This is a genomic window from Paraburkholderia sp. RAU6.4a, from assembly GCF_050435625.1.
In the GTDB taxonomy this organism is placed as follows: Bacteria; Pseudomonadota; Gammaproteobacteria; order Burkholderiales; family Burkholderiaceae; genus Paraburkholderia; species Paraburkholderia tuberum.
In genome coordinates, this window is the sequence record NZ_JBNDKQ010000003.1 from 1095354 (window position 1) to 1326039 (window position 230686).

208 protein-coding genes and 10 pseudogenes (2 of these 218 only partly in view) are annotated in these 230686 nt (G+C 63.1%); 110 read left to right on the forward strand and 108 right to left on the reverse strand.

What is annotated here, in order from left to right; genetic code table 11:
* The 6 genes in view from OKW40_RS29615 to OKW40_RS29640 are tightly spaced (at most 44 nt apart) and all read right to left on the reverse strand, a layout consistent with a single transcriptional unit that may run on beyond the window.
* Positions 1-169, reverse strand: the 5' portion of a protein-coding gene (locus OKW40_RS29615) for a chromate transporter (RefSeq protein WP_429493057.1). 368 nt of this gene lie to the left of the window's left edge; 169 of the gene's 537 nt are visible here — the first part of the coding sequence; its start codon is at positions 167-169; the stop codon falls past the left edge of the window.
* Between the two features lie 44 nt (positions 170-213).
* On the reverse strand, positions 214-840 hold the full coding sequence (locus OKW40_RS29620; RefSeq protein ID WP_429352891.1) for a chromate transporter: 627 nt from the start codon (positions 838-840) through the stop codon (positions 214-216).
* Between the two features lie 9 nt (positions 841-849).
* The gene (locus tag OKW40_RS29625) at positions 850-2484 is read right to left on the reverse strand and encodes an efflux transporter outer membrane subunit (RefSeq protein WP_429493058.1); all 1635 of its coding nucleotides are present in this window, start codon (positions 2482-2484) and stop codon (positions 850-852) included.
* On the reverse strand, positions 2481-5795 hold the full coding sequence (locus OKW40_RS29630) for an efflux RND transporter permease subunit (protein ID WP_429493059.1): 3315 nt from the start codon (positions 5793-5795) through the stop codon (positions 2481-2483). Before OKW40_RS29630 ends, OKW40_RS29625 begins: the two co-directional genes overlap by 4 nt.
* Positions 5792-8947: an efflux RND transporter permease subunit gene (locus tag OKW40_RS29635; protein ID WP_429493060.1), complete on the reverse strand. Its 3156-nt coding sequence runs from the start codon at positions 8945-8947 to the stop codon at positions 5792-5794. The genes OKW40_RS29630 and OKW40_RS29635 overlap by 4 nt, the downstream gene beginning before the upstream one ends.
* Positions 8948-8962: 15 nt before the next feature.
* Positions 8963-10210, reverse strand: coding sequence for an efflux RND transporter periplasmic adaptor subunit (locus OKW40_RS29640; RefSeq protein WP_429493061.1), 1248 nt, complete (start codon positions 10208-10210; stop codon positions 8963-8965).
* Positions 10211-10651: 441 nt separating this feature from the next.
* Between OKW40_RS29640 and OKW40_RS29645 the strand changes: the two genes are divergently transcribed.
* Entirely contained in the window at positions 10652-11542 is an 891-nt protein-coding gene (locus OKW40_RS29645; RefSeq protein WP_429493062.1) for a 2OG-Fe(II) oxygenase, read from the forward strand.
* Between the two features lie 188 nt (positions 11543-11730).
* On the opposite strand, the gene OKW40_RS29650 is transcribed toward OKW40_RS29645, so the two are convergent.
* The 9 genes from OKW40_RS29650 to OKW40_RS29690 all read right to left on the reverse strand — a co-directional run bounded on the left by OKW40_RS29650 (position 11731) and on the right by OKW40_RS29690 (position 19955).
* Complete coding sequence (locus OKW40_RS29650; RefSeq protein WP_429493063.1) at positions 11731-12738, reverse strand: response regulator; 1008 nt, start codon at positions 12736-12738, stop codon at positions 11731-11733.
* Positions 12738-13862: a hybrid sensor histidine kinase/response regulator gene (locus OKW40_RS29655; protein ID WP_090807730.1), complete on the reverse strand. Its 1125-nt coding sequence runs from the start codon at positions 13860-13862 to the stop codon at positions 12738-12740. The genes OKW40_RS29650 and OKW40_RS29655 overlap by 1 nt, the downstream gene beginning before the upstream one ends.
* Before the next feature lie 8 nt (positions 13863-13870).
* Positions 13871-15226, reverse strand: coding sequence for a sensor histidine kinase (locus OKW40_RS29660; RefSeq protein WP_090807732.1), 1356 nt, complete (start codon positions 15224-15226; stop codon positions 13871-13873).
* Between the two features lie 22 nt (positions 15227-15248).
* Complete coding sequence (locus OKW40_RS29665; RefSeq protein WP_429493064.1) at positions 15249-16640, reverse strand: class I SAM-dependent methyltransferase; 1392 nt, start codon at positions 16638-16640, stop codon at positions 15249-15251.
* A 101-nt stretch (positions 16641-16741) separates the two neighbouring features.
* Positions 16742-16984 carry a hypothetical protein gene (locus tag OKW40_RS29670; protein WP_429493065.1) on the reverse strand — a complete coding sequence of 81 codons (243 nt, stop codon included), beginning with the start codon at positions 16982-16984 and terminating at the stop codon, positions 16742-16744.
* A gap of 208 nt (positions 16985-17192) precedes the next feature.
* Complete coding sequence (locus OKW40_RS29675) at positions 17193-17600, reverse strand: DUF2000 domain-containing protein (protein WP_090807737.1); 408 nt, start codon at positions 17598-17600, stop codon at positions 17193-17195.
* Positions 17601-17644: 44 nt separating this feature from the next.
* On the reverse strand, positions 17645-18490 hold the full coding sequence (locus OKW40_RS29680; RefSeq protein ID WP_429493066.1) for a helix-turn-helix domain-containing protein: 846 nt from the start codon (positions 18488-18490) through the stop codon (positions 17645-17647).
* Positions 18491-18596: 106 nt separating this feature from the next.
* The gene (locus OKW40_RS29685; protein ID WP_429493961.1) at positions 18597-19073 is read right to left on the reverse strand and encodes a hypothetical protein; all 477 of its coding nucleotides are present in this window, start codon (positions 19071-19073) and stop codon (positions 18597-18599) included.
* Positions 19074-19322: 249 nt separating this feature from the next.
* Positions 19323-19955 (reverse strand): isochorismatase family cysteine hydrolase, encoded by a 633-nt coding sequence (locus OKW40_RS29690; RefSeq protein ID WP_429493067.1) that lies wholly within the window; start codon positions 19953-19955, stop codon positions 19323-19325.
* A gap of 233 nt (positions 19956-20188) precedes the next feature.
* On the opposite strand from OKW40_RS29690, the gene OKW40_RS29695 reads away from it, so the two are divergent.
* Positions 20189-21184, forward strand: a complete 996-nt coding sequence (locus OKW40_RS29695) for an aldo/keto reductase (protein ID WP_429354175.1) — start codon at positions 20189-20191, stop codon at positions 21182-21184.
* A gap of 93 nt (positions 21185-21277) precedes the next feature.
* Positions 21278-21670 (forward strand): hypothetical protein, encoded by a 393-nt coding sequence (locus OKW40_RS29700; RefSeq protein WP_429493068.1) that lies wholly within the window; start codon positions 21278-21280, stop codon positions 21668-21670.
* A gap of 10 nt (positions 21671-21680) precedes the next feature.
* Here the strand turns inward: OKW40_RS29700 and OKW40_RS29705 are convergent, their stop codons facing one another.
* The gene (locus OKW40_RS29705) at positions 21681-23321 is read right to left on the reverse strand and encodes an MFS transporter (RefSeq protein WP_429493069.1); all 1641 of its coding nucleotides are present in this window, start codon (positions 23319-23321) and stop codon (positions 21681-21683) included.
* Between the two features lie 202 nt (positions 23322-23523).
* On the opposite strand from OKW40_RS29705, the pseudogene OKW40_RS29710 reads away from it, so the two are divergent.
* A pseudogene (locus OKW40_RS29710) lies at positions 23524-24766 on the forward strand (cystathionine gamma-synthase family protein).
* Between the two features lie 104 nt (positions 24767-24870).
* Here the strand turns inward: OKW40_RS29710 and OKW40_RS29715 are convergent.
* A complete protein-coding gene (locus tag OKW40_RS29715; protein WP_090807757.1) occupies positions 24871-25239 on the reverse strand; it encodes an NUDIX hydrolase in 369 nt (122 codons plus the stop codon).
* 242 nt (positions 25240-25481) lie between these two features.
* On the opposite strand from OKW40_RS29715, the gene OKW40_RS29720 reads away from it, so the two are divergent.
* Both OKW40_RS29720 and OKW40_RS29725 read left to right on the forward strand, forming a co-directional pair.
* Positions 25482-26393, forward strand: a complete 912-nt coding sequence (locus OKW40_RS29720) for a CHAD domain-containing protein (RefSeq protein WP_429493070.1) — start codon at positions 25482-25484, stop codon at positions 26391-26393.
* Positions 26394-26840: 447 nt separating this feature from the next.
* Positions 26841-30782, forward strand: coding sequence for an autotransporter outer membrane beta-barrel domain-containing protein (locus OKW40_RS29725; protein ID WP_429493962.1), 3942 nt, complete (start codon positions 26841-26843; stop codon positions 30780-30782).
* 284 nt (positions 30783-31066) lie between these two features.
* Here the strand turns inward: OKW40_RS29725 and OKW40_RS29730 are convergent, their stop codons facing one another.
* The gene (locus OKW40_RS29730; protein ID WP_018425166.1) at positions 31067-31318 is read right to left on the reverse strand and encodes a DUF1488 domain-containing protein; all 252 of its coding nucleotides are present in this window, start codon (positions 31316-31318) and stop codon (positions 31067-31069) included.
* A gap of 69 nt (positions 31319-31387) precedes the next feature.
* Entirely contained in the window at positions 31388-31705 is a 318-nt protein-coding gene (locus tag OKW40_RS29735) for a hypothetical protein (protein WP_090807765.1), read from the reverse strand.
* Between OKW40_RS29735 and OKW40_RS29740 the strand changes: the two genes are divergently transcribed.
* Positions 31697-31942: a hypothetical protein gene (locus OKW40_RS29740; RefSeq protein ID WP_429334639.1), complete on the forward strand. Its 246-nt coding sequence runs from the start codon at positions 31697-31699 to the stop codon at positions 31940-31942. The genes OKW40_RS29735 and OKW40_RS29740 overlap by 9 nt on opposite strands.
* Before the next feature lie 137 nt (positions 31943-32079).
* Here OKW40_RS29740 and OKW40_RS29745 read toward each other — a convergent pair whose 3' ends face one another.
* Positions 32080-32685: a TetR/AcrR family transcriptional regulator gene (locus tag OKW40_RS29745; RefSeq protein WP_184061501.1), complete on the reverse strand. Its 606-nt coding sequence runs from the start codon at positions 32683-32685 to the stop codon at positions 32080-32082.
* Between the two features lie 130 nt (positions 32686-32815).
* Here OKW40_RS29745 and OKW40_RS29750 point away from each other — a divergent pair, with 130 nt between their 5' ends.
* The gene (locus OKW40_RS29750; protein WP_429493071.1) at positions 32816-33739 is read left to right on the forward strand and encodes an NAD-dependent epimerase/dehydratase family protein; all 924 of its coding nucleotides are present in this window, start codon (positions 32816-32818) and stop codon (positions 33737-33739) included.
* Positions 33740-33741: 2 nt separating this feature from the next.
* A complete protein-coding gene (locus OKW40_RS29755) occupies positions 33742-34086 on the forward strand; it encodes a DoxX family protein (RefSeq protein ID WP_429493072.1) in 345 nt (114 codons plus the stop codon).
* A 257-nt stretch (positions 34087-34343) separates the two neighbouring features.
* On the opposite strand, the pseudogene OKW40_RS29760 reads toward OKW40_RS29755, so the two are convergent.
* Both OKW40_RS29760 and OKW40_RS29765 read right to left on the reverse strand, forming a co-directional pair.
* A pseudogene (locus tag OKW40_RS29760) lies at positions 34344-34475 on the reverse strand (alkene reductase); the annotation flags it as partial.
* Between the two features lie 34 nt (positions 34476-34509).
* Positions 34510-35215: pseudogene (locus tag OKW40_RS29765) on the reverse strand (SDR family oxidoreductase).
* 335 nt (positions 35216-35550) lie between these two features.
* Between OKW40_RS29765 and OKW40_RS29770 the strand changes: the two are divergent.
* Positions 35551-36162 carry a TetR/AcrR family transcriptional regulator gene (locus OKW40_RS29770; protein WP_429493963.1) on the forward strand — a complete coding sequence of 204 codons (612 nt, stop codon included), beginning with the start codon at positions 35551-35553 and terminating at the stop codon, positions 36160-36162.
* 249 nt (positions 36163-36411) lie between these two features.
* Here OKW40_RS29770 and OKW40_RS29775 read toward each other — a convergent pair whose 3' ends face one another.
* The 4 genes from OKW40_RS29775 to OKW40_RS29790 form a co-directional block, all read right to left on the reverse strand.
* The gene (locus OKW40_RS29775) at positions 36412-37128 is read right to left on the reverse strand and encodes an O-methyltransferase (RefSeq protein WP_429493073.1); all 717 of its coding nucleotides are present in this window, start codon (positions 37126-37128) and stop codon (positions 36412-36414) included.
* A 74-nt stretch (positions 37129-37202) separates the two neighbouring features.
* Positions 37203-37499 carry a 4Fe-4S dicluster domain-containing protein gene (locus OKW40_RS29780; RefSeq protein WP_429493074.1) on the reverse strand — a complete coding sequence of 99 codons (297 nt, stop codon included), beginning with the start codon at positions 37497-37499 and terminating at the stop codon, positions 37203-37205.
* 2 nt (positions 37500-37501) lie between these two features.
* Positions 37502-37810, reverse strand: coding sequence for a hypothetical protein (locus tag OKW40_RS29785; RefSeq protein ID WP_429493075.1), 309 nt, complete (start codon positions 37808-37810; stop codon positions 37502-37504).
* A gap of 12 nt (positions 37811-37822) precedes the next feature.
* Positions 37823-38404 (reverse strand): RNA polymerase sigma factor, encoded by a 582-nt coding sequence (locus OKW40_RS29790; RefSeq protein ID WP_429493076.1) that lies wholly within the window; start codon positions 38402-38404, stop codon positions 37823-37825.
* A gap of 305 nt (positions 38405-38709) precedes the next feature.
* Between OKW40_RS29790 and OKW40_RS29795 the strand changes: the two genes are divergently transcribed.
* Positions 38710-39447: a transporter substrate-binding domain-containing protein gene (locus OKW40_RS29795; protein WP_429493077.1), complete on the forward strand. Its 738-nt coding sequence runs from the start codon at positions 38710-38712 to the stop codon at positions 39445-39447.
* Positions 39448-39633: 186 nt separating this feature from the next.
* On the opposite strand, the gene OKW40_RS29800 is transcribed toward OKW40_RS29795, so the two are convergent.
* Positions 39634-40914, reverse strand: a complete 1281-nt coding sequence (locus OKW40_RS29800) for a TIGR03118 family protein (protein WP_429493078.1) — start codon at positions 40912-40914, stop codon at positions 39634-39636.
* A gap of 261 nt (positions 40915-41175) precedes the next feature.
* On the opposite strand from OKW40_RS29800, the gene OKW40_RS29805 reads away from it, so the two are divergent.
* Positions 41176-41511: a hypothetical protein gene (locus OKW40_RS29805; protein WP_187616104.1), complete on the forward strand. Its 336-nt coding sequence runs from the start codon at positions 41176-41178 to the stop codon at positions 41509-41511.
* Between the two features lie 259 nt (positions 41512-41770).
* Here the strand turns inward: OKW40_RS29805 and OKW40_RS29810 are convergent, their stop codons facing one another.
* The gene (locus tag OKW40_RS29810; protein ID WP_187616105.1) at positions 41771-42988 is read right to left on the reverse strand and encodes an FAD-dependent monooxygenase; all 1218 of its coding nucleotides are present in this window, start codon (positions 42986-42988) and stop codon (positions 41771-41773) included.
* A gap of 173 nt (positions 42989-43161) precedes the next feature.
* Between OKW40_RS29810 and OKW40_RS29815 the strand changes: the two genes are divergently transcribed.
* Entirely contained in the window at positions 43162-44106 is a 945-nt protein-coding gene (locus OKW40_RS29815; protein WP_429404028.1) for a LysR family transcriptional regulator, read from the forward strand.
* A gap of 36 nt (positions 44107-44142) precedes the next feature.
* Here OKW40_RS29815 and OKW40_RS29820 read toward each other — a convergent pair.
* Positions 44143-44727, reverse strand: a pseudogene (locus OKW40_RS29820) (dihydrofolate reductase family protein).
* Between the two features lie 538 nt (positions 44728-45265).
* Here OKW40_RS29820 and OKW40_RS29825 point away from each other — a divergent pair.
* The gene (locus OKW40_RS29825; RefSeq protein ID WP_429493964.1) at positions 45266-45445 is read left to right on the forward strand and encodes a hypothetical protein; all 180 of its coding nucleotides are present in this window, start codon (positions 45266-45268) and stop codon (positions 45443-45445) included.
* A 187-nt stretch (positions 45446-45632) separates the two neighbouring features.
* Here the strand turns inward: OKW40_RS29825 and OKW40_RS29830 are convergent, their stop codons facing one another.
* Both OKW40_RS29830 and OKW40_RS29835 read right to left on the reverse strand, forming a co-directional pair.
* On the reverse strand, positions 45633-46700 hold the full coding sequence (locus OKW40_RS29830; RefSeq protein ID WP_090807797.1) for a rhodanese-like domain-containing protein: 1068 nt from the start codon (positions 46698-46700) through the stop codon (positions 45633-45635).
* A 57-nt stretch (positions 46701-46757) separates the two neighbouring features.
* Positions 46758-47414 carry a peroxiredoxin gene (locus tag OKW40_RS29835; protein WP_429493079.1) on the reverse strand — a complete coding sequence of 219 codons (657 nt, stop codon included), beginning with the start codon at positions 47412-47414 and terminating at the stop codon, positions 46758-46760.
* 836 nt (positions 47415-48250) lie between these two features.
* Here OKW40_RS29835 and OKW40_RS29840 point away from each other — a divergent pair.
* Together OKW40_RS29840 and OKW40_RS29845 are read left to right on the forward strand one after the other, a co-directional pair.
* Positions 48251-48532, forward strand: coding sequence for a DUF4148 domain-containing protein (locus tag OKW40_RS29840; protein ID WP_187611630.1), 282 nt, complete (start codon positions 48251-48253; stop codon positions 48530-48532).
* Positions 48533-49048: 516 nt separating this feature from the next.
* Positions 49049-51031, forward strand: coding sequence for a phosphatase PAP2 family protein (locus OKW40_RS29845; RefSeq protein ID WP_429493080.1), 1983 nt, complete (start codon positions 49049-49051; stop codon positions 51029-51031).
* A gap of 90 nt (positions 51032-51121) precedes the next feature.
* Here OKW40_RS29845 and OKW40_RS29850 read toward each other — a convergent pair whose 3' ends face one another.
* From OKW40_RS29850 to OKW40_RS29860, 3 genes are all read right to left on the reverse strand, one after another.
* Positions 51122-51997 (reverse strand): alpha/beta fold hydrolase, encoded by an 876-nt coding sequence (locus OKW40_RS29850; RefSeq protein WP_429493081.1) that lies wholly within the window; start codon positions 51995-51997, stop codon positions 51122-51124.
* 767 nt (positions 51998-52764) lie between these two features.
* The gene (locus OKW40_RS29855; RefSeq protein WP_429493965.1) at positions 52765-53730 is read right to left on the reverse strand and encodes a sterol desaturase family protein; all 966 of its coding nucleotides are present in this window, start codon (positions 53728-53730) and stop codon (positions 52765-52767) included.
* 8 nt (positions 53731-53738) lie between these two features.
* Entirely contained in the window at positions 53739-54755 is a 1017-nt protein-coding gene (locus tag OKW40_RS29860; RefSeq protein ID WP_260321023.1) for a YncE family protein, read from the reverse strand.
* Between the two features lie 317 nt (positions 54756-55072).
* Here OKW40_RS29860 and OKW40_RS29865 point away from each other — a divergent pair, with 317 nt between their 5' ends.
* Complete coding sequence (locus OKW40_RS29865) at positions 55073-56383, forward strand: Nramp family divalent metal transporter (protein ID WP_429493082.1); 1311 nt, start codon at positions 55073-55075, stop codon at positions 56381-56383.
* A 376-nt stretch (positions 56384-56759) separates the two neighbouring features.
* Here OKW40_RS29865 and OKW40_RS29870 read toward each other — a convergent pair.
* Positions 56760-57398 (reverse strand): annotated as a pseudogene (locus OKW40_RS29870) (alkene reductase); the annotation flags it as partial.
* 45 nt (positions 57399-57443) lie between these two features.
* Here OKW40_RS29870 and OKW40_RS29875 point away from each other — a divergent pair.
* From OKW40_RS29875 to OKW40_RS29900, 6 genes are all read left to right on the forward strand, one after another.
* A complete protein-coding gene (locus OKW40_RS29875) occupies positions 57444-57845 on the forward strand; it encodes a hypothetical protein (protein WP_429493083.1) in 402 nt (133 codons plus the stop codon).
* Between the two features lie 203 nt (positions 57846-58048).
* Positions 58049-58408, forward strand: coding sequence for a hypothetical protein (locus OKW40_RS29880; RefSeq protein WP_260321022.1), 360 nt, complete (start codon positions 58049-58051; stop codon positions 58406-58408).
* The gene (locus OKW40_RS29885; protein WP_184057988.1) at positions 58408-58911 is read left to right on the forward strand and encodes a DUF4123 domain-containing protein; all 504 of its coding nucleotides are present in this window, start codon (positions 58408-58410) and stop codon (positions 58909-58911) included. The genes OKW40_RS29880 and OKW40_RS29885 overlap by 1 nt, the downstream gene beginning before the upstream one ends.
* On the forward strand, positions 58898-59176 hold the full coding sequence (locus OKW40_RS29890) for a hypothetical protein (RefSeq protein WP_429493084.1): 279 nt from the start codon (positions 58898-58900) through the stop codon (positions 59174-59176). Before OKW40_RS29885 ends, OKW40_RS29890 begins: the two co-directional genes overlap by 14 nt.
* Before the next feature lie 66 nt (positions 59177-59242).
* Positions 59243-59863, forward strand: a complete 621-nt coding sequence (locus tag OKW40_RS29895) for a restriction endonuclease fold toxin 5 domain-containing protein (protein WP_184057984.1) — start codon at positions 59243-59245, stop codon at positions 59861-59863.
* Positions 59864-59872: 9 nt separating this feature from the next.
* Positions 59873-60607: an immunity 52 family protein gene (locus OKW40_RS29900; RefSeq protein WP_184057983.1), complete on the forward strand. Its 735-nt coding sequence runs from the start codon at positions 59873-59875 to the stop codon at positions 60605-60607.
* Between the two features lie 74 nt (positions 60608-60681).
* On the opposite strand, the gene OKW40_RS29905 is transcribed toward OKW40_RS29900, so the two are convergent.
* Together OKW40_RS29905 and OKW40_RS29910 are read right to left on the reverse strand one after the other, a co-directional pair.
* Positions 60682-61167 carry a hypothetical protein gene (locus OKW40_RS29905; protein ID WP_429493085.1) on the reverse strand — a complete coding sequence of 162 codons (486 nt, stop codon included), beginning with the start codon at positions 61165-61167 and terminating at the stop codon, positions 60682-60684.
* Positions 61168-61558: 391 nt separating this feature from the next.
* Positions 61559-62890: a PLP-dependent aminotransferase family protein gene (locus OKW40_RS29910; protein WP_429493086.1), complete on the reverse strand. Its 1332-nt coding sequence runs from the start codon at positions 62888-62890 to the stop codon at positions 61559-61561.
* A 90-nt stretch (positions 62891-62980) separates the two neighbouring features.
* On the opposite strand from OKW40_RS29910, the gene OKW40_RS29915 reads away from it, so the two are divergent.
* The gene (locus OKW40_RS29915) at positions 62981-63577 is read left to right on the forward strand and encodes a DJ-1/PfpI family protein (protein WP_429493087.1); all 597 of its coding nucleotides are present in this window, start codon (positions 62981-62983) and stop codon (positions 63575-63577) included.
* A 57-nt stretch (positions 63578-63634) separates the two neighbouring features.
* Positions 63635-63979: a hypothetical protein gene (locus OKW40_RS29920; RefSeq protein ID WP_429493088.1), complete on the forward strand. Its 345-nt coding sequence runs from the start codon at positions 63635-63637 to the stop codon at positions 63977-63979.
* A 272-nt stretch (positions 63980-64251) separates the two neighbouring features.
* Here OKW40_RS29920 and OKW40_RS29925 read toward each other — a convergent pair whose 3' ends face one another.
* Positions 64252-66276 carry an FUSC family protein gene (locus OKW40_RS29925; protein ID WP_429493089.1) on the reverse strand — a complete coding sequence of 675 codons (2025 nt, stop codon included), beginning with the start codon at positions 66274-66276 and terminating at the stop codon, positions 64252-64254.
* A 371-nt stretch (positions 66277-66647) separates the two neighbouring features.
* The gene (locus OKW40_RS29930) at positions 66648-67553 is read right to left on the reverse strand and encodes a LysR substrate-binding domain-containing protein (protein WP_429404003.1); all 906 of its coding nucleotides are present in this window, start codon (positions 67551-67553) and stop codon (positions 66648-66650) included.
* 142 nt (positions 67554-67695) lie between these two features.
* Between OKW40_RS29930 and OKW40_RS29935 the strand changes: the two genes are divergently transcribed.
* Both OKW40_RS29935 and OKW40_RS29940 read left to right on the forward strand, forming a co-directional pair.
* A complete protein-coding gene (locus tag OKW40_RS29935; RefSeq protein ID WP_090807829.1) occupies positions 67696-68538 on the forward strand; it encodes a class II aldolase/adducin family protein in 843 nt (280 codons plus the stop codon).
* Between the two features lie 93 nt (positions 68539-68631).
* A complete protein-coding gene (locus tag OKW40_RS29940) occupies positions 68632-69945 on the forward strand; it encodes an MFS transporter (RefSeq protein WP_429493090.1) in 1314 nt (437 codons plus the stop codon).
* A 48-nt stretch (positions 69946-69993) separates the two neighbouring features.
* Here OKW40_RS29940 and OKW40_RS29945 read toward each other — a convergent pair whose 3' ends face one another.
* On the reverse strand, positions 69994-70680 hold the full coding sequence (locus OKW40_RS29945) for a GntR family transcriptional regulator (protein ID WP_429493091.1): 687 nt from the start codon (positions 70678-70680) through the stop codon (positions 69994-69996).
* A gap of 227 nt (positions 70681-70907) precedes the next feature.
* Between OKW40_RS29945 and OKW40_RS29950 the strand changes: the two genes are divergently transcribed.
* Positions 70908-72449, forward strand: coding sequence for a Rieske 2Fe-2S domain-containing protein (locus OKW40_RS29950; RefSeq protein ID WP_090807834.1), 1542 nt, complete (start codon positions 70908-70910; stop codon positions 72447-72449).
* 81 nt (positions 72450-72530) lie between these two features.
* Positions 72531-73526, forward strand: coding sequence for a PDR/VanB family oxidoreductase (locus OKW40_RS29955; protein ID WP_429493092.1), 996 nt, complete (start codon positions 72531-72533; stop codon positions 73524-73526).
* Positions 73527-73676: 150 nt separating this feature from the next.
* Here the strand turns inward: OKW40_RS29955 and OKW40_RS29960 are convergent, their stop codons facing one another.
* Positions 73677-74303: a class I SAM-dependent methyltransferase gene (locus tag OKW40_RS29960; RefSeq protein ID WP_429493093.1), complete on the reverse strand. Its 627-nt coding sequence runs from the start codon at positions 74301-74303 to the stop codon at positions 73677-73679.
* Between the two features lie 149 nt (positions 74304-74452).
* Complete coding sequence (locus tag OKW40_RS29965; RefSeq protein WP_429493094.1) at positions 74453-75040, reverse strand: DUF4865 family protein; 588 nt, start codon at positions 75038-75040, stop codon at positions 74453-74455.
* A gap of 290 nt (positions 75041-75330) precedes the next feature.
* Here OKW40_RS29965 and OKW40_RS29970 point away from each other — a divergent pair, with 290 nt between their 5' ends.
* Entirely contained in the window at positions 75331-76077 is a 747-nt protein-coding gene (locus OKW40_RS29970; RefSeq protein WP_429293064.1) for an SDR family NAD(P)-dependent oxidoreductase, read from the forward strand.
* Positions 76078-76536: 459 nt separating this feature from the next.
* Here OKW40_RS29970 and OKW40_RS29975 read toward each other — a convergent pair whose 3' ends face one another.
* Positions 76537-76677 carry a hypothetical protein gene (locus OKW40_RS29975; protein WP_187611616.1) on the reverse strand — a complete coding sequence of 47 codons (141 nt, stop codon included), beginning with the start codon at positions 76675-76677 and terminating at the stop codon, positions 76537-76539.
* Positions 76678-76786: 109 nt separating this feature from the next.
* Positions 76787-77806: a zinc-ribbon domain-containing protein gene (locus tag OKW40_RS29980; RefSeq protein ID WP_429493095.1), complete on the reverse strand. Its 1020-nt coding sequence runs from the start codon at positions 77804-77806 to the stop codon at positions 76787-76789.
* A gap of 143 nt (positions 77807-77949) precedes the next feature.
* Here OKW40_RS29980 and OKW40_RS29985 point away from each other — a divergent pair, with 143 nt between their 5' ends.
* On the forward strand, positions 77950-79104 hold the full coding sequence (locus OKW40_RS29985) for an IS110 family transposase (RefSeq protein ID WP_429488527.1): 1155 nt from the start codon (positions 77950-77952) through the stop codon (positions 79102-79104).
* A gap of 334 nt (positions 79105-79438) precedes the next feature.
* On the opposite strand, the gene tssJ is transcribed toward OKW40_RS29985, so the two are convergent.
* The 12 genes from tssJ to tssB form a co-directional block, all read right to left on the reverse strand.
* Positions 79439-79969, reverse strand: a complete 531-nt coding sequence (gene tssJ / locus OKW40_RS29990; protein WP_429493096.1) for a type VI secretion system lipoprotein TssJ — start codon at positions 79967-79969, stop codon at positions 79439-79441.
* A 13-nt stretch (positions 79970-79982) separates the two neighbouring features.
* Positions 79983-81080 (reverse strand): type VI secretion system baseplate subunit TssG, encoded by a 1098-nt coding sequence (gene tssG / locus OKW40_RS29995; protein ID WP_184057961.1) that lies wholly within the window; start codon positions 81078-81080, stop codon positions 79983-79985.
* Positions 81077-82891: a type VI secretion system baseplate subunit TssF gene (gene tssF, locus OKW40_RS30000; RefSeq protein WP_429493097.1), complete on the reverse strand. Its 1815-nt coding sequence runs from the start codon at positions 82889-82891 to the stop codon at positions 81077-81079. Before tssF ends, tssG begins: the two co-directional genes overlap by 4 nt.
* Positions 82892-82914: 23 nt before the next feature.
* Positions 82915-84495, reverse strand: a complete 1581-nt coding sequence (tssA, locus tag OKW40_RS30005; protein WP_429493098.1) for a type VI secretion system protein TssA — start codon at positions 84493-84495, stop codon at positions 82915-82917.
* The gene (locus OKW40_RS30010) at positions 84496-88059 is read right to left on the reverse strand and encodes an ImcF-related family protein (protein WP_429493099.1); all 3564 of its coding nucleotides are present in this window, start codon (positions 88057-88059) and stop codon (positions 84496-84498) included.
* The gene (locus OKW40_RS30015) at positions 88041-89237 is read right to left on the reverse strand and encodes a hypothetical protein (protein ID WP_429493100.1); all 1197 of its coding nucleotides are present in this window, start codon (positions 89235-89237) and stop codon (positions 88041-88043) included. The genes OKW40_RS30010 and OKW40_RS30015 overlap by 19 nt, the downstream gene beginning before the upstream one ends.
* Positions 89237-89494, reverse strand: coding sequence for a PAAR domain-containing protein (locus OKW40_RS30020; RefSeq protein ID WP_184057951.1), 258 nt, complete (start codon positions 89492-89494; stop codon positions 89237-89239). Before OKW40_RS30020 ends, OKW40_RS30015 begins: the two co-directional genes overlap by 1 nt.
* 8 nt (positions 89495-89502) lie before the next feature.
* Entirely contained in the window at positions 89503-90525 is a 1023-nt protein-coding gene (locus OKW40_RS30025; protein ID WP_429493101.1) for a hypothetical protein, read from the reverse strand.
* Between the two features lie 24 nt (positions 90526-90549).
* A complete protein-coding gene (locus OKW40_RS30030) occupies positions 90550-93027 on the reverse strand; it encodes a glycoside hydrolase family 19 protein (protein WP_429493102.1) in 2478 nt (825 codons plus the stop codon).
* A gap of 12 nt (positions 93028-93039) precedes the next feature.
* Positions 93040-95379 (reverse strand): type VI secretion system Vgr family protein, encoded by a 2340-nt coding sequence (locus OKW40_RS30035; RefSeq protein WP_429493103.1) that lies wholly within the window; start codon positions 95377-95379, stop codon positions 93040-93042.
* 95 nt (positions 95380-95474) lie between these two features.
* Positions 95475-97025, reverse strand: a complete 1551-nt coding sequence (tssC, locus tag OKW40_RS30040) for a type VI secretion system contractile sheath large subunit (RefSeq protein WP_429493104.1) — start codon at positions 97023-97025, stop codon at positions 95475-95477.
* A gap of 85 nt (positions 97026-97110) precedes the next feature.
* Complete coding sequence (gene tssB, locus OKW40_RS30045) at positions 97111-97623, reverse strand: type VI secretion system contractile sheath small subunit (RefSeq protein WP_090807869.1); 513 nt, start codon at positions 97621-97623, stop codon at positions 97111-97113.
* A gap of 598 nt (positions 97624-98221) precedes the next feature.
* On the opposite strand from tssB, the gene tssK reads away from it, so the two are divergent.
* From tssK to OKW40_RS30120, 15 genes and pseudogenes are all read left to right on the forward strand, one after another.
* On the forward strand, positions 98222-99574 hold the full coding sequence (tssK, locus tag OKW40_RS30050; RefSeq protein ID WP_429493105.1) for a type VI secretion system baseplate subunit TssK: 1353 nt from the start codon (positions 98222-98224) through the stop codon (positions 99572-99574).
* Positions 99571-100347 (forward strand): DotU family type IV/VI secretion system protein, encoded by a 777-nt coding sequence (locus tag OKW40_RS30055; protein WP_429493106.1) that lies wholly within the window; start codon positions 99571-99573, stop codon positions 100345-100347. The genes tssK and OKW40_RS30055 overlap by 4 nt, the downstream gene beginning before the upstream one ends.
* A 143-nt stretch (positions 100348-100490) precedes the next feature.
* The gene (locus OKW40_RS30060; protein WP_429493966.1) at positions 100491-102194 is read left to right on the forward strand and encodes an OmpA family protein; all 1704 of its coding nucleotides are present in this window, start codon (positions 100491-100493) and stop codon (positions 102192-102194) included.
* Between the two features lie 98 nt (positions 102195-102292).
* The gene (locus tag OKW40_RS30065) at positions 102293-102778 is read left to right on the forward strand and encodes an Hcp family type VI secretion system effector (protein WP_090807873.1); all 486 of its coding nucleotides are present in this window, start codon (positions 102293-102295) and stop codon (positions 102776-102778) included.
* Between the two features lie 142 nt (positions 102779-102920).
* On the forward strand, positions 102921-105677 hold the full coding sequence (gene tssH, locus OKW40_RS30070; RefSeq protein ID WP_429493107.1) for a type VI secretion system ATPase TssH: 2757 nt from the start codon (positions 102921-102923) through the stop codon (positions 105675-105677).
* An 11-nt stretch (positions 105678-105688) separates the two neighbouring features.
* The gene (tssE, locus tag OKW40_RS30075; protein WP_429493108.1) at positions 105689-106111 is read left to right on the forward strand and encodes a type VI secretion system baseplate subunit TssE; all 423 of its coding nucleotides are present in this window, start codon (positions 105689-105691) and stop codon (positions 106109-106111) included.
* 370 nt (positions 106112-106481) lie between these two features.
* Positions 106482-108866 (forward strand): bifunctional salicylyl-CoA 5-hydroxylase/oxidoreductase, encoded by a 2385-nt coding sequence (locus tag OKW40_RS30080; RefSeq protein WP_429493109.1) that lies wholly within the window; start codon positions 106482-106484, stop codon positions 108864-108866.
* A complete protein-coding gene (locus OKW40_RS30085; RefSeq protein WP_090807882.1) occupies positions 108863-109636 on the forward strand; it encodes an SDR family NAD(P)-dependent oxidoreductase in 774 nt (257 codons plus the stop codon). Before OKW40_RS30080 ends, OKW40_RS30085 begins: the two co-directional genes overlap by 4 nt.
* Positions 109633-110193 (forward strand): MarR family winged helix-turn-helix transcriptional regulator, encoded by a 561-nt coding sequence (locus tag OKW40_RS30090; RefSeq protein ID WP_184030378.1) that lies wholly within the window; start codon positions 109633-109635, stop codon positions 110191-110193. The genes OKW40_RS30085 and OKW40_RS30090 overlap by 4 nt, the downstream gene beginning before the upstream one ends.
* A gap of 19 nt (positions 110194-110212) precedes the next feature.
* Entirely contained in the window at positions 110213-111064 is an 852-nt protein-coding gene (locus tag OKW40_RS30095) for an enoyl-CoA hydratase family protein (RefSeq protein ID WP_429493110.1), read from the forward strand.
* Between the two features lies 1 nt (position 111065).
* A complete protein-coding gene (locus OKW40_RS30100; protein WP_429493111.1) occupies positions 111066-112277 on the forward strand; it encodes an acyl-CoA dehydrogenase family protein in 1212 nt (403 codons plus the stop codon).
* Entirely contained in the window at positions 112274-112717 is a 444-nt protein-coding gene (locus OKW40_RS30105) for an acyl-CoA thioesterase (protein WP_429493112.1), read from the forward strand. Before OKW40_RS30100 ends, OKW40_RS30105 begins: the two co-directional genes overlap by 4 nt.
* Positions 112714-113109: a RidA family protein gene (locus OKW40_RS30110; RefSeq protein ID WP_429493113.1), complete on the forward strand. Its 396-nt coding sequence runs from the start codon at positions 112714-112716 to the stop codon at positions 113107-113109. The genes OKW40_RS30105 and OKW40_RS30110 overlap by 4 nt, the downstream gene beginning before the upstream one ends.
* Positions 113110-113193: 84 nt before the next feature.
* Entirely contained in the window at positions 113194-114834 is a 1641-nt protein-coding gene (locus OKW40_RS30115; RefSeq protein WP_429493114.1) for an AMP-binding protein, read from the forward strand.
* A 33-nt stretch (positions 114835-114867) separates the two neighbouring features.
* A pseudogene (locus OKW40_RS30120) lies at positions 114868-116092 on the forward strand (dienelactone hydrolase family protein).
* A gap of 88 nt (positions 116093-116180) precedes the next feature.
* Here OKW40_RS30120 and OKW40_RS30125 read toward each other — a convergent pair.
* Complete coding sequence (locus tag OKW40_RS30125) at positions 116181-116558, reverse strand: hypothetical protein (RefSeq protein WP_184057926.1); 378 nt, start codon at positions 116556-116558, stop codon at positions 116181-116183.
* The gene (locus OKW40_RS30130) at positions 116555-116926 is read right to left on the reverse strand and encodes a DUF6402 family protein (protein ID WP_429493115.1); all 372 of its coding nucleotides are present in this window, start codon (positions 116924-116926) and stop codon (positions 116555-116557) included. Before OKW40_RS30130 ends, OKW40_RS30125 begins: the two co-directional genes overlap by 4 nt.
* 121 nt (positions 116927-117047) lie before the next feature.
* On the opposite strand from OKW40_RS30130, the gene OKW40_RS30135 reads away from it, so the two are divergent.
* Both OKW40_RS30135 and OKW40_RS30140 read left to right on the forward strand, forming a co-directional pair.
* Positions 117048-118541, forward strand: a complete 1494-nt coding sequence (locus OKW40_RS30135; protein WP_429493116.1) for a DHA2 family efflux MFS transporter permease subunit — start codon at positions 117048-117050, stop codon at positions 118539-118541.
* A gap of 45 nt (positions 118542-118586) precedes the next feature.
* Positions 118587-119420: an AraC family transcriptional regulator gene (locus OKW40_RS30140; RefSeq protein ID WP_187629996.1), complete on the forward strand. Its 834-nt coding sequence runs from the start codon at positions 118587-118589 to the stop codon at positions 119418-119420.
* A gap of 61 nt (positions 119421-119481) precedes the next feature.
* Here OKW40_RS30140 and OKW40_RS30145 read toward each other — a convergent pair whose 3' ends face one another.
* Positions 119482-120846 carry an MFS transporter gene (locus tag OKW40_RS30145; RefSeq protein ID WP_429333238.1) on the reverse strand — a complete coding sequence of 455 codons (1365 nt, stop codon included), beginning with the start codon at positions 120844-120846 and terminating at the stop codon, positions 119482-119484.
* 81 nt (positions 120847-120927) lie between these two features.
* Here OKW40_RS30145 and OKW40_RS30150 point away from each other — a divergent pair, with 81 nt between their 5' ends.
* Positions 120928-121152: a hypothetical protein gene (locus tag OKW40_RS30150; RefSeq protein WP_429493117.1), complete on the forward strand. Its 225-nt coding sequence runs from the start codon at positions 120928-120930 to the stop codon at positions 121150-121152.
* Here the strand turns inward: OKW40_RS30150 and OKW40_RS30155 are convergent.
* A complete protein-coding gene (locus OKW40_RS30155; protein ID WP_429493118.1) occupies positions 121134-122006 on the reverse strand; it encodes an AraC family transcriptional regulator in 873 nt (290 codons plus the stop codon). The genes OKW40_RS30150 and OKW40_RS30155 overlap by 19 nt on opposite strands.
* 152 nt (positions 122007-122158) lie before the next feature.
* Between OKW40_RS30155 and OKW40_RS30160 the strand changes: the two genes are divergently transcribed.
* The 3 genes from OKW40_RS30160 to OKW40_RS30170 all read left to right on the forward strand — a co-directional run bounded on the left by OKW40_RS30160 (position 122159) and on the right by OKW40_RS30170 (position 123844).
* The gene (locus tag OKW40_RS30160; RefSeq protein ID WP_429493119.1) at positions 122159-122542 is read left to right on the forward strand and encodes a hypothetical protein; all 384 of its coding nucleotides are present in this window, start codon (positions 122159-122161) and stop codon (positions 122540-122542) included.
* 321 nt (positions 122543-122863) lie between these two features.
* Positions 122864-123208, forward strand: a complete 345-nt coding sequence (locus OKW40_RS30165; protein ID WP_429493120.1) for a PQQ-binding-like beta-propeller repeat protein — start codon at positions 122864-122866, stop codon at positions 123206-123208.
* 138 nt (positions 123209-123346) lie between these two features.
* Entirely contained in the window at positions 123347-123844 is a 498-nt protein-coding gene (locus tag OKW40_RS30170) for an N-acetyltransferase family protein (RefSeq protein ID WP_429493121.1), read from the forward strand.
* 6 nt (positions 123845-123850) lie between these two features.
* On the opposite strand, the gene OKW40_RS30175 is transcribed toward OKW40_RS30170, so the two are convergent.
* The 3 genes from OKW40_RS30175 to OKW40_RS30185 form a co-directional block, all read right to left on the reverse strand.
* Positions 123851-124243: a flavin reductase family protein gene (locus OKW40_RS30175; protein WP_090807910.1), complete on the reverse strand. Its 393-nt coding sequence runs from the start codon at positions 124241-124243 to the stop codon at positions 123851-123853.
* A 184-nt stretch (positions 124244-124427) separates the two neighbouring features.
* Positions 124428-124760, reverse strand: a complete 333-nt coding sequence (locus OKW40_RS30180; RefSeq protein WP_184030473.1) for a hypothetical protein — start codon at positions 124758-124760, stop codon at positions 124428-124430.
* Between the two features lie 195 nt (positions 124761-124955).
* Positions 124956-126548, reverse strand: a complete 1593-nt coding sequence (locus OKW40_RS30185) for a PLP-dependent aminotransferase family protein (protein WP_429493122.1) — start codon at positions 126546-126548, stop codon at positions 124956-124958.
* A 126-nt stretch (positions 126549-126674) separates the two neighbouring features.
* Between OKW40_RS30185 and OKW40_RS30190 the strand changes: the two genes are divergently transcribed.
* The 7 genes from OKW40_RS30190 to OKW40_RS30220 all read left to right on the forward strand — a co-directional run bounded on the left by OKW40_RS30190 (position 126675) and on the right by OKW40_RS30220 (position 136072).
* A complete protein-coding gene (locus OKW40_RS30190) occupies positions 126675-127409 on the forward strand; it encodes a GNAT family N-acetyltransferase (RefSeq protein WP_184030479.1) in 735 nt (244 codons plus the stop codon).
* A gap of 313 nt (positions 127410-127722) precedes the next feature.
* Positions 127723-129294 carry an efflux transporter outer membrane subunit gene (locus tag OKW40_RS30195; RefSeq protein ID WP_429493123.1) on the forward strand — a complete coding sequence of 524 codons (1572 nt, stop codon included), beginning with the start codon at positions 127723-127725 and terminating at the stop codon, positions 129292-129294.
* A gap of 53 nt (positions 129295-129347) precedes the next feature.
* Positions 129348-130499: an efflux RND transporter periplasmic adaptor subunit gene (locus tag OKW40_RS30200; RefSeq protein WP_429403944.1), complete on the forward strand. Its 1152-nt coding sequence runs from the start codon at positions 129348-129350 to the stop codon at positions 130497-130499.
* 16 nt (positions 130500-130515) lie between these two features.
* Entirely contained in the window at positions 130516-133584 is a 3069-nt protein-coding gene (locus OKW40_RS30205) for an efflux RND transporter permease subunit (protein WP_429493124.1), read from the forward strand.
* Positions 133585-133721: 137 nt separating this feature from the next.
* Positions 133722-134690 (forward strand): quinone oxidoreductase family protein, encoded by a 969-nt coding sequence (locus tag OKW40_RS30210; protein WP_429493125.1) that lies wholly within the window; start codon positions 133722-133724, stop codon positions 134688-134690.
* Between the two features lie 124 nt (positions 134691-134814).
* The gene (locus OKW40_RS30215; protein WP_184052885.1) at positions 134815-135402 is read left to right on the forward strand and encodes a DUF4337 domain-containing protein; all 588 of its coding nucleotides are present in this window, start codon (positions 134815-134817) and stop codon (positions 135400-135402) included.
* A 52-nt stretch (positions 135403-135454) separates the two neighbouring features.
* Positions 135455-136072 carry a LysE family translocator gene (locus tag OKW40_RS30220; RefSeq protein ID WP_429493126.1) on the forward strand — a complete coding sequence of 206 codons (618 nt, stop codon included), beginning with the start codon at positions 135455-135457 and terminating at the stop codon, positions 136070-136072.
* A gap of 53 nt (positions 136073-136125) precedes the next feature.
* Here OKW40_RS30220 and OKW40_RS30225 read toward each other — a convergent pair whose 3' ends face one another.
* The 5 genes from OKW40_RS30225 to OKW40_RS30245 form a co-directional block, all read right to left on the reverse strand.
* A complete protein-coding gene (locus OKW40_RS30225) occupies positions 136126-137400 on the reverse strand; it encodes an RNA polymerase sigma factor (RefSeq protein ID WP_429403941.1) in 1275 nt (424 codons plus the stop codon).
* Positions 137401-137477: 77 nt separating this feature from the next.
* The gene (locus OKW40_RS30230) at positions 137478-137891 is read right to left on the reverse strand and encodes a YciI family protein (protein WP_429403940.1); all 414 of its coding nucleotides are present in this window, start codon (positions 137889-137891) and stop codon (positions 137478-137480) included.
* Between the two features lie 179 nt (positions 137892-138070).
* Complete coding sequence (locus tag OKW40_RS30235; RefSeq protein WP_429493127.1) at positions 138071-138424, reverse strand: YciI family protein; 354 nt, start codon at positions 138422-138424, stop codon at positions 138071-138073.
* Between the two features lie 400 nt (positions 138425-138824).
* A complete protein-coding gene (locus OKW40_RS30240; protein WP_429493128.1) occupies positions 138825-139298 on the reverse strand; it encodes a hypothetical protein in 474 nt (157 codons plus the stop codon).
* An 852-nt stretch (positions 139299-140150) separates the two neighbouring features.
* Entirely contained in the window at positions 140151-140423 is a 273-nt protein-coding gene (locus OKW40_RS30245) for a DUF1488 domain-containing protein (RefSeq protein WP_090807933.1), read from the reverse strand.
* Between the two features lie 391 nt (positions 140424-140814).
* Between OKW40_RS30245 and OKW40_RS30250 the strand changes: the two genes are divergently transcribed.
* Together OKW40_RS30250 and OKW40_RS30255 are read left to right on the forward strand one after the other, a co-directional pair.
* Positions 140815-141318 carry a GNAT family N-acetyltransferase gene (locus OKW40_RS30250; RefSeq protein ID WP_090810308.1) on the forward strand — a complete coding sequence of 168 codons (504 nt, stop codon included), beginning with the start codon at positions 140815-140817 and terminating at the stop codon, positions 141316-141318.
* 30 nt (positions 141319-141348) lie between these two features.
* Entirely contained in the window at positions 141349-141699 is a 351-nt protein-coding gene (locus OKW40_RS30255) for a DOPA 4,5-dioxygenase family protein (RefSeq protein ID WP_429493967.1), read from the forward strand.
* Between the two features lie 28 nt (positions 141700-141727).
* On the opposite strand, the gene OKW40_RS30260 is transcribed toward OKW40_RS30255, so the two are convergent.
* From OKW40_RS30260 to OKW40_RS30280, 5 genes are all read right to left on the reverse strand, one after another.
* Positions 141728-142042 (reverse strand): high-potential iron-sulfur protein, encoded by a 315-nt coding sequence (locus OKW40_RS30260; RefSeq protein WP_429493129.1) that lies wholly within the window; start codon positions 142040-142042, stop codon positions 141728-141730.
* Positions 142043-142078: 36 nt separating this feature from the next.
* Positions 142079-142768 (reverse strand): nitroreductase, encoded by a 690-nt coding sequence (locus tag OKW40_RS30265; protein ID WP_184030536.1) that lies wholly within the window; start codon positions 142766-142768, stop codon positions 142079-142081.
* Positions 142769-142878: 110 nt separating this feature from the next.
* Positions 142879-143601 (reverse strand): PepSY-associated TM helix domain-containing protein, encoded by a 723-nt coding sequence (locus tag OKW40_RS30270; RefSeq protein ID WP_429493130.1) that lies wholly within the window; start codon positions 143599-143601, stop codon positions 142879-142881.
* Positions 143598-144281, reverse strand: coding sequence for a Fe2+-dependent dioxygenase (locus tag OKW40_RS30275; RefSeq protein ID WP_184030542.1), 684 nt, complete (start codon positions 144279-144281; stop codon positions 143598-143600). Before OKW40_RS30275 ends, OKW40_RS30270 begins: the two co-directional genes overlap by 4 nt.
* An 80-nt stretch (positions 144282-144361) precedes the next feature.
* Entirely contained in the window at positions 144362-146542 is a 2181-nt protein-coding gene (locus tag OKW40_RS30280; RefSeq protein WP_429493131.1) for a TonB-dependent receptor, read from the reverse strand.
* Positions 146543-146819: 277 nt separating this feature from the next.
* Between OKW40_RS30280 and OKW40_RS30285 the strand changes: the two are divergent.
* Positions 146820-147815, forward strand: a pseudogene (locus tag OKW40_RS30285) (aldo/keto reductase).
* Between the two features lie 47 nt (positions 147816-147862).
* Here the strand turns inward: OKW40_RS30285 and OKW40_RS30290 are convergent.
* Positions 147863-148429, reverse strand: a complete 567-nt coding sequence (locus OKW40_RS30290; RefSeq protein ID WP_429493132.1) for a YbhB/YbcL family Raf kinase inhibitor-like protein — start codon at positions 148427-148429, stop codon at positions 147863-147865.
* Between the two features lie 201 nt (positions 148430-148630).
* Between OKW40_RS30290 and OKW40_RS30295 the strand changes: the two genes are divergently transcribed.
* The 3 genes from OKW40_RS30295 to OKW40_RS30305 all read left to right on the forward strand — a co-directional run bounded on the left by OKW40_RS30295 (position 148631) and on the right by OKW40_RS30305 (position 150104).
* Positions 148631-149017: a hypothetical protein gene (locus OKW40_RS30295; RefSeq protein ID WP_184057874.1), complete on the forward strand. Its 387-nt coding sequence runs from the start codon at positions 148631-148633 to the stop codon at positions 149015-149017.
* A gap of 4 nt (positions 149018-149021) precedes the next feature.
* The gene (locus tag OKW40_RS30300; protein ID WP_143037232.1) at positions 149022-149501 is read left to right on the forward strand and encodes a hypothetical protein; all 480 of its coding nucleotides are present in this window, start codon (positions 149022-149024) and stop codon (positions 149499-149501) included.
* Positions 149502-149693: 192 nt separating this feature from the next.
* Positions 149694-150104 (forward strand): type VI secretion system amidase immunity protein Tai4, encoded by a 411-nt coding sequence (locus OKW40_RS30305; RefSeq protein ID WP_429493968.1) that lies wholly within the window; start codon positions 149694-149696, stop codon positions 150102-150104.
* 137 nt (positions 150105-150241) lie between these two features.
* Here the strand turns inward: OKW40_RS30305 and OKW40_RS30310 are convergent, their stop codons facing one another.
* From OKW40_RS30310 to OKW40_RS30325, 4 genes are all read right to left on the reverse strand, one after another.
* Positions 150242-151066, reverse strand: a complete 825-nt coding sequence (locus tag OKW40_RS30310) for an ROK family protein (protein WP_429493133.1) — start codon at positions 151064-151066, stop codon at positions 150242-150244.
* 63 nt (positions 151067-151129) lie between these two features.
* A complete protein-coding gene (gene zwf / locus OKW40_RS30315) occupies positions 151130-152749 on the reverse strand; it encodes a glucose-6-phosphate dehydrogenase (protein ID WP_429493969.1) in 1620 nt (539 codons plus the stop codon).
* A gap of 110 nt (positions 152750-152859) precedes the next feature.
* Positions 152860-155676 carry an MGH1-like glycoside hydrolase domain-containing protein gene (locus OKW40_RS30320; protein ID WP_429493134.1) on the reverse strand — a complete coding sequence of 939 codons (2817 nt, stop codon included), beginning with the start codon at positions 155674-155676 and terminating at the stop codon, positions 152860-152862.
* 51 nt (positions 155677-155727) lie between these two features.
* Positions 155728-157698, reverse strand: coding sequence for an amylo-alpha-1,6-glucosidase (locus OKW40_RS30325; RefSeq protein ID WP_429352814.1), 1971 nt, complete (start codon positions 157696-157698; stop codon positions 155728-155730).
* A gap of 200 nt (positions 157699-157898) precedes the next feature.
* Between OKW40_RS30325 and OKW40_RS30330 the strand changes: the two genes are divergently transcribed.
* Positions 157899-158234: a hypothetical protein gene (locus tag OKW40_RS30330; RefSeq protein ID WP_429493135.1), complete on the forward strand. Its 336-nt coding sequence runs from the start codon at positions 157899-157901 to the stop codon at positions 158232-158234.
* Positions 158235-158333: 99 nt separating this feature from the next.
* Positions 158334-160490 (forward strand): phosphocholine-specific phospholipase C, encoded by a 2157-nt coding sequence (locus OKW40_RS30335; protein ID WP_429493136.1) that lies wholly within the window; start codon positions 158334-158336, stop codon positions 160488-160490.
* Positions 160491-160600: 110 nt separating this feature from the next.
* Here OKW40_RS30335 and OKW40_RS30340 read toward each other — a convergent pair whose 3' ends face one another.
* The 3 genes from OKW40_RS30340 to OKW40_RS30350 form a co-directional block, all read right to left on the reverse strand.
* Positions 160601-161518 (reverse strand): dihydrodipicolinate synthase family protein, encoded by a 918-nt coding sequence (locus OKW40_RS30340; RefSeq protein WP_429403932.1) that lies wholly within the window; start codon positions 161516-161518, stop codon positions 160601-160603.
* Positions 161519-161776: 258 nt separating this feature from the next.
* Positions 161777-162892 carry a succinylglutamate desuccinylase/aspartoacylase family protein gene (locus OKW40_RS30345; protein ID WP_429493137.1) on the reverse strand — a complete coding sequence of 372 codons (1116 nt, stop codon included), beginning with the start codon at positions 162890-162892 and terminating at the stop codon, positions 161777-161779.
* Positions 162893-162929: 37 nt separating this feature from the next.
* Positions 162930-163697 carry a transporter substrate-binding domain-containing protein gene (locus OKW40_RS30350; RefSeq protein WP_429493138.1) on the reverse strand — a complete coding sequence of 256 codons (768 nt, stop codon included), beginning with the start codon at positions 163695-163697 and terminating at the stop codon, positions 162930-162932.
* 114 nt (positions 163698-163811) lie between these two features.
* On the opposite strand from OKW40_RS30350, the gene OKW40_RS30355 reads away from it, so the two are divergent.
* Positions 163812-164732 (forward strand): LysR substrate-binding domain-containing protein, encoded by a 921-nt coding sequence (locus OKW40_RS30355; RefSeq protein ID WP_429493139.1) that lies wholly within the window; start codon positions 163812-163814, stop codon positions 164730-164732.
* Between the two features lie 29 nt (positions 164733-164761).
* Here the strand turns inward: OKW40_RS30355 and lysA are convergent, their stop codons facing one another.
* Positions 164762-166018, reverse strand: coding sequence for a diaminopimelate decarboxylase (gene lysA, locus OKW40_RS30360; protein WP_429493140.1), 1257 nt, complete (start codon positions 166016-166018; stop codon positions 164762-164764).
* A gap of 120 nt (positions 166019-166138) precedes the next feature.
* Here lysA and OKW40_RS30365 point away from each other — a divergent pair, with 120 nt between their 5' ends.
* Positions 166139-167077, forward strand: a complete 939-nt coding sequence (locus tag OKW40_RS30365) for a LysR family transcriptional regulator (RefSeq protein ID WP_429493141.1) — start codon at positions 166139-166141, stop codon at positions 167075-167077.
* A gap of 213 nt (positions 167078-167290) precedes the next feature.
* On the forward strand, positions 167291-168145 hold the full coding sequence (locus OKW40_RS30370; RefSeq protein ID WP_429493142.1) for an oxidoreductase: 855 nt from the start codon (positions 167291-167293) through the stop codon (positions 168143-168145).
* A gap of 33 nt (positions 168146-168178) precedes the next feature.
* Here OKW40_RS30370 and OKW40_RS30375 read toward each other — a convergent pair whose 3' ends face one another.
* From OKW40_RS30375 to OKW40_RS30400, 6 genes are all read right to left on the reverse strand, one after another.
* The gene (locus tag OKW40_RS30375; RefSeq protein WP_429493143.1) at positions 168179-168613 is read right to left on the reverse strand and encodes a rubredoxin; all 435 of its coding nucleotides are present in this window, start codon (positions 168611-168613) and stop codon (positions 168179-168181) included.
* Between the two features lie 70 nt (positions 168614-168683).
* Entirely contained in the window at positions 168684-168809 is a 126-nt protein-coding gene (locus OKW40_RS30380) for a hypothetical protein (protein ID WP_260335064.1), read from the reverse strand.
* 225 nt (positions 168810-169034) lie between these two features.
* Positions 169035-170225 (reverse strand): aromatic ring-hydroxylating oxygenase subunit alpha, encoded by a 1191-nt coding sequence (locus OKW40_RS30385; RefSeq protein ID WP_184057830.1) that lies wholly within the window; start codon positions 170223-170225, stop codon positions 169035-169037.
* 213 nt (positions 170226-170438) lie between these two features.
* A complete protein-coding gene (locus OKW40_RS30390; protein ID WP_429493144.1) occupies positions 170439-171890 on the reverse strand; it encodes a glycosyltransferase family 2 protein in 1452 nt (483 codons plus the stop codon).
* 93 nt (positions 171891-171983) lie between these two features.
* Positions 171984-172583, reverse strand: coding sequence for a cytochrome b (locus tag OKW40_RS30395; RefSeq protein ID WP_429493145.1), 600 nt, complete (start codon positions 172581-172583; stop codon positions 171984-171986).
* A 357-nt stretch (positions 172584-172940) separates the two neighbouring features.
* Positions 172941-173855 (reverse strand): LysR substrate-binding domain-containing protein, encoded by a 915-nt coding sequence (locus OKW40_RS30400; protein WP_184057824.1) that lies wholly within the window; start codon positions 173853-173855, stop codon positions 172941-172943.
* A gap of 100 nt (positions 173856-173955) precedes the next feature.
* Here OKW40_RS30400 and metC point away from each other — a divergent pair, with 100 nt between their 5' ends.
* Genes metC through OKW40_RS30425 form a run of 5 tightly spaced genes read left to right on the forward strand, consistent with a single transcriptional unit; the run spans position 173956 to position 177421 of the window.
* Positions 173956-175119: a cystathionine beta-lyase gene (gene metC, locus OKW40_RS30405; protein WP_429352804.1), complete on the forward strand. Its 1164-nt coding sequence runs from the start codon at positions 173956-173958 to the stop codon at positions 175117-175119.
* Positions 175120-175157: 38 nt separating this feature from the next.
* Positions 175158-175997 carry an ABC transporter substrate-binding protein gene (locus OKW40_RS30410; RefSeq protein ID WP_429352803.1) on the forward strand — a complete coding sequence of 280 codons (840 nt, stop codon included), beginning with the start codon at positions 175158-175160 and terminating at the stop codon, positions 175995-175997.
* A 2-nt stretch (positions 175998-175999) separates the two neighbouring features.
* A complete protein-coding gene (locus tag OKW40_RS30415; RefSeq protein WP_429493146.1) occupies positions 176000-176251 on the forward strand; it encodes a hypothetical protein in 252 nt (83 codons plus the stop codon).
* A complete protein-coding gene (locus tag OKW40_RS30420) occupies positions 176199-176654 on the forward strand; it encodes an amino acid ABC transporter permease (protein ID WP_429493147.1) in 456 nt (151 codons plus the stop codon). The genes OKW40_RS30415 and OKW40_RS30420 overlap by 53 nt, the downstream gene beginning before the upstream one ends.
* Positions 176651-177421, forward strand: a complete 771-nt coding sequence (locus tag OKW40_RS30425; protein ID WP_090808004.1) for an amino acid ABC transporter ATP-binding protein — start codon at positions 176651-176653, stop codon at positions 177419-177421. The genes OKW40_RS30420 and OKW40_RS30425 overlap by 4 nt, the downstream gene beginning before the upstream one ends.
* A gap of 131 nt (positions 177422-177552) precedes the next feature.
* On the opposite strand, the gene OKW40_RS30430 is transcribed toward OKW40_RS30425, so the two are convergent.
* Positions 177553-178437 (reverse strand): LysR family transcriptional regulator, encoded by an 885-nt coding sequence (locus OKW40_RS30430; protein WP_184057816.1) that lies wholly within the window; start codon positions 178435-178437, stop codon positions 177553-177555.
* An 89-nt stretch (positions 178438-178526) separates the two neighbouring features.
* Here OKW40_RS30430 and OKW40_RS30435 point away from each other — a divergent pair, with 89 nt between their 5' ends.
* The 3 genes from OKW40_RS30435 to OKW40_RS30445 all read left to right on the forward strand — a co-directional run bounded on the left by OKW40_RS30435 (position 178527) and on the right by OKW40_RS30445 (position 181771).
* A complete protein-coding gene (locus OKW40_RS30435; protein ID WP_429493148.1) occupies positions 178527-178856 on the forward strand; it encodes a hypothetical protein in 330 nt (109 codons plus the stop codon).
* A 187-nt stretch (positions 178857-179043) separates the two neighbouring features.
* Positions 179044-180306 (forward strand): multidrug effflux MFS transporter, encoded by a 1263-nt coding sequence (locus tag OKW40_RS30440; protein ID WP_184030682.1) that lies wholly within the window; start codon positions 179044-179046, stop codon positions 180304-180306.
* A gap of 55 nt (positions 180307-180361) precedes the next feature.
* The gene (locus tag OKW40_RS30445; protein ID WP_429493149.1) at positions 180362-181771 is read left to right on the forward strand and encodes a DHA2 family efflux MFS transporter permease subunit; all 1410 of its coding nucleotides are present in this window, start codon (positions 180362-180364) and stop codon (positions 181769-181771) included.
* Positions 181772-181794: 23 nt separating this feature from the next.
* On the opposite strand, the gene OKW40_RS30450 is transcribed toward OKW40_RS30445, so the two are convergent.
* Positions 181795-182514, reverse strand: a complete 720-nt coding sequence (locus OKW40_RS30450; RefSeq protein ID WP_184057810.1) for an SDR family oxidoreductase — start codon at positions 182512-182514, stop codon at positions 181795-181797.
* Positions 182515-182596: 82 nt separating this feature from the next.
* Between OKW40_RS30450 and OKW40_RS30455 the strand changes: the two genes are divergently transcribed.
* Both OKW40_RS30455 and OKW40_RS30460 read left to right on the forward strand, forming a co-directional pair.
* Positions 182597-183547: a LysR family transcriptional regulator gene (locus OKW40_RS30455; protein WP_429493150.1), complete on the forward strand. Its 951-nt coding sequence runs from the start codon at positions 182597-182599 to the stop codon at positions 183545-183547.
* An 83-nt stretch (positions 183548-183630) separates the two neighbouring features.
* Positions 183631-184035, forward strand: a complete 405-nt coding sequence (locus OKW40_RS30460) for a DUF3224 domain-containing protein (protein WP_429493151.1) — start codon at positions 183631-183633, stop codon at positions 184033-184035.
* An 80-nt stretch (positions 184036-184115) separates the two neighbouring features.
* Here the strand turns inward: OKW40_RS30460 and OKW40_RS30465 are convergent, their stop codons facing one another.
* Complete coding sequence (locus tag OKW40_RS30465) at positions 184116-186383, reverse strand: beta-glucosidase (RefSeq protein ID WP_429493152.1); 2268 nt, start codon at positions 186381-186383, stop codon at positions 184116-184118.
* 224 nt (positions 186384-186607) lie between these two features.
* On the opposite strand from OKW40_RS30465, the gene OKW40_RS30470 reads away from it, so the two are divergent.
* The 3 genes from OKW40_RS30470 (at position 186608) to OKW40_RS30480 (ending at position 189254) form a co-directional block, all read left to right on the forward strand.
* Positions 186608-187627: a helix-turn-helix domain-containing protein gene (locus tag OKW40_RS30470; RefSeq protein WP_429493153.1), complete on the forward strand. Its 1020-nt coding sequence runs from the start codon at positions 186608-186610 to the stop codon at positions 187625-187627.
* 7 nt (positions 187628-187634) lie between these two features.
* Entirely contained in the window at positions 187635-188249 is a 615-nt protein-coding gene (locus OKW40_RS30475; RefSeq protein ID WP_429493154.1) for a hypothetical protein, read from the forward strand.
* A gap of 405 nt (positions 188250-188654) precedes the next feature.
* Positions 188655-189254: a hypothetical protein gene (locus OKW40_RS30480; protein ID WP_429493155.1), complete on the forward strand. Its 600-nt coding sequence runs from the start codon at positions 188655-188657 to the stop codon at positions 189252-189254.
* A gap of 81 nt (positions 189255-189335) precedes the next feature.
* Here the strand turns inward: OKW40_RS30480 and OKW40_RS30485 are convergent, their stop codons facing one another.
* The gene (locus OKW40_RS30485) at positions 189336-190646 is read right to left on the reverse strand and encodes an MFS transporter (RefSeq protein WP_429493156.1); all 1311 of its coding nucleotides are present in this window, start codon (positions 190644-190646) and stop codon (positions 189336-189338) included.
* 177 nt (positions 190647-190823) lie between these two features.
* The gene (locus OKW40_RS30490; protein WP_429493157.1) at positions 190824-191918 is read right to left on the reverse strand and encodes a tartrate dehydrogenase; all 1095 of its coding nucleotides are present in this window, start codon (positions 191916-191918) and stop codon (positions 190824-190826) included.
* Positions 191919-192042: 124 nt separating this feature from the next.
* Between OKW40_RS30490 and OKW40_RS30495 the strand changes: the two genes are divergently transcribed.
* The 7 genes from OKW40_RS30495 to OKW40_RS30525 all read left to right on the forward strand — a co-directional run bounded on the left by OKW40_RS30495 (position 192043) and on the right by OKW40_RS30525 (position 196914).
* On the forward strand, positions 192043-192951 hold the full coding sequence (locus OKW40_RS30495) for a LysR substrate-binding domain-containing protein (RefSeq protein ID WP_429493158.1): 909 nt from the start codon (positions 192043-192045) through the stop codon (positions 192949-192951).
* Between the two features lie 224 nt (positions 192952-193175).
* Positions 193176-193658: a DUF2778 domain-containing protein gene (locus OKW40_RS30500; RefSeq protein WP_184073489.1), complete on the forward strand. Its 483-nt coding sequence runs from the start codon at positions 193176-193178 to the stop codon at positions 193656-193658.
* Positions 193655-193933: a hypothetical protein gene (locus OKW40_RS30505; RefSeq protein ID WP_184057796.1), complete on the forward strand. Its 279-nt coding sequence runs from the start codon at positions 193655-193657 to the stop codon at positions 193931-193933. Before OKW40_RS30500 ends, OKW40_RS30505 begins: the two co-directional genes overlap by 4 nt.
* On the forward strand, positions 193923-194393 hold the full coding sequence (locus OKW40_RS30510) for an Hcp family type VI secretion system effector (RefSeq protein WP_184057793.1): 471 nt from the start codon (positions 193923-193925) through the stop codon (positions 194391-194393). The genes OKW40_RS30505 and OKW40_RS30510 overlap by 11 nt, the downstream gene beginning before the upstream one ends.
* Before the next feature lie 179 nt (positions 194394-194572).
* Complete coding sequence (locus tag OKW40_RS30515) at positions 194573-195871, forward strand: TAXI family TRAP transporter solute-binding subunit (protein WP_429493159.1); 1299 nt, start codon at positions 194573-194575, stop codon at positions 195869-195871.
* Between the two features lie 235 nt (positions 195872-196106).
* Positions 196107-196310: a DUF3562 domain-containing protein gene (locus OKW40_RS30520; RefSeq protein WP_184030727.1), complete on the forward strand. Its 204-nt coding sequence runs from the start codon at positions 196107-196109 to the stop codon at positions 196308-196310.
* 142 nt (positions 196311-196452) lie between these two features.
* Entirely contained in the window at positions 196453-196914 is a 462-nt protein-coding gene (locus tag OKW40_RS30525) for an N-acetyltransferase family protein (RefSeq protein WP_429493160.1), read from the forward strand.
* 95 nt (positions 196915-197009) lie between these two features.
* Here OKW40_RS30525 and OKW40_RS30530 read toward each other — a convergent pair.
* Together OKW40_RS30530 and OKW40_RS30535 are read right to left on the reverse strand one after the other, a co-directional pair.
* A pseudogene (locus OKW40_RS30530) lies at positions 197010-197165 on the reverse strand (MFS transporter); the annotation flags it as partial.
* Between the two features lie 119 nt (positions 197166-197284).
* Positions 197285-197797 carry an IclR family transcriptional regulator domain-containing protein gene (locus OKW40_RS30535; RefSeq protein WP_429493161.1) on the reverse strand — a complete coding sequence of 171 codons (513 nt, stop codon included), beginning with the start codon at positions 197795-197797 and terminating at the stop codon, positions 197285-197287.
* Between OKW40_RS30535 and OKW40_RS30540 the strand changes: the two genes are divergently transcribed.
* The 12 genes from OKW40_RS30540 to OKW40_RS30595 all read left to right on the forward strand — a co-directional run bounded on the left by OKW40_RS30540 (position 197796) and on the right by OKW40_RS30595 (position 208150).
* Positions 197796-198092 carry a hypothetical protein gene (locus OKW40_RS30540; protein WP_184057758.1) on the forward strand — a complete coding sequence of 99 codons (297 nt, stop codon included), beginning with the start codon at positions 197796-197798 and terminating at the stop codon, positions 198090-198092. The genes OKW40_RS30535 and OKW40_RS30540 overlap by 2 nt on opposite strands.
* Positions 198093-198193: 101 nt before the next feature.
* A complete protein-coding gene (locus tag OKW40_RS30545; RefSeq protein ID WP_429493162.1) occupies positions 198194-199906 on the forward strand; it encodes an acid phosphatase in 1713 nt (570 codons plus the stop codon).
* Between the two features lie 217 nt (positions 199907-200123).
* The gene (locus tag OKW40_RS30550) at positions 200124-200483 is read left to right on the forward strand and encodes a DUF3564 domain-containing protein (protein ID WP_129956126.1); all 360 of its coding nucleotides are present in this window, start codon (positions 200124-200126) and stop codon (positions 200481-200483) included.
* A 321-nt stretch (positions 200484-200804) separates the two neighbouring features.
* The gene (locus OKW40_RS30555) at positions 200805-201554 is read left to right on the forward strand and encodes a DNA/RNA non-specific endonuclease (RefSeq protein WP_429493163.1); all 750 of its coding nucleotides are present in this window, start codon (positions 200805-200807) and stop codon (positions 201552-201554) included.
* Complete coding sequence (locus OKW40_RS30560) at positions 201547-201807, forward strand: hypothetical protein (protein WP_184057752.1); 261 nt, start codon at positions 201547-201549, stop codon at positions 201805-201807. The genes OKW40_RS30555 and OKW40_RS30560 overlap by 8 nt, the downstream gene beginning before the upstream one ends.
* Before the next feature lie 309 nt (positions 201808-202116).
* A complete protein-coding gene (locus OKW40_RS30565; RefSeq protein WP_429493164.1) occupies positions 202117-203232 on the forward strand; it encodes a SpoIIE family protein phosphatase in 1116 nt (371 codons plus the stop codon).
* Between the two features lie 12 nt (positions 203233-203244).
* Positions 203245-203808 carry a SiaB family protein kinase gene (locus OKW40_RS30570; protein WP_429352783.1) on the forward strand — a complete coding sequence of 188 codons (564 nt, stop codon included), beginning with the start codon at positions 203245-203247 and terminating at the stop codon, positions 203806-203808.
* A 19-nt stretch (positions 203809-203827) separates the two neighbouring features.
* Complete coding sequence (locus OKW40_RS30575) at positions 203828-204223, forward strand: DUF1987 domain-containing protein (protein ID WP_090808074.1); 396 nt, start codon at positions 203828-203830, stop codon at positions 204221-204223.
* 1 nt (position 204224) lies between these two features.
* On the forward strand, positions 204225-204950 hold the full coding sequence (locus tag OKW40_RS30580) for a GGDEF domain-containing protein (protein ID WP_429493165.1): 726 nt from the start codon (positions 204225-204227) through the stop codon (positions 204948-204950).
* Entirely contained in the window at positions 204877-207081 is a 2205-nt protein-coding gene (locus OKW40_RS30585; RefSeq protein ID WP_429493166.1) for a putative bifunctional diguanylate cyclase/phosphodiesterase, read from the forward strand. Before OKW40_RS30580 ends, OKW40_RS30585 begins: the two co-directional genes overlap by 74 nt.
* Positions 207082-207229: 148 nt before the next feature.
* Entirely contained in the window at positions 207230-207592 is a 363-nt protein-coding gene (locus OKW40_RS30590) for a hypothetical protein (RefSeq protein WP_429493167.1), read from the forward strand.
* A gap of 240 nt (positions 207593-207832) precedes the next feature.
* Positions 207833-208150, forward strand: coding sequence for a hypothetical protein (locus OKW40_RS30595; protein WP_184052781.1), 318 nt, complete (start codon positions 207833-207835; stop codon positions 208148-208150).
* On the opposite strand, the pseudogene OKW40_RS30600 reads toward OKW40_RS30595, so the two are convergent.
* A pseudogene (locus tag OKW40_RS30600) lies at positions 208147-208503 on the reverse strand (Crp/Fnr family transcriptional regulator); the annotation flags it as partial. The gene OKW40_RS30595 and the pseudogene OKW40_RS30600 overlap by 4 nt on opposite strands.
* A 127-nt stretch (positions 208504-208630) precedes the next feature.
* Here OKW40_RS30600 and OKW40_RS30605 point away from each other — a divergent pair.
* On the forward strand, positions 208631-209170 hold the full coding sequence (locus OKW40_RS30605; RefSeq protein ID WP_184057742.1) for a DUF962 domain-containing protein: 540 nt from the start codon (positions 208631-208633) through the stop codon (positions 209168-209170).
* A gap of 14 nt (positions 209171-209184) precedes the next feature.
* Here OKW40_RS30605 and rarD read toward each other — a convergent pair whose 3' ends face one another.
* Positions 209185-210081, reverse strand: coding sequence for an EamA family transporter RarD (gene rarD / locus OKW40_RS30610; protein ID WP_429493168.1), 897 nt, complete (start codon positions 210079-210081; stop codon positions 209185-209187).
* A gap of 559 nt (positions 210082-210640) precedes the next feature.
* Between rarD and egtD the strand changes: the two genes are divergently transcribed.
* Complete coding sequence (egtD, locus tag OKW40_RS30615) at positions 210641-211624, forward strand: L-histidine N(alpha)-methyltransferase (RefSeq protein ID WP_429352779.1); 984 nt, start codon at positions 210641-210643, stop codon at positions 211622-211624.
* Between the two features lie 103 nt (positions 211625-211727).
* Here egtD and OKW40_RS30620 read toward each other — a convergent pair whose 3' ends face one another.
* Positions 211728-212021 (reverse strand): acylphosphatase, encoded by a 294-nt coding sequence (locus OKW40_RS30620; RefSeq protein ID WP_090808088.1) that lies wholly within the window; start codon positions 212019-212021, stop codon positions 211728-211730.
* A 138-nt stretch (positions 212022-212159) separates the two neighbouring features.
* Here OKW40_RS30620 and hpnA point away from each other — a divergent pair, with 138 nt between their 5' ends.
* Both hpnA and OKW40_RS30630 read left to right on the forward strand, forming a co-directional pair.
* A complete protein-coding gene (gene hpnA / locus OKW40_RS30625; protein WP_429493169.1) occupies positions 212160-213170 on the forward strand; it encodes a hopanoid-associated sugar epimerase in 1011 nt (336 codons plus the stop codon).
* A 134-nt stretch (positions 213171-213304) separates the two neighbouring features.
* Positions 213305-213871 carry a hypothetical protein gene (locus tag OKW40_RS30630; RefSeq protein ID WP_429493170.1) on the forward strand — a complete coding sequence of 189 codons (567 nt, stop codon included), beginning with the start codon at positions 213305-213307 and terminating at the stop codon, positions 213869-213871.
* A gap of 90 nt (positions 213872-213961) precedes the next feature.
* On the opposite strand, the gene OKW40_RS30635 is transcribed toward OKW40_RS30630, so the two are convergent.
* The gene (locus OKW40_RS30635; protein WP_429493171.1) at positions 213962-215134 is read right to left on the reverse strand and encodes a glycosyltransferase; all 1173 of its coding nucleotides are present in this window, start codon (positions 215132-215134) and stop codon (positions 213962-213964) included.
* Positions 215134-216000: a squalene synthase HpnC gene (hpnC, locus tag OKW40_RS30640; RefSeq protein ID WP_090808096.1), complete on the reverse strand. Its 867-nt coding sequence runs from the start codon at positions 215998-216000 to the stop codon at positions 215134-215136. Before hpnC ends, OKW40_RS30635 begins: the two co-directional genes overlap by 1 nt.
* 376 nt (positions 216001-216376) lie before the next feature.
* Between hpnC and ispH the strand changes: the two genes are divergently transcribed.
* Both ispH and hpnH read left to right on the forward strand, forming a co-directional pair.
* Complete coding sequence (gene ispH / locus OKW40_RS30645) at positions 216377-217321, forward strand: 4-hydroxy-3-methylbut-2-enyl diphosphate reductase (protein WP_090808097.1); 945 nt, start codon at positions 216377-216379, stop codon at positions 217319-217321.
* A gap of 10 nt (positions 217322-217331) precedes the next feature.
* A complete protein-coding gene (gene hpnH / locus OKW40_RS30650) occupies positions 217332-218486 on the forward strand; it encodes an adenosyl-hopene transferase HpnH (protein WP_018423996.1) in 1155 nt (384 codons plus the stop codon).
* Between the two features lie 142 nt (positions 218487-218628).
* On the opposite strand, the gene OKW40_RS30655 is transcribed toward hpnH, so the two are convergent.
* Complete coding sequence (locus tag OKW40_RS30655; RefSeq protein WP_184057725.1) at positions 218629-219231, reverse strand: MlaC/ttg2D family ABC transporter substrate-binding protein; 603 nt, start codon at positions 219229-219231, stop codon at positions 218629-218631.
* 211 nt (positions 219232-219442) lie between these two features.
* Here OKW40_RS30655 and OKW40_RS30660 point away from each other — a divergent pair, with 211 nt between their 5' ends.
* Together OKW40_RS30660 and OKW40_RS30665 are read left to right on the forward strand one after the other, a co-directional pair.
* On the forward strand, positions 219443-222058 hold the full coding sequence (locus tag OKW40_RS30660) for an MMPL family transporter (protein WP_429493172.1): 2616 nt from the start codon (positions 219443-219445) through the stop codon (positions 222056-222058).
* A gap of 2 nt (positions 222059-222060) precedes the next feature.
* Positions 222061-223080 carry an MlaA family lipoprotein gene (locus OKW40_RS30665; protein ID WP_429493173.1) on the forward strand — a complete coding sequence of 340 codons (1020 nt, stop codon included), beginning with the start codon at positions 222061-222063 and terminating at the stop codon, positions 223078-223080.
* A 289-nt stretch (positions 223081-223369) separates the two neighbouring features.
* Here the strand turns inward: OKW40_RS30665 and OKW40_RS30670 are convergent, their stop codons facing one another.
* The 7 genes and pseudogenes from OKW40_RS30670 to OKW40_RS30700 form a co-directional block, all read right to left on the reverse strand.
* Positions 223370-223846 carry a DUF3828 domain-containing protein gene (locus OKW40_RS30670; RefSeq protein ID WP_429352772.1) on the reverse strand — a complete coding sequence of 159 codons (477 nt, stop codon included), beginning with the start codon at positions 223844-223846 and terminating at the stop codon, positions 223370-223372.
* Between the two features lie 2 nt (positions 223847-223848).
* Positions 223849-224211: a CHAP domain-containing protein gene (locus OKW40_RS30675; RefSeq protein WP_429493174.1), complete on the reverse strand. Its 363-nt coding sequence runs from the start codon at positions 224209-224211 to the stop codon at positions 223849-223851.
* A 784-nt stretch (positions 224212-224995) separates the two neighbouring features.
* Positions 224996-225754 (reverse strand): phosphorylase, encoded by a 759-nt coding sequence (locus OKW40_RS30680; protein ID WP_429493175.1) that lies wholly within the window; start codon positions 225752-225754, stop codon positions 224996-224998.
* Between the two features lie 3 nt (positions 225755-225757).
* Positions 225758-227836 carry a squalene--hopene cyclase gene (gene shc / locus OKW40_RS30685; RefSeq protein WP_429493176.1) on the reverse strand — a complete coding sequence of 693 codons (2079 nt, stop codon included), beginning with the start codon at positions 227834-227836 and terminating at the stop codon, positions 225758-225760.
* Positions 227833-229102 (reverse strand): annotated as a pseudogene (gene hpnE, locus OKW40_RS30690) (hydroxysqualene dehydroxylase HpnE). Before hpnE ends, shc begins: the two are co-directional and overlap by 4 nt.
* A gap of 4 nt (positions 229103-229106) precedes the next feature.
* Positions 229107-229955, reverse strand: a complete 849-nt coding sequence (gene hpnD, locus OKW40_RS30695) for a presqualene diphosphate synthase HpnD (protein WP_429493177.1) — start codon at positions 229953-229955, stop codon at positions 229107-229109.
* A gap of 237 nt (positions 229956-230192) precedes the next feature.
* Positions 230193-230686, reverse strand: partial view of a sensor domain-containing diguanylate cyclase gene (locus tag OKW40_RS30700; RefSeq protein ID WP_184057708.1) — the 3' portion only. Its footprint extends 457 nt past the window's final position; only the last 494 of its 951 coding nucleotides appear in the window; its start codon lies off the right edge, out of view; the stop codon is at positions 230193-230195.

The following is a 230686-nucleotide window of genomic DNA, read 5'->3' on the forward strand; positions in this document are numbered from 1 at the left end:
GCGCGAGCCGCGCGATCGCGAAGTCGCTGAGAAATTGCGCATGGGTCATCCAGTGATGCACGTCGACGACCTGGCGCTGCACTTCGGGGATGATCCCTTGCCCGCCACCGACGGTGACGATCGACAGCGGCGCGAACACCGAAAACAGGGCGATAAGAATTCTGAGCACGACAGAAGCTTTTGTGGAGTTTGACTAGCGGCGATAAAAGCCGATCAGGGCTGGCGCGCCTCGCGCACGTATTCATAGCCGACGCTCAACGCGCCGGCGATCAGCACGGTCCATACCAGCGACACGCGAAACACCGCGGCGGCCGCGAACGTCGCGAGCAGCACCAGATACGGAAACACGCGGCGCGGCAGCCGGCGTGCGGCGGTGATCGCCATCGACAGCGACAGCCCGATCGCGCCGGCCGCGGCGCCAGCGAGCGCGATATGCGTGAGCGGAAACGATGCGATCGCCGAGAAGAACGCGCCGAGCAGAATGATCACGACGGCCGCCGGAAAAATGATGCCGCAGAATCCCGCAACAGCGCCGCGCCAGCCGAGCAGCCGGTAGCCGATCCAGATCGCCAGATTCTTCACGTTGACACCGGGCAGCGCCTGCGACAACGCGAGGCCGTTGAGAAATTCGTCCTCGCTCATCCAGTGGCGGTCGTGCACGAACTCGCGCATGAACCAGCCGCTCAGTCCGCCGCCGAAACTCGTCAGACCGATGCGGGCGAAGATCAGAAAGAGGCCGAGCGAAGTCACTTCGCGCGGCGGTGGTGCGTGGTGTGGCGCGTCGTCTTCGGGTGTCGATACCGGGTCGCTGACGTCTTGCCCGTGGATGCCTTTGCCCAATGCTCGTCCTTAGTCGTTTTGATCGTGCCGCACTTGCCGCGCGCCCGGCACGATAGCCGCAGACGTCGCCGATGACGTAGCCGATGAAGCAGACGCAGCCGAAGGCGAGGAAGCCGAAGAAGGTGCCGAGGCAGCCGAAGAAGCCGCCGCCGGATGCCGCGGATCATGCAGCTCATCGGTCGACCACCCGCCGCCCAGATCGCCAAACAACGACGCCGCGTGCAGCAAGCGCGATTCCTGCACGTTCAGCGCGGTCTGCCGCGTCGTCAATTGCGTCGCTTGCGCAATCGCGACCGTCGTGTAATCGACGGTGCCCGCCTGGTATTCGTTGAACGCGATCTCCGCGCCACGGTCCGCGTCGCGCACCGCCGTTTCGAGCACGAGCGCCTGCTCGGCGAGAATGCGCAGGCCGGACAGGTCGTCCTCGACGTTCTGGAACGCGCCCAGCACCGTGCCGCGATAGTTGGCAACGGCCGCGTCGTAGGCCGCCTTCGCCGCGTCGACATCCGCGCTGCGCAGGCCGCCGTCGAACAGCGTCTCGGTCGCGCTGCCGCCGAGCGACCACACGTAGTTCGCGGCCTTCAGCAGACCGGACAGCGGCGACTGCGTGAATCCGGCCACGGCCGACAGCGAGACGTCCGGGTAATACGCGGCCACCTCGACGCCGATCGCCGCATTCTGCGCGGCCATCTTACGCTCGGCGGCGGCGATGTCGGGGCGGCGTTCGAGCAGCGTCGACGGCACGCCGACCGGCGCCGACGGCAGCGCCGGCATCGCGGTGCTATGCGTGATCGACAGCTCTTCCGGGTTCTTGCCGACCAGCACCGCGATCGCATGCGCGTTCTGCGCGCGCGCGACGCCGAGCGCGATCAGATCGGACTTCGCGGTATTCAACTGGCTGCGCGCGGTGATCACGTCGCTCGGCGCAATCGTGCCCGCGCGATCCTGCTCGGTGACGACGTCGAGATAGTGCTGATACGCGACGACCGTTTGCTGCAGCAGGTCGATGTTCGCGTCGCTGGTGCGCAGCTCGATGATCGCGGTCGCGAGCGCGACCTGCTCGGAGAGCGTCGCATTCGCGAGCGTCGCTTCGCTCGACTGCGCGCTCGCGGCGTTTTCCTCGACGGTGCGGCGCACCTGGCCCCACAGGTCCGGCGCCCAGCTCACGTTGCCTTCCAGCGAGCCCGAATTGACGATGCGCGTCGCCGTACCGTTGACGAAGCTTCCCGATGCACTGACCGAACCGCTGCTCGCGCGTTCGCGCGTCGCCGAACCGGTAGCGCCGATGGTCGGAAACAGGGCCGCGTGCGCGGCGCGCACTTCGGCGAGCGCTTGCTGGTAGTTCGCGTAGTCCACGCGCACGGTCTGGTTCGACACCGCGACGAGCGGTTCGAGTTCGTCGATCAACGGATCGTTGAACGCGCTCCACCATGTGCCCTTCGGGCCAGTCGCGTTCGGCACGGCCTGGGTCCAGCCCGGCAGTTCCGAGTACGTGGCGGGCACGCTGACCTGCGGCCGGTGATAGTCCGGGCCGACCATGCAGCCGGCGTTGAACAGCGCCAGCATCGCGACGGCGAGCGTCGCGATGCTCGGCAACCCGGCGCGAGATCCTGTCATTCGTTCAGTCGAAATCTTCATCGTCATGCCTTCGTATCCGCTTGTCCCGGCTTCGCGTCGCGGTTCCAGCGCAGCCCCGCGGACCATCTGACCAGCCGTGCACGCAGACGGTCGAGATACAGATAAATCACCGGCGTCGTATAGAGCGTAAACATCTGGCTCAGGATCAGCCCGCCCATCACCGTGATACCGAGCGGCTGGCGCAGCGAGCCGCCCTGGCCCATGCCGACCGCGAGCGGCACCGCGCCGAGCACGGCCGCGAATGTCGTCATCATGATCGGCCGCAGACGGATCAGCGCGGCCCCGTGGATTGCGTCGCGCGCGGGCATCTGTTGCTGGCGCTGCAACTGGATCGCGACGTCGACCATCATGATGCCGTTCTTCTTGACGATACCGATCAGCAGGATGATGCCGATCATCGCGATCACCGAAAACGGCGTGCCGAAGATCAGCAGCGCGAGCGTCGCGCCGATGCCCGCGGATGGCAGCGTCGACAGAATCGTCAGCGGGTGGATCGAGCTCTCGTACAGCACGCCGAGCACGATGTAGACGACGCCGAGCGCCGCGAGAATCAGCAGCGGCACCACGCCCATCGACTGCGAATAGGCCGCCGCCGCGCCTGCGAACGAGCCGTGGATGCTCGCGGGCATGCCGATCTCGCGGATCGTTTCGTTGATCGCCGCGCCCGCCTGGCTCAGCGACCCGCCGGCCGGCAGGTTGAACGAGATCGTCGCGGCGACGAGCCCGCTCTGGTGGTTCACCTGCGTCGACGTATGGCTGTTCCTATACGAGGTCAGCACCGACAGCGGCACCATCGTTTCGGCAGCCGTGCTGTCCGCGCTACCGGTCGAACTGCCGCCCTTGCTGTTGGCGATGCTGTTGTTGGTCGCGTTCGACTGCGCGTCCGAGTTGCGCGAGTTCGTGTTCGACGACGTGTCGGTCGTGGTCGCGGTAGTCGTTGCCGATACCGTGCCGTGCGGCATCTGTGTCGCGGCCGTGCCGGTCGGATTGCCGGCGGACGTGCTCAGATAGATCCGGTTCAGCGTCTCTGGATACTGCCAGTACTCAGGCGCGACCTCCATCACGACGAAGTACTGGTTCAGCGGGTTGTAGATCGTCGACACGGTGCGCTGGCCGAACGCGTCGTACAGCACGTTGTCGATCTGATTCGGCGCAAAGCCGTAGCGCGCGGCGGTCGCGCGATTGATCGTCAGGTAGCTCTGCAGGCCGTTCTGCTGCAAGTCGGAGTTCACGTCGAGCAACCGCCCGCGCTCCTTCGACAACGCGGCGACGAGCTTCGGCGTCCACACAAACAGCGCGGCGGAATCGTCGCTCGTCAGCGTGTACTGGTACTCGGCCGCCGATTGCCGCCCGCCGATGCGCAAATCCTGCTGCGCCTGCAGAAAGAGTCGCGCGCCCGACACTTCGTCGAGCTTCGGCCGCAGCCGGTTGACGACCTGGGTGGCCGTTGCGTGCCGCTGCGACAGCGGCTTCAACTCGATGAACACATTGGCGGTATTGAGCGCGCGCCCGCCGGTAAAGCCCGCGACGGACTGCACCGCCGGATCCCTTTGCACGATCGACTGCAACTGCGCGAGCTTCTTCTGCATCGCCGTGAACGAAATGCTCTGGTCGGCGATGATCTGCCCGATCACGATGCCGGTGTCCTGTTCGGGGAAGAAGGTGGCCGGCACCAGCTTCAGCATGAACACGTTGCCGACCAGCAGCGCGAACAGCAGCAGGATCACCAGCAGCGAATGATCGAGCACGGCCGTGAGCGTACGTGCGTAGACGTCCTTGAAGCGATCGAACTGCCGCTCGATCCAGCGCGCCCAACGCGCTTTCGAATGACCGGCGTTGTCGCGGCTCAGCACGTACGCGCACATCGCGGGCGTGACCGTCAACGAGATCACCAGCGAAATCAGGATCGCGATCGACAGCGTGATCGCGAACTCATGGAACATCAGTCCGACGATGCCCGGAAACAGGATGATCGGCAGAAACACCGCGATCAGCGACAGGCTCATCGAGATCACCGTGAAGCCGACTTCGCCCGCACCCTTCAGCGCGGCCTCTTTCGGACTCAACCCCTGCTCGATGTACCGCACGACGTTTTCGAGCACGACGACCGCGTCGTCGACGACGAAGCCGGTGCCGATGGTCAGCGCCATCAGCGACAGATTGTCGATGCTATAGCCGAGCAGATACATCGGCCCGAAGGTACCGACGATCGACAGCGGCAACGCGACCGCCGGCACCAGCGTCGCGCGCGGCGACTGCAGGAAGATGAACACGACGCCGACCACCAGCAGCACCGCGATGAACAGCGTGCGCTCGGTATCGCTGACCGACGAGGTGACCGACTGCGAGCGATCGATCGCGACATCGACGTGCACGTTGCTCGGCAACGTCGCTTCGATCGCGGGCAGCACGTTGCGTATCTGCTGCACGGTGCTGACCACGTTGCTGCCCGGCATCGGATAGACGATCACGAGAATCGCCGACTTGCCGTTGAAGAGCCCCGCGTTGCGGATGTTTTCGTTCGAGTCGCGCACCTGGGCGACGTCGCGCAACTGCACCGGCGCGCCGTCGCGATACGCGACCACCAGATCGCGATACGGCGCCGCGTGCGTGATCTGATCGTTCGAGGTGACCACGTAGCGCTGATCGCCGACGTCGATATGCCCCTTCGCGCTGTCGGCATTGGCCGCACTGATCGCCGCGCGCACGTCTTCCATGCCGATCCCGTAGCTATTGAGCTTGCCCGGCTGCAACTCGACGCGCACGCTCGGCAACGCGCCGCCGCCGAGCGTGATCTGGCCGACGCCCTGCACCTGCGATAGCTGCTGCTGGATCACTGAATCGGCGGAGTCGTAGAGCTGCGCTTTGGTCAGCGTGTCCGAGGTCAGCGACAGCACCATGATCGGCGCCTCGGCGGGGTTGTACTGGCGGTAGCTCGGATTGCTGCGCAGCGTGGTGGGCAGATCGGCGCGCGCGGCCTGGATCGCCGCCTCGACGTCGCGCGCGGCGCCGTTGATGTCGCGCTTCAGGCCGAACTCGACGATGATCAACGACGAGCCGACATAGCTGATCGAGGTCAGCTCCGCGACGTCGGCGATGGTTGCGAGCCGCCGCTCGAGCGGCTCGGCCACCGTCGACGCCATGATATTCGGGCTCGCGCCGGCCATGTTGGCCTGCACGACGATCACCGGAAACGCGATGTTCGGCAGCGGCGCGACCGGCATGCGGAAATACGCGAGCGTGCCGGAGATCAGGATCGCGATCGCGAGCAGCGTCGTCGCGACCGGCCGCCGGATGAAGATTGCCGGGATGTTCACCGCGTGCCCTCCGCGCCGCCTTCCGGCGGACGCCCGCCCGGCTCGTCGCCGCCGTTGCGCTTAGCGCGCTCGGCGCGCCAGCGGTTCACGCGCGTGGCCATACGGTCGAAGAACAGATAGATCACCGGCGTCGTGAACAGCGTCAGCACCTGGCTCAGCGTCAGGCCGCCGATGATCGCGAGACCGAGCGGCCGGCGCAGTTCCGAACCGGTGCCGGTGCCGAGCAGCATCGGCAGTGCGCCGAGCATCGCGGCGAACGTCGTCATCAGGATCGGCCGGAAACGCAGCAGCGACGCCTCGAAGATCGCATCGCGCGGCGCCTTGCCATGATTGCGTTCGGCATCGAGCGCGAAGTCGACCATCATGATCGCGTTCTTCTTGACGATGCCGATCAAGAGCACGATGCCGATGATGCCGATCACGTCGAGATCCATACCCGCGAGCATCAGCGAGAGCAGCGCGCCGATACCGGCCGACGGCAGTGTCGACAGGATCGTGACCGGATGGATGAAGCTCTCGTACAGCACGCCGAGCACGATATACACGGCAACGAGCGCCGCGATCAGCAGATAGACCTCGCTGGAGAGCGAATCCTCGAACGCCGCGGTCGCGCCTTGCAGCGACGACGTGATCGACGGCGGCAGCTCGATCGACTGCTCGGCCTGGTGAATCTCCTTGACCGCGGTGCTCAACGATGCGCCCTTCGCGAGATTGAACGACACCGTCACCGACGGAAACTGCGCGAGATGGCTGATCACGAGCGGCGCCTTCGCGATCTGGATCTTCGCGATGCCGGCAAGCGGCACCTGACCCGTGCTGCTGGTCTGGCTCGGCAGATACAGATTGCCGATCGACTGCACGGTCGGCATCGTTTCCGGCTTCGCGACCAGAATCACGCGGTACTGGGCCGACTGCTCGAAGATCGTCGACACGATGCGCTGGCCGAGCGCGTCGTACAACGCGTTGTCGATCGTCGCGGGCGTGATGCCGAAGCGCGCGGCCAGTTGCCGGTTCACTTCGACGTTCACGCTGAGGCCGTCGCTATTGAGATCGCTCTGCACGTCCGACAGCGACGGAATCTGCTTCAGGCGCGCGACGAGTTCCGGCACGTACTTCTGGAACGCCTGCTGGCTCGGTCCGCGCAACACGAAGCTGTACTGGTTCGGCGACACGGTCGTGTCGAGCGTCAGGTCCTGCGCGGGCTGCATGAACAGCTTCACGCCGGGCACGTGCGCGACTTCCTGCGCGAGCCGGCGCGCGATTTCCTGGGCGGTGTCCGAGCGCTGGTCGCGCTCGCGCAGATTGATCAGGAAGCGGCCGTTGTTCAGCGTCGCATTGGTGCCGTCGATGCCCACGTACGACGTCAGCGAGACCACGTCCGGGTCTTTCAGGACCGCCTCGGCGAGCGCGCTCTGGCGCTGCACCATCGCCGCGTACGACACCGAGTTGTCGGCGACGCTGATGCCCTGGATCACGCCGACGTCCTGCACCGGAAACAGTCCCTTCGGAATCACCGCATACAGGATGCCGGTCAGCACCACGGTGGCGATCGCGACCATCAGCGTCAGCGTCTGATGATCGAGCACCCAGCGCAGGCCGCGCTCGTAGGCGGCGAGCGTCTTGTCGAACAGGCCCTCGCTGATGCGCTCGAAGCGGCTCGGATGGCGTTCGGCCTGCGCGCGCAGCATCCGCGCGCACAGCATCGGCACCACCGTCAGCGACACGACCGCCGAAATCACGATCGTGACCGCGAGCGTCACCGCGAACTCGCTGAACAGCCGCCCGATCACGCCGCCCATGAACAACAGCGGAATCAGCACCGCGATCAGCGAAATAGTCAGCGACAGGATCGTGAAGCCGATCTGCCCCGCGCCTTCGAGGGCGGCTTCGAGCGGCGACATGCCCTCTTCCAGATAGCGCACGATGTTCTCGATCATCACGATCGAGTCGTCGACCACGAAGCCGGTCGCGATGATCAACGCCATCAGCGACAGGTTGTCGATCGAGTAGTTGAGCTGGTACATCACCGCGAGCGTGCCGATCAGCGAGACCGGCACCGAGATGCTCGGAATCAGCGTGGCGGGCACGTTGCGCAGGAACACGAAGATCACCGCGACGACCAGCACGATCGCGAGAATCAGTTCGAACGCGGCGTCCGCGACCGACGCGCGGATCACGCCGGTGCTGTCCGACACCACGGTCACTTTCATGCCGGCCGGCAGCGTCGATTCGAGCTGCGGCAGCTCCTTCATGATCTGGTTGACCGTCTGGATCACGTTGGCGCCCGGCTGGCGCTGCACGTTCAGCACGATCGCGGGCGAGCCGTTGTACCAGGCGCCGCGCTCGACGTCCTGGGCGGCCTGGCTCACGCGCGCGACGTCGCGCATGAATACGGGCGAGCCGTTCTGGTAGGCGATTACGGTGTCGAGGTAGTCCTTCGGATCGCTGATCTGATCATTGCCGTTGATCGTGTAGTCGAGATCGGGGCCGTCGAAATTGCCCTTCGGCTGGCTCACGTTGACATAGCTCAGCAGCGTGCGCAGATCGTCGATGTTCAGACCGTAGGCGGCGAGCTTGTGCGGGTCGGCTTCGACGCGGATCGCGGGCACGTTGCCGCCGCTCGTCGTCACGACGCCGACGCCCGCCACTTCCGAGATCTTCGTGCCGAGGCGGTTGTTCGCGACGTCCTCCAGTTGCGTCAGCGACATCGACTTCGAGGTGACCGCGAGCGTCAGAATGGGCTGGTCGGCGGGATTGACCTTTGCGTAGGTCGGCGGCGCCGGCAAGCCAGACGGCAGATAGCTGTTCGCCGCGTTGATCGCCTGCTGCACGTTCTGCTCGGCGATGTCGAGGTTCAGCGACAGATCGAACTGCAGCGTGATCACCGACGCCCCGTCCGAACTGTACGAGGTCATCTGCTGCAGGCCCGGAATCTCGCCGAGTTGCACCTCGAGCGGCGCGGTCACGGTGGTCGCCATCACCGTCGGGCTCGCGCCCGGATAAAAGGTCTGCACCTGAATCGTCGGATAGTCGACGTTCGGCAGCGACGACACCGGCAGCACGCGCATCGCGATCAGACCGACGAGCACGAGCGCGATCATCAGCAGCAGCGTCGCGACCGGGCGAAGAATGAACAGGCGGGAAATGTTCATCGGTGCGGGGGTCCGTTACGACGAGGCGGCTTCGGACGCGGCCGGCGCAGGCGATGCCGACGCGCTCGACGCCGGCGCGGCTTCGGACGCGGCGGCGGGCGCTTTCGGGCCGGCGGCGGACTTCGGATGCGCCGGCTGGATCTTCGCGCCGTCGTTCAGACGATCCATGCCGTCCGTCACGACCTGGTTGCCGGCCGCGAGTCCCGACACGATCACCGTGTTCTTGCCGTCGCTCGGTCCGAGCTTGACCTTGTGCACGGACACCGTGCTGTCCGGATTGACCAGATAGACGAAGTCGCCCGGCGCGCCGGACTGTACCGCGGCGGTCGGCACGAGCACCGCGTTCTGCATCGTGTCGACGAGCAGCTTCACGTTGACGAACTCGTTCGGGAACAGCGTTTCGTCGTCGTTCGCGAAGGTCGCGCGCAAGGTGACGGTGCCGGTCGCGGTCGCCATCTGGTTGCTGATCGCGTACAGCGTGCCGGTCGCGATCTCGCGCGAGTTATCGCTCGAATACGCGGTGACCGGCAGCTTCGCGCCGATGGCGAGACGCTGCACGATCGACGCAAGCGAATCCTGCGGCACCGTGAACTGCACCGTGGTCGGCTTCACGGTCGTGATGACGACGATGCCCGTCGACGACGACGCGGTCACATAGTTGCCCGGATCGACGAGCCGCAAGCCGACCTTGCCCGCGATCGGCGCGGTGATGCGGCAATAGGCGAGGTCGAGATCGAATTGGGCGATGTTGGCGAGGTCGACCTTCACCGCCGCTTCGTCCTGCTGCACGAGGAATTGCTGATCCGCGAAGGTTTGCTGCGCGATCGACTTGCGTTCGTTCAACTGCGTATAGCGCTCGAGATCGGCGCGCGCCTGCGCGAGCGACGCGCGGTCTTTCGCGAGCGTCGCTTCCGCCTGCTGCTTGCTGATCTGATACTGGCGCGGATCGATCTGCGCGAGGAACTGGCCTTTTTGCACCTCCTGGCCTTCGTGATAGCCGACTTCGGTCAGATAGCCGCTCAGCTGCGGCAGCACGGTCACGGTTGCGATCGGCGTGACGGTGCCGAGCTCGCTCAGTGTGACCGGCATCGAACCGAGCGTCGCCTGCGCGACGGTGACGACGATCGCCGCGTTCTCGCGCACCGGCTTCTTGCGCGTCAGCAGATGAACCACGACGAGCGCGACCAGCATGAGCACGACAACCGCGAAGATGATGAGCCCGCGTCGGGAGCGCTTTGGCGGCGGGGACACGGTTTCGCTCATGTTGATCTCCGGGAACGGATATTGGTGTCGATACTCGGTTGGAAGCTCGTCCGCTGACGGGACTGCGCAAAAGTGCCATGGTTCACGCTCGTTGTCATCAGTCGAACGCCTCCGGACGTGTTGTTATGAAGACGTAAGGAAGTGGGGCGAGGGCTTGAATACGGGCATGCGTGACTGTAACCGGCTTGCGCCGGCCTTGAGTTACAGGGGCGCAACATGTTGGCCGGTGGAAGAGTCCGGGGCATCGATCGGGCGGCACGTGGGGGCGGACACCCGCAGGGACCGAGTTGTGGGCGCGGCGGGACATCGCAATATGCGGTAACAGACGTCAGCCAACTGACAACCGGGCCGTGCGTCCAGAATCGTCACAATCGTCCGCTATCATCGCGAGCCAGCGTCGCGCGCGCCGCGACTGTCACGACACCCCACAACCTCGCCCCGATGTCCATCACCGTCAATTTCCCAGCCGAAGTCCGCGACTGGATCGCCGCCAACCTTTCGCGCGGCGTCGCGCCCCAAGCGATCGTCGACGAACTGGTGAGCCGCGACAACGCGGCCGAGCTCGCGTCGGCGATGGTCGATGCGGTCGCATCGGCGTTCCTGTACGGTATGGCGCTGCCCGGCGACAAGCTCGAAGTCGGCAGCGCGCCGCTCAGCTACCAGCCCGAGCCGCTGCGCGTGCCCGACGCTCCGCTGATCCAACTCGGCGAGCGCAAGGTGCGCGTGCTGTCGCGGCTGCAACGACCGGCCGCGGTGCACATCGCCAATTTCCTGAGTGCCGATGAATGCGAGCAGCTGATCGCGCTCGCACAGCCGCGGCTCGACCGGTCGGCCGTCGTCGATCCAGTGACCGGCCGCGATGTGATCGCCGGTCATCGCAGCAGTCACGGGATGTTCTTCCGTTTGGGCGAGACGCCGTTGATCGCGCGCATCGAGGCGCGCATCGCGGAACTCACGGCAACCCCGGTCGAGAACGGCGAAGGCCTGCAAATGCTGCACTATGAGGAAGGCGCGGAGTCGACGCCGCACGTCGACTATCTGATGACGAGCAACGAAGCGAATCGCGAGTCGATCGCGCGCAGCGGCCAGCGCATGGGCACGCTGCTGATGTATCTGAAAGATGTCGAAGGCGGCGGTGAGACGGTGTTTCCGCAGCTTGGCTGGTCGGTCGCGCCGCAGCGCGGGCATGCGCTCTACTTCGAATATGGGAACCGCTTTGGGCTGTGCGATCCGAGTTCGCTGCATGCGAGCACGCCGCTGCGCACGGGCGACAAGTGGGTGGCGACCAAGTGGATTCGGACGCGGCGCTTCGCGCCGCGCGTTCAGGCTTGAGAAGTCAGGCCTGAAAGGCAACGCTTATCGAGGTGAAAAGAGCGTGCTGTCTGTCCGCGCGCGTGGAAAAACATTCGAACGACTCGCGCGAGCCTTGATCAGCGTCGCGCTGCTAGCCGCGGCGGGCTGCAGCGCGAAGCCGGTAGCAGGAAGGACGCGTCAGACGCCGCGCCCCCGAAGCAAGGTAATCAGAACTGCTCGATCCACGTGGCGAGGCGATCGGCGGCGAACTCGCTACCGCGCTGCGCCGGCCGGAACGCGATGGCATTGCCTTCACTTGCCGGCTGCAGTGCAACGTCATTGCCGTCGAGCCACAGAAGGCTCGCCAGCCATACCGCGTGCCCGCTCGACACCGCGTCGTTGCCCGGCTCCGCGAGAAACTCCGCGAGTGTGGCCGGCTGGTCGCACACGAGACCATCGCCTTCGCGGCGCACATTGATGCCTGCCTCGGAAAATACCCCGACCAGCGTCGTCAGTGCGTCGCTCGCGGTCACGCTCGCGCTGCCGTGACGGTTACGCAGCGTGGCGAGGTGCGCGGCCACCGTATGACCGAACGCGCCGCTGCGGGCACTCTCGGCTGCGATCAGATCGGAGTAGTCCTGCAGCAGCCAGTCCGGCTCGGAGTTCGGCACGTCGGCGAGTACCGCTGCGGCGAGATACGTCTCGACCGGCTGAAAGCGCTCGGGCCCGATCAGCGTGGCCGACAGCGAACGCACCAGACCGATGCGAGTGGCGACCACCTGCTTTTGCAGCACGCCCAGCTTCTCGCGCACCAGCGTGTCGCGCTCCTTGCGCAGCTCGGCCAGCTCGAGCGCCTGCTTCAGCTCCATGCGCAGCGCCGTGATGTCCCAAGGCTTCTTGATGTAGCGATGGATATGACCGAGGTTGACGGCCGCGACGGTCTGATCGATTTCCGAATACGCGGTGGTCAGAATCCGCACGACATGCGGAAAGCGCTCGCTCGCATAGCGCAGCAGCTCGTTGCCGAACTCGCCCGGCATACGCTGGTCGGAGACCAGCACCCCCACCCTGTCGCCGTGCTCGTCGAGCAGCGCCTTGCCCTCTTCCACCGAGCCGCCAGTCAGGACCGGCGCCAGGCTTCCGATGGCACGCTGGAAGTACTTTACGGCGGTAGCTTCGTCATCGACGAAGATGATCGCCGGCGCCAACTCCTCTGTGGCTTTTGCTTCGTTCATCAACAACTCCTGTGCGTTTGACCTTTGATATGGGGGAAATCCAGCACTACGGTGGTGCCTCCCCACGACGTGGACTCGATCCTGAGTCCGCCGCCACAGGACTGCATGACACGGTTGCATAGAATCAGGCCCAAGCCGTTCCCCCCGGATTTCGCGTGCGTTGTAATTGGGTCCGTCAACAGGCGGTCTTTGATCTCGGGCGGAATTCCCGGCCCGTTGTCGCAGATGCCGATGCTCGGGTGGGGTTCCGTTGTCACGGTAAAGCGCACCGACGGCGACGGCACATCCGCGAGCGCGCGCAACGCGTTGGACAACAGCGACGACAGCACGAGCGCCACGCAATTCGGCTGCGTGAGCACGGCAAAGTCGCTGTCGACGTCGACCTGCACCCACGAGCGCTGCGCGGTCGTAAACGGATATGTATCGAGCAACGCCGAGATCAGCCCATGCGCGGTACTCTCGATGCGCGCCTCGTCGCCCTCCAGTTGCCGGCGCCGCCCGTTGTGCACCGAGCGCCAGAAGGACGACACCACCGCCATGCAGTACTGCGCGCTCTCGCGCATCGATTTCGCGGCGCCGAGAATTTCGCCTTCCGCATCGCGCTCCGCGTCGATGCGATCTTCGATGCTGTGCGCGTTCAGCGCGATCGCCGCGAGCGGCGTGTTCAGTTCGTGCGCGATGAACGCCAGGGTTTCGTCGATGGCGATCAGGCGCTGATTCTGCATCGTGCGTTCGTGGTAACGATCAAACGCCAGTTGCAGCGTATCGCGCACTGCCGCCGGCTTCAGCGGCTTTTCGAGGATGCGGAACACCTCGCCGGTGTTGACCGTCTGCAATAACATCTCGACGTCTGCATAAGCAGTGACCAGAATCCGCACGATGTGCGGATATTCCAGCGCCACCTGGCGCAGCAGGTCGCCACCGTCACGCCCCGGCATGCGGAAGTCCGTGACCAGCACCGCGATGCGGGCGTTGTCCTGCTCGAGGATAGCGATCGCCTCGTCGCTGCTCGTCGCGAGCAGGACCTCGTAATCGGCACCTACGGTGCGCGCGAAATATTTGCAGGCCAACTCTTCGTCATCGACGTAGAGAAGAGTGGGCTGTGTCTGTCGGATGTCATTCATGGTATTTCTCAGGGTGCGGGCGACAGATCGAAACTGAATGAAGCCCAACTTCCCTGCTCGCTCTCAGCAAACAGCAGGCCGCCATGACGCTCGATCACCGCATAGCTGATCGACAGCCCGAGGCCCAGGCCTTGTCCCACTTCGCGGGTGGTAAAAAATGGCTCGAACACGCGCGCGAGATGCTCCGGCGCGATGCCCGGCCCGTTGTCTTTTACCGTCACATGCAGGCGGTCTTCGGTCCATCTGACGTTGACGTGAATCGCCGGCGCGGGCGTGCCCGCCTTGCGCATCGCCAGCACCGCATTCGACAGCAGGTTGATCAGCACGCCGATGATGGCCGCCTCGTCGCCCTGCACCAGCGTATCCGCGGGCAGCTCGCGCGTGACGGTGACGCCGCGCAATTCATGCCCGACGAGCCGGATCGCCGAATCGAGCGCCTTTTCGAACAGGAACGGCGTGCCCAGCTCCGCCTCGGCGCCGGGCTTGCGATACGCGAACGTCTTCAGGTCCGACACGATGTGCTGGATCCGCTGCATGCCCTGCCGCGCATCGACCAGACATTCCTGCAGCGTCGGCTCCTTCTTCGAGATCGGCTCTTCCAGCGCAACCTCGATTGCCATCAGACAGAAGTTCACCGGGTTGTTCACTTCATGCAGCAGGCCGGCCGCGAGCGTACCGATCGCCGCCATTTTTTCCTGCTGCAGCAGTTGGCCCTTGATGTCGAGCAACTGCCGATTGATCACTTCGAGTTCGGCGTTCTTCGCGGAGACCTCCGCGTTTTTCTCGGACACCTCGGCCTTCAGGCGAAACAGCATGAAGCGCACGCGTTCGTTGAAAAACGTGTAGACCGCACTTGCGGCAGCGGCGAACAGAAGGAGCAGAACATTGACGGTCATCGTGCCGAGCGGCACGCCGTCATGCGGAGGCAACAGGCAGGCCAGCAGATACAGAAAGCAGGACAGCACGCCGAACACGAGGTTTTGCCACAGACCGAATGGCAACGCAATGCCGGACGCGAAGATGGCCAGATTCAGGCCCATGTAGTAGGGCGACAGAACACCATCGGTGCGCCAGATCATCCATGAAATCATCGCCTGCGGCAGCAGCAGCCAGGACAGCGTCAGCCATGGAGTAAGCCGCCGCCCCATGCTGGTGTCGAGCAAGGCGATGATACCGCCGATCATCAACGACACGAGCAGGCGCGCGAGCGCGAACGACGTCTGATACTGCGGATACTGCGCGTAATCCAGCCCCACGCCGAGCAGCACGAGCGCAATCGCTGTGCACGCGCCGCCCCGGCTGAACGTGACGCGAAAGTCGGCCAGCTCGGTTTGATAGCCGCTCTGCAGGGGACTGGTAGTCATGAACAGGGATGTCGACACGGTTTCAGAGGATCGTGGCTTCCGCGAACACATTCACCCCGGTCTCGTCGACGTAGAGCTTCTGGTCAGTGGAGTTGGCGGGAAGCAGCGAGCTCATGCCGCTTTCGTTCCGATAAATCAGATACCACTCGAGCAGATGCTCCATCCCGTACTTCTCCGGATTCGCCGAATGGACGTTGGTGACCAGCAACTTGCCGCCAGCTCGCGTGCGAGCGGCGAAGTAACTCAGGAGACGCGCGCAGACCTTGTCCGACAGATAGTCGAACAGACCCGCGCAGTACACCGCGTCGAATTCGCGCGCGGAGGGGTCCGTTGAAATTTTACGCTTGAGCAGATCGTGCACCGACTGATGCACCATTTGCACCGAGGCTTTATGGCCCGCGGCATTCGCCGAGCTTTCGATCGCGTCTTTCGTAAACGCCAGCGTTTCCTCGCTGAAGTCGACCAGCTCGAACGACAGCAGCTCCGGATGCGGATATTCGCGCACGAAGCGCTGGATCTCGAAAGCGGGCCCGCAACCGACGTTGAGGATGCGCAACGGCCTGCCGGCAGCGCGCGCCGCTTCGGCCTGACGCGTCAGAAAGTCGATCAGCAGCGTGATGCGGTTGCGGTGCGCAGTCGCGACCGCCGCGTGCAGGAACGCGGTATTGACGATCTGGAAGTATGTGGTCGGTCCCTGCTGCGGATCGCTGAGGATCTGGTTGACCATCTCGTAGTCGCCGGCGTAGCCGAGCGGCTTGGTGAACGTGCGGTAGACGAATGGCGCGCGCAACAGCAACGGATGCAGTGCCGCTTGCGCATACGTGCGATGCACGGGTGCGGTCTCGGCGTCGACGCGCTCGGCCTCGTCCTCCAGGCGGTCGAGGAAGAACTTGATCTTGAGCATGATCGGCGTGGCGAGCTCGTAGAACAGGTCCTCGCGCAGCCTGCCTTCTTCGGTCTTCGGCAAGCTCTCGGTCAGGTCGACCTGCTCGACCCAGCGCGACACTTCCGACAGGAATGCGCGCATCTCGTTCACGACGATTTGATAGTCGCGCCGGATATTGAAGCGCGCGTCCCAGTCGCTAATAAAGAGTTCTGCTTCCCGGCCGACCGACTTCGCTTCATTGGGCAGAACGCTAAGCTCGCGCCATTCGTCGATGAGTGCCAGCGAAACCACCGCGGTCAGACCGGTGTTCACCAGACTCACCACCACCGCCTTGCCGAGATAGGCATTCTTGGTGCCCATGCGCACGCTCAGCTCGCTTAACACCTCGCTGACCTGCACGATGGAATAGGGGTTATAGACCTCCATGACCAAGGACTTTCTCTGGAGGTTAATGATCGTCCCACGCACATGCTCGCGCTGCGAGTTGCGGAAGCTGATCACCGGGTCGATTTGCGTTTGAGAGTACACGGTATTAGTACCTGAGGAATCCGGGAACGCAGCAGGGTGTTGGAGAAGTCCAGTGAATGGCTGCCGCACGCACGACACCGGCGACAAGTCGTGGACGCGTTTCAAACCACAGTTGAGCTGGAAACACCAAAGCCCTTTGCCAGAATGGCTCCAGCGGCTTGCAGTGTAACATCAACACGTTCAATTCTGACTGAGTTCAAATTCAGGATGAAACGTATATGCAAGGATTTCTTGCGAGCATGTCCGTGCTGTAGAAAGCCATTTTTGCAAAGAACCATTTGAAACGAGTTGGCGAGCGCGCGGGTGCAATCGCCGACAATTCGTTTCTCGACAACGACTTGCAATCGCATTGCCACGATGGCGGCCCGATCCGCTATTGAGGGGGTGCGTTACTTGTGCCTTTCTGATCTATGCCCTTTGGATATGCCCCGTGCATTCGCCGAATAAGCCTTTTTTGTTTTAACGCAATTCGCGTCCGGCGCGGCAAACGTTTTTCTTTTGGAGTTCGGCGCGAGTACCGTCGACAATCGAGCGGCTCGCGCACTCGTTGACTCATTCGTGCAAGGCCAAACCTTTCACGGCCTTATCGACGGCTTTCTTCGGTCCGTGCAGTGCGAGACCGACGAGATCCAGATTTGCCGCGTCCTCGGCGCGAAAGACTGCGCGATTCGCCGCGTCATGCCCCGTCGAAAACATCGCGTGCACATACGGCACGATTCCGAGCTCGCGCGACAGCGCCTGCCGATGCGCGCCCTGCAGACCGAACCGGTCGGCGGCGAACACCATCATCGGCTGGCCGAGCATGCGGCCGTAGCGGTGCCCGGCGGCATCCTCGTAGGGCTCGCCCAGCGCATCGGGCGCCGCGGCCGCGACACCGGTCGCGAGAAACGCGACCACATTTAGCTTCTGCCAGACCGCGAGATCGCTGCGCACGATCAGCGCCACTTTGGTATCGAACATGACGACTCCTCGTTGAGCCGCTCACGATCGACGATGCCGCGCGATCAGTCTGGAACGTTTGTGCACATCTGTCGGTACGCCGCCGGCGTCACGCGGTACGCCCGACGAAACCAGCGGCCGAGATGGCTCTGATCCGCGAAACCGACTTCGGCGGCGACCTGCGCGGGCGTGCGGCCGGTCGCGAGCAGGCGCCGCGCGGCGCGCAGGCGCAAGCGCACCAGATACGCGTGCGGCGAGGCGCCGAATGCGCGCTGAAACAGACGTGTCAACCTGAACCGGTCGATGCCGGCAACTTCGGCGAGTTCGTCGAGCCCGAGATTGCCGTCCATGTGTTCGTGCAACAGATCGCGCACCCGCGTGATCGCAGGTGACGCGGCGGGGTCGCCGGTCAGCGGCGCATCGCGTAGCTGGGCACCGAGTTGCAGCAGCAGACGATCGAGCGTCTGGTCGCGCGCGAGCCGGCCCTCGTTGCCGTGGATCGCGGCGAAGGCCTGGCCGATCGCATCGATGAGCGCACGGTCGTCGACCAGCGTATGGCCGAACGCCGCCTCGACGCCGGCCAGTCCCGGCAGATCGAGCCGCCGCGCCGCGCGCTCGACCCAGGCTTGCGGCAGATACAGCATCGCGTAAGTGAAGCCGGCTGCCTCTGGCGCGTGACCGTCGTGCAGCGCGCCGGGCTCGATCAGGATCGCGCGGCCCGGCACGCTCGTGTGCAACGACCGATGACACTGGAAGCGTTGCACGCCCTGCTCGGTATAGCCGATCAACATGTCGTCATGATCGTGCGGATCGTAGGCGTGGCCGCCGAAATGCGCGCGCAGGCTCTCGATGCCGGTTTCGGCATCGCGGCGGGCGATTAGCCAGTTGGCGGGACTGAGTGGAGTGGGCATGGGTTGGAGCTGGCGGGCAGCGGGCGATGCGGCCAGCGGATAGTGTACGGCAGCGGGGGAATCGGGTCGGGCCAACGACCGATCCTGTCGACGAAGGCAACCGGCGTCACGGCTTCTTCGAACGCGGAGGCCGTGCGTTGACGAACGGGTTATAGCCGCGCGAACCCGCCGGCCGATCCTGTTCGGTCGCGCGGCGGCGCTTGCTGGATCGTCCGTCGCCCGACAATTGCGCAAGCAGTTCTTGCGATTCGGACTCCGACTCCGCGTCCGTTTCATCCACGGGCGGCGCGGTTTTTTTGCGTCGCGCGGTTTTTGGCTGTGCTGCTTTCTCGTCCGTATCCGGCGCGACGCCCGCGATGTGTTCGATCACAGTCATGAACGATGCCGATGCCGATCGGACAGGTTGTCCCGGCAGCATCGTCAGCGCGACGATTTCGTGCAGTGAACGACCGTCGACGGAGCGGCCCTCCACCGTGTCATGCCAGTCGACATCCGCTTGCGCGAAGGCGCCGATCACACGTTCGAGCACGGCCGGCGACAGGACGCCGCCGTCGTACAACCGGATGAGGACGCTTTCGAACATCTGGAGCGGGGCGATGCCCTTTGTTTTCGACGCCACGTTTTGTCATCCGGTTGGTTTCTCTTCCAGTATCAGCCAGCAAATCACATGCCGATGTGGCGAGTAACTCATCGTGATCGCCGAATACGGCATGCACCGACGGTTACTCGGTCACGCCGGGCGGCCCGAAAGCGCTGCTGCGATAGCGGGGTCTGTTCGTAGCGAAACCAACGGAACGCCGGGCAAAGACGTAATCGAGCTGGCGATATTGGTCTACGCGAGCAGCAGTAACGCGTCCGCCAGTGACAGCACCGTTGTGCGTGAATCGAATGCGGTAGAAAACAGATGCTCGTGGACCACCTGGTCCGGGTCGTAACAGCAATCCTTCACCGTATACAGGCGGAAGTCCGCGTCGCTGGCGTACGCGACCGAGGAGAGCACGACGCCGGTCGACGCGATGCCGACCATGATCAGCGAATCGATACCTTGCTCCGAAAGCTTCGCCTCCAGATCGGTGCCGAAGAACACGCTCGCACGATGCGCGATGACGAGCGGTTCGTTGGCCTGCTGGCCCAACTCTGGCGCGATCCGGTCTGCGAGGAAGAGGCCAAGACTTTTGATTCCCTGCCCGTTCCTGTTCAACGGGCTGACTTCCGGATAGCCCGGACTGAACCTGAGGTTGGCGAAATAGACGCTGACGCCTTTGGCCCGGGCCGCGTCGCATAAGCTGCGCGTATTGGCGAGCAAGGCGGGCGCGACCGACGGAAAGAGTCCGAGAATGTCGGTCTGGTAGTGCATGACGACAAGCGCGGTTCGCGATGGTGCGATGGCCGGAATACGTGCACTCGTGCGCGTGACGCCGAGCCCGTCGTTCGCGACGCCGTCAGAACCTGCATTGGTTGTCATTACGCCACCTTTATCCGGGTTCCACGTCCTGTTGTCGGAGCAGCCGCTTCGATGCCGTGGAAATCATACTTCATCGCATCGCGCGGGCGATTATCGATTCCGTCCGGACGCATACCCCACTTCAACGGCCCTGCCCGCTTGCTACACTATGTACAAAGGCCGCCGGCGCTCCCGCAAGGGTCATGAACCGCCTGCGACGCAACTTCGCAGCAAAACAGAGGATAAGCATCCAAATGACGCTTTCGACGAGAAAATTTGGTCGTACCGGCTGGAATGTGTCGGAAATCGGTTTTGGGGCATGGGCGATCGGCGGCTCGTGGGGCAGTGTTGCGGAAGATGACGCCAAGGCCGCGCTAAATGCCGCGCTCGACAACGGTGTCACGTTCATCGACACGGCCGATGTCTACGGCGATGGTCGCTCCGAACGGATCATCCGCGACGTGCTGCGGCAACGAGGCGGCGAACGTCCGATTGTCGCCACCAAGCTCGGGCGCCGACTCGACCCGCATGTGACCAGCGGCTATCTGAACAAGCGCGAGCTCGAAGCTTTCATCGACCGGAGTCGCTCGAATCTCGGCGTCGACACGCTCGACCTGGTCCAGCTGCATTGCCCGCCGACGGAGGTTTACTACCGTCCCGAGGTGTTCGACGCAATGGACGACTTCGTCGCCGCCGGCAAGATCCGCTACTACGGCGTGTCGGTCGAAAAGGTGGAAGAAGCGCTGAAGGCGATCGAATATCCGAACGTGGTTTCGGTGCAGATCATCTACAACATGTTCCGTCAGCGTCCATCCGATCTGTTCTTCAGGCAAGCGCAAAAGAAAGACGTTGCAGTCATCGCGCGAGTGCCTCTGGCCAGCGGCATGCTCACGGGCAAGATGTCCGCGGATTCGACTTTTGCATCAGACGACCATCGTGCATTCAATCGGCATGGCGAGGCGTTCGACGTCGGCGAAACGTTCTCCGGCGTGCCCTACGACGTCGCGTTGCAAGCGGTCGACGAACTGCGCGGCCTGGTACCCGTGAACGCCTCCATGGCGCAGCTGGCTCTGCGCTGGATCCTGATGGAGGATGCCGTCTCCGTCATCATCCCGGGCAGTAAAAACGCGGCCCAGGCGGCGTCGAACGTCTCGGCCGCGAGCCTCGCGCCGCTGTCCGACGTGGTAATGCAACGGGTCCGGGATGTCTATCAGCGCCATATCGCGCCGCACGTCCACCAGCGCTGGTAAAGGCAACGCGGTGGCGGCTTCGCGGTGGGCGCATTCGACATGCAGGGAGCACCCGGAATAAATTGTGTTTGTACCTCGACTCTGGAGAACCTCATGACAGACATCGCACTTGCACGCAAAGATGCTTGCCTCGCAGTGGTTCATGCGGTACTGACGGACTTGAGCGACGACAGCAATCTGATCGGCGCGGCTCTACGTGTTGCTGACTACCTCGTAGATGATCTCGAAGGCAAGATCACCGAGACCGACGCCATACTGCTTGCTGTCACCGCGCTAACCAAGGTCAATCGCGCGATTCTCGAGTGGAACGACGTGGACGGCAACTCGATGGACGCGATGAGAGTCGCGGATTTCGTCATCGATGAACAAATGAACGGGTACGACAGCGCGCCACATCAACCGACTTCGTCGGCGGCAAGAATCGAGGCGCGAGCGGCCGCGGTGATCCGGCCGACGGGGTCCCCGGTGCGGCCTGTTCACCACTGAGTTTCGTATCTCACTCCGGGCGCGCCACCGCCGGCCGTTTCAGCGGCTGGATGGTGGCCATCGCAAGCCCCGCTCCGGCGAACGCACACGCGGCGCAGACGAGCGCGACGGCCCGCAGCGCGTCGGTCATCGCATCGGCTTGCGCGCGCGCCACGGATGTCTCGCGCGGCGTATGCGAGTCGCTTGCCGCCCCTCCCGCTTGCTCGACCGGCGCCAGCAATTGCCCGCTCTGGCGCGTATCTTGCGGCACATGCAGTTCGTCGAGGCGCGCCGATAGCGCCGCGTGGTGCGACCACACGAACACGATGCCGAGCACCGCAATCGCCAGCAGGCCCGCCACGCGCGCAACGGCGTTATTGATGCCGGACGCCACGCCTGTGCGGTCGCTCGGCACCGCGCCCATCACGGTCGTGGTAAGCGGCGCGACGGTGATCGTCATGCCGAGCCCGAGCACGACGAGCGCAGGGAAGAATTCAGCCCAATAGCTGCCGCGCACGAACGGCAGCGCCAGCAACGTGAACCCGACGCCGGCGACGCCCGGGCCAATGGTCAGCAGCGTGCGCGAACCGAAGCGGCTAGTCAGACCGCCAGTGAAGCGCGATAGCAAACCGATGATGAAAGGCACCGGCAACAGCGCCGCCCCCGCTTCGGTCGCGGTGTAGCCATGCGCGCGGATCAACGTGAACGGCAGGAAAAAGAACGTGCCGCCAAGGCCGAAGTAAAGCAGCAGTGTGACGAGGTTGGCGCCGGCGAAGTCGCGCGAGCGAAACAGGTCGAGCGGCATCATCGGGTTGGGGCTGCGCGCCTCAATGGTCACGAATGCGGCGAGCATCAGCACGCCGGCGCCAATCGCACAGAATACGAGCGGATGCGCGAAGCCACGCGCCGATGCTTCGGTCAGGCCGAAGGTCAGCGCGGCGAGGCCCGTGGCTGCGCTCAGTGCGCCGGGCCAGTCGAGCTGTCCAGGTGCATCGGCCCCGTGGCTGTTGGGCACCGCCGATATGGCGAGCGCGATCGTCAGCGCCGCGAGCGGGACGTTCAGGAAGAAGATCGCGCGCCACGACCACGCGTCGACGAGCCAGCCGCCCGCCACCGGCCCCACGGCCGAGGTGATCGCGCCGACGCCCGCCCAGGTGCCGATTGCCCGTCCGCGCGCTGCGTCGTCGAACACCGCGCCGATGATCGCGAGACTGCTGGGTACCAGCAGTGACGCGCCGATGCCTTGAACCGCGCGCGCGGCGACCAGCGCAAACGTATTCGGTGCAAACCCGCAAGCGGCCGACGCCAGCGTGAAAAGCGCGACGCCCGCGATGAACACCGTACGCCGGCCGAGCTTGTCGCCCATCGATCCGCCGACCAGCACGAGGGAGCCGAGAAACAGCAGATACGCGTTGACGACCCACTGCATCGCCGCGACGCTCGCGCCGAGTTCGCTCTGAATGGCCGGCAGCGCGACGTTGACGACGGAGCCATCGATGAACGCCATGCTCGAACCACCGATCGTCGCGGCCAGCGCGAGGCGCTTGCGCTGGCACGGGCGGCCGGTCGTGACGGGCTGCGTGCGGATGACGAGCTCGTCGCACGGGCTCGCCTGCGCGGCGATGACGTGCGCCGTCCTCGGCTTGCTACCAGGATGATCAGGGTCGGCCACGTTCGCTCCCGTGCTGGTCGATGAAGACTTAGAGCCTGTTCGTGCCAGCGAGGCTAGTCAACCCCGCAGCGCGACATCGCGGAGCGGGTTTTGCCCATTCGGGGTGTCGCGCGCCGCCGGACGGGACGCCAAGGACTTCGCCGGCGAGCGGTTACAGGTGATAATCGGTTGGAAGCAATCGATCTAAAAAAGCGGAGAAGGAATGGACAAGCAAGGTTTCACCACTGGCATCGTTCACGGCGACAGAATTGCGGGCACCGAGCACGGTGCCTTGCGTCAGCCAGTTCATACGTCCGTGCAATATGGTTTCGAGCGCGTCGAGGACCTGATCGGCGTGTTCCAGGGCACGAAGAAAGGCGGCTTCAATTACGCACGGCAGGGCACGCCCACCACCGCCGCGCTCGAGCGCAAGATCACCAGCCTCGAAGAAGGCGTCGGCACGGTCTGCTTCAGCACAGGCATGGCCGGCATCACCGCGACGTTCCTGACGCTGCTGCGCGCGGGCGATCATCTCGTGTCGAGCCGTTACGTGTTCGGCAACACCAACAGTCTGTTCGGCACGTTGCGGGCACTCGGCGTCGAAGTCACGACCGTCGACGCGTGCAACGTCGACGACGTGAAGAACGCAATCCGGCCGAATACGCGCATGGTGTTCGTCGAAACCATCGCGAATCCGGGCACGCAGATTCCCGACCTGCAAGGTATCGGTGACGTGTGCCGTGAGCGCGGCATCGTGTACTTCGTCGATAACACGATTACCTCGCCCGCATTGTTCAAGCCAAAGGCGGTCGGCGCGAGCCTCGTCATCAACTCGCTGACGAAGACTATCGCGGGTCATGGCGCGGCCCTCCGGCGGCGCGGTGACGGATACCGGTCTGTTCGACTGGAGCGCGTATCCGAACATCGCCGACGACTATCGGCGTTCGGCGGCAAAGGATCAGGGGCTGCTGCAGATCCGCAAGAAAGGCCTGCGAGACATGGGCGCGGCATTGTCGTCCGAGCAGGCGCACTCGATCGCGATGGGCGCGGAAACGCTCGCCTTGCGCGTGAAGCAAAGCAGCGACAATGCGCTCGCGCTCGCGCAGTTTCTCGAAGGGCACGAAGCGATCGGCAACGTGTTCTATCCTGGCCTGAAGAGCCATCCGCAATACGAGATCGCACAGACGCTGTTCAAGGGCGCATCCTGGCTGTTGTCGTTCGAATTACTCAACGTGGATCGCATGGTCGAAGTCGTCAACGCGCTCAAGCTGCCGGTCAAGGCGACCGGTCTCGGCGACACGCGCACGCTGATCATTCCCGTCGCGCCGACGATCTTTTTCGAAGCCGGGCCGGAAACGCGCAAGGCGATGGGTATTTCAGACGGCATGCTGCGGCTGTCCGCGGGCATCGAGGATATCGACGACCTGATTGCGGATTTCGCACAGGCGCTCAAGTTCGCGGCGTAGTTTTTCGGGCCTTCGAAATTCTGAGCGAGGCTGGTGCGCCGGCCTCGCTTGTTTAGTTCCTAGCAATGCAATCCGGGCGCCGGGGTATCAGTTGAAGGTCTGGGCTACTTCCTGCGCCGCTGATACATGAGCTTCACGATATCGGTCGTCGGCCCGCTGGTCATGAGGCGACGGATCTCGTCCATGTGAACCCAGCGACACCTGGATATTTCGTTACTCGGGCGCGCTTTGGCCCGATTCGGGATTTCGCAGGAAAACACGTGATGGTGCTTCTGCTTGCCTCGGAAGTCGAAGAGATGCTTGGCCGACTTGCCGGATAGTTGAGTTTCTTCCTTGAGTTCCCGAAGTGCGGCGTCCGTGCGATGTTCTCCACGCTTGAGGATCCCGCCCGGTAAAGCCCACTTTGCTTGACTACGTGCGACCAGAAGGATTCGCTTACCTCTGCGACAGATCACGGTGGCGCGTTTCTTCAAACCGAACTCCCACTTATGCCCCAGATGCTCTCAAGACGCGCACCACACGGCGGCGTATCGGGCGTTGCCAGACATAGTTGAGCATCCTAATACAGAACAGCAGAAGCCGGTAATGTTTCGAAGCGAGGACAGCGGACGCGCGGCAGCTTAAAGTATGTCATCACCGCGTCACAATCTCGGCGCTCGAGAGTCGCTATGGTAAGGTCTCGGCAAATGAATTTTCTATCCGACTCGAGGCTGCAATGGATATGGATGGTGACTGGTCCTTGCCACGGCCAAACACTCTCTTCAAAGTCAACCGCCGGACGGCCGGTTCATCACTTTCAAAAACGAGTTCCATCGCCAGTACCTTCTCGTCGCTGGCGGCGCCAGTGGTGGCCGAAGCCGTGCAAAGGGCAAGAGAGCTATCCACGCAGAGCGATGCAGAAGGGTTTCATCAGCTTCGCGTCGCTTTCAGAAAGCTTCGGGCTTTGTACTGGGCGTACTCTCCATACCTCGGAGAGGAATCGACCGCGCAAGCCACCGAAGAATTCAAGCGTCTTGCGGCCGTGGCAGGCGGAACCCGTGACTGGGACATAGCAGGCGATCTGCTGAGAGCCGCCAAGGAGTCCGGCGCCTCGATCGAACTGCTGGTGGCCGCGGCGCGCGAGAAGCGCGCGCAGGCGGTGGTGCATAGCCAGACGATGATCAAAAGCGACGATGTCGAGGCGTTTCTGAACGATGTCATGCTTCGCGCGCAAACCACACTGCTGTCGCGTTGCGACAATCTACCCATTCAGGCGTTCGCCGAGAAGCGTGTCCGTCTAGCACAGCGTGCACTTCAAAAGCGAAGCAGACGCGCTGCACGCAGCGAGGACACCCACGAGCAGGATCTTCACGACGTTCGAAAGGCAGGCAAAAAACTGAGGTACCTGCTGGAGTTTTTTCAACCCGTTATCAAAGGCGGACACGGTCGCACCATCAAGGAATTGACATCCGTGCAGAACAAGCTGGGGCAGTTCAACGACATTGCCGCAAGCGAGGCGCTGATTCGCAGCGCGTCATTCAATGAGGTTCCGCCCGAGGTCGTGCGCGAATCGCTGCAATGGTTGGGAAAGCAGAAGTCCCAACGGATGCGGGAGGCATCGCGGCGGGTCCGAGGCATCTCTAACTGAGGCGGGCGCGATCTGACTGTGTGGATGCCGAAGTATCACCGGGTTGTCGCGCGGTTGGTAAACGGCTGCGCTCGGCCACGAGGAGCCGCTCACCGGAAGCATCGCCGGGACAGTCAAACGTCAGTGACAATCTGGAAAGCGGAGATCCAATCGGGACACGACGATATGCTCAGGCGCTTTTCTCGGGTGGCGAGCCGTTGGTAACTCGCATGAAAGGACCGCAATCGAAGCCTTCCAGGTTAATTCTTGACAAATCAATCTGCCTACCTACCCTTAGCAGAACTTGGCAACAACTCAATCGCGTGCGCACAACCAGTAAGGCAACGACTGTTCGGGGAGATGCTTTCCAAAGTCAACGTCGATGGGTCGGTCTCCCGAAGTCAAGCTCGCGTGTCTTGGCAAACTTCCACCGGCAGGTAACGGAGGGTCGTCGTGGCGGCAAGAACGATTCATCGCGCATCGTTAAGCACGTTGGCCGGCGGCGCGCGCGGTCGATTGACGATTCCGCTGACGACGCGGCACCAGCGACTCAACCCTTTCTGCATCCTCCATGCCATATGGCTCATGGGCCTGGCACCCGTGCCGGCATTGGCGCAGCAGACGGTGACTGAACGACCCAATCTCTCCGGGAGCGAAACGATCGACACCCCCGCCAACAACGTCCTGTTTGTTGGCACCGATAACACGAGCACCAGCTTCTCCGGCACGATCAACAATGCTGGCGTTGCGAGCGATCCAACGTCGCAACAAGGCCAGTTTGTCAAAACGGGCGGCGGAACACTGACGATCGACGGCGCAAGGATCCGGGGGGGCTCCGCATTCGTGATTGGCGGTGGACTGGCGGCGACGAGCAGCGACGCCGCCATCGACTATCTTTCGCTGGGCCTGGGCAATGCCCCAACTCTTCCCGGATCGACGTCGTCTGGCACGTTGAACGTGAGCGGCGGCACGCTCACATTCAACTCCGCGCTCCAGGTCGGCGACTTCGGCGGCACGGGCACGGTTACGCAGACTGCGGGCAACGTCGTCTTCGGTATGCCGGGCACGCCGGTGTCGCTGAACATCGGCAACCAGGGCGGTACGGGCACCTACAATCTGGCGGGCGGAACGGTCGCATTCGGCAACAGCACCACCGACTTCATGACGCTCGGCCGCAATACGCAAGGCAACCCGAGCAGCGGCACGCTCAACCTGAGCGGCGGCACCTTCAACGTGGCTAACGGGACGCTGTTCATCGGCTCGAACGTCGTGTCCTCGGGTAGCCAGGGCACCGGTACGATCAACCAGACCGGCGGTACCCTTGCAATCGGCAGCGCGTCGAGACTGTTCCTCGCGGCGGCCGGCAACGGCACGTATAACCTGTCGGGCGGCACGCTGCAGATTGGCGGAAGTTCGCTGTTCGGCGACTTCAACAATCTGGGTGGCACCTATGCATTCAATCTCGGTGGAGGAACGATACAGGTGGTGGGTTCGGCGCTGAGCGCAGGCGTCAACGCAACGCTGGTCGGAGGCACGACGTCGACCATCGACACCAACGGCATGGGCGCGACATGGTCCGGCGTGCTCTCCGGAAGCGGGGCACTGGCCAAGGCCGGCAACGGCGTGCTCACGCTGACCAATGCGAATACCTATACCGGCATGACGACCATCTCTGCCGGCACGCTGGCGCTGACGGGAAGCGGCAGCATCAATTTGACCAGCGGGATGTTAAACAACGGCACCTTCGATATTTCTGGCGTCACAACCACTCCGATTCCGGGGGTCGCGACGGGCGTCGTGCCGCTGCCGAACCTGTCGGGCAGCGGCACCGTGATCGACGGCACGAACATACTGGTGGTTGGCACCGATAACACGAGCACCAGTTTCTCCGGCACGATCATCAATGCCGGCACGGCGAGCGACGCGCTGCAAGGCATCTTCGTCAAGACTGGCGCAGGGACGTTCACGATCAACGGTGCGCGGATTCAGGGCGGCTCGGCTTTTGTGGTGGGCGGTGGACTAGCGATCTCCAGCGGCAGCACCGCGATCGACTATCTTTCGCTGGGCCTCGGCAATACCCTCGCGACGCAGGTCCCCGGATCGACGTCGTCTGGCACGTTGAACGTGAGCGGCGGCACGCTCACGTTCAACTCCGCGCTCCAGGTCGGCGACTTCGGCGGCACGGGCACGGTTACGCAGACTGCGGGCAACGTCGTCTTCGGTATGCCGGGCACGCCGGTGTCGCTGAACATCGGCAACCAGGGCGGTACGGGCACCTACAATCTGGCGGGCGGAACGGTCGCATTCGGCAACAGCACCACCGACTTCATGACGCTCGGCCGCAATACGCAAGGCAACCCGAGCAGCGGCACGCTCAACCTGAGCGGCGGCACCTTCAACGTGGCTAACGGGACGCTGTTCATCGGCTCGAACGTCGTGTCCTCGGGTAGCCAGGGCACCGGTACGATCAACCAGACCGGCGGTACCCTTGCAATCGGCAGCGCGTCGAGACTGTTCCTCGCGGCGGCCGGCAACGGCACGTATAACCTGTCGGGCGGCACGCTGCAGATTGGCGGAAGTTCGCTGTTCGGCGACTTCAACAATCTGGGTGGCACCTATGCATTCAATCTCGGTGGAGGAACGATACAGGTGGTGGGTTCGGCGCTGAGCGCAGGCGTCAACGCAACGCTGGTCGGAAGCACGACGTCGACCATCGACACCAACGGCATGGGCGCGACATGGTCCGGCGTGCTCTCCGGAAGCGGGGCACTGGCCAAGGCCGGCAACGGCGTGCTCACGTTATCCGGCCAGAACACCTTTACTGGTCCAACGAACGTTCGCAATGGCGTGCTCAATCTGACCGGCTCGTTGCAGTCGCCGGTCAATGTGGAGGCGAACGGAACCCTGGGCGGTACAGGAACGGACTTGAACACCGTCACCAATGCCGGAACGGTTGAGCCGGGCTTCGGGCTCCCGGCAGGGCAATTCGGTGCGATGACTGTCAAAAATTTCGTGGGTGCCGGCGGCACGCTCGCGCTGCGCACGTTCCTCGGTCTGGATGGCTCGCCGTCGGACAGACTCATCATCAACGGCGGCAGCGCCGACCCTTCAGCCGTACGTATCACGAACGCAGGCGGCTCCGGTGGATTGACGACGGGGAACGGCATTCTCGTCGTCGAGACAACCAACGGTGGCACCACGGCGTCGGACGCCTTTTCGCTCGTCGGCGAGGCGCGCGGCGGCGCCGAAGACTATCGTTTGTTTCGCGGTGGCGTCAACAGCAGCAATCCCGAGGACTGGTTTCTGCGCTCGTCGTTCGTCGTGTCGCCCCCACCGGGGGGAAGCGAAGAGGAACCGGAAACTGGACCTGGCACCGAACCCCCACCGGATCCGCTGCCGCCAGGCGTCTACCCGATCATCGGGCCGGAACTGGCCACCTATGGCGTAGTTCAACCGGTCGCCCGGCAGATGGGTGTCGAGATGCTCGGGACGCTCCATGAGCGCATCGGCGACACGCTCACGACGGAGAGCGGCGGCGCGGGCGGCTCGGGCTGGGCAAGCTCCGCCTGGGGACGCGTGTTCGGCGGCCAGATCGACAACCGCTACGAGTCTTACGCCGATCCGCGCGTGAGCGGCGGAGTCGGAGGCGTGCAGACCGGTCTCGACGTATGGCGTGGAAGCGTCTGGCCCGGTCATCGCGACGCTGCAGGCGTCTACTTTGCATACGGCTACGGCAGTGCAGATGTCGATGGCCTGGTCACCAACGCAGCGGCAACCGGATACACGCTGGAGCACACCGGCTCAATGCATCTGAATGCATATACAGGCGGAGGCTACTGGACGGACTACGGCCCCAGTGGCTGGTATGTCGATGCGGTTGTGCAGGGTACGCACTACGACGGCTCCGCGACCACTCAGTTTGCGAATCTGCCGGTCCGGGGTACGGGCTTCGCGACATCACTCGAGGGGGGCTATCCGATCCCCCTGCCGCTCGGCCCGGGTTTCGAGCTGGAGCCTCAGGCGCAGATCATCTGGCAGCACGTGTCGTTTTCCGACGCGAACGATGGTCTGGGTGAAGTCTCCCTCGGCTCCACTTCGGGCGCGAGTGGCCGCCTCGGCGTGCGCGGGAAGTGGACCATCGAAGGCAGCCAGGGAGCGGTGTGGCAGCCGTATGTGCGTGCCAACCTGTGGCGGGATTTCAATGCCGAGGCCACCACGACCTTCGCCAATGACCGGGTGCCGCTGAATGTGCAGGCCACGCGACTGGAGCTCGCCGGCGGTGTCACCGCCAGGCTCAAGGAGCGGCTGAACCTTTACGGACAGTTCGGCTACCAGTTCGCCGTGAGTGGAGACAGCAATGTCCGCCGTAGTGGCGTCGCGGGCGATCTCGGCGTGCGCTATCAATGGTAGGGCCTCTAAAGTGCAAGGTGTCCTGCATCCCGACCTTCCAGGTCGTGGATGCACAAATGTAGGCAGGCAAAGGAGACTGATAACTGCCTTGCCGGTCCTGATATCAAGAGTCGACTTCGGTCGAGAAGTCGTCAGCGATCGCCCCGGCGACTGGCCGAAGTGCATCAAAAACAGCCTCAGGATGCGGAAGCCGTCGACCGGCAGCAGCGGATCGAGCCTGTATGAAAACGCGTTGATCGCCTGAACTGGATCAACTCATTCAGCATGGGTGACCGGATGAAGCTTTAGTGCAGCGTGTAGAGAGTCTGCGGCCCCTCGGCATAGAGGGTCATGGCGACCTTCAGGATCTCATTGCGATTCCGGTCGAAGGAGGCCAGCACCTCGGCTTCGTCAGTACCGAGGGCGGAGTCGAAATGCTTCAGTACGCGGTCTTCAACAAAGAAGGTAATCTCGCGTGCTTTGTCGTATCCCCAGAACCACACGCCATGCCTGATCCCATCATAGCTGCGGCTGGGGTTGGAAAAACTGAGTGCCATGTGTCGTCCTTCGTTCTATGCCTCAGATGGACCGGGTTGCACGCTCACTACCTGCGCGGAGCGCTCCCGCTAGTGCGGATCGCCTTTCATGCTTTCGGCTTCCATCGCGGCATGCAATTCCTCATACGCCTCGATTGGTTCCATGTCCTGATCGACGAACGCGGCTGCGCGCTCAGCGGCGCTCGACGCGTCGCCCGGAATATCGCTCTCGCTGTCGTCTTCGGTACTTGGCGGCAGCAGCATGTCCTCAAGCATCCCGCGCAGCTCGGGAGTATTCCATGGCTTGCCCAGCTTGGCCTTCCTGTTCAGGTAATGACGAATTTCCGAGTCTTGCTCGGCCGTGAGCGGAAGCCCACGAAAAGTGGGGTCCGAGTGGTGATGGATCATGATGCACCTCCCGAAGCGGTTTGCGCCTTCAATGTGGAGATATCAATTTACTGCGGTGAACGTTACAAGTTGCATGTGATCGCTGTGCCGCGTGTCCGCGGCCAACCGATTTACGTCTTCTTCTTGGCGACACCTTCGTTCGCAACCCGCGAACGAACCGTGCTGAACGGCTTTGCCGGCACTGACGGCTTCGCGGGTTGCTTGGGCTTTTTCGCTTCGCGAGTGCTGCGTAATTGACTCTTGGCCATGGTGTTGCTCCTGATGCGTTGCGTGAGAAGGTGGTACCCCCAGCATACGCGCTTAGTTTGGTCGCGGCGTCAAAATGAACTGATGTGGAGGGTCGCTACGCGGAAAACCGACAGGGTTGGCCCATTTTAGCGAAGTGCCGCCGCCACGGCCTCGTCAATCTGCAGCGCAAAGCGCGCTTCAACATCGGGCACCGTGTAGCCAATTGACAGTTCCAGATACGCGTCGCCTAGCACCAACTGAACGAATGTCGCTGCCCGCAATACAGCAGTCGATTCGTCAAATCGCTTTCGCAGAATTTTTGCCGCGAAGGCACGTACGACCTTTGCGCCATTTTCGTAAAACACCTGGCCGAGTTCCGGAAGACGCTCGGCCTCAGCGACGATGGCCCGGTAAAGCCGCAGGTAATCCGGCACGATAAGGCTTCGTGCCAGCAACCACCCCAACTCGTGCAACTCGACTTCGGGTGATCCATCGGATTGCTCGTCCTGAGCCCCGGCAAGAAGTCCACCCACCTGAGCGCACATCGAACTCACCAGACCAACGAAGAGCGCCTCCTTCGACTTGAAGTGGCGGTAGACCGTCTGTTTGCCGACGCCAGCGGCCGCGGCGACATCGTCCATTGTTGCCAGGCCGAAACCTTGGCTTAAAAAAACGGTTCTCGCGCCTTCGAGGATGGCGGACCGCTTACGGCGTTGCAGCGGGCTCAGGTCGGGGAGAGAGGGTGTGTTCATCCCAGATAAATAACAGATCGCCGAGTAGTTGACAAGACTGGTCAGTCTCGTTTAGATTTGTCAAAACGAGACCGGTAAGTCTCGTTCGTGTGCTTTATCAACTTCGCAGGCAATCATCGAGGAGAACGCAATGGAACTGTTCATGACAGGTGGTACTGGCTACATCGGGCAAGCGGTCGCGCGCAAGGCAATCAGCCGCGGCCATCAGGTGACGGCGCTGGTGCGTCAGGACAGGTCGGCTGCTGCCAGCGCGCTGGCAGATCTCGGCGTGACACTGCATTCCGGCGACCTGCGTGAGCCACAGTCTTTCGCTGCGACTGCCGGTGCCGCCGAGGGCGTGGTGCACATGGCGTCGACCAATGATGCTTCCGCCGGTGCCGTTGATGAGGCTGCGGCTGTAGCGATGCTTTCGCATTTGCAGCCGGGCGCAGCGTTTGTCTATACGTCGGGCACCTGGGTCTACGGCAATACGGAGGGGAAGCCCGCGACTGAAGCTTCGGCGCTGAACCCGACACCACTCATCGCCTGGCGGCCCGCAGTGGAGCAACATGTGCGGGCGCTAGCGGCGAGCCGCTCGATTGCCGCGGTGATTCTCAGGCCGGCGATGGTGCACGGCTACGGCGGTGGCGTCTTCGGCATGCTTGCCGGGATGGTCCGTCAGACCGGCAGTGTGAGGGTCGTCGGCGATGGTCGCGACCACTGGCCTGCCGTTCACGTCGACGATCTCGCCACGGCTTACCTGAGCGCGGTGGAACAGGCGGCAAGCGGGGACGGTCGGGTCACGGGACAGATCTTCAACGTGGTCGCGGAAGATGCCGTTGCCGTTGCCGAAATGGGTGAAGCGATTCGGGCCTCGGTCGGCGCCGATCGCGTCGAACTCTGGTCGCTCGACGATGCTCGCAAATCGCTTGGACTGTTCGCCGACGCACTGGCGCTCGACCAGACAGTAAGCGGCCAGCATGCCCGCCGAGTTCTTGCGTGGGAGCCCCATGGCCCCGGCCTGATTGCGGACCTCTCTGCACAAAAACACTTTCAGCAAATCAACGGAGCATGACGATGGTGTGGAACAGTGCGTCTTTAGAATCGATCCTCGCGACGATCGTAGCGGTTCTGTTCGCGGTTGCTGGGATGGTCAATCTCGCAAGACCCGGCGCGGTGAAGCGCGACTTCGCACGCTGGGGTTATCCGGCATGGTTTCAGTGGCTCTGTGGCGCTCTCGAGTTGTTGACTGCGGCACTTCTTGCTGGACGACAAACCAGAGTCTTAGGCCTAACCCTGGCCGGTGCGATCATGATCGGTGCGCTCTTCACGTTGCTACGAAATCGGGAACCGTTCCGGCATCTCGCCCCGGCGCTGATCTTCTCGGCTCTCATTGTGGCTACTGTGGCGGTCCGCGGTTGAGGCTTCCTTGCCACCGGGCGAGTGAGCCCGAGACGCTAACAGGCCGTGCGGGCAATCCGTGCTGCAGGTACTTGAAATACGCGCACCGATAGCTGCATTGGAGCAACTCCAGTTTGATCGCGTGCGTCATGCGTCCGCTTTTTGTAGCGATGGCTGGGCGCTCCGGGTCGCCTGCCGCAGATCGCCGCTTTACGTGCCACGGGAAACGGTCCCTCATGCATGGGGCAGCGCGCGGCCACTACCGGCCAGTCGTGGCGCATATCGGCGGCGTGGAAGATGGGATCGGAGACTCGCCCGACGTGCCAGAGCTGGGAGACGATCGGACCGCCGGCTGCGTGAACCGCAGAGGTCACCTCCTTCCAGCCCGCGACCTGCTTTTCCGTCCAGATTGCCCGCGCGCGACGAGCGGGCGCTCCGGCGCCTTCAGTGCGGCGCCGGAGCGTCGAGATAGACGCCTGCCGACAACCCGGCCTTCACCTGCCGCGTGAACTCGTCGGTGGACACTTCCTCCGCCCCTGCCTCGATCGCGTCGTATGCCTGACGCACGACGTCGGCGGGCGTCGCCTTCGGCACTTCCAGCCCGCGCGTCAGATCCGTATCGATAAAACCGGCATGCAGCCCGACCACCTGCGTGTGCTGCTCGCGCAGCGAGTGACGCAGGCCGTTGGTCACCGCCCACGCGGCCGACTTCGACACGCCATAAGCCGCGAGGATCGGCCGGTTTATCCAGCTCGCAACAGACAGTACGTTCAGGATCGCGCCGCCGCCGTTGCCGGCAAGGTTGCTCGCGAACGCCTGCGACATCGACAGCATCCCGAACACGTTGGTGTCGAAGTGATCGCGTAACGCGTCGAGCGCGCCGTCGTCCGTCAGACTGCCGAGCCGCGCGATGCCCGCGTTGTTGATCAGAAGCGTGACGTCGCCCGCCGCGTCGGCGGCAGCGGCCACGGCCGCCGGATCGGTCACGTCAAGCTTCACGGGCACGACGCCCGGCAGCGTTACGCTGGCCGGATCGCGCGCGCCCGCATAGACCTTGCGCGCTCCTCTTTCGAGCGCCTGCTTCGCGAACTCAAGGCCAAGCCCGGCGGTTCGCACCCGTCACGAAAACAACAGCACCTTCGATCTTCATATCTCATCCTTTCGCATGACGAATCGCATGGGCGCCGGTTCGCAGCGCGCGTGAAATCCGGAGAAAACAAACCTGCCCTTGCGTACCGAACCGTTGCGCCGCCGAACGGCGCCAACGTCCGCCGCCCGCCGGCATCAAAGAACCGCGATGAACCTGGACTGCCATCCGTGCCACGCCGGCGTTGCTTCGCGTTGTGCGCGAAAGTCGGCTACACTCGTGACAATGTCGATCACCATCGTCTTATGGCGAATTGTGTCGACGTAATTCGAGTATGTCAATGGTGATCGACATTGTGTTTTTCAATCGACGCGATCGCTTGTATAAGGGAGAGATCGATGGGGGTGTCACGACAGCAGGCCGCCGAGAACCGCAGCGCGATCGTCGCGGCCGCCGAGCGGCTTTTCCGGGTACGCGGAATCGATGCCGTGGGGCTGACGGAGTTGATGAAGGAAGCCGGTTTTACCCAGGGCGGCTTCTACAACCACTTCAAGTCGAAGGATGCGCTGGTCACCGCGGTCATGGAAAAGGCGATGCAAGACTACGCGGATTCGCCAAACGGCGGCAGCCTGGGGAAGCAGGCGGCACGCTACCTGTCGGCCTCGCACCGCGACAACGTTAAAGCAGGGTGCCCGCTGTCCGGCTTTGCTGGCGACGCTGCGCGGATGACCGACGCGGCGCGTGCGTCCTACGCGCGCGGCCTCGCCGCTTATCTCGACCGGCTTGCAGCCATGATCGCCACGGAAGGCGCGACGACGGAACAAACCCGTCGCAATGCGATTGCAGCGTTCAGTCAGATGGTCGGGGCGCTCGTGCTGTCGCGTGCGATCGCAGGCGTCGATTCGGCCTTCGCCGACGAAATCCTCGACGTAGGGCGGCGCACGCTCGTCGACGCGCTCGACGACCCGGTCACGCCGGACAGCCGGCGCCGCAGCAGGTCGGATGGCTGATACGCCGCCTGCGGCCCCGGGGGCCCTGCGTGGGTATGCGTGGGTCGGCGGGGGCAGCACGATTTGCGCGCAGTCTGTCCACAGGCGCAGCGCAGGCCATTCCGCCACCGAGCTGTCCGGACTTAACGAGGAGTTGCTATGACATTTAGCGCATCCGCCCCGGAAGATCGACAAGACATCGCATCGCCGAACCTTCCAGCTTGAATGGCACATGAACCGGATTCTGGACGGCGTCCACTCTTCGTCAGCCTATGACACGACGACTGTAAATTCGACCCCTGATTCAAAGTCCAGCGTCGTGGTCGAAAAGCGCGGATCGTCGTCGAGGTAGTGCTTGTATGGCCGAACGGCGTCCTCGGCGGTGTACATGTTGTCGGCGAGAACGATAGATCCCGGGCGTAGCAGGCGCTCAATCTGCTTGAACAGATTCAGATAGGTGTTGGCCCAGACGTCGATAAACACCATGTCGAAAGTGCCGTCCAGTTCGGAAACGGTCTGGAAGACGTCGCCCTCCCGCAGGTCAACATAAGCGTCTACGCCCGCCGTTCTGACGTGGGCCCGAAGTTGTGCGCACTTAACAGCATCGAGTTCAGTCGCTACAACCGTCCCACTGCCTAACGTGCGAAGGGCCTCGGCGAAATACAGCGTGGACACGCCGCAGGAACTGCCGAGCTCGAGGATTCGAGCCGGCCTGTGCGAAAGCACCATGTTGCGTAAGAACCGTCCCGTTTCCGCTGACACGGCTAACGATAGAGCAGTGCCTTGCGAGGATTCGAAATCCTCGCTCGATAGCCCGAGCGTTTCGAAAAACCGTCCACGGAGTCGAGGTACGAGCGTTTCGTATTCCTCCGCGAGACTCAGAAACTCCTCGCTCGATCCCTGAAATTGCGCCTGTGCGCGGGCTATCACTTCTGTCTGGCTCTGTTCGTGAAGCTGTCGCAGAAGATCCGTGGTTGATGAAGCCATGTGCGCTCCTTGAGGAGATCGATAATACTGACCACTGCGCCAGGCGGCCTGCGCTTTTCTTAAAACGCGTAACGCTATGCCGTTCTGGCGAGCTTGATCGCGCGTTCAGGGCACGCCGTCACACAAAGACCGCACGACCTGCAGGCGTACGCGTTCGGTGTGTAGGCGACTTTCATTCCATGCACGCGTAGCTTGACGCGGTGCATCAAATCGAGGCTGAGATAATCGACGTCATCGATGCGCCGGATCTCAAACACATTCTCAGGGCAGACCTCCAGGCAATCGCCCTTGCCTTCGCAACGTTTCAGGTCGACGACTGGCGCAATCACGCCCGGCTTCTGTTTGCAGTCGCCCGTTGATTTCTCGCGCATGGTCAATCTCCCGCGCACCGGTCGCGGCCCGATCGCCATGCCGTCTGGAAATGCTCCCGTTCTTCGGGCGTCATCGCTTCCCATTTGCGCCAGTGACGCCGTTCGCGCCAGCCGCCGTGTCCGCGGAATCCGCCAAACAGGATGCGGCTCAAAACCAGCAAGCCCAACGCATGCGCGAAGTCGATCGCACGGGCGCCAACGAAAAGCGCCGGAATCACCCAATTCCATAGCGTCATGACCACCCATCCGAGCACCGCTATGGCAACCACCACGAGCAGCGCTTTGCCCACACATCTGATTCGAAACTTCATCCCTCGACTCCTCTATATATCCAGTTCGTCATAAATGGCCTGCAGTCGGGCGCGCAGATGCAAGACCGCGTAGCGTTTGCGCGCGAGCAGCGTATTGAGCGTGACACCGCTTTCCGCCACCATGTCTTTGAAGGACCGCCCCTCCAGCTCGTGCGCGATAAATACTTCACGTTGATTCGGCGGCAACTCATCGAGCGCATCCTGCAAGGCCTTGAGCAATACAGCGCGAGCGTAGAGGGCTTCGGGGCCTGCATCGTGCGCCGGCAGGGCGAGGTCGAGGCGATACTCACCGGTGGTCTCGTCCTCGGCCTCAGACAGATCGGTCAGCGGTTGCTCCTTCTTCTTGCGAAAACGATCGATGATGCGATTGCGCGCGGCACGGAAAAGCCACGCGCTCGCCTGTTCGATCGGAGCGGGAAGCCGGTAAGCCTGCACGAATTCGTGGAACACATCCTGCAGGATGTCTTCGGCGTCGTCCGGGTCGCGTATTCGACGCCGGATAAAATTGACGAGCCTCGTGCGCTCACGCACCACGGTCGCGGTGATGTCGCTGTCTCGGTCGGTCATCGGGTGCGAGGTGGGTGGCAGTTCCATGCGCCTGAAGACGTTTCAGGAGCGCGAATATTGTGGTGAGCGCGAAAAATCTTTCCTTGAGCAACTGCCGGTTCGCTTGAGGCAGTGCGTGACAGGGTTGTGACCATGGATTGACCGGAAGACGTGGGTGCGTTTCCGTAGCGACGCCGCGCAATCCAACCAACGTCCATAAGACCGACACCCGATCCAGGCATAACCGCGTTCGTTTCAGAGAGAGCCGCCGCAACGACAACCGCGCATGTAAGTAGAATCGTCAACATTCGGCCCGGCATTTGATGGCCGTTCCCAATTGGCGAGACACAGCGATGAAGGTAAAGGTTGCGTACATCGAAGAACCCCCGTTCGGTTGGACGGAAGCAGATAGTACCCCCACGGGCGCTGACATCGATCTGGCCGACGCGGTTCTTCGGGCGATCGGCGTAACCCGGATCGAGCATCATCTGACGTCGTTTAGTGAACTCCTGCCCGGCGTTGAAGCAGGCAGGTGGGATATGAACGTTCCGCTGTTCGTCACACGCGAACGCGCCAATATGGTCGCGTTCAGCGTCCCGGTATGGGGGATCGCAGACGGTTTTCTGGTTCGGGCTGGAAACCCGAAAGCGCTCGACAGCTACGTGTCGCTTGCCAAACGCGCTGATGCGCGCCTTGGCATCATAGCCGGACAGGTGCAGCACGACTCAGCGAAAGCGTCTGGCGTAAGCAAGGACCAAATAGTCGTCTTCGAGCATCAGGCCGACGCTGTCGAAGCGGTTCTCTCTGGCGCCGTCGATGCGTATGCGAGCACGGCCTTGGGGAATCGGATCATTGCGAACCGGATCGGAGGCTCAATGCTCGAGGCTATCGAGCACGAACCGGGAACGAACGGCAAGCAGCTGAAGCCTCCGCTCGGGGCATTCTCGTTCAATAGAAGTAACAGCGATCTGATCCAGGCGGTAAACAAAGCCCTTCGTTCATATCTGGGCTCACCAGATCATCGTGCTCGCATGGCGGAATTCGGCCTGACAAACAACGAGATCGATCCCGCTCTCGCGGGTCGAGTATAAGACGGGCGTCGGCCAGGTCTGGTGCTCAACCACGCGTGGATCTGATGATCATCACACGCACTGCTCAGGCGCACATCGCCCCGCATAAGCAATATCGTTGAGCAACGCGTCCCACTGGCGGATGTACTCGTCGTAGTACCGCCGCTCTCGCATCAAGAGCGGCGCTTCTCAATGGCGCGCTTAGCGCTACATTCCAATGCTCATCCCGCCGCCCGCGCTTGTGCCGGTGTTCGTACCCGTGTTCGTACCCGTGTTCGTGCCCGTGTTCGTGCCCGTGTTCGTGCCCGTGTTCGTGCCCGTGTTCGTGCCCGTGTTCGTGCCCGTGTTCGTGCCCGTGTTCGTACCTGAGCTCGACGTCGTATTCAGATCGATTCTTCCGTAGACGCCATCGGCTTCGTCATTCGGCCCCGCCGCGAAGAAGAGCGTGCTGGAAGGCTGATTGCTGAGATCGTTGCCGAATGCGATGCCCCACACGCCCTGCTCGACGATCGGACTGCCGTTCGGCCCACTGATCTGTCCCATCGACTGACCGCTCGACGCGTTGAACGCATTGATCATGCCATCGCCGAAATTGCCGATCAGTATTGCGCCGCTCATCGAGCCGAAGTTCCCGGGCGCTTGCGCAATGCCCCACGGCGCGTTCAACGGACCGCTTGTCGCGAAGCGTTGCTTCAGGTTGCCCGCGGTGTCGTACACATCGACCATGCCGAGCCCCGCGCCCGGGACATCGTCGTGTTTGGCTGCGTCTTGCATCGCGTAGGTGACGAACAGATTCGAGCCGATCGCCTGAATGCCGAACGGCGCGAAGCCGGCTGGAATCGCCGGGTCCGTGAAGGCGCCGGGCATCGCGACCTTCGTGAACGAGGTATCGAAGACGTCGATCTTGTTGTTATGGAAGTCCGTCGCGTAAAGGAAGTTGCCGTTGTTCATCGCGGCGAGCGCGAGACCCTTGTAGACGGCGCCGCCCGTACCGTCGTCGTACATGACGAACGCATTGGTCGGCCCTACGGCGGGCGCCCAGGCGGTGATGGTGCCGCCTTCGCCCGTGAAGATGAATGCAGCGGCTCCAGACTTGCCGTTTTCCGTGACGCGGAAGCTTTGTGTTCCATTGAAAACGATGCCCGTGGGCGATGCGGAGCCGTTCTTGCCGTCGGGTATCGTAACGACCAGCGATTGCGGCACGCCATTGCCGTCATAGAGCGTCGCGACGTTGGTGCCGTTGTCCGCGACCCAGACGAAACCTTTGGGATTGAAGGCCACGCCCCAAGGGTTTTTCAGATTAGCGTCGGTGTGTGCAGCGGGCACCGCGCCATCGGATACGAGGGCCGTCGCTGCGAATGACGACTGGACGGGTGGGCTCGCGCTGCTCGAACTCGAACCACTGCCGCCACCGCCGCCGCATGACATCAGAGTCGCGACGGCCGCGCCGCATGCAACGACGCCGAATAGAGCGAGTAGAGACTTCATGACCGCACTCCTTGTTCTGCGCAAAAGACCTAACGGTCAATGAACGAGAACGGCGCGGGGTTTATTCCGGCGGAGAGCGGCGTATTTCGCGGCAGATTTCGTGCGATCCAACGGCTGGATTCGCCCCACGACCGCCACTTCGTGCGCCGCCGATCGCTTCGCTACCTACAAAAGCACGCGGCACGCTGTTTGCGACATTGCTATAGCGCAGGCGGCAACTGTCTGCGTCTATCTTCCAGTCCAATTAAGGAGGGGCGGATCATGAGCAAGGCAACCATCACACTAGTCGCGGCCGTCGCCGCACTCTCGCTGTCGGGCGGCGCTTATGCGCAGGCGGCCGGAGGCCAGAGCGGCAGCGGTTCGACCGGCACAGCCGGCAGCACGGCTAGTCCGTCGAACCAGATGAACGGCGCAACCACGGGCGGCTACGGCATGCCAGGCACCACCAACTCGGACAGCGGCATGGGCGCCAAGGCGCCAAACTCGGGCCTGCCGAGCAGCAATAGCAGCTCGACGTCTGACACCACCGCCGCTCCCAAGAGCAACAACACGCTGGCGACCCCGAGCGTGGTGTCGCCAGCCGCTACCGGCCATTGACAGCTGGTAGAAATGACCGTCAGCCGCGAATCAGCGCAAGCACAAAGGGCTGCGATCGCAGCGACATAGGTGCAATTGCGACCGGCGCGCAGTTTCCCGGATAGTAGACGAGTAGACGAGCGGCAATATAGGTAACGCGATCAGGGTGACGCGCCACTCGGTCAATGGGTTGCATGTGACGCGTAGTGGCTGGAGAGAGGCGCCTGGCATGAGCACGCGGCCCACCGCCTCCCTATTGAAGCCTCATCATGGAGAGGGCTCAAAGCCACGTGCCGCCTTGTCGCGCGCTCGGCTCTTGCGCAAGCGCATCGAAATCGTGAATCCAGTCGAGGTGATGCAGCATGCTGTCGCGCGCCCCTAGCCGCGCGTTGCGTTCCTGCGCGGCGGGGCCGTCCGGCAGATGCAACACGTCCGCGGTGCTGATCGACGCGTACTGCACTTTGCGCGTGCGGCCCCGGCGCAGACGCTCGTAGGCTTCCTGCGCTTCTCGCCACTTGCCTGGGCCCGCCTTGGCGAGTTGCGCGGCCAGCACCACGGCATCCTCGATCGACTGGTTGGCGCCCTGGCCGTGATGCGGCACGAGCGCATGCGCGGCATCGCCGATCAGCGTCACGCGGCCCTTGCTCCAGCGGCCCAGCGGCGGACGGTGAAACAGGCCCCAGCGCTGACTGATCGGCACGGCCGTGATCATCTGCACGACGGCCGGATGCCAGTCCTTGAACAGGCGCAACTGCTCGCCTTCGGTCGACGGCATGACCCAGTCGCGCGACGGCCACGGCGACGGATGACGCTCGACCAGCAGGAAGTTCTGATCGCCCTTGTCGCCGATCGGATAATGCAGCAGATGGCCGCCGGGCCCGACCCAGAACTGGATCGTCTCCGGATCGGGCAACAGGTCCATGCGCTCGGCCGGCACGATGCCACGAAAGCCCGAGCAACCGGAATACAGCACGTCGTCGTAGCCGAGCATCCAGCGTCGCGTAATCGAGCGTGCGCCGTCGGCGCCGATCACGAGATCGGCATCGATGCGCCGACCGTTGTCGAACGCGAGACTCACGCGATCGGGATGCTGCACGAGATCGACCAGGCGATGGCTCAGCTCGATGTGCTCGAGACCAACTGCCTTCGACAGCACCGCCTGCAGATCGGCGCGATGAACGCCCCAGTACGAGCCACCGAACTGCTCGCGATAGCTGGGCATGCCGCGATGATGTCCAATGACGCTGCCGCTGCGGCCATCACGATAAATGAGCCCGGGTACTTCGGCGCACACGTTTTCGAACGCAGAGCGTAGCCCCATGCGCTCGTAAAAGCGCGTCGCGTTGGCCGACAGTGCGACGGCCGCGCCCACTTCGCGCAACTCATCGGTCTGCTCGTAGAGTTGCGCATCGATGCCATGTTCGCGTAGTGCGAGCGCCAGCGTAAGGCCGCCGATGCCGGCGCCGACGATCGCGATGCTCAGATCCATCCGGTTCATGATTGTGTCTCCGATATGCGGGTTTATCGATTCGGGCCACTCTGGAACGCGCGCCCGGCGCGTCGCATGCGGATACCGTGTTGGTATTTTCAGCACTAGACGATCATTGCTCAATAAGATGAAATGAATCTACTTCATCACTGAAATGAATGACCTTAGGTCATGCCGAGACCATGGAACTGAGCGATCTCGATCTCAACCTGCTGCTGCTGTTCCAGCGGCTGATGCAGGAGCGGCGCGTGGCGAGCGTCGCCGAGCAAATGAACATGAGCCAGCCGGGCGTCAGCAATGCGCTCGCGAAGCTGCGCCGCCTGCTCGGTGATCCGCTGTTCGTGCGGGCGCCGGGCGGCGTGGTGCCTACCCCGTTCGCGCTGCGTCTCGCGGAACCGGTCTCGCAGGCGCTCTCCACCTTGCACGCCGCGCTCAATCCGGTGACGGGCTTCGATCCGCTGCGCGAGATCCGTACGATGACGATCGGTATGACCGACATCGGCGAAGTCGTGTTTTTGCCCGCATTGCTGGAACGATTGTCGCGCGTCGCGCCAGGCATCGCGATGAATACGGTGCGCAATACGAGCGTCAATCTGAGCAACGAAATGGCCGACGGCCGGGTCGACCTGGCGATCGGTCTGTTGCCGCAGTTGAAGGGTGGTTTCTATCAGCGGCGTCTGTTCGATCAGCGCTACGTCTGTCTGTTCAGGCGCGCTCACCCACTCGAGGACGCGCCGCTCACGCTTTCCGCGTGGCGCGAAGCCGAGCATCTGGTGGTGGTGTCGGCCGGCACCGGCCACGGTCAAGTGGACGAGTGGCTGAAACGGCGCGGCGTGCGGCGTCAGGTGCGACTGACGGTGCCGCACTTCATGAGCGTCGGCTACATCCTGCAACGTACCGACCTGATCGCCACGGTGCCCGAGCGCCTCGCTCTGGAGTTGGCCACGCCGTTCTCGCTCAGCCTGCGCGCGCTGCCGATGACGCTGCCCGCCGCGCCGATCCATTTGTTGTGGCACGAGCGCGTCCATCAGGATGAAGGCAATCGCTGGCTGCGCGAGGTCGTGATCGACCTGTTCGCCGATACCGTGGCGGGTGGCAGGCGAGCGCGGGACGTGAGGAAGAAATAGACCTCCGTTTGTAAGCGTCGATCGGAAGCTTCGCGCTTACTCGAACGTTCCGGTTCGGACTTCGCCGTTGCGGGTGTAGCGCGTGATCAGCACGCCGCCGGGGGTGCTCGTCGCGTGTGCCAGCGTGAAGGCGGACGCTTGCGCATCGTTGCCGAACAGGCGTTTGCCGTGCCCGAGCATGACGGGATAAATCAGGAGTTGGAGTTCATCCACGAGGCCCGCCGCCAGCAGTTGGCGCACCATGTCGCCGCTGCCGAACGTCAATAGATCGGCACCGTCCTGAAGTTACAGCGCGCGTATCGCGTCGGCAAGGTCGCCCTTCAGTGCATGACTGTTGTGCCAACCGAGCGTATCGGATCGATGCGTGGCCACGTGCTTGCGGACCTGATTGAACTGGTCGGCCATGTCGCGGTTGCGTGGATCGGCCGGTACATATGGCCAATACGACGCGAATATGTCGTACGTGCAACGCCCTAGCAGCAACTCGAACGGCTGCGCGAGCAGATGATGCACACTTGCGCCGACCGCTTCGTCGGCGTAAGGGACGATCCACCCACCCAAACGAAAATCACCACTGGCATCCTCCTCGGGCGCACCGGGTGAAGCCGCGCGAGCGAGCATCGCGCGGTCGGCGCACAATGACTGGACCCACGGGTGCCTGCGCCGCAGGTGTGAAGGTGCGCACCACTCGCCAGCGCATGGTCGGAAGATCGCCCGACACAGTGATGCGGACATAGCAGCCGGCGTAACGTCCGGTCGCCCGTGGCATTTCGTTCGATGGCCGATGGGTCTCAGCGGCCGTATTTGGCGTGCCCGTGCGACGCGTGGCAAGACGCGAAGCAGCCGCTTCTGCCAGACAATACAAAAAAAGCACTGCTGTGGCCTGCCCACACAGTGCACAAAGACAACATCACCAGAAACATGTCCGTACCTTCAGCAACGACCGGATCGTGCGATTCCGCGCGGTCATTCACCCAACCGAAAGTGCTCGTCATTGTGGCGACCGTATGCTGCCTGCTGTGGGGCAGTTCGTACCCGGCAATTAAAATTGGCTATGCGTTGCTCGGAATCACGCAAAACGATATTCCTTCAAAGCTGATCTTCGCAGGCTACCGGTTCGTGCGGTCTCGCCTACACGACCGGCGTTCGCGGTTCGATCCTGAATTCGACAGCGACCTTCTTCAGTGCGCTGCTTGCACATTTCATCTACAAGAACGACAAGGTCTCCCCACGCAAGGCACTTGGATGCCTGCTGGGATTCGTCGGCGTGATGGTCGTCAATTTTGGCGGCGGTCTGTTTGAATTTGCGTTCACCTTTTGCTATCCGCGATATGTCTGAACGAGAACATCATGGAATTGAAGAATCTCGTCGCGCTGGCGCTCGTATGTGGGGGGATCTGGCTGATCACGCGGCCGGCGCAACGGAGCGCTTGCTATTCGAGGGCTGGCGCGGCTTTGGGGCAAGGTCGAGGCTGTCGCCAAGGCCAAGGCTGAGCTTGTGGGGGTTTCGAAGCGCCGACTCCCCCTCAAACACTATCCGACGCAACCGGCAACCCCTCCGTCCTCCACCGCAGCATCCCACCGGCAAGATTCGCCACCTTGCCGAACCCCGCCTTCGTCAGCAACACGCTTGCCTGCGCCGAGCGCACGCCGGACCGGCACACCGCGACCACCGGCCGCTCGCGCTCCAGTTCATCGAGCCGCCCCGTCAATTGCGACAGCGGCACCAGCTTCGCGCCCGGCAGATGACCCAAACGATCGATGAACTCGGGCGCCTCGCGCACATCGACGATCTGAAACGCGGCGCCATGCTCGAGCAGCGCCATCGGCTCGATTTCCCACACGCCGCTAAAGCGCAGCGTCAACGGTGCCCAATCCGGCGTTTCGGTCGCAACTTCGGCGCCGCCTTCCGGCTGCCCGCAACGCATGTTTGCGGGCACCGCGACCGCCATCTGCTTCGGATGCGGCAAATTCAGGTTGTTCATGTACCCGGCGAAATCACCGACGTCGACGTCGCCGCCCAGACGCGGATTGAAGCGCCGCTCCTCGGTCACGCTCGTCACCGTGATGCCGCGATAATCGTGCGCGGGATAGAGGAGGCAGTCGTCCGGCAGTGACAGGATCTGCTCGCGCACGGACGCGAACAACTGCTGCGGACTGCCCTGCTGGAAATCGGTGCGGCCACAGCCGCGAATCAGCAGGCTGTCGCCGGTAAAGGCCATGCTCAGATCGTCGAGCACGTAGGTCAGGCAGCCGTTCGTATGGCCAGGCGTCGCGCGCACGGTCAGATGACGCGTGCCGAAGTCGATCCGATCGCCATGCGCGAGCGCTCGCGTGACGCCTTTCGCCTCGACGACCCCGGCAAGCCCGATCTCGCTGCCGCAACGCAAACGCATGCGCCACGCGCCGGTTACGTGATCAGCGTGCACGTGGGTATCGAGCGTCGTGAGCAGCCATAGGCCCAGCTCGCGCAGCAGCGCCTGATCGCGCGGCACCTGCTCGTAGACGGGGTCGATGAGCACCGCCTCGCCGCTGTCGCCGAGCAAGTACGTGTAGGTCGACGAAGCAGGATCGAACAGCTGACGAAAAATCATCTGTATCCCTTAGGAAGGTCGGCGAGGCGGCCGCAAGCGGCCGCCGTGCCACATCTGTCAGCCCGGTTGTTTGGTGGTGCGCAGATACGGTTTGATAGTCTTGAAACCAGGGAAAATCTGCTGCGCCTCGTCGTTGCTGACCGCGGACGTGATGATCACGTCTTCGCCCTGCTTCCAGTTGACCGGCGTCGCGACCTTGTGTTTGGCGGTCAGTTGGATCGAATCGAGCACGCGCAGGATTTCGTCGAAGTTGCGGCCGGTGCTCATCGGGTAGGTCAGCGTCAGCTTGATCTTCTTGTCGGGACCGATGATGAAAACCGAGCGCACGGTCGCGTTGGTCGCGGCGGTGCGGCCCCCGCTGGTATCGCCCGCGTCGGCCGGCAGCATGTTGTACAGCTTGGCGATCGCGAGGTCGGTGTCGCCGATCATCGGGTATTTGACGGCGGCGCCCTGCGTTTCCTCGATGTCCGCGGCCCATTTTTCGTGGTCTTCGACCGGATCGACCGACAACCCGATCAGCTTCGCGTTGCGCCTGGTGAACTCCGGCTCGATCTTCGCCATGTAGCCCAGTTCAGTCGTGCAAACCGGCGTGAAGTCTTTCGGATGAGAGAACAGGACCGCCCATTGGTCGCCGATCCAGTCGTGGAAATCGATGGTGCCCTGCGTGGTCCGCGCGGTGAAGTTGGGCGCGGTGTCATTGATACGAAGTGACATATTGCCGTCCTGTGAAGTCGTGGTTAAGCGGAAGACCCGAGCCCGGTTAATCTCGGGGATTGAAAATCACCAACGCTCACAACGATAGATGAAGCTTTCGCGGCGCATACACGCGCGGCAAGTAGGGCGTCGCCGTGCAGAAGAAGCTCGAGATCGCCGCCTGTCGGGCGAATACGTGCATTGCCGCATCGCGCAGTGAGATTTCAAATATAGCGCGTTACGCACAAGCCATGCTGACACCCATCGAAGTCAGTCCGGCTGGCCACTTCGAAACGGCTTAGGGGAATGACGTTTACCGGTAAATCATGGACATTCGACTCACCGGCGTGTGTTCGATAGCGCACAGATTTACCGAGCCTGATTTGATCAGACCGTTCGGTCGTCCACGCCATGCGAGCAAGCGCGAGGCGCGTCGGAGCGTGCGGTACTGAAGCGCTTGCAATAAACGCAGCCTCCGTCCGCTCGAAAAACATCTGCTGAATGCTCGCCATGATGGCCCGGTTTGACGGCGCAGTGCGGATATTCGCGATTGCGGCGGGTCAGTCCACAGTGCCTGGCGAGTCAGGCGAACCCGGTTCGTCAAAGAACTGCCAGATCGCCTTTATCGATAAACGGTCGGAACATGGCTCGCGGACGCCGCGCATTTTTCGGAGACGGGATAAGCGGCTTTTAAGGTTGCAGGGCGTACCTTCATATCCACACACTGAATACCGGTCACCCCGTCGATCGCTATCTGTTCGCGGTCCACCTCAGCGTGAAGATCGACTCGCTTTCAATGCAGTTAGCGTGGTCCATTCGATCCATCGAAATTTGCCTATTCACCAAGGAGCCAACTTATGAAAGTACTTATCGCTCATGCGATCCTCGCAACCACAATCGCCATTCCAGCGCTCTCGTCGGCGCAGCCCCTCACTCGCTCCGAGGTGGAAGCGAACGTCATACAGGCCGAACAGAACGGCACGCTCCATCAGTCGAAAGTGCACTATCCGGACGAGAGCAGCCCGCGGCAGGCACACGCGAATAACGACTACGGTTCAGGGCCGGTAGTGAATTCGCAATCCGGACATCGCCTTTCCTTCGCAACGCCCTCAGATAACGCGCTTTTCTCGCATCACTGAAGTGCTGGTGAGCGTTCGACATTCCATACGAGCGCGTTTCGATACTTCTACACGCCTAACTTCCGGTTCTCATTCGGACGTCGCGCGTCCGATCCAACGTCGATATGAAAAAGCTAGTGCGCTCGATTGACTTCATTCTGTTGACCGCCGCGTCGGTGGGCCTCGTCATGTTTGTCGTCTGGCGAGTGGCGACGGTAAAGGGGTGGTTTTAGGCTCACGCGAAACGCTTGTCCGTTAAAGGATCGCCCTGTGGTTGGCGTTCCGAATCGACATTGCACCAAGACCTCGCGGAATGAAACCTTTCGCATGCTTCGCGAATGTGGATGAGCCGCAATCAAATACTAAGGAGTTCTGCGTTCCCACGTCTGCGAAGCATGTGCAGCTTCCACCACCAGGTCTTCCGGGATACCTGCGAATCGCGCCACGATATCCGATACCGCGTAATCAGTCGAAACAATGCCGTCATAATTCATCCGCACAATCCGACGCCACCAACAACCACAAGAAAGTCTCGTGATGCCTCATTTTCGCGTCCCTCTCCCGCTGCGCCTCACGGTGCTCGCAAGCGTGGCGGTACTCGCCGCGTGCGGTGGTAGCAATGATTCTTCTACGCCGAGCGCCTCGAACACTTCGACGACGACGGCGACGGCCACGATCCCGGCGCCCCCTGCCGACCCCGGTTTTGTCGACAACGCCGCAATCCCCGACGTGCCCGCGTTCGTCGACACGATTGCGACTAACCAGCGCGGCGATGCGCGATATGCGACGCTCGCCACGAATGCGGGCGTGCGTGTCGTCTCGCGATTCCTCGACATCTGGCAACCGTTGACCGAGATCGTCGATGCGGGCGTCTCCGCGCCCGCCAATGGTTCCTTTCCGGCTGTCGTGCAGTCCACGTGGACAGGACTACCCAATGACGGTACGCCGGGTGGGGCTGTCGTGAACAATGCCGTCCATGCCGCAAACATTCAATTCGTGGTCACCGAGACGACCAACCGGACTCAGGCACAGGCCGACGCAGCCTACTACGACGACCGGCGCGGCAAAGGTTATAGCGTGACCGATGGCATGGGACCGCTCACCAATGCGTGGCGCGCGGCGGCGCAGCAGGTAACGACCATCACGTCGATTCCGGCGGATGCGACGACCGTTCTGTACAACGACAACGGCAACAACATTGGCGTCGGCAGCAGTGGCGGCAACACCAGTTTCGGCCAGGTTGTCGACCTGCTCAACATCATGGGCAACAACGCGTCCACCGAGCCGGCCAAGCGCTTCTACAAATACGCCCGGCCATACCGCTGGAGCACGAGTGTCGTGGTAGATCCGACTCTGGTGCCTGCCGAGAGCACCACGCCTTCGACCGATGGCGGATTTATCAGCGGTCACGAGGCGGAGGCCATGCGCGACGCGATGACGATGGCCTACGTGCTGCCGGAGCGGTTCCAGGAGATGGCGAGCCGCGGCCTCGAACTTGGCGAAAACCGCATTTTCGCCGGTATGCACTCGCCGCTCGACGTCATTGCTGGTCGAATGTTTGCACTTGCGGCGACTGCTGCGAATCTTTCCGATCCGAGCAACGCCACCTTGAAGAGCGCCGCATTTAGCCAGGCGCACGCGGCCCTGATGCAGTCGACGAATACCAATTCGACGAGCTTCGCCGTTTTCGCCCACTCCGGCACGGCAGCGACGGACCGCTTCGCCGACTACGCGACGAACAAAGCGGACTTCACTCGCCGTATGACGTTCGGCTTTGCTCCGATCGAATCGACCAATGCGCCTCCCGTTGTGCCGAAGGGTGCGGAGGTGTTACTGGAGACGCGCTTTCCGTATCTGAGTGCTGAGCAGCGCCGCGTGGTGCTCAAAACGACCGAGCTTCCTTCCGGCTATCCGGTCATGGACGATGCGGAAGGGTGGGGCCGCCTCAACATGTTTGCAGCCGGGGACGGATATGGTGCGTTCCGTGGCAGCGTCATCGTTTCGATGGATGCGTCCCAGGGCGGATTCAACGCGTCGGATTTGTGGCGCAACGACATTGCCGGCGCAGGGAAGTTGACGCTGCAGGGTAGCGGAACCTTGAAGCTCGGCGGCAACAACACCTGGTCGGGCGGCTCCCAGGTAAGTGGCGGCGTGCTCGAGGCCGATTCTCCGAATGCGTTCGGCACGGGCGACGTGTATGTGGGTGCGGGTGGCATCACCATCGCGGCGGCGTCGCCCGTGTCCATCGTCGGCAAGTACACGCAGCTCGCCGGCACGACACTCGAACTCGACATTGACGGTAAAGGCGCCGGCCAACTGCACGTTGGCAATCAGCTGACCATCGCCGGCGGCACGCTACACGTGACGTTCGTGAGCGGCTATGCGCCCAAGGTCGGCGACACCATCGATCTGATCGATGGCAACGGGGCGACGAAGCAGTTCACGACGATCACGGTCGACGGCCACAAGGCGACGCCGGTCTACTCGTCGACCGGCGTGTCGGTGCACATCGATTCGTAATCGGGCCATATTGGCGTGGCTATGCGACGCCCGGATAACCCGCTGTCTGTAATGCGGAGCGTCCGGCTATGCCCGTCTGTCGTTGATCGTCTAAAGCGGCGATTCCTTCGTCAAAAACCGCCTGATGGCAATGGAGACGATTTCTGGAAACTCTTCGTGAATCGCGAGCTTGCCCTTCATGACCCATTCGACCTGAACATTTGGCAATTGTCCTAACGCCTCCATTTCGACACGCGATTTCGGCGGCGTCTGATCGCCGTAGATCACGAGGATCGGAATGTTGGCTCGGCGCGCAAGATCAAGGAATGCCGCACGGTTGGCGACCCGGTCTAGCGCACCGGTCACAAAGCGTACCGAACTGTGCCGGGCTCCGGGTGCACGGGTGACGGCGAGTTTGGCCGCGAGACGATTGCCGCCAAGCCAGTCAGGATCGCTGTAAACGTGTTCTCTCGCCATCATGGTGATGACATGGCGGCTGACGTTGAGCCGGTAGAGAAGCGGGCCAGCGAGGGGGTGATCAATGGCAGAGCGCACACGGGAGAACCAGGCCCGCTGGCCACCCATCATCGTCGGCAACGGGCCGCGCCACGTCGGTGCGATGAGGACCAGGCGATCAACCGTATCTGAGCGCAAGACGGCCTGGTAAAGCGCATAGGTGGCTGCATGTCCGGCCGCCACAATGGCGTGCGGTGGTGCCACGATGTCGCTTAAAAACCAGTTAAGAAACTCCGAGAGAAGCTCCGGCGACCATTCTTCCTTTGGCCGCGCCTGATCGCCGAACCCCGGCCAATCAACCGTCGTCACGTGAAACTGAGGCGCGAGCAAGTCGAGCAGCGGGCGCATCTCCAGGCGCGTGGAAATCGTACTCAGGGCCGGCAGGAGGACGACCGAAGCGCCGCTACCGGCCTCATCCACGTCCAGCGCGAACTCTCCACTGTCCCACTGGCAGCGTATCGTCTTCGTCATTGCCTTTCCAATTTGACCTTCATACGAATCACGCGGTAGAGATTGATGACCAGTTTAATTAGAGGACGGTCTCCGGCCATGTATGGATGCGTTTTTCGTGCTGTGGAGTTCTACGGCTGCCTTGTGCCTCCGGCGATCGCGCCTGAACACCAGGGAAAGGAAGTCGAAGCGTCGGGCTGCCAGCCGCGAGGGCGCTGCTCTGTAGCTCCAGACGCCCGACGTTTGCATCGCGGGACTGCCTGGAAATCAAATGCGCCACGCCTGTCTTTGACGTTTAGCCATCGGAGACGCGTCGTAGCAGATACACGACAATCACTGCGGAACCGCTGACAAAGATTGCCAGCCCGATCGCTTTACGCGCGAGCGTGCGAACGCGCGCGCGGAGCGTGTAACGCACAAACCAGGAACTGGTTCTGCGCAACATCATTCACTCCATGGACGCCTTGACGGGCGCGTCGCGTCGGGGAGAGACAGCCCCCTATGTTGCCGGAGCGCAGGCCGTATCGCGACGTTTACTTGCCCTGATCTTTGCTTGACAGTCTTTACCACTTCGAGCTCTTTGAACTGAGGATAGCTGGATAGAGCGGGTAGATGCCGGTATCCGGGCATTCTGAAACCGGCAACTGCAATTATCGCACCTCGGGTTCAAAGGCACAGAGCAGATGCCTTACGGCCTACTGACAGGTTCTTTGCACCAGCCGGTCCGGACCAAATCCAGGCGCACATGAACCGGCCCGTTTGGGCATTGGCGCAATGCAGGGATGTTCTCAGGAGGAACTGCGGCGAGCCTTTGCCGGTTGCCGCCACTGTTCAAGGAAAAACTGCAAGCCGCCTAGTTGCTGTGCGATGTAGCCGCCCGTGGCCATCGATTCCGGTGCGCGCCGGTCGCCTGTAGGCGGGTACTCGGCGGAGAAGTCCGCTGTACCAAACACGATGTCCCAGATCGGGAAGACGGCGCCGTAGTTACAGGAATTGCGGCCGGCCGCGCGCAGGCCATGATGCAACCGGTGAAAGCGTGGCGAGACGATCAACCGGTCCCCGAGCCAGCCGAACGAAAGCTTGATATTGGCGTGGCTCAGGCTTTCGATGAAGCGCATGAACAGGAACAGCAGTGGAAACTGCAGCGGCGGAATACCGATCGCGAGGCCGACGACGCCGAACCAGATTGCGGCGACCAGATCGTCAAGCAGATGGTTGCGGTCGTCCGACCAGAAACTCATCTGCCGCTGCGCATGATGCAACGCATGCAGTGCGTACCAGCTACGGTATGAGTGCGACAGGCGGTGACGCCAGTAATCGGCACAGTCCAGAATCAGCGCGTACGCGATGAAGGTAATGACCGGATGTCCGAGAAGCGGCGGCATCAACGTCTCAAGCGTTGGCGGTATGTAGCCGTGATCGACCACGAAGCCGTTCACCCACACCTGCACCTGGTAGAACAGCAGGAAACTGACGACAGGCAACACCCCGACGCGGTTGAGGATCGTATAGAACGCGTCGGTTACGACGGCTTTGCGGTCATCCCAGCGTTCGATCGGAAAGAGTGCTTCGAGCGGCCAGCAAACCGCATACGTAACGATAACCGCGAAGAGGCCATAGACGCAGATCAGCGCCCAGTCGAAGGAAAGCTCTTCCCATTGCATCCAGCCGAAGTGATACAGCAACGGCAGAACGAGATACTGGTCGATTTCACCGGCCAGCATATTGAAGAATCTGTCGAGAAATATCAGCATGATGGGCGTTAGAGCGTTTCGGCGGTAACGAGACCTGGGCGGCTCATTTCGGTGGTGAGGAAGATGCCGTGCGGCGAGCGTCCGACATCGATGGTCTCGTAGTTGCCGCTGGCTGGATCGAGTACGGCGACCTGCTCCCGGAAACGCAGCGTCACCCATAGCTTGCCGTCGGGGCCAACAGCAATATCATCTGGCCCCGCAGCGTGGAACGGATAGGTACGACGAAGCTCGAGGGTGGTTGGATCGAGCGCCACCAGCGAGCCGCCGATCCGGTTGCTCACGTAGAGCGTCGCGCCGTCGGGCGTAAGAAAGACATTGTGCGGGCCGACGCCGGTTTTCACCCGCCGCAGCACGTTACCCGTCACTGGATCGACTTCCGCCACATGGTCGCTGCCCATCACGCAGACCAGTACCTTGCCGTTGTGCCAGAGCACGCCGGCGGGGGTCGATCCGACGTTCGACTTCCAGCGGATCGTCAGGTTCGTCAGGTCGAATGAAACGAGCGTGCCGGACTCCTGCATCGAATTGAAGCTCCAGCGCGAGTCCGGCGAGAAGTCGAGGTGGCTCGGCATGCCGCCGGGCGAGAAGCGCTTGACGAGCGTCAGGTCGTCGGGGCGGTAGATGTCGACATAGTTGAGCCGCAGTGCATTGACGACGAGGTAGCGGAAATCCGGCGTGAAGCCAAGCTGGTACGGATCGGCGATCACCTTATGGCCAAGCGCCAAACCAGTGTGCGGGTCGACAATGAATAGTGCATTGCCGCTGGCGTCGGCAATATAGAGCTTGCTTCTGTCGCGCGAAAGCGCCCAGTGACTGGGTTCGCGCAACGTCGGCAATGTCCGGACGATCTTGTGCGACGCCATGTCGATGACCGAAACGCTGGCTTCGCCGGAATTCATTACGATAGCGAGATTGGGGGGCGCCGCGCTGGCGATACCTGAACGAAGGGCGAGGAAAGGCGACAGGCCGAGACTCAGGGGAATGGCCAGACTACGGCCAAGTACTTCGCGACGTGAAAGCTTCATGGAGGGCATGCATGAGAGAATTAACCACTCATTCTGCTGGATGGATTCACCGTCACGCAAGGACGAATTGCGAATGGCGCTGATATGGAGCGATGCTCAACCGCTTCCTGTCAGTAGCCTGACAAATTTCGGGCGAAGCTGACGATGCGCATGCGATTTCGCCGTATTTGACCGAGCTTCCCGCGGCCCCGGGCGCGCTTTGCGCAGCACCCGCCCCGATCATCCGCGGAGTTTGGCCGTTGTATATTGCCATCACGCGCTAAAGAACCTGGAGTAATAGCAGTGCCACGTTCGTCCAGAGAAGTCGGGAAGTGTCCATGAACAGCACTGCCGGCAAAAATACGCTCACAGATCGCACGACTGTTGCGATTCGCGATGTGCTGGCCGGCAAACGAACCGGCTTGCGCTCTGCGCTGCTGTTCGCCGGACCCGCAGTGATTGCCTCGATCGCCTACATGGACCCAGGCAATTTCGCGACCAACATCCAGGCCGGTTCCCAGTTTGGGTACACGCTGCTGTGGGTGGTACTGATGGCCAACGTGATCGCCATGCTGTTCCAGGCGCTCTCTGCCAAACTCGGCATCGTGACGGGCCGTAATCTGGCGGAAATGTGTCGCGAGCAACTGCCGCGCAAGGCCGTCTTCGTCATGTGGTGTGTCAGCGAAGTGGCTGCGATGGCAACCGACCTGGCCGAATTCCTCGGTGGCGCAATCGGCCTCGCGTTGCTGTTCAAAATGCCGTTGATGGCCGGCATGGCGGTGACCGCGGTGGTGACATACGGCATCCTCGTGTTTGAAAAAGGCGGCTACCGGCCAATGGAGATCATCATCGGCGCGCTCGTTGCTGTGATCGGTCTGTGTTACCTGATCGAATTGTTCATTGCGCCCGTCGCATGGGGACAGGCCGGATTGCACTCGATCTTGCCCTCAATGCCGAACCGGGAAGCGCTGACCGTTTCGGTCGGTATCGTGGGCGCCACCGTGATGCCACATGCGATCTATCTCCATTCCGGGCTGACTCAGGGCCGGACTCCGGCGAGCAACGCGAGCGAGCACCGCGCACTGCTGCGTTTTTCGAACCGGGAAGTCATCGTTGCGCTTTTCTTCGCAGGTCTCGTCAACATGGCCATGGTAATCATGGCCAGCGCGGCATTCCATGCCGGCCACCGCGACGTCGCGGAAATCGAAACTGCTTACCATACGCTCACGCCGTTGCTCGGTGCGGGCGCGGCGGCGGTTTTCCTGATTTCGCTCATCTGCTCGGGTATCTCCAGCTCCGTTGTCGGCACCATGGCTGGCCAGATGATCATGCAGGGCTTCGTCGGTTTCCGGATTCCCGTCTGGGTGCGACGTCTGGTGACCATGGTGCCGGCGTTCGTGGTGGTCGGCCTCGGCGTGAATGCCACCCAGGCGCTGGTGATCAGTCAGGTCGTTCTTTCGTTTGCGTTGCCGATCCCGATGGTGGCGCTGGTGCTCTTCACCCGCCGCAAAGACATCATGGGCGAGTTCGTCAATAGACGGCTAACGGACATTGCAGCGATTGCCGCGACGGTCGTCATCCTCGCGCTGAATGCGGTGCTATTGCTTCAGTCGTTCGGCGTCAGCATTCCGGGCATGCCTGCAAGCTGATGCAGCCCACCCGGACTCTTTGGGGATGGGCCGCGCTCCCGGTGCGATGGACGGCGAAGTTTGTTCGCTAGCCATCGACTGACCGCTGGGGGACCAGAGGTCCTGCTCCAAAAACGGCTTGTCGATTCGTTCGCTTTCGTCTGTGATGCCGGTGCATGCATAGGGACGATCGCTGCTTCCATGTTCGCCTTGAGTTGTGAAACATACGGTAAGAACGGCGTTGACCCATGGGCACCTGGCTGGCTATGCGGATGAGGTCCGAGGCGGCATCTCCTGGTGCAAGCGTACGTCGACCTGGCGGGCTTCTCCGTTGTCTGGGCTGATCGTCCCAAAGAAAGCCTCCCGGTGCGAGGCCCGGGGGTGGCTATTTGTACGGTCAGGCAAGCGCCGGGTAATCCGTGTACCCTTCTGCCCCTGGGTGATAGAACATCTCGGGCCGCGGCTCATTGAGCGATGCGTCCAATCTAAGTCGGCGCGGCAGGTCCGGGTTGGCGATGAACATCTGCCCGAAAGCAACCGCGTCGGCGTCGCCGACCGCAAGCAAACGTTCGGCGGTGTGCTTGGTCATCTTGTCGTTGGCGATATAGATGCCACCGAATGCTGCCTTCAGTGCGGGTCCGAGCCGGTCGTCTCCCAGCGCTTCACGCGCGCAGATGAAGGCAATGCGGCGTTTGCCGAGCTCGCCTGCGACATAGCCGAAGGTGGCCGCAGGGTCCGAATCGCCCATCGACTTCACGTCACCGCGCGCAGACAGATGCACGCCGACCCGGTTGGCGCCCCATATGGCGACGCACGCGTCCGTGACTTCGAGCAGCAGTCTCGCACGGTTCTCGATCGATCCACCATATGCGTCAGTGCGCTGATTGGTGGAGTCCTGCAGGAACTGGTCAAGCAGATAACCGTTGGCGCAGTGGACTTCCACGCCGTCGAACCCTGCCTTTCTGGCGTTTTCAGCGCCGTGCCGGTAGGCCGCAACCACGCCGGCGATCTCGTCGGTTTCCAGCGCGCGCGGGACCTCCCTATGTGTCCGGGCGATCTTTCACGATAAGCGGGACCGCGCATGACCAAACCCACCAGAAAGCAGCAATCTCCCTCCCGTCCCCCTGTAGACGCTCTCCAGTATGAACGGCTCGCGCTGGCCGCCTTTCATCTTTGCGACCGGCAGGGGCAGCAACTCCGACATCTGATTACACTTGCGACCTCGATGTTCAGGAGTCCTGCTGTGACTGCCGAGGAAAGGCACGAACACCGGAACCTGCTGGAGGTGATGATCCAGCTCGGCGAGGACTACCACGCCGCCAATCGCTGCGATCAGGAACTGTTCACGGTGCTTGCGCTCGACGCCAAGGGGCTTCCTAACCGCCAACTGACACCGGCGGACGCGGCAGCGATTCTAGCTGACGCTGCGCAGGGCGCGAACGGGAAACTGGCGGCTATGGACGCTTCGTGGACAAAGCACTAACCGGCGTCGATCACTTACGTGAAAAGCGGCTCAATGCCGCTTTTTTTGAATGGTGATATTGGAAAATTTATCTTAAATTGAGATAGGCAGAGCAATTGTGAATAGTTGTCAAAACGGTTTTATCTCGAATTAAAGTCATTGACCATATCGCGTTTTGGATGGTTAATTCGTCGGGTGTGTTCTGGAAAAACAGCAGAGGTCAGATGGAGCAACAGAAACAGGATGAAGCCATGGGCAAGGAAGAGTGCGACCTTTGCCGTATCACCTATTCAATCTACTCGAACTTCCCGCCAATGCCGTCGGCAATGGCGCTGAATGCCGAAACCGGCGAATGGTTTCCGTTCGACACGCTGAAGTCGTATGCAACTGGTTACGAGATGGCCGAAGCCCTGGGTTACGCGTGGGCGTGCGATTGTCGCGGACGCTCCCCTAATACCGTGCAGAAAAAAGGCCCGTTATCGCGCTACGGCGCAACGCCCTGGCCGGTGCTTCCGCAGTCGTCCATCTGTCTCGAATGCATGATTCACGCTGCCGGGCAAGGCGCGATGACCCTGGAGCGCTGATGATTCCCGCCTCTGTCAATGAACAGCTTCGACAGTATGGGGAACGGCACTACAGCGGCCACGTGCTGGCGCTAGTGGACGGTATCCAGTACCAGCAGCATACCGGCCAGCAACTCACGCCCGAAGACCACATGACGGTTTCGCTGTTCGCGGGCACGAACGACATGGCACTCGCACACGCGGGGCCGTGGCTGGTTGATCCGAAGACGGCGCGCGACCATCTTGCGGACCTGGGCGAACTCGAACAGGCCCGCCCTGGCGTGATCTGGCTGATTACCTCAGAAAGCCTGGAGAGGCAGGCCGCAAAGCTGCGCCCGCACCTGAATACCGGCATACCGAAAGGACGAGCCGCCCTGCTGCGCTTCTGGGACCCCAGGGTGCTGCATGCGCTCAATGCGGTATGCCACGGCAAGACCGAGCGCGAGCTTTTCAGGGCTGCCGACGCGTGGCACTACCTCAACGAACGACAACGGCTCACCATCAACGACAATGGAATTTACTGAAGGGCAATGGGCGCTTCTGAAAGCCTATGAAGACCGTAACTATGTGGACTTTATCCGTGGTCATATCGTGCGCGATTATCCCGCGCTGGCCAATGATCCGACTTTGCGCGACCGGCTTAATGCGGCCTTCGCGCGAACAAAGTTACTCCGCTTCACGCATGACGTGCCGATAGTCGATTTCCTGTATGTGGAAGCAACGACGCCGGAGTTTTACAGCGTTCCGGCGGTCATAGCATGGCTGTACAAATCAGGCGTTCCGGTGTGAACAGCGATTCGAAATGTTGATGCAGGCAACGGGTAAAAGGCAACAGGAAATGAAGGAGAAACGGTGATGGGTATTCCATTCCCGGCGACGCTCGCACGCGCAGCAAACGCAATGACGCAGGCAATGCCTATGCCTGTTCCGGTCCCCACCGCCGCACCGTCTGCTGGTCCCGCAGGCAGCAGCGGCACTGGCGCGGGTGCAGACGGCGGATGGGACGAACTGCCGCGTGACCGGAGCCGCGAACGCGAAAGGCCGTGCAAGTGCCCCCCGGAGAAAGGCGCACTGGTGCGAAAGAACCACAGCATGAACCCTGAGCCGCGACGCTACCAGGCGCGCATTACCGGCTTCGAGTATGCGATAACAACGGACGGAAAAGGCCGTGAGACTGCCGAAGGCTGGAATATGGAATGGGACTGGCTTGACATAGACTTTGATGGGTTTCAGCATTCCCAATGTCTCTTGCAGGAAGCCAAGGGAAATTACGATCAATTTTTCAAAGAAAATAAGGAATTGAAATTTCCATTTAAAGGATTCACAAAAATGCAGGAGCAAATAGCAACTCAAGGAGAAGCTGTTCGCGCCAATCGGCCGAGCAGATTAATGTGGTACTTTGAGACACCGCAAACGCGAGCTTACATGATGAACACACTTCGCCAGTTTGGCGTGCCTTCGGTCCATCAACCGTGAGTGATTATCGTGAATTTACTTGAACAACATCGGGATCAAGCTGCCGGACCAAAAGGCGCATTCGAATTTCATCTTCAACGCATTAAAGCCATTGTCGACTTTATTGCAACCAAGGACGAAACCTTGGGTGGGAACTGGTATCTCGCAGGAGACACGCAACAAGATGCACTTCAATATGAGGTCTTCGCCAATGGAGCAGCGTCGAAGGCTGCTATAGATGTTTTGAAGGCAGAGTATGGACATGGGAAAAAAATTGATCGACCGAAAGTCATAGGCATATGGAACGGAAGACAAGCTGACGGCGCGACCGCCATCATGTCCTTAATGATCGACACGGGAGTTATTTCCAATAACATCGAATTGTCTCTGGATGAGAAAGCGAATGGTCTTTCGCGGCTAGGCAATTACAAATCCGTGGCCGAAGTTGTAGCCAAAGTGGCTGAGCTTTATCGCTCGCTGTATGTGACGTTCGGGCCGCGCGCTTATCAGGATCAACAGGTCTTTGATGACCGCTTAGGCGTAAGCTGGATGCTCTACCTACCGCACGCTCTCGCGCCGGCCCAGGTGCCGGAAGCGCGCGACTTAATCCCTGTCATGCGCGATGGCAAGCAGCAAGGCACGATCATCGTCAGCGTGACGGATGAAGTCTTTGATGTGAACAACCGGGAGCACGTCAAGGCGGCTAACGATATCGAAATCCGCCTCGCCGATCAGGACCTGTTGCCGCGTTTCGTTGATCTCTGAGTTCGGCTCGCTATCCCCGCTTCGGCGGGGCCTTTTCCTGCGAAGAGACCCGCTACTGCGCGGGCCTTTTGCCGTTACGCCTGATTCCAGCGATTGGGCCTCAGGGGCGATCCACCACGATGCCACTTGCGCCGTTCTGTTGCGATTTTCTCCAGCAACTGCAACACCTCTTCGCGGTTGCCGGCTTTATCCGCCTGTTCCATAGCGGCCCGGTATTCATCAGGCGTCGGCTCGACACCATCACAGCACCGGTTCACCACCACCGTAAGCGCATCCATCGGCGGGCCGACATACCGGGCACGCAACGATGACATCGCATCATGCGTGAGTTGGGTCAGATCGTCGGTCTGCAACACGGCGGCGCTGATTCTCAGCACGGGTTCCATCCACGCAAGCAATTCTGACGAATGCTGCTTTCGCACTTCGAGCGAACGAAGATTGTCGTAGCAGCGCTTCCTGTTGTTATGGTCGAACGTGGCGGGCGCGAAACGATACGTGAACTCGGTTCGCGTCCATCCGAGGTACTCACGCACATAGGAGACATTTGCACCAAGCCTCATTTCCCTACCTCCAAAAGGCAAAAAAAACCCGCACACGAAGGTGCGGGCACTACCACACACGTCGCAGTCCGGGGATGGGACCTCGACGCTTTACAACGCGATGCTATCCATCCAGGGTGGCTGCGGACGTGCGCGGGCGCTGCGCACCAGTCAGCACATTTCTCCCTTCCGTTTTGCACCGGTTTGTGCAGGAACGAAGCGGTTTTATGCTTGTGCTGGCAACTCGAAAGCGACGCATTCCGTGTCGAGGGTCGTTTCGTGCGATGTCGTCGGGAAAGGGCATGTCGCGGCGTGTTCTACGGTTGCATCGCAACAGAAAGTACGTCGTAGTGAGACGACAGGTCCTGGCCGGACATTCCTGGTGGACAGACCGCGCCCTCGCGCTTGCCGGTCAGTAGGTCTGTTCGGTAATAACCCGGGCCACTGTTTCCAGCGACCGGCGCAGCGTGGCCAGATCGACGGACCCAATCGCGAGGCGGATGGCGTGAGGTACATGCGTCGATGTCGCGAACGGCAGGGCCGTCGACACTGCAATGCGCTCACGCATCAGCGCCATCGCAATCGCGTCGGCGCGGACTTCCTGCGTCAGGGGGATCCAGATGAAGTACGACGCTGGATGGCTCATCGTCTTAAGCTTGCCGAGCGCTTCGGCGGCAAGGATTTGGCGCGTCTTCGCATCCCGCCGCTTCTCGTCTTCGAGCCGGGCCACCGTGCCGTCGTTTATCCAGTTGCAGGCGATTGCCGTCATGGTTGCGGGAGTGTTCCACGTCGTGGCCCGGATTACCCGTTCAAGCCTGGGAATCCATTCGCGTGGTGCGCAGACGAAACCGACGCGCAGACCTGTCGCGACACTCTTCGACAAGCTCGAGACATAGATCGTCGTCTCCGGAGCAATCGATGCCAACGGCGGCGGAGCATCTTCTGCGAGGTATGCGTAGGCCCCGTCCTCGATGAGGATCAGTCCATGCTGTCGAGCGATACCGACAAGCTCGCGGCGGCGCCGCGCGCTCATTACCCAGCCAAGAGGGTTGTGCAGCGTCGGCATTGCGTAGACGGCGCGTACGCGTCGTCGCTTGCATAGGGCCGTCAACGCGTCCAGATCGGGGCCGCGCCCCGCGGCTGGGATCGGCACGAGTTCCAGTCGAACGGCCTCGGCGGCCAGCTTGAATCCCGGGTAAGTCAGCGCGTCCACGGCAACCACGTCGCCGGGTTCGAGCAGCGCCATAGCGGCCGTCGTCAGTCCGTGTTGCGCGCCGCTCACGAGCAACGTCGTTCCGGCTGTTGCTGCCAGACCTCGGTTCGCCAGGTGGCGTGCCGCAGTAGCGCGCTCGTGCTCGCGGCCACCGTGCGGCTGGTATCGAAGCAGCGACTCGAGGTCGCCGGCCGCCGCGAGCTGGCGCAGCGCTGCCCGAAGAAGGTCTGTCTGACCCGGTGCAGAGGGATAGTTGAAGCTCAGGTCGATCGTAATGGCGCTCCAGGCGTGCAAGTCAACGCCTTGCCCGCGAGGAAGTGGTTCCTTGACGAATGTGCCACGGCCAGCTTCGCCGCTCACCAGACCCATCGTATGAAGCTCGGCATAGACACGCGTCGCGGTGACCAGCGCCAGGCCCTCGCGAGCAGCCAGCTCGCGGTGCGTGGGCAGACGCGTCCCGGGGGGAAGGCGGCCGTCGCGGATGTCAGCCGCAAAGCGGTCAACCAATTGCTTGTAACGGGCCCCAGGCATGGCTCAATGTATCCATGACAATAATTTGATTGTATTGATTATCGGCCCTACCATGATCTTGCACAACCTCTCCATCTGCCCGAGGACGTCATGCACATCACCATTCTGACCTTTGAAGGCTTCAACGAACTGGACTCGCTAATCGCGCTGAATATCCTTAACCGGGTCAGAAAGCCGGGCTGGCAGGTATCGATTGCCAGCCCAGCGGCGAAGATCCGTTCGATGAACGGAGTGGTCCTGGAGGCGCAAGCGTCGCTGAAGGACGCTTGCGAGGCCGACGCGGTGCTGGTCGGCAGTGGAATACAGACACGTGGAGTGGCCGCCGATGCCGCGCTGATGTCGCAGTTGCGGCTCGATCCGACTCGCCAACCGCTGGGCGCGCAATGTTCGGGCACGCTGATACTCGCAAAACTGGGCCTGCTGGATGGCGTTCCGGCCTGCACGGATCTGACTACCAAACCGTGGGTCGAAGAGGCGGGCGTGCCGGTGCTCAATCAGCCGTTCGTGGCGAAGGGGAATGTCGCGACGGCAGGCGGGTGCCTGGCGTCGCAGTATCTGGCCGTGTGGGTGATCGCGCGTCTGGAGGGCGTCGAGGCTGCGCGCGCCGCGATGCAGCATGTCGCCCCAGTAGGCGAGAGGGAGATCTACGTGACGCGGGCGATGGCGAACATCGCGCCATTCATCTGACGCAAAACAGAGGCACTTCGCACGTCCTTCAAAGCCGACATTGCTGGAGTCCAGTCTGTGGTCATCGTTCTTGTTTTCAAGCTCCTCGTTACGCCGCTGTTGCTATTGACTGCAAGCCTTGCCGGTCGTCGCTGGGGTGATGCGATCGGCAGTTTGCTGGTGGGAATGCCGCTCACGTCGGGGCCGATCTCAGTGTTTCCCGCACTGGAGCATGGACCCGCCTTTGCTGCGCAGGCGGCCTTTTGCATTGCCTATTGCAGGCTGGCGATCTTGGGATGGCCGACGGCTCTCGCGGGGGGCTTCGCGATATTTTCTGTCGTAGCGACCGTTCCGCAATGGAGTGCGCTGCCGCATACCGGCCTGTTTCTTTGTTGCTCATCGCAGGGCTCGTGGTCGGTGTGACGCTTTTTGCGGCTTATGTCGGGGCCAAAACGAATGAAACCGCTCGCGCGGTAAGGGGCTCCGGCCAAGACCGGCCGTTCGACGCTGGTGTATAGATCGTTTTCAATTGCAGTGCACGGTCGTCAATTGTCACGTGGAACTGTGAGCATCTGCTCTAGCGACTATGCTAACGAGCGCGGACTTGCCGTCATTTCGCCTGAAAGAATACGGTCATGAAAACGCGGAAATTCTCCGACGCAAGGCCGCGGTCAAACAGGGGCTCGCTGGCGTTCTTATACGGTTCCCACGTAGCTATCAAATGCGGTCACGAGATGCTGGATCGCCTGTTCGAGGTCATCTGCCGGCGTTTCAAAAGACTGATTCAGTTGCATCGCTTCCCTCGACGTCAGGGCTTCCAGCAGTGTGGCGGTCATCTCATCGTAGCGATTGGCCCTTTCCCGGTCATGTGCTTCCGGTTCCCCGCTCCGAAGGACTTCGATCACCGCGGCGGCGCCGCAAACCACCCGCACCGCGACGGTCAGCTTCCGCAGTGGTTCGAGCCGCGCAGATCGCCGCTGGCCCTCCAGGAGCATACGTTCTCTCGCAACTTCAAGCCGTGAGCTGGCCAGACCGGCTTCGCGTTGGAGGCGATCGAGGGTGGCGGTCGATCCTCCAGCCATCCGAAGCGCGGCGGACGCGAACGCCATGTTGGCCGAAATCGCGGCTGAGATCACGGCATTCAGCGCGTTACTCTCCCTCGGCGGCCAGAGAAGAAAGCTCGCCGCCACGCCTACGCAGGCACCGACGAATTCATTGGTAAGACGAGCGACAATCAATCCCTCCGCCGGATGGACGAAATCCGACATCAGCATGAACATCGGCGTCAGGAAGACAACGAACAGACCGTAGTTAACCAACCTCAATGCGACGGTCACCGCGGCAAGCGGCAAGATTGCCAATGTCACCGCAACCGGACCGGACAGACTCGTCAGAAGAACAGCAGCGATCGTTGCGCCGATGAGGCTGCCGCATGCACGCTCCAGCACGCGCAACCATGTATTGGCGGAAACCGGTTGGGTCACGACGATTGCAGCGATCACGCTCCAGTATGCAAACGTGACACTCAGCGATGTGCCGATCATGAAAGCGAGCACCGATGCGACAGCCACCCTCAGCGCATGGTCCCAGACCAGCCTTTCAATCTTGACCGCGCGAGCGGCGGCAGGCGCGGGCGTCTCGGCGTCCATTGCGAGCGCATGTCGCCCGTCCGCGAGCCGAGCGATGGCCCTTGCCGCAAAGGCAACGGCGCTTGCCGTTTGGCCCCTCCGTTCAGCCGTCTGCCGCAACAATGCGTGTGCTTGCGCTATCAGCGTATCGGCAATGGGCAGTTCTTGCTGTGCCTGCGCGGCCACGCTTTGCAGCAACTGTCGCAGGCCCTGGAGCAATTGCCGCGATCCATCGTCGTCGGCAATCGCTGCGTTGCGTCGGGCATGACCGATTGCGATCAGCGTGGAAAACACCCTGCCCGCGGCATCGACGCCCGGCCCGAGATCAGGGCCGTTGTGAACATCATGCGCCGCCAATGCCCTGCCGCGCTCGATCGACATGCGCACCCCGCGGCGATAAACGGTATCGAACTCGGTCCAGCCCTGCACATCCATTCCAGGCCGCGAATCCAGCGACTCCAAAAAACCGGCCATGTCCTCGAGCCTGCCGAAGATCGTCGCGAGCGTGAAGCCCGCGGACTGTGGGAACGGGACGGGCCAGAGGAAGATGCAAAACAGCATGGTCCAGGCTGACCCGAGCAGAAAATAGCCACCGTGTGCGAGTGCAGCGGCAAGCGGCTCGGGCGACGCAATTCCGATCACGACCGCGAGCGAGGCAACCAACCCCGCCTGCGCCGGCATAGGCCCGAGCGAGGGCTTGTAGGAGCGTGTCAGTCCACAAAGGAAGACCAGGACAAACAGGGTGACAATGCTGACGGCATAGCCCCAATGCGCGGCATAGGACGCCAGCGGCATGACGACAACACCCATGGCCGTGAAGATGGCCATCGCCTTCAGGCGCTGTGACCTGGACCCTTGCGGATCGCAGAGACAGTTCCAGAACGCCGCGACGGCTCCGAAAGCGATATCCGAACGACCGAGAATCGCCGCGGCACAGAGCATCGGCGCCATCGCAAGCGCAGCGTGTATCCCTTCCGCAATCCCGATGCGCTCGGGCGTTATGGCGAAGACATGACCTTCAGCCCGCAAGGTCCGACGGCTTACCAGGGATACGAGCTTACCTATTATTGTCATCGCACCTTTGCTGCTCACGAACGTTGATTGCTGGAGGACAAGGCCCAGGAAATGGGCGCCCCCCCGGATTGACGCTGCCAGCGCGCTGAGATAGCCGCCCACTCCGCGCTGTGAACGTCTGCTTTTCGCGTATGCGACTGGTGCCTCTGTTTCATTTGCAACACTCCCGCCGCTCATGCGACGTTCATCGTGTTGCATCGACCGGTTGAATCCGCCAATGCGGAGGAGACGTACACGCAATCAGCTTTGGGCGGCCGGGCGGCTAGCCCATTTAGAATCCACGCAGTCTTCCACTGCGGCGGGCTACGAGGATCGCCGCGCGTATGTGCATCGAATATGCGATCGCGGACCTCTCTAAAGAAGCCGGAGAAGGAGACTCGATCTCAGCATTAACCGATGCGCGCAGCATCGAGTCCCACCTCCTCGCACAACCAGTCGCAGAAGCACTTCACCTTCTCCGTGTTGCGCTCGTTCACGCGATACGACAGAAAATGCGTCTCGCGGGAGACCGGCTCGAAGACATCCGCGCCCAGCTCAACCAGTTCGCCGCGCGACAACTCACGCTCAGCGAGACGCGTGGTTTCGAGCGCGACGCCCATGCCATCGACAGCGGCGGAGATCGCGAGCGCCCCGCGATCGAACGAGGGCCGCGCCCGCGACGGGAACGGGAGTCCGTTGAGCGCGAACCAGTCGGACCACGTCACGCGGCTGAGCTGGGAATCGATCAGCGTCATTTCCCCGATCTGCTTCTCGATGGCAACGCCGCTTCGCACGAGCGCAGGCGAACACATCGGCACGATGCGTTCTGCGCCGAGCGCGCGTGTCACGATGCCCGCGCGCTCGTGTGCGACCGCGTATGAGATGGCGACATCGACTTCATGCACCCGGGTGAGGTCGATCGGCTCGGGACCGGACGACAGACGGATCGTCACGCCCGGATGCGCCTGCGTGAATTCAGGCAGGCGCGGACCGAGCCACTTGGCCGCGAAGCTCGGCGCGCTGTGCACCGCGAGCACTTGCGCATCGGGCGCGAGCGCGACCTCGCTGCATGCCGCCTCGATCACATCGAAAACGCGTCCGAGGCTCTCATAAAGGCGCCGTCCTTCCGATGTCGCTTCCACCCGCCGATTGCGCCGATGAAACAGCGGCCGGCCGAAATATTCTTCGAGCTCCTTGACCTGATGACTGATCGCGGACTGCGTCAGATGCAGTTCCTCGGCCGCCAGCGTGAAGCTCTCCAGCCGCGCGGCCGCTTCGAAGGCGCGCAGCAGCACGAAATTGGGAATTCGTCTCATGTCTTTCACCGAAACATGAATGTGGTTCATCTTTGTATGAACAGCCATCGTTTGTCAATGACGGCAGCGACCGCGACCATAGGACCCATCGAAGCAATCCGCTTCGACCGGTTCAAACCTCACTTCAAAAAGGAGTCGACCCATGGCAGCAGTGATGGAAACGCGGCCGCAGGCGCTGATCAAGGACGGCAAGGTTTCGATCTATCAGCCGGAGCAGGAAGGACTCATCTTTCCGGAGCTTCCGTCATTTTCGAATCCCGCCGCGCAGCGGCAGCATGTGAAGGAACGGCTGGTCGGCGCCTGTCGCGCGTTCGCCCAGCAAGGATTCGACTACGGCTTCGCCGGACATCTGACCGTGCGCGATCCCGAGAATCCCGGCCTTTACTGGACCAATCCGATGGCCATCCACTTCTCGCAAGTGAAGGTCTCGAACCTGATCTGCGCGGACCATCAAGGGCACGTCGTCGAGGGGCGCCATGCAATCAACCGCGCTGGCTTCGTGCTGCATGCGGCCGTGCATGAGATGCACCAGGACATCGTCGCGATGTGCCATGCGCATACGGTCTACGGCACCGCGTTCGCGTCGCTCGGCAGGCAACTCGAGCCGATCACGCAGGACGCCGCGGCGTTCTACGAGGATCACGTCGTGATCGGCGACGAGGCAGGACAAGTAGCCGTCGAGGTGAAGGCGGGTCACAAGGTCGCGAACGCGTTCAGGGACGTGAAGGCCGCGATCCACCAGAACCACGGGCTTCTGACGGCAAGCCGGCACAGCATCGAATCGGCGGCGTTCTGGTTCATCGCGCTCGAACGGTGCTGCCAGCAGCAACTGCTGGTCGAGTCGACCGGCATCGCACCCAAGCTCGTCACCCCCGAGCGCGCGCGCTACAGCCGCGAGCACGTCGGCAGCGACTACATCGGCTGGCTGCACTTTCAGGCGATCTGGGACGACCTCGTCGCCACGCAGCCGGACATGTTCGACTGATTCCGTAGAAGCAGTCCGAGCACGGCGACAACGCGAGACGAGCGCTAAAAAACGCAACGTTGCGCCGCAACCTGAACACCAGGAGACACCACAATGAGTTCCCCCAGTCCGGTTGCGTATTACCAGGGCAGAGAGTCGTCCACCTATGCGAAGGTGACATGGCGGCTCTTGCCGTTTCTGTTCCTGTGCTATCTATGCGCGTATCTCGACCGAATCAACGTGAGCTTCGCGAAGCTGCAGATGCTGCAAGCGCTCAAGTTCAGCGACGCGGTCTATGGCGCGGGCGCCGGCGTCTTCTTCGTGGGCTATCTTCTCTTCGAAGTGCCCAGTAACCTGATCCTGCTGCGCGTCGGCGCGCGCCGCTGGATCGCCCGCATCATGATCACCTGGGGCATCGTCTCGGCGAGCATGATGTTCGTCAGAACGCCGATGAGCTTCTACATCATGCGCTTCCTGCTGGGCGTCGCCGAAGCGGGCTTTATCCCCGCGATCCTGCTCTATCTCACGTACTGGTTCCCGGCCTCGCGCCGCAGCAAGGTCACCGCGCTCTTCTTGACGGGCATTCCGATGTCGGGAGTCGTCGGCGGGCCGCTGTCAGGCTGGATCATGAATCATATGAATGCATCGCACGGGCTGGCGGGCTGGCAATGGCTGTTCCTGATAGAAGGCATTCCGACCGCGATCCTCGGGCTGGTCGCGTTCTTCTATCTCGACGACAAGCTCGCCGATGCGAAGTGGCTCACAGACTCGCAGAAAGCCATGCTCGAAGCCGGTCTGAAGGACGAAGAGCCGGCTCACGCGCTGCATTCGGTGAAGGACGGCCTGATGCACCCGAAGGTGCTGCTCCTGAGTGCGATCTACTTCTTCTTCACGATGGGCCTGTACGGCGTGAGCTTCTGGCTGCCCACGCTCGTCAAGGCGAGCGGCGTGGCCGATCCGCTCAATATCGGCCTGCTTTCCGCGATCCCTTACGCGGCGGCGGCCGTCTCCATGCTGCTCGTCGGTCAGAGCTCGGACGCCCGCGGCGAGCGGCGCTGGCATCTTGCGTTGCCCGGGGTGGTCGGAGCGGCCGGACTGTGCACGAGCGTCGCGTTCGCCCATTCGACGCCAATCGCGATGATCGCCCTCACGATCGGCACGATGGGCGTGATGACGACAATTTCGCAGTTCTGGGTGTTGCCGCCCGCTATCCTGGGCGGCGGCGCCGCGGCGGCGGGGCTTGCGCTGGCGAATTCGGTCGGCAGCGTATCGGGTGTCGTGAGCCCTTACGTGATCGGGCTGATTCAGACAGGCACGGGATCGACCGGCAACGGCGTACTTGGGCTGGCGGCGAGCCTGATCATCGGCAGCGTGCTCGTCTTCACCGTGCCGGCCGCACTCGTGAACGGCCGGCGCAAGCGGGCTTGAGCGAAGTCCCGCTCCACGCAAAGATCCCGCGATCGCGGGATCATCGCATCAGCTCACTTTTTCTTCCTGCCGATCGCTCAGCACCTGCCCGAGCCGCTCGACGAGATTCTGCCGCGCCCGAGTCGTATGAAGATCGGTCAGTTCCGTCGCGCGCTGCGGGTCGCCATCGGCGATGGCCGCGGCGATGGCTGCGTGCTCGTCCCAGATCGCCTGGCGCTGCCCCGACGACTGCAGCACCGCGCCCATCACCCGTCGCAGATGGACCCAGTGCATCTGCGCGGTCTCCACGATGAGCGGATTGCCCGACGCGGCATAGATCGCGGCGTGGAACGCCATGTCGGCATCGATCATCGCCTTCACGTCGTCGGCCTTCGACGCGCGACGGCCGTTCGTGATCAATGCCTTGTCCAGCTTCGCGCCGCGACCGGCGGCAAGACGCGCGGCGAGCGAGTCGAGCGCGCCGCGGATTTCATAGAGATGGCTGATCCAGGCCGCGTCGAGCGGGGTCACGAGCAAACCCCGACCGGGCGCGTCCTGCACCAGTCCGTCCTTCTTGAGCAAGCGCAGCGCCTGCAACACCGGCGAGCGCGACACCGCAAGTTGCTCGGCGATTTCTTCCTGCGTGATGCGCGTCCCGGGCTCGAGCGTCCCAGAGCTAATGGCATCGAGCAGCACCTTGTAGACCTCGTCCACGTAGTCGGTGCGCGCCTGAAGCTTGAGCAGTTTCGTCGCCATGATCAAAGCTCGTTTATGGATACAGAATACGGCAAGGGTATAACCGCACCGCGGGAGCGTCAATGTCCGGCGCTGAAGCGAAAAGGTGAATCTCCGCGTTTACCCATAGAGACATCGCCGCATCGCGCGACTAATCTTTGGATACAGAGTACGGTGTTCTGAATATCGAGTTCGGCGTTCAAAGTGCCGGCGACTGACAACTCCACCACCTCAAAATAGGATTTGCGATGACGATCAAGGAAGACAAGCTGGAAGGACAGAAGACGAGCGGCGGCAATGTCGTGTCGAAGAAGCTGATTCCGTACGGCGGTTACTACACAAGCAAGGTGCCTGGCCACGATCCCGAGCTCACCGAGACCGGCCCCGGCACACCGATGGGCGAGTTCATGCGCGCGTTCTGGCATCCCGTGTGCATGTCGATCGAACTGACGGACACACCGCGTTATCTCAAGATCCTCGGCGAGGAACTGGTGGCGTTTCGCGATGGCAGCGGGCGCGTGGGCGTGCTGCATGCGCATTGCGTGCACCGCGGCGCGTCGCTCGAATACGGCGCGATCCAGGAGCGCGGCATCCGGTGCTGCTATCACGGCATGGTGTTCGACGTGGACGGCACATGCCTGCATGTGCCGTTTCCGAAGGGCGAAGAGAAGGAAGCCGAGAAATTCGCGTGCTCGATCCAGCAGGGTGCGTACAAGGCGGTCGAGCGCAACGGCCTCGTGTTCGCGTACATGGGACCGCCCGATGCCGAGCCGCCCTTTCCCGAATGGGAAGGCGACTTCACGGTGTTGCCAGGCGACGAGCTTGTGCCGTACAGCAACTTCCAGCATTGCAATTGGCTGCAGGTGCAGGACAACGCCGCCGACAACTATCACCCCACCGCGCTGCATGCCGGCAAGAATGTCGTGAATGGGCAGTACCAGGGCACGACATTCGACGAGGTCGGCGCGGCATCAATGGAAGTCGCGCCCGACATGCACTTCGTGCCGGTGCAGCAGGGCCGCAGCCTCGCCTGCGCGGGCGCGCGTCGAGTCGATAAGGACCGGCTCTTCGTGCGCGTGCAACATCAGGTGCTGCCGAATCTGAGCCTGCATGCGTACACGTCGGAAGACGGATCGAAGAAGAAGCTGTTCAGCCGCTTTCACATCATCCGCTGGACCGTTCCCGTCGACGACGAGAACAGCAAGATGATCGGCTGGCGCGTGATGGGCCCGGGCATCGATACGCGCGGCGTCGGCAAGAAGGAACTCGTCGGCTATGAGTCGATCGACTTTCTCGAAGGACAGGTCGCGATGCGGCGCCCCGAGCGCTTCGGCGAATACAAGCTCGAGGATCTGCCGCCCATTCCGCCGAATCATCGCGAGCGCGAGAACTACAAGGCCGCGCAATACGCGCCCGGCGACTACGAAGCGATCATCAGCCAGCGACCGATCGCCGTGCACGCGCTCGAGAACCCGACGAAGTTCGACGCCGGCCTCTTCCTCTTTCGCAAGTTGCTACGCGATGCGCTGCGCGGCACGAATCCCGCGGCATCGGCGCAGAGCTTCGCCGAGTGGTTCCGTGCGAACGCGGGCGCACCCAACAGCTATTGCTCGGGCAACGTGTTCGAGATTCCCGAAGGCGACACGGTCGAAGAAGAAGTCGCGCGGCGCCGCAAGGTCACGAAGACGATCGTCTCGATCCTCAACGAGAGCGAGCGGCTAAAGGCGGATGAACGCGCAGTATTCGTGCGCGAGAAGTTCGAGGAACTCGAACAATCGATGAAGAACTGAAGCGCCACGACAAGCAAGGGGCGCGTCGCGCGCCTCGTGCGGCGAATCGGGATTCGGCAGCACATATGAGGGATCAGGAAAATGGCAAGCGAACAGACATCGAACTCCGACGGCAGCACGCTCCAGTTGCTCGTGCGACAGGTTCGTTTCGAAGGCAAAGGCATCAACTCTTACGAACTGGTCGATCCGTCCGGCGCCGAGTTGCCGGCCTTCACTGCCGGCGCTCATATCGACATCCATCTCGGCGACGGCCTCGTGCGCCCGTATTCGCTGTGCAACGCACCCAACGAGCGCCATCGCTATGTGATCGCCGTGCTGCGCGACGAGCGCGGCCGTGGCGGATCGAGAGCGCTGCACGAGCGCGTGCATGTGCAGGACATCGTGCGCGTGAGCCGTCCGCGCAACCAATTTCAGCTCGTCGACGATGCGCGCAGGGTGATCCTCATCGCGGGCGGCATCGGTGTGACGCCGCTCAAGTCGATGGCGCATTGGCTGGAAGACGCCGGCATCGAATACGAAATGCACTACTGCGCGAAAGATGCGGACTGTGCCGCGCTTTCCGGGGAACTCGAGCCGATGCGCGTGAACGGCCGCGTGCACTTTCACTTCGACGGCGGTGATCCGAAGGCGGGGCTCGACATCCGCCGCTTGCTGAGCGAGCCGTCGCACGGCGTGCACGTGTATTACTGCGGTCCAGCTGGTTTCATGCAGGCATGCGCGGATGCAAGCGCGCACTGGCCCGCCGGCACCGTCCACTTCGAGCACTTCAAGGCGCCGGGGCGAAGCGAACCCGCGAGCGCGGCGAACGATGTGGCGGACACGTTCAGCGTGAAGATCGCGAGCACGGGACAGATGATCGAAGTCGCGAACGATCAGAGCATCGCGGACGCACTCGAACAAGCGGGCGTCACAATCGAAACATCGTGTCATGCGGGGCTGTGCGGGACATGCAAGGTGCGGTATCTGTCCGGGGAAGTTGAGCACAACGACTGCATTCTCAACGACGACGAGAAGGCCGAATTCCTGACGGCCTGCGTATCGCGCGCGAGAAGCAAGGTACTGGTGCTCGATCTTTAGCCGAGATGTTCGATTAGACTCGCGATGGAGCTGTGGCCTCTCGAGCGCAAGGGGCCGTTGTCGGATATGAAGCCGACCTTCGTATGTCTCTTCTCACGCACGGACGAAAGGCTGATGATGGCCGGACACCGCCGATGGAAGGGATCGAAGCTAATCTCGCCCACCACCTTTGACAAAGGCGAGCCGGCTCCAGGTCACACCCATCCGCTGATTTCCTCGTTGGGTGGATTCGGTCCGGACATTTAGCACAGTCCTGAAGCTATGGGCGCTTGCTAACCGAATGGTCTCTGCTGCCGAAACATCAAACATTCGGCGTCCTTCGGGGACTGGACCGTGACGTAAAGACATCACCACCATCGCACCTTCCCGCAGCAAGGAGCTGACGGTCGACATCGCCTGACAACGCTCGTCTTCGTCCAGATGCATCCAAACGGCGGAGAGCATCACCAAGTCGAATTCTCTTCGTCGCGAACGTACAGACATGAGATCCGGCAGACTGTCGTCCACCCATTCAATCCGGGAAGACGAATGCAGCCCGATTCCTGCGACGCGCAACGCGTCCACTGGTTCTACGGCCATCACTGTATGCCCCATAGCTCCTAACGCAGCTGCATCGGTTCCGATACCGGCGCCAACGTCAAGAATGTGGGCCGGGGGCATCGGCAAGAGATGCATGACGGGCCTGTGGCTGTTCTCAAATGAGATGTCCCGCCATTGCTCGATGAGAGATTGAGCGTTCTCAGCGTAGCCTTCCGTCCCGCTTACGTTGATGGACACCACCGACTCCACATGTCGCGTTCTCGCAAAGTTGCCCGATTGTCGCCAATCTAGCCCGCGACGTCCAACGTCCGTCCGTGGCCGACGACTGCCTGACGGCAATTGAATGCGGTCGCCGACTGGACGAAACGTTAGGCTGCTGGCGCTATCTATTCTGTTGACGGCGCCAGTTCATCGAAGCCTGGGCGCGACAAGTGCAGCACTTCGTAGCGTTCGCCTGGGACAACTGCTTCTGGTGTGTCGGCCCAAAGCGTGAAGGTGACACGCTCCCAGGAGCGCGGATCAATCGCACAGGCGCTGGCGATCACACTACTATGCCTGGCGACACGCTCGACTTCAGCGACCGCATCTCGCGCGGCCTGCGCGAGATCGGCTTCGCGAGGAACGACCACTCGCTCCCGCGTCGCCGCGCAAGGCAATACGCCGGACGCCGGTCCGCGCTGGCACAGGAGGCCCGACCATGTCAGCACGACGGGCCGTCCGAACGATTCGACGATGCCTTGGAAACCGCCTCCTTCCCACAGGAAACGGTTCATACCAACGGTGTCATTCCACAAGTAGAACGGCGAATACTGGTTGAGCGTCGCACCTGCCTTGTCGCGCTCGCGGATCAGGTAAGCCTTGAGACCAAGGCCAGCGAACGTGTCGGTCATGTGCCCGCGGTCCGCGACGCGATTTCGGATGATCTGCATATCGTAGTCGGCGGGCAAGGTGATTTCATAATGCATCGCATACATGGTGGGGCTCCAGATTTTGCTACAACCAGGCGAGCGACATCCATTGCGAGGGTGCCGCCGCCCGCGATTGTCGCTGACCCTGAGCTGCCGTTCGGCCCAGTCTAGCTGCAACGGCTTCTTTGAAGCCAGAACGGCCGAAAGATCGATGAAAGCAAGAGGGCGACTTTCCGGCGAAGACGCTTTGAAGGAGGCAAACCAGGATGTTTTCCGGCAACGCCTCGCTCGGCGACACCACGCCTCGCAGACGAGGCCACAACCGGTTCTGCCCCCCGCAACCGAGGAGTTCCACGATGCCAGCTCATTCGCTCAACTTAAACGATCGTGTCGCCTTGGTGACCGGCGGCTCGCGCGGAATCGGACGCGCCATTTCGATCGCGCTTGCCTCAGCCGGCGCAGCAGTCGCGGTCAACTATCGGCAACGCGAGAACGACGCGGCCGACGTCGTCGCGGAAATCGAACGCGCCGGAGGCCGCGCGATCGCGGTATGCGCCGACGTATCGGTCGGAGACGACGTCGAAGCGATGATCGCCGAGGTGGAAAACCGCCTCGGCCTGATCGACGTGCTCGTGAACAACGCGGGCACCGCGACGATCGTCGACATCGACGATCTCGCGGAAGCGGAGTTCGATCGAACGCTCGCCGTCAATCTGAAATCGGCGTTTCTCTGCACGCAGGCAGTGCTGCCCGGCATGCGCGCGAGGCGCTGGGGCCGCATCGTCAACGTCTCGTCGGCCGCCGCCCGCGGCCCCGGCTTGGTTGGCGTTCACTACAACGCATCGAAAGCCGGGCTCGAAGGCTTGACGCGCGGCTATGCGGCACGGCTCGCCCGCGAAGGGATCACCGTCAACGCCGTTGCACCGGGACCGATCGACACCGAAATGGCTGGACCGCTCAAGGCGTCCAACGTCGCAGAAAGGCTGCCCGTCGGGCGCTTGGGCGAAGCGAGCGAGGTCGCGGAGGTCGTGCTGATGGTCGTCGGCAACGCATTCATCACGGGCCAAACGATCCCCGTCAACGGAGGCGCAAGCTTCATATAGATCCTTGGCCGCATCGCGCGCGGGCAAGATCCGATGCGCGAGAGGCGTTCCGGTTAGGCGCGAGTAGGTCCGCTTGCACGCGCGGCACCGGAAAAACGGTAATGCATGATGGCGATTCGGCCGGTTCTGCACCCGCGTGTTGCCACTCTTGCAGGCCGGGCACGGTGGCACGGGCGTCGTCTCTCGCGAGTACAACTCGTCCCAGATTCCGGTTACGAACGTTGTCAACAACGGATCGTCGTCGCTGTATGCGCGGCCCGCAGCATGTGTGACCGGTAGCGTCGCGTCGAACTCGGGGATCAACGTTTGCATTGGACTGCACGCGGTCGAGCCGCGGTGGTCCTTGTGCTCCGTGTGCTTACGTTTATGCGTGCGCGTCATGTTCGCTGTTCAACGCAGCCGTTGGTGGCCGCGAAAGCTGAGGGTATCCGTATGTTGTTTCGTCTTCTCTGAGTCAGTCTAAAAGCGGGTGCCGGCGTGGCATCCGCCAAAGGCGCCGCCACTGGTTGCCGAGCCGCCGCAGCCGAACAGGGAACAGCCGCCGAGCAGCGACGACGCGGCGACAACCAGCGCGGCGACGATGAGTTTTCGTCGTTGCATGATTGCAATCAATGGTGAAGCGGGTTGGTCGCGAAAATCAGCTTGAGCGCAACATGCAGAAATCCCCACGCGAACAGGATCGCGGCCAGCGTATCATCCGCATGGCGCGTCATACCATGATCGGCACGGACCCCTTGCTCCGCCGGCGGTTACGCGCCAGACGGCGGCTTTCCCAGGCGCATTCCGGGCACCAGTTGCCTCGCCAGACACTGTTGACCGAGGCGCGCCACAGGTGACCCTTGGCGCACTCCCAGTCGATCTTGCCGTGTGGTCCCGGGTAGACCGTCGACAGGCAGCGTCCGCCACGCGAATTCGCCACTTCCTGCATCTGTTCGATCGTGCGCGTTCTGGCCTTCACCGCGCAGCGGTGGCACCACTGGCCTTTCTTCACCCTGAACCACTGTGCTTTCCAGATGTGACCTTCGGCGCACTGCCACTCCAGCGGCGTTTCCTTGTCGACATATGCTGACAGGCACCGTCCACCCCGCTCGGCCGCAGCCCGTTCAAGAGCTTCCTGCGGGGGTTTGATACTCTGGTGATGGCAGCTCTGGCACCAGTCACCCGCCAGCACGCCCTCCAGGCTGGCGAGCCATGTATGACCGGCCGCGCAGCGCCACCGTAGTTTTTCCCTCGTGCTCTCGTATTGGGTCGACAGGCACTGGCCGTCCTTCGCCGCCGCGAGTGCACGCGCCTCCTCGAGCGAGTGAATCGTCGCGCGCTCATAGGCGCAAGCCTGGCACCAGCTCCCCATGCGCAGCATGTGCATCAGCATCGGGAACCGGTGTCCCGCTGCGCACTCGAACTCGAGCGGCACCTTGTAGCCCTCATACGCGGCCGACATGCATTGCCCACCCCACGCACGCGCGAGTTTGCGGATCGCGGCGAAGGCCCGCTCACGATAGTCGGGCGCGCTGCTTCCGCCCGGTCCGGGCAGGCCGTCCCGTGCACGTTGTACGCGCTGTCTCGTGCCTGCGGGTACCCGCTCTGACCATACCGCCGTCGCGATCGGTCGGGTCCGCCGGGCTGTCGACTTCGCCGGACCTCCCGATCCGGTTTCGTGTTCACGGGCGAGCCGGATGTCAACATCCAGCTGCTCGAGTTCCTGCTGCAGTTCGCGAAGCGTCTTCATCGGGCCGCCCCGTCATGCAAACACGTTGGGCACAGACACTTCCGGACGTCGTGTCATTCCGGCTAGATCCTATGCACGAAGGAGCCACTAAACACGCCGATCATAAAATCAGCCCGTGTGGATCTTACTCAAAGGAGAGAATCATGCGCACAGATCATGCAGACACGACCCATCCCGAAGCGCTTGTGCTGGCAGTCTCGCTGGAACTGGCTGCGACAAAGTGGAAGGTCGCGCTGCACGACGGCCGCCGCGACAACCCGGCAGTGCACACAGTGGCGGAGCCACAAGCCGCATCCCGCCTGCAGGCTGTGCTGGCCCTGATTGCCCAACACAGGGAGAAGTGGGCACTGCCGGCGGATGTGCGGGTCGTCGTCAGCTACGAAGCCGGCCAGGACGCATTCTGGATCTATCGCGCGCTGCAGGCTCGCGGGATCGAATGTCATGTCGTCGATCCCGCGAGCATTCCCGTTGAGCGTCACAAGCGCCGCGCGAAGACCGACCGGCTCGATGCCATCAAACTGGTCATCAACCTGCGTGCGTGGCTGCGCGGCGAACGCGACCGCATGCGGGTAATCCGCGTGCCGTCACTGCAGGACGAAGCCTCCCGCCATCTGATGCGTGATCGCGGACAACTACAAAAGGAAGTGCTGCAGCATCGCGACCGTATGCGCAAGCTGCTAGCCACGTTCGGTTGCTGGGATGAGGTCGGCAGCAGGAAGTTCGCCGACCGCCTCATCCGCGGCGAGGTACGGTGTCACGATGGCGCGCCGCTGCCACCCGAGTTCCACGAACGGCTCGTACGCGAGTGTGAACGGCTCGCACTGGCTGAGGAGCAACTGGCGGCACTCGAGAAGACGCGCCAGACCAGTCTGCCCGAGCCTGCGCGCACCCGGATCAGTCATCTCACGCGCCTGAACGGCATCGGGCAGGTTGGGGCCTCAAGACTGGCGCTGGAACTGTTCTGGCGGGAGTTCAGCAACCGCCGTCAGGTCGGCGCGTGCGTGGGCCTCGTCCCGCAACCCTACGACAGCGGCGAGAGCCAGGTGGACCAGGGCATCAGCAGACAGGGCAACCGGCGGGTCCGGGCCCTGCTTGTCGAGATGGCCTGGTCCTGGATTCGCTACCAGCCCACGAGCGCGCTGACGCAGTGGTTCAACCACCGCACCGAGGGCACAGGCCCGAACCGCCGGGCCCGACGGATTACGATCGTCGCGGTGGCACGGCGCCTGGCGATTGCGCTGTGGCGCTATCTGAAGGATGGCGTGATTCCCGCCGGAGCACAGCTGAAATCCGCCTAACCCCTCAGACTCCCGGGAGGTTTGTTCAACGATGTGAGATGAAGCAAATATGGTTTGAAGCGAGCATGCCCGTGTGAAGGACTGGTTGCGCAGCCAGCAACCGATTTTCTAGATGGGGCATGCTCCCGGCGATCTTACCGGCGTAACGCGCATACAGGATGAGGCTGGTTTCATGCCAGCGGATAGAAGTTGGTGAGACGTCAGGTCTCACGGGCGCAAGGATCGACTTCAACCATCGGTGGGTTCAGCGCAACGGCGCCCACTCGCGGTACGAACTGTGAGGAGAGTTCGCTTATCGATGATCAGTCAGTCTGTAAAACGGCTTGACAAGGGACTACTCATAGAAGTCCTTCTGGCGATCACCGGATGCGACCAGTTCCTGATCCATCAGCGTGAGCTTCAGCGGGGCATCGGCAGACAGCTTCTTCTTTACGATCACGTATTTCCAGCCATCGCCATTGCCGGGATTGCGATAGAACGCGACGATCGCCACGTACTTCGTGTCTGCCTGCATGGGCTGAGACAGGCTGACCGACGCGCCAGGATTGACGACGGCTGCCATACTGGCCTGAAGGTCCTGCGCGAGTACGGTCCTGTCGTTCTTCAGCAGATCGTCGTAGGACACGCCGTCAAACAGCTTTCGATCCTTGAGCTGATAGACGCGGACCGCGAGTGACGTGGAACGGCCCGCGTCATCCGGATTCAACTCGGCACGCGCGGTCAGGTCGACGTCAAGCACCTTGACCTGCCTGAAAAACACCGAGTGATACGCGCTGGAAGTCGTATCAGATACGGACTGCCAGGCGCCGCATGCGGAAAGCAGCAGACCTGACGCGAGGGCGGCCACGGTTAAACGTAAAGGCATGATTTCTCCAGATTCAGGCGGCACGTGGAACCAGATGCGGGTTCGGTCCGGGCGTGGGAAAGACTTCGTAGACGCCGAGCGCAATGGTGATGATGCGTTCCTCATCAGACGGCAACACGACGGTCCATCCCAGCCGCGGTGCCGGGCCGGTCGCAGCCGTGCCGACCGACGGCGCGGGCGCGAGACGCGACGACACCTCCATCCGCAGGTGTACGTCGGCCTTCGTGCCCACATACAGGCGGATGAACGCTATCAGCTCGCGATGCAGCCATGCGCCGGGCAGCAGGTCGTGCGCCTGCTGTCCGTCCGAAGGGCGCAGCGTCACCCGCACGGCGCGGCTGCGATATTCGAGGCGGTTGCCGAGCACGTAGCCCCCGCCAAGTCCGCGGCGCTTGCTGTCTTCCTGAGCGCCGGCGAGCCTGCCTGACGACGTGAGGGGCTGCGGCTGTCCGGCACGCTTGACCGTCGGCCAGAACTCGTCGACACGCACCTCGACACCGGGCACCGCCAGCGCCACCACACCAGCGAGTCCCTCGGGCGTGCGCGTGCGCTGGACCAGCAGACCCAGCAGCGCGAGCACGCGTGAATCCGGCAGACCCGACCGGGCCGGCTTCTCGCCCCACCCGAAGCCGGCGAGGCACAGGAGGTTGCGCGACTGCGCATCGGTGCCGCCCGCCTGGAAACTCTCCGGGTAGCGGTACTTCTTCCAGGCGCGGTACAGCAGCGCCACGTAGCGGTGGTTGAACTGGTCGAGAAACGCTTCGACGGCTTCATGTCCTTCCTCGCGCAGGACGATCTCATCGATCATGTGCGATGGCACCGCGGCGTCGACGCCATACAGGCCCAGGAAGGTCGTGCGCACGGTCGGCGGCGCATCGGGACGCTCGTCACTAAGTTCCACCGCGGCGATCTCACCGGCCGGGAACCCCAGCCGCGGCCTCGGCCGGAACCTCACCGGCTCGTGCTCCGGCGTGTCTCGCGTGCCGAAGCCCGGTTGATCGGGTACACGCACTTCGAGCAGCCTGCATAGCTGCATGAAATTCATCTTCGGCGCGCGCGCAAGCAACGACGCCACGAGCGGTTCAAGATTCGGCAACTCGCGTGGTTTCATAGGGGAGCGCGCTGCGCCTTGCTGCGCGGCCATTCGGTACGGGTTTGCGAAGGCAGGCTCACGATGGCGAGCTTCGTGAACAGGTTGATCTCCGCATACAGCCCGAAGAAACGGTGCAGCAGTTCGCCGAACAGCATCACGTCGCCCTCGCCCGCGAACGCGTGCGAATCGAGCGTGACTTCGATCAGTACGCCCCGCTCGACCGAGCCGCCCGACACCTCCTCGAGCAGTTCCTCCGACACATGCAGGATGCCGGCGAGGCGTCGGCGGTTCAGCTCGTCGTTGGTCCAGTCGTAGAGCGCCAGTGCGCCCCGCAGCACTTCCGCGTCCATCATCGACAGGAAGTTCGGCGCGAGGTGCGACAGGACTCTCCACTGGAAGCGGTCGCCGGTCGGCGGATAGAGTGGCAACGTCGGCGCCACCAGGTTGCGTACACCCGCGACATTGGGCGTGCTTGCGGCCAGTTCGTCAATGCTGGCCTCGCGCAGACCCTTGCGCGGCAGCATGCCGTTCGTGCCGGTTACGCGCAGCGATACGCTCTCCTCGGGCAGATCCTCCATCGTCTCCCACGCGTGGCCGCCGAGGATCACCCATGTTTCGTGCAGACCGGTCACGCCTGGCCGCACGCGGGTGTGGAAATACCGTTCGGGCGCTTCATGGCGCAGCATGCCGCCGCGATGCCGGAAGGTGGCGAACGGCACATACTCGTAACGCTCAGCCGTCACATGGTCGAACGATTCGATCGCGTCGACCGAATAGGTTTCGACATGTTCGCCCTGGTGCCCGGCCGGGACGACCCGGTACTCCGTTTCGTGGTGATCGATCACGATCGGCGCGGCATCAAGCTCGAACAGGTTGATGACCGGCGTGCAGAAGAGCCGCACGTTCTCCGCGCTGAAACGCTGGTCGGACGGATACGCCCGCTTGAGCACGATCTCCAGTTCGAAGCGCGTTGTGCTCGCCGGCAATTTCGCAACGTCGAGACCGCACAGGTCCACAAAGAGGAATTTCTCGCGGAACGTGAAATATTCGAGGAGCAGCTGGTAGCCGGAAAACGACGCCTCGGCTTTTGGCCATAACCGCTCTTCGGTTGAGAAGCCCGCCGGCTCGATCGTGACGCCGGCCAGCGGCAGCGCCTCGCCATCACGCACTTCGGGGATCCGCCATGCAACCGAATCCACCTGGCGGGTCAGCGCCAGATGCATCGCGAATGCGGTCGGCAGATCGGCGTTCAGATGGAGGCGCACACGGGACAGGTCCGTCGCTTCGCGTCGCGTAGACTGGTCCAGATGGAATCCGAGGCGGATCACCGAGCGGCCGTCATGTCGCACGGTAGGGCCCGCATGCGTGAGGCGCAGCGGCTGCAGCGTAACGTCCTGCGTGGTCCGGTAGAGGCACTGCACAGTCCTGGGCGTGGTGCCCTCGGCGCCCGCTGCCGGCGGCACGGCGATGGATGCGGAACGCACCGGCACGCCGGCAGGCACGTTTTCCGTCTTCTGCAGTGTCTCGGCCAGCGGGATCAGCTCGACGACCGACAGCGACGGCATCATGCGCAGGTAGTGTGGCCACAGCAGGCTCACGAGACCTTCCGTCAGTTCGGGCAGTTCGTCGTCGAGCTTCTGCTGCAGGCGCCCCGTCAGGAACGCGAAGCCTTCGTGCAGGCGCTCGACATAAGGATCGCGCTCGCCGACGCGATCGAGGTTGAGCATGCGCGCCCGGTCGGGATGCGCTTTCGCGAACTCCTTGCCGGACTCGCGCAGATAGCGCATCTCGGCTTCGTAGTAGCGCAGGATCGGATCTTCGTTTTCCATGGTGTTCTCTTATTTTCGTTCTCTTATGACAGCGTCAGCGCACGGGACGGGTCGAGCACGGTCAGCTCGTCGCGCAACTGACCGATGCGGTGCGCGAGCGCCGGCTTGTCCGCGTCCTTGCGGCTGCTTGCCGCTTTCAGCGCACGCATCAGCTGGTGCTTGACCTCGAAGATGAGCGCCGGCTCCCAGCGCATCAGCGGCAACGAGCGGGCAGCAGCATCGAGTTCGGTCAGCAGCGCCATCGCCGTATCGGCACGGCCCGCGTGATCGGCGAGTCGCGCCATCACGAGCCGCTGCAGGTAGCGCTGGCGTTCGGTCCGGATGGCGGGCAGTGCGTCGAGCCATGCGAAGGCTGCCTCGATACCGTCGCCGGCCACCATGTCGCGCGCCTGCGCTTCGATCTCGGGCCAGTCGCCGGCGACGCCGTCGTCGCTGTCTGCCGAAACAGGCAGTGGCGCAACGCTCTCTCCCGCTTCGAGGTCGCGCACGACCGCGTGGCGGGCGATCCATTCGAGCGTCGCGTCGTCGGCGAACGGCGTGCCGTCGTTGAACGCGAGCCGCTCGATACCGGGCAACCTTTCGAGGAACAGCGCGAAGTCGGCGCGCAGCAGTTCCCGCCACGTGCTGTAGGGCACACCGACGTGGTCGAGCGCGACGTGCTGGAAATACTGCAGGTCGAACCAGAGGTGGTTCACGCCCTCCATGTACGCCCCTTCGACGCGTTCCAGCAGTTCGTGCCACTGCTTCTGCAGCACGAGCCGTTTCATCTGCTGGCGAAGCTCGCCGCGCGGCGGCACGAGGCGCGTACGTGCGCTCGCATCCGCTGGCGGCACCTCGTGCAGCGTGTCCCAGCGGATGCTGCGCACGAGCCGCACGGACGGCAGGTAGCCATTTTCCTGATCACGCAGCCACGTCGCCATCGTGCGCGCCTGGTCAAGCAGATCGCGTGTGGAGCCGATCGCGCTGGATGTTGAAGTGGAACCTGCCACAGCGGAGGGCGCGGTCGAGTCGGGTTCCGCGCTGCGTGCCGGATCGTCGCTGCGCTCGAAACGGGACACGAGGGGGCGCAGGTTCGGACGGGCCGCTTCCGGCCACACCCCGGTGCGGGTCACAAGCAGATCGAGCGCGGCGATCGCACGTTCGAGATCGGCCGGCGCGAACTCGCCGCGGCTCTCAAGCAGATCGATCATTCGGGTGGTGGCCAGCATATCGAGCGCGCCCTTCTTCGCCTCGGCGCGTGCGGGCAGCAGCGCCTCGCCGAACCGCTCCACCAGCGCGGCCGCAAGCTCCAGACCGTCCGCGAAGCCAGCCGTCCCATCCTGGCGCAGTCGCGCGAACGCGTAATACCCCACCACCCGCAGATCCTTGCCGGTTTCCTTCGTGAGCTGCTCGCAGGAGCGCACGATCAGGCCGTCATCAATGCCGGAGAGCCTGTTCGCCTCGTCCTTCAGTTCGAAGAACGCATCCTCGTAGCCCGGATCGCGGCCCACACCGTGGTCGCCTGGTAACGGGTGCAGCCACGCGTCCCACGCATCGAGACGCACGCGCACCAGTTGCTCCGCATCACGCGACGGAAACAGACTCTTGAACAGACCGGACAGCATTTACTCGACCTCCGGCATCGCGCCATGCGGCAGCGGCATCGAAGCGTGTTTCGCTGCTGCAATCGCTGACGGCGGCAGTGGCGGCGGATTGACGGCCGAGAGCTTCGGTCCGCCTTTCGCCGTGCTGGTCACGAAGATCCGCGGCGGCAGCGTGAAGTGGCGTAGTTCGAGCACGTCGAGCGGCCCCGCTCCAGCCTCGCTGCGAAGCTGTACACGCAGCGGAATGCCCTGGCTCTGGTCCGGCGTCCATGTCAACAGATAGCGCGCGCTGTCCTGCGGCGACACCTTCGCGTGCTCAAGCAGCCGGATCAGCCCGAACCGGCCCTGCGCGTCGAGCCCCGAGCGCAATCCGCCCTGCTCGGTCTGCCACTCGATATGCGAGAGATTCTCCAGCGAGTCGCCGGGCCAGATAAACGGCGTCCACTCTTCCTTCTGGTTGAAGTAGTGCAACTCGCGGCCAGACAGGACAAACCTCATGTCGGTTACGCCTGGCGTAGGTACCGCGCGTAGCTCATAGCGCACATGCGCGTCGCCGGATGGAAACAGCACGGTCGCCACGCGGGTGAGCCTGTTCAGGTCGGTGAGGAAGCCCGGATCGAGTGTGAGCGCGCCGTGGTTTGCTCCTTGGGCCGCCACCCATCGGTCGCCCTGACGCTCGACGATACCGGCCAGTTGCGTCGTGACGAACCCTGTGATGACGCCGCTGTCCGGGCGCATGAAGCGCGCCATCTCCGGCAGGGAAGCATCGTTATCCGAATCGTCGAACGGATAGCGGCCGCCGAACGTCCGGTTCCAGTCCGCGACAATCGCCGTGCGCCAGATGTCGTTCAGGCTCGCTGCGGCCGGCTGCACCACGACCTGCCAGGTCTGGTCGAGCGGTCCCTGAAAGAGATCGCCGAAGCCTGCCCATTGCTCGCCGAGGCTCGCAGCCAGACGGCCCGCGTAATCCCGGCTGTCGGCGATATCAGACGTCTTGCCCTGCAGCACGGATTGTGCGGCCGAGCGGGCCATCGCGTCCGTGTCGGCACTGTCGACCATCTGCTGCGCCTTCAGCCGCATCGCGCTCACCCGTTCGAGATAACGCGCGAGGCTCAGGTCGCCCGTGGCCGCCAGCTGCGTGGCGGCCTTCGTGTTTGCGGGCGCGCCCGAAGCCAGGGAAGCCAGGTCGCTGCCCGTCAGGCGCAGGACCGGTCCGAAAGCCACGGCCAGCGGTGCCAGTTGCGGCTGGGTCTGCTTCGATGGATCTTTCTCGTCGGCGCCGACAAGTTGCTGCGCCTTGCTGATCAGCGTATCGGACAGCGATTGCGTCGCGGTGCCCGCGCCTGCCTGATAAACCACTGCGTTCATCAGGGCAACAAGCGGCGAGCGCTGCGGATCGCTAAGCAGCGTCAGCTGGTCAACCGTGCCTGACAACGTCGGGGCGGGTTGCCAGCGCAGGCTGTTGAGAAACAGCTCCCAGGCCCGCGCGTAGTCGTCAAAATAGCGCTGACGCAGTTCGGCTTTCAGCGAGCCGGTCGACGGCGCGCTCGCGTGGACGTCTGAGAGCACCCAGTCGCCGGTCACGTTGCGCTGCTCGCTCGCGTCGTCGATGGCTTTCGAGATCCGCTCGTCCCACGCAGTGCGCGTGAACACGCCCGGTACGGTCACCGCGGTATTGAAAAGCCCCTTGCTGCTCGTATCGCCGAGCAGCGTCGCGAGCGACACAGGCGGATATTTCGGCTTCGCGTCGTCGAGGATCTGCTGGTAGATCGCGTCAGTCGAGTTCTGGATGCCGCGCACGCCGATGATGGTCTGACGCGCCGTGGCCACCAGTGCGCCATCCGGAACGATCGCGAGCGATGAGTCCCCGGCGGATCCATGGCGCCCCAGGTGACTCGCAAAGAACGCGATTGCATGCTGGCGCAGGTCTTCCCACGTGCCGGACGTGAGCTGGGAATTGGCCGGGCGCGCTGGCACGGCCGTGGCGATCAGTTGCGGCGTCAGGAATGCGGCAACCGCGCGGTCCGGCCTCGCGAGCATCAGGTAGGTCTTGAGTGTGTCGTAGGCGGCCTGGACCTGCGCGTTGCCGCCGCTGGCGATTTCCGCATCCGAGAGCGAGGCGAGCTGGTGCAGGCGCTCCTCCAGTTTCAGGCGGATCGGTGCGACGAGGGTGCGGCTGACGGCGTTTTCGTAGCCGGGCCAGGCGGCGGTCAACAGTTCACCGTCGCGGTTCAGGCCGAAGCGTGTAGTCCACGGTGCGCCATCGTGCTGACGGACTTCAAGCGTATCGAGCTGTTTGTCCAGGCTGTCGAGTGCGAGCGCCGCCTGCGCGTGGTCCTGTACGGTCGACAATTTTGTTATCGTGCCAGCCGCTGTCTGGATCGTCGACCGGTTGGTGAAGCCCGACAGCATCGTGCCAGCGATCCAGCATCCGATGAGCGCCGTCGTTACCCATGCCGCCATGGTCGACAGCGAGAAGCCGACGCGACGGCCGTGGATCTTGCGGCTATGGTCGGCGACCGTTTGCCAGATCGTGCGTTGCTGCGGAGGTAGTGGTTCGCCGTCTTCGGAGTCTGGAGCGGGGGCGGTCAGTTCCCGCTCCTTGAACAGTGGCGCAAACAGCAGGCCGTGGACGGCATTGCGCCACAGACGTGAGTGGCCGGTCTGCACGACCAGGTCCGACAATGCTGTGCGGAGTTCCGAAATGTGTCGCGACAGCTCGGCCGGGTACCGGTCGTTCGGATCCCGGCTCAGGCGCACGACGCCAGCATCGGCGAGATTGCCGGAGAGCCCCTCCAGTGAGGCGTCGATCTCGTCGGGACGGATGCGCCCGTTCGACCAGGTGAAGCCGATCGCTTCGTCGGGGCCAGACGGTTCGTTGCCAAAGTCGGTGACGTTCAGCACATACGCGGGCGCCGCCCAGCGTAGCGCGCGCGCGTGACGTGCGAGCCGCTGTGCGGTGCCCTCCGCGTCGAACGGCGTGTTGGCTGAGCTCCGGTTGCGCGTCACGGCTACGATCGCGTCGGCAGGGCGTCGCCGGCGCAGACGGCGGATCTGGTCGAGCCATTCGGCATCGAGCTTGTCGGTGGTCTGCTTCGCGTACAGCAGCACGGTATCGCCGGTGATCGCGTAGCCGGTGTCCGCGAGCCCGGGCACAAGACGCCTGACGAGCGGTTCGTCGCCTGCGACGAGCAACCAGCGGTCGCGATAACGCCAGCACCAACCGTGACGTTCCCGAAGAAAGTCGCGAAGTTGCGAAACGGAGAATGCAAAGGAGTGTTGCCCGTCTGCGGGTCTGGCGGTTTGCTGTTTTTTCTGGCGGCTCTGCTCGAACGCCCGTGCGACGCGCGAATCCGCTGCCCACTGGCGAATGCCGCGCTCGTAGAGTGCGGCCATGAGCATGCACGCGAACCATCCGGCGACGAGCGTAACGCCTACAACGCTCCGGTTGTCGGCAAGCCAGCCTCGCTGCGGGCCTTCATTCAATAACCACAACCAGACGCCAGCAAACAGCGCTGCCAGCGCACATCCCAGATAGATCAGCACCCTTGCGGAAGCCTTTTCGTTCAAGTCTTCTTTCGACATATCATTGCGACTAATTCGCCGCCCTGTTGATCCAGAATCAGTTGTGGGCTCACGCTTTCCTGCGCGTTTGCAGCGGCAAGTGCCAGTGCAAGCCACGGGGTGGCAACACCCGCATCGCCGATGGTTCGAACCAGCTCTACGGCCGGCGCTTCATTCACGGAACCATCGAGACTCCTCAATGCGGCCGCGAGCGGCTCAACCAATCCCGGATTCCAGACGGTATCGATACCGCCTTCAGCGCAATGTCCCCAGCGCAATGCATTCGCAACCACTTCATCGAGTGATCCGGCAGTGCCCCTGGAGGGCCGGTGTACGCGGACTGGTACCCCCGAATCCGGTGATTCGGCCGACGTGCCGGTCAGCAGAACTGCCGCGCCGGCTTCCGCCTGTCCAGCCTGAATGCCGCCACTAATGGCGCCTCTCAGTTGCACCGCGATCGCAAGATGACGCGCATTGCGCGCTCCCATGTCGAACCAGGCATCAAGCGAATAAAGCGACATCGGCTCCAGCAACTGGACTTTCTCTGCGTACCTCAGCCCGAGCGTTGCCCACGCTCGGGTAATCACCGTCTTTGCAACATCCGCGGTCAGATCCGAATCGAGACACAACCAGACGGTGAGGCCGTGAGCGGCCTTCAGCGGGGCCATCAGCGGCCTGATCAGTTCAACGAGCAGCCATTCAAGCACGACTGCGTGCCGACGCAATTCGTCGGCCTCGTTGCCCCGGAAAAACGCTCGACCGGGAATGACAAGCCCGCCCGAGCCAGCCGGATTTTCTGTGGACTCGCGGGTCTTCATCGCGTCTTCGAGTCTGTTTTGGCCAGCGTCGCCCGAAAAGCGCCAGGACTGCGCCATGACCGCGAACGGCACGCTCGCATCGCCGTGCAGGCGCGCTTCCTTGCGATCAATGGCTGCATTGTCAGCCAAAGCATTGCGCAAGCGGTGAGCCCCCAGAAATCCCCAGCCGAAATACAGCCCCAACCAAACAAGCAGTGGCAGTCCGAACATGCGAATCCAGAACCACGGAGTCTGCGTAGGTCGTCCCGCCGGCCATGTCGCAATACTGGTTGCAGCCCCGGCCGCGACAATGATGACCACCGCGATCAGCCAGGGTACGACTGCCTGTCTCCCATCTGGAATGGCCCCCCGTGCTGGAAGTGCATCGAAGTCAACAGGCATCAGCGAATCCTCGCCGCCCCAGACGACGCGATCAGGACGCATCCGCACCGCGCGAGATGCCCGTCCAGGGCAAGCGGAACATCTCCATCTTTGATTCGATCACTGCCTTCGATGATTTCGTTGTCGCCATGCAGGGGGCACGACACGAGGTCGCCTTTTCGGGCCGCACGGCGACCACGAATCCGGATGCGGTCCGAGCCAGAGATGACCTTACCGCCGTGGCTGGTCGAATCACCTTCGAGTATCAAATTTGACATGATTTATTCTATTTTCTTGGTATGAGGTACGGTTCGATCATTTCAGGCTGGCATTTTTGGCTAGATACAATCGTTCCTTTTCTTTCAACAATGACACCAGTCGAGCTCGTGTCCCCGCCATTTCCAAATTTGACGGTGTATTTGTATCCACCGTTCTCAAACGATTCGGCCTCTTTGTTGGCAACATAGTTGCTATCTATCTGCTTGGACAAAGACAGTTCAATTTTCCGATTGGAGCCGGCACGATACTCAAGAACTGCAGCGCCGTTCATATTTCCGGAACAGACAGAGATGACCCTTTTGTCAAGTTTGCAGACAAACACATCGAACTGATCGTCGCCGCACAGACTAACGCTTTTCCCCAAGAACTTTCGACGTATCAGGTTCGCGATCGACGAATTGACTTCATTGCTTAGTTGGCTTGTATAGCTATGAGAAAATAGAGAATCCTGTTTGCGAATCTCGTTCATCAGATCGGGAATGGCGAAAAATATCATCGCGTTGTCAAGAGCTTGATTTCCATCTGAGCCAATGAAACCTGATCTATTTTTTGAGACTGATTGGATTAAATCCGCCATTTCAGTTTCACTGGATTTATTAATCCATTTCGGTGAAAACCGGTTTATCTCAATATATTTTCCGTTATCCAAATCAGACTCGACCACGCCGATAGTTGTTAGGCCTTCGTCACCAGGATAAAGAAATGTCACATTATACGAGCCATTCATGCCGCCATTTTTCTCGGAAATTGCCAATAATCCGAATGCAATTTTTTTTATGACCGGTGGGGCCTGAACCGGAAATGTATATACTTCTGGAGTCGTCGTCTTTCCGGCCTTGTAGGTCACCGTTGCGAGTCCCCAAATCCCATCAGGACTAGAGGGCTTAGTAGCGCTACTTAATTCCAGAGTAAAATTGCCTCCGGACATGGTTTGCCCAATAAGCTCAGCGGATAGCGCGGGCAGGGACAGAAATGCAACCTGAGTAAAAATTAATATATAAAAGTAGCTGCGAAGATTGAATTTTAACATGCGACATCACTCATTAGTGGGTATCTATAGACCTGCTAAAGCACCTTCGACTTCTGTCGCCTTGGATATATGATTGTTGTACCAATTTGAGGTACCTACGGCGCTCTCAGCGAATACGAAGTGTTTAAGCTTGACATTCACCGCCTTACGGCACTCATCTAGCTTGAGGAGCGGAGCTAGCTTCAGAAGAAGCGAGTTTCTTTCAAACACGTGTCTATATCCTCCGTTAACTGCGATCGTTACATTTAGAAAATCGCTTCGTTCGGCCATTGGATTGATATCCCCCCAAGCGCTGCCCTTTCTCCAGTACCAGCATGCCGATTCCACGGTATGCGCTACTTGCTGGCTTACGATATCAGGATCTGTCGCAATCGAAGGATTGCCAACCGCGCTTCCGTATTTGGTGTAGTTATCGTCATGGGTTAGCTGAATCAACCCTCTGCCATGGAAGTTTGATCCGCCACGGTAATTACTCCATCCCGCAGGGGTGGATCCATCTCCATTTCGGTATTCTTCGTTTGTTCGTAGCTGATCGCATTCATGGGAAAATTGAGCAAGAAAATGGACCTTATGGATGCAATTCACGATCCCGTGCTTTTGAATATTTTCATTCAAAAGAGAGAGAAAGTTCTCAATGGAATAATTGCGAACGCCAGCAAAATTGGCTTTATAAAATAGCCCATGCTGAAGGACGTCGCTCGGCAATATGGCTCGGAGTTGTTCCATGGTTATGGCTTTTCCGCACGAGCACGCTCCGGATAAAAAATTCCCAACAAGTGAGATTGGGTGGACATGATAAACGTCCGAACTCGACGGAAACGGCCCCTTTACTGCATTCTTAACATCGTCCCACCAAACAAGTTTTTTAACGCGCTCGATCTCTGCGTCGTGATACGGTTCTTTCGCTACCCGTTTCAGTACCTTGTCGAAGAAGGTCTCGTATTCGCTTTGGCTGGCCCATTCGCTACGATGTTTCGGGATCAGACGCGACGCACGGAAGCGTAACCATTTGTCGTCCTTGTGCGCGCGCAACTCATCCGCTGCCTGCTGCTCGTTGCGCATCGGTGACAGTTCCCGATACACGCTGGACGCCACTGGCTTGAGCCTTGAGGCATCACCGGTCGCGGGCTTGTCCTCACGGAGCATATGATCCAGCCACGCATCGACCGTGCTGAACATCGTCGGATTGCCGGCGTCGGAACCTGTGACTGTCTCGAAGTCTTTCCATCCATGCGGTGATTCGCGCGTGACACCACCATTGGGTGGCATCTGACGATTGCGCACCCAGCCGCTGATATCAGCATGACGACTGTCGGCGCTTGTCACTTTCCACCACGGTTCGCCGTCTCCATACGCATCGTCCTTGGGTCCCTTGCTCTCGGCTGGCAGCGCATCGAGTGCGGCCTGACTGTAGATCTGGAGCACGGACGTTTCGGGGGCATCTGCACCTTCTTCATTGATCGAATGACCCGCAAAGAGCTTCACACCCTTGCCGATCCGCAGCAGGGGAAGCCTGTCGAAATCGGTGATCTTCTTTGCGGCCTTGCGACTTCCCGACAGGAAGCTGCTTAGTTCGTCGCCGCAGAACACCTCAATGTGGACCATCCTGTTGTCCCGTGCCGGATCGTCCGGCAGCCAGTACTGCCCGAGGTGGCCGATCAGATCGCCAGCGTTGACGGGGATCGGTTTCCCCGGTATCACCACCTGGTCGCACTGCGCGTCCGACACGACCTCGGCAAGCAGCACATGCCCACGCTCCTTGCTGAGGTAAAGCCAGCCCTTATCGGCACCTGGCTGCACAACACTGGCCACGCGCGGCGGTATCGGCGTGCCAGATTCGATCGCTTCGATTCTTCCCCATTTGCCGGTACGGTCGCGCTCACCGATACGAACCCGCGCCCCTCGGGGCAGGATCCCAAGGATTGTGCGGCTTCCCGCCTCGGCATGAATATTCAGCCCCACCTGCCCAGTCGGGGCTGGGCCCTGGTGCGGGTCAGTTTTGGGTCTGTCCGAGGCGTACTGCGTCACCTCGCAGGACCGTGCCCAGTAGGCCGGTGCCGGCATCGAGTTCTGCTGATAGTCGGCCAGGCTTTGCAGATGCATGTACAGGCTGAAGAAAGTCAGCCGGTTGTTCGCGGGATATTCGAGCGTATGCCGCACCAGCGTGAAAGCCGAGCTGTAGTGGCCGGTCTGGGCAGGCTTGCCGTTGCCGGCCGCAATCTGGCTGGCCAGCGCAATGCGATTCATCCGATAGGCCACCACTTCGCCGACCGCAATGCACCGCGCACCGTGCCTGAGGTCGATCTGTTTCCCGGCGCCGTCCGCCGATACATGAATTCCGCCGTGCCACATGCCAGAACCGGTGATCGCGAAACTGCCACTTCCCTCGCTGGCAAGCCAGTCGTAGAACACGTGTTCGTCAACGATCTCCTTTCCCTTCGCGTCGCGGAACGGAAAGGAGAAGCTGATTATCGGGGGTTCAGGATTTGATTGTGTCGTCATGTCAGTTTCCAGTTAGCCTGAAAATCCCGGTTTGATATGTTGCTGGACATCTTTGAGCGGCGCATCAGACCACTGAGGAAATGCAAAACTGCTACCGTCTGGACCATTGATAGTCAGATTGCCCCTCAACTCGATTTCACCCGCCGGACTGCCAAGGGTGATCTTGCCGCCTGCCAGCTTGATATAGGCCCCCGATCCATCGCCGAGCGTCACTCCCTTGCGCCCGGTGATCATGACTTCTCCGTCGGAGGAGCTCACCACCATGTCCTTGAGCGACATCAACTCCATTGCGTCCCCCTGGGCCTGCAACTGCACCTTGCCTTTTACCGAGAACAGCCGAATGCCGAGTTTTGCCGCAAAGAACGAAATCGCGTCGCCGGCCGCAACCGTGATGCGCTTGAGCACGCCAATGTCGAGTCCTGCCCCGGCCGTGACGAACATCTGCTTTGCGGCTGCCAGCTGCATGTGCTGACCGCTCGCCAGTCCAATACCCTCAGGAGCGCTCGCGACGATCACCGGCTTCTGGAGTTTCGCGAGCTTCTGTTCGACAAGCGTACGTTGCTGTTCGACCTCAGCCAGCCACGCATTCGCGGCGCTCGCTGATTCATTGAGCGAGCGCAGTATGTCCTCGCCCTGCTGGAAGGTGGTATCCGCGTTGGGCATTGCGAGCTGCTGGCCCGATGCACCAGGCTGCGCTTCGGCACTGAGCAGCATGCCTTTGGCCGTCCTGGCCGCCAGATGTCCGTCAGTGATGAGTTCTGCGCCCTGTCCCCGTTCCTTGTCGTCGGTATCAACCATGTGCCCGAGGTTCAGCTGGCTGGACTGGAACGGCGTCATCACGTGGATGTGCTCTATCCCTTCCTTGTCCTCCATCCGCTGCGTATTGCCCGCGGCGGTCACGATGAGGTTCCGGGTGTTGTTGAGGTTATTGACGAGGTCGGGATGCAGACTGTCGTGCATCGAACCAATGATGACGGGCCGATTTGGATCGCCCGCCGTATGGATGATGGCTACCTCCGTCCCATCGATCAGCGGAAAATGGTGGCCGTAATTGTCGCCGCTGTATGGCTTCGCGAGGCGCACCGGCCGGCTTGTGCCACCTGGGCTCCAATCGTCGAGATCAAACGGCAGCTTGATCACGTACCAGCCTTGCTCGGTCAGGTACGCGTATTTGTAGTTCCCCGGTGACGTAATACGCGCCGGCAGGATACCGTCGATCACCGGTCTTTTGATCGTATCGAGCGACGTGCGCCACACCCGGTCGGCCGGGATCGCCGTGAGCGTATTGGTGTAGGACTGGCTGCGGCCACCGCTGGATTCCACCGACGTGATAAACAGCCCATGCGGCGCATCGACCGGGTTCTGGTCGAGCCGTACGACCTCGCCAGCCTCGATGGCGAATGCGTTGCCCGTTGCCTTGTAGGTGATCTGTGTTGCGAGATAGGCTTCGTGCCGCCGCCGTGCAATGCGCCGCCCTTCTTCAGGCGTCTCGTAATGTTCGCCCCAGCGATAGTCAACCGCGTTGGTCGTCTTGTCGCCGCGTGCGGCGTTTTCCTCGACGAGCAACGACACGTCGGCCTGCCGGTGGTTATAGTCGTGCAGGCGGACAGCTTCCGGGACACGCTGCGTATATCGCTCAAGTGTCTTGATCGCATCTACGCCGACGCTTTCGAGTCCCGAGTGTAGCCGGAACGGCACAACGCGCTGATTGCGGGCATACGCGTCCAGATCGTCGCCGAACACAATCACGGCGTGATCGCGCTTCTGCTCGAAGCGGAACCAGATGCCTTCCTCCGCGCAGATCCGCTGGATGAAGGCAAACGTCGTTTCCTCGCACTGTGTGATGTACTCGTGCCGCTTGTATTTCGCACGCAGCTTGAACTCGAAATCGACGCCCGCGCGGAAACCATAGTGGCGCAGCGTATCGGTAATGATTTCTTCGACCGACTGCTTCTGGAACAGCCGGCTCGTGACACCGCGATCGAGGTCGGCGAGCTTCGGCTCCATCACGACCTTGTAGCGCGTCTCGTCAGCCGAAGTCCCGAGTTCATCGAACTTCGTGATAATGCCGTGGACTGTGTGTGCAGGCGGCATCTTGCTGAACTGCCCAGCGTTCTCGCCGAACATCTTGCGCAGATAGTCCATGTTTGGGTCGATCGGGTCGATGATGAACTTCGCGGGGCGCCCCAGCACCTGATCCATCGGAATTCCGGCCATCGGGCTCGTGAATTCGATCTCGTACCGGTAAAGCTCGCTGAGCGCGTCGCGCCCGCTGAACTTCAGGATCGAGAACGGCGCCGGGTGCGGCGCCAGTTTCAACTCATAGGCCTGGGAAGGCAAAACCATCGACATTTTCTAAAGACCCCTTGAACACACGTCATATCGCAAAGGACAACGCCGGGGCGCATGTTTCAGCGCCCCGGCGGGGTTACATCAGATAATGCGGATCAGCTCTTGGCTTTCGGCATCTGCGATACCAGCGACAGGCCGATGTCCATGCCTTCCACCTGGAAGTGCGGAATGATGAAGAGCTTGATGCGGAAGAAGCCCGGGTTGTCCTCGATGTCCTCGACCGTGACCTTCGCCTCACGCAGCGGGTGCGACGACTGCAACTCGTCACCCGGATCCTTCATCTCGGTCACGAGGCCCTTGATCCAGCTGTTCAGCTCAAGTTCGAGCAGACGCCGGTCCTTGGTCGTGCCGATGTTCTCGCGCTGGATCAGCTTCAGGTAGTGCGCGATGCGCGAGAGCAGGAAGATGTAAGGCAGGCGCGCATTGATGCGGCTGTTCGCGGTCGCCTCCTTGGTCTCATACAGCGCCGGTTTCTGCGCCGAGCTGGCCGAGAAGAAGCACGCGAAGTCGTGGTTCTTGTAGAACGAGAGCGGAATGAAGCCGAGGTTGGCGAACTCGAATTCGCGGGTTTCGGGAATCAGCACTTCGGTCGGAATTTTCGGCTGCGCACCGGTGCCCAGGTCGTACAGATGAACCGGCAGGTCCTCGACCTTGCCGCCCGCCTGCGGGCCGCGGATCTGCACGCACGAGCCGTTGCTGACAAAGCTGCGCGTCATGTTGGCCGCGAAGGCGAACGACGCGTTGACCCACAGATATTTGTCGTGGTCCGGACCCTTGACCGCTTCCTCATAGTTGAACGAACGCACCGGCGTCGTATCCTTGCCGTACGGCAGGCGACCGAGCACACGCGGCATTGTCAGGCCCACGTAGCGGGCGTCATCGGTGTCACGGAAGCTCTTCCACTTGATGTACTCGGCGCGATCAAAGTAGTTGCCGATATCCTGGATCGCGGCCACTTCTTCCATCGATTGCTTGCCGAAGAACGCGGCGCCGACTGAGCCGACGAACGGCATGTGCGCGGCTGCGGCCACCTTGGAGACGTTACGCAGCAGCGCCACGTCCTGCGGCGAGTTGGTGAACTCGTAGTCGCTGATCATCGCGCTGATCGGCTGACCACCCGGCGTATCGTATTCCTCGATATAGGTCAGACGGTACAGGCCGCTCTGGATGATCTCGGGCGTATCCTCGAAATCGCGCTGCAGCGCTTCCTTCGACACGTCGAGCACTTCGACGCGCGCGTTCCGACGGAAGTCCGTCCGGCTCACGAGCATCTTGAGGCCACGCCAGCGGCCTTCGAGCGCCTGGAATTCCGGTGTATGCATCACTGCGTCGAGCTGCCGGCTGATCTGGCGGTCGATCTGGCCGATATGGAAATCGAGCAGCGACTTGTCGAGCCGGTCGACCGGCTTGCTGCCCTTGCTGATCAGATCGAGAAACGCACCCATGCCGCGCGCGATACGCTCGTCGGCTGAGGCCTCGGACAGCATGTCGCTGTCGCGGAAGGCGACCAGCGGCCGTGCCTCGGCGACGGGCTTCAGGTTGATCTTGCTGCACAGCGACGCATAGACGCTGTCATTGCCCCCCTGGGGGGCGTCCAGCACGACGGTTTCGGTCGTGCCGCCTTGCTGCGATTCAGTGGGATTCATTTCGTGTCCTGTCTGCGATACTATCGCTACCTGCATATCTGTCCGGTTATGGAACGCGGTGAAGGCCGTCCTGGGCCGACGCCGTTCAGGCATGGCCTTCAGGCTGGGTGGCCGCCGTCGCGATCTGTGCGAGTTCGCCGCGCAGCTTGTCAGAGAGCGGCTTATCCTTCAGAATCTTCTCGAACTCACGGCGGAACGTGCCGTTATCGAGCAGATTCGATTTCAGGTCACGCAGCAGATTGCGCACCGCCAGCAGCGCCTGCATCTCCGGGATCTGACGTGCCACCTGTTCCGGCTCGAAGTCTTTCAGCGAGCGAAACGAGAGGTTCACCGGCAGTTCCGAGCCGTCGCCAGCCAGGGTGTTTTCCGCAGCGACCTTGAGGTCCGGCGCGTAGTCAGCGAGAACAGAATCAAAATTATTCTTGTTGATGTCCGTTTTCTTGCGCTCGGCGAGCGGCGCCTGTTCCTTGCCCGCGCTGAAGTCACCGGCGACGAGCAGCTTCAACGGCAGCTCGACCTTCTTCTGGGCACCGCCCGTATGCAAATCTAACGTGATCGAAACCCGACTTTTCGGAATTTCGCGCTGGAAGCTGTCCATTTGTATTCCTTATTGAACGACGTTCAGGATCCCCGCAGAACTCGCCCGGTGCGATGCGGTGACCTCTTTCAATCGGGCGCACACGCATATGCGTGTTTCGCTCGCGAAGGACTCCTTGTGGTACCCCATAGCGCGGCCTCCATTCATGCGATCATTATTGCCACGCGCTATTAAACAGGTTTACCCGCGCCGAGTCAAAGTACGTCGGCGTTGTGAAAACGATACGGATTATAAAGTCGTCGTAAATAATTGTTAATTATCGTCAATTCAATACGCATTCAGACTCGTCAATATGAATAATTTGATAAACGAGGTATGCGAATGCGTGACAATTTTCACGAAACCGTTGCTGGCATGGGCTCACAAGGGCGTGACATTCTCTGACAATCTTTCAATGATGAAGACGGTACGATGGCAACATCGCGCTAACCATGCATCGAGAATATTGCCTATTCTGGCACGGACAATATCTCAAAAATAACCATCCTCTATTTCATGTAGTTCGCATGCTTAACTATTCGCAACTGTATACGGATCACAAGTCACGCGTATAGAATCGCCACTCACCGTAATCCAAGATAACGGCACAACCACACCCATGCGGATCGATAAACCGCTCTTTCACGAAGGGCTGATCCTGACCCAACAGCACTTCCAGCAGCTGGGCCGAAACGTCGACTTCACGTTGAACCAGATCGCTGCCGCCTGCGTCGCCGAGCCGTGGGGCACGCAGGGCATCGATATCGACGAGGAAGTGCTTGCAGCTGGGCGTCTGAAGCTCACCCGACTGAAGCTGCGTTTTCCGGACGGCACACTGATCGACTCCACGGTGACCGATGCGTTACCGCCTGCACGTGATCTGACGCAGGGACTGCCAGCCGATGTGCAGAGCGTGGTCGTGCTGGCCGCCCTGCCGCTGTTCAATGCCACGGGCAGCAACTGCCGGTTCGACGAAGCGACGCTGGCGCGGCCGCGGCGCTCATACCGGGAGTTCGTCAAGGTCATCGACCTCAACGGTACCGGCGAGGCCGAGATTGCCGCCGAACGCCATGCGGTGCGACTGCTGTTCGACTTCGAGTCGCATGCCGACGACACGGTGTGTGCGATTGCCCGGTTGACGCGTACCACGAGCGGGCAATTTCAGGTCGACCACCGATACGTGCCACCGTGCCTGACGCTTGGCAGTCATGCGCTGCACGTCGAACGGATCAATCGTCTTGCCGACATCCTGCAGGCGAAGAGCACGGCGCTGGGTTCGCGCAGAAGCGAACGGATCGAGCAGGTTGCCGAATACGGCGTGGCCGACGTGCAGCTGTTCTGGTTGCTCCACTGCATCCATACGGTCTGGCCGCAACTGCGGTTCTTCTCGACGCATCCGGGCCAGCCTCCCGAGCGGCTGTACTCGACGCTTGCCCAGCTGGCGAGCGTCCTCATGACGTTCTCGAGCGGCTCGCAGCTCGGCGACATTCCGGCGTATGACCACGTACGTGCCGATGAAGTATTCGCCAGGCTCGAGACGCAGATCCGTGATCTGCTCGACGCGATCATTCCGTCGCGTGTGGTGTCGATTGGGCTCACGCACAGGAATCCGACGACATGGGCGGGCCAGTTCCTCGACGAGCGCATCGTGGCGAGTTCCGCCGACTGGTACCTGTCGGTCCACGCCGCGTCGCCTGCATTCGAACTCGTCGAGCAGTTCCCGAGGCTCTGCAAGATAGGTGCGCCGGACGATATCGAGCACATCGTCAATTCGGCGCTCCCAGGCATTCCACTCAAGGCCGTGCAGCGTGTGCCGGCCGCCATTCCGGTGCGGCTGGACAACCAGTACTTCGCGCTCGACGCGAGCGATCCCGCGCACGCGCGGATGCTGGCCGCCCGCGCCTGCCAGATCTACCTGCCGACGTCGGTTCCCGACGCGTCGCTTGAACTTTACGCGGTGTTGCGCTCATGAGCACGCTGACGAACACGCTCACCCCTGCCCGCGGCGAGACCGCCCTGATGGGTGGATCGGCCTCTGCGAACCGTACTTCCGCCGGTGGTATCCGGGACCTGTTGCGCGACACGGCCCTGCTCGTGACGCGATTGTCCGAGGGGGGCCACACGGACGACCCTGCTACCCTGCGTCAACGTTGCAAGCAGCTGATGGCGGCTTTCTCAACCGCGCTCGATCAGCGCGGTTTTGCCGCGGACGTCCGCGAAGACGCGGAGGTTGCCCAATGCGGCCTGCTCGACGAGGCCGTACTGCGCAACCTGAGTGCGGAGAACAAGCCGGTCTGGGATGCGCAACCGTTGCAGGTCGAGCGGTTTGGCAAGCATGACGCGGGCGAACGCGTGTTCGAACGGCTCGAGCAGCGGATGCGTGAAGCGTCGCCGCACATTGCCCTACTCGAATGCTACGCGGCGGTCCTCGGGATGGGGTTCATGGGCCGCTACGCCCGTGAAGGCGAAGCGAAGCGTTCCGTGCTGATCGCCTCACTCAGTACGCAACTCGAAAAACTACGCCCCGAAGGAAGTCCCCTTGGGGGGCGCCCGGTCGCTGCGCGCCCTTTCTTTGCCGATCGTACCGGCAGGCGGTTCTCGGACTGGTTCTACCGCCTCTCGCCCTGGGCGATTGCCGGCCTCGCGTGCGTGGCGGCCGCGGTGATCTGGCTGATATGGGCACAGGTGCTCGATGCGCAGATTGCGCACCTCGTACCAGCTGTACCGACGGCGCCGCGGCCGTGAAGTCCGATCTGCACGAACCGTCCGGACCGGCGCTCGGGGACACGAGCCGCACACTGGACCCCGGGTCGGGTCAGATGCGGGGCCAGGCGCAGAGCCGCGCGCTGGAGGGCCTGGGTTACCCGTTCCGTGCCATCGTGACACTGATGGCCGCGCTCGCGCTCGCCGTTATCTGGCTGGTGTTGCCTGTCCCCCAGGGCGGCTTCCTTCGACCAACGGAAGTCCCTGTGGGACGGGGCGCCGGACAGGGTCTCGCATGGACGCTCACTGTCCCCATCGTCCTGTCCTGGCTGGTACTGATCTGGCTGCGCACCCGTCAGCTCTCACGCGCGCGCGAACAGAACGTACACGTACTGACTGCACTCGGCGCCGCTACGTCGAATATCCCGGTCAACCTGCGCACCCGCATGCCGCTCGTGCTCGTGACCGGCGACGCCCTGGGGAACCTGTTCGACCGGATTGCCGGAGAGCGGCGTCTCGCACACGTTGGCGACGGCGCAATATGGCTACGGGCCGACCGGCTGCAGGATCTGCCCCGCCTTGCGGTGGCCGTGAAGCAGTGGCGCGATGGGCGCGCACCCGATGGTGTCGTGCTGTCGGTTGCGCCGGCATTGCACGCGGGTGAAGACGTCCTGACGCAGAATCTGCGCGTCGTGCGGCAGTCCGTCGCTGACGCCTCGCGCATGCTCGGCGTGCGCCTGCCAGGCTTTGTTGCCGTCTACCAGCGGCTCACCAATGCGCCGGCCACACTCGCGATGCCACAGTGGTATGGCGTGTCATCGGCTACGCGCCTGGCTGACGCAAGCCGTTTTGAAGCCGTGGTCCAGGTGGCCGAAACTGAAGTTGAGCGGGCCGGAGGCGACCGTGCCGTGGCGGCACGCGCGGCAAGCCTGGCTTCGATCGTCGGCTGGACCCAGCGCGTCGTGATCGGCGTGCTAAGCGACCGCCGGCAGCCGGCCACGCCGTGGGCACTGTTCGGCGCGGGCTGGATCGATTGCGGGCCGGCGAGCGGTCCGGGCAGGCCCTGGGAGCGCGACGTCGAAATGCAGACCCGGGTCGTGCCGCCCGCACTGCCGGCGTCCCCGCTGCCGTGGCCGCTGCCCCAGCCGTTGATCGAGGCCATGCCGCGGCGGTTGTGGATGTCGCCGCGCCTGGCGGCTCTCGCCCACGCCGTTGCTCTGGTTGCCTGCGCGATCGCGGTGGCGTCCTGGGGCGCCGCCAGGAACAATCAGGCGCTGCTCACCCGTATCGGCGCGGATCTCGGAAGATATTCGATGATTCCTGCTGCACACGACGCCGCGAAGCGCGATGCGCTGCAGGCTCTCGTGGCCGATCGCGACCAGCTCGACCGCTATTCACGCACAGGGGTGCCGCTCGGACTTTCCTTCGGCATGTACCGCGGTGCGCAGTTGATGCCGGCGCTCAACCAGGCGATCGCAACCTACCAGCCGCCGCCGCCTCCACCTGCGGTGGTCACGCTTGACAGCATGTCGCTGTTCGACAGCGGCCGAGCGCAACTGAAGCCCGGCTCGACGCGCGCGATGGTCGGTGCGCTTGAAATGATCAGGTCGCATCCGGACAAACGGATTCTCGTGGCCGGTTATACCGACAACGTTGGCAGTCCGGACAGCAACCTGACGCTGTCGGTCGCACGCGCGGGCGCGGTGCGCGACTGGCTCATCGAGGTGTCGGGCATTGCCGCCACGCAGTTCGCGATCCAGGGCTACGGCGATACGCGGCCGATCGCGAGCAACGATACGCAGGAGGGGCGAGCCAGGAACCGGCGCGTCGAAATCACGCTGGTGCCGGACGCCCCCAAAGAAATCCCGTTGGGGGATTCGACCAGATAGCAGGACCATTTTTAGCCCTCGAAGCGAACGCTTCGGGTTTCAGAGGCTCGGGGGCTGGCTCCGGGCGATTGTCGTAGTACCAGAAAAGGGAGTGAAAGATGGCAATTCCGGCTTACATGTGGGTCAAGGACGACGGCGGTGCGGACATCAAGGGTTCGGTGACGGTCCAGGGTCGCGAAGGCAGCGTCGAGCTCGTCGCGTTCGACCATGGCGTGAACATCCCGACCGACGGCAACACGGGCAAGCTGACCGGTACGCGCGTGCACAAGCCGATCAAGCTGACCAAGGAAACCGATGCGTCGACGCCGTACCTGTACAAGGCGGTGACGAGCGGTCAGACGCTGAAGTCGGTTGAGATCAAGTGGTACAAGATCGACGACGCGGGCAAGGAGAAAGAGTACTTCAACACCAGGCTCGACAATGTGAAGATCGTGGCCGTCAACCCGAAGATGCTCGATATCAAGAATCCGGACTACGAGAAGCACAACCACATCGAAGAGGTCGAGTTGCGCTACGAGACGATCACGTGGTCGTACAAGGACGGCAACATCATCCACAAGGATACCTGGAACGAGCGGTCCTGATCCTGGCCACAAGCCATGTTGTGCCGGAACCGGTACTGCACCCCGCAGCCGGTTCCTTTTTTGCCAGCCCCGTACGTGGGCTGGCACTTTTTTGATACGGGTAGAGCGGCGTTTCTGCCCCGTTCCGTGATACGGCATTGATATGACACTGCGCGACTCTACCCACCTGCTTCGCCGGCTCAACCCGCACTGCGCGAGAGCGCTCGAGGCGGCTGCGAGCCTCTGCCAGACGCGCCTCGCGGACGAGATCACCGTCGAGCACTGGCTGCTCAAGCTCATCGAGGCAGACGACGGCGACATTCCTGCGATCCTGTGCCACTACGGAATCGACATCAATGCCGTCTGGGACGCGCTGATCGCGGCGATCGATCATCTGCCCCGCAACCTGCGCGGCAAACCCGCCCTTTCCCTACAGCTGGCGACCGTGCTGCAGGATGCCTGGAACTGGGCATCATCGCAGGATGAGGACCAGCCGATCCGTTCTGGTCATCTGTTGCAGGCGATTGTTGACGCGCCGCACGTGCTGCGTGCGCAAAACGCGTGGCCGCTGCTGTCGGTCAGTAGCGCGCAGATCCAGCGCCTGATCCCGCGACTCGGCCACCAGTCCTGCGAAAACCAGCCCGACGAAGCAGAACCGGCGGCGCCAACGACAGCGTCAGCATCCGGAGTCGACGCAAGCCAACCGCCGTCGGCCACCAGTGCGCCTACGAAACATGCGCCGCAACGCCCGATCGAGGGCGAGGCACTTGCCCGGTTCGCCATCGACCTGACCGACAAGGCCCGTCGCGGCGAGATTGACCCCGTGTTCGGGCGCGAACGCGAAATCCAGCAGATGGTCGACGTGCTCGCGCGGCGACGCAAGAACAATCCGATCCTCGTCGGCGAGCCGGGTGTTGGCAAGACCGCGCTGGTCGAAGGCCTCGCGCTACGCGTCGCTGAAGGCAGCGTGCCCAATGTGATCCGCGACGTACGCATTCTGACGCTCGACCTGGGCCTGCTGCAGGCAGGCGCCGGTGTGAAGGGCGAATTCGAGCAGCGCCTGAAGAACGTGATCGATGAGGTGCAGGCTTCGCCCGTGCCAATCCTGCTCTTCATCGACGAAGCCCACACGCTGATCGGCGCGGGCAACGCCGCCGGCGGCGCCGACGCGGCGAACCTGCTGAAACCCGCGCTCGCGCGTGGTGAACTGCGCACGATCGCGGCCACCACCTGGTCGGAATACAAGGAATATTTTGAGCGCGACGCGGCACTCGAGCGGCGCTTCCAGATCATCAAGGTCGACGAGCCCGATGACGAAGCAGCGTGCCTGATGCTGCGGGGGCTCGCGAGCCGCTACGCGAAACACCATAACGTGCACATCCGCGACGAAGCGCTCGTCGCGGCCGTGAAACTCTCGCGCCGCTATATCCCGGCCCGGCAGTTGCCCGACAAGGCGGTCGACCTGATCGACACGGCCGCGGCGCGCGTGCGCATGGGGCTGGAATCGCCGCCGTCCGAGCTGCAGCGTGCCCGCGCAGCAGTCGCCGCGATCGAAATTGAACGCTCGACGCTCGACGCGGACGAACGGGCCGGCGCTAGCAATGTCACTGCGGACGTCACGCCGCGACGTGATGCGCTCATTGCTGCTCTTGCTGATGCGAACAGTGAACTGATGGCTTTGCAGGCGCGCTACGAGCATGAGTTGGGGCTTGTCCAGGCGTTGCATGCACAGCGGGATACGAAAGATTCAAAACCGGATGCCGGAGCGCTTGCGAGCGCGAAGCGGACACTGGCCGATGCACAGGGCAGGACAGCGCTGGTTTTTGCGGACGTTGATGCGCAGGCGATCGCACGCGTAGTCGCTGAGTGGACCGGCGTGCCGGTCGGCGAACTTGTCGAGGACGAACTCAGGAGCCTGCTGACGATCGAGGACAGTCTCGCGAAGCGGGTCGTCGCACAGGACGATGCGCTGGCCGCGCTCGCGGAGAGCCTGCGCACCGCCAAGGCGGGGCTGAAGAGCGAGCGCACGCCGCTCGGCGTGTTCCTGCTGGCTGGTCCCTCGGGTGTCGGCAAGACCGAGACAGCGCTTGCGCTTGCCGATGTGCTATTCGGCGGTGAGGCGGCGCTCACGACCATCAACATGTCGGAGTACCAGGAAGCACACACGGTGTCGCAACTGAAAGGCTCGCCGCCTGGCTACGTCGGCTATGGCCGCGGCGGCATCCTGACAGAAGCGGTGCGGCAACGCCCGTACAGCGTCGTGCTGCTCGATGAGATCGAGAAGGCTCATCGCGATGTGCTCGACATCTTTTATCAGGTGTTCGATCGCGGCATGATGCGCGACGGCGAAGGCCGCGAAATCGACTTCCGCAACTGCGTGATCCTGATGACCTCCAACCTCGGCAGCGCGCAGATCGACGAGGCGACAGCGGAGAACCCGGCCATCTCGCAGGCCGAACTGCTCGAGGCGATCCATCCGCAGCTCGTTGCGCACTTCCAGCCCGCGCTGCTCGCGCGCTTCCAGACGCTGGCGTATCGCCCTCTGGACGCAGGTGCGCTCGCTTCGATCGTGCGGCTCAAGCTCGCGAAAATCGCCGACCGTCTGCGCAGGCAGCACGACGTCGCATTGACCGCCGATGACGCCCTGACCGATTCACTCGCGCAGCGTTGCCTCGCGCGTGAATCGGGTGCGCGCAACGTCGATGCGTTCCTCAACCAGCGGATCCTGCCCGCCGTGTCGCGCGAACTGCTCACGCGGATGGCGAACGGCGAGGCGCCGGCGGAAATCCAGCTGTCCGGTTCGTCTGAAGGGAATCTCACGATCGACTTTGTTGAGCACGATGATGTGCCGGCAGCCGGGGCGAACGCACCAGCAGTGGAGCAAACGGGCGAACGTGTGCCGGTCGACGCCGGCATCTAGGAGAGCGCACGATGCCAGCAGGCCCGTCCCTTTACGACATGCTGCTCGGCCAGATCGGCGGGGAGCCGCTCGATGCCTACGACGACAGAACGCTCGAAATCATGAGCGTGCAGCAGAATGTGCGGCGCATCCTCAACACGCGCGCGGGCGCGCTCAAGCACCTGCCCGATTATGGCCTGCCGGACCTCACGAACATCTACAAGGCACTGCCCGCTTCGTCCCACCTGCTCAGGCAGCAGATGGAGGCAACGCTTTTGAAGTACGAACCCCGGATTCGCGCAATCGACGTCGAGATCATCGACAACCTGGACCCCGGCGTGCTCGTGAGCTTCGAGATGACGTGCCACATGAAGAAGGCCGGCCTGGTGCGGTTCGGCACGTACTTCGAGCCACCGGGACGGATGCGACTTGAGCGGAAGACTGAAGCCAAGTAGCCCTTCGATGAGTGAAGAACCCGATAGCCAGAAACCTTTGCGGTGCGCAAAAAAAGTCCGTCGCGGATTTTTGCTGCAAGTCGAATGCGCTTTTCTCCGGGCGTAGCCCAAGCCCTGCTAGTTCTCGCCTGCTTCGATGCAGGCTTTGTTGCGCGTCCCCGAAGGGGCTCCCGCCCTGCTTTCGCATACTGAAACGTCAGTCCGATATTCCGCATTGTGAGAGACGCGTGACACTCTTTATTTTTCACCGACGCTTTTTATTTCCAGGATCAAGAACACGACTCGATACCCGTCCCCGAAATTTACTTGACATCTAAATTATCAAAACCTAAATTAATCTCACCGCAGAGTTCATTTTGGGGAACCCAGCATGCGCATAGTCTGTATCGGCGGCGGTCCGGCCGGTTTGTACTTCGGTCTGTTGATGAAACAACGTAACCCCGGCCATGAAGTCATGGTAATCGAGCGCAACCGCCCCTACGACACCTTCGGCTGGGGCGTCGTGTTCTCCGACCAGACGCTCGGCAATCTGCGCGCCGCCGACGCCCCGAGCGCCGAGGCGATTCTCGACGCGTTCAATCACTGGGACGACATCGAGATTCATTTTCGCGGCCGCAGCGTGCGCTCATCGGGCCACGGTTTTTGCGGCATCGGTCGCAAACGTCTGCTGAATATCCTGCAAGCGCGCTGCGAAGAACTCGGCGTGAAGCTCGTGTTCGAAACCCAGGTCGTGGACGACAGCGCGTACGACGCGGACCTGATCATCGCGAGCGACGGCCTGAACAGCCTCGCGCGCCAGAAATACGCGGACACCTACCAGCCGGACATCGACGTGCGCGACTGCCGCTTCGTGTGGCTCGGTACGAAGAAGCTGTTCGACGCGTTCACGTTCGCGTTCGAGCAAACCGAATTCGGCTGGTTCCAGGCGCACGCCTACCGCTTCGACGATCAAACCTCGACGTTCATCGTCGAAACACCGGAACGCGTGTGGCGCGCCGCCGGTCTCGACGAAATGAGCAAGGAAGACAGCATCGCGTTCTGCGAGAAGCTGTTCGCGAAGTACCTCGACGGCAACGCGCTGATGTCGAACGCGGCGCATCTGCGCGGCTCGTCGCAATGGATCCGTTTTCCGCGCGTCGTCAACAAGGAATGGGTGCATTGGCGCAGCAACGCGAACGGCACACGAACGCCGATCGTGCTGATGGGCGACGCCGCGCACACCGCGCACTTCTCGATCGGCTCGGGCACCAAGCTCGCGCTCGAAGACGCGATCGAACTCGCGAACAGCATCAGCGCGCACCCGGGTTCGCACCTGGACGATCTGGCCGCCGCATTGAAGCACTACACCGAAGTACGCAGCGTCGACGTGCTGCGCATCCAGAACGCCGCGCGCAATTCGACCGAATGGTTCGAGCACGTCGATCGTTATACGTCGTTCGAGCCGGAACAGTTCGCGTATTCGTTGCTCACGCGCTCGCAGCGCATCTCGCACGAGAACCTGCGCGAGCGCGATGCGCAGTATCTGTCCGGTTTCGAGGACTGGCTCGCGAAGCGCGCGGGTGTCGAGCGCGCAGCTGACAGGCATTCGATTCCGCCGATGTTCACCCCCTTCACGGTGCGCGGCGTCAAGCTGAAAAATCGCGTGATGGTGTCGCCGATGGCGCAGTACTCGGCGGTAAACGGCGTGGCCGGCGACTATCACCTGATGCATCTCGGCGCGCGCGCGATGGGCGGCGCCGCGCTCGTGATGACCGAGATGACCTGCGTGTCGCCCGAAGCGCGCATCACGCCCGGATGCCCGGGCATGTACGCGCCCGAGCATCTGGTCGCGTGGAAACGCATCGTCGATCTGGTTCATCTGCAATCGGATGCGAAGATCGGCATCCAGCTCGGCCACTCGGGGGCGAAAGGTTCGACGCGCGTCGCGTGGGAAGGCATCGATCAGCCGCTCGACGAAGGCAACTGGCCACTCGTTTCGGCGTCGCCGCAGCAGTATCTGCGCGGTATCAGCCAGCATTCGCGCGAAGCCACGCATGAGGAGCTGCGCGCCATCGAGCAGCAGTTCGTCGAGGCGACGCGCATGTCGATCGAAGCGGGTTTCGACTGGCTCGAACTGCACTGCGCGCATGGCTATTTCCTGTCGAGCTTCCTGTCGCCGCTCACGAATCACCGTACCGACACATACGGCGGTCCGCTCGAAAACCGTCTGCGTTATCCGCTGCGGGTATTCAGCGCGATCCGCGCGGTGTGGCCGCAAGACAAGCCGATCTCGGTGCGGATTTCGGCGCACGACTGGGTCGATGGCGGCAACACGCCCGACGACGCCGTGAAGATCGCGCAAGCGTTCAAGGCGGCCGGCGCGGACATGATCGACGTGTCGTCGGGCCAGGTCAGCAAGGAAGAAAAGCCCGTGTTTGGCCGCATGTTCCAGACGCCGTTCGCCGATCGCGTGCGCAACGAAGCCGGCATCGCGACGATCGCGGTCGGTGCGATTTCGGAAGCGGACCACGTGAACAGCATCATCGCGGCGGGTCGCGCCGATCTGTGCGCGATCGCGCGTCCGCATCTCGCGAATCCGTCGTGGACGTTGAACGAAGCGGCAAAGATCGGCTATCTCGACGTCGCGTGGCCGAAACCCTATACCGCCGCGAAAATGCAGCTCGAACGCAACCTCGAACGCGAGCGTGCGCAGGCCATCGCCAATGCCGGCCTCACGGCGCAACAACGCGCGCAACGCGCCGAAGGAACCGTGTGAACACCTCAGACACTCCTCTCGCCGGACAACACGCGGTCGTCACCGGCGGCGGCAGCGGCATCGGCGCGGCCATCGCGCAGGCGCTGCTGCGCGCCGGCGCGCGCGTCACGCTGATGGGCCGCAACGCGCAACGCCTCGACACGCAGCGTGAGCAATGCGCGGCGCTCGGCGACGTCGCGTGTATCAGCGTGGACGTCACGCAAGAAGATTCGGTGGCGCGCGCATTCGAGCAGGCTGGCGCCGTCGATATCCTCGTGAACAACGCGGGCCAGGCGCAGGCCGCGCCGTTCACGCACACCGATATCGCGCTGTGGCAACGCATGCTCGACGTGAATCTGACTGGCGTGTTTCTCGGCACGCGCGCCGTCCTGCCCGGCATGCTCGAGCGTGGCTATGGCCGCATCGTCAATGTCGCGAGCACCGCGGGGCAGATCGGCTATGCGTACGTCGCCGCGTATTGCGCCGCGAAGCACGGCGTGATCGGTCTCACGCGCTCGCTCGCGCTCGAAACCGCGACGCGCGGCATCACGGTCAACGCAGTGTGCCCCGGCTACACCGAAACCGAGCTGCTGCATGCCTCGCTCGAACAGATCACGAGCAAGACCTCGCGCACCGAAGCACAGGCGCGCGAAACGCTGCTGCGCTCGAATCCGCAGCGCCGCTTCGTGAATCCGGAGCAGGTCGCGAACGCGGTGTTGTGGCTGTGCCGCCCCGGCTCGGATGCGATCACGGGGCAATCCATTTCCATTTCGGGTGGAGAAGTGATGTGAGCAAATCAACCCAAGCAAAAAAGTCGGCGGCGGCATCGGATGCGAAGCTGTCGCGCAAAGGCGTGGCTCAACCCGCGGAGAACGTCGTGGACCTCGAAATGAGCACCGGTGCGGACAGCCACATGGGCCTGCGTTTGTGGCTGCGCATGCTGACCACCACCAACCTCGTCCAGGCCGAATTGCGCAAACGTCTGCGCACCGAATTCGACACCACGCTGCCGCGATTCGATCTGATGGCGCAGCTCGAACGACATCCCGATGGCCTGAAGATGACCGAGCTATCGCGCCGTTTGATGGTGACGGGCGGCAACGTCACTGGCATCACCGATCAGCTCGAAAAGGAAGGGCTCGTCACGCGCGACACCGATCCGAACGACCGCCGCTCGATCAGCGTGTGCCTGACGCCCGCTGGCCGCAAGGCGTTCGACAAAATGGCCGTCGCGCACGAGCAATGGGTCGTCGAACTGTTCGGCGGCCTGAGCCTCGACGAAAAGATGAAGACGCATCAGGACCTCGGCAAGCTCAAGCAGCATCTGCTCGACAGCCTGAGAGGCTGACTTCGCACTGGAGGAATACATGACACGATCGAACGCCGATGCACTGTTGTCCGGCAACCGCCTGACCCTGGCAGGCCACGAGGCGAAGCATGTCGGCTGGTCGGTGACCGACAAGGTCGCGACGATCACGCTGAACCGTCCCGAGCGCAAGAACCCGCTGACCTTCGAATCGTATGCGGAGCTGCGCAACCTGTTCCGCGATCTCGCGTACGCGACCGACGTGAAAGCCGTCGTGCTGCACGGCGCGGGCGAAAACTTCTGCTCGGGCGGCGACGTGCACGACATCATCGCCCCGCTGATCGATCTGCCGATGCCCGAGTTGTTGCTGTTCACGCGCATGACCGGCGACCTCGTCAAGGCAATGCGCCATTGCCCGCAGCCGATCATCGCAGCCGTCGACGGCGTCTGCGCGGGCGCCGGCGCGATCCTCGCGATGGCTTCCGATCTGCGCCTCGGCACCGCGCGCAGCAAGCTCGCGTTCCTGTTTACGCGCGTCGGCCTCGCCGGCTGCGACATGGGCGCGTGCGCGATGCTGCCGCGCATCATCGGCCAGGGACGCGCCGCCGAACTGCTGTTCACCGGCCGCTCGGCAAGCGGCGACGAAGCTCACGCCTGGGGCTTCTACAGCCGCCTGTGCGACCCGGCCGCGCTCATCGAAGAAACACAGAAGCTCGCCGCCGATCTCGCGGCCGGCCCGAGCTTCGCGCACGGCATGACGAAGAAGATGCTGCACCAGGAATGGAGTATGAGCATCGACGAAGCGATCGAATCCGAAGCGCAGGCGCAGGCGCTCTGCATGGGCACGCGCGATTTCGAGCGCGCATACAACGCGTTCGCGGCGAAGACGCGTCCGGTGTTCGAAGGAGACTGAGTTGAGCGCCGACCATCAGAACATCCCGATCGATTTGCACAGCCCGCTCGCGTGGCCGTTTTTCGAGCCGCGTCATCGTGAACTCGCGGCAGCCATCGACGCATGGTGCCGCGCGCATCTCACGCATGACGAGCATGGCGACACCGATGCGACCTGCCGTCTGCTGGTGCGCGAACTCGGTCACGCCGGCTGGCTGAAATACGGCGTTGGCGGCGTCGCCTATGGCGGGCACGGCGACACGATCGATACGCGCGCCGTATGCCTGCTGCGCGAAACGCTCGCGCGCTATTCGGGCCTCGCCGATTTCGCACTGGCGATGCAAGGCCTCGGCTCGGGCGCGATCTCGCTCGCGGGCATGCATGAGCAGAAATCGCGTTATCTGCCGCGCGTCGCGAGCGGCACGGCGATCGCCGCGTTCGCGCTGTCGGAGCCGCAAGCGGGCTCGGACGTCGCCGCGATGGCGCTCGCGGCTCGCGAAGAGGGTGAGCACTACGTGCTCGACGGCGAAAAGACGTGGATTTCGAACGGCGGCATCGCGGACTTCTACGTGGTGTTCGCGCGCACTGGCGAAGCGCCGGGCGCGCGCGGCATCAGCGCGTTCATCGTGGATGCGCAGACGCCGGGCCTCGACATCGCCGAGCGCATCGACGTAATCGCGCCGCATCCGCTCGCGCGCCTGCGCTTCACGAACGCGCGCGTGCCGAAGAGCCAGATGCTAGGTGCGCCCGGCGAAGGTTTCAAGATCGCCATGCGCACGCTCGATATTTTCCGCACCTCGGTGGCGGCCGCATCGCTTGGCTTTGCCCGTCATGCGTTGGCCGAGGGCCTCGCGCGCGCGGCGTCGCGCAAGATGTTCGGCCAGACGCTCGGCGACTTCCAGTTGACCCAGGCGAAGCTCGCGCAGATGGCGTTGACGATCGACAGCAGCGCGCTGCTCGTCTATCGCGCCGCATGGCTGCGCGACCAGGGCGAAAGCGTCACGCGCGAAGCCGCGATGGCGAAGTGGCACGCGAGCGAAGGCGCGCAGCAGGTGATCGACGCGGCAGTGCAGCTTTACGGCGGCATGGGTGTGCAGAGCGGCAGCGCGGTCGAGATGCTGTACCGCGAGATCCGCGCGCTGCGCATCTACGAAGGCGCGACCGAGGTGCAGCAGCTGATCGTCGGCCGCGATCTGTTGAAGGCGCATGCCGCCGCGAACGGGAATGCGCAATGAGCACTTCGTTCGAGCGGCCCATACGCATCCGCTTTTCGCACTGCGATCCCGCGGGCATCGTGTTCTTTCCGCAGTACCTCTTGATGACCAACGTGCTCGTCGAAGACTGGTTCAACGAGGGCTTGCGCATCGACTACGCGCACATGATCGCGCGGCGCCGCATCGGCCTGCCGATCGTCAAGCTCGACTGCGAGTTCTTGCGGCCGAGCCAGATGGGCGAAACGATCCAGCTCACGCTCAAGGTCCGAACCATCGGCCGCAGTTCGATCGGCATCGAGATTCACGGTCATTGCAACGGCGAAACGCGTTTTCGATCTATACAGGTGCTCGTGTTCATATCGTTCGACAGCGGCCAATCCATCGATATTCCCGGCGACGTCGCGAGCGCGCTCGCGGCGTACGCTCCATCGGCCCCCTCCATCGAGGCGCATCGCTCATGAAACAGGCTCTCCTTCCCGCCGGCTGGGTCAAGCCGCGCGGCTATGCGAACGGCGTCGCTGCGAGCGGCACGCAGGTGTTCATCGCCGGCCAGATCGGCTGGGACGAACAGGCGCAGTTCCAGTCCGATGACTTCGCGCAGCAGTCCGAGCAGGCGCTGAAGAATCTGCTCGCCGTGTTGCGCGAAGCGGGCGGCAAGCCCGAACACCTCGTGCGCCTCACCTGGTACGTGACCGACAAGCGCGAGTATCTCGCATCGCTGAAAGACATCGGCCGCGCGTTTCGCGAGCTGATCGGCGGCTACGACATCGCGATGAGCGCGGTGCAGGTCGTCGCGCTGATGGAAGACCGCGCGAAGGTCGAGATCGAAGCCACTGCGGTGATTCCGCACTGAACGTCGTACAGGTACCGAACGCACAGGCAAGCCCTTCACACCGAACGATGCGCATTTTCCGGCTCAACGCCTCGGGAGACCATGATGGAACCGTCAACACACGTCGATACTTTCGCGCGCGACAATCTTCCGCCGCAGGATCAATGGCCCGTCTTACTGCTCGACAATCCGGACGTCGCCTATCCGCCGAGGCTGAACTGCGCAACCGAACTGCTGGAGCGGACCATCGAGGCGGGGCATCGCGACCGGCCGGCGATCTGGTCCGACGTGGACGGCAAGCCGCAAGCCACCACGTACGGCGAACTGCTCGCGCGGGTCAACCGCAGCGCGCATGTGCTCGTCGATGAAATGGGCTTGCGCCCCGGCAACCGCGTGCTGCTGCGCGGACCGAACACATTGCAGATGGCCGTCGCCACACTCGCGGCGCTGAAGGCCGGGCTCGTCGTCGTGCCGACCATGCCGCTGCTGCGCGCGAAGGAGCTCAAGCAGATCATCGAGAAGGCGCAGGTCAGCGCCGCGCTTTGCGACGCGCGCCTGAGCGCGGAACTCGAGCGCTGCACGAATCCGCGGGACGAGTTCTACTGCGCGGTGCTGAAACAGACCCGCCGCTTTCACGACGACTCCGCCGATTCGCTCGACACGCTCGCCGTCAACAAGCCCGAGCACTTCACCGCTAGCGACACCGCCGCGGACGACATCTGCCTGATCGCGTTCACGAGCGGCACGACCGGTGCGCCAAAAGGCTGCATGCATTTCCATCGCGACATGATCGCGATGTGCGACCTGTTCCCGCGTCATGTGCTGAAGCCTTGCGCGAGCGACATCTTCTGCGGCACACCGCCGCTCGCGTTCACGTTCGGGCTCGGCGGGCTGCTGTGCTTTCCGCTGCGCGTCGGTGCCTCGACGGTGTTGATCGAAAAGCTGACGCCGCAGACCTTGCTCGAGGTGGTCGAACGATTTCATGCGACCGTGATGTTCACCGCGCCGACGTTCTATCGGCAGATGGCGCCGCTCGTCGCGCAACATGACCTTTCGTCGCTGCAGAAGACCGTGTCGGCCGGCGAGGCGCTGCCCGATTCGACGCGGCGCCTGTGGCGCGAGGCGACCGGCATCGACATGATCGACGGTATCGGCGGCACCGAGCTGATTCACATCTTCGTTTCGTCGCAAGGCGCGGAGATCCGGCCGAACGCGATCGGCCGCGCGGTGCCGGGCTACGTCGTGCAGGCCGTCGACGACGACATGCAACCCGTGCCGCCCGGCACGATCGGCAAACTCGCGGTGCGCGGCCCCACCGGCTGCCGCTATCTGGCCGACGAACGGCAGTCGCGCTTCGTGCGCGACGGCTGGAACCTGCCGGGCGATTCGGTCTATCTCGACGCGGACGGCTACGTGTTCTACCAGGCGCGCGCCGACGACATGATCGTGTCGGCCGGCTACAACATCTCCGGTCCTGAGGTGGAAAGCGTGCTGATGCAGCACGAGGCGGTGGCCGAATGCGGCGTGATCGGCGTGCCCGACGAAACGCGTGGGCAAATCGTGCGAGCCTTCGTCGTGGTGAACCCGGGCTACACCGCCGACGATAAACTGGTCGCGCAGCTGCAGGATTTCGTTAAGAATAACGTCGCGCCGTATAAATATCCCCGCGTCATCACGTTCGTCGGCGCGCTGCCGCGCACCGAAACCGGCAAGCTCAAACGTTTCGAGTTGCGCATGATGACGTAACCCCTATCTTTCGTGAGACTGGAGGCAGACTGCATGGCCGGCTCTTTCATCGAAGTCGTCGCCCACGATGGCGGCCGTTTCAACGCATACGTCGCGCGGCCCGCGCAGGGCTCGGGCCCAGGGCTCGTGCTGCTGCAGGAAATCTTCGGCGTCAACGACACGATGAAAGCGACCGCCGATCGCTACGCCGAAGAAGGCTACGTCGTGCTCGTGCCCGATCTGTTCTGGCGCATCAAGCCGAGCATTGCGCTTGGCTACGGCGACGCCGACATGAAAGAGGCGCTCGGCTATCTGGGGCAGTTCGACGCCGACGTCGCGGTCAAGGACATCGCCGCCCACCGTCGCCGCGTCGCGCGAACTGCCCGAGCAGGCCGGCAAGGTTGGCGTGGTCGGCTACTGCCTCGGCGGCAAGCTCGCGTTTCTGAGCGCGGCGCGCACCGACGTCGATTGCGCGGTCAGCTATTACGGCGTGGGCCTCGAAGCGCATCTCGACGAAGTAACGGCAATCAACTGCCCGATGGTGTTCCACTTCCCTGAAAACGACGCGCACTGCCCACCCGAAACGCGCGAGCGCATCAGCGCCGCGCTGCGCACGCGACCGCAAATCGAGCAATACGTGTACCCCGGCCGCGATCACGCGTTCGCCGCGCCGCAGCGCAAACAGTACGACAAGCCCGCCGCGATGATGGCGTACTCGCGCACGCTCGCGCTGCTGCGCAAGGTGCTCGGTCCGGTCTACGATCTGAACGCGCTGTGGGAAGCGCACTGCTATCACGAGTTCGCGACACGCGACGTCGACGCGGTGATGCCGACGATGGTCGCCGAGCCCTACGTCAATCACGTGCCGACGATGACGGGCGGCGTCGGGCATGACAATCTGAAGCGCTTTTACACGCATCACTTCGTCAACTCGAATCCGCCCGATACGAAGCTGATTCCGATTTCGCGCACGATCGGCTCGGATCGCGTCGTCGATGAATTCATTTTCAGCTGCACGCATAGCTGCGAAATCGACTGGCTGCTGCCGGGCGTCGCGCCGACCGGCAAGTACTTCGAGGTGCCGATGCTCGCCGTGGTGTGCTTCCGCGGTGACAAGCTTTATAACGAGCATATCTATTGGGATCAGGCTTCGGTGCTCGTGCAGGTGGGGCTGCTCGATCCGGAGGGCTTGCCGGTGGCGGGGATTGAAAGTGCGAGGAAGTTGCTCGATGAGACGTTGCCGTCGAATGGGTTGATGGGGGGTAAGTCAAAGGTTTAAGGAAGTGGTGCTGCCGTCGCTGTACATCATCCGAATGACTCGCGCCGGCAGCGCGTATTAATGGCGGCATGCAAGACCGAAAAACTCATCATCCAATCGACGAAAATCTGGCGATCATGCGATCATAGAATGACGGCGGCAGCTTGATAAACGACGCGTCGTCGCCGCCGCGGGAAAATGAAACGCCTTCGTCGTCCACCCAAATCAATTCAGGAACCGGTGTGCTGAAGGTTCTGCGCACTAGCAGTTTGCCTGACGCGGCGTCGTAGACCTGACCGAGATACGCCGGGTCGTTGCCGCCTCTCCATTGGAGCAGGCACCGCTCTGCAGTGTAGCGGCCGTTTTTTGACGTGCTTTTGATGCATTCGCTCGCATTCCTGTGATCGGTGTGCGTCGCGACGAGAAGCACGGCAAACGCGACTGTGAGCACTACGGCGCCCCATCCGATCGATCGCCCGGGTTTCATAAATACACCTTGATCGGTGGGTCGATTCGAACAGGCTTTCGATCCGAATAGATCACGAAGTCACCTCCTCGCTGGTGTTTCATTGCCCACTCTCTAAAGTCCTTATTGTGAACCGGGTAGTACACGTTGCCCCTGACCTTCGGGTTCCCAAGTGCAACGGGATAGGAAAAATACAATCGCGGTTCGTTCAGATATGACATCGCGCCGTTGTACGCCAGAACGATCACCCCGTTTTTGCTCCAATGGCCAAGATATTGCGACACCTCGCCAGGCTTGTCGGTGAAGTCGTAACTATCCTTAATATAAACGTAGATACCTGAGATTTCTGCAACCCTGGTACGGCCTTCCTTCCCGTTCGAAGCCGCCACCGCGCGCGGCTTCGCGCAACGCCGCCGCCCAGGATTTCGTAGTTGGACGCTAAATGTGCGGGTGCTAGACTCGAAAACCCATCGTCGGTGATCGACCGAATCCGCGTAAAGGGGCGTCCGCATGACCCATTCCCTCCACGGCAAGCAACGCTGGCTCGCGCTAATCGTGCTCTGCCTCGGCGTACTGATGATCGTGCTCGACACGACCATCGTGAACGTCGCGCTGCCGTCCATCGCAGCCGATCTCGGCTTTAGCGAAACTTCGCTCGTGTGGGTCGTCAACGCCTACATGCTGACGTTCGGCGGCTGCCTGCTGCTCGGCGGCCGGCTTGGCGATCTGTACGGACACCGCAAGCTGTTTCTCAGCGGCATTACGCTCTTCACGCTCGCTTCGCTCGCCTGCGGCCTCGCGAATTCGCAGGTGCTGCTGGTCGCCGCGCGCGCCGTGCAGGGCCTGGGCGGTGCGATCGTCTCGGCGGTATCGTTGTCGCTGATCATGAATCTGTTCACCGAAGCCGGCGAACGCGCGAAGGCGATGGGCGTGTATGGCTTTGTCTGCGCGGGCGGCGGCAGCATCGGCGTGCTGCTCGGCGGACTGCTCACCAACCTGCTGAGTTGGCACTGGATCTTCCTGGTCAATCTGCCGATCGGCATTGCGGTGTACGCGCTGTGCCTCGCGCTACTGCCCGCCGCGCGCGGCCACGCGCACGGCGAACGGCTCGACGTGGCCGGGGCGCTCAGCGTGACTGCATCGCTGATGCTGGCGGTCTATGCAATCGTCAACGGCAACGAAGCGGGCTGGACTTCGGCACAAACACTCGGCCTGCTGTTCGTCGGGCTCGCGCTGCTTGCCGTGTTCCTCGCAATCGAGGCGAGAATCGAACACCCTTTGATGCCGCTCGCTCTGCTGCGTTTGCGCAATGTCGCGACCGCGAACCTGGTCGGCGTGTTGTGGGCGGCGGCGATGTTCGCGTGGTTCTTTATTTCGGCGCTGTATCTGCAGCGCGTGCTCGGCTATCGGCCATTGCAGGTGGGGCTCGCGTTTCTGCCCGCGAACCTGATCATGGGACTCTTTTCGCTGGGATTGTCGGCGCGCGTGGTGATGCGCTTCGGGCTGCGTCGTCCGCTCGCGGCCGGCCTGCTGATCGCGGCATGCGGGCTTGCGCTGTTCGCGCGTGCGCCCGTCGACGGCAGCTTCGTACCGGACGTGTTGCCCGGCATGTTGCTGCTCGGCTTTGGCGCGGGCATCGCGTTCAATCCGCTGCTGCTCGCCGCGATGAGCGACGTCGATCCCGCCGATTCGGGCCTCGCGTCGGGCATCGTCAATACATCGTTCATGATGGGCGGGGCGCTCGGGCTTGCGGTGCTCGCGAGTCTTGCCGCGGCGCGTAGCGAGGCGATGCAGGCGTCGTCGAGTGCGGCGGCTGCGCTGAACAGCGGGTATCACGTCGCGTTTCTGTTTGGGGCGGTTTTTGCGGCGGCGGCCGGCGTGCTGGGTGGGCTGTTGCTGAGGCCGGGGCAGGCGGGTGGCGCCGCGGGCGTGCATGGTGACGCGGCGGAATCGTCTCGGCCCTCCGCCGCGGCTGCAAAACCGCAAGCGCGATCAAATGCGTGAGTGCGCCGCTGACTATGCTGGCTTCATGCTGACATGAGAGCCGAGATGAACCCGGTTGGAAAAGCGCTCTGGTATATCGAAAGCCACTTCGCCGGCGAGTTGACGCTCGACGACATCGCCCGCTGTGGCTGCGTATCGCGCTTTCACCTCGCACGCGCGTTCGAAGCGGCCACCGGGATGCCGGTGATGCGCTACGTTCGCGCACGGCGTTTGAGCGAGGCCGCACGACGTCTGGCCGATGGTGCGCCCGACATCCTCGCGGTCGCTCTCGACGCCGGCTACGGCTCTCACGAAGCATTCACGCGCGCGTTTCGCGAACAGTTCGGGCTCACGCCCGACGCGCTGCGCGCGCGGGGTCATCTCGACAACCTGACCATCGTGGAGCCGATCAAAATGGACGAAACCCTTCTCACCCATCTGGACCCACCGCGCTTCGAAGACGCGCGGGCGTTTCTCGTCGCTGGACTGAGCGAGCGCTATACGTGCGACAGCAGCAAGGCGATCCCATCCCAATGGCAGCGCTTTGGCGCCTGGTACGGCAGGGTGCCGGGACAGGTCGGCAAGGTGGCTTATGGCGTTGGCTATAACGCCGATGAACTGGGTAACTTTGACTACATGTGCGGCGTCGAAGTCAGCGATTTTTCCGCATTGCCGCCAGAGTTGAGTCGTGTGCGCATCGCCGCGCAACGGTATGCGGTGTTCGCTCATCGCGAGCACATCTCAGGCATTCGTCGCACGATGAATACGATCTGGAATCAGTGGTTGCCCGCGTCAGGGCACGTGCCTGCCGATGCACCGCATTTCGAACGGTATGGCGAGCAGTTCGACCCGGTGACGGGGATGGGTGGAGTCGAAGTCTGGTTGCCGCTGAAAAGTTGATGGTCGATTCGGCGGATGGCCGTTGTGGATGGCCGTTGTGCCCGGCCATCCGCCTGATCATTCACGGAGTGGCATGTCTGCTGTCATGCAATGCATGCACGTCGTCGTATTCCCGCGAAATGTCCTTATTCGTGTAATCGCCCAATCGCATGGCGGCGGCCACGCTAATCACCGCGCACGCGAAGACATACCACGCCACCGCAAATCCCGAATGGAAGTAAGCATAAAGCGCCGTCGCAATCAACGGTGCCGGACCGCCAGCGATGACGGAAGCCAACTGATAGCCCATCGACGCACCGCTGTAGCGCAAGCGCCCCGTGAACGATTCGGCGATCAACGCGGCTTGGGGACCATACATCATCGCATGCGGCACCAGCGAAAGTACGATGGCCGCGAAGATCCATATCGGGTTATGGGTTCCAACCATGAAAAAGTACAGGAAGCCGAATAGCCCGACAGCAGCGGCACCGATCACATACATGCGTCGACGTCCGATCAGATCAGACACGTGACCAAACAGCGGAATCGTGAAGAATTCCAGCACCGAAGCGGCCAGCACTGCCGTGAGCAACAGATCGCGTGTGACGCCCAGACTCATCACACCATAGGTGAATATAAAGGCCGTGAAAATATAGAACGGCGCCTGTTCCGCCATACGCGCAAGAGCCGACAGAAGAATGTCTTTCGGCTGCCGGCGCAATACTTCACGCATCGGCGCCTTTTCGATCCTGCGCTCAGCGAGCAGCTTCGCGAAGATAGGCGTCTCGAGGATACTCAAGCGGATATAAAGGCCGATCGCGACCAGCACGATACTGAGGAAAAACGGCACCCGCCAGCCCCAGGTGAGAAATGCGCTGCCGGAGATCTGACTGATGGCAAGCACCACCAGATTCGCGACGAACAATCCCGCCGGTACGCCGAACTGCGGCCAGGACGCGATGAAACCGCGATGCTTGTTGGTACGTGCCCACTCCATCGACATCAACACCGAACCGCCCCACTCGCCTCCAACGCCCACACCTTGAATGAAGCGCAGCGCCGTGAGCAGGATTGCCCCCCAGATACCGATCGTCGCATAGGTTGGAACAAAGCCCACGGCAAACGTCGCGAGTCCCATCAGCAACAGCGTCACGATTAGCGTGGCTTTACGTCCGATGCGATCGCCATAGTGGCCGAAAATCGCCGCGCCCACCGGCCGCGCAATAAAGCCGACAGCGTAAATCAGAAAAGCTTGCAGTGTGCCGACGAGCGGGTCCGATTCAGGAAAGAACAGTTTCGCGAATACAAGACCCGTGACAATGCTGTACAGGAAGAAGTCATACCATTCGATTGTGGTACCAATCGTGCTGGCGATGACAGCACGGCGCAACTGGCGCCGAGCCTCCTCATCCGAGAGGGGCACCGCCCCTGATTGCGTGGCAGCCATTTGATATCTCCCCAAAATGGACGGGTGACGTCTTTTTTTGACATTTGAGGTATTGCGTGGTTCCAGTGAGAATCGAGGTACATGCAGCGAAAACAGAGACATTTCGAAATTGCATTTTTTGCCGAATTAGCAATCCGGCAACACTCGCTCAATGCAATTGATACCGATGCCGAAATCGAATTGAAATTCGAGCGAACCGCGGCTTCGGACATGAGCATTCGCGAAGAATTGGGAGCGACTTGCTTCGCACTAGCAGGCATCTCACATGCTCATCACACCCATCCCAATCACACCAACGGAATGTAGATATCCGTCTGCCACTGATCCAGCGGCGTCTCAGGATAGACGCTGAGGTAGTGGAAAAACAGCGGATGGTCCCGCAACTCTTCCCCACTCGAAGGCAACCAGTCGCGATAGACCGGGTAGATCGTCTCGCCGATGTGGTCGGTCGATCCCGTGTGCCGAACCACCGCGCACCGTCCACCCTGCATCACGAGCTCGCGCAAGCCATAGAGATTCGGCGCGACCGGCTCGTCGATCTCTCCGCAGATATCGAAACGGAATTCATCCGCTGGCACCGTGTCTGGATTGCCGTGCGGGACGCCGAAGGTTCGGCTCGACGCCACCGGTGATTGTCCGCTTTGAATACGCCAATCGATGAACTTGCGCGCACTTTCATTGACGAGTCCGGGCGAACCACAATGTTCGAGCGCGGCAACGCGGGTCTCCGCAAAATCGACGATTTTCACTTGCATGGTCAGTTTCCTCGAAACATAGGGAACAACAAAACTCGCACTCCAGAATTGCCATGTTGGATGTCGTCGAAACGCGCTCGGCGCCAAGCCGAACGCACGCTTGAACGCACGGCTGAAGGCTTCGGGACTGTCGAAGCCGGCGTCGAGCGCGGCATCGAGAACCGGGCACGACGCCTGCGACGCGAGGCGGCGGCCCGCGCGACGCAAGCGCATCAACTGCACGTAGCGTGCGACGGGCACGCCGACATACGCGACAAACTGTCGATGAAAATGGAACATCGAGAAGTTTGCGATGCGGCTTAGCGCGTCGACCGACAGATTGCCCTCGAGGTTTGCATCGATATAGGCGAGAACGGCTTCGAAGCGCTTCGTGTAGGCAGCGGTGGCGTCTGTGTGAGCTAACATGGTCTGGATCGTGCGAGTTTCGATATGGTCGCCGAGGTTGGACACATCTTACCTAGCCGGACTTGCTCGATCTTCAATTGGCTCGCTGCCGAGCCTGGAGAATTTACGTAGACTTATCTTTGTTCACCCGCGCTTCCTGAGATTGTCCGCCGATGCCCTCTTCGATCAGCAATTCGCTCCTGTGGATCTTCGAGGCGTTCGAACGCGATCCGACGTATATGCGTCGGCGGATGTTTGGTAGCGACGCTGCGTATATCGATGGGCTGTTGTGCCTGGTTGCCGCCGATCGCGATAAGCCGTGGAATGGGCTGCTCGTCTGTACGTCTCGGGAACGCCATGCTGCTCTGATTGCCGATATGCCTGCGTTGCAGCCTCACCCGGTGCTTGGGAAATGGCTTTACGTGCCGCAGGAGGATCCTGCGTTTGAAGACACTGTCGAGCAGTTGACGGCACTCGTGCTGGAGCGGGACCCGCGAGTGGGTGTCGAGCCTAAGCCGAAAAAGCGGCGCGGTAAGTCGGTGTTGCCGGAGGGTTGAAGCGCGGCAGTGCCGTTTCGGTCTCTCTTCCTGTCCGAACGCGCGCTCATGCCGGGCAGATCATCCAATCAGCCGCGAATCGCACCACCCCGTCATACTCTCGCCGACGAACCCGGCAGGGATGTAGAAGGGCATTCGATTGAAGTGGAGTTGCCGCGCTTTCATTGGTGACTACGCGAATTGCGGTCGGGCTTAAAGACCGGAAATAAGATTCGGCTTTGGCACACGCAAGTCGATTCAACCACCTATTCAATGGTCACGCAGTCTGCCGTCATCGCGAACGGTACGGCTTTCGTAGGAACCACATCGAACGAAGAATTGATGGCCGCCTATGTCCCTCCGCCTGCCTGGCAGTGGAGTTTCCGCGGCAGCGTCGTCGCACTCGATGTCGCGACCGGCGCAGTGACGTGGACCACGCCGGACCCGCTCGGAAGCCGCGCGGAGGCAGCCGTCAGTGTCGCCAATGGCGTGGTCTTCGGATGCAATCTCGACTACACGAATGGCACGATGTACGCGCTCGATTCTTCCAACGGAAAAGTCCTGTGGTCATTCAATAGCGGGGGTGCATGCAATGCCGGGCCGGCCATTGCGGACGGCGTGGTGTTCTGGGGCTCTGGCTCAACGAGTGGACCGGGCCCGCTGAAATTGTTCGCCTTCGGTCTGTAGGAAACGCCCGAGGCACCGTCCGTTCGCGGCGGGGGCTTTGGCTCTTTGCTACGATGTGAGTCTGTTCCGAAGCCGGCGCAATTGGCGCGTACCGCCCGCCGGCCGGCAGTCATCACCGAACTCACCGAGCACTAGACCTTGACGATCCACATCCGCCCCGCCACCGCTTCCGACGCCCCCCTGATCCTGCGCTTCATCACCGAACTCGCGATCTACGAAAAAGCCGAGCACGAAGTCGTCGCCGGCGTCGAAGACATCGAGAAGAGCCTGTTTTCCGAGGGCGCGCCCGCGAAAGCACTGATCTGCGAAATGAACGGCGAGCCAGTCGGTTTTTGCGTGTACTTCTTTTCGTATTCGACGTGGCTCGGCAAACAGGGGCTTTATCTGGAAGACCTGTACGTATCGCCCGGATCGCGTGGCAGCGGCGCGGGCAAACAGATGCTGCGCCATCTCGCGCAAATCGCCTGCGAAACGGGCTGCGGCCGATTCGAATGGAGCGTGCTCGACTGGAACGAGCCGGCCATCGGCTTCTACAAGTCGATCGGCGCGAATCCGCAAAGCGAATGGGTACGTTATCGTCTCGCCGGCGACGCGCTCAAAGCATTCGCCGAAGGCGAAACCGAACGGAGCACCTAAGCCCAGTCACTGCGCGGAGGCCGCGACGGGCGCCACCTCGAATGCATCGCCCGTCGCGAAGAAGGTACCGCCGGCCACGTAATGGCATGTGCGCAGGTCGGGATCGTCGTTGTCGAGTTCGACGCCCGCGTGCGTGCCGACCGCGAGCGTTTGCGCGGCGAAACCGCGGCTCGGCAACTGCAGCCCGAACACGCCGCTCGCTTCGATCAGGCGACGCGTCAGCGTGCGGCTATCCACGACCACCACCACCTTCGGCGGATTGAAGTCGAGCGGCATCGCCCATGACGCGGCCATCACGTTCGATCGACCATCGTGTGCGCTCGTGATCAGCGTGACGGGTCCGTGATTGAGCAGTTGAGTCGCGCGCGACAATTCCACGGTTTCTCGGGTGGCGTTCATAGCATCGTGATGGCGTCGAAAGGATGACGCTGATTGTACCGGGGCGGGACAAATGCGATGCGGCGCAGGGCCGAGCGATACGAGAGCGATTCGAACCACGCGCGGATGGCGGCCGAATCGAACTGCCGGGCGGCGGCCCACAAGCCGCCGCCCGACCGGACTTCAAACGAATTTCAAGGGACCCTCAATGCGGCGCCTTGCCGTTCGGCACCGCATTGAGCGGCTTGTGCTGCTCGTCGCCGAGTCCCGGGAAGAACGCGTTCCAGGCGGCGCGCACGCCCTGCGCCGCGGTGGCTTCGGCGCCGACCGACTCGGCCGCGCCGTCCGCGGCTTTCGAGGGATCGGCGGACAGGCCGCGCCAGTGCGTGAATACGAGCAACGGCTTTTCGGTCCACACGCCGTCGCCAAATTTCGCAAACGCCGTGTCCCCGCTCGCCAACTGCACTTCGTACCAGCCTTCGCGTACGGGCGTATGGATGGCAAGGTCAAACCACGGGGTCGGTTCGATTTCCTTCATGTCGTCTCCGGTCGGATAGATCGTCATCGATAACCACACTGAACGCATTGTTCGTGCCCATCACTGGCGCCACATCCGCCGCGCGACGGGACGGGCAACCGCGGCACATGCGGGCAAACCAGCACGTCGGAACTGCGAAGTCGCCGCGCATACGACACGATAGCGCGACATGGGCCAGGCGGACAGACGTAAAACTTACATGCCCGGAGTGGCGGGCGTACGGCGTGGCGGGGTGGGTTTTTTGCGGGACCGGACGACGGTTTTTCCGCCCCGTTTTGACGCGCGCTTCGCAGCCGGTCGCGCCTCATCCTCCATCTGCCGCACCACCTCCGCCAGCGCTTTCACCGCGGGCCCCAAGCGCTCCGCCTCCGTATTGCCATACCCGATCACGAGCCCGTTCGTCTGCTCCGACGCCCCGATCGAAAACCCCGACAGCGCGCGCGGACTCAACCCCAACGCCTGCGCCCGCGCCGTGAGCGCGCGATCGTCGAGCGACGCCGGCAGCCGCAGCGTCAGATGCATGCCGCAATCGCCGCCAAGAATCGTCGCCGCCGGAAAATGCTCGGCAAGCGCGTCGCGCAGCGCCTGCTGCCGCTCGCGGTACAGCCGCCGCATCCGCCCGAGATGCCGCCCGAATTCGCCGCTTTCGATGAAATGCGCGAGCGCCAGCTGCTCCAGCCGATGCCCGCCGCGCAGCATCTCTTGCAGCGCAACAGCGGCGTGCGCGGCTATCGCGCGAGGCAGCACGACGAAGCCGATGCGCAGCGCCGGAAACATCGTCTTGCTGAACGAGCCGACGTACAGCACGGGCGCCGCGTCGACGAGGCCCTGCATGCTCGCGATCGGCTCGCCGGTGTGACGCATCTCGCCGTCGTAATCGTCCTCGATCAGCCATGCGCCGCAGCGCCGCGCCTCGGCAATCAGCGCAAGCCGCCGCGCCACCGACAGCACCGCGCCGGTCGGATACTGATGCGCGGGAGACGTGTAGATCAGTTTCGGCGGATGCGTGTGCCACGCGTCGGCCGGCACGGCCATGCCTTCGGCGTCGACGGGAATCGGCAGCGTGCGCAAGTCGCCCGCGTTGAAAGCGGCCTTCGCGCCGCGATAGCCGGGGTCCTCGATCCATGCGATATCGCCGGGATTGGTCAGCAGTCGCACGCACAGGTTCAGCGCCTCCTGCGCGCCCTCGGTGATCACGACCTGCGAGCCATCGCAGCGCACGCCGCGCGCCATCCGCAGATGCGCGGCGATCGCGTCGCGCAGCGCGGGCTCGCCGGCCGGCGTGCCGTAGCCGAGCGCGCGTGGTAATGCGCGCTCCATCGCACGTTCGAGCGCGCGCCGCCACGCGGCAAGCGGGAAACGGTCGAGCGCGGGCGTGCCGGGGGTCAGCGCGTACCCGTTGTCGGCGTGATTGTGCGACGCCGCGAACTGCTCGACGCGCGCCGCGTATACGACCTCCGGCGCGGCCGACGCCGCCGCCCGCTCGCCGCGCGCGGCGGGGCTCGACAGCGGGCTCACGCGCGTGCCCTGGCGATCGGCGATGACGTAGCCGACCGCGGCGAGATGCTCGTAAGCGATCACGACCGTGTTACGCGACACGCCCATTTCGGCGGCGAGCAGCCGCGACGACGGTAGCAGCGACCCGGCCGGCAGACGACCGGCGAGAATCGCCTGCTGCAGACGTTCGATCAGTTGCTTTTGCAGCGGCGCGGGCCGCTTGGCCCCGCTGGCGCCGCGCGCGGCGAACGCGTCGTCCGCATGGACGAGCGGTCCGATGATTTCGATCATGGTGGCTGGATCTATCGAATAAGCATGTCGTGGATCTTTTGAACATACCACGTTTGCCGTATCGTTCCTGCATCGACACGCATCGGCATCCTCCGGCATCGCTCATTCATCGACGGGAGAACAGACATGGAACCCACACGTAACGCCTACGGCCAGCCAATCGGCGCACCCCTGCCCGGCTGGCACGGCGCGCAGCCGCCGGGCCGCGAGCCGCTCGGCGGCCGCTATTGCCGGCTCGAAGCGGTCGACGTCGAGCGCCACGCGGCCGACCTCTTCGACGCGTACGGCTCGGCCACCGACGGCCGCGACTGGACCTATCTGGCGGTCGGCCCGTTCGACAGCCTCGCGGCCTATCGTGAGCGTCTGACGCAGATGGCGGCATCGAAAGATCCGCTGCACTATGCGGTCATCGACCTGGCGACGGGCAAGCCGGTCGGCACGCTCTCGCTGATGCGGATCGATCCGGCCAACGGCGTGATCGAAGTCGGCCACGTCACGTATTCGCCGCGGCTCAAGCGCACGCGCATCGCGACCGATGCGATGTACCTGCTGCTAGGCGAAGTGTTCGACAAGCTCGGTTATCGGCGCTTCGAATGGAAATGCGATTCGCTGAACGAGCCGTCGCGCAAGGCCGCGTTGCGCTATGGATTTACGTTCGAGGGGATCTTCCGGCAGGCGATCGTCTATCGCGAGCGCAATCGCGACACGGCGTGGTTTTCGATCATCGACAGCGAGTGGCCGGCATTGCGCTCGTGCTATGAGCGCTGGCTCGACGCCGGCAATTTCGATGCGCAAGGGCAGCAGGTCGAGCGGCTCGCCGATCTGATCGCGCAGCGCCGAGCGGCGGACGAGGCCCGGTAAAACCAGACGATCGATAACCAGGCAACAGCTCGACCAGTTCGCCAAGCGCGATGCCGAGCCAACCGCGTGCCCGAATCCGTGAAATTGTCGTGAATGCCGCTCCGGGCGTGGCAGACAGCGGCAGCACCGCCTGCCATCACCGCCCTCCTACGTGATCTCGTATCCACCCTTCGTCCGCCAGCGAACGCGAGGCCAAGCGCGGTTCGCGCCGTGCATGGTAAATTCCAGCGTCGGCAAGACAACTCCAAGAACGTTCGGGTGCCCTGAACATCTTCGTCCGGTCCACCCGCCATTGGCGATACAAGGTAGATCGATGATCGACTTGAGTCAGCGTATTGTCTGGCGGCGCCTCTACGTTGCGCTGTGCAGCTGCGTCGCGCTGGCCGGCTGCATGGTCGGCCCCGACTACCACGCGCCGCCCGCGCCGGCCACCGACACCTTCACCACCACGCCGCTGCCCGACCAGACCGCCTCCGCGCCCGGCCCCGCAGGCCTGCCGCAGCGTTTCGCGCCGGCCCAGGACATTCCCGCCGCGTGGTGGACGCTGTTTCATTGCGAGCCGCTCGACGCGCTGATCCGCGAGGCGATCGCCAACAGTCCGAACATGGCCGCCGCGCAGGCGGCGTTGCGACAGGCTCGCGAGAATTACACGGCGCAAGCCGGCGGCACCTTGCTGCCGAGCGTCGACGCGCAACTGAGCGCCACGCGCGAAAAGATCAACGGCATCGCGTTCGGCGAGCCCGGCCTCGTCGAGGAATTCAATCTCTACAACGCGTCGGTCAACGTCTCGTACAAGCTGGACGTGTTCGGCGGCGCGCGGCGCGAACTCGAAGCGCTGCATGCGCAGATCGACTATCAGCGCTTCCAGCTGCAGGCCGCCTATCTCACGATATCGGCCAACATCGTGACCGCGGCGGTCAAGGAAGCGTCGGTGCGCGCGCAGATCGACGCGACCGAGCGGATCGCTACCGAGGAAGAGCAGCAGCTGAACGTGCTCGACCAGCAATTCTCACTCGGCGGCGTGAGCCGCACGGCCGTGCTCGCGCAGGAAACGCTGCTCGCGCAGACCCGCGCGACGCTGCCGCCGCTGCAACAGCAGCTCGATCAGGCGCGCCATCAGCTTGCGGTACTCGCCGGCAAGCTGCCGAGCGATACCTCGGTGCCCGACTTCACGCTCGACATGTTCTCGCTGCCCGACACGCTGCCCGTGAGCCTGCCGTCGTCGCTGGTGCACCAGCGCCCCGACATCCTTGCCGCCGACGCCACGCTGCATCAGGCGAGCGCGCAGGTCGGCGTCGCGACCGCGGCGATGTATCCGCAGATCACGCTGTCCGCGAGCTACGGCGCCGAAGCGTTGACGCCCGCGCAGGTGCTCAGGGCCGGCAGCACGATCTGGAGCATCGGCGCGGGCTTGCTGCAACCGGTCTTTCACGGCGGCCAGCTGAGCGCGCAGAAGCGCGCGGCCGAGGCCGCCTACGAGCAGGCCGGCGCGCAATACCGCGAGACGGTGCTGCTCGCGTTCCAGAACGTTGCGGACACGCTGCGCGCGCTCGAACACGACGCAACCGGCCTCAAGGCGCAGACCGACGCGTCGCGCGCCGCGAGCGATTCGCTCGAACTGACGCGCGGACAGTATCGCGTCGGCGGTGTCAGCTACCTCGCGCTGCTCGACGCGCAACGCCAGTATCAGCAAACGGTCGTGAGTCTCGCGCAGGCGCAGGCCGCGCGTTACGCCGACACGGCGGCGCTGTTCCAGGCGCTCGGCGGCGGCTGGTGGAATGCCGCCGCGCCCGAGTCCGCGGCCGCGCCAGCCGCCGCGTCGGCGAGCGCGTCGAACACGTCGTCGCCATCAGCAACGACGGCAACCGCCACAACGCCACATTGACCGTGCCCTGACGCAACCCCAGCCCTCGCCCCAAGCCGAGCAAGGACATCACGATGGCCGAAAGAAAACCGATGACAAAGCGGATGGTGATCATGTTGATCAGCGTCGGCCTGCTGCTCGCCGCGCTGGTCGGCTTCAACCTGTTCCGCGCGCACATGTTCGCGAAGTTCATGACGGCCAACACCGCGCCGCCCGCCACGGTCTCGGCGGTGGTGGTCCACTATCAGTCGTGGCAGCCGCAGCTCGCGGCGGTCGGCAGCCTGCGCGCGGTGCGCGGCGTAGACGTGACGACCGAAGTCGCCGGCCTCGTGCGCGAGGTCGCGTTCGTGTCGGGGCAGGAAGCGAAAGCCGGACAGATCCTCGTGCGACTCAACGCCGACAGCGACGTCGCGCTGCTGCAATCGCTGCAGGCCGCGGCCCAACTCGCGCAGACGGTCTACGAGCGCGACCGCGCGCAGTATGACATCAAGGCGATCGCGAAGGCGCAGCTCGACGCCGATGCGGCCGACCTCAAGGGCAAGAAGGCGCAGGTCGCGCAACAGCAGGCGCTCGTCGACAAGAAGACGATTCGCGCGCCGTTCGCGGGGCGCCTCGGCATCACGACGATCAATCCGGGGCAATACCTGAATCCCGGCGACGCGATCGTCACGCTGCAAGCCATCGATCCGATCTACGCCGACTTCTCGGTACCGCAACAACAGCTCGGCCAGCTCGCGATCGGCGCGACCGTCAGCGTCGATACCAACGCGTACAGCGGGCAAAGCTTCACCGGCAAGATCCAGTCGATGAGCCCGAAAGTCGATAGCGCGACGCGCAACGTACAGATCGAAGCGAGCGTCGACAATCGCGAGCGCAAGCTGCTGCCCGGCATGTACGCGAACGTGAAGATCGACTCGGGCGCCGAACAGCGCTACCTGACCCTGCCGCAAACGGCGATCACCTACAACCCGTACGGCGCGACCGTGTTCATCGTGAAGCCCGGCACGCAGCCCAACGCGCAGGGCAAGACGCTGCCCGTCGCGCAGCAGGTGTTCGTAACGCCGGGGCCGACGCGCGGCGACCAGGTGGCGATTCTGAAGGGCATCGACGACGGCACGCAGGTCGTGACGAGCGGCCAGATCAAGCTCAAGAACGGCACGCCGCTGATCATCGACAACCGCGTTCAGCCGTCGGACAGTCCGAATCCGACGCCGCAGGAACAATAAGCGAGGCCGCCCGACCATGTTCACGGACATCTTCATTCGCCGGCCGGTACTCGCTTCGGTCGTGAGCCTGCTGATCCTCGTGCTCGGGTTGCGCGCGCTCGCGGTGCTGAAGGTCAGCCAGTATCCGCAGACCGAGAACGCGGTCGTCACGATCACGACGGCCTACTATGGCGCGAACTCGGACACCATCGCCGGCTTCATCACGCAGCCGCTCGAAGCGGCGATCGCGCAGGCACAGGGCATCGACTACATGTCGTCGACGAGCATCACGGGCGTGTCGACGATCATCGCGACGCTACGTCTGAACTACGATGCGAACCGCGCGCTGACCGAGATCAACACGCAGATCGGCTCGGTGCGCAACCAGTTGCCGCCGCAGGCGCAGCAGCCGGTGCTGACGGTGCAGACCGGGCAGACCACCGACGCGATGTACATGGGCTTCTACAGCAGCGTGCTGCCGAGCAACAACGTCACCGACTACCTGCTGCGCGTGGTCAAGCCCAAGCTCGATTCGATCCAGGGCGTGCAGACCGCCGAAGTGCTGGGCGGGCGGCAGTTCGCGATGCGCGCGTGGCTCGACTCGGCGCGGCTCGCCGCGCACGGCGTGAGCGCGAGCGACGTGTACACCGCGCTCGGCAACAACAACTATCTCGCCACGCTCGGCACGACGAAGGGGCAAATGGTCAGCGTCGACCTGGAAGCGGGCACGGACCTGCATACCGTCGACGACTTCAAGCAGCTCGTCGTCAAGCAGAAGAACGGCTCGATCGTGCGTCTCGAGGATGTCGCGAACGTCGTGCTCGGCGCCGACAGCTACGACTTCAACGTCGCGTTCAGCGGCAAGCGGTCGGTGTTCATCGGCATCAAGGTCGCGCCGGACGCGAACATTCTCGACGTGGCCAAGCGCGTGAAAACCGTGTTTCCGGATCTGCAGAAGCAGTTTCCGACCGGCATGACGGGCGACATCGTTTATGACGCGACCGACTTCGTCAACACCGCGATCAGGGAAGTGATCAAAACGCTCGTCGAAGCGCTCGTGATCGTGACCGTCGTGATCTTCCTGTTTCTCGGCAGCTTCCGCGCGGTGATCGTGCCGTTGATCGCGATGCCGCTGTCGCTGATCGGCACGTTCTTCGTGATGCAGGTGCTCGGCTATTCGATCAATCTGCTCACGCTGCTGGCACTCGTGCTCGCGATCGGGCTCGTCGTGGACGACGCGATCATCGTCGTCGAGAACGTCGATCGGCACATGAAGCACGAAGGCAGAACACCGTTCGACGCCGCGCTGATCGCCGCTCGCGAGCTGGGCGGCCCGATCGTCGCGATGACCGTCGTGCTGATCGCCGTGTACGCGCCGATCGGCTTCCAGGGCGGGCTGACGGGCGCGCTCTTCACCGAGTTCGCGTTCACGCTCGCGGGCGCGGTGACGGTATCGGGCGTAATCGCACTCACGTTGTCGCCGATGATGTGCTCGCGCTTCTTCCGCGCCGCGCAGGAGTCGGGCCGCTTCGCGCGTTTCGTCGACCGCCAGTTCGAGCGCGTGCATCGCGGCTACGGCCGCCTGTTGCATGCGACGCTCGACACCTGGCCCGTGTTCGTGATCATGGGCGCGCTACTGCTGTGCGGCACGGTGTATCTGTTCATGACCTCGAAGTCGGAACTCGCGCCGCAGGAAGACCAGGGCATCGTGCTCTCGCAGATCATCGGGCCGCCCAACGCGACGATCCAGCAGATGCAGACCTACGCGGACCAGGTGTTCGATGCTTCGAAGACACTGCCCGAATATTCGCAGATGTTCCAGCTCACGGGCTCGCCGACTGTCAACCGGGGCATCGGCGGCGTGCTGTTCAAGACCTGGGACCAGCGCGGCAAGAACGCGACCGTGCTGCAGCAGGAGTTGCAGCAGAAGTGGAATCAGATCGCGGGCGCGCGCGTCGCGGCGTTCCAGTTTCCGCCGCTGCCGGGCGCGCAGGGCTTGCCGGTGCAGTTCGTGATCAGCACGACCGAGCCGTTCGAAAACCTCAACGAGGTGTCGCAAGCAGTGCTGGAAAAAGCGCGCGCGAGCGGCATGTTCTTCTTCGTCGATAGCGACCTGAAAATCGACAAGCCGGAAGTGACGCTCGTCGTCGACCGCGACAAGGTGGCCTCGCTCGGGCTGTCGCAAAGCGACGTCGGACAGGCGCTCGGGTCGGCGCTGGGCGGCGGCTACGTCAACTACTTCTCGATTGCGGGACGCTCGTACAAGGTGATTCCGCAGGTGTTGCAGATCGACCGGCTCAATCCGTCGCAAGTGCTCGACTACTATCTGCGTACGCCGGACGGCAACGTGATTCCGGCGTCGACGATCGCGCATCTGCGGCACAGCGTCGTGCCCGAATCGATCAACCACTTCCAGCAGTTGAACTCGGCGACGATCTCCGGCGTGATCGTGCCGGGCGTATCGCAAGGCCAGGTGCTCGATTTTCTGCGCAAGGCGACCGCGCAGGTCGCGCCGGCCGGCTATTCAGCCGATTACTCGGGAGAGTCGCGCCAGTTCGTGCAGGAGTCGGGCGGCTTCGTCATCACACTGCTGCTCGCGACGATCATCGTGTTCCTCGCGCTCGCGGCGCAATTCGAGAGTTTCCGTGATCCGATCGTGATCCTGATCTCGGTGCCGATGGCGCTGTTCGGCGCGCTGATCTTCATCAACATCGGCCTGACGACGCTGAACATCTACACGCAGGTCGGCCTCGTCACGCTGATGGGGCTCGTCAGCAAGCACGGCATTCTGATCGTGCAGTTCGCCAACGAACTGCAGCGCGCAGGTCGCGCGAAGCGCGAAGCGGTCGAGGAAGCGGCGGGCGTGCGGCTGCGCCCGATCCTGATGACAACCGCGGCGATGGTGCTCGGTGTGGTGCCGCTCGTGATCGCGTCGGGCGCGGGCGCGGCGGGCCGCAACGCAATGGGGCTCGTGATCTTCACCGGGATGTCGATCGGCACGCTGTTCACGTTGTTCGTCGTGCCGGCGATGTACATGTTTCTGGCCGCCGAACACCAGCGGCATGCTCAGGCGCCGAAGGCCGACGAGGCGGGTCAGGCGGGTTAGAGCCTGGGTGATCGCGTACCCGGCGCGCGGGTTGTCCGAAATCTGAAAGCCGCTGTCCTGATGCCTTTACTCGCATCACTTAGACTACGGTGCATTCGCTGCGCAACGCGGCGCAAGACCAACCGGAGCCACGCACGATGAAAGCGATCCAGTTCAAATCTTTTGGCAACCCCGAAGTGCTCGAATACGTCGATCTGCCGACGCCGCAGGCCGACGCGGAGCATGCGGTCGTGCGGGTCATGGCGGCCTCGGTCAATCCGAGCGACGTGAAGAACGTGTCCGGCCATTTCGAACATACGGTGCTGCCGCGCACGCCGGGGCGCGACTTCAGCGGCGTGGTGGTGGACGGCCCGGCCGCGTGGCTCGACGCCGAGGTGTGGGGGACCGGCGGCGACATCGGCTTCACGCGCGACGGCACGCACGCCGAGTACCTCGGCATTCCGGTCGCGGCGCTGTCGCGCAAGCCCGTGGCGTTGAGCCACGTCGAGGCAGCGGCGATCGGCGTGAACTTCGTGGTCGCGTGGCTCGGCAGCGTCGAATACGCGAAGTTGCAGGCCGGCGAGACCATTGCCGTGCTTGGCGCGGGCGGCGGTGTCGGGGGCGCGGTCGTGCAGATCGCGAAAGCACGCGGCGCGCGCGTGATCGCCGTCGACCGCCGGCCGCTCGATCCCGCCACGCCCGCGGGCCGCCTGATCGACGCCTACGTGGCGTTCGACGAACACGCGGCCGCACGCGTGCGCGAGCTGACCGGCGGCGCGGGCGCGGAAGTCGTATACGACACGGTAGGCGGTGTCGCGTTCGAGACCGCGCTGAGTCTCGCGAAGCGGCGCGGCCGCGTGCTCGAAATCAGCGGGACCGGCAAGCGCCGCGTCGAGTTCGATCTGATCGACTTCTATCACAACGAGACGCAATTGCTCGGCGTCGACAGCGCGAAGCTCGGCGTCGCGGAATCGGCGCCGCTGATGACGGCGCTCGTCGAGGGCTTCGACAACGGCAAGCTGAGCGGCCCGGCGATCGCGCAGGAATTCCCGCTCGCCCGCGCGCGCGAAGCCTACGAGGCGGTCGCCGCCGGCACGCGCGGGCGCGTCGTGATTCGCATGCAATAACCGTCCCTCTGACACAGTGCGTTGAAGCTGCGGCCTCCGGGCCTCCGCGACACGCTAAGATTGAGGCCGCCGGGCGCCCGCCCCGTCCGGCGAGAACGACAAAAGCATTGCCTCGGAGAATCTGATGTCTGAAGAATATGAAGTGCACGGTCCGCACGACCATGCCGTCGAACACGCCGGCCACGCCGCGCATCACGACGCCGATCCGTTCGCGAGCCGCATGGCCGTGATGACCGCGATCCTCGCGACGATCGGCGCGCTGTGCGCGTACCAGAGCGGCAACGCCGAAAACCTCGCGCTGTTCTACAAGAACGAAGCCGCGATCAAGAAGACCGAAGCGTCGAACCAGTGGAGCTACTACCAGGCGAAGGGCGAAAAGGAAAACCTCGCGGAACTCGGCGCGGCGCTGTCGGCGCCCAATAGCGACGCGCACGCGAAGTTCGTCGCCGACGTCGAGAAATACAAGCAGCAGAAGGAGCCGATCCGCGCGAACGCAGAAGCGATCGAAAAACAGGTCGTCGCCGCCGATACGCGCAGCGAAACGCTGTTGCACGGCCATCATCGCTGGGCTCAGGCGACGCTGCTGATTCAGGTCGCGATTGCGCTGTGCGCGATCACGCTGCTCACGCGCAAGAACTGGCTGCGCAATCTGTCGTACCTCGTCGCGGGAGTGGGCGTCTTGACCGCGGGCGCGGCGTTTTTCGGGCTATGAGCGGGATGCTCGCGTTGCTTTTCACCCAGAGCTTTGCAATCGGGAGCGTGTCGTGATCGATGGGTCCGCCGTGGTCGGCGTGTTTTCCGTGTATGTCGCGGGCGTGGTGAGTCCAGGCCCGAACTTCGTCGCGGTCGCGCACAAGGCGGCTTCGGCGACGCGCATCGAAGCGCTCGCGATGGTCGCCGGCATCGTGCTCGTCAATCTGTTCTGGGCCAGCTGCGCGATTCTTGGCGTCGGCATCGTGTTCGCCGCGTTCCCGTGGCTCGCGCTCGTGGTCAGGATCGTGGGCGCGTGTTACCTGCTGTGGTTCGGCGGGCGGCTGATCTTCAATGCCTTGGCGGCGCGGCAAGCGGTGCTCGTCAAGGCACCGGCGGGCGGCTTCAGGCAGGCGTTCGCGCAGGGCTTCGCGACCAACATCGCGAATCCGAAGTCGATGGCGTTTTTTGCCGCGGTGTTTTCGTCGGCGGCGCCAGCGCATGTGAGCACCGGCACGTTCGCCGCGATGCTCGGCATGGTGTTCGTCGTCGCGAGCTGCTGGTATGGGTTCGTCGCGCTGGCGCTCTCGCATCAGCGCATCGCGTCGGCTTATCGGCGCGGCAAGATGTGGGTGGATCGTGTGTGCGGCGGCTTGATCGTTGCGTTGGGGGTGCGGCAGCTGATTCGTTGAGGCGGCACTGACGTGTGCGTGAGCACCAATGTGCCAGCACCAATGTGCCAACCTCAATCCGCGAGCCCGCGCGCACGCTCCAGCAACAACTCGCGCTCGCGCGTATTGCGCGTCATCGCCGCGGCGCGCTCGAACTCCACGCGGGCTTCGTCGACGCGTCCAAGCTTGACCAGCAGATCGCCGCGCACGCTCGGCAGCCAGTGATAGTTCGCGAGCGCCGAACCGGCGGCGAGCGCATCGACGATCTCGAGTCCGGCCGCCGGCCCGAACGCCATCCCCACCGCGACCGCGCGATTCAACTCCACTACCGGCGACGGCGCGACCTGCGCCAACGCATCGTAGAGCGCGACGATCTGCGCCCAGTCGGTGTCCTCGGCGCGGCGCGCTCGCGCATGGCACGCGGCGAGCGCCGCCTGCAACGCATACGGCCCGCTCTCGCCGCCGAGCGCATGCGCGTTGTCCAGCGCCGCGAGGCCGCGGCGAATCAGCAGCGGGTCCCAGCGGCTGCGATCCTGATCGAGCAGCAGTACCGGACGCCCCTGGGCGTCGGTGCGCGCGTGCGTACGCGACGCCTGAATCTCCATCAGCGCGACGAGACCGTGGACCTCGCTCTCGCCGGCTACGAGTCCGCTCAACACGCGCCCAAGCCGCAACGCCTCCTCGCATAGCGTCGGGCGCATCCAGTCGTCGCCGGCCGTGGCCGAATAACCTTCGTTGAAAATCAGGTAGATCACCTGCAGCACCGACGCGAGCCGCGCCGCGCGCGCGTCCGCCTGCGGCACCTCGAACGGCACGCGCGCCGCCGACAGCGTGCGTTTCGCGCGCACGATCCGCTGCGCGATGGTCGGCTCCGGCACGAGAAACGCGCGCGCGATTTCGTCGGTGGTGAGACCGCCGAGCAGGCGCAGCGTCAGCGCGACGCGCGCATCGGTCGACAGCAGCGGATGGCACGCGGTGAAGATGAGCCGCAGCAGATCGTCGCCGATGTCGTCGGCGCGCGCGGCGTCGAGCGCATCGACGAAATCGGGCACCACGTGCGCTTCGATCGCGTCGAGATCGTGGCCGAGCTCCTCGCGCTTGCGCGCATGCAGCGCCTCCTGGCGCAGGCGATCGAGCGCGCAGTTCTTCGCGGCCGTCATTAGCCACGCTCCGGGGTTGTCGGGCACGCCCGCGTCCGGCCAATGTTCGAGCGCGGCCACCAGCGCGTCCTGCGCGAGTTCCTCGGCGAGTCCCACGTCGCGCACGATCCGCGCGACGTGAGCGATGACCTTCGCGGATTCGATCCGCCAGACAGCGTCGATCGCACGATGGGTGGCCTGTATCGTCACGGCGTCAGCCTTCACCTGCTGCCGGCGGTTGCGCGGTCAGGAACATGTACGCGGGCTCCCAGACGTAGTCCATCAAATCAGCGGCGATCTTCTTCGAGCTTGTGAAAGCGCTCGACTTCCGGCCCCGCCTCGAAGTCGTCGAGTTCGAACAGCTGCCGCACTTCGATTTCGCCATCGGCGTGCTCACCGAACGGCGCCGGAAAACGCCGCGCCCATTCCATCGCCTCGTCGCGCGAGCGCACCTGGATCAACGTGTAACCCGCGATCAGCTCCTTGGTCTCCACGAACGGCCCGTCCACGATGCTCCGTTTGCCGCCGCTATAGCGCACGCGCCAGCCTTTCGAGCTCGGCTGCAGGCCCGTCGCGTCGAGCAGCACGCCGGCCTTCGCGAGTTCTTCGTGGTAGGCGCCCATGGCGGCGATCAGGGACGGTTCGGGCATCTCGCCGGCTTCGCTCGCGGCCGTGGATTTGACGATGATCATGAATCGCATGTCGTTGCTCCTTGTTGTTAGTGGTTGGTCGTGAGTGGATTCTTGTGAATCGCCTGGCGGAGCCACGCCGTCTCGCCCCTTACTCACACGACGCGCGATGCACGGTCCGATCGACACGCGCGGCGGTCCCAACATCCCAGGGAAAACACCGAAGCTGGTGAAGTGGGAGTCACGCGTGCCTAGATGAAGCACGGTCCGAGCTTGCGCACCTCGACCGTGCACCACGACGCCGCCGGGCAGGTTTGCGCGATCGCCACGGCCTCTTCACGGCTGTCGCAGTTCAACAGAAAGAAGCCGCCGATCATCTCCTTCGCCTCGGCGAACGGCCCGTCGAAGAGCTTCGATTGGCCATGGCGGACCTGCACGCGCACGGCGTCCTTCTGCGAAGTCAGTGACTCGACCGCGAGCAGCTTGCCGCGCGCTTTCAGGTTCTCGGAGAAACGCACCATCTGGTCGTAGAGCTCGCGGCCCGCGGCTTCGGCGCGCTCCTCGCGTTGGTCCGTGGGTTCGACGATCAGCAGCATGTAGGACATGATGTCTCCGATAGGGCTCGGTTGTATGCGCGGGTCGGCATCGCAACGACGCCAGCGACGCCTGGCCTCGGCGGTATGCAGGAGGTACGCAAGCAGTTGGCGGCAAGCAGGCGCAGCCAGTCTAGCAAGCGGGAATCGCAGCGGCAAACGCGCCCGACGGGACTTCTACGGACACTCGTAACAAGCCGCGCCACGCGCACCAGCCGGCCTCGCGCGACACGTCGATGCCGCTTTCATGTGTCCGGAATCCATTTACGTCCGCGCTGAAACGGTCGTATCAGCCGTTCGACGAAACGCAGCGCTGCGGGCAGCCACTCGCTCGGGCTCGCCGATAGCGCATTGAGCGCAGCGCCGGTGACCCGCGACGCTTTCGAAATGCGCGCCGCCAGATGCGTGCCGCTCAAACCGCCGCTTCCGCCAGCGCCCGCAGTCGCGCGGAACGCATCAAACCTTCGATCATTTTTGCTTCCGCGCTCGACAGCTCGCTCAGCGACGCCGCCGACAACTGTCCGTCGAAAATCGCTAGCGCCGCGCACAGACGTGCGTAGTCGTCGTCTTCGAGCGACCAGCGGCCAGTCTGGCGCTCGCGCACATCGAGCCGCACGATCGCCGCATGCGCGCTTTCGATGTCGGCGCGCGCGTCGGCGCCCCGTCCGGCATGCACAAGTTCCTGCGACACCAGCAAATGCCGGCTCAGCGTCGTGTGCAGAATGCGCGCGCCGTGGCCGCGGCGGAATGCATCGAGCGCGGCGTAGGCCTGCAACAGCATGGTCTGCGTGACCGGCGCGTGCGCGGTGCGGCTCTGGGTCAGAGAACGCAATAACGGGGACATGGCCGTGCGGCCGGGCTTGTGAACTCGCGACTTGCTGGGCATCGATCCAACCTCCTTCTTTCGGCAGCGCGCCCGGACTTCGGCACGCGACGGCGGCAAACGCCGCGCTCAAACGTCCGACGTATTTCGCGCCCGACAGTTCACCCCATGCGACGCGCCCGTTCTTCGAACGCATCGAAGAACGCAGTGTCCGCATATCGGTTCGACGCCGCCAGAAACAAGAAGCCCGTTTCGTTGCGACGAAAAAAAACCCTGTTCCGCGAGGAACAGGGCTGACAGGATGGACCGGCCGAGCAGGCGCGTGGATGCCTGCCAACCTATAACCACCTAACCTGCAAAGCTATTGCTTACGTGTGCTGCACCGGCAATTTCTACCGCTCGACAGCAAGCTTCAACTGCCGATTCAACCTACCACTTCAATTGCGACTGCATGTGGGCCGGTCCTCGCTATCTGCTACTTCTGGCCGCTACCCCTGTTGCTTCGCGCTCGTGCTCGATGCATTGCGCGCTTGTATTGCGTCAACTGCGGACTGCAAACTGCCAGATACGCACTGCGAACTGCAGACTACTCATCAACGGTACGGTTCAAATCCGACACGAGGGGAAGATCGCATCGATGGAGGGCGGTGATTCCTCGCTCCATGGAAAAGAGTGTATGCGCGCACGCGCGAAAGCAATTGAGCGAAGCGAAGCGCTTTGGTGGGTTAATTTGGCGAATCGATGTAACAGCGGGCCTATGTAGCGCTCGACGTGAAATCAGCGATTGCACCGAAACGGTGCTGCGAAAGCCTGAGAGAAAAACGCGAAGTGCGAAGCCGGCCGCATTCAGGCCGAGCGGAGCCGGTGCCGTCGCGCCGGCGTCGTCGCGTGTGCAGCTTCGAGCGATGACGCACGTCAACCGCGTGTGGAGAAATCGTCGATCGTCAGCAAGACCTTCTCACCGGGACGCGCGAGCATTTTTCGTTCAGCGATCGCCGTAATACGTTTGCGCCCATCCGCGAACGTCTTCAGAACGCGCGCCTCACCCGCGCCGCGTTGCAGCCAGAAGTGCTGCTCGAGCGCCTCGCGCGTGACCGCGCATTCAAGGTCTCGTCCCTGCGACGAAAGCTGGAAAATCACCGCGCGTCCATCTGCCGAGACGCTGGGTACCACCTCGATCATCGTCATAGCCCACCTCGCAACGTTGATTACGACGTTCGCCGCATCACGCGAACCTCCCCGGATAACCATCTGGACGCTCGCCGCATCGGATGACGCGGCAAGCGGACGTTCGCGCGCCAATCGTCGGAGGCCTCGTCTTGTCTGTTCGTACGGTGGTGCGGATAGCGCGGCCGCGATGGGTCGACGATCGTGCCCGCGAAAAGCGAATCAACCTTTAGCAATGCGCATGCCACACAACGCAGCAAGCGGCGCCTCGCCGCATCGAGCGTTCGCCCTGCATCGCAAAGTGAGAAGACTGCAACATAGCCGCGTGGTAAAAAAGCGCAGCCGGCGCGACAATCGACGACAATTCTTACTCGCGCTTCGCACGATCATCGCGCGCCACCACCTTGCCGACATGTCCGCCCAACTGCCCGACCAACGATCCGGGTTGACCTTGCGCCCCGCGCAACCCGACGACGAAGCCTTCCTGCTCGAACTGCGCAAGACGACGATGACCGAACACCTGGCGCGCGCCGGCGAGCCGACCGACGACGACGTCCATCGCGCGCGCCTGTTGCATCGCTACGACGCGGCGCAGGTGGTCTGCATCGACGGCGCGCCCGCGGGCTTGTTGAAGGCGCACCGCAACGACGTCGAATGGTTCGTCGTGCAGTTGCAGATCGCGCCGGCGCTGCAGGGTCGCGGCATCGGCGAGCAAGCGCTGCGCACGATCCTGCGCGCCGCCGCGGCCGAAGCGTTGCCGGTCAGCTTGCAGGTGCTCAAGGGCAATCCCGCCAAACGGCTGTACGATCGTCTTGGCTTCGAGATCGTCGGCGAGGATCAGACACAGTTTCACATGCGACTTGCAGCGCGCGCGCCGGCGGAAAGCGAAGCAGAACGAATGTCGGATAAAGACTGATACGGAACGAGCCTGGCAATGAACTCTGATATGGCTTTTCGCGCTGCTTCAGCGATACAAAGCTGGCACGCGCACATCTACTTCGACCCGGCGAGCCGCGATGCCGCCTGGGCGTTTCGCGAGCAGATCGACGCACATTGGGGCGACAAACTGCAGATCGGGCGCTTCCACGAACGGCCGGTCGGGCCGCATCCGATGTGGTCGTATCAGCTCGCCTTCGCGCACACGCAGTTCGCCGACGTGGTCGGCTGGCTCACGCTCAATCACGGCGCGCTCGATGTCTTTCTGCATCCGAACACCGGCGACGCGCTGCGCGATCATCGCGACGCCGCCGTGTGGATCGGGCACTCGCACGAACTCGTGCTGAAGGCGCTGCTATAGCACCGCTGCGAACGCTACGGCGGCGTGCTCACATGTTCGTGTACGCGCTGCACCAGCCGCGCGACGCGACCTGTTTAGTGTCGAACAGCGTGCAGCCGCCGTACGCGTCCGATGCCTTGCCCTGGAACAGCGAGCAGTTCGCGCACGATTGCCCGGCCGCGAAGTTCGGAAATCTGGCCTTGTCGACCTTCGACGCATCTTCGGTATAGCCGACCGCCTGCGCCTGCGGATCGCTCTCGCTGAGCGCATTGGGAACGGTCGCGGCGAACGCGAGCCGAGACAGCGCGAGCGACGAGCCGACGCCCGCGCTGACCAACAGGAAATGGCGCCGCGATGTTTTCATTGTCGTTTGCCTCTGGGTGGGGACTGAGGGATGTGTTCAATCGAGAAAGCGCGCGAAGCGCTCGACCGGTTCGCGCTCGGGGCGCAGCGTATTGACCGGCGCGTTGGGGTCGCCGAAACCGAGCGACATGCCGCACACAAATTGCTCGTTTTCGGGCAGGCCGAGATGTCCGGCAATCAGTCGATGAAACTGCATGAACGCGGCCTGCGGACAGGTGTCGAGACCGCGTCCGCGCGCGGCCGTCATGATCGCCTGCAGGAACATGCCGTAGTCGAGCCAGCTGCCGCGCTCGAGGCTGCGATCGATCGTGAACAGCAGGCCGACGGGTGCGTCGAAGAAACGGAAGTTGCGCGAGTGCTGTTCGTGCATGCGCGCCTTGTCGCCCTTCTCGATGCCGAGCAGGCTATACATGTCCCAGCCGATCTTGCGACGCCGGTCGATGAACGGCGACTGCCACTGGCGCGGATAGTACGCGTACTCCTCCTGGTACAGCTCGTCGCGCTGCGGATCGTCGTAGGCGGCGAGCAGATCGCGCGACAGACGCGCGAGCGATTCGCCCGTCAGCACGTATACCTTCCACGGCTGCGTGTTGGTGCCCGACGGTGCGTGGCTGGCGGCTTCGAGAATCGCTTCGATGTCGGCGCGCTGCACCGGTGTCGGCAGAAAGGCGCGCACCGAGCGCCGCGTGGTCAGCGCGGTGTCGACGGGGTTCGCGGGAGAGGTCATCGGCGGATGGCGGCAGAGCCTGCGGAGTAGGTCTGCGACGATTCTAGCGCGTACCGCTCAAAGCCTGCCCGCCAGCGCGCAGGCATCGCCCGAAGCGTTGCGCTGCGCCCTTACATCGTCCCCAACACCACCGCCGCCGCAATCGATCCGACCACGAGCGCGAGCCCCACCGTCTTGCGCTTGTTCAACTCGGTCCACAACACCACGCCCGTCAACGACAGCAGGATCAGGCTGCCCGCGAGCGTATCGATCAGCAGCACCCAACCGACGCTCAAGCCCACACCCTTGTGCAGGTTCGTCAGCATCGCGAGAAAGGTGTTCGCGCTGCGCTTGACCGTGACGGTGTGGTTGCCGACCCAGTATTCGGCCGACGTGTTTTCCTTCGGCGACCCGAAATTCAGTTGCCAGTGCTCGGGCTGCACGACGCTGCGATCGCCCCACGCCACCGGATGCTCGGTTTCCTTCTGCACGCGCCCCGGATTGCCGGCGATCTTCAGCTCCTGCTTGAGCCACTTCGCGAGCTCGCGCGGCGTTTGCGGCGCCGGTTGCGGCAGCGGCACCTGCATCACCGACACCTGCGGCTCGCCGGTCGAGACGCGCAGCGGGCCGCCGCGATGATTCAGAAAGAAGCCCGTCGTGCCGAACAGCAGACCGAGCGCCGCGCCCCACAATCCGACCCAGCCATGCACCTTGCGCAGCCACTTGATGAAGGTCGCGCGACGCGAGCGCTGCTGGCGCGATTTCAGTTCATGGTCATCGAGCCGACGCGGCTCCTGCGCGCCATGTTCGCGGGCCGCGGGCGGTTGAATGTCGAGGGTGTCCGAGACGCTCACGTTTCACTCCAGGTGCGCAGCAGATTGTGATAACAACCGACGAGGCTGCGTCGCGCAGCTTCGTCGGCATGGGTGGCATTGAGCCGTTGAATCGCGGTGTCCATGTCGAACAGCAGCGCGCGATGCGTGTCGCTGCGCACGAGGCTCTGCACCCAGAAGAAGCTCGCCACCCGCGCGCCGCGCGTGACTGGCGTCACCTGGTGCAGACTCGTCGCCGGATAGACGATCATGTCGCCGGCCGGCAGTTTCACCTGCTGCACGCCGTAGGTGTCCTCGATCACGAGTTCGCCGCCGTCGTATTCGTCGGGCGCGCTGAGAAACAGCGTCACCGACACGTCGGTGCGCAGCTTCACGCCGTTCGGCAGCACGCGCACCGCGCCGTCGACGTGGCTGCCGAACTGCATGCCGCCCTCGTAGCGGTTGAAGAGCGGCGGATAGACCTGGTTGGGCAGCACCGCGCTGATGAACAGCGGATTGCGCTCGATCGCCGCGAGAATCACATCGCCGAGTTCGCGCGCGAGCGTCGAGTGCTCGGCGATCTGCTGATTGCGCTTGACCGGCGCGCCCTGATAGCCCGCGGTCGCGCGGCCATCGACCCATGCGTCGCCGGCTCGATCGAGCCGCTCGCGCATGAAGCGCAATTGCCCGGCGTCCAGTACCTTCGGAATGTGCAGCAACATGATGTGTCCTTCGCGTCGGCTTGCCGTTTGCAGAAGCGGCAAGCCGTGCGCATGCGCTCAGTGCGTATCAAAAGCGCGTATCAAAAGCGGTAGTTGAACGTCGCGAGCAGCGTGCGGCCGATGCCCGGCACCGAACGTCCGCCGTCCGACGGAATCAACGCGTCGTAGTAGTACTTGTTGGTGAGGTTCAGCAGGTTCAGGCGCACGTCGTACTTCTTCGCGTGATAGGCCGCGGTCGCGTCCCAACGCGTGTAGCCCGGCACCTTCACGTAGTTCGTATTCGACGCATAACGTGGCGACATGTAGATCGGACCGCCGCCGATTTCCCAATGCGGCGTGATCGCGTACGTGGTCCAGAACGTCAGCGTGTTGCGCGGCGTGTTGGCCGGCGTGTGACCCTGCGTGCCGTCGGCCGCTTTCAGGATCGTCGCGTCCATGTACGTGTAGCCGCCGAAAATCTGCCACTTGTCGGTGATGTGCCCCGTCACGCCCGCCTGGAAGCCGTCGACGCGAATGTTGCCGGCCAGCTGGTACTCGGTCGGTGACACCTGCGTGCGCGCGTTGTCCTTTTCCTCGCGGAAGATCGCCGAGGTCACCGACATGTTGCCGCCGAACAGATCCCACTTGCCGCCGATTTCATACGACTTCGTCGATTCCGGCGCGAGGTTCTGAGTGCGGTTCGTGACCGTCAGGTTTTCGAGCGACGGGTTGAACGATGTGCCGTACGACACGTAGTACGACTGCCAGTCGGTCGGCTGATAGATGACGCCGGCGCGCACGCTCGTGAAGTAGTTGGTCTGGCTCGCGTAAGCCGGCGCGCTAATCGTATTGCGGATTCCCGCCGAGAAACGATCCCAGCGCACACCGCCGATCAGCTTCCAGTGCGGCGTTAGCGTGATCGTGTCGTTCAGGTAAGCGGCAATTTCGTTCGCGCTCGAATCGGCGTAGTTGCCGACCGTCGTCGTCACGTTCGACGGCGTGCCCATGATCGGCGGATTGAGCATCGGCACGATCGGCAGGTTGTTGCGCGTGTACGCCTGGTTCGTATAGCTGTCGTGGCCCACTTCGACACCGGCGATCAGGTCGTGCCTGATCGGTCCGGTGTCGAATTTGTATTCGAGCATCGTGTCGTTGTAGATCGCATGATTCTGGATCACGCGGTCATGACTCTGCAGCTTGATGAACAGCTGCGACGGCGACAGCGTCGTGAAGTTGCCGTTGGTCAACGCTGTGCTGGACGACAGCGGTCCGGTCAGCACCGCTTGCGGCGCGGTTTCGCGCGCGTCGGTGGTCGAGTGCGAGATCTGCGTCTGGTTCGTCAGCGTCAGGGCGTCGGAGAACTTGTGCTTGATCGCCGCGGTAAAGATCTGCACGTCCTGGATCGTGCGGTCGCTGGTCAAACCGTAGAACGTGTTCTTCGGTACCGGCGACGGGCGGCCGTTCAGCGCCTGGATGCCGTAGTCGGGCATGTCGTGGTTGTGCTGGATCAGCGCGGACAGCGTGATCTCGGTCGGCGTGCCGATGCCGAAGCGCAGTTCCGGCGCGACGCCGAAGTCCTCGTTCTTCATCACGTCGCGCGTCGAGCCGAGGCTCTGGCCGAATGCATTTAGGCGGATCGCCGAGGTGTCGGTGAGCTTGTGGTTCACGTCGACGGTGGAGCGGTAGCGGTCGTCGGTGCCGATCATGCCGGAGACTTCCGCCGAGTCCGTCAGGTTCGCCTTCTTGCTGACCTGGTTGATCACGCCGCCGGTCGAGCCGCGGCCGAACAGCATCGACGACGGACCGTACAGCACCTCGAGCGATTCAAGATTGAACGTGTCGCGGTAGTACTGGTTGCGGTCCCGAAAGCCGTCCAGATAGATGTCGTTCTGCGCGGTGAAACCGCGCAGGTTGATGTTGTTGCCGATCTGGCCGCCTTCGGCCGCGCCGATCGTCACGCCGGGCGCGTTGCGCAGCGCATCCGCAAACGACGTCGCGCCCTGCGAGGCGAGCAGGTCGCGATTGATCACGGTGACGGTCTGCGGAATGTCGCGCAGCGCGGTCGGCGTCTTGGCGCCGACGGTCGCACGGTCGGCCTGGAAGTCCTGCTGAACGGCCTGAGCCTGCACGCCGATGGTCGGCAGCGTCTGCGCGGCGGCGGGTGTGTCGTTCTGTGCATTGGTTTGTACGTTCTGCGGCGCGCTTTGCGCGAGCGCCGGGGTCGCCAAAGGAATGGCAAAAGCGAGCGCTAGCGCTGTCGCGAGCGGCGTGTGATTGAGCATGGAAATCCCGTCAGAAATGCGTTTGTCAAATTCGCATCACTGACGTCGAATTCATGACAAAGCCGCAAATGGCTGGCTGCCGCTCTCCGTAGTGTGAGATGGAGATGACGGGATGGCTGGCTAGGTTTAAATGAGAATCGATATCATTTCACATCTACTGGAAGTCAGCAATCCCGGCGTGCGTCAGGCACATCGAATCGCGACTCGGTTTATCCTTTTTACAACAATGTAGTTTCATCGCTTCGGCAGCGCTTTCCTTCCCTCTGGAGTCGACTTTATGCAATATCGCCAATTCGGCCGCACCGGCCTGACCGTTTCTCGCCTGTGTCTCGGCACCATGACCTTCGGGCTGCAAACCGAAGAAGCCGCATCGCACCGCATCCTCGACACGGCCGCGGACGCCGGTGTCAATTTCATCGATACCGCGAACGTCTATCCGCTCGGCGGCGACGAAAATCTGGCCGGACGCACCGAGGAAATCGTCGGACGCTGGCTGAAGGGCAAACGCGAGCGCTTCATCGTCGCGACCAAGGCGGTCGGCAAGATGGGGCCCGCCGCGTGGGACTAGGGCGCGTCGCGCAAGCACCTGCTCGATGCGATCGACGCGTCCTTGCAGCGCCTCGGCACCGACTACGTCGACCTGTACCAGCTCCATTCCGACGACGCGAAGACCCCGCTCGACGAGACGCTCGAAGCGCTCGATGCGATCGTGCGCTCGGGCAAAGCGCGCTATATCGGCGTGTCGAACTTTCTCGCCTACCGGCTCGCGCGCGCACTGGGGCGCGCGGACGTGCTCCGCGTCGCGCGCTTCGTGTCGGTCCAGCCGCGCTACAACCTGCTGTTTCGCCAGATCGAGCGCGAGCTGCTGCCGCTGGCCGCCGAGGAACAACTGGCCGTGATGCCGTATAACCCGCTCGCGGGCGGACTGCTGAGCGGCAAGCACCGGCTCGACGCGACGCCCGCCGAAGGGCGCTTCACCGAAAGCGTCGGCAAGGCTGGCGCGATGTATCAGGAGCGCTACTGGCATGAGCGCGAGTTCGACACGATCGAAAGGCTGAAGGCGATCGTCGCGCCGACCGGCGAATCGCTGGCGAAGGTCTCGCTTGCGTGGGTGCTCGCGAATCCGCTGATTACGTCGGCGATCATTGGTGCGAGCCGCGCGGAGCAGTTGAGCGATACGCTCGCGGCGGCCGGGCTCACGCTCGACGCCGCGATCAAGACCCAGCTCGATGAAGCGAGCGTGCAGTATCGCTGGGGGGACGCGGCGCGCTAGCCACCCGCCGGCAGATCAGGCGCGGCCCGGCGTTCGGCCGCGCGTCTTCATCGTCCGTAGCGCAGCACGGTGCTCGTCGCGGCGAGCACGTGATCCTTGATCGCGGCGTGGAACGCGTCGCGCGTCAAGCCGGCCGGCAATGCGTCGGGCGGCAGATCGAGCGCATAGACCTGCGCCACGTAGTGATGCGGTACCTCGCCGACGGGCGGACACGGGCCGTAATAGCCGGGGCCGCCGGTGCGATTCGTGCCGGCGACGCTGCCCGCCGGCGCGGCTTCGCCTTCGGCGAGTCCAGTCGTGGTAGGCGCGATGCCATAGACGATCCAGTGCACGAGGCCGAGGCCTTTCGCGCCGTCGGGATCGAAGATCGTCACCGCGAAACTTTTCGTGCCGGCCGGCGCGTTATGCCATTGCAGCGCCGGCGACACGTTGCCGCCGCCGCAATCGTTCGCGCTCGCCGCGTGGCTTGCGTTGAGCGTGCCGCCATCGGCCAGTCCCGGCGACGACACCGCGAAGGCCTGTGCCGCATACGCATGCGCGCTCGCGTAAGCGAGCAGCGCGCACGCGCCGACGGAGAGGAGGCGCCGCGCGAGGTTCAGGTGGATGCGAGTCATTGGGAGTCTCCAGGGTTGGACGTGCCGTTGAGAGCTTTGCAGTTCAGAGAGCAACTATAACGAGAATGTTGTTTTGAGATGGAAGAGGCGGCATATTGCGCATGGGGCTACGCGAATCAAACAGATAGCGATCCTACGTGATCGATTGATTAATTCGTTCTCGCCCCTTTGTCGTTCAAAGAAAGAAATGGAGTTGCCTGAATGTCTACAAAACACGCCCACTCGCATCGCCCGACGAAGACTGCGCCGCCGCAATGGAAAGAGAAGCCGGCAAGCATTGTGCCGCTCACGGTTCAGAATGCGCTGAAAGACGCCATGCGCACCGAGCGCATTCCAGACACGGATTTCAGCGATCTGCTATGGATCATGGCTCAGGAATCCGCCGGTGTCGTCGATGCGCGCAACGGGACTTCAACAGCACGTGGCCTGTTTCAACTGCTGCGCGCGCAATACAGCTTGAACCCGCGCGGAGAGGCATCATTCGGTAATGCGAAGGAGGAGTGCCAAGGCGGCATCCGTTACATTTATGGCCGCTACCATTCCGCAAATATGGCTAGGGGATTCTGGCAACAACACCACTGGTATTAAAACGATGCGTCTTTCGTCCTGGCTTATTGCCACATTGATGTTCGGCGCAGTATCCGGTTTGGCCCTTGCGGAATCGGTTCTCAGGTTTGAGGATTGTCCCGCCACTGTCGAGTCCAGGCACGCTGCGATGCCACGCATGATATTCACGGACGCGACGGCACGTCATTACCGCAGCATTCTTCGTGAAGCCGCAAAGGAGCCGATTAACTTCGCGGGCCACTACGTTCTCGCTACGTGGGGATGCGGTGCTGGCTGCGTGATGGCGGCGGCAATCGATACGAACTCGGGCCGCGTCACTTCGCTGCCGTTCACGGTTTCCGATTGGCCGCTGGACATCACGGATCCGCTTGCCTATCGCGCAGACAGTTGCCTGCTGATCGCTCACGGTAGCCGCAATGAAAACGCCGAGCACGGAACCTACTACTACGCGTTCGACGGCAAAACATTTACCTTGCGCGCGAGTACGACAAACGTCGGGCGTTAGACAAACCGCGGAAGCAGTGAACGAGACCGTCACCCCGTGATGGACAACTGGATTGCGCGAAAACTACTGTTACGACCACTGCTATTTCAACGAACCCGAGGCGAAGTATCGCACTGACCGCGCGAACTTCTGGAGTTTGCCGTGAAGAAGGTCGGGGTTGGCATCCTAACTGGTTTTGCCCTCATCTTCGGCATGTCTGCTTGCTATGCAAAAGGCGATCAACGTGCGACTCCACAAGCTGGAGCACGTACTTATGCACAGAATTACAAAGACATGGTTCTGGCTACTTGCATAGCGAACGCCTACAGGAACGACAAAGATGCTGCTATGGATGCGGGAAGCAGCGTCAGTGCATTGCGAGACTGGACTTACTACGACTTGGAGAAGGCTCCAGACGCGATCAAAACCTTGGTGGACAATTATTTGGCGCGAAATTATCAAAACCCGCTGGTTGAATCGGAAACTGAAGGTGTCCGTTTCGATTTCCTGAAGTGTCTGGACCTGTATCACAGTAAGGAATTGGACGCACAGGTCAAGCGTTTGGTCATTAACCCCAGGCGCACTTACCGGCAAGATAATCCGTTGCCAGCAAAGCCGAAGTAGTTATGAGCACGTCCAGCGTCGAAGCGCTGACCAGTGCTCGGGCACGGATCGCCTTGGCAATCGTTGAGGGGTTGATATGAACCGTTGGACGTGGAGCCGCGGCACCGGATACGTGATGGCGGCGGCAATCCACCGCCTCACTTCGGCTTGAACCGCCCCGTCTTCTGCGTCGCCTCCGGATACTGTCGCGTCTCGCGCACCGACAGCGGATGCCACAATTTCGCGCCGCCCTCGATCCCCGCGTCGTTCGATACGGTCGCCACGTTCGCCGCCAGCGAAAACTTGATACGCGCCGCGTTGCCGCCGCCGATCCACAGCTTGTCGTAATTGACCAGTGACTCGAGAATGCCGATCACCTTCTCGACACGCCGGCTCCAACGCTTGTTGCCGATCTGCTCGCGCGCGGCCTCGCCGATGTATTCGTCGTACGCCACGCCCTTCTTGCTGACCGGATGATGCGCGAGCTCCAGATGCGGCATCAGTTCGCCATCGCGAAACATCGCGGTGCCGGCGCCGGTGCCGAGCGTCAGCACGAACTCGAGGCCGTGGCCTTCGATCGCCGCGAAGCCTTGCATTTCGGCGTCGTTGATCATCCGCACCGGCAGTCCGCCCAGGCGCTGCGCGAGCGAATCCGCGAGCGCAATGTCGTGCCATCCTTCGATGCCGAAGTGCGGCGCGGTCAGAATGCGGTTGTTGCGCACGACACCCGGAAATCCGATCGAGATACGGACGGGCCGCACCTGCTCGATGAGCGGAGCCACGAGTTGCGCGAGCGCGTCCACCAGTTGATCCGGCGTGCACGGATGCGGCGTCGCAACGCGCACGCGCTCGGTTTTCATCTGCCCGTCGGCGTCGATGATCGCGGCCTTCAGGCCGGTGCCGCCGACGTCGATCGCGAGGATGTGCTCGCTGCCGCTCGTCGGCGCATTCCGTTTCACTGCGTTCTTGTTGCGTGTTGCCACGATGTCTCCCGATTGTGTTGAGGCGGTTGTGATGCGGGTCTGCGGGTTGGTTCACAGGTGCCGCTACGACTTGCCACCGGGCGCTTTCTGCTGCAACGGGCGCCACGCGTGGCCATCGCGCGCGAGCAGCGCGTCGGCTTCGGCCGGCCCGTCGCTGCCGGCCGCATAGCCGCGCACGGCAACCGCGCCGCCACTCCTCGGATGCAGCACGTCGTCGACCGCGCACCAACTCGTCTCGATGCTGTCGGCGCGCTGAAACAACGTCGCGTCGCCAAACATGCAGTCGTACAGCAGCGTCTCGTAGCCGACGTTCGCGCTTTCCGCAAAGAAGTCGCCATAGTTGAACGACGACTGTACCGGACCGACCTGCATCACCGGCCCCGGCACCTTCACGTTGAAATCGAAGCTCGAGCCGTGCTCGGGATCGATGCGAATGGTCAGCACGTTCGGCGTCAATGCGTTGACCGGCGTATCGCGGAACAGGCGGAACGGCACCGGCTTCAGCTGCACCGAAACCTCGGTGCGGCGCACCGCGAGCCGCTTGCCGGTACGCAGATAGAACGGCACGCCGGCCCAGCGCCAGTTCTCGACGAACACGCGCGCCGCCGCGTAGGTTTCCGTCGTGCTGCCGGGCGCGACGTCGGGCTCCTCGCGATAGCCCACGCCGGCTGGCCCTTTTTCGTACTGGCCGAAGACGACGTCGGCGGACGTCAGCGGCTGGATTGCGTCGAACAGCTCGGCCTTCTTGTTTCGCACGGCTTCGGCCTCGAACGAATTCGGCGGCTCCATCGCGACGATGCCGAGCAGCTGGAACAGGTGGTTCGGCACCATGTCGCGAAACGCGCCGGTCTGCTCGTAGAACCTGCCGCGCCCCTCGACGCCGATCGTTTCCGCCGCCGTGATCTGCACGCAATCGATGTACTCGCGCCGCCAGATCGGCTCGAACATCGCATTCGCGAAGCGCACCGCGAGGATGCTCTGCACGGTGTCCTTGCCGAGAAAATGATCGATGCGGTACACCTGCGACTCCCGCGCATACGACAGGATGTGCGCGTTCAGATCGCGCGCCGACGCGAGATCGGTGCCGAACGGCTTCTCGATCACGAGACGCCGAAAGCCGCCGTTCGCGCCGTCGCCTTCCTTCAGCAGGCCGGCTTTGCCGAGCCGGTCGGTGATCGGTTTGAAAAAACGCGCGCCGACAGCGAGGTAGAAGATCGCGTTACCGCCTTTCGACTGATCGAGCTTCTGCTTCAGCTTCGCGAACGTATCGTCGGATTCGAACTCGCCCGCCATGTATTCGAGGCGCTGCGCGACCCAGTTCCACGCGTTGTCGTCGAGCTTGCCGGCGTGAAAGGTGCTGGCCTTGTCGGCGGCGAACTTCTGCAGCGAGGTATGCAGTTCTTCGCACCATTCGCGCGTTTCGCGCTCGCCGTGATTGACGCCGATGATCTTCATGCTGTCGTCGAGCAGGCCATCGACCGCGAGGTTGTAGAGCGCCGGCATCAACAGACGTTTGGTCAGATCGCCGCCCGCGCCGAAGATCACGAGCGTGCATGGCGGCGCGGACTTCTTGCCGGCCGGCGACGACAGGGCGTCGTATCGGTTCGCGCTGAGCTTGCAGCTCAGCGCGGGCGTTGCGTTGGGTTGATCGGGAGAAGCGGAAGGGTTCGGTGTGCTCGACATGGGATTCACTTGGACCTCGGTAAGCCGATAGAACGAACGCGGCGATACATGAAAGACCACGGGCGCTGCTGCACAGTTCAATCGCGTTCGTGCGTGAGCGCGCGGCGTGCTTATTTCGTCGTCGTGGCCGCGAGCGACGGTACCGGTTCTTTCGCCACCGCCGGCGTTACCGCGGATGCAGAAGCCGCCGGCACCGGAATCGGCGCGGGCGCGGGCGCCAGCGCCGGTTCCCCCGCCAGCGGCACGTTGCCCGATGCCGCCATGGCGCGCGGCTGCAACAGCAACGCGACGAGCCCGGTCCAGCCGGTCTGATGCGAAGCCCCGACGCCACGACCGTTATCGCCATGAAAATACTCATGGAACAGGATCAGATCCTGCGAACGCGGGTCCGCCTGCAGCAGCGGATACGCACCCATCACCGGCCGCTCGCCGTTTTTGTCCTTCAGGAACAGCGTGGTCGCGCGGCGCGCGAGTTCGTCGGCGATTTCGCTCAACGAGAACTTCTGGCCCGACCCGGTCGGATACTCGACGCGGAAATCATCGCCGTAATAGCGATGAAACTCGTACAGCGATTCGATCAGCAGATAGTTGACCGGCATCCACACCGGCCCGCGCCAGTTCGAATTGCCGCCGAACACACGGGTATCGGATTCGGCCGGCAGATACTTGACGCAGAAGCTGTTGCCGTTGTGCTGGTACACGAACGGATGATCGCGATGGCAACGCGACAACGCCCGCACGCCGTGATCGGAAAGAAATTCACTTTCGTCGAGCGCGCGCCGTAACAACGCCTTCATCCGATGCCCGCGCAGCAGCGACAGCAAAAGCGCGTTGCCCTTGCCGGGCTCGTTCCAGCGCGACACCAGCTTCGCGAGATCGGGCCGATGCTCGAGAAACCACACGAGGCGCTCGCGCAAGCTCGGCAAGCCGCCATGCAAACGCTCCTCGAGCACGTGCACGGCGAACAGCGGTATCAGTCCGACGATCGAGCGAACGCGCATCGGCATGCTGCTGCCGTCGGGCAGGCGCAGCTTGTCGTAGAAGAATTCGTCCTCGCTATCCCACAGGCCCGTTTCGCAGCCGTCGTCGCAACTGACCGCTTCCGCGATGTACAGGAAGTGCTCGAAGAACTTCACACCAATATCGACGAACACATGGTTCGCGTAGGCGAGTTCGAGCGCGATACGCATCAGGTCGAGCGCATACGCGGCCATCCACGCGGTGCCGTCGGCCTGGTCGATGTGGCCGCCGGTGGGCAGCGGCGACGAGCGGTCGAAGATGCCGACGTTGTCGAGCCCGAGAAAACCGCCCTGAAAAATATTGTGGCCGTCGGCGTCCTTGCGATTCACCCACCACGAGAAATTCAGCAGCAGCTTGTGAAACACGAGCTCCAGAAAATCGCGGTCCGCCTTGCCGGTCAGCGCGCGGTCGATCTCGTACACGCGCCACGCGGCCCATGCATGGACCGGCGGGTTCGCGTCGCTCAATGCCCATTCGTAAGCGGGCAACTGGCCGTTCGGGTGCTGATAGCGGTCCTTCACGAGCAGCAGCAACTGCTTCTTGGCGAACGCCGGATCGATCAGCGCGAACGCGGCCGCATGAAACGCGAGGTCCCACGACGCGTACCACGGGTACTCCCACTTGTCCGGCATCGACACGATGTCCGCGTTGCACAGATGCCGCCAGTCGGTGTTGCGACCGTGCCTGCGCGCGGCGGGCGGGCTCGGTTGCAGCGGATCGCCGTCGAGCCAGCGCTGCACGTCGTACTGGTAGTACTGCTTCGACCACAGCATGCCAGCGAGCGCCTGACGTTGCACGAGACGCGCATCGGGGTCGGTGATCTCGTGTTGCAACGCGCCATAGAATTCGTCGGCTTCGGCGCGGCGGCGCGCGATCAACGCGTCGGCATCGAATGGCGCTTCATCGGTCGCAGATTGCGGGTGCCAGCGCAGATACACGACCGCGCGTCCGTGCGGCCCGAACTCGAGCGCCGCATGCGCGGCGGCCCGGGTGCCCGCGTCGTGACGGATCGCGTTCGCGTCGCCGTGCACGAGGTAGTCGTTGAAGCCGTCCTTGAACGGGCCCGCGCCGTCCATGCCGAACAGCCGCTTCACATTGGTGTCGTTCTCGCAGAACAGCCATGCGAGTTGCGGCGCGTCCTTCGACCACGCGGTCACGACGATCGGTTCGTGCACATGGTGATGGCCAAGCAGACGCACCGCGCCGTCATGACCGGTACCGGCGACGAGCTTCGGCTTGTCCTTGTTCTCTTTCCACGACCACGAGTTGCGCGCCCAGATCTGCGGCAGCACATCGAGCGACGCCGCTTCGTCCGCGCGATTTTCGATCGTCACACGCATCACGATGTCGTCGGGCGTGTGCTTCGCGTATTCGATCTGGACGTCGAAATAGCGCTGATCGTCGAACACGCCGGTATCGAGTACTTCGTACTCTGGCATATCGCCGCCGCGGCGCGCGTTTTCGTCGATCAGGTCCTGGTAGGGATAGGCCGCGTGCGGGTACTTGTACAGCATGCGCATGTAGGAATGCGTGGGCGTGCCGTCGAGATAGAAGTACAACTCCTTGACGTCCTCGCCGTGATTGCCCTGCGAGTTGGTCAGGCCGAACAGGCGCTCCTTGATGATCGGGTCCTTGCGGTTCCACAGCGCGAGCGACACGCACCAGCTGAGCCGGTCGTCGCCGAAACCGGCGATGCCGTCTTCGCCCCAGCGGTAGGCGCGGCTGCGCGCATGGTCGTGCGGAAATGAGTCCCAGGCGGTGCCGTTCGCGCTGTAGTCCTCCCGCACCGTGCCCCACTGGCGCTCGCTCAGATACGGCCCCCAGCGCTGCCAGTGGCCGCATTCGGGCGAATGCACGCGGGAACCTTCGATCGTGGCGAGCAGATTGGCAGCGCGCAGCGGTGGCATGAAAACGTCCTTGCAACAGGCCTGGCGGTGGGACCCACATCGTAGCGCGGTTTACGCGCCGTCGTGCTCGAGTCGGGCAAGCAGACTTTCGACGCGCAGCAATTCGCCGAGCGACCAGGCCTGGAACGGCGTGCCGGCGGGCGCGTGCGGCGCGTCGCCGGCGGCGATCTCGGACAGGTGATCGAGGCCCGCGTGATCGAGATGCGCGTACAGCGGGGCGAGAAAGCGCGCCCTCGCCTGCGCGAGATTATCGGCACTCGCGCCATTCACTCGCAGCCATGCTTCGACGAACGGGCCGATCAGCCACAACCACGCGGTGCCCTGATGATAGGCGCCGTCGCGTTCGCGCGGCGCGCCGCCGTAGCGGCCGCGATAGGCGGGATCGGACGGCGCGAGCGTGCGCAGGCCGAGCGGCGTCAGCAATTGCGCTTCGACCTGGCCCACCACCGCGCGCGCCGCCGCGCCTTCGAGCAGCGGAAACGGCAGGCCGCCGACCGCGAAGATCTGATTCGGCCGGATCGAGCGGTCGACCGTGCCCGGCACATGATCGACGTCGACGTTATCGAACAGCGCCTGGGTGGCCGGGTCGACGAAGCGCCGGCGAAACGCGAGCGTTGCACGCTCGGCAGCTTGCCGCCACTGCGGGTTCCATGCTGACGCGATTCGCAGCGCGTTGATCCACAGCGCCTGCACTTCGACCGGCTTGCCGATGCGCGGTGTGACGACCCAGTCGCCGACTTTCGCATCCATCCACGTCAGTTGCACGCCGGGGATGCCGGCGCGCAGCAGGCCGTCGTCCGCGCACACGCCGATGTTGAAGCGCGTGCCGTTCGTGTAGCCGGTCAGGATCGTTTCGGCGGCCTGCTGCAGATGCGCGCGCGTTTGCGCGCCCGCATGCGGCGTCGCCAGATAGTCGTGAACCGCGACGATGAACCATAGCGACGCGTCGACCGAGTTGTATTCGGGCGCGTCGCCGTAGTCTGGGAAGCGGTTCGGCAGCATGCCTTCGGACAGCGTGCCCGACCATTCGAGCAGGATCGCTTCGGCATCGTCGAGACGGTTCGACTCGATCAGCAGGCCGCGCATCGCGATGAACGTGTCGCGGCCCCAGTCGGTGAACCACGGAAAGCCCGCGAGGATCGTGCGGCCTTCGTTGCGCGTGACGACGTAGGCGTCGGCCGAACGTTGCAGGCGCGAGCCGAGTGCGGCGCGGCGTTGTTGTTCGGTGTGGGCGAGTTGGGCGGCGTGGGCGGTGGTTTGGGCTTTGTCGTTCGCGCATTCGGTGGCGGACGTGCTCGACGCGCTCAGAATCATCACCGCGTCGCCCTCCGCGAGATCGAAGCTGAACACGCCGGGCGTCGCGAGATCTTCGCTGCAATCGAGACCGCGCTCCTGCTCGCGCACGTAGCAGAAGTTGCGATACCAGTCGGGCGCATGCGTATAGGCACCGTTCGTCGCCGCTCGCACGACCGGCAGTCCGCCATACGGTTGCCAGCTCGCGCACGATTGATCGGCGCTGACTTGCGCGCCGAAGTTGAAGGCCGGATTCTCGTGATGCAGCGCATGATAGTCACGGCCTGACAGCAACGGTCTGATCTTCAGCACGGGCGCATCGAGTTCGCCGCCTTCGAGCCGCCAGCGCAATACCGTTTCGCACGTCGCTTTGCTGACGAACACGTCGGCGATCATCGCCGCGTGCGCACCGACTTGAATGCGCCATGTCGGCCACGGCGCGGTGTCGAAGCTGGCAAGGCGGCCGCGCAGATCCGGATAGATCACGTCAGGACCATAGCGCTGCATGGTCAACGCGAAGCGCTCGCCGCCCGCCTCGACCCACGCCTCGATGCCGTTGACGAGCACCATGCGCCCGCCCGGCGCGCGCGTCGCGGCTAGCAGCAGCGCATGGTAGCGGCGCGTGCGCAACATGCCGAGCGTGCCCGAAGCAAAGCCGCCGAAGCCGTCGGCTTCGAGCCATTCGTTTTCGAGTTGCGAGATGTCGATGGGTGAATCGATGCGAGTCATTGAATCGTGCCCATGCGCGAACGATAAAGCAGCAAACATAGCGCAGATGGCAGTGCCATGAACATTGACCTTCCCGATACTTTCCATTTTCTTTCGATCAACCGACGATTTATCGAAAGTTATGCCGGGCGCAAACGTTTCACAATTATTTCTTGAAAGGAATGGAGACTGCACCCGCTTTCATCGAACCGGATGCAGACATGAGAAAAATCAGTTGCATCGCGAGCGCCGCATTGCTGGCGCTTGCCACGATAGCGTTGAACGGTTGCGGCGCGGACGACTCCTCTTCCACGAGCAACGCGACGACCACGAGCCTTGCGCCGAACGACGCGGCGCAACGACCCGCAATGGCGGCAGCGGCAGTGGCGACTCCCAACGCCTCAGCGCCATTCGCGGACAACACGGCGAGCAACGCGGCAAGTGGCGCAGCCGCCACCGACGCGATCACGCAAAACATGCAGGCCAGTCTCGCGGCCGACAGCCAGCAGGTCGCGCCGGTCATGCGCTACGCGCCCGGCGACAGCGCGAACAACTAGTTCGCAACTGATCAGCAAGAGCAACGCGTAACCGACCACGAAACACCCCCAGGCACGCTCACGCGCGCTATTCTTCCCCTACGCAGAAGGTGATATTCGATGACATCAACTAGCCGTCGCCGTTTCCTGCAAACCGTGGCTTCATCCGCGGGCGCCGCCGCCGCGTTGACCGCATTGCCCGAGTCGATCCGCAACGCGCTCGCCGTGCCCGCGTTTTCGCGCACGGGCACGATTCGCGATGTCGAGCACATCGTCGTGTTCATGCAGGAGAACCGCTCGTTCGACCACTACTTCGGCCATCTGCGCGGCGTGCGCGGCTATAACGACCGCTTCCCGATTCCGCTGCCGAGCGGCCTGCCGGTGTGGAATCAGCCGTCGAAGGAAGACCCGACCAAGCCGGTGCTGCCGTTCCATCTGGACACCGCGACGACGAGCGCGCAATGCGTCGGCGATCTCGATCACTCGTGGTACAAGACCCAGTACGCGATCGACGGCGGCCGCTACGACCAGTGGCCCGCCAACAAGACCGACATGACGATGGGCTACCACCTGCGTAGCGACATCCCGTTCCACTACGCGCTCGCCGACGCCTTCACGATCTGCGATGCGTACTTCTGCTCGTTGCCGGGACCGACGCACCCGAACCGCGCGTATCTGATGACCGGCATGGTCGACCCGACCGGCACGATGGGCGGTCCGCTGCTCGACAACAACGACTGGGTCGACGGCGACGGTCCGCCGAACTATCAGCTGCTGTCGTGGACCACGTACCCGGAGCGTCTGCAGGCCGCGGGCATTTCGTGGCAGATCTATCAGCAGGGCACGTCGGGCGCCGATCCGCTGAACGGCAACTACGGCACCAACATCCTGCAGAACTTCACGAACTTCATCAACGCGCAACCGGGTTCGCCGCTCTACGAGCGCGCGCAAACCGTGCGCACGATCGACGACCTGAAAGCCGACGTGCTCGCGAACCAGCTGCCGCAGGTGTCTTGGCTGTGCCCGCCGGCCGCCTACTCGGAGCATCCGAGCTACACGCCCGCGTACGGCGCCGAGTACACGTCGCAGATTCTCGACGCGCTGACGTCGAACCCCGAGGTGTGGAGCAAGACCGTGCTCTTCATCATGTACGACGAGAACGACGGCTTCTTCGATCACCTCGTGCCGCCGCAGCCGCCGACGACCTCCACCCAGGGCAAGTCGACGGTGACGACCGACGGCGAGATCCACAATGTCGTCAATCCGCTGCGCGGCGGCAGCTACACCGCCGACGGCTATCCGTACGGCCTCGGCCCGCGCGTGCCGATGACGATCGTCTCGCCGTGGACCAAGGGCGGCTTCGTGTGCTCGCAGGTGTTCGATCACACGTCGGTGATCCGCTTCATCGAAACGCGCTTCGGCGTGCATGAGCCGAACATCACGGCATGGCGTCGCGCGGTATGCGGCGACCTGACCACCGCGTTCGACTTCCGCACGCCGGATGCGAAGATGCCGTCGCTGCCGGACACCAGCAACTACATCAGCATGGCCGACAACCAGTGCAAGACGCAACCGAAGCCGACCGTGCCGACGACGCCGACTCCGGTCGATGCGCAGGAAGCGGGCATCCGTTTCGCGCGCGCGTTGCCGTACGAACTGCATGTGAACGGCGCGGCGAACGCGGGCAACGACACGTTCGAAATCACGATCGGCAACACCGGCGACCAGGGCGCGCACTTCTACGTGTACGCGACGAATCGCACCGACGGTCCGTGGCGCTACACGGTCGAAGCGGGCAAGTCGCTCAGCGACACGTTCGACCTGAGCACGACGAACGGCGTGTATGCATTCGACGTGTTCGGCCCGAACGGCTTCGTGCGCAAGTTCGCGGGCAACACCCAGGCGAGCACGCAAAGCACGCAGAATGGCCATGGCAACGGTCATGCCGACAACCAGCCGGCGCGGCCTGAAGTGACCGTGCAATACGACGTCGCGAATGGCAACGCGTTCCTGAAGTTCACCAACAGCGGCGGCGGCATCGCGCATCTGACGGTGATCGACAACGCGTACGGCGCGCGCCCGCGCACCGTGGTCGTGCCGGCCAATGCGCGTATCGAAGAAGGCTGGGTGCTTGCGTCGAGCCATCACTGGTACGACCTGACGGTGACGAGCAGTGACGACGCGAGCTTCTCGCGCCGCTTTGCCGGTCACGTCGAGAACGGCCGGCCGAGTATCAGCGATCCGGCTGCGGTTGCGCCGGTGCTGAGCGCGAGTTGAGGCGACAACCGCCCCGCCCTGCTTACTCGCAGTAAGATTCGGCATCCTGTCCCGCCTAAGTGGCGGACAGGGTGCCGATGTTTTTTAAGGCTCGTATTGAAACGCGGTGCTTAGAGGCCGACGTCCGGCAGTGCCGGACGGGTGGCGAGCGCCTTGGCGACGATGTCTTTGACTTCGGCGAGCGCGCCGCCTTGCAGCGCGAGGCGCGGCGGACGCGTGACGGCGCTGCCGCGGCCGAGCAGTTCCTCGCACAGCTTGATGCATTGCACGAGGTCGGGGCGCGCGTCGAGGTGCAACAGCGGCATGAACCAGCGGTACAGCGACAGCGCTTCATCGAAACGCTTCTGCGTGGCGAGGCGGAACAGCGTCTCGCCCTCCTTCGGGAACGCGTTCGACATGCCCGACACCCACCCTTGCGCACCGACCGCGATGCTTTCGACGACGACGTCGTCGAGGCCGGCGAACAGCACGAAGCGGTCGCCCACCGCGTTGCGCAGATCGATGAAGCGTCGCGTATCGCCCGACGAATCCTTGAAGCAGACGATGTTCTCGCAGTCCTGCAGTGCGATCAGCACGTCCGGCGTGACGTCGTTCTTGTAGATGGGCGGGTTGTTGTAGATCATCACCGGCAGATCGGTGCTGGTCGCGACCGAGCGGAAATGCGCGGCAGTTTCGTGCGGCTTCGCGGAATAGACGAGCGCCGGCATGACCATCACGCCGTCGACGCCGACACGCGCGGCTTCACGCACCGTCTGCCGCGCGAACTCGGTCGTGAACTCGGCGACACCCGCGACGACCGGCACCTTGCCGCCAGCCGCGTCGCGCGCCGCCTCGATCACCTGCAGTTTTTCCGACGTGCTCAGCGAGGTGTTTTCGCCAACCGTGCCGCAGACCACCAGACCCGACACCCCGTCCTTGACGAGATTGCTGACCACTCGGTGCGTCGCGTCGATGTCGAGCGAAAAATCCGGCTTGAACTGGGTGCTGACGGCGGGAAACACCCCGCTCCATTGGATAGCCTTGCTCACTTTGTCCGTCTCCTTCAAAAAGCCGGCCGCGCCGACACACGTTGAGTATGACGACGAGTATCGGCCTTTATCCGGAGGCGGGCTTGGGCTTTTTCGTGGCTGAAAGAGATTAAATCCGCACAACAGGCGAGGCGCCGGATCGCCGGCCGGGCGGGCGCCGGCGACTTCGCAGCAAGGCGGCTGAGGCGCACGTCGGCACCGTCGCGTGAGGCGCCGAGACGGCCCCTGGATGCCGAGTCCGGCATAGCCGCTACGCGCTCAGGCGCCCAGCAACACGCCCGTTCGGATCGGCCGCGTGCCGGTCACGCGACCGAGCGGCGCACCGGCCGTCACGAAACGGATCGCGCGCCGCATGTACAGCACCCCTTCGGTCTGGCTCTCGATCGTGGTCGTCTCGTCGGTCAGCGGGTCGACGATATCGAACAGCGGCTGGCCGACGCGGATCTTGTCGCCGATCTTCGCGCGGTGCACGAGAATCCCGCTCACCGGCGCATAGAACTGCTCGCTGCCCGCGAGCGGCGTCGCCGGCGACAGCAGCGGCGGCAACGGTTTGGCCTCGCCCCGAATCGCGCCGCGCCACACCAGATAGTCGACGAGCGCGTCGGCATCCTGCTGCGCGACTTCATACGACACGTCGCGCTGGCCGCGGCATTCGACCGTCACCGCGATCGAGCCGGTCGGCACCGGCTTGCTCGCCGGCATCTGCTGCTGCAACGTCCACCACAGCAGGCTGTGGGTTTCGTCGAATGCGCCGCCGCCCGAATCGGTCGCGAGCAACGACGCCTCTGCACCGAGATAGCGCGACAGCGGCTCGAACTCGGCCCAAGCGGATTCGCTCGTGTACACATGCATCGCCGCTTCGAGCGAGCAATGCAGATCGATCACGACGTCCGCGTCGCACGACAACTTCAAGAGCGCCAGTTGCAGCGACTCGAATTCGGTCAGCGGCTTCTGTTGCGCGAGTTCGGCCGCGAGCAGCTCGCGCACGATGCGGCGGTTCTGGTTCGCGTCGGCGCCGAGCGCCTCTTTCGCATTCGCGACGAGCTTTGCGAACTGCACGAAATGCCGGTTGAAGTTCTTGCCACTGCCGAGATCGAAGCGGCCGATGAACTGCCCGAGCACGTATTGACTGAGCCCGACCGGATTCGACACCGGCACGAGCACGATTTGCGCGCTCAGCGCGCCGGCTTCCTCGAGCTCCCGCAGACGCCGCTTCAGCAGCACCGTGGTCAGCATCGCGGGCGTTTCGTCGGCATGCAGCGACGCCTGGATGTAGATCTTCTGCCCGCTATTGGCCGGGCCGAAATGAAACGACACCAGTTCGCGGTGCGTGCCGATGGCTGGCGACACAAGCGGAATCGATTGCCTGTTCATGAATGGAAAGCCGTGAAGATAATGTTGGAAATCTGCATCAATTGCCGTACGGATCGAAGTCGAAGTACTTCTTCGCGATCTGCGCATAGGTGCCGTCTTTGCGCATCGACGCGATCGCCGCGTTGATCGATGCCTGCACCGCGGTTTCGTCCTTGCGCAAGCCGATGCCGACGCCGCGATCTCCCATCGAAAGCGGCTCGCCGACAAACGCGAAGCCCTTGCCCGCGGGCGTGCGCAGGAAGCCGTAATCGGCCTCGACGGTGCCGAGCAACGCGCCGTCGAGCCGGCCGTTCTGCAGATCGGCGAACACCTCGTCCTGGCTCTTGTAGGCGACCACGTTCGCGCCGAGCGGCGTCCAGTTCTTCAGTGCGTAGCTCTCGAACTGCGTGCCCGACTGCACGCCGATCTGCTTGCCGGCAAGTCCGCTCGCCGTAGGCGCGAGCGACGAGCCTTGCCGCGCGATCAGCCGCGACTTGAACTGGAACAGCTTCGACGAAAACAGAATCTGCTGCTCGCGCTTCTCGGTGATCGCCATCGACGACAGCACCGCGTCGATCTTGCGCGCCTGCAGCGCCGGAATCATGCCCGAAAACTCGAGTTCGACCCACTGACAATGCGCGTGGATGCGCCGGCAAATCTCGTTGCCGAGATCGACGTCGAAGCCCTTCAGGCTGCCATCGGGCGCCTTCGAGTCCATCGGCGGATAGGTCGGATCGATGCCGAGGCGCAACGTGTTGGCGTCAGCGGCGAACGCGCCGCTGCTGAAAGCCAGCGCGGCGCAGAGAGTCATCAGTGGAGTTTTCATGGAAGGCGACGATGAGCGGATCAGGACAGCGTGATCGTAAGCCGCTGTGGCGCCTCAAAGAAGTCCCGTTCGGACTATCATGATCACTTTTACCGATCACCAAACCCTGTCGCCATGGCATTGACGATTTCCCAGCTGCGCGCGTTCACGGCGGTCGCCGAGCATGGCAGCATCCGCGCGGCCTCGCGCGCGCTCGGCATCGCGCAAAGCGGCATCACGCAGCAGTTGCAGCACCTCGAATCGATGCTCGGCGCGACGCTGTTCACGCGCACGAATCGCGGCATTGCGCTGACCGCGCTGGGCCAGCGGCTGCTGCAGCGGGCCGGCGCGATCCTCGGTGAATGCGAGCGTGCCGAGGAGGACGTGCGGCAACTGCGCGGCGACTATGTGGGCGAGGTCACGTTCGGCATGACGACAGAGCCGCTCGTCGACGCGTTCGCGCCCGTGCTGATGGAATTTCGTGCGCGCTTCGAGCGCGTCGCCGTGCATCTGCGCACGGGCACGTCGCGCATGATGATTTCGTGGATCCGCGAAGGCACGCTGGATTTCGCTGTCGCGCTCGTATCGAAGCAGACCGACACCGCCGATCTGTCGGTCACGCCGCTCTATCCGTCCGACCCGGTGATCGTGTGCCGGCGCGGTCATCCGAAGGCGCGCGCGAAGTCGCTCGCCGAACTCGTCGATTGCACGTGGGTGACGACGCGCTCGCCGAATCTGACCGAGGAGCCGCACGTCAACCGGTTGAGCCATCTGTTCGACAGCTACGGCTTGCCGCCGCCGAAGATCGTCGCGACCGTCGAGGGCTTGTACGAGACGCTGCACCTGGTAGCCGCGACTGATTGCCTGTCGCTCGAATCATCGGTCATCGCGAAGCGCGGGCCGTTCGCGGACGTGCTGACGACGATCCCCGTGCGCGAGCGCGCGTTGCAGCAGAACGTCTGTCTGCTGCAACGCGCCGCGATTCCGCTGACCCCAGCCGCGCAGGAGTTCGCGACGATGATCGCGTCGTACACGCGCGCGGTGCGGGCGCATTGAGCGTTGAGTGTTTAGCTCCAATGCGCCGCTCAAGCCGCCGTTGCTTCGAGCGCTATCAATTCTTCGACGCGCTGCCTGCGCCGGATCAGCCGCGCGTTGCCGCGCTCGATCAGCACCTCGGGCGCGAGCGGCCGGCTGTTGTAGTTCGATGACATCGACGCGCCGTACGCGCCTGTGTCATGGAACACGAGCAGGTCGCCCACTCGAGGCGCGGGCATCGACCGGCTCGTGACGACACCGCCTTGCGCCTGCGTGAACACGTCGCCGGCTTCGCACAGTGGCCCCGCCACGCTGAACGAGCCGGCCGGCGCATCGCTCGGCGTGCCGTTGCGCCGAAGCACGCTGATCTCGTGATAACTGCCGTAGTACGACGGCCGCACCAGGTCGTTGAAGCCTGCATCGAGCAACGCGAATTGCCGCGACGGCCGCCGGTTCAGCGCGTGCACTTCGGCGACGAGTACACCTGCCTGCGCGACCAGAAAGCGCCCCGGTTCGATTTCGAGTCGCACGCGATGCCCGACGCGTGCTTCGATGCGGCGCCGCGCGTCGTCCCACAGCCGGAAATATTGCGCGGTATCGACACTCAGCTCGCCATCGCGATACGGCACCGACAAACCACCACCCGCGGAAATCGCCTCGATATCCTGATCGAGTTGCGACACCGCATCGACCATCGCATCGCACACTTTCGCGAGATGCGCGTAATCGACACCCGAGCCGATATGCATATGCAGCCCGACGAGCTTCAGCCGATAGCGCCGCACCAGTTCGAGCGCGCGTGGCAGGTCATCGCGCCAGATGCCGTGCTTGCTGTGCTCGCCGCCTGTGTTGGTCTTGCTGCTGTGGCCGTGACCGAAGCCGGGATTGATCCGCAGCCACACGCGATGGCCTTCGCTCGCGTGTCTCCCGAGCCGTTCGAGCATGTCGGGCGAGCCGGCGTTGACCGTGATTCGCTCGTCGAGCACGGTGGCCAGCGTCGCGTGGTCGAGCACGTCGGCGGTGAAGACGACGCCTTCGGGCCCACCGTTCGATGCGGGTTGAGCCGCATAGCCCGCGGCAAAACTGCGCGCGAGTTCACCCAAAGAGACCGCATCGAGCATCACGCCTTCGTCGCGCATCAGCTTCAGGATGTGCACGTTCGAACAGGCCTTCTGCGCGTAGCGGATCGTGTCGAAACTGCGCAACTGCGCGATGCGCTGGCGGATCGTGTCGGCGTCATAGACCCATAGCGGCGTGCCGTGCTGGCGCGCGAGGTCGGCGAGTTGACGGGAGTCGAATGGCGTCATGGTCGGTTGCATGTCGAAGCTTTGCGAAAGCGATAGCCGACATGATGATCCGTGGCGATCATTCAGTAAAATACCAATCTATTGCTCGCCTATTCACTTTTGATATAGCACGGACCCACCATGGCGCTCACGCACCGGCACATCGAAATCTTCCGCGCGCTGATGACGGCCGGCAGCGTGACCAAGGCAGCCGAGATGCTGTTCACGTCGCAGCCCACCGTAAGCCGCGAACTTGCGCGCATGGAACAGAGCATCGGCTTCGCGTTGTTCGAGCGAGTGCAGGGCCGGCTGCGTCCCACGCAATCCGCGCTGACGCTGTTCGACGAGATCAAGCGCGCGTATGTCGGGCTCGAACGCGTCGCGTCGACGGCGGCCGCGCTGCGCGAATTCAAGGGTGGCCAGCTGTCCGTGATCGCGCTGCCGGTGTTTTCGCATTCGATCCTGCCGGGCGCCGTCAAACGCTTTCACGATGTGCAGCGGGGCGTCAGCGTATCGATCGCGACGCAGGAGTCGCCGTTTCTCGAAGAATGGCTGAGCGCGCAGCGCTACGACCTCGGCCTCACCGAGCACGACGCGCCGCCGCCCGGCACGCGGCTCACGCCGCTCATCGCCGTCGATGAAGTGTGTGTGCTGCCCGACGCTCACCCGCTGCTCGCGAAACGCGTGATCGCATTGAAAGATTTCGCCGATCAGGCGTTCATCAGCCTGTCCGCGAACGATCCATACCGGCTGCAAATCGACGAAGCGTTCGCGCGAGCCGGCATCGCGCGCCGCCTGCTGATCGAAACGCCGACCGCGGTGTCCGTGTGCAGCTTCGTGCGGCAAGGGCTCGGCATTGCGATCGTCAATCCGCTGACCGCGCTCGATTTCGCGGGCCACAATCTGCATATCCGGCCGCTCGCGTCGTCGCTGCCGTTTCGCGTCAGCGTGATCCGTCCCGAGCACCGGCCCGCGCATCCGCTCGCGGACGCGTTCGTCGGCGCGCTGCAAAGCGAAGCCGCCGCGCTGCGGCTACAATTGAAGCGCCGCACCAGCCCCAAGCGGTCATCGCATTCATAGCAGTCACGGCGGCGTCCCCGCTTCATCGCCGGGCGAATCCGCGCAGCGCGACGCGCGTTCGCGCGGGGCCACCGCGCGGACCGGGCACGCTTCGAGCTGACATCACCCGCATACCGATTACCGACGCGCCGCGCGTCTGCGCCGCATCGGGGCGCCGTTTTTAGCGCCGTTTCCCAGTCTTCACGTCATAGACCCTCAACAGGAGTGTTCCAAATGATGAATCGAGACAATCCCGTCTGGCTGATCACAGGCTGTTCCACCGGCTTCGGCCGCGAGCTCGCGAAGCTCGTGCTCGAACGCGGCTGGCGCGCGGTCGTCACCGCGCGCGATGCATCGAAAGTGAAGGACATCGCAGAGGGGCACGGCGAGCGCGCGCTGGTGCTGCCGCTCGACGTGACCAATCGCGCGCAGATAGAAACCGTGGTCGCGCAGGCGAAGCGCCATTTCGGCCGCGTCGACGTGCTCGTCAACAACGCGGGCTACGGTTATCTGGCCGCGATCGAGGAAGGCGAGGACAGCGAAGTCCGCGCGATGTTCGAGACCAACGTGTTCGGCCTCGTCGACATCACGAAGGCCGTGCTGCCGATCATGCGTGAGCAGCGCAGCGGTTTGATCGTCAACGTGTCGTCGATTGGCGGGATTGCGAGTTTCGCGGCGACCGGCTACTACCATGCGACGAAGTACGCAGTGGAAGGGCTGTCGGAATCGCTCGCGCTGGAAGTGAAACCACTCGGCATCGGCGTGCTGATCGTCGAGCCTGGGCCGTTTCGCACCAACTGGGCGGGTCCGTCGATCAAGCAGTCGGCAACGTTGATCGACGACTATGCGTCGACCGCCGGCGTGCGCCGCAAGCAGACCGAAGCGCGCAGCGGCAACCAGGCCGGCGACCCGGTGCGCGCCGCGCAGGCGATCATCGATGCGGCGTTGTCGGACGCGCCGCCGCTGCGTCTGCTGCTCGGCAAGACCGCGCTCGATCTCGCGTACAGGAAGCTCGACTTTCTGCGCGGCGATTTCGACACCTGGCGAGCGACGAGCGAGGGGGCGGATTATCCGGAAGGGACGGCGTAGAGCGGGTTTATCAGCCGAGCCTCGGCCCGCCGCTTAAAACTCCACCAGCGCAAAATCTTCCTTGCCCACATCGCACAGCGGGCAGCGCCAGTCGGCCGGCACATCGGCCCAGCGCGTGCCCGGCGCGATGCCCTCTTCCGGCACGCCGGCGGCTTCGTCGTAGACCCAGCCGCAGATCACGCAGACCCATTGCTTGAAGTCGTCGGCTATGGCGACGTTCGCGGCCAACGGCGCATCGGGCGTACCGGTCGCAGCGGCATCCGCCGCGCACGTGCGCGCCGTCGCATCGAGGCTCACGACGAGCGGCGCGACCGTGCCGCTACCGGTTCCCGCGAGCCGCGCCTTCAGGCTGTCGAGCAGGCGCTGCGCTTCGTCGCGGGTCAGATCGATCCAGTACGGATCGCCGGCGCCGTCGTTGAGCCGCTCGGGGGAAAACTGGATTTCTACGGCTACGCCCTTCTTGTACATGGCAATCAAAAATCTCGAGAAAGCCGGCGTCGCGCCGGCATATGGCCGCCCGCGCGACGCGGGCGCTGCTTCAGTGCGCGTGGACCAGCAGATTCAGCGCGATCGAGGCGATCAGGCCAGCGGCGCCGATCAGGCCAAGCAACTGCAGCAGAGTGAGGGATTTACGCGAGTTGGCGGGGGTTTGTTGCGTGGTCACGAGCGGGTCTTGAAGTTCGGAAAAAGCGCAATGGTACACGGGTGCGGACGCGACGAATGTCGATTGGCGCAAACTCGCGCGCAATCAAAGTACCGGGCGATATTATCGCCGCTCGCGCGCCGCGCATTGTCTACCGTGGGGAGATGGATTAATTCCAGGCGAGGGGGAAAGCCGTGGCGGGACGGGGTGCGCGGCGCCGGTGAACAGACCCGCACCGCGCCGCGCTCAGGTCTTGGCGAGCGGATCGCCGTGACGCGAATCCCAGAAACGGATCACCGCCGTATCGCCGGTGCCCGCGCCGACCACCTGGTCCGGCGCGCCGCACTCGCGCAGCAGCGCGCGCAAGTCGTTGATGACCGGGAACACCTCGTGATTCCAGTCCGCTCCCTGCGAATCGTGGGCGCGCTGCTCCGCCTCGACGATCTCGCGATCCTCCTTGAAAATGCGTTCGGTGAACCACACCAGCAGCGGCCATGCGAGATTCATCACACCGGGAATGCCGGGCTTGCGGATCGACAGCAGCCCGAACGTTCGGTTGGTGCGCTGCTCGCGGTCGAGCGGCACATAGACGATCCACAGGTCCATCACCAGCGTCTGCTCGTCGTTGCGGATTTGCAGCGTCTGGAACGGGTATTCGGTGCGGATCGTCATGACGTCTTTGTCGCCGGAGCCACCGGTCTTGCGCCTCTCGCCGAACACCATCGCCTCGCCTAGCGGCTGCTGCCCCTCCATGCGCGCAAACGTGTAGTCGACCTCGACCCAGCCCTCACCGCGCCGCCGCCCGAGCGAACGCGCGCGCATGCGCCCCATCTGGCGGCGATGCAGGAACTGATGATTCATGTCCATCAGGTTCTCGTGCATGAACGAATAATGACACTTGACCGGACGGCCGAAACGGCGCGTCTTGTACTTCGGGTCGGACACCGAGCGAAAGCCCGGCAACGGCCGCTCCTCCGCGAGCGCGGCGTCGCCGGGAAACACGAAGATCAGTCCCTCCACTTCCTGACACGGATACGAGCGCACACCGTTCGGTAGACGCTCGCGGCCCAGGTACGGCACGTCGATGCACTTGCCCGAGCAGTCGTAGGTCCAGCCGTGATAGCCGCAGCGAATCGATTCGCCGTCGACCACGCCCTGATGCAGCGGCACCTGCCGATGCGCGCAGCGATCTTCCAGCGCGAACACTTTGCCGCTCCCGGTGCGCGCGAGCACGATCGGATCGCCGGCGAAGGTCACGCCGAGCGTCTTGCCGCGCTTCACTTCATGCGACCACGCGAGTGGGTACCAGTAATCCGGATGAATGGCGACGCGGCGCAGATCGCGCACCGGCGCCTCGTGAGTGGCTTGAGCAGGCGCGGCAGCCAGCGTTGCGCCTGCGGATTCCTGGTCCTGTTCGAGCGGGGGAACTGCATGCATAGGTCAAGCCTCCGTGCACCAGCGGATGGAAGGTTGCCGCGCTGCATGGCAGTGCGGCATCTTCATCAGTCTACTTGATGCAGCCGTCGCATGGCACTTTCGCCGGCATGCGCGATGCATCGCAGCACACATTGCGCGGCAGCGCGCATCAGGGTGACGAGCTACCTTTACCACACCCGCCCTACAGAAACATTGACCTGCACTTCGAGCTGCTCAATCCTCGTCGACCGCGACGAGCCCGGAGCGCCGTTGCACGCCCCACGCGCGGCCGCCGCGCAGAAAATGCAGCCAGCCGAGCGCGGCGCCCAGGTGACGCGCGAGCTGGAACGTGAACGGCTCCGCAACGGCCGCGAGCATCGCCATGCCGAGACTGTTGCCACTGCGCTCGCCGGTCCAGCGCCGGTAGAGATGGATGCTCCACAGGTAAAACGCCAGATCGATCGCCGTTTTCAGGCCGATCACGCTGAAGATCGACACGACGATCGCCCCGTGTCCGCCGAACAGAAAACCGAGTAGCAATGCGAATGCCGTGAGGCCGTAGATCGGCTGCATCGTGTCGACCGCCTTGACCGGCAGCATCAGCATGCCGAGCGTACCGTAGCGCCGATTGCCGGTCATGTCGCGGTTCCAGTACTGGGTCTGCAGGAAACCCGCGAACCAGCGGCGGCGCTGGCGCAGAAAGCTCGCGAGGGTGTCGGGCGCATCGGTGCGCGCATGCGCTTCGCCGACCACGCGCACGTCCCAGCCGAGCTCGTGATCCACCGAATAGCGGCGCAGCCGGTGAATCAGTTCGTAATCCTCGACCAGACACTGCGGATCGAAGCCGCCGACCGCGACGAGCGCATCGCGCCGGAACGACGCGAATGCGCCCGAGATCAGCAGCAGGCTGTCCGCGCGCATCCACGCGAAACGCGCGATGAAGTTGCGCATGTACTCGTAGGTCTGGAACCACTGGAACACGCGGCCCGACAGCGACTTGCCGCAGACCGGCACGAGAATGCCCGCTGCCGCGACGAGCGACGGCTCGCTCGCGAACGCGGCGCGCATCGCGTAGGTGGCGTCGTCGTCGAGCAGCGTGTCGGCGTCGACGGTCATCACGGTGTCGGTCGTCATCACGGTGATCGCGGCGTTCAGCGCGCGGGCCTTGCCGCCGTGCGGCACGCGCAGCCAGAACAGGTTCGGATGCAGCGAGCTCGGCGCGCTCAGCACGCCATCGGCGGCGGGCGTGAGGCCGAAGCGTTGCGTGAGCAGCTCGGCGGTGGCGTCGGTGGAGCCGTCGTCGGCGATCACGATCTGCGCGGGGCCGTGCGTTTGCCGCAGCAGCGCGGCGAGCGTGACCGGCAACACGGCCGCCTCGTTACGCGACGCGACGATGACACCCATGCCCGGCAACTCGCGCCGTTCGTGGTCGGCTTCGAGCGGCGCCGCGCGGCGCGTGAGCGGCAACGACTTCCACGTGACGAACGCGAGCAGCAACGTGTCGTATGCGACATACGCAATACCGGTCGACCACGCGAGCGCGCCACGCAGAAAGAATGCTCGCGCGAACAGCAGTGCCCACAGCACGACGACGCTGGAATGGATCAGCGTGCTCGATAGCGTCGCGCGACGCGGCAGAATGCGCGGCGACGCGACAGCGAGTGCCTGTTCTAGGGTCTTCTTCAAGGTGAGTGTTTCAGGGTGAGTGTTTCAGGTTCAGCTGGGTTGCGGTTAGTGGGCGAAGCTGTGTTCGCGCGCCATCAAAAACACGCCGCGGCTTCACGGCGTCATGCGCTTCAACACCGATTTGCGATCGAGCCACTCATGCTTGAGCGCGCCGCCGACATGCATCGCCAGCAACGCATAGAGCGCATAACCGAGCCACGCATGCAGCGCGCCGAAGCGATCGTGCAACGTCTCTTTCAGTGTCGGGTCGAGATGCATCACATAGCCGATGCGCGGCCATTGGAACAGGCCGAACCAATGCATCGGATGCGTGGCCGCGTCTTTCCACGCGGAATCGTGCAGCCAGCCGGACAGCGGCAACGCAATCATCAGCAAATACAGCGCGAAGTGCGCGAGGTGCGCGGCAATCTTTTCCCACGACGGAAACTCGCGCGGCAACGGCGGCGGCTTGTGCGACACGCGCCACAGGATGCGCAGCAGCGCGAGCCCGAGCACCGTGATGCCGATCGATTTGTGCGTGTCGATCACCGGACGCACCCAGTCGTCGGGCAGCGAATCGGCGGACAGAGCGAGCACGACATTGGCGCACATCAGCAACGCGATCAGCCAGTGCAGCGTCATCGCGGTGCGCGTATAGCGCGGCGGGCGAGAGGCATCGGTCGAATCGGTCAGGGAATTCGCTTGGGTGTTCATGGGGGTTCCGTTCGCGAGGGCGATGAATGCCGCGAAAGCTGTTTGAAAATCGACGCTACCGGTATCAGGCAAACGCCCAAGTGTGCCGTTTTATTCCGCAAAGCGCTTAACCTGCGTGTTTCAGTTTGTTTCGGGCTTCGGATGCACGACCCGCGCGCAAATCGCACTCGCATGGCTGCTTTTTAGCTGGTGTTTTGGCCCATGTTCTGGCTGGCGTCCCGCAGATCAGCGCGGGACTCGCGGCAGCATCGAGTTCACCTTGCGCTTGCGCGCGTTCGAGCCGTCGCTCGAACGCGGTGTCGAACGTGACCAGGCCAGGCGCGATGTAGCGATCAAGCGTGTCCGATTTCTATCCGATCAATTCGCCAGCGCCCTTTTGAGCGCCTTCTGGTCACGTTCGAGCTGCATTCTCATGTGCCGCATGAACTGCCTCGCGGTTTCCGTGAGTGGGGTACCAGGGCGAAACACCAGCACTCCTGTGAACATTACCTCGATGTCGATCGGCTTCACGACGAGTCCCCGCTCTGCGAAGTCCAACGTCACGAGCGGATGAGCGATTCCTATACCGACTCCCGCGAGCGCCAGTTCGCAGATCGTGTGCGAATACGGCGTCTCGACGACCGGTTTGAGACGGATTTCGCGTGCCGTGAGTTGCGTTTCCAGGCGTAGCCTGGTGCTGTCTTCGGGATTCAGCGCGATGAAAGGAAATTCAGGCAGGTCCGCAACAGCGATGACAGGACGCGTGGCCAAAGGATGATGTGAGTTCATCACTGCGACAGCCCGCATACGCGCGAACACCGAGTGTTCGAGGCCGGCCATCGACATCTCGTCGGACATCAGGCCGAAATCCACCTGTCCAGCCGAGACCTTCTCATGCACTTCGCGCGAACTCATCACCTGTAGCGAAATTTGCACGTTTCTGGACGGGGCATCGAACGCCGCAATGACACGTGGCAGAAAGCCGGTGCCCAGTGCCGGCAGAGAGGCGATCGCCATGCGGCCCAATCCGTAGGACCGCAAACTACGGATTCGATGCTCGATGACCTCGAATCCGCGAAAGTACTGGTCAACCTCACGCATCAGGGCGACGGCTTCCTGGGTGGGAACGAGCCGGCTGCGTATCCGCTCGAACAGGCTGAAGTCCGCCATGGTTTCCAGACGCCTGATGGCCTGACTGACAGCCGGTTGCGAAATGCCGAGCAGGGCCGCCGCCTTGCTCGTGCTTCCTGCGTTCATGACCGCCCTGAACACTTCGATATCCCTGATCCGCATAACCTACACTTATTGAGCTAATTATTTCCGATGTTGATGCAATCCCGGGTAAAAGTAAACTTCGATCATCAATCCACCTTGAGGCATCGCCGGGAGCAAGATGACAAGCAATCCCCAGAAAGCGCCGCAGCCGTTCCGCAGCCTGTCCCCATCCGTCATGCGGGCATCGACAGTTGTATTCGATTCTCTGGCCGAGTTTTCGCGCCGCAAGGAGCGGCAACCGGACGGTTACAGCTATGGCATCACCGGAACGCCAACGGCTCGTGAACTGGAGCACCGCATCGCCGAGCTCGAAGGTGGCGCGCATTGCGTGGTGACGCCTTCCGGTCAATCCGCGCTGATGACGACCGCGATGGGCTTCGTGCGCGGCGGCGATCACCTGCTGGTGTCCGCTGCCTGCTACGGCGCGTTCAAGACATTCGCGCATAAGTGGCTGGCGCACTTCAACGTCGAGGTCGAACTGTATCCGCCGGCAATCGGGGCTGCGATTCAAAAGTACATCAAGCCCAACACCCGCATGATCTGCATGGAGTCGCCGGGGACGGTGACGATGGAGATGCCCGACATTCCGGCGATCGTCGAAGTCGCGAAACGTCACGGCGTATTGACGATGATGGACAACACCTGGGCAAGCCCGCTCGCTTTCAAACCGCTCGAACATGGTGTGGATTTCAGCGTCGAAGCCGCGACGAAATTTTTTGGTGGTCATTCGGATCTACTGGCGGGCTGCATCAGCATGAACGACGCGGATTACTACGCGACCTTGCGCGAGACGCAGAGCGTTCTCGGCCAGCAGACCAGCCCTGATGACTGCTTCCTCGTCATGCGCGGCCTGCAAACCCTGAAGGTCCGCTTCGCTGCCCAGAGCGCCTCAACGCTGCAGATTGCGAGGGAACTCGAACGTCACCCGGAAGTGAGCAAGGTGCTGTTCCCGGCACTGCCGTCCGATGCCGGTCATGCCATCTGGAAGCGGGATTTTGCGAGCAGCGGGTGTCTCTTCTCCCTGATCCTCCAGCCCGCGGCGGAGGACGCGTTCAACGCATTCTTCGATACGCTCCAGTATTTCCCCATCGGGGCGAGCTGGGGAGGCGTGCATAGCCTCGCTGCCTACTACCCGGCCCCGTTGCAGGCCGAGCGTGCGTTCCCGCTTACCGACCAGCCTATCGTGCGCCTTTCGATCGGGTTGGAGGACCCGGCGATGCTGCTTGCGGATCTGAATGCCGGTCTTGACGCATTCGGACGCGCCCGGGCAACCGCTGCGTAGATTTTTTAATTCAACTTACCTGGATGAGTGAGTACGAGATGAAATCAATCAAGAGATGGAGACGCTTTGTCACGGTAGCGAGTTTCATGACGCTTTCCGCGGCATTCAGTTCACCCGCTACTGTGCAGGCAGCGGATCTTCTCGCGCAGGTGAAGGCGAATGGCACATTGCGCGTGGCCAACACCCAGAGTAGTCCCCCATGGAGCATGCTTGACGAAAACAATCAACCTGTCGGCTACGACGTTGCAATTGCAAAGGAAGTCGGCAAGCGCATTGGCGTGCCGAACGTAGTATTCGTTGCCGATTCGTTCAAGAACTTCGTGGAAGGGTTGAAGACGGGCAAGTACGACCTTGTGATGAACGATCTCACACCTACACCTGAACGGCAACAACAGGTTGATTTCGGCGATCCATACGGCGTGGAGGATTTCCGCATTTTCGTACCCGCCGGCAACACAGACATTAAGGGCAAGGAAACCCTTAAAGGCAAGCGAGTGGGAGTGGTCACTGGCTCGAGCAATGAAACATGGGCACGAGCACACCTGCATGACTCCGACATCCGTTCGTACGATAACGGGGGACTCGTCTTCAGCGATCTGGGCAATGGACGTATCGACGCAGTCATCATCTCGCACTTCGGCGGCATGAAGTACGCCAACGTCAACCATTTACCGGTCAAGGAAGTGGGCGAACCCTTGATCTACCAGCTATCAGCGCCGGCTTTGCAGAAAGGCCAACCGGCCCTGCTCGCAGCGGTCGATAAGGCGATTGCAGACATGATGGCTGACGGGACGATCGAGGCCATTGCCAGGAAGTGGGTCGGGCAAGATTACGATATGGCCGGCACGATCACCAAAGCGAAGGCACACAAGGAGTAGTCATGATCGAGCTTTTCATGCGCTCGCTTCCGCTGTTAAAGAGTGCGGTGCTGATGACACTCTTTCTCGGTTTGTTGTCGTTTGTGCTCGGTTCGACGCTAGGGTTGCTGGTCGCCTTGGCTCGTATCTCCAGCATAGGTGCGCTACGCGCCTTCGCATTCGCATATGTATCCATCTATCTTCCGTGGCACGCCGCTGCTCGTGCAGATACTGCTGATCTATTTCGGTTTGCCCCGGTACGGTCTGACACTTGACCCGGTTCCCGCCGCGCTCCTCGCGCTCACGCTGTTTTCGGCCGCGTATCTGAGCGAGAACTTCCGTTCCGGCATCAACGCGGTGGACAAGGGCCAGTGGGAAGCTGCGATGTCGCTGGGCATGGGTTACTGGAAAGCCATGTCGCGGGTTATTCTTCCCCAAGGACTACGCATCGCCATTCCGCCTGTCGGCAGCCGCATGATTGCACTCATCAAAGATACATCCCTCGCTTCGACAATTACGGTGGTAGAACTGACCCGCGTCGCCGACCAGGTCGGCGCCTCCACCTTCCGCTACATGGAAATGTTCCTGATGGTCGGCCTGATCTACTGGGGCATCAACCAGATTCTCACGATAGTCCAGACCGTCCTCGAGAATCGCATTTCGAGGCGTTTTGTATGAATACTGATATCAGGACGATTGAAGTCCGTGGACTTTCGAAGGCATTTGGCGACAACCATGTCTTGCGCGGCGTCGATTTCAGCGTATCGAAAGGCGAGGTTGTCGTTGTAATGGGTCCCTCCGGGTCGGGCAAGACCACGCTGCTGCGCTCGCTGAACTTCCTCGAGGTACCGGATGCCGGCAGCGTGACAGTATGCGGCATTGATGTCGAATGCAACGGTTTGTCAAAACCGTCACGCCAGAATCAGAAGAAGATCCGCGCGATCCGCCAGCGCACCGCGATGGTGTTCCAGTCGTTTAACCTCTTTCCGCACAGGACAGCACTGGAAAATGTGATGGAAGGTCCGGTCAGCGTCAAGGGTGTCCCTCGTGCGCAAGCGTCGGAGCGCGCAATTCACCTGCTGACACAGGTTGGCCTGGCCGCAAAAGCCAACGAATATCCGGCACGGCTGTCCGGCGGTCAGAAGCAGCGCGTAGCGATCGCGCGGGCGCTCGCGATGGATCCAGAGGTCATCTTCTTCGACGAGCCCACGTCTGCTCTCGATCCAGCGCTGCGGGAGGATGTCCTGACCGTCATGCGCGACGTTGCCAAAGCGGGCATGACGATGCTGATCGTCACGCACGAAGTGCGGTTTGCGCGAGATGTAGCGGATCGGGTTGTTTTTATGGATGGCGGCGTGGTTGCCGAAGACACGACACCGCAAGCCTTCTTTGGTGAAGGCAGCAGTCCACGGGTAAGGCAGTTTCTGCATCTGATCGAGACCTGAGTATTGAGTACGCCGCGACACCGCCTTGAATCACGCGTAGGGCTTCCGTTGCAAAAGCGTTGGCGGAAGAGTTCGTGCTTTATCGCGAGGAGCAGGAGAGGCGGAAAGCGTCGGCGACGTAACACAGCCCGCTAGCTGAACCGCAAACTCCGCAATACGTCGAGCACATACTGAGTCGGACGCTCCACGGTACCCGCGCGAAAGGCCAGGCCCAGCTGTCGCCATAACGCAGGGCGCAGCGCACGTGTGACGATGCGCGCGTCGGCCGACGAGCGGCTCGGTTCCTGCGGCAGCAGCGCGGCGCCGTATCCCGCTGCGACGAGACTCTTGATCGCATCCGAGTAGTTGAGCTGGATGCGCGGCGTGGGGTGCTGCCCCGCCGCGCTGAACCATTCCGTCGTCAAACGCGAAAGCCGCGTGGTCGCGTCGTTCAGAATCAGCGGCTTCGCGGCGATCCATTGCGGCGTGATGCGAGCTGGACACGTCCACCCGGCCGGCATGAACGCGACCACCGGATCGCGGCGCCATGTTTCGATCGATAGCCCTCGTAGCGGCGCTTGCGGCAGCGCCACGATGCCCACGTCGAGCGACTCCTGGGCGAGTCGCGTCAGCGTTTCCTGCGAAGTCAGCACCGCGATTTGCACATCGATGCCGGGATGCCCGGCGGCCAGTCGTTCCAACGCCTGCGGCAGCAGATTCGCGATGGCCGCGGTGGAGGCGGCGAGCCGAACCCGTCCGCCGAGCCCTTCCACCTGTCGCCGCACGTCCTCCAGTGCCTGCTCGGCATTGGCCAGCATCTGACGCGCATAGGCCACCAGCGTCTCGCCGATCGCCGAGGCCCGCACCTGACCGCGTTTGCGCGACAACAGCGGCGCGCCGACGCGGCTCTCGAGATCCGCGATATGCAGACTGACCGTGGGCGGTGCGAGATGCAGAACGCGAGCGGCCTCGGCGAAAGAGCCGAGGTCGGCGACGACGACAAGGGTGCGCAGGCGGTCGAGACTGATTTCTCTCATCGGAATGGGAATCGGAATGGCATAGGTCAGAAAAGCTGAATCACGCGGTCAGTAAACTCAACTTTTCCAATCTTACGTGCAGATGGAAGATGGTGGCGCTGGTTTTTTCAACGCTCACCATCGGGGCCATTGGCATGAACTCACCTTCAACCAGAAGTTGCGAGCCGCGGGAGGCTTCGCATCGGCTAGACGCAATATCGGACGACGCCAGGTCCTTACTGCTCGGGCTCGTCTTTACAGGCATCGTGCTGGCTTTCGCCGTGATGGCGATGATCTGGACGGCGTCTCGCCCCCCGCTCACAGGCAAGGGCTGCTCCGGCCGCCTCGCAAACGACGAGCATGCGAGCTTCGTCGCGTTCTTCCAGGATCCGGCAGACCAGGGCGCGTTGCTGCGGTCGATCGAGGACTGCGCGAAATGAGCCTCGTTGCGGCGGGATAGCGCGCTCGTCGGCCGCGCCATTCCACACCCCCGCCAGGGACTATCCCACTTCCTGCCATACCACGGGCACAATTCCCGGCGATAATGCCGGGGGCATTCGCGCCTTTTCCGTTCGATATCCGAACGCATCGATGCCCGCGCCGCCAGTGTTCCCTTTCGATGCACCCATGAGCCACGCCACCGCCGACCACCCCGCTTCCGCCGACTCCGCCCCGAACTCGCCGCGCTTCCTGCTATTCCTGATCTGCCTGTTCGCGTCCGCCGGACAGCTCGCCATCGACATCTACGTGCCCGCGCTGCCCGCGATGGCGCGCTACTTCGGCACCTCGCCGCAAGCGATCCAGACCAGCGTCACCGGCTACATGGTCGCCTACGCGTTCGGTCAGCTGATCTTCGGTCCGATCGCCGACGCGTATGGCCGCAAGCGCGTGCTCGCGTTCGGTCTGACGGTCTACACGGTCGGCTGCCTGCTGTCGCTCGCGGCGCCCAATCTCGAGACGTTCATCCTCGCCCGCGCACTGCAGGGCTTCGGCATCGCGAGCACGAACCTGCTGGCAAAAGCGATCATCACCGATTCGTTCGCGGGTCAGGCCTTGCTGCATGCATTCACGTACATGTCGATCGCGTGGGGGCTCGCGCCGATCGTCGCGCCGGTGATCGGCGCGCATCTGCAGACCGCGTTCGGCTGGCGCGCGTGCCTCGTGTTTTTGCTGATCTATTCGCTGGTGATGTGGGCGCTGCTGTGGCGTTATCGCGAGACCTTGCCGAAGCCCGTCCATCTCGAACCGCGCACGCTGACCGCGAACGCGCGCAAAGTGCTCGCGAGCCCCGTGTTCCAGAGCTGCTTCCTCGCGCAGGGCCTGTGCTACAGCATCCTGCTGGTGTTCAACATCGTCGGGCCGTTCATGGTGCAGACCACGCTGCACAAGCCGCCGACCTTCTTCGGCTACCTCGCGCTCGGCATCGGCATGATGTACTTCCTTGGCGGTCTGTCGAATCGCCTGCACGGTCCGGGCCTGCCGAGCGCCGAGCAGCGGCTGCGCATCGGCGCACGGCTGATGGCGGCCGCGTCGCTTGCGATGCTGCTGCTCGCGCTGACGGTCGGTCTGCGCGTGTGGACGCTCGCGACGCCTGTGCTCGTGATGGGCTTCTGCGCCGGCGCGATGTATCCGACGCTGATGGCGAAGGGCAACTCGCTGTTCCCGCACATCGCGGGTCTGACGAGCGCGATTCTCGGCTGCGCGCTGCTGCTGGTTTCATCGGCGATGATGGGGTTGGCCGGCTTCGTGTCGGTACAAGTGCTCACACCGCTCGCGCTGTTCTTCGTGGTCCTCGCGTTCGTCGTCGTCGTGATGGTGACGAAGCTGCTGCGCCATCTCGAGCAGGTACAGCCTGCGGCCGCGGCGAGCGCGAGCGGCAAGGCAGCGTGAGCCGGCACATGAGCTCGACCGAACGCCAGACCTTCATCTGTAGACGCGCGGACCGATGAGCGGCATGCGCGAGCGCGCCTGCGCATCCGCTTCCACGCGGATCGATCCGACCGTGTGGAAAGTCGCGGCGGTCGTGTCGATCGGCTCGTTCATGTCGCAGATGGACTCGACGCTGGTCAACGTGTCGCTGTCGGCGATCGGCCATACGCTCGATGCGTCGATCGCTACCGCGCAGTGGATCGTCAGCGGCTACCTGCTCGCGATGGCGTTGATGTTGCCGCTCAACGGCTGGCTGGTCGACCGCATCGGCGCGAAGCGGCTGTACCTGTTCTGCTTTTCGACGTTCACGATAGCGTCGATACTGTGCGGCGCGGCGCAGACGATCGGCGAGCTGATCGGCGCGCGCATCTTCCAGGGCCTCGTTGCCGGTGCGCTCGGGCCGATGGCACAAATGATGATCGGACGCGTGGCCGGCAAGAACCTCGAACGGGTGATGGGCTACACCGCGCTACCCATTCTGCTCGGTCCGATTCTCGGCCCGGTGCTGGCCGGCCTCGTGCTCGCGCACGCGAGCTGGCCCTGGCTGTTCTTCATCAATGTTCCGGTGGGCGCTTTCGGCGTCGCGATGGCGGTGTTGCTGCTGCCGCGCGATGCCGCCGCGTCGCAGAAGCGACCGTTCGATTTCACCGGCTTTGCGTTGATCTCCCCTGGGCTCGTCGCGCTTGTCTATGGACTTCAGGACGCGTCGCGAGCGGTGGGCTTGGCGTGTCTGCTCGCGGGCGTCGCGTTTCTCGCCGGCTTCGCGCTGTACGCGGCGCGCAAAGGCCATACCGCGCTGATCGACGTGCGCATGTTTGCGACACGTACGTTCTCGGTCGCCGCACTCGCCCAGTTCTTCGCGAACGCGATCATGTATGGACGGCAGCTCGCCGTGCCGCTTTTTCTGATCGCGGGCTGCGGTTTGTCGGCCGCGCACGCGGGCGGCCTGCTCGCGGCAACCGGCGTCGGCATGATGTGCTCGTTTCCGCTGCTCGGATGGTTGACCGAGCGGCTCGGCTGCCGCGCGCTCGCGGCGGGCGGCGCACTGCTGGCGTTTCTGAGCACGCTCGTGTTTCTGTGGCTGAGCGTTGATTCGTTCTCCGCCGGATGGGCCGCGGTCGGTCTGTTCTTTGCGGGCGTCGGTCAGGGGACGATCAGCGTGCCGTCGATCTCGGCCGCGTATTCGTCGATCGGGAGAGAAAGGCTCGCGGTTGCGAATACTGCGTTGAACATCGCGCAGAGAGTGGGCGGTCCGTTCGCGACGACGCTGCTTTCGATGGCGATAGCGTCGACGTTGCACGGTGTTTCGGGTGCACAGCCCGGCCGCTTTCTGCCGACGTTCGTGCTGCTGGCCGGGCTGCATTTGTTGTGCTTCGCGGCGGCGATGTTTCTGCCGGTTCGCGTTCAGCGGGCGAAGAACGCCTGACCACGCATTCCCGCGCCCGTACTTCACAGTAGCCGCAAGCCGCCATCACACTCGATCACCGCCCCCGTCATAAACGTGTTCTCCAGCAGAAACTGCAGCGCGTGCGCGACATCGTCGGCCTGCCCGACGCGCCGCACCGGTAGCGTTTCGCTCTGCTGCCGAAACAGCTCACTCTTCACGCTCGCGGGAAATCTGTCCCACCACGGCGTATCGATCACACCCGGCGACACCGCGTTCACGCGCAGCGGCGCAAGCTCGCGCGCCAGCGTGCCGATCATGCTTTCGAGCGCGCCGTTGATCGCACCCAGACCCGCCGTGCCCGGATTCGCGATGCGCGCCGAAATCGCGGTCAGAAACGTCAGGCTGCCGTCGCGACGCAACGTGGGCAGCGCGGTCTGCGCGGCTTCGAGCTGCGGCCAGAACTTGGCCTCGAAGCCACGCCGCAGCGCGGCCAGATCCAGTTCGGCAAACGGCCCCGCGCCTTCGCCGCCCGACAGCGTCATCACCAGATGATCGATCCGGCCGAGGCCGCCGAAGAAGTGTCCGAGCGCCGCCCGATCGGCGCAATCGAGCGCCTCGCTCGTCACCTGTCCACCGATGCCAAGCAGCGCATCGTCCAGTTTGGCGCGGTCGCGCCCCACCGCGACGACGCTCGCGCCGGCCGTCACGAGCCGCTTCACCAGCGCGAGCCCAATGCCCGACGAGCCACCTAGCACCACGACCTTCTGATTTTGCCAGTCCATGTCATTGCTCCTGAGTGTGAACGGAAGACCCCGTGGCAGTAGAATGCGCGGTGCGATCCCATCACTCAAATCGTTTAATGTCATGGCCAACATCATTGAAAATGATTTTCGGCGCTTCGACCTGAACCTGCTGCTGACCTTCCGCGCGCTGCTGGAAGAGCGCAGCGTCACGCGTGCCGCGCAGCGGCTGTTTCTTGGGCAACCGGCCGTCAGCGGCGCGCTCAAGCGCTTGCGCGAGACGTTCGGCGACGAGTTGTTCGTGCGCACGCCGCAAGGCATGACGCCGACGCCGCGCGCGCTCGAACTCGCGCGGCAGATCGAGCCGTTCCTGCAATCGCTGCATCAGGCGCTCACGCAGCCGTCCGTCTTCGATCCGGCCCGCGCGCAGCGGGTGTTCCGCATCGGCCTCAGCGATTCGCTCGAACTGCTGCTGATGCCCGAGATCATTGCGCGCCTCGCCGACACCGCACCCGGCGTGAAGCTGATCGCGCGCTCCACAGATTCGACGCGCGCCGCCGCGATGCTCGACGATGGCGCGATCGAACTCGCGGTCGGCGTATTCCGCGAATGCGTGCCGTGGCAGCGACTCACGCCGCTGTTTTCATGGCGCTTCGTGAGCGTCTACAACCCCCAGCTCGTCAGGACGCGCCGCAAGCATTTGTCGATGGACGAGTTTCTGCGCCACCGCCATGTGCTGACTTCGTTCAGCGCCGAGCTGCGCGGCTTCATCGATGAACGACTCGAGATGCAGGGACTGGAGCGCGACGTCGTGTTTTCGAGCTCGAACTTCGCGACCAGTCCGTTCATCGTGCAACGCACGGCGGCGATCGCGACGGTGCCGGAGTTCATCGGCCGCGTCTGGCGCGATACGCTCGGTCTCGCGCTGAGTCCGCTGCCATTCGAAGTGCCGGGCTACGAGGTTTCGCTGATGTGGGCCGCGGCGCACGACCAGGACCCGGCGCTCGCGTGGTTGAAGCGCGAGTTCGCGGACGCGTTCGGCACGAGCGACGGCACTGCGCGTGCAGCGCCCTGACAGCGACGTGTGCTACGGTTCGGAAGCGTCACGGTTCGTTTCGCCGCTTCGCCGTCGCCCGTTCAAGCCAGGAGGAAATTCCGATGACTCACCACGTCGCAAAAGGCACCTTCATCGTCTCCCTTCAACCGATGCCGTTCGAAAACGCGGAGGCCGAATCGAAGCTCGGCCGCATGTCGATCGACAAGCAGATCTCCGGCGATCTCGCCGCGACCAGCCAAGGGCAAATGCTGAGCGCGATGACGAACGTCAAAGGCTCGGCCGGCTATGTCGCGCTCGAACAGGTCACTGGCACGCTGGCGGGCAAGCAGGGCACGTTCGTGCTGCAGCATATCGGCGTGATGAATCGCGGCGCAGCGGCGCTGGCGGTGACGGTCGTGCCGGATTCAGGCACGGGCGAGCTGAGCGGCATTGAAGGCGAGTTCCGGATCGACATCGTCGACGGCGCGCATTCGTACGAGTTCGCTTATCGTCTGCCCGACCACTGACATGCCGAACGCGTGCCGGCGGGATACGGCGCTCGACCCCGTACCCCGCTACCCGGCTTTCCAGTTCAAAACCTCAGCGCTCAATGCCCCGCGATCGTCACCGACGCCGTCAACGCATTCGGATCGCGCGACGAAGCCCCCGCGATCATCTGATAGACGCCGCCGTTGAGCTTCCACACGTGGTTGGTCGCGTCCCACGTCGACAGCAGCTTCGGCGCAATCGATACGCTGACCTGCTGCGACTCCCCCGCCTGCAGCGCGACCTTTTGCCAGCCGACCAGACGCTTCGGCGGTTCGCCCAGACCGCTCGGCAACGCGGCATAAACTTCGGCGATTTCCGCGCCCGCGCGCGAGCCCGTATTCTTGACGGTAAAGGTCACCTGCACGTTGCCGCTCGCATCCACTTGCGCGTTGAGGCCCGAGTAGCTGTAGCTCGTGTAGGACAGCCCATAACCGAACGGGAACAGCGGCGCGATCTGCTTGCCGTCATACCAGCGATAACCCATGAAGAGTCCTTCGCTGTAGGTAACGGTGGTATCGGTGGCCGAGATCGTCGGTTGCGGAAGATCCGCGTCCTGCATCGGGAACGTGATCGGCAATTTGCCGGACGGGTTCACGGCGCCGAACAACAGATCGGCAATCGCCTGGCCGCCCTGCACGCCCGGATACCACGCTTCGAGCACGCCGTGCACGTTGGATAGCCACGGCATCAGGACCGGGCTGCCGTTCTCGAGCACGACGATCACGCGCTTCGCTTGCGCCGCGACCGCGCTGATCAGCGCGTTCTGATCGTAGCTCTGGTTATAGCTGTCAGTCGTATTGCTCGGCAGGCTCAGGCTCGGCAGATCCGCGCCCTCGCTTTCCCATTGCGTCGCGAACACGACCGCCACATCCGCCTTCGCGGCGGCGGTCGCCGCTGCCGCCGCGTTCGTGCCGTCGACGAAGGTCACGCTCGCGTTCGGCGCCTTCGCCTGGATCGCGGCCAGCGGTGCCGACTTGTACCACGTCGCGCAGGTGCTCAACAGCGGCGACGGCGACACGCAACCGGACACCGCGTTGCCCGCGGCCGCCGGCACCGCGCCCGAGCCGCCGCCCGACAGCACGCCCGCATCCGCGTGAGCGCCGATCACCACGATCGACGACAGCCCCGCCGCGTTCAGCGGCAGCACCGGTTGCGAATCGCCGCTCGCCACCGCGTTCTTCAGCAAGACCGACGATTGCTGCGCGACCTGCAACGCGAGCGCATTGCCCGCGGTCTGATCGACGCTTCCTCCGGTGGTTGGCGGCGAATCGAAGACGCCATAGCGAATCATCGTGCGAAGCTTGCGCTGAACCATGTCGTTGAGTCGCGACATCGGCACGCTGCCGGCGTTGACCGCGCTCGTCAGCGCGGTGTTGAAATACGACGTCAGCGTAAAGCCCGGAATCGACGCTCCGCCGCCGAGATCGCCGGGCTCTTCTTCATCGAGGCCAGCCAATGCCGAGGCGACCGTACTGTGCGTGGCTGTCCAGTCCGACTGCACCACGCCCTTGAAGCCCCACTCGTTCTTCAGCACGGTGGTCAGCAGATACGGGTTTTCGCACGCATACACGCCGTTCACCAGGTTGTACGAACACATCACGTTGCCGGGCGTTCCCTGCGTGATGCCGAGCTCGAACGCGAGCAGTTCGGTTTCGCGCATCGTGCGTTCGTCGACGACCGAGTTGCTGGCCATGCGGTTCGTTTCCTGATCGTTCATCGCGTAGTGCTTGATCGTCGCGATGACGTTCTGCGCCTGCGTGCCGATCGTGCGCGCGGCGCTCAGCGTGCCGGTCAGTACCGGATCTTCGCCCATGTACTCGAAGGTGCGGCCATTGCGTGGTTCGCGCGCGAGATTGACGCCGCCGCCGAGACCTTCGCCATAACCGAGCACGCGCAGCTCGGTCGCGATACGCGCGCCGTATTGGTTCGCCAGCGTGGGGTCCCAGCTTGCCGCGAGCGCCACCGGCGCGGGCAGCGCCGTCGCGTTCGAGTTGACGACATTGACGCCGCCGGCCGAATCGGCCATTGCAAGGCCCGGAATGCCGAGCCGCGCGATGCCGGGAATGTAGCCGGCTCCGTTGACGCCGGGCGGATACGGACCGCCGAGTCCCGCGTTGGGGATACCCACGCCGTGCACGAGCTGAATCTTTTCGGCGGTCGTCATCTTCTGGACGAGCGCGGCGGCACGCGCATCGGCGCGCGCATCGGGATCGGACGGCAACGGTGGGGCACTGATGTTGCTGCCATTGCCGCAGGCGGCGAGTACCAGCGCGACACCGCAGGCGATGGCGCTTGCGGCAAAGGGTATCGTCAGCTTCCTTCTCATCATCTCGCTCCGTGTTGTCGTTGTCGGTCATGTGATTTGCATTGCGTAACGTTGTATCGACGCGCTACCGGCACGTGACACGTCCTGTTACGCTAAGCGCTCGTGGTAATGCGCCGAAAGAAATTCTAGGGATGCGCCCGAAACGCGCTTGACCGATAGGTGCAGCACTTGACCGATGAAGAGTCAGGAAAACCCGCAGACAGGTTTCGACCGGAGGAGGCAAAGTGGATTTGCGTCAGAAGTCCGTTTCAGCGCGCATCTATCGAGGATTGCTCGACGCGGCGGAGCGTGAGGGCCTCGATCGCAGCAAAGTGGCCCACGATATCGGCATCGACGAGGCCGACATCGCCGCGGCCGATGCGCGAGTGCCGGGCGACAAGCACGTCGCAATGCTCCAGCTTGCGGAAAGCTGCCTGATGCGCGGCGCGCCCGAGGGCGACGTGTTCGATGGTCTGCTGTATTTCCCCGAGCTTGCGGGCGTGCTCTGCAATAGCCCGACGCTGCGCGATGCATTGCGCAATTACGTCACGTATCGTGACCTGATCGGTAATGTCGACTGGCTCGTCATGCAGGAGCACGGCGACGAAGTCGCATTCGAATACGTGACGGAAGGCGAAGGGCGCAACGCATCGAGCGCGCTCGGCAACTTCGCGCTGATAGCGGGTGTGGCAAAGCTCTACGACGTGCGACTGCGCGTGCGCGACGCGGGTATCACCGATGCGCGGCTCGGTGCGATCGCGGCGCTGAGCGGGACGTTGGGCGTGCGCGTTCACCTCGATCAGGCTCGCAATCGGATGGTGTTGCAGTCGTCCGCGCTGGATCGCGCGTTCGAGGTCTACAACGCGCCGCTCGCGAAGATTCACATGCATGCCGCGCATGGAATCTTGCAGCGGATTCGCGAGCAGGGCCGCTTTTCTCCGACGGTCGAGCGATGTCTGCGTGACGTGCTGCGCGAGCACGCGGATGCGATCGAGCCGAAGAGCCTGCAGACGATCGTCTGCGAGCGGCTGTCGCTGACGCGCTGGACCTTGCAACGCAAGCTCGCGGCGGAGTGCAAAACCTTCAGCGAGGTGCTGATGCAAATGCGTATCGACGAAGCACGCACGCTGCTCGCGCATACGCCGATGTCGATCAGCGAGATTAGCGAACGGGTCGGCTTTGCCTCGACGACGGCGTTTACGCGGTTTTTTACGCGTGCATGTGGGGCGCCGCCGGCGCGGTATCGGGGGCGATGCCGGGTGTGATCGTCCTATGATGAGCATCGATCAGAACATGACTCGACTGTTCGGTGTCATGGGATCGATCGTATCCTTGGTCGCGTTTCTGCCTTATGGACTTGCGATCTGGCGCGGCACCGTACGCCCTCATCTTTTTACCTGGTTGATCTGGTCACTCGTCACGGCGATTGCGGCTGTCGGCCAGTTCGTCGCCGGTGCGGGTCCTTCGGCGTGGTGTACCGCGGCGATCGCGGCCACCTGCTTCTTTGTTCTCGTATCGAGCGTCTTTCGGGGTGAACGGCAGCGGACCGCTTTTGATTGGCTTTGCCTTGCCGCGGCGTTGTCCGCTATTCCGCTCTGGATATTCACTAATGATCCGACGTTGTCGATCTGTCTTGTGACGCTGATCGAACTCGTCGGCCTCGCGCCGACGGTGCGCAAGACTATTCGTGATCCGTGGAGTGAGAGTCTTTTGTACTTTGCGCTCTGTGTTTTTAAATACGCGCTCGCGATTCTTGCGCTGCCGAAATGGAGTGTGGCCGTGGCGTTTTATCCGGCGGTGAATATCGGGGCGGCAAGTGGGGTTTGTTTGTTGATGGTGGTGCGGCGTCGACGGGTGCGAGCGTATTCCGAGGACAAGGTTCGGTGAGGGGCTCCCGAAAGACAGCGCGACGACTCGCAGCGCGCGATCTGAATGTGCCTCTCTTTTGTCCGATATTCATCAGGTCGCCGCAAATTGCGTGGATTACACTGGTTTTCGCTATGCGACTTTAAAGCGTGGCCGACCCACGAAGTCACCATTGCGCGGACTTTCGTGCATCCCTTCCGCACGTATCCGCCGACACCGAGCGAAATACGACTGCTTGGTGAAAGCGTTTCGCCATTCACCACTTTGGCCCGCCCCTGGTCCCTCACACGACGGCGACCAGGTATCGCTGCGGCCATTTCACATCGACTATTTTCGCTTGATTGAATCAGGCGCCTGATCCGGCAGCCGATAGGCCCCTTGCACGGCGCGATTTCACGCGCCTGATTCGCTGACAAGGAGATGAAGATGAAGACCCGCCAATTGAGCATTTGGTCGGCTGTAGCCGTTGCACTTCTGTCGCTGAGTGGCACCGCGCAGGCCGGTGGTGATGACGGCGACCGTGGCCGCGGCGGCGGTCTTTGCTCGAACGCAACGCTAAAAGGACCCTATGGGTTCATCGGTCACGGCGTGATCCTTGGGTTGCTGGATTCGAGCAACGTGCTGCATCCGTTCGCCACCCAGTCGATCCTCGATGACGTCGCTCTCGTGACATTCGACGGCAACGGCAAATTTACCCGCACCGATTTCGGGAGCATCAACGGCGTGCCGAAAGGTGGGCAGATAACCTTCAATCCGGCGCAGAAAGGCACTTATTCGGTGAACTCCGATTGCACCGGCACCATGTCGGTTGTCTATACCGCGGGAGGACCCGTGCCAGCCGGCGTCGTGACCGATTTGAACATCGTGGTCACTTCGGACGGCACGCAGGTCGAATCCGTCGTCTATCGGGCGAGCATCCCGTCGGCCGCGTCGGCCCCCGACGGCTACAGCTGCCCGATGGATTGCGTGCAAGGTGTGCAGGAGGCGTTCGAAGGGAAGAAGGTTCTGGTCTACGGCTTCCGGTAGTCGGGTACTGACGTATCGGATGAATTCGCGGTTGCCGCCGGCTTTTCAACCGGCGGCGCGCTCGCTTCATCGGTGCTTCGCTCAATGCCCCGGCCGTTCGCCCACTGCGACCGGCGCATGCTTCGTCTGCCGGCTCAACATCAGCGTCACGACCGCCGACAGCGCCAACGTCGCCCCGACCACATAAAGCCCTGCCGTATAGCCGCCCGTCACGTGCTTGAGCCAGCCGATCGCAAACGGCCCGACGAAGCCGCCGAGATTGCCGATCGAGTTGATCATGGCAATGCCCGCCGCCGCTCCGGCGCCCGACAGGAACATGCTCGGCATCGCCCACAGCGGCGCCTTCGCGGCGCTGATTCCGACGTTCACGACGACGAGCGCAAGCACGATCATCAATGCGGTGGTCGCATTACCGGCGAACACGAAGCCGACGCACGCAAGCGCGCACGGAATCACGACGTGCCACGTCCGTTCGTCGGTGCGATCCGAGTGCTTCGCCCATAGCACCATCGCGATCACCGCGAGCACGCTCGGCACGCCGGCGAGCAGCCCGGTTTCGAACGTGCCGAAACCGTATTGGCGGATGATCAGCGGCGCCCACAAGCCGAGCGTATAAAGTCCCGCCGAGGTGCCGAAGTAGATCAGCGCGAGCGCGAGCACGCGCGGATCGCGCAACGCGCTGAGCGCGCCGGCCGTGTGGCCCGCATGCGCGTGCCGCGCGTCGGCTTCGAGCTTCAGCCTCGCGATCAGCCAGTCGCGCTCTTCGGGCTGCAGCCACTCGGCTTGCGCGGGCTTGTCGGTCAGATACCTGAGCACGCAGAAGCCGAGGATGATCGCGGGCAATGCTTCGAGTATGTAGAGCATTTGCCAGTCGACGAGTCCGGCAATCGGCGGCAGTTTCATGATCGCGCCGGAAATCGGCGAGCCGATCGCAGTCGAGATCGGCGCGGCGGCCATGAACCATGCCGCCGCGACCGCACGCTGCCGCGCCGGAAACCACAGGCTCAGATACAGGATGATGCCGGGAAAGAAGCCCGCTTCCGCGACGCCGAGAATGAAGCGCAGCGCGTAGAAACTGTTCGGCCCGACGACGAACGCCGACGCGAGCGACACGAGCCCCCACGACACCATCACGCGAGCAATCCAGCGCCGCGCGCCGACCTTGTGCAGGATCAGGTTCGACGGCACTTCGAACAGAAAATAGCCGATGAAAAAGAGCCCGCCGCCGAGGCCGAACGCGGTCGGCGAAAGACCGATCGCCTTGTTCATCGACAACGCGGCAAAACCCACATTCACGCGATCGAGAAAGCTCACGAAGTACAACATCATGACGAACGGGATGATCCGCAGCATCAGCTTGCGGGACACCCGGCTTTCGAGTTCCGAAGTCATTGTCTCCTCCTGCGGCGCGCGGCTATTGACCGCGCGCGAACCTCGCGCCGGCCGACGTTGGGCCGAGCTAATCGAGTCAAGGTTGTGTGCCGGCCACGTCGTGGCCAGGGCGCAGACCGCGCGCCTGATTTGCGCGCGGTTCCGCTCAGTCCGGTTCAGTTCGCGCGAAGCCGGCGCTCAAGCCGCGTTCGCCGCGGGCGTCGCCGCCTGCTCGATGAACGCGCACACGGCCGCCGTCACCTGCGCGGTCGTGGCCGTGCCGCCGAGGTCGCGCGTGTGCAGCGCTTTGTTCGCGGTCACCGCTTCGACGGCCTGCATCACGCGCCTGGCCGCGTCGAATTCGCCGAGGTGTTCGAGCAGCATCACGACCGACCAGAACGTGCCGACCGGATTCGCGAGCCCCTTGCCCATGATGTCGAACGCGGAGCCGTGGATCGGTTCGAACATCGACGGATAGCGGCGCTCCGGATCGATGTTGCCGGTCGGCGCGATGCCGAGGCTGCCGGCGAGCGCGGCCGCGAGGTCGCTGAGAATATCGGCGTGCAGATTGGTGGCGACGATCGTGTCGAGCGTCGCGGGACGGTTGACCATGCGCGCGGTCGCCGCGTCGACGAGTTCCTTGTCCCACGTGACGTCCGGAAACTCCTTCGAGATTTCGAGCGCGATCTCGTCCCACATCACCATCGCATGACGCTGCGCGTTGCTCTTCGTGATCACGGTCAACAGCTTGCGCGGACGCGACTGCGCGAGGCGGAACGCGAAGCGCATGATGCGCTCGACGCCGGCGCGCGTCATGATCGACACGTCGGTCGCGGCTTCGATCGGATGGCCCTGATGCACGCGGCCGCCGACGCCCGAATATTCACCCTCCGAATTTTCGCGGACGATCACCCAGTTCAGATCCTCGGGCTTGCAGTACTTCAGCGGTGCGTCGATGCCGGGCAGGATGCGCGTCGGGCGCACGTTCGCGTATTGGTCGAAGCCCTGGCAGATTTTCAGTCGCAGACCCCACAGCGTGATGTGATCGGGAATGTCCTTGTCGCCCGCCGAGCCGAACAGGATCGCATCTTTGTTGCGGATCGCGTCGAGCCCGTTGGCCGGCATCATCACGCCGTGTTGACGATAGTAGTCGCCGCCCCAGTCGAAGTTCTCGAACTCGAACGTGAAGGCGCGCGTGGTCTTCGCGAGCGCCTCGAGCACCTGCGCGCCGGCCGGCACGACCTCCTTGCCGATGCCGTCGCCGGGGATGGTTGCGATGCGATAGGTCTTCATGTCTGCGTCCTGTGCTTGGTGAATGGCGTGAGTGGACTCTAGCGCGATCCCACGGGTAAAAACCGGTGCTAAACTCAAAGCATCTTTAACTTGCATTCACAAATGCGAAGGCGCGGAAAAGACGATGCGCGACACCGTCCAGCCAGCCGATCTGGGCTTTTTCTCGACGCTCGCCGCGAGCGGCAGCCTCAGCGCGGCCGCACGCGAACTGGGGCTGACCGCGGCGGCCGTCAGCAAGCGCCTGACCCAGATGGAGCAGCGCGCGGGCGTCGCACTCGTAACCCGCACGACGCGCCGCATGATGCTGACGCCCGAAGGCGAGCTATACCTCGAGCGCGCGCGGCGGATTCTCGACGAGATCGACGAACTGGCCGAACTGCTCGGCTCGGCGAAGAAGACACCGAAGGGCTTGCTGCGCGTGAACGCGACGCTCGGCTTCGGGCGCAGCCATGTCGGGCCGGCGATCTCGCGCTTCGTCGCGCGGTATCCGCAGGTGTCCGTTCAACTGCAGTTGTCGGTCACGCCCCCGCCGCTTACCGACGACAGCTTCGACGTCTGCATCCGCTTCGGCGAGCCGCCCGATACGCGCGTGGTCGCGCGCCGGCTTGCGCCGAACCGGCGTCTGCTGTGCGCGGCGCCGTCGTATCTCGCGGCGCACGGCATGCCGCTCACGGCGCACGATCTGACGCGCCACAACTGCATCGGCATTCGTCAGGGCGACGAAGCGTACGGCGTGTGGCGGCTGACCTCGGGACGCGGCGCCGCGCGCAAGACCGAGGCGGTGCGGATCAAGGGCACGCTGACCACCAACGACGGCGAGATCGCCGTCAAATGGGCGCTCGAAGGACACGGCATCCTGATGCGCGCGGAATGGGACATCCGGCAGTATCTGACGGAAGGATCGCTCGTCCAGTTGCTACCCGATCACGACACACCGAATGCGGATATCTTCGCGGTGTATTCGCCGCGGCATCAGATGTCGAATCGTATTCGCGCGTTTGTCGAGTTTATTGCGCGGGAGTTGGGGGGGTGAGGTGGGGGCGGGGGCGTAGTGCAGCACAGCGATCGTGCGCATTCGTGATGTCATCAAAAGAGCGAGCAGCACATCGGCCCAATTTTGCCTCGCTTTCCGAGTCGTCTGATTGAGCATGGTTCCGTCTTCGCCGAAGCTGACGGTGTCACGAACGTTACCTTGAGCCACCCGTCTTCTCGCTTCCGTGGCCACCACGGAGTGAACGCCTTTTCGATATGTAAACCATGCCCGCAGAGTGCTATTTCACGCTTAACCGTCGACTCATCTCTGTATTGACCTGCAAAGGCTTTGGCAACGTGTCTGCTTTTTCGGGCAAACCAGCCCATGTCAACAACCCCGCAGATACAGCGGTCGCCGAAAGCGGTCCGCTTCCGCAAGGCCTGTACTACATCGTAGACCGACAGAGTGGCGGTCATCTGGGATGGCTGTATGACCTTGTCAAGGACGCATGGTCCGATGTCGATCATTCGACCTGGTTCGCGCTTTATCGAAACGACGGCGTGATTGACGATTGGACATTTATCAATGGCGTGAAGCGAGGCAACTTCCGCCTGCATCCGACTGGTCGCTGGGGAGAAAGTGAGGGATGCATCACGGTCACGGACCAGTCCCAGTTCGATCGCTTACGCTCGTTCTTGCTGTCGCACCCAACCCGGAAGATACCCGGCACCACACTGCAGTACTACGGTACGGTACTTGTGCAATGAAAACTGCCCTGCGGATTTTTACGGCCTTCGTGCTGACTGTCCCAGTCTGCATTGCGTTGTCGACGATCGACCCGCTTGCGCGCTGGGTGGGCAGCGAATCCACGTTAGAAATGCTTCGCCCCCTCTTCAAGCTCGTTGGCGCCGTCGGTGTGGAGGGCGAAGAGGACGTGGTGGTTACGCTGCTGCTCGCAGTCAGTTTCCTACTATGCTGGGGGCTCTCGTGGGGCGGGTCCGTGCTTTTTGTTAGAAAGAGGTGTCGCCTTGATGTCAAATGACGTTTTCATAAAAATCGACGGGATTACGGGCGAGTCGCAGGACGCGACACACCCGGACGAAATCGAGGTGATCAACTGGACATGGAAGATGGCACAGCGGCTCTCCATGATGTCCGGACCAGGAAGCGGCGTCAGCAAAGCCTCGGTCGACGACCTCGTGTTCTTCCACAACGTGGACCGGGCGAGTCCGAGCCTGATGTCCTATTGCCTGACCGGCACGCACGTTTCGAAAGCGGTTCTTACGATGCGCAGGGCGGGTGGCAGCCCCCTCGATTTCCTCAGGCTCACAATGAACGATGTATTCATCACGGGCGTAGAGATGACCGCACAACACGAACAGGTTCGCCTCTCTTTTGCCAGGGTCAAGCAGGAATACATCGTTCAAAATGCCCAAGGCGGCAGCAACGGCGTAGTTACCGGAATCTTCGACATCAGGGCCAACCGACCTGTGCCCCGATGACAGTGTCAGCCAGACCTTTTCAATGCACATCACTGACTATCCAATAAAACCCCCTGATATCGTAAAGTTGAGGAAATAGAGACCGCCTCCATCCCATTAGTCACCAAGGCCGGACCTGACCAAACCGGGTAACGATGCCGAGACCAGACCCCGCGCTGTACCGCAGCCCGAGAACCCCGATGACGCGGCGGCGCCGGCGTCTTCTGATCGTCGGCGCGATCGTGCTCATCGCCGCATTCGGCTGGATGCTCGCGCTCGTGCTCGAGCCCGCGTTCCAGCGCACGATCGTCATCACCACCGGTGCGGACGGCGGCATCTATCGCGGCTTCGCCGATCGCTACGCGCCACTGCTCAAGCGCGAAGGCATCAAGCTCGACATCCGTAGCTCGTCGGGCTCGGTCGAAAACTACCAGCGGCTCGCGGACCCGGACAGCGCCTATCAGGTCGGCTTCATCCAGTCGGGCACGACCAGTCCGAATGACACCGACAATCTGCAAACCATCGCCGCCGTGTCGTACGAACCGATCTGGGTGTTCTATCGCAGCGATGCGACGATCGACCGGCTGTCGCAACTGCGCGGCAAGCGCATTTCGATGGGCGTGCCAGGCAGCGGGTTGCTCAACGTCTCGCAGGTGCTGCTCGGCTATAGCGGCGTCACGAGTCAGAACTCGACGCTGCTGCAGATGGACGCGAACGCCGCATACCAGGGGCTCGAAAGCGGTCAGGTCGACGCGGCGTTCTTCATTGGCCGGCCCGACGCCGACATGCAGCGCACGCTGCTCACCAGCAACCTGAAGCTGATGAGCTTCGCGCAGGCCGATGCACTGGCGCAAAAATTCCCGTCGCTGTCGAAGATCATCTTGCCGCGTGCCTCGACGAGCGTCGCCGACGATCTGCCGCGCAGCGACGTCACGCTGCTCGCGGCGACGGCGCTGCTCGTGTCGAAGGACACGCTGCATCCGGCGCTCGTCTATCTGCTGCTCGACGCGGCGCGCACGGTGCACGGCGGCGAGGACTACTTCACGCCGCTCGGCACGTTCCCCAACCTGAACACCGAAGAATTCCCGATCTCCGACGAAAGCGTGCGGTACTTCAAATCGGGCCGGCCGTTTCTATATCGCTACCTGCCTTTCTGGCTCGCGAGTCTGATCGAACGGCGGCTGCTGATTCTGGTGCCGTTCCTCGCGCTGCTGATCGGCCTCGCGCAGGCGCTGCCGCGCATGCTCGAAGCGCGGATGAAGAAACGCCTGATCGTTTGGTACCGCGCGATCAAGGCGCTCGAGGACGAAGTATGGAAGAACGCCGAGCCGTCTCGCGCGCAGATCGCGCAATGGAGTGAGGAGATTGAAAGCATCGACGCGAACGCTAGCCAGATCCGAATTCCGTACCGCTACTTTCAGGATGTTTACGCGCTGAAGCAGGCGATCGGCGTCGTGCGCGACCGGATCGCGCATGTAGCGCAGAAAGTGCAGAAGTAGAGACGGCGGTCGCTTAGCCCTGTGCGTTTCCCGGGTATTCACCACCGCGCACCCAGTTGATTTTCCGCACGTCCTCACCGCGTGGGTGCTTGCCGCAGCGCAAGAAAAAAATCTCTGTGGAATCAGTCGAACGATAGGTCGATTCAATTGGCGCGCTCGCGATTCGCATCCTGTAATGGACTCCTGCCGTCCGCGTACCGTCCATCCAGCCTGCCGTCCTACCCGGAGAGAGACCATGTCCCAGCCTGAGCCGAATGTAGACGAAGTGGTCCGAAGCATCGCCGAGGAAACCGACACGCCGGCAGAAACGGTGTCGCGCATGTACGCCGATACGCTCGCCGAATTCCGGAACGAGGCGCGCGTGTTCGACTACGTGCCGCTGTTCGCCGCGAAGAAGGTCCGCAACGAGCTGCGTCACAAGCAACATCGCGAGCACTGACTCACGGCATGCGGTGATGCATCGGCTCACCGCACTGTCGCACGCGTCGTGGCTCCAGATTTTGCGAGCATGGTGGAGCTAACAATCGCGTCGCAAATTTTTTATGCTGGCGGTTCCACAGCTTTTCAAAGGAGCCGTCCACATGTCCGCCCCGCTGCAGATTCGCGCCGTCACCCGTGACGATTTCGATGCATGGCTCCCGCTATGGGACGCCTACAACGCGTTTTATGGCCGCTCGGGCGAGACCGCGTTGCCGCGCGAGATCACGCAAATCACGTGGAATCGCTTTTTCGATGGCTACGAGCCGATGCATGCATTAGTCGCGGAACGCGCCGGGCAATTGCAGGGCATCGTGCATTTTCTCTATCACCGTCATACGACGATGGCGGGGCCGATCTGCTATCTGCAGGACCTGTACACGCTCGATAGCGAGCGCGGCAAGGGTGTCGGCCGCTCGCTGATCGAGGCCGTCTATGCGCGCGCAAAAGCCGACGGTGCGCAACGCGTCTACTGGCAGACGCACGAGACGAATCACACCGCGATGCAGCTCTATGACAAGGTCGCGGATAAGTCCGGCTTCGTGGTTTATCGCAAAGCGCTTTAGCGCTCAGCGCTTCATCAAGGCTCATCAAAGAGGAAAGGCGCACCACCCGGTGCGCCTTTCGTTTTACTGCTCAAGCGGTCATCACGCAGTCCCGGTCAAGCCTCGAACTGCTCCAGCACCTTGCCCTTGGTTTCGATACCGAGGAAGTGCACCGCGGCCGCCGCGATGAACAGCACGGCGGCCGGGATATAGAACGCCACTTCCAGGTTGCCGCCGATCATCGTCTTCGACACGATCGCCGGCGCGAAGATCGTCGTTCTGGTGATTTTGACGACGTGACACGGCGAGTCCGGCTGTGCAATGCAGCAGGACTCGCCGACAGATATGAAATAAGTATTTGAAGTAGTTGCGCCGTGAAGTCAGCGCGCACTCAATGCGCGGCAACCGATCTGAGGCGCGCTTGCATCGCGGTCGGATCGTCCTGCCTCGGGCGATAGCTCAGGCGCTCGGACAGCTCCAGCGCCGCCTGGCATACGGCGATGATCAGCGGCTCGCGCTCGGCGGTCTCGCCGATATCCGAACGCGGGATCGTCACCGTCAACGCGGCGGCGATCTTACCGCTCAGGTCACGCACCGGCGCGCTCACCACCGAAATCCCCCGCTCGAACGACGCCTCGCTGACCGCATGGCCAAGCGCCGCGCTCTCGCGCACCCGTTCATACACTGCCGCACGCGGTTTGGCCTGCCTGCGTCCCACTCCTGTCTGCTCTTCTTTTGCCATCGTGGCTGCCGTCTCTATGCGGTTCATCGGGTTCAATTCAGGTTGATAGCGCGAAGCATGCGGCGAATCGGCCATGCGCGGTGCTATGCTTTGATCCGGTCCGGCGGCGCGGTGTATTCCAGCCGCTCGCTCGCGCCGCCCAAGCGTAGGAGGCCACGTCATGTCCAGCGCGGTCCAGATTCAGGTTGCCGACTCGCATCTTTATCCGGGCTGCGCGGTGCGCATCGCGAATCTTCCCGAGCCGGCCTGCGCGTCAAACGTCGCCGAGGCGCGCGTCGAATTCGCGGACGGTTCCGGTGCGCACGCCACCTGCCATCGGCGCGCACATGACGAACTCGAATTGACCGTCGACCGTTATGCGACGCAAAAACGTCATCCGATCGACGCACGGCACTGGCTACTATTGGCCGTCGATGCCACGCATCACAGTTGGCGCGTCAAGCGTCGGCTGCCGTAAAGCCGCGAGGCCTGCCGCCCTCGGCGGACCCGTAACCGGTGTCGCGCGCGCCGCTTCGAGCGGCGCCGATGCGACCGTCACGTCTCCTTCGGAACTCACCGATGACCGACCACGATCCTCACCTGCCGCCGAAACTGGACAACCCCGATTCAATCGATCACACCAACGACGCCCCCGACGATCCCGAACGCCGGCGTGTACTGACCGGTCTCGCGGCGGTCGGCCTCGGCCTTGCGCTGACCGGCTGCAAAACAGGCGAGGGACTCGCGGGCAACGGGCCGCCGCGCAGCGCCGCCGACTTGCGGCTCGACGCTGCGCTGCACGATCAGGTGAAGAACATCGTGGTGATCTACGCCGAGAATCGCAGCTTCGCGAACCTGTACGGCAACTACCCGGGCGTCCAGCATCCGCTCGACGCGGTCACCGCCGAGCAATACGTCCAGCTCGACCGCGATGGCAAGACGCCGCTGCCGCGGCTGCCGGCGATCTGGGGCGGGCTCGTGCCGCAGGCGCAGGAAGTGGACGGCAAGCGCTACATGATCGGCGAAAAGGATCTCGATCATCTGCGCAACCGGCCGTTCCGCATCGTCGATGCGCACGGCGCGCCGCTGCCGACCGGCGTGATCACGCGCGACCTCATCCATCGCTTCTATCAGAACCAGATGCAGATCAACGCGGGGCGCAACAACCAGTTCGCCGCGTGGGGCGATTCCGGCGGCCTTGTGATGGGGCACTACCGCAATTCCGCCGACACGCTGCGTCTGTGGAGTCTCGCGCAGCAGTACACGCTGTGCGACAACTTCTTCATGGCCGCCTTCGGCGGCTCCTGGCTGAACCATATCTTCCTGATCTCGGCGCAGGCGCCCTACTATCCGGACATCCACAACAGTCCGGCGAAGAAGATGGTGTCGGTCGTGGAAGGCGACGATCCGACCGGCACCCGTTTGAAGCTCGCGCCCAATTCGCCTGCGTCGGCGCTCGACGGTCCGCCGAAGTTCGTCAACGACGGCGCTTTCACCGCCGACGGCTACGCAGTCAACACGATGGCGCCGCCGTATCAGCCGAGCAGTGTGCGTCCGGCCGAAGGCGGCGACCCGGCTTTCGCGGATCCGTCGAACCCGCGGGTGATGCCGCCGCAGAATTACGCGACGATCGGCGACCGGCTGACCGGCAAGGGCATCGACTGGGCGTGGTACAGCGGCGCGTGGCAATTCGCGCTCGATCATCGCGATACGGGGTCGATGCCCGACTTCCAGTACCACCATCAGCCGTTTAACTACTTCGCCAATTACGCGCCGGGCACCGCCGCGCGCCGCCGCTATCTGCGCGACGGCGGCATGGGCAACGACGCGTCGACCAATCGCCTGATTGCCGACATCGACGCGGGACGTTTGCCGACCGTGACGTTCTATAAACCGCAGGGCGACCTGAACATGCACGCGGGCTATGCGGACGTCGCCTCGGGCGACCGTCACATCGCGACGCTGATCGAGCACATCCAGCGCGGCCCGCAATGGCAGAACACGGTCGTGATCGTCACCGTCGACGAGAACGGCGGTTGGTGGGACCACGTCGCGCCGCCGATCGGCGATCGCTGGGGTCCGGGTTCGCGCGTTCCCGCGCTCGTGATCTCGCCGCTGGCGAAGAAGGCTTATGTCGATCACACGGTGTACGACACGAACTCGATTCTGCGTTTCATTAACCGTGTGCATGGACTCGCGCCACTCGATGGCGTGGTCGCGCGCGACAAGGCATTCGCAAGCAACGGACTCGCGCCGCTCGGCGATCTGACCGCTTCGCTCGATCTCGCTTGAGCGCCTCTCGGCTGCGTTGATTTGTCGCGGCTCGCGGTCTGCATGGGGTCGTTACTGCATGCATATCGCGTGCGCCGCGGCGCAGTAAGGATTCACCGTACCTCGCCACACCTTTTGGCGACTTGATTTTCCATTCGCACATCATGCCTTTGTCTTGCATAAAGCGCCGCGCCGCCTAGACTGATAAGGCGCTTCGCAATTTATGAACGGAACTGATATGCGACTGACCATCCTGATTAACGGTTCCGATCCCACCGTAAGCCATGATTACGCTGTGCTCTGGCTCGATACCGATGAACATCGGTGGTCGAGAGAAGCGCATCAAGGGATCGACCTGCCCCCATGGGGTGAACTGCGCGACGAAAACGGCGTGACCACGTTGTGCGCACCGAGCGCCGACGCGCCGCTTTGTACGTTGCGCGGTCTGCACGTCGATCGCAAGGAGCGAGTGAGCGCCGCGCAAGGCGCCGCTGCATGGACCGCGCTGCAAACACGCAAGGCGACTAGCGGCTTCTGGCGTTTGCAGGCGGTGGATCGTCAAAAAGTGCACGCTGAAAACAGCGTGTTCGGTAATTAAGTTCTGGCGCGATTCGTCGCGCTTCTCTTTTCCGGTCGAAACTTCCGGGTCATTGCACGAGCACTGTTCGTACGCGTAAATCTGTTCGTGCGCAATCGAACATAACGTGCCGCGATATCGCAAAGCCTTAAGACATTCTTAAGATTGCGTGCGTAGATTCGGAAGTACACGCATTCGGGTCGCTGCAAAGCGGCCCACTTTTTTGTCCGGCGCACGCCGCCTCTGCCGTTTCCAATTCCCTTCCTTCGATTCGCATTGTGCAGTCGCTCGATGCGGGCCACGACGCTATACTTGCGTCCCCGTTCATCGAACCAGCGACACATGAAGAAGTGGCTTGCCTGTCTGTTACTCGCCGTCGCCGCTCATGCGAGCGCGGCGCCTTCCTGCACCGGATTCACGCCGAATGCGCAATGGCCCGTCCTCACCAATCAGAAGATGGCGCCGAAAACGCGCCTGCTTTGTTATAGCGATTTCGCGGTGCTGCATTCGGGTATCACGCACGGTCCGCTGTGGTCTGCCGAGCATCTGACGCATGAGCACATCGAAGAAGCGAAGGACATGGTGCGCACCAACAAGTTCTTCGAAGACGCGCGTCTGCCCGAAGGCGAAGGCGCGACACTCGCCGACTACAAACGCAGCGGCTTCGATCGCGGTCATATGAGTCCGGCGGGTAATCGGTGGAACGACGAGGCGATGGCGCAATCGTTCTCGCTCGCGAACATCGTGCCGCAAAATCGTCAGAACAACCAACGATTGTGGGCACGCATCGAAACTGCCGTGCGCAAGATCGCGCTCGCCTACGACGACACGTACGTCGTCACCGGACCGCTGTTCACCGGCCAGCAATTGCAGACGATCGGACCGACGCGCGTGTTCGTGCCCACCCAGTTGTACAAAGTCGTCTACGTGCCGTCGCGTCAACTGGCCTTCGCAGTCGTGGTTGATAATGTAGCGACCAACCGCTACGACATCCGCACGATTCACGAACTCGAAGCGATGTCGGGCATCCGCTTTCCGGGCATTCCGGACAACCTCAAGGACCAGCGGCCAGGAGGACTGAAAGGTGTTTAAGCCCTATTCGAACGATGACGACGTGCTCAACATTCAAGGCGATGCGCTCACGCTCAGCAATGGCACGACGCGTGTCGTGCTGAACGGCACGCTCGAATTGACGCGCGATCAACGCGGACTGAAGGCGGCGCTCGCGTTGAAGGAAGCGCTCGATGCGATCGTCGCGAGCCTGCAGGCGCAGAAGGATTTACCGGCAAAGGTGCAGGACGAGCCGGATGCTAAACCGGGTATCGTGCAGAACCCGTTTCAATAACGGATTCGGCGGCGTTGCATTTGCGCAACTTCGCAGATCGTAAGTTTTACTGATGTCGGTCACGCAAACCTTTGCGTGACCGCTAGTTTTCTAATCTCGCGCCAATAGAGCGGATCGCCTCCCCTCTGTCACATAATGTACATAGAGAAACCTTAGCGTGCGAGGTTTCTTCACACATCGACTGGCGTCGCCATGCATGCTGCGTTCTCGAGATTTCGCCGTTCTTCCGCACAGGGTAATCCGCGCACTGCCGGAGACTTGTGCCAGGAAGTTCCATCCGTAGACGTTGAAGATCCCAACTCCGTGGTCATGGAGATCTTCTCGGCGCGCCGCGACATGCAGAGTCTCGCTGTCATCGACGACCACCGTCCCATCGGCCTGATCAACCGCGATATCTTCATGTCGCAAATGAGCAAGCCGTTCCATCGAGAGCTTTACGACAAGAAGAGTTGCATCGCGTTCATGGACAAGGAACCGCTCATCGTCGACGCCGACGTGAGCATCGAAGCGCTGACGTTCAGGACCGTCGAGGCGGGAGAAAAAGCGCTGGTCGATGGTTTCATCGTGACACGTGACGGACTCTTCTCGGGTCTCGGCAGTGGTCTGCAGCTTATCAGTGCGGTCGCGGAAATGCAGGCGGAGAAGAACCGCCAGATCATGCAGAGTATCGAGTACGCCAGCGTGATACAGCGCGCCATGTTGCGTGCTTCCAGCGAGACCCTGTCGATAAAGCTGCGCGACGCGGCGATGGTCTGGGAACCTCGCGACGTCGTCGGCGGCGACTTCTATCATTTCGCGGCCTTTCCGAACGGCTGGTTTGGCGCTGTTGCCGATTGCACCGGACATGGCGTACCGGGCGCCTTCATGACCTTGCTTGCTTCGGCGTCACTGTCGAAGGCGCTCGAACAGATCGGTCCGCGCGACCCCGCCGCGCTACTGGCGGCCGTCAATCAAAACGTCAAGGGCTTGCTTGGGCAAGTGAACAGTGCCGACGAAGGAACCCAATCCAACGACGGTCTGGATACCGCACTCTTCTGGTTCGACGCCACGGAGAGCGTGCTGCATTTTGCCGGCGCGAGGATCGCTCTGCACATCCTGTCACCCGATGCCGCGGAGTTCGAAACGATCGGCGCCGACCGCATGGGTGTCGGTTATGTGGACAGTCGCGCCGACTATGCGTGGAGCTTGCGCTCGATTCCGGTCAGGGCGGGCAGCCTGCTGTTCATCTATACCGACGGCCTCGCCGATCAGATCGGCGGCCCGCGCAACATTTCTTTCGGCCGGCGCCGCGCGCTCGACCAGATTCTCGAAAACCGCGCCGAAACTCCGGCGACGATTTGCGAGCGCGTCCGGCTCGCGCTCGCGGAGTGGCAAGGCAAGCAACCGCGCCGTGACGACGTCACGCTTTTCTGTGCCCGTATTTAGCGAATTCCCAGAATGTCCCAACTACTAGAACAAGACAGCGCCTTTTTCGAACTCGCGCAGCGGCGCAACGTGCTCTTCTATCACAAGGGCTACTTCTCCCATAACATCGTCGCGTCGATGGGCGAAGTCGTGAAACTGCAGCTCGAAGTCGCCGGCGTCAGCGGTCCTACTCGCCGCAAACTCTTTTCGTCCTTTATCGAGCTGGCACAGAACATCGTTCATTACTCGTCGAACGCGCTGGAGCCCGGTGGCGCACGGGCAGGCGAGATACGCGAGGGCGCGGTGTGCATCTCCAGGCACGGCGAACATCACGTAATGTTGTGCGTCAATCCCATCGCGACCGCCGAAGTCGAGGACCTGCGAAGCAGGTTGGAGCCTTTGCGCAACATGTCACTCGAAGAAATCAAGCAAGCGTACAAGGTTTCATTGCGCACCGATGCTCCGAAAGACAGCAAGGGCGCCGGGCTCGGCTTCCTGACGATGGCGCGCGATGCGAGCGCGCCGCTTGAATTCGCTTTTCATCCGCGTGCCGACGAACCGGGCACCACGCTGTTTTGCCTCATGGCCATCATCTGAGCAGGAAGGCACACGAACAATGGAAAACCTACACATCCCGGCGACGACGACATCGCCCGAAGTCGATTTTCGCTTCGACCAACATGCGTTGTCGATCAGGGGAGAGTCTTACCCCGAAAACGCAGCCGCCTTTTACGCGCCGATCATCGAGCAGATGCGCAAATACCTCGCCGCGAACGCCGGGGCCGAGATCACCATCGACGTCGCGCTGACGTACTTCAATAGCTCGAGTACCAAAATGCTGTTCAGCATCTTCGACGCGCTCGATCAGGCGGCGGAATCGGGAAGCCGCGTGTCGATGAACTGGTATCGCGACGAGGAAGACGAGACCATTGCCGAATTCGGCGAAGAACTGAAAGCCGATTTCCGCGCGATCGAGTTCACCGATCGTCCCATTGCGCAGCAGGGAAAGTAAAGTGCGTTCGACCTCTTCCCTTGACGTGTCCTCGGGCGGCGCACCCGATCTGTTCCAGGACGAAAGCACCGCGCTGGCAAAGGCTCGGGCCATGCATTCGATCATCGATGCGGACGCCGCGGAGTATCGCCAGTCGTTGGGCGAACTGATCGAGCACTTCCAGCGCCTGATGCGCGAGACACGGCGCCTGATCGGCCGCAGCGACCGGGCCGAACGCGAGATGCAGGCGCTGGCCCAGCAGTTGGCGTATCGCGCATCGCACGACGCGTTGACGGGCGTACTGAACCGCAGTGCCGTGATCGAACGGACCACCAAGGTCTTGCGCATCAGCAGCGCGGTGATGATCATCCTCGACATCGACGAATTCAAGCGGATCAACGACGACTACGGCCACCCCACCGGAGACGCGGTCATTTCGGGGGTCGTCGATTGTCTGCGCAGAATCGTCGGGGAACAAGGCTTCATCGGGCGAGTGGGCGGTGAGGAGTTCACCGTGCTGCTGCCCGGTCATGAACCGGCCAGCGGTGCCATTCTTGCCGAGCGCATGCGAGAAGCCATCGGTGACTCGCTGGTCGTTCCACCCGTCGAGCGCCGCATCACGGCCAGCTTTGGCGTCAGCATCAACGAGGTCGGAACCTGTTTCGACACCGCATATGGCCTCGCCGATGCGGCTCTGTACCGCGCCAAGCGAAGCGGGCGCAACCGCGTGGAATTTGCCGATCGATAGGCGGATAAGCAGACCCATCGCGCGCCGTTACAGGCAGATCCGGAGCGCCCTAAGGCAAGTCATGCAGCCACCTAAACATTCACTATCCGGGCGGGTCGGTGTTCGCCCGCACCGGGTCGACGGAAAGGGAAGGGCCTTGGGACAGGAAGCAACGCGCAAAGCCGGTACTGTCATAGCCGTACTTGCCATTCTCGCTGTCATTGCGACGAGTACCTTCCTCGCAATCCGCCAGAGCAGCGAGCAGGACAGTTCGCTTCGGACGATCCAGGCTTCCGGGCGGCTGCGCCATGATCTCGACCAGGTTCAGCAAGTCATGCTCGATGAGCATGCGACGCTCTACACCTCGATCGCAACGGTGCCGCTTTACAACCGCGCCGCTTATAGCTTTCCGATGCTGGAACTGCTCGCGTTGACGCGCGACGCGCGCGAGAGCTGCAGCGAGAATCAGGAATGCATATCGAGGCTGTCGGATCTGGACGACATGGTCGGCAGACTTAGCGAGCTGAGCTTTGGTCTTGCGCGCAAGATCGCGGAACATCCCGGCAGTGTGGCAGTGGGCGACCCCAGACTCGAACAAATCGACGCCTATTTCTATAGCGTTCTCGAGCGGGTCGTCGACGTACGACTCGCGGCCGACGCCAAGGTCGCTTCAGTCGTCAGCAAATCCTCATTGGATGGGAAGTGGTTTACGCGCATGCTGTTGAGCTGCGGCGTCGCTTCGGCCTTGTTGCTGCTTTCGCTGATTCACTGGAACGGGCGCATTGGAGCGCATCTTCGTCGTTCGCTCACAAGACTCGAGCATCAAGCCAGATACGACGCACTGACCGATCTGCCGAACCGGGTGCTGCTCGGCGAACATCTTTCAGAGTCGCTCGTCCGCGCGGCAGCGACAGGTCAGAACGTTTCCGTCCTGTTCCTCGATCTCGATCGTTTCAAGGACGTCAACGATTCGCTCGGACACCGCATTGGCGATTTGCTGCTACAGGCCGTGGCGCGAAGGCTTCAGCGTCTGCTGCGCGCGACGGATTTCGTCGCGCGTTACGGGGGCGATGAATTCGTCATCGTCGCGGAACGGGCCGACGCGAAGCAACTCACCGAAATGCTGGACACGCTGATTCACGAGATGAGCGAGCCGTATCGCATCGGCGAGCACGAGCTTTATCTCGAAGCAAGCATCGGCGTCAGTACTTTTCCACAAGACGGCGCCCAGCCGGAACTGCTCACGCGAAATGCCGATGCCGCGTTGTACGTGGCGAAATCGCGTGGGAGAAACGGCTATCAATTCTACGAACCGGAGCTGAGCCGGGCGGCCGCCGAGAAGTTGCGGCTCACGACGCGACTGCGGCGCGCGGCGAAAGCCAATGAGTTGTATCTGGCGTATCAGCCGCAAATCGACATGAAAACCGGATGCATCGTCGGTGCCGAGGCACTTTTGCGGTGGCACGACGACGAACTCGGTGAAGTCTCGCCGGCCGTCTTCATCCCGCTTGCCGAAGAAACCGGTCTGATCCAGAACATCGGCACGTGGGTATTGCGGCAGGCGTGTCTGCAGGCGAGCGCATGGGTACGCTCGGGGCTTCCGCCCGTGCGCATATCGGTCAATGTTTCGCCACTTCAACTCGAACGGGCGGACCTTCCAGGCGTAGTGCACTCGGCACTCGACGATGCCCATTGGCCCGCCGAACTGCTGGAGCTCGAAGTCACCGAGGGCACGTTGATGCGCAACGCTGAAGAAGCGCAACGGGCTTTTCGCGAACTGCGCGAACTCGGTGTGTCCATCGCTATCGACGACTTCGGCACCGGTTATTCGAGCCTCAGCTATCTGAAACGCTTTAGCGTCGACCGCATCAAGATCGATCGCGCCTTCGTTTGCGAAATCGGCAGAGACAAGGAACTCGAAGCTCTGTCGCTTGCCATCATCGCGATTGCTGAAACGCTGAGCTTCGATGTCGTCGCTGAAGGGGTCGAGCTCGATGTCCAGCGCGAGTTTCTGGTCCGTCACGGATGCACGGTGGCCCAGGGTTTCCTGTTTAGCCCAGCGGTCTCGCCGGAGGCTTTAGCGCAATTGCTCGGCAAGACCGCGGTCGCGTCTTCATTGAGCGTGGCGCCTTTTCGGGGATTCGCTTTGTGAGTCGCAACATGTATCCGCGCTGACGCACTACTTACGTTTTGTCACCAGCGCGGCGTCAACTTCTGTATTCCGCCCTACGTTAAACCGGCAGCGCTGAAATGATTCAGCCGCGACAAACGAATCCACCGATTCAACCTGGAGTCACATCATGAAGACGCTTTTCGCCGCTGTTGCTTCCGCACTGCTCGTGTCGACCGCCTTTGCTCAAACGACCGCACCGTCTACCGCACAACCCGCGCAAACCACGCAGTTGCCAGCCACCGGCCAGGCGAATCTGAAGGCAAGCACCGCGGTACAAGCCGGCGCGACCGCAACGAAAGCGCCTGCCGAAGCCGCTACGCAAAAGCACGTGAAAAAGACTTCCGCCCATACGAAGAAGGCCCACAAGTCCACGGCCAAAAATGCCGCCGAAACGAGTGCCGCGAAGACTAAAACGGAGAGTGCGAAAGAGGCCAGCACTGCCCCGGCGAAAGCCGACGGCGCACAAGCCGACACGACCAAAACGCAATAACACGTGATCGGTTTCGGCGCTGACCGGCCATGCAGGTGCTGTTCAAATAGAAGTTGATCGAAGCCGGACTGTGCCGTTCGGGGAGGGCGAGTCTTATGACTCGCCTTTTTTATGCCGCGTGTCATTCGCCGTCGTATCTTTTTGCCGACAAACGCGCGAATTTTTGCACCGTCTTTACTCGCGGACGACTACTCTCGAATTGTTCCAATTCACCATCGCGTCGCACCAACGCCGCATCACATGGCTCTTACCCAATCGCTCGACAAGCTCTCGCCGCAACCTGCCAGCAAGCAGGTTCAACACAGCAACGTCATTGCGTTTCCGTCGGCGCGCGCGGCTCTACTCGTGACGCTGCCGCACGCTCACTTGCGCGCACTGCTTCATTCACCGCTCGGCGTCTATGTAATCAACACGGAAACCGTGCGCGAAGAAGACCGCGTGCAACTCGACATCGCGCGCGAAGATCTCCACTTCACGTTGCACATGCTGCTCACCACGTTGCCCGCCGCGACGATCGGTCCATTGAAACGTCGCGTCAGCCACCCGAGCGCGCGTTAAATGCGCTCGACGAAAGCCTGTTCACGCAGCTTGTCGGCATCGACGATTTCGATTTCCGCATAGCGCAGCTTCAACGCGCCCTGCGTCTCGAAGTGCTTGAGCACCTGATTGATCGTCTGCCGCGACAACGCGAGCATCATCGCCAGGTCTTCCTGCGGGACCTTCAGCACGTTGCGCAATGCGCCGGGTTCGCCATAGCCGCCCGCCATCAGCAACAGGCGCCGCGCGACACGCGGTGCGGCCGGCAATAGCGCGGCTTCCTCGATCGCCTCGAACGCCAGACGCAGCTTGTGCGCGAGCAGCAGACCGAACGCATGCCAGTAAGCCGGCGTGCGCTCGAGCAGCCCGGCAAGCTCCTTCGATGAAAAACGCGCTGTCATGGACGGTATCCGTGGACGGTCGTTGCTGATTGTCGGCTACCCGATGGTTTGAAAATCCGCTGCCCGCGATTATGCTGACTTTGACACAGGAGCGGCACTGATGAGAACGCTGACGCAGCAATTGACGCAATACGCGGCCTACCATCGCGACCGGCGCAATATCGCCACGCACTTCGTCGGCATTCCGATGATCGTGCTCGCGCTCGCGGTGTTGCTGAGCCGCCCGTCGTTTGGCGCCGGGATGTTCCCGGTCACGTTGTCGCCGGCGTGGCTGCTGTTCGTGGCGGCGACCGTCTACTACCTCGCGCTCGACGTGCCGCTCGGCGTGCTGATGGCCTGCGTCTCGGCGCTCTGCGTCGGGTTCGGCGAGTGGATCGCCGCGCAAACGACGCTCGTGTGGCTCGCGACCGGCATTGGGCTGTTCGTGGTCGGCTGGGTGTTCCAGTTCGTCGGCCACGTGGCCTACGAACATCGCAAGCCGGCATTCGTCGACGACGTGATCGGCCTGTTGATCGGCCCGCTATTCGTGCTCGCCGAAGCGCTGTTCGGTGTCGGCTGGCGCCCCGAACTGCGCGATGCGATCGAGGCTGAGGTAGGCCCGACGCGCATCGATCCGCAGCGGACCGACGCGCATCGCTGAGCGAGCGCCATAGTTCAGTTCGACGCGAACCGAACTAAGCGCACGCTGTGCAGCGCGGTCAGCGCGACGGCGATCCAGATCGGCACATAGGTCGCGAGTTGCGCGACGCTCAGCGTTTCGCGCAACAGCGTGATCGACACGAACACGAGCAGCACCGGCTCGACGTAGCCGAGGATGCCGAACAACGCGACCGGCAACAGTCGGCTCGCCTTCAGATACGAAGCGAGCGCGAGCGTGCTCAACGCACCGAGGCCCGGCAATAGCAGACACCACATTTCGGCGCGGCCGGCGATTGCTTGCAGCGAGCCGCCGCCGAGAATGCACACGGCGGCCACCGGCAGCAGCAACGCCATTTCGACGGTGAACATCGCAAGTGAATCCTGATTGATCTGACGACGCACCACGAAATAAGGCGGATAACCGAGCGCGACGACGAGCGTCGGCCACGAGAACGCACCCGTCACCCACAGTTCGTGAGCGACGCCAACCGCCGCGCACGCGACCGCGAGCCACTGCAACGCGTCGAGCCGCTCGCGATAGTGGAAGCGGCCGACCAGCACCATCACGAGCGGCAGCAGGAAATAGCCGAGCGACACTTCGAGCATGCGCCCATGCAGCGGCGCCCACAGAAACAGCCACAGCTGTACGCCGAGCAGGCCCGCAGCCACGGCCATCGCGGCACCGAGCTTCGGCTGCGTCATCATTTGGACAACGAGCGCGCGCAGAATCGGCAGGCGCTTGCGCACCGCGACGAGCAGCAGCGCGCCAGGCACGGTCCACACGATGCGCCACGCGAAGATGTCGAGGCCCGACAGCGGTTTGAGCAGCGTCGCGTAAGCGGACAATAATGCGAACATCGCCGACGCGCCGACCGACAATGCGATCCCGCGCCTGAAGTCGTTGTGATTCATTGCGCGGTCGGGGATCGGTGTGACGCGTGGGCTTGCGGCGCGCGACGCAGGCTCGCGGCGTTCGTTGTCGTCATGAGTATGATGTCTCGTGAGCAGGCGGCCACGCGGCAAAGCGGCAGACGCTGCGTTGTCGTTCTGAAGCGGCGGTGCAAAACCGTAGGAAAACGGGCATTCTAGACGGGTTATTCGCCAACGGGCTTGCGCTTTTTCGTCAGTCGGCTGCAATTAGTCGTGCGCGTCGCGCGTCGATGCACTAGAACATAACTTCGTGCGCCGCGGCCGGCGAAGCCATTTCCGGTTCGTCCTCGCCTCGCGCGAATCTTGCTACCCAAGTTTTGCACGCTGTGGCCGGACCACTCGCGACAACGACGTCCACAGCGGCACGCAACGAGCAGCACCCACGAGCCGGGTCGGCGAATGCAGCCTCGAGCGCAGTCTGTCAGGCCGCCACGAATCACCGCCCGCGCATCTCGCCCACGGCATGCCTCAACTGCGTTTCGTCGCGCATGCCACCGCCCGGCAGCAATCCCGCTCATCGAATGTGACTACTGGAGCCAGCATGACCCAGCCAGCCCTATCGCTCAGCAACTCGCCTTCCGAACTGCGTCGCGCCTTCGCCGCCGACGTGTACGCCGGCCTCACCCATACGCCGCAGAAAGAGCTGCCGTCGAAGTATCTGTACGACGAGGTCGGTTCCGCACTTTTTGAAGTGATTACCGTATTGCCCGAATATGGCGTCACGCGCGCCGAAGAACGTCTGCTCGCGAAGCACGCGGCCGACATCGTCGAGCATTTGCCGCATGACGTCACGGTCGCCGAACTCGGCAGCGGCAGCGGCCGTAAAACGCGGCGCATTCTCGAGGCGCTGTGTAAAAAACGCCCTACTTCCTACTGCCCGATTGAAATTTCGCGCAGTGCGTTGCAGTTGTGCCGGCGCGAACTCGGTGACATCGAGCGGATTTCGATCGTCGGTTATGAGCGCGACTATCTGGCCGGTCTCGCCGAAGTGAGCCGGCAGCGCGCGCCCGGCGACCGCTTGCTCGTGCTGTTTCTCGGCAGCACGATCGGCAACTTCGGCAGGCTCGCGGCGACGCGTTTTCTGCGCGAGATCCGCAACATGCTCGCGCCCGGCGACGCGCTGCTGCTCGGCACCGATCTGATCAAACCGACGCCGGTGCTGGTCGCAGCCTACGACGACGCGATCGGCGTGACCGCGTCGTTCAATCTGAACCTGCTCGCGCGCGTCAACCGCGAACTCGACGGCGACTTTCCGCTCGATGAGTTCGAGCACGTCGCTCGCTTCAATCCGGACGCGCGCAGCATCGAGATGCATCTGCGCGCGAAGCGCGATATCACCGCTCACGTGCGCGCCGCAAAGCTGACGGTGTCGCTGGAGGAAGGCGAGACGATCTGGACCGAAAGCAGCCACAAGTATCGCGCGGAAGAATTGCCCGCGATCGCCGATGACGCCGGCTTCGTGTGCAGCCATCAATGGATCGAGGATGAGTGGGGATTCGCGGAGAGTTTGTTGGTGGCCCGGTAAGCGCTGACCACGCGGCAAATAACGGCCGATAAAGGCATAAACGAAAAAGCGGCGCGCCCTCCTCTGGACGGCGCGCCGCTTTTTTAACTCGCGCAGCTCGAGCTCAATGCTGCTCGAAGCGCTCGTAACGCCTGTCCGTCACGCGCTCCTCGCCGCTCACTTCGGTCACGCGCGCCGCCGGCGGTCCGTGACGCAGCCACGACAACATCCGGTCGATCTGATTGGCCGGTCCCTGCAACATCGCCTCGACCGAACCGTCGTCGAGATTCGCGACCCATCCCTTGATGCCGAGCGCGTGCGCCTGGCGCACCGTCGCAAGGCGAAAGCCAACGCCCTGCACGGTGCCGCGCACCCGCGCGTAATACGTTTCGATCCGCTCATCCAGATCCGGGGCCATGCCGCTACCTCCTTTTAATGCCTGACAATCTTTCAAGCCGGCATTCTAGTCGCGTCGCGGCGAGCGCGCTCGGCAACGCCCATCCTTTGCGCGCGCCACGTACAATCCGTCGACCGTCACGCAGGAAATGGAAACAGAATGACCGAACAGAATCGCGATCTCGTGCTCGTGACCGGCGCGTCCGGCTTCGTCGGCTCGTCGGTGGCGCGCATCGCGCAGAGCAAGGGCTTTCGCGTACGCGTGCTGGTGCGCGCGACGAGTCCGCGCAAGAACGTCGAATCGCTCGACGCGGAAATCGTCGTCGGCGACATGCGCGACGAAGCATCGATGCGCAACGCGCTGCGCGGCGTGCGCTATCTGCTACATGTGGCCGCCGATTATCGGCTGTGGGCGCCGGACCCCGGCGAGATCGAGCGCGCGAATCTCGAAGGCACCGAGGCGACGATGCGCGCGGCGTTGAAGGAAGGCGTGGAACGCATCGTGTATACGAGCAGCGTCGCCACGCTGAAGGTGACGAGCTCCGGCCAGTCCGCCGACGAAACCTCGCCGCTTCGCGCCGACCAGGCGATCGGCGTCTACAAGCGCAGCAAGGTGCTCGCCGAGCGCGCGGTCGAGCGCATGATCGCCGAGGACAGTCTGCCCGCGGTGATCGTCAATCCATCGACGCCGATCGGCCCGCGCGACGTGAAACCGACGCCCACCGGGCGCATCATTCTGGAGGCGGCGCTCGGCAAGATTCCCGCATTCGTCGATACGGGGCTGAACCTCGTGCACGTCGACGACGTCGCCGCCGGTCATTTCCTTGCGCTCGAGCGCGGCAAGATCGGCGAGCGCTATATTCTGGGCGGCGAAAATCTGCCGTTGCAGCAGATGCTCGCCGATATCGCGGCATTGACCGGCCGCAAGGCACCGACACTGAGCCTGCCGCGCTGGCCGTTGTATCCGCTCGCGATGGGCGCGGAAGCGGTCGCCAAATTCACGAAGCGCGAACCTTTCGTCACCGTCGACGGACTGAAGATGTCGAAGAACAAGATGTATTTCACGTCGGCGAAGGCGGAACGCGAGCTGGGGTATCGGGCGCGGCCTTATCGCGAGGGGCTCGCCGATGCGCTCGAATGGTTCCGGCAGGCGGGGTATCTGAAGCGGTGATCAAGGGGTAAGTGAACGGTTAAGTGAAGGACTGAACAGCGGCCGTAAGCATTTTGTTACAAGTCCCGCGCCGGCGACGGGTCCAAGCCCGCGCGCAGCGGGTAAAATCGCGGGTCCTACCTGAGAAACCTCGCATGAATCTTCACGAACAGCTCGGCGCGCTGGAAATGGGCGTCGATCAGCTCATTCAGGCTGTCGTGGCCACGCAGGCCGAGAACACTCCCGAGACAAGCGCTGACGCTGCGGCATCGCCCGCGGCGGTGGAGCATGCCGCGCACGAAGCAGCGGCGCAAGCAGCAGCGGAACAGCCCGCGAGCACCGAAGCAAACGCAGAAACGCACGCCGAAGCGATCGATACGCCGGCCGCCCCGCAATTCCAGCCGACGCTCGAAATCAACCGCCCCGCGCGCGACGAAATCACGATGACGATCGGCGACCAGACCGTCGCGCTACGCCCGGATCAGATCGGCCGGCTGATCGAGGAACTGTCGAACGCACGGGCCTCGATGACGCCGGAGCAGCCGCAAGGCATCCCGCCGGGCTGGCAATTCGTCTCGACGAAGAATCCGATGATGGCCGTGCAGAAGCAGTCGAACGGCGACCGCTTGCTGGTGATGCGCCACACCGGCCACGGCTGGGTGCCGTTCACGTTCTCGCCGGACATCGTGATCCAGATGTACATGATGCTGACGAACGCGTGATGAAACGCACTACGTAGAAAAAGCGGCCTGGAGCCGCTTTTTTTACGTCTGCCTTCTGCATCCGACGAGCGCATCGGCCATCGACAGACTTCAGCGCTCCTGCGCTGGTGCCTGCACGCGCGCCTTCCACTGCCCACCCTTGCCACGCCAGTAGCGCACCGCCGATGCGAACGTTGCGCCGACATAGAACAGCGCCACGAGCGGCAGAAACGGCGCCCACAGCGGTGAGCGCCGGTAGTAGACGAGCATCGGCGCATAGGCGCAGCACATTGCCGCCCACGCGATCCAGGCCGGCCAGCCGAGCGGCCCGAGGATCAACGCCGCGACCGGCGGCAACAGATAGATGATCGCCATGCCGACGAGCGTGCCCGCGAGCAGCAGCGGCGAGTAGCGCAGCTGCGTGAACGCGGTGCGCGCGATCATGTTCCAGATGTCGCGCCAGCTATCGTAGGGACGCAGCGACACGCTCTTCGCCGCCACATCGAGCCGGATCGGATGACGGCCGGTGCCACGATGCTTGATGCGCGCGGCAAGACTGCAATCGTCGATCAGCTCGGCGCGGATCGACTCGATGCCGCCCGCTTCCTCGAGCGCCGCGCGGCGCACCAGCATGCAGCCGCCCGCCGCGGCCGCGGTGCGGTTGCGTGGATTGTTGACCCATGCGAACGGATACAGCTTCGCGAAGAAGAACACGAAGGCCGGAATCAGCGCCTTTTCCCAGAACGAATCGCAGCGCAGCCGAACCATCAGCGAGACGAGGTCGCGCTTTTCGGCATCCGCGCGCGCGACGAGCTGCGTCAACGCCTCGGCGGGATGGCCGATGTCGGCATCGGTCAGCAACAGGAATTCGGCCGGCAGATCGAGCGTGCGCACCGCCTCGATGCCCTGCGACTGCGCCCACACCTTGCCGGACCAGCCCGGGGGCAACGGCTTCGCGCTCAGCACGGTGAGGCGCTCCGGACATTGCAGCCGCAGCGCTGCGGCACGCGCGGCGTCGGCGGTGCCGTCGGTGCTGTGATCGTCGACGACGATCACGTGGAACGCGCCTGCGTAGTCCTGCTCGAGCAGCGACGTGACCGCCTCGGCGATCACGTCGACTTCATTGCGCGCCGGTACGACGGCCGCGACGGCCGGCCATGCGTCGCGCGCCGCGATGGCCAGCGGCGCGGCGGGACGCGCGCGCCAGAAGCCGCCACGCGCGAACAGCAGCACGCACCAGATCAGCAGGGAAACACACGAAAGAACGAACAGGACCGCCGCCATTAAGCATTACCCTCGATTGAGCGCGCCGCCATGCCGACGCGTCTGGATAGTCGCATTTTCAGGGTACGCGCCGCCACCACGCACCAGTCGAACAGATTGAGGACCGGGCGCGCGCGGAACACATCGTAATCCGCGCGCTCGATGCGCTCGAGAAACCGAAAGCCTGCATGCACCGCGCCGCACAGCTCGATGCCGAGCCGCCCCGGCATGCGCAGCGCGAGCGGTGCGCCGCGGACCAGCGTGGCGCGCACGAACGCGATTTCATACGCCATCAGCGCGCGCCACGCATCGTCGACGACACCATCGGCAATCTGCGCCTCGGTCACGCCGAAGCGGCGCAAATCGGCTTGCGGCAGGTACACGTGCTGTCGTTGCCAGTCGGCGGCGACGTCGAGCCAGAAGCTGATCAGTTGCGACGCCGTGCAGATCGCGTCGGCATCGGCAAGATTGTGCGGCGTCGCCGCGCCAACCAGATGCAGCAGCAGATGCCCGACCGGATGCGCCGAGCGGCGGCAATAGTCGACGAGCGCGGCGCGATCCGCATAGCGATTCGTATCGATGTCCTGCGCGCAGCCCTCGAGCAGATCGTAGAACGGTTCGAGCGGCAGCTCGTATTGCGCGATCACGCCAGCGAGCTTGCCGAACAACAGCGCATGCACGGGCGCGGCGCGCCGTTGCGCGATCGCGTCGAGCCCGGCGCGGAAATCGGCCAGCCGGGCATGCCGCTCGGCGGCGCTCCACTGGCCTTCGGCGGAGATATCGGCCGCAGTGCGCACGACCTGATAGATAATACCGACAGGCGCGCGTAGGGCCTTAGGCAGCAACACGCTCGCGATCGGAAAGTTTTCGTGCTGATCGACGTCCATCCAGCGAGCCTCGAAACCATTCTGTAATACGGCGCGATGTCCGCGCGGCAAGGATCGGTAGTTTAAGGGTTCCGCCGTGACAGTGCAGTGTGCGGTCATGGTCGGGCGCGTTAAGAGGCAATCCCGCGCTGACTCCTTACATCTTTGTAACGCTCGCCGCCCCGGTCCTCCGCACGGCCCAGCGGGTGCGGCAAGCGGCCAACACACGGGCCGCAGCAAAAAGCAAAGTGGCCCCGATAGCGTTAGAATGCGCGTTTGGTTTTGCTGTACCGGCCGGTCGCCGGGGCTCAAGACGTCAACTAATCAAGATGGGCGCGGCGATAAAGTCAGTTTCACGACTTCTTCGAAACCCGCGTTAGTCGGAGTTCGCCAACTTATGCGAGTCATCCTTGCTCAGCCCCGCGGCTTTTGTGCGGGCGTTGTCCGCGCAATCGAAATCGTCGATCGTGCGTTACAGCAACACGGCGCGCCCGTGTATGTCCGGCACGAGATTGTCCATAACCGTCACGTGGTCGACAATCTGCGCCAGAAAGGCGCGCGTTTCGTCGAGGAACTCGATGAAGTGCCGCAAGGTGCCGTCGCGATATTCAGCGCGCATGGTGTTGCGCAAACCGTCGAACGTGATGCCGAAGCGCGCGGCCTCGACGTGCTCGACGCAACCTGCCCGCTCGTGACCAAGGTGCACGTACAAGGTCGTCAGTACGTGGCCGCCGGCCGCACGCTGATCCTGATCGGCCACGCCGGCCATCCAGAAGTGGAAGGCACGATCGGCCAGATCCCCGGCACGGTGCTGCTCGTGCAGAGCGAGGCAGAAGTCGCGAAACTCGAGTTGCCGGTCGATGCGCCGCTCGCCTACGTGACGCAAACCACGCTGTCGGTCGACGACACGCGCGGCATCATCGACGCGCTGCTGCGCCGCTTTACCGACATGGTCGGTCCCGACACGCGCGACATCTGCTATGCAACGCAGAACCGCCAGGCGGCGGTGCGCGAATTGAGCAAAGAGGTCGATGTACTGCTGGTGGTCGGCGCGACCAACAGCTCGAACTCGAACCGGCTGCGCGAAATCGGCAGCGAGAGCGGCGTGGCGAGCTACCTCGTCGCCGACGGCTCTGAAGTGAAGCCGGAATGGTTCGCCAACGTGCACACGGTCGGCATCACGGCCGGCGCGTCGGCGCCCGAAGAAATGGTCGAAAACGTAATCGATGCGCTACGCGCATTGGGGCCCGTCGATGTCACGACGATGGCGGGCCGTGAAGAAAAAGTCGAATTCAAGTTGCCATCGAAACTGATGCAACCACTCGCTGCACGCGAAGTTTAAGGAGGACGCCTTGTCTATTCCGCTGCTACAGAAAGTCCGCGTCGGCGCATACATCATGCGCCAGCATCTCTCCGGCAACAAACGCTATCCGCTCGCCCTGATGCTGGAGCCGCTGTTTCGCTGCAATCTCGCCTGCAATGGCTGCGGCAAGATCGACTATCCGGATCCGATTCTGAACCAGCGTCTGTCGCTGGAAGAATGCCTGCAGGCCGTCGACGAATGCGGTGCGCCGGTCGTGTCGATCGCGGGTGGCGAGCCGCTGCTGCACAAGGAAATGCCGCAGATCGTCAAGGGCATCATGGCGCGCAAGAAGTTCGTGTACCTGTGCACGAACGCGCTGCTGATGGAAAAGAAGATGGACGACTACGAGCCGAATCCGTACTTCGTGTGGTCGGTTCATCTTGACGGCGACAAGGAAGCGCACGATCACTCGGTGTCGCAGGAAGGCGTGTACGAGAAGGCCGTGGCCGCGATCCGCGAAGCGAAGCGCCGCGGCTTCCGCGTCAACATCAACTGCACGCTGTTCAACGACGCGCAGCCGGAACGCGTGGCGAAGTTCTTCGACACGTTGGGCCCGATGGGCGTCGACGGCATCACGGTATCGCCGGGTTATGCGTATGAGCGCGCGCCGGATCAGCAGCACTTCCTGAACCGCGACAAGACCAAGCAGCTGTTCCGCGAAATCTTCAAGCGCGGCAACAACGGCAAGAACTGGTCGTTCAGCCAGTCGGCGATGTTCCTCGACTTCCTCGCGGGCAACCAGACCTACGAATGCACGCCGTGGGGCAACCCGGCGCGTACCGTGTTCGGCTGGCAAAAACCGTGCTATCTGGTCGGCGAAGGCTACGTGAAGACCTTCAAGGAACTGATGGAAACCACGGACTGGGACAAGTACGGCACCGGCAACTACGAGAAGTGCGCGGACTGCATGGTCCACTGCGGTTTCGAAGCGACGGCCGTGATGGACACGGTTGCGCATCCGCTGAAGGCGCTGAAGGTCAGCATGCGCGGCCCGAAAACCACGGGCGCGTTCGCGCAGGACATTCCGCTCGACAAGCAGCGTCCCGCCGAGTACGTGTTCTCGCGTCACGTCGAGATCAAGCTCGAAGAAATCACGCGCGCCGGCAAGGGCAAGAAGGTGGAGACCGCGACGGCCGCGCACTGAGGCGTTCGACAGGAGAGCGGCCGCGCGCCGCCCCTGTATTGCGCCTGATCGTTAGCGCAAGCAACTCGAAAAAAAGCGCGGTGGCCAATCAAGGCCTCCGCGCTTTGCTTTTACCGATTGAAACTTCTGTCGACCGACCCGCTTACGCGCCGCGCGCATTATGCGCGGTCAGGAATTTGATCAGCCCGTCGATGCCGCCTTTGGCGATCTGGTCGGCGAACTGCGTCTGATACACCTGGATCAGCCACGCGCCCATCATGTTGATGTCATAGATCTTCCAGCCCGACGGCCCCTTGGTGAGCCGGTAGTCGATCGCGTCATCGCCGCCGTTGCTGATCACGTGCGATTGCACGACGATGTCGGTCGCGCCGCCTTGCACGCTGACCGGCGCAAACTGGAACTTCACGTCCTGGTCGCGCAGTTGCGACAGCGATGCGGCATAGGTACGCGTGAGCAGCAGCGTAAACTGCTCGTACAGTTGCTTCTGCTGCTCCGGCGTCGCGGTCGCCCACGGCTTGCCTACCGCGATACGTGTGGTGCGCTGAAAGTCGGTGGCGGGCAGGAAGTGCGTCTGGACGACCTGGGTGATCTGCGCCATGTCGCCGCCGCGCGCCTGCGGGTCAGCCTTCATTGCAGCCACCGTGCCCTGGACTGCACTTTTTACCACCGCGTCGGGTGCGCTCTGCGCAAACGCCGCCGTGGATACCACGGCCGCAGCCACAAAAGCAGTCAGATATCGTTTCATACGCTTGTCACGACTCGAAAGAAGTAGCGCCGACGGGCCGCAGCCCCGCGGCTAAAGAGAGGTACACCAGTATAGCGGGGATTACGTTCCCATCCGGACGAAGCCGTCAGGAGCCGTACTTGCTACCGAAGTCGGGCTTGCTTGCCCGGGCTCTGTATACTTATGCACCTTCGTCAAAAACAACACCCGTGATAAGGCCACGTCCGCCTACATGCTGAAGTCATCTATCGTCCGTCTCGTCGCGTATTCGGTGCGTCATCCGCTGAGGATCATCGCGCTGTCGATCGTGCTCGCTGTCCTGAGCGGCATATACGTCGCGCATAACTTCAAGATCAACACGGACATCAGCCGTCTCATCGAGACCGACAAGCAATGGGCGGCAGTCCAGAACGCGCTCGACGCCGCCTTCCCCGACCGCGGCGACACCGTGCTGGTGGTGGTCGAGGCGCGCGCGCCCGAATTCGCCGACGCCGCCGCCAACGCGCTGACCGCCGCGCTCAGAGCCGATCCGAAGGAGTTCACGTCGGTCTCGCAGCCCGCCGGCGGCCCGTTCTTCGAACACAACGGCCTGCTGTTTCCGTCCACCGACGAGGTGATGTCCACCACCTCGCAACTCGTGCAGTCGCGCCCGCTCGTCAATCAACTTGCGCATGATCCGAGCCTGACCGGTCTCGCCGGCACGCTGACTACGACCCTGCTGCTGCCGCTGCAACTCGGCCAGGTCAAACTCCCTGACATGAGCCGGCTGCTTGCGCAAAGCGCGAACACGCTCGATCGCGTGCTGGCCGGCCAGCCCGCCGCGTTCTCGTGGCGCGCTCTCGTCGATAAAAGCGCCGCCACCAATCCGGCGCGTTCGTTTGTCGTCGTGCATCCGGTCGTCAACTACGACGCGCTGGAGCCGGGCGCGAGCGCGTCGAGGGCGATTCGCGCAACCGCGGTCTCGCTGCATCTCCAGCAGCGCTACGGTGCGACGATCCGCCTGACCGGCGAGCAGCCACTCGCCGACGAGGAGTTCGCGTCAGTGCAGGACGGTGCGGTGCTGAACGGCATCGGCACTTTCATCGTCGTCCTGATCATTCTGTGGCTCGCGCTGCGCTCGGGCCGCATGATCGCGGCCGTGTTCATCACGCTGTTCGTCGGCCTCGCGATCACGGCCGCGCTCGGCCTGTTGATGGTCGGCGCGCTCAACATGATTTCGGTCGCGTTCATGGTGCTGTTCGTCGGGCTCGGCGTCGATTTCGGCGTGCAGTTCGGCGTCAAGTATCGCGAGGAGCGCAACCGCGACGACCGGCTGTCGGCCGCGCTGATGCACACCGCGCACAGCATCGGCGTGCCGCTCACGCTCGCGGCCGTGGCAGTCGCGCTGAGCTTCTTCTCGTTCCTGCCGACCGCTTATCGCGGCGTGTCGGAGCTTGGCCAGATCGCGGGCGTCGGCATGTTCGTCGCGTACTTCACCAACATGACCTTGCTGCCAGCGCTGCTGAAGCTCTTCAATCCGCCGGGCGAAGTCGCCTCGCCCGGTTTCAAGCAGCTCGAGCCCGTCGACGACTTCCTCGACCGCCATCGCAAGCCGGTGTTGATCGGCACGCTGCTCGTCGTGATCGGCGCGACACCGCTGCTCACGCACCTGCGTTTCGACTTCAATCCGCTGCATCTGAAGGACCCGCATACCGAGTCGATGGCAACGTTGCTGTCGCTGAAGGATTCGCCCGAAGCCGCGGTGAACAACGTGCAGGCGCTGGCGCCGTCGCTTGCCGACGCCGACGCGATGGCCGAGCGACTGCGCAAGCTGCCGGAAGTGGGCCGCGTCAACACGCTGAGCACCTTCGTGCCGGCCGACCAGCAGCAGAAGATGATGCTGATCGCGAGCGCCGCGCAACAGCTGCTGCCGGCGCTGCAACAGCAGCCCGCGCCGCAAGCCACCGACGAGTTGCGCGTCGCCGCATTGAAGCGCGCGGCGAATCAGTTGTCGCTCGCGGCCGAGGACCATCCGGGCCCGGGCGCGGCGGATGCGCAGCACCTGTCCGCGACCTTGCAAAAGCTCGCCGCCGCCGACGCCGCCACGCGCGACCGCGCCGAAGTCGCGATGTCCGACACGCTGCGCATCGCCTTGAAGCAGCTTGAGAACCTTCTGCAGCCGACCGAAATAACCCAGCAGACCCTGCCGCCAGGCATCATCGCGATGTGGATCGGCAAGGGCGGTCATGCGCTCGTCGATATCGCGCCGAAGGTGCCGCCCGGCGTCGATCCAAACGACGACCAGATGCTCGCGCGCTTCGCGCATGCGGTGAAGAAGGCGGAGCCGGGCGCGATCGGCGGACCGATCTCGATCCTGCATTCGGCCAACACGATCATCAAGGCGTTCCTGGAGGCGGCCGTCTATGCGCTGCTGTCGATCGCCGTGCTGCTGTGGATCGCGCTGCGCCGTGTCGGCGACGTGCTGCGCACGCTGGTGCCGCTGCTGGTGTCCGCGATCGTCACGCTCGAACTGTGCGTGGTATTCGGCATGCCACTGAACTTCGCGAACATCATCGCGCTGCCGCTGATGCTCGGCGTCGGCGTCGCGTTCAAGATCTACTTCGTGATGGCGTGGCGCCACGGCCAGACCGGCCTGTTGCAGTCGAGCCTCACGCATGCGGTGCTGTTCAGCGCCGCCACAACGGCCACCGCGTTTGGTAGCCTGTGGCTGTCGCACCATCCGGGCACGTCCAGCATGGGGAGGCTGCTCGTGCTTTCGCTGTTCTGCACGCTGATCGGAGCGGTGGTTTTCCAGCCGGTGCTGATGGGCAAGCCGCGTCAACGTCGCGGGAAGCAAAAAGGAATATAAGCATGAAGCTGCGTAACACCGCGCTGGCGCTCACCGCCGCGGGTCTCATTTCCGGCTGCGCGACCGCTCCGGATCGCAAGCCGGGCGATCCGTTCGAGCCGGTGAACCGGGTGATCTTCAATTTCAATGACGGCGTCGATCGCTATATCGCGGTGCCGGTCGCGAAGGGCTACCAGAAAGTGACGCCGCAGCCGCTGCGCACCGCCGTCAGCAATTTCTTCTCGAACCTCGGCGACCTCACCAACGCCGCAAACGCGCTGCTGCAACTGAAGATCACCGATGCGACCGAAGACATCATGCGCTTCGCGTTCAACTCGGTGTTTGGCATTGGCGGCCTGCTCGACTGGGCGACGCCGGCCGGTCTGCCCAAGCATCATCAGGACTTCGGTCTGACGCTCGGGCATTGGGGCATTCCGTCGGGTCCGTATCTGGTGCTGCCGCTGTTCGGGCCGAGCACGGTGCGCGACAGCATGGGGCTCGTCGTCGACGTGAAGTTCAATCCGCTGAACTATATCGAACCCGCGACCCGCAATCCGCTGTACGTGCTGCAGTTCGTGAGCACACGTGCGGATCTGCTCGGCGCGACCAGCCTTCTGGAGCAGGCCGCGCTCGACAAGTACTCGTTCGTGCGTGATGCCTATGTGCAGCAGCGCCTCGCGCGGCTGCGCGGCACGAGCAATAACCCTCCGCCGCTGCCGAACTACGACGATAACGGCAATACGAGCCCGGCTGCTGCCCCAGCGGCAGGCGCGCCGGCGGGCGGCCTGCCGAATTACTCCGATCCGGGCGATGTGGGCGAGACGCCCAATGGCGCTTCGGGACCGGGCGGCGCGGCCAAGGGCGCGCCCGGCGCGCTGCCGAATTACAACGATCCGGGTGAGTCCTCGCCGGCGCCCAATGGGGCTTCCGGTGGAGCGACCAACGCGCCCAGCGGGGATCTGCCGAACTACACCGATCCGGGTGACAGTGGCGCTGGCGCTACGCCAGCCGTGCCTGCTGAGCCGGCGTCGGCCCCGCAATAGCGCTCCAGGGGATCTGGGAACCGGCCGCCGGGCCTGCCGCCGTGCCCTGGCGCTTCAGTCCAGCGCTACAAGGCACAGCGGGGCGCCCTGGATGGGCGCCCCACGCTGAAGTACAGCCAAACGTCACCCTTCCTCGACGGCCCTGACGGGTGCCGTTTGCGGTACCGGCTTGGAGTTCGCGCGATAGTGAGCGAACTGCTCGTCCGCGGAACGGATACTCGTGCGGCCATGCAGCGCTGACGGAAAAAAGCCCGCTCGACAGCGGGCGGGCTGGTTAGGAACGTATTCCCTAATCCATCGGGTCATACTGGTGGAATCCCTGATAGCCGGTTGTGTCCTCTACCTTGGTTATCCGCCAATGCCCGTTTTCCTTTGCGACGAACACGACGAGATTCTGTTTTTCCGTTAACCCGAACGTGACTGGAATTACCGCCGTCCCGCCAAGCGCGATTGCCGGATGCAAAGTCATCGTTGTGAGCCATATTTGCGGATCGAGGTCTTGCACCCGCGTGAAGTAGTCCGCTCCGCCCGGCAAGCGTTTGTGGCGATAGTCGTCCCGCAGATTATCGACCGTCGGTTTTGCCACATAGTTGTAAATGTGGCTATCCGTCAGTTGATAAACGCTGCCCTCCTGCTGCAAATACCAAGTGTAAAACGCCTTCACTGCGGCTTCTGGTGTATCCGGAGTCGCTGCGGTGGTTACACCCGGCTCGAGTACCAACGCAAGAGCCAGTGAGGCAAAAACGCGCAAAAGAAATTTACTCATTGTCAGTCGTGCCGGAATATTTTGTATGTAGGTTTCATGGTTCGATAGGTCTGACCCGGATAAAACCCATGCAATTGTCGAAAATCCGATATCCATATCTGGCCGTCAAACATCGCCATGTGGCCGTATGGATGACCCGTAATGGCCTGAATAACTACCACGTCGCCGCGCTGCGGAGTGCCATCCACCTCGTGAAACCCCGCTCCCACGAGCGACGAGCCGTAATCTTTCGCGTACGCCGTATGCGTAATCCGCAGTCCTCCCGCTTCAATCGCACGCCTGGTGTACTCCGCGCATCGGCTCTGGCTCGATAGCCTAGCGTTAGCTTGCAGGTATCGTACCGCGCCGGTTTTGTCCCATGCCATTTTTATCAGGCTCCTTAAGAAGAGGAGCCTGATAATTGCCGCCACTCGATGGGCGAGTCAATTATTAATATGGAATTTGACCAGAATTTACAATTAGATTCACCATTTTTATTACGGAGGATGCTATCCCAAAATAAAAACGGGCATTCATCGGCTAGAATTTTCTCTTTTTAACCGGTGAACATTGTGAGCAATAACCGGTATTCATTCGGCCGCCTGGTGCTACCCGAGGACAGGCTGCCGTGATTGACACCAATATCTGGGACCGCCGTGCAGGCGGACCTAGTGCCGCTGACCCTACGCATGCGGGCAGAAGACGTGCGACTCGGAACATGGGACACCAAAGCCATTGAATCAGCGAACGCGCCGCCTCACTGCAATTGATCGCCTCGGATTGGTCGTTCCACAGACCATGCTGGCATTCATCCATCGCCATCCGGAAGTGCTGACAAACAGGCCAGCGCGCCGGCACTACGCCTGTCTGGCGCTACATCGAGCTGAATTGGTATGAATTGGATCGTCGATAAAGTGGCGCTTCTGCTCGCCGCTATCGCCTGTGCAGCGATCGCATGGGCGCTGATTCGCTACAGCGGCCAGTGGTTTCCGCTGCTACTGTTCATACTGGCATTTGCGGGGCTTTACGCAGATAACCAGCGGCTGCGCAACCGCCTAAGGGACCTGGGCGAAGACTCGAGTCGCCGCTCCAGGGGTAGGTCACGCCCACGCTAGCGACTTGCTGCCGCCCCCAGACGCAGTCGGGATGGCTAACCGCCATCCCCGTCGCTCAACTGCTGACGCCCGCGATCCGCAGCGCGCCGCCCTTCCCCAAGGCCTCCCGCGCCTCGACCAGCGTAGTCCGCGCGGCGCGCGCATCGCCGGCGAGGCGCAGCAGCGCGCCGAGTTGCGACGGCTGCCGCAGCAATTCGCGCAGAATTGGCCCGAGGGCGGTGCTGCCGTCGTCGCGCAAACCAGCGGTCGCGGCCGGCGGCAGCGTGCGCCAGGCCGGATCGACGATCGCGCGACACACGGCGAACGGCAGACCGTGCGCGGCAGCGGTCGCGCCAGCGATGTGCGATTCCATATCCACCGCGAGCGCGCCGGTCGATTCGTGCAGCGCGCGTTTGTCTTCAGCAGTGATCAGCGGCGCGGCGACCGCCGCCATCGCGCCACGGCGCAGACGTCCCGCGAGCCCTTCGGCCGTCCTGACGTTGGTCACGGCGGCGGCAATCCGCTCCGCCCATTGCCGATCCGTGTCGATCCGCCCGAACGGCCCATGCACGGCATCCGCGATGATCAGCGCGCCCGGCTGCAGATCCGGCGCGAGCCCACCCGCCGTGCCGAAACTGACGATCCCCGCCGCGCCGCGAGCGACCGCGGCGTTCAGCGCGCGCTCGAGCAGATCGGCGCGCGCCGCGTACACGACTTCGACGCGCTCGCTGCCGTCGCCGCGCGCGATGCGCGCCTCGAACGCCATGCCCGTCACGACGATCACCGGCAAGCCGCTATCGCCCATCCCCACGGACGGCGTCATCGACATGGACATCCGTCACATCCCGACCGTGACGCGCGTGAGCCCATTGCGCTTCAGATGACGGAAGCGCGCGAGCGCCCACAGCGGGAAGAACTTGCGATAGCCGTGGTAGCGCAGATAAAACACGCGCGGAAAGCCGGTCGCGGTAAACCGGGTTTCGTCCCACAGCCCATGCTCGCGCTGCTCACGCTGCAGATAGTCGATACCGCGCGCCACCGCCTCGTGATCGACCTCCCCCGCCGCCATCAGTCCGAGCAGCGCCCAGGCTGTCTGCGACGCGGTGCTCGGCGCACGCTCGTAGCCGCGATAGTCGAGCTTGTAGCTCTCGCCGCCCTCGCCCCAACCGCCGTCGTCGTTCTGGATCGACACGAGCCATTGCACCGCGCGCCGCATGCGCGGGTCGTCGTGCGGCATGCCGGCCGCGTTCAGCGAGCACAGCGCGGTCCATGTGCCGTAGATGTAGTTCAGGCCCCAGCGGCCGTACCAGCTGCCGTCCGACTCCTGCTCCTGCAGCATGTAGTCGAACGCGCGGCGCGCCGGCTCGCTGCTTTGCGGCAGCTCGCCGATCTGCGCGAACATCGACAGACAGCGGCCCGACACGTCCGCGGTCGGCGGATCGAGCAGCGCGCCGTGGTCCGAGAACGGAATGTTGTTCAGGTAGTACTGCGTGTTTTCCGGCTCGAACGCGCCCCAGCCGCCGTCGCTGCTCTGCATGCCGACCACCCATTCGCGCGCGCGGGCAATTGCTTCGCGATCGACATCGGATTGCGTGAGCGCCGCCGAGCGGTGCATCGCCATCGCGACCACTGCGGTATCGTCGACATCCGGGAAATGCGCGTTGTTGTACTGGAACGCCCAGCCGCCCGGCCGCACGTTGGGGCGGCGCGAAATCCAGTCGCCGCGCACGTCGAGAATCTGCAGCGGACGCAGCCACGCGAGCCCGCGTTCGGCCGCCTGTTCGGCGCGCGCTTCGCCGGTTTCGAGCAAAGCGTGCGCGGCGAGCGACGTATCCCACACCGGCGACAGACATGGCTGGCAATACGCTTCGTCGTCCTTGACGACGAGCAGCTTGTCGAGAGATTTGCGAGCGATCGCGCGATGCGGATGATCGGCCGGATAGCCGAGCACGTCGTACATCATCACCGAGTTGGCCATCGCCGGGAAAATCGCGCCGAGGCCGTCCTCGCCGTTCAGTCGTTCGTCGACGAACGCGACCGCCGCGCGGATCGCGCGCTCGCGGGTCGCCTTCGGCAACAGGCCATCGACCGCGCGCAGCACCGAATCGACACAACGGAACAGGCCGAACCAGCCCGCGTGCTGATGCGGTGCGCGCTCGTTCATGCCGGTGTTCACCGGCGCGCCGCGGAACAGCTCGTCGATGCGCACCTTGCGCGGATTACGCGCGAGCGGCCGCTTCGCGTTGAGCACCAGCAGCGGCACGATCACCGTGCGCGCCCAGTACGACACCTTCGACAGATGGAACGGGAACCACACCGGCAGCAGCATGATCTCGACCGGCATCATCGGCACCGCGCGCCACGACACCACGCCAAAGAGGGCGAGCAGGATTCGCGTGAACACGTTCGCGTGTTCCGCGCCGCCGTGCGCGAGGATCGCGTCGCGCGCGCGCACCATGTGCTCGGCATCGACCGGGTCGCCGATCATCTTCAGCGCGAAGTACGCCTTCACGCTCGCGCTAATGTCGAGCGCGCCGTCGGTGAAGAGCGGCCAGCCGCCGTTCGGCAACTGGATGCGGCGCAGATAACGCGCGATCTTCTGTTCGAGTTCGAGGTTCGGCGTTTCGCCGAGATAGTGGACCAGCAACACGTATTCGGCCGGAATCGTCGCGTCGGCTTCGAGTTCGTAGACCCAATGGCCGTCCGGCTGCTGCGCGGCCAGGATCGCATCGGTCGCGCGAGTGATCGATGCGTCGAGCGCGTTCGCGCCCTGCACGGGCGCCGGCGTTGCGGTTGCCAATGCGTCCGCCACGGCGGGCGCGTTGGCAACCACGGCAGCTTCGGCCAGGTCCGGCGCCGCATCGGCGGCTTCGGGCAGCGCCGCGTCGAGCGGCTGGGTGTGAGATAAGTCGTTCATCTGCGTTCCATCGGTTGATTCAGCAGCGTATCCGCGGCCTTCCGGCCGGAGCGGATCGCGCCTTCGAGCATCGCGGGCAGGCCGGTGGCCGTCCAGTCGCCCGCGAGCAGCAAATTGTTCCAGCGAGTGCGCGTGCCCGCCCGCAATGTCTCCTGCGCGGGCAGCGCGGCAAACGTCGCGCGCGATTCCATCACCACCTGCCAGCGCGGCAGCGGCGCGGCCGGCAGATTGACCGCCTGCGCGACCTCGGCCCAGACGGTCGCCGCCAGCACGTCATGCGGCGTGTCGACGAGCCGCTCGGCGCCGTTGAGCGTCACCGACAGGCGGTCGTCGAACGCAAACAGCCATTCGGCCGTTCCGTTCAGCAGCGCGGTGATTTGCGGCAGGCCGAACGGCGGCTCGACCGCGAAATGCACGTTGAGCACGGCCGCGAAACGCGTCGGCGCGCGCAGGCCCGGCACGAGAGCCACCGCGGCTTCGGGCGGCAGCGCGAGAATCACCGCCTCGTTCGCGCCGAGCGCGATGCTCTCAGCGTCGAAATGCAGCGCCTGCACACGGGCCGGGTCGGCCGCGAACGTGATGTCGCGCAGACGCGAACCGAGCCGGATCGTCGCGCCGCCATGTTGCAGCAGACGCAGCGCCGGATCGACGAACGCGCTGCCAAGACCATTACGCGCGACCAGCGGCCGGCACGCGAGCCCGCCCGCGAGCAGCGTTTCGCGCACGAGCGCGCCGGTCAGTTCGGCCGACGCGTCGCGCGGCTCCAGATTCAGCAGCACATGCAGCAGCGGCCGCAGCAGCCGTTCCCACAGCGGACCGTGACAGCGCATCGTCTGCGCCGACGCTGCGGCCCGGTTTCGCAAACAGCAGCGGCACGAGCGACAGGTAATCGGTCGGGCCCGTGTTCGGCACGCGCGCGTGCGCATCGAAAATCCACCACGGCAAACTCCCCGGCGACAGACGCACGCTCCAGCGCGAACGCGTGGCCAGATCGACGAACGGATACTCGGGCTGCGTGGGGCCGACCAGTTCGTCGGCGGCGCCGATCGCGCGCACGTAGTTGAGCGTCGCGGCATTGGCCGACAACACGATGTGATTGCCGCTGTCGAGCGTCGCACCAAGCTTCGCGTCGTAGTACGAACGGCAGCGGCCGCCCGCGTGATCCTGCGCTTCGTGCAGCACGACCCGCGCGCCGCGCCGCTGCAGTTGCACGGCGGCGGCGAGCCCGGCCACGCCCGCGCCGACCACGTGGACGAGCTTCGGCATCAGCTCAGAAAAGCGCGTAACGCGCGACGATCCACAGCAGGCGCAGCTTCGGCTTGCGGACCTTCGTGCGCGGAACGTCGAAGCCGCGCTCCAGCGCGCGCTCGAGCAGCACGCGATAGACGCCCGACATGATGCGCGGCGCGCGCACCTGAGCGCGCGGCTCGCGATCCATGATCGCGTCGGACTCGGCGAAGTGCTGCTTCGCGCGCTCGGCGAGCGTCACGCAGATGCGCGGCAGCGTCGGATCGTCAGCGATCTGCCGCGGGTCCGTGGCCGCGATGCCTTCGCGCGCGAGCAGCTCGCGCGGTAGATAGCAGCGGTTGATGACGGCGTCTTCGTCGATATCGCGCAGGATGTTGGTGAGCTGCAGCGCGCGGCCGAGGTGGTGCGCGAGCAGCCGGCCCGGCTCGTCACGCATCCCGAATATCCTCACCGACAGACGGCCGGCCGCGCTCGCGACGCGGTCGCAATAGAGGTCGAGCGTGGCGTCGTCGGGCGCGCAGATGTCGGCGGCGGCATCCATCGCCATGCCGTCGATCATTGCGTGAAAATCCTCGCGTTGCAGATGAAACGTGTGAATGTGCCGCGTCAGCGCGCGCAGCGACGCGCGCGGCTGGCCGGCGTAGCAAGCGTCGATCTCGGCGCGCCATTGCTCGAGCCCGGCCGCGCGCTCGGCGCGCGGCAGGTCGCTGTCGGCGATGTCGTCGACGGCGCGGCAGAAGGCGTAGACCTGGTACATCGCATCGCGCTGCGCCGCCGGCAAGATGCGCATCGCAAGATAAAACGAGCTGCCGGACGTGGCGGCAGCGGCGTCGGTTTCAGTATCGTCCACGACAAGATTGGAAACAGCCAAGACGATCTCCGCTGGAGGCGCCCGCTGAAAGGCGTTCAAAGAGGTTTTTATGCCGACCCGCAGGGCAGTGGGCCCGCGCGCGCGGACACGCGCGAAACATCCGGCTGGGCGGCCGGAAACGGCGAAAAGTATAGCAATCTTTGCCGGTGACCGCAGTTTCGCCGGTCAATAGGGGGACGGGAAGGAAGGCCGCCGGGGCGGCGCGGGGGCCTCGACCGCGCCGCCCCCGCTAGCGGATCAGGCTCCCGCGAGCCGGAACGCGACCGCGCAGTTGCGGCCCTGACGCTTTGCGCTATAGAGCGCCGCGTCGGCCTCGTTGATCAGCACGTCGTAGGCGGGCACCCCGGCGCGCGCCGTCGCGCCGCCGAGGCTCGCCGTGACCGGCACGCTGGTGCCGATCAGCTCCACCGGCGTTTCCTCGATCACGCGACGGATCTTCTCCGCCACCAGCATCGCGTCGTCGAGCGGCGTGCACGGCAGCAGCAGCGCGAACTCTTCGCCGCCGAAGCGCCCGAACGTGTCCTGTGCGCGCACCACGCCGGCGACGCGCTGCGCCATCACACGCAGCACCGTATCGCCGACGCCATGACCGAACTGGTCGTTGATCTTCTTGAAGTGATCGAGGTCGAACAGCAACATCGACATCTCGCCGCCGTAGCGCTGCCAGCGCGTGAACTCGTCGCGCAGCCGCGTTTCGAAAAAGCGCCGGTTCGCGATGCCGGTCAGTCCGT

Excerpts from the sequence above, each read along its gene's own strand:
- OKW40_RS29625 (WP_429493058.1), bottom strand. The coding sequence starts at position 2,484 with ATGACGATGAAGATTTCGACTGAACGAATGACAGGATCTCGCGCCGGG.
- OKW40_RS29635 (WP_429493060.1), bottom strand. The coding sequence starts at position 8,947 with ATGAACATTTCCCGCCTGTTCATTCTTCGCCCGGTCGCGACGCTGCTG.
- OKW40_RS29640 (WP_429493061.1), bottom strand. The coding sequence starts at position 10,210 with ATGAGCGAAACCGTGTCCCCGCCGCCAAAGCGCTCCCGACGCGGGCTC.
- OKW40_RS29645 (WP_429493062.1), top strand. The coding sequence starts at position 10,652 with ATGTCCATCACCGTCAATTTCCCAGCCGAAGTCCGCGACTGGATCGCC.
- OKW40_RS29650 (WP_429493063.1), bottom strand. The coding sequence starts at position 12,738 with ATGAACGAAGCAAAAGCCACAGAGGAGTTGGCGCCGGCGATCATCTTC.
- OKW40_RS29655 (WP_090807730.1), bottom strand. The coding sequence starts at position 13,862 with ATGAATGACATCCGACAGACACAGCCCACTCTTCTCTACGTCGATGAC.
- OKW40_RS29660 (WP_090807732.1), bottom strand. The coding sequence starts at position 15,226 with ATGACTACCAGTCCCCTGCAGAGCGGCTATCAAACCGAGCTGGCCGAC.
- OKW40_RS29675 (WP_090807737.1), bottom strand. The coding sequence starts at position 17,600 with ATGTTCGATACCAAAGTGGCGCTGATCGTGCGCAGCGATCTCGCGGTC.
- OKW40_RS29680 (WP_429493066.1), bottom strand. The coding sequence starts at position 18,490 with ATGCCCACTCCACTCAGTCCCGCCAACTGGCTAATCGCCCGCCGCGAT.
- OKW40_RS29685 (WP_429493961.1), bottom strand. The coding sequence starts at position 19,073 with ATGTTCGAAAGCGTCCTCATCCGGTTGTACGACGGCGGCGTCCTGTCG.
- OKW40_RS29690 (WP_429493067.1), bottom strand. The coding sequence starts at position 19,955 with ATGACAACCAATGCAGGTTCTGACGGCGTCGCGAACGACGGGCTCGGC.
- OKW40_RS29695 (WP_429354175.1), top strand. The coding sequence starts at position 20,189 with ATGACGCTTTCGACGAGAAAATTTGGTCGTACCGGCTGGAATGTGTCG.
- OKW40_RS29700 (WP_429493068.1), top strand. The coding sequence starts at position 21,278 with ATGACAGACATCGCACTTGCACGCAAAGATGCTTGCCTCGCAGTGGTT.
- OKW40_RS29720 (WP_429493070.1), top strand. The coding sequence starts at position 25,482 with ATGGATATGGATGGTGACTGGTCCTTGCCACGGCCAAACACTCTCTTC.
- OKW40_RS29730 (WP_018425166.1), bottom strand. The coding sequence starts at position 31,318 with ATGGCACTCAGTTTTTCCAACCCCAGCCGCAGCTATGATGGGATCAGG.
- OKW40_RS29740 (WP_429334639.1), top strand. The coding sequence starts at position 31,697 with ATGGATCATGATGCACCTCCCGAAGCGGTTTGCGCCTTCAATGTGGAG.
- OKW40_RS29735 (WP_090807765.1), bottom strand. The coding sequence starts at position 31,705 with ATGATCCATCACCACTCGGACCCCACTTTTCGTGGGCTTCCGCTCACG.
- OKW40_RS29745 (WP_184061501.1), bottom strand. The coding sequence starts at position 32,685 with ATGAACACACCCTCTCTCCCCGACCTGAGCCCGCTGCAACGCCGTAAG.
- OKW40_RS29750 (WP_429493071.1), top strand. The coding sequence starts at position 32,816 with ATGGAACTGTTCATGACAGGTGGTACTGGCTACATCGGGCAAGCGGTC.
- OKW40_RS29755 (WP_429493072.1), top strand. The coding sequence starts at position 33,742 with ATGGTGTGGAACAGTGCGTCTTTAGAATCGATCCTCGCGACGATCGTA.
- OKW40_RS29770 (WP_429493963.1), top strand. The coding sequence starts at position 35,551 with ATGGGGGTGTCACGACAGCAGGCCGCCGAGAACCGCAGCGCGATCGTC.
- OKW40_RS29775 (WP_429493073.1), bottom strand. The coding sequence starts at position 37,128 with ATGGCTTCATCAACCACGGATCTTCTGCGACAGCTTCACGAACAGAGC.
- OKW40_RS29780 (WP_429493074.1), bottom strand. The coding sequence starts at position 37,499 with ATGCGCGAGAAATCAACGGGCGACTGCAAACAGAAGCCGGGCGTGATT.
- OKW40_RS29785 (WP_429493075.1), bottom strand. The coding sequence starts at position 37,810 with ATGAAGTTTCGAATCAGATGTGTGGGCAAAGCGCTGCTCGTGGTGGTT.
- OKW40_RS29790 (WP_429493076.1), bottom strand. The coding sequence starts at position 38,404 with ATGGAACTGCCACCCACCTCGCACCCGATGACCGACCGAGACAGCGAC.
- OKW40_RS29795 (WP_429493077.1), top strand. The coding sequence starts at position 38,710 with ATGAAGGTAAAGGTTGCGTACATCGAAGAACCCCCGTTCGGTTGGACG.
- OKW40_RS29800 (WP_429493078.1), bottom strand. The coding sequence starts at position 40,914 with ATGAAGTCTCTACTCGCTCTATTCGGCGTCGTTGCATGCGGCGCGGCC.
- OKW40_RS29805 (WP_187616104.1), top strand. The coding sequence starts at position 41,176 with ATGAGCAAGGCAACCATCACACTAGTCGCGGCCGTCGCCGCACTCTCG.
- OKW40_RS29810 (WP_187616105.1), bottom strand. The coding sequence starts at position 42,988 with ATGAACCGGATGGATCTGAGCATCGCGATCGTCGGCGCCGGCATCGGC.
- OKW40_RS29815 (WP_429404028.1), top strand. The coding sequence starts at position 43,162 with ATGGAACTGAGCGATCTCGATCTCAACCTGCTGCTGCTGTTCCAGCGG.
- OKW40_RS29830 (WP_090807797.1), bottom strand. The coding sequence starts at position 46,700 with ATGATTTTTCGTCAGCTGTTCGATCCTGCTTCGTCGACCTACACGTAC.
- OKW40_RS29835 (WP_429493079.1), bottom strand. The coding sequence starts at position 47,414 with ATGTCACTTCGTATCAATGACACCGCGCCCAACTTCACCGCGCGGACC.
- OKW40_RS29840 (WP_187611630.1), top strand. The coding sequence starts at position 48,251 with ATGAAAGTACTTATCGCTCATGCGATCCTCGCAACCACAATCGCCATT.
- OKW40_RS29845 (WP_429493080.1), top strand. The coding sequence starts at position 49,049 with ATGCCTCATTTTCGCGTCCCTCTCCCGCTGCGCCTCACGGTGCTCGCA.
- OKW40_RS29850 (WP_429493081.1), bottom strand. The coding sequence starts at position 51,997 with ATGACGAAGACGATACGCTGCCAGTGGGACAGTGGAGAGTTCGCGCTG.
- OKW40_RS29855 (WP_429493965.1), bottom strand. The coding sequence starts at position 53,730 with ATGCTGATATTTCTCGACAGATTCTTCAATATGCTGGCCGGTGAAATC.
- OKW40_RS29860 (WP_260321023.1), bottom strand. The coding sequence starts at position 54,755 with ATGAAGCTTTCACGTCGCGAAGTACTTGGCCGTAGTCTGGCCATTCCC.
- OKW40_RS29865 (WP_429493082.1), top strand. The coding sequence starts at position 55,073 with ATGAACAGCACTGCCGGCAAAAATACGCTCACAGATCGCACGACTGTT.
- OKW40_RS29875 (WP_429493083.1), top strand. The coding sequence starts at position 57,444 with ATGACCAAACCCACCAGAAAGCAGCAATCTCCCTCCCGTCCCCCTGTA.
- OKW40_RS29880 (WP_260321022.1), top strand. The coding sequence starts at position 58,049 with ATGGAGCAACAGAAACAGGATGAAGCCATGGGCAAGGAAGAGTGCGAC.
- OKW40_RS29885 (WP_184057988.1), top strand. The coding sequence starts at position 58,408 with ATGATTCCCGCCTCTGTCAATGAACAGCTTCGACAGTATGGGGAACGG.
- OKW40_RS29890 (WP_429493084.1), top strand. The coding sequence starts at position 58,898 with ATGGAATTTACTGAAGGGCAATGGGCGCTTCTGAAAGCCTATGAAGAC.
- OKW40_RS29895 (WP_184057984.1), top strand. The coding sequence starts at position 59,243 with ATGGGTATTCCATTCCCGGCGACGCTCGCACGCGCAGCAAACGCAATG.
- OKW40_RS29905 (WP_429493085.1), bottom strand. The coding sequence starts at position 61,167 with ATGAGGCTTGGTGCAAATGTCTCCTATGTGCGTGAGTACCTCGGATGG.
- OKW40_RS29910 (WP_429493086.1), bottom strand. The coding sequence starts at position 62,890 with ATGCCTGGGGCCCGTTACAAGCAATTGGTTGACCGCTTTGCGGCTGAC.
- OKW40_RS29915 (WP_429493087.1), top strand. The coding sequence starts at position 62,981 with ATGCACATCACCATTCTGACCTTTGAAGGCTTCAACGAACTGGACTCG.
- OKW40_RS29930 (WP_429404003.1), bottom strand. The coding sequence starts at position 67,553 with ATGAGACGAATTCCCAATTTCGTGCTGCTGCGCGCCTTCGAAGCGGCC.
- OKW40_RS29935 (WP_090807829.1), top strand. The coding sequence starts at position 67,696 with ATGGCAGCAGTGATGGAAACGCGGCCGCAGGCGCTGATCAAGGACGGC.
- OKW40_RS29940 (WP_429493090.1), top strand. The coding sequence starts at position 68,632 with ATGAGTTCCCCCAGTCCGGTTGCGTATTACCAGGGCAGAGAGTCGTCC.
- OKW40_RS29945 (WP_429493091.1), bottom strand. The coding sequence starts at position 70,680 with ATGGCGACGAAACTGCTCAAGCTTCAGGCGCGCACCGACTACGTGGAC.
- OKW40_RS29950 (WP_090807834.1), top strand. The coding sequence starts at position 70,908 with ATGACGATCAAGGAAGACAAGCTGGAAGGACAGAAGACGAGCGGCGGC.
- OKW40_RS29955 (WP_429493092.1), top strand. The coding sequence starts at position 72,531 with ATGGCAAGCGAACAGACATCGAACTCCGACGGCAGCACGCTCCAGTTG.
- OKW40_RS29965 (WP_429493094.1), bottom strand. The coding sequence starts at position 75,040 with ATGTATGCGATGCATTATGAAATCACCTTGCCCGCCGACTACGATATG.
- OKW40_RS29970 (WP_429293064.1), top strand. The coding sequence starts at position 75,331 with ATGCCAGCTCATTCGCTCAACTTAAACGATCGTGTCGCCTTGGTGACC.
- OKW40_RS29975 (WP_187611616.1), bottom strand. The coding sequence starts at position 76,677 with ATGCAACGACGAAAACTCATCGTCGCCGCGCTGGTTGTCGCCGCGTCG.
- OKW40_RS29980 (WP_429493095.1), bottom strand. The coding sequence starts at position 77,806 with ATGAAGACGCTTCGCGAACTGCAGCAGGAACTCGAGCAGCTGGATGTT.
- OKW40_RS29985 (WP_429488527.1), top strand. The coding sequence starts at position 77,950 with ATGCGCACAGATCATGCAGACACGACCCATCCCGAAGCGCTTGTGCTG.
- tssJ (WP_429493096.1), bottom strand. The coding sequence starts at position 79,969 with ATGCCTTTACGTTTAACCGTGGCCGCCCTCGCGTCAGGTCTGCTGCTT.
- tssG (WP_184057961.1), bottom strand. The coding sequence starts at position 81,080 with ATGAAACCACGCGAGTTGCCGAATCTTGAACCGCTCGTGGCGTCGTTG.
- tssF (WP_429493097.1), bottom strand. The coding sequence starts at position 82,891 with ATGGAAAACGAAGATCCGATCCTGCGCTACTACGAAGCCGAGATGCGC.
- tssA (WP_429493098.1), bottom strand. The coding sequence starts at position 84,495 with ATGCTGTCCGGTCTGTTCAAGAGTCTGTTTCCGTCGCGTGATGCGGAG.
- OKW40_RS30010 (WP_429493099.1), bottom strand. The coding sequence starts at position 88,059 with ATGTCGAAAGAAGACTTGAACGAAAAGGCTTCCGCAAGGGTGCTGATC.
- OKW40_RS30015 (WP_429493100.1), bottom strand. The coding sequence starts at position 89,237 with ATGCCTGTTGACTTCGATGCACTTCCAGCACGGGGGGCCATTCCAGAT.
- OKW40_RS30020 (WP_184057951.1), bottom strand. The coding sequence starts at position 89,494 with ATGTCAAATTTGATACTCGAAGGTGATTCGACCAGCCACGGCGGTAAG.
- OKW40_RS30025 (WP_429493101.1), bottom strand. The coding sequence starts at position 90,525 with ATGTTAAAATTCAATCTTCGCAGCTACTTTTATATATTAATTTTTACT.
- OKW40_RS30030 (WP_429493102.1), bottom strand. The coding sequence starts at position 93,027 with ATGACGACACAATCAAATCCTGAACCCCCGATAATCAGCTTCTCCTTT.
- OKW40_RS30035 (WP_429493103.1), bottom strand. The coding sequence starts at position 95,379 with ATGTCGATGGTTTTGCCTTCCCAGGCCTATGAGTTGAAACTGGCGCCG.
- tssC (WP_429493104.1), bottom strand. The coding sequence starts at position 97,025 with ATGAATCCCACTGAATCGCAGCAAGGCGGCACGACCGAAACCGTCGTG.
- tssB (WP_090807869.1), bottom strand. The coding sequence starts at position 97,623 with ATGGACAGCTTCCAGCGCGAAATTCCGAAAAGTCGGGTTTCGATCACG.
- tssK (WP_429493105.1), top strand. The coding sequence starts at position 98,222 with ATGCGGATCGATAAACCGCTCTTTCACGAAGGGCTGATCCTGACCCAA.
- OKW40_RS30055 (WP_429493106.1), top strand. The coding sequence starts at position 99,571 with ATGAGCACGCTGACGAACACGCTCACCCCTGCCCGCGGCGAGACCGCC.
- OKW40_RS30060 (WP_429493966.1), top strand. The coding sequence starts at position 100,491 with ATGGCCGCGCTCGCGCTCGCCGTTATCTGGCTGGTGTTGCCTGTCCCC.
- OKW40_RS30065 (WP_090807873.1), top strand. The coding sequence starts at position 102,293 with ATGGCAATTCCGGCTTACATGTGGGTCAAGGACGACGGCGGTGCGGAC.
- tssH (WP_429493107.1), top strand. The coding sequence starts at position 102,921 with ATGACACTGCGCGACTCTACCCACCTGCTTCGCCGGCTCAACCCGCAC.
- tssE (WP_429493108.1), top strand. The coding sequence starts at position 105,689 with ATGCCAGCAGGCCCGTCCCTTTACGACATGCTGCTCGGCCAGATCGGC.
- OKW40_RS30080 (WP_429493109.1), top strand. The coding sequence starts at position 106,482 with ATGCGCATAGTCTGTATCGGCGGCGGTCCGGCCGGTTTGTACTTCGGT.
- OKW40_RS30095 (WP_429493110.1), top strand. The coding sequence starts at position 110,213 with ATGACACGATCGAACGCCGATGCACTGTTGTCCGGCAACCGCCTGACC.
- OKW40_RS30105 (WP_429493112.1), top strand. The coding sequence starts at position 112,274 with ATGAGCACTTCGTTCGAGCGGCCCATACGCATCCGCTTTTCGCACTGC.
- OKW40_RS30110 (WP_429493113.1), top strand. The coding sequence starts at position 112,714 with ATGAAACAGGCTCTCCTTCCCGCCGGCTGGGTCAAGCCGCGCGGCTAT.
- OKW40_RS30115 (WP_429493114.1), top strand. The coding sequence starts at position 113,194 with ATGGAACCGTCAACACACGTCGATACTTTCGCGCGCGACAATCTTCCG.
- OKW40_RS30125 (WP_184057926.1), bottom strand. The coding sequence starts at position 116,558 with ATGAAACCCGGGCGATCGATCGGATGGGGCGCCGTAGTGCTCACAGTC.
- OKW40_RS30135 (WP_429493116.1), top strand. The coding sequence starts at position 117,048 with ATGACCCATTCCCTCCACGGCAAGCAACGCTGGCTCGCGCTAATCGTG.
- OKW40_RS30140 (WP_187629996.1), top strand. The coding sequence starts at position 118,587 with ATGAACCCGGTTGGAAAAGCGCTCTGGTATATCGAAAGCCACTTCGCC.
- OKW40_RS30145 (WP_429333238.1), bottom strand. The coding sequence starts at position 120,846 with ATGGCTGCCACGCAATCAGGGGCGGTGCCCCTCTCGGATGAGGAGGCT.
- OKW40_RS30150 (WP_429493117.1), top strand. The coding sequence starts at position 120,928 with ATGCAGCGAAAACAGAGACATTTCGAAATTGCATTTTTTGCCGAATTA.
- OKW40_RS30155 (WP_429493118.1), bottom strand. The coding sequence starts at position 122,006 with ATGTTAGCTCACACAGACGCCACCGCTGCCTACACGAAGCGCTTCGAA.
- OKW40_RS30160 (WP_429493119.1), top strand. The coding sequence starts at position 122,159 with ATGCCCTCTTCGATCAGCAATTCGCTCCTGTGGATCTTCGAGGCGTTC.
- OKW40_RS30165 (WP_429493120.1), top strand. The coding sequence starts at position 122,864 with ATGGCCGCCTATGTCCCTCCGCCTGCCTGGCAGTGGAGTTTCCGCGGC.
- OKW40_RS30175 (WP_090807910.1), bottom strand. The coding sequence starts at position 124,243 with ATGAACGCCACCCGAGAAACCGTGGAATTGTCGCGCGCGACTCAACTG.
- OKW40_RS30180 (WP_184030473.1), bottom strand. The coding sequence starts at position 124,760 with ATGAAGGAAATCGAACCGACCCCGTGGTTTGACCTTGCCATCCATACG.
- OKW40_RS30185 (WP_429493122.1), bottom strand. The coding sequence starts at position 126,548 with ATGATCGAAATCATCGGACCGCTCGTCCATGCGGACGACGCGTTCGCC.
- OKW40_RS30190 (WP_184030479.1), top strand. The coding sequence starts at position 126,675 with ATGGAACCCACACGTAACGCCTACGGCCAGCCAATCGGCGCACCCCTG.
- OKW40_RS30195 (WP_429493123.1), top strand. The coding sequence starts at position 127,723 with ATGATCGACTTGAGTCAGCGTATTGTCTGGCGGCGCCTCTACGTTGCG.
- OKW40_RS30200 (WP_429403944.1), top strand. The coding sequence starts at position 129,348 with ATGGCCGAAAGAAAACCGATGACAAAGCGGATGGTGATCATGTTGATC.
- OKW40_RS30205 (WP_429493124.1), top strand. The coding sequence starts at position 130,516 with ATGTTCACGGACATCTTCATTCGCCGGCCGGTACTCGCTTCGGTCGTG.
- OKW40_RS30210 (WP_429493125.1), top strand. The coding sequence starts at position 133,722 with ATGAAAGCGATCCAGTTCAAATCTTTTGGCAACCCCGAAGTGCTCGAA.
- OKW40_RS30215 (WP_184052885.1), top strand. The coding sequence starts at position 134,815 with ATGTCTGAAGAATATGAAGTGCACGGTCCGCACGACCATGCCGTCGAA.
- OKW40_RS30230 (WP_429403940.1), bottom strand. The coding sequence starts at position 137,891 with ATGCGATTCATGATCATCGTCAAATCCACGGCCGCGAGCGAAGCCGGC.
- OKW40_RS30235 (WP_429493127.1), bottom strand. The coding sequence starts at position 138,424 with ATGTCCTACATGCTGCTGATCGTCGAACCCACGGACCAACGCGAGGAG.
- OKW40_RS30240 (WP_429493128.1), bottom strand. The coding sequence starts at position 139,298 with ATGCCCAGCAAGTCGCGAGTTCACAAGCCCGGCCGCACGGCCATGTCC.
- OKW40_RS30245 (WP_090807933.1), bottom strand. The coding sequence starts at position 140,423 with ATGACGATGATCGAGGTGGTACCCAGCGTCTCGGCAGATGGACGCGCG.
- OKW40_RS30250 (WP_090810308.1), top strand. The coding sequence starts at position 140,815 with ATGTCCGCCCAACTGCCCGACCAACGATCCGGGTTGACCTTGCGCCCC.
- OKW40_RS30255 (WP_429493967.1), top strand. The coding sequence starts at position 141,349 with ATGGCTTTTCGCGCTGCTTCAGCGATACAAAGCTGGCACGCGCACATC.
- OKW40_RS30260 (WP_429493129.1), bottom strand. The coding sequence starts at position 142,042 with ATGAAAACATCGCGGCGCCATTTCCTGTTGGTCAGCGCGGGCGTCGGC.
- OKW40_RS30265 (WP_184030536.1), bottom strand. The coding sequence starts at position 142,768 with ATGACCTCTCCCGCGAACCCCGTCGACACCGCGCTGACCACGCGGCGC.
- OKW40_RS30275 (WP_184030542.1), bottom strand. The coding sequence starts at position 144,281 with ATGTTGCTGCACATTCCGAAGGTACTGGACGCCGGGCAATTGCGCTTC.
- OKW40_RS30280 (WP_429493131.1), bottom strand. The coding sequence starts at position 146,542 with ATGCTCAATCACACGCCGCTCGCGACAGCGCTAGCGCTCGCTTTTGCC.
- OKW40_RS30290 (WP_429493132.1), bottom strand. The coding sequence starts at position 148,429 with ATGACTCGCATCCACCTGAACCTCGCGCGGCGCCTCCTCTCCGTCGGC.
- OKW40_RS30295 (WP_184057874.1), top strand. The coding sequence starts at position 148,631 with ATGTCTACAAAACACGCCCACTCGCATCGCCCGACGAAGACTGCGCCG.
- OKW40_RS30300 (WP_143037232.1), top strand. The coding sequence starts at position 149,022 with ATGCGTCTTTCGTCCTGGCTTATTGCCACATTGATGTTCGGCGCAGTA.
- OKW40_RS30305 (WP_429493968.1), top strand. The coding sequence starts at position 149,694 with ATGTCTGCTTGCTATGCAAAAGGCGATCAACGTGCGACTCCACAAGCT.
- zwf (WP_429493969.1), bottom strand. The coding sequence starts at position 152,749 with ATGTCGAGCACACCGAACCCTTCCGCTTCTCCCGATCAACCCAACGCA.
- OKW40_RS30320 (WP_429493134.1), bottom strand. The coding sequence starts at position 155,676 with ATGCCACCGCTGCGCGCTGCCAATCTGCTCGCCACGATCGAAGGTTCC.
- OKW40_RS30325 (WP_429352814.1), bottom strand. The coding sequence starts at position 157,698 with ATGACTCGCATCGATTCACCCATCGACATCTCGCAACTCGAAAACGAA.
- OKW40_RS30330 (WP_429493135.1), top strand. The coding sequence starts at position 157,899 with ATGAGAAAAATCAGTTGCATCGCGAGCGCCGCATTGCTGGCGCTTGCC.
- OKW40_RS30335 (WP_429493136.1), top strand. The coding sequence starts at position 158,334 with ATGACATCAACTAGCCGTCGCCGTTTCCTGCAAACCGTGGCTTCATCC.
- OKW40_RS30345 (WP_429493137.1), bottom strand. The coding sequence starts at position 162,892 with ATGAACAGGCAATCGATTCCGCTTGTGTCGCCAGCCATCGGCACGCAC.
- OKW40_RS30350 (WP_429493138.1), bottom strand. The coding sequence starts at position 163,697 with ATGAAAACTCCACTGATGACTCTCTGCGCCGCGCTGGCTTTCAGCAGC.
- OKW40_RS30355 (WP_429493139.1), top strand. The coding sequence starts at position 163,812 with ATGGCATTGACGATTTCCCAGCTGCGCGCGTTCACGGCGGTCGCCGAG.
- lysA (WP_429493140.1), bottom strand. The coding sequence starts at position 166,018 with ATGACGCCATTCGACTCCCGTCAACTCGCCGACCTCGCGCGCCAGCAC.
- OKW40_RS30365 (WP_429493141.1), top strand. The coding sequence starts at position 166,139 with ATGGCGCTCACGCACCGGCACATCGAAATCTTCCGCGCGCTGATGACG.
- OKW40_RS30370 (WP_429493142.1), top strand. The coding sequence starts at position 167,291 with ATGATGAATCGAGACAATCCCGTCTGGCTGATCACAGGCTGTTCCACC.
- OKW40_RS30375 (WP_429493143.1), bottom strand. The coding sequence starts at position 168,613 with ATGTACAAGAAGGGCGTAGCCGTAGAAATCCAGTTTTCCCCCGAGCGG.
- OKW40_RS30385 (WP_184057830.1), bottom strand. The coding sequence starts at position 170,225 with ATGCATGCAGTTCCCCCGCTCGAACAGGACCAGGAATCCGCAGGCGCA.
- OKW40_RS30395 (WP_429493145.1), bottom strand. The coding sequence starts at position 172,583 with ATGAACACCCAAGCGAATTCCCTGACCGATTCGACCGATGCCTCTCGC.
- OKW40_RS30400 (WP_184057824.1), bottom strand. The coding sequence starts at position 173,855 with ATGCGGATCAGGGATATCGAAGTGTTCAGGGCGGTCATGAACGCAGGA.
- metC (WP_429352804.1), top strand. The coding sequence starts at position 173,956 with ATGACAAGCAATCCCCAGAAAGCGCCGCAGCCGTTCCGCAGCCTGTCC.
- OKW40_RS30410 (WP_429352803.1), top strand. The coding sequence starts at position 175,158 with ATGAAATCAATCAAGAGATGGAGACGCTTTGTCACGGTAGCGAGTTTC.
- OKW40_RS30415 (WP_429493146.1), top strand. The coding sequence starts at position 176,000 with ATGATCGAGCTTTTCATGCGCTCGCTTCCGCTGTTAAAGAGTGCGGTG.
- OKW40_RS30425 (WP_090808004.1), top strand. The coding sequence starts at position 176,651 with ATGAATACTGATATCAGGACGATTGAAGTCCGTGGACTTTCGAAGGCA.
- OKW40_RS30430 (WP_184057816.1), bottom strand. The coding sequence starts at position 178,437 with ATGAGAGAAATCAGTCTCGACCGCCTGCGCACCCTTGTCGTCGTCGCC.
- OKW40_RS30435 (WP_429493148.1), top strand. The coding sequence starts at position 178,527 with ATGGTGGCGCTGGTTTTTTCAACGCTCACCATCGGGGCCATTGGCATG.
- OKW40_RS30440 (WP_184030682.1), top strand. The coding sequence starts at position 179,044 with ATGAGCCACGCCACCGCCGACCACCCCGCTTCCGCCGACTCCGCCCCG.
- OKW40_RS30445 (WP_429493149.1), top strand. The coding sequence starts at position 180,362 with ATGAGCGGCATGCGCGAGCGCGCCTGCGCATCCGCTTCCACGCGGATC.
- OKW40_RS30450 (WP_184057810.1), bottom strand. The coding sequence starts at position 182,514 with ATGGACTGGCAAAATCAGAAGGTCGTGGTGCTAGGTGGCTCGTCGGGC.
- OKW40_RS30455 (WP_429493150.1), top strand. The coding sequence starts at position 182,597 with ATGGCCAACATCATTGAAAATGATTTTCGGCGCTTCGACCTGAACCTG.
- OKW40_RS30460 (WP_429493151.1), top strand. The coding sequence starts at position 183,631 with ATGACTCACCACGTCGCAAAAGGCACCTTCATCGTCTCCCTTCAACCG.
- OKW40_RS30465 (WP_429493152.1), bottom strand. The coding sequence starts at position 186,383 with ATGAGAAGGAAGCTGACGATACCCTTTGCCGCAAGCGCCATCGCCTGC.
- OKW40_RS30475 (WP_429493154.1), top strand. The coding sequence starts at position 187,635 with ATGATGAGCATCGATCAGAACATGACTCGACTGTTCGGTGTCATGGGA.
- OKW40_RS30480 (WP_429493155.1), top strand. The coding sequence starts at position 188,655 with ATGAAGACCCGCCAATTGAGCATTTGGTCGGCTGTAGCCGTTGCACTT.
- OKW40_RS30485 (WP_429493156.1), bottom strand. The coding sequence starts at position 190,646 with ATGACTTCGGAACTCGAAAGCCGGGTGTCCCGCAAGCTGATGCTGCGG.
- OKW40_RS30490 (WP_429493157.1), bottom strand. The coding sequence starts at position 191,918 with ATGAAGACCTATCGCATCGCAACCATCCCCGGCGACGGCATCGGCAAG.
- OKW40_RS30495 (WP_429493158.1), top strand. The coding sequence starts at position 192,043 with ATGCGCGACACCGTCCAGCCAGCCGATCTGGGCTTTTTCTCGACGCTC.
- OKW40_RS30500 (WP_184073489.1), top strand. The coding sequence starts at position 193,176 with ATGCCCGCAGAGTGCTATTTCACGCTTAACCGTCGACTCATCTCTGTA.
- OKW40_RS30505 (WP_184057796.1), top strand. The coding sequence starts at position 193,655 with ATGAAAACTGCCCTGCGGATTTTTACGGCCTTCGTGCTGACTGTCCCA.
- OKW40_RS30510 (WP_184057793.1), top strand. The coding sequence starts at position 193,923 with ATGTCAAATGACGTTTTCATAAAAATCGACGGGATTACGGGCGAGTCG.
- OKW40_RS30515 (WP_429493159.1), top strand. The coding sequence starts at position 194,573 with ATGACGCGGCGGCGCCGGCGTCTTCTGATCGTCGGCGCGATCGTGCTC.
- OKW40_RS30520 (WP_184030727.1), top strand. The coding sequence starts at position 196,107 with ATGTCCCAGCCTGAGCCGAATGTAGACGAAGTGGTCCGAAGCATCGCC.
- OKW40_RS30525 (WP_429493160.1), top strand. The coding sequence starts at position 196,453 with ATGTCCGCCCCGCTGCAGATTCGCGCCGTCACCCGTGACGATTTCGAT.
- OKW40_RS30540 (WP_184057758.1), top strand. The coding sequence starts at position 197,796 with ATGTCCAGCGCGGTCCAGATTCAGGTTGCCGACTCGCATCTTTATCCG.
- OKW40_RS30535 (WP_429493161.1), bottom strand. The coding sequence starts at position 197,797 with ATGACGTGGCCTCCTACGCTTGGGCGGCGCGAGCGAGCGGCTGGAATA.
- OKW40_RS30545 (WP_429493162.1), top strand. The coding sequence starts at position 198,194 with ATGACCGACCACGATCCTCACCTGCCGCCGAAACTGGACAACCCCGAT.
- OKW40_RS30550 (WP_129956126.1), top strand. The coding sequence starts at position 200,124 with ATGCGACTGACCATCCTGATTAACGGTTCCGATCCCACCGTAAGCCAT.
- OKW40_RS30555 (WP_429493163.1), top strand. The coding sequence starts at position 200,805 with ATGAAGAAGTGGCTTGCCTGTCTGTTACTCGCCGTCGCCGCTCATGCG.
- OKW40_RS30565 (WP_429493164.1), top strand. The coding sequence starts at position 202,117 with ATGGAGATCTTCTCGGCGCGCCGCGACATGCAGAGTCTCGCTGTCATC.
- OKW40_RS30570 (WP_429352783.1), top strand. The coding sequence starts at position 203,245 with ATGTCCCAACTACTAGAACAAGACAGCGCCTTTTTCGAACTCGCGCAG.
- OKW40_RS30575 (WP_090808074.1), top strand. The coding sequence starts at position 203,828 with ATGGAAAACCTACACATCCCGGCGACGACGACATCGCCCGAAGTCGAT.
- OKW40_RS30585 (WP_429493166.1), top strand. The coding sequence starts at position 204,877 with ATGGCCTCGCCGATGCGGCTCTGTACCGCGCCAAGCGAAGCGGGCGCA.
- OKW40_RS30590 (WP_429493167.1), top strand. The coding sequence starts at position 207,230 with ATGAAGACGCTTTTCGCCGCTGTTGCTTCCGCACTGCTCGTGTCGACC.
- OKW40_RS30595 (WP_184052781.1), top strand. The coding sequence starts at position 207,833 with ATGGCTCTTACCCAATCGCTCGACAAGCTCTCGCCGCAACCTGCCAGC.
- OKW40_RS30605 (WP_184057742.1), top strand. The coding sequence starts at position 208,631 with ATGAGAACGCTGACGCAGCAATTGACGCAATACGCGGCCTACCATCGC.
- rarD (WP_429493168.1), bottom strand. The coding sequence starts at position 210,081 with ATGAATCACAACGACTTCAGGCGCGGGATCGCATTGTCGGTCGGCGCG.
- egtD (WP_429352779.1), top strand. The coding sequence starts at position 210,641 with ATGACCCAGCCAGCCCTATCGCTCAGCAACTCGCCTTCCGAACTGCGT.
- OKW40_RS30620 (WP_090808088.1), bottom strand. The coding sequence starts at position 212,021 with ATGGCCCCGGATCTGGATGAGCGGATCGAAACGTATTACGCGCGGGTG.
- hpnA (WP_429493169.1), top strand. The coding sequence starts at position 212,160 with ATGACCGAACAGAATCGCGATCTCGTGCTCGTGACCGGCGCGTCCGGC.
- OKW40_RS30630 (WP_429493170.1), top strand. The coding sequence starts at position 213,305 with ATGAATCTTCACGAACAGCTCGGCGCGCTGGAAATGGGCGTCGATCAG.
- OKW40_RS30635 (WP_429493171.1), bottom strand. The coding sequence starts at position 215,134 with ATGGCGGCGGTCCTGTTCGTTCTTTCGTGTGTTTCCCTGCTGATCTGG.
- hpnC (WP_090808096.1), bottom strand. The coding sequence starts at position 216,000 with ATGGACGTCGATCAGCACGAAAACTTTCCGATCGCGAGCGTGTTGCTG.
- ispH (WP_090808097.1), top strand. The coding sequence starts at position 216,377 with ATGCGAGTCATCCTTGCTCAGCCCCGCGGCTTTTGTGCGGGCGTTGTC.
- OKW40_RS30655 (WP_184057725.1), bottom strand. The coding sequence starts at position 219,231 with ATGAAACGATATCTGACTGCTTTTGTGGCTGCGGCCGTGGTATCCACG.
- OKW40_RS30660 (WP_429493172.1), top strand. The coding sequence starts at position 219,443 with ATGCTGAAGTCATCTATCGTCCGTCTCGTCGCGTATTCGGTGCGTCAT.
- OKW40_RS30665 (WP_429493173.1), top strand. The coding sequence starts at position 222,061 with ATGAAGCTGCGTAACACCGCGCTGGCGCTCACCGCCGCGGGTCTCATT.
- OKW40_RS30670 (WP_429352772.1), bottom strand. The coding sequence starts at position 223,846 with ATGAGTAAATTTCTTTTGCGCGTTTTTGCCTCACTGGCTCTTGCGTTG.
- OKW40_RS30675 (WP_429493174.1), bottom strand. The coding sequence starts at position 224,211 with ATGGCATGGGACAAAACCGGCGCGGTACGATACCTGCAAGCTAACGCT.
- OKW40_RS30680 (WP_429493175.1), bottom strand. The coding sequence starts at position 225,754 with ATGTCCATGTCGATGACGCCGTCCGTGGGGATGGGCGATAGCGGCTTG.
- shc (WP_429493176.1), bottom strand. The coding sequence starts at position 227,836 with ATGAACGACTTATCTCACACCCAGCCGCTCGACGCGGCGCTGCCCGAA.